Source organism: Streptomyces sp. RPA4-2, from assembly GCF_012273515.2.
GTDB lineage: Bacteria > Actinomycetota > Actinomycetes > Streptomycetales > Streptomycetaceae > Streptomyces > Streptomyces kaempferi.
Genome location: NZ_CP050975.2, coordinates 6821208 through 7051893, shown reverse-complemented (window position 1 = coordinate 7051893; position 230686 = coordinate 6821208). Strand labels below are relative to the sequence as shown.

The following is a 230686-nucleotide window of genomic DNA, read 5'->3' as shown; positions in this document are numbered from 1 at the left end:
GCGTGGGAGGAGGTGCGGGAGGCGCACGGGGCGCTGCGGGCGCTGGCACCGCGTATCGGCGACCCGGCGCTGCGGGCCGAACTCCTCGACGTGTGCGGGCGCCTGGCCGGCGCGGGGGCCCCCGAGCCCGGCAGACCGCACGTCGGGCTCGCCCCGCGCGAGCTCGACGTTCTGGCCTGTGTCGCGGCCGGGGCCACCAACGGAAGCGCGGCACAGCGGCTGGGACTGCGCCCGGAGACGGTCAAGGGATATCTGCGGTCGGCGATGCGCAAGCTCGGCGCCCACACGCGCTGGGAGGCGGTGATCGCGGCCCGCCGCGTCGGACTGCTGCCGTAGGAGGGGCTGTTGTCCGGGCGACGGTTCTGCGGGCGGTGGGCGTCCTGGGCGTTCCATTCAATGGGGCGCGCTCTGAAATACCCTATGCATAGCTCCTGTTATTTCCCTCACCACCCCGAGAGTCCGAAATTCAAAGAGTTATTGCCTAACATTGGCCCGGACACGACATGCGAGGGGAGCGGTGACCGTGCGAGGGGACTTCAAGGAACCTGCGAGACCCCGCCCCGACCTGGTCATCGGCCGGGAGGAGCTCTTCGCGGCGGCACGCGAGCAGCTCGCCGGCGGAGGCAGCCTGCTGGTGCACGGCCCCGCCGGAATAGGAAAGTCGACCGTGCTGCGGGCGCTGGCCGCGGAAAGCGCCGAATCGGCGCACACCGTGTTGCGCTGCTCCGCGACCGAGTCCGAATCGCATCTGCCCTTCCTCGCGCTGACCGACCTGCTCGGTCTGGTGGTGGACACGGTCTCGGACCGGCTGCCCGCACCGCAGCGCACCGCCCTGGAATCGGCCCTCACCGGCCGCGGGGAGTCGACGCTGCAACGGGACGGGCTCGCCCTGCGGCTCGCGGTCCTCTCCGTGCTCCGGGCGCTGGCCGCGCGGGGCCCCGTCCTGATCGTCGCCGACGACCTGCAGTGGCTGGACCCGGCCAGCGCCGAGCTGCTCGGCTTCGCCGCCCGCCGGCTCGGCGAGATGCCCGTACGGATGCTGTGCGCCGTGCGTACCGACACCGATCCGCAGGACCAACAGCACGACCCCTTTCTACGCGCGTCCCCGCCGAACACCCTGGCCGTGCGGCTCAACCCGCTCTCCCGGGCGCAGACCGCCGAACTCCTCGGCCACCGCGGCCACACCGGGCTGTCGCGTTCCACCGTCCGCGACATCCACCGCACCAGCGGCGGCAACCCGCTCTTCGCCCTGGAGCTGGGCCGCGCGCTCGCCGAGAGCCCGACCCGGCCGAGCCCCGGTGATTCGCTGCCCGTACCGACCTCGCTGCGGGCGCTCGTCCTCAGCCGTCTGGAGATGCTGTCCGCCGAGGCGCGCCGCACCCTGCTCGTCGCGAGCGCGGGAGCCCGCCCCACGGTGGCGCTGCTGCACGCGGCCGGGCGGAAGGACGCCGAGGCCGAGACCGCGCACGCGGCCTCGCTCGGACTGCTGGCGACCGAGCGCGAGACACCCGGTATCCGTTTCGCGCATCCCCTCATCTCCGCCGCCCTGTACGCGGAGGCGAGCGCCGCCGAGCGCCGCGCCGCACACGTCGCGCTCTCCACGGCGGCCTCCGACCCCATCGAGCGGGCCCGGCACCTCGCCCTGGCCACGACCGGCACCGATCCGCAGGTCGCCGCGCGGCTCGGGGAGGCGGCGGCCGCGGCCCGGGACCGCGGCGCGCCGTCGGTCGCCGCCGGGCTCGGCCTGCTCGCCGCCCGGCACACCCCCGCGGACGCCGACCCCGGCCCGGACGAGCGGCGGTTGCAGGCGGCCGAGGACGCGCTGACCGCCGGGGAGTCGGACCTCGCGCGGGACATCGCCCGCGACACGCTGCGCCGGGTCACCGCGCCGGCCGACCGCGTACGGGCCTGGATGGTCGTCATCGACGCGGCGGGGCAGGCCATGGCCGAGGTCGACGCCGTCTTCCCGCAGGCACTCGCGGACGCGGGTGACGACCCGCGGCTGCTCGCGCTCGTGCGCTACCAGCTCGCCTGGCGGGCGCTGCTGGTCGAGGGCGAGATGACCAAGGGCCGCGAGGAGGCCGCCATCGCCGCGCAGCTCGCCGCCCGCGCCGGGGACCGGCCCACCGAACTCCTCGCGCTCGGTTTCCAGGCGCAGATGGAGACCCTGATGGGGCACCCGGGCGCGCCCGCGACCATCCAGCGGGCGCTGCGCGAGCCGCAGGACCCCCGGGTGGCGTGCGATCACAACGGCGCCGGCGCCGTCCGCTTCCGCTGGCTGATCATGGGCGACCAGCTCGCCGAGGCGCGCACCACGATCACCGCCCTGCTGCGCGAGGTGCGGCGGCGCGGGATGGTCGAGAGCGAGCTGCACTTCCTGCGCGGGCTCGCGGAGACCGAGCTGCGTTCCGGACACTGCGGGCGGGCATTGGACCTGGCCCGCGAGAGCCTGCGGCTGGCCCGCGACACGGGGATCGGCGAGGCGGCGACCGCCATGTTCACCTCGCTCGCGGAGGCTGCGGGCGGCGACGTGGACCGGGCGCTCACGCTCGCGCGGGAGGCCGTGGACCGGGCCGAGGAGGACGGCGACCTGGTCTATCTCTCGCGCGCCCTCGGCGCCCTCGGGCACGCCCAGTTGGTCGCCGGGGACTCCGTGGCGGTGGTCCGGTCCCTGCGCCGGGTACGGGAGCTGGAGGAGCGGCTCGGGATCACCGACCCGGCCCGCGGCCGCTGGCACGGCGACCTCGCGGAGGCGCTGGTGCGGATCGGTGAGCCGGTCGAGGCGCAGGACGTCATCGACGCCACGCGGGCGCGGGCGCTGCGGCTCGGCCGCGAGAGCGTGCTCGCGGTGCTCGACCGGGCCGAGGCGCTGGTCCGGGCGGCGCGCGGCGAACAGGGTGCCGCCGTACGGCAGCTGACCGCGGCGCAGGACCGGCTCGGCAAGCTGGGCTACGGGCTGGAGGAGGCCCGCGCCGCGTACGCCCTGGCCGGTGTGCGCACCCACCGGCCGGGCCCGACCTCGTACGACGAGGCGACCCGGCTGTTCCGCCGCTGCCGCGCGCTGCCCTGGCTGCGTCAGGTGGAGAGAGCGACCGCGACGGCGACCGCGACCGGCCCCACACCGGCCGCGCTGGCTCCCGCCGCGCTCGACAGCCTCGCGGCGACGGAGCGTCAGGTAGCCGCACTCGTCATGGAGGGCGCCACGAACCGCGAGATCGCGGCGCGCCTGTTCATCAGCGTGAAGACCGTGGAGGCCACGCTCACCCGGGTGTACCGCAAGCTGGGGATCCGGTCGCGGGTGGACATCGTCCGGCTGGCGGCGCGGCGCCGGAACGGATGAATCCGCGTACGGGGTGGCGCGCCGGCCGTCAGGACACTTCGGGGCGCCGCACCCCGTTGCCGACTTCCTGTCATCACCCTTCGAACCGGGGCCGGTCGGGCCGTCCGGTGGGTGCGGGTGACGCCGTGCGGGGCGGTGCGGGCTGTCAGGAGGGGCCGGACCTTACGCTAAACCCCGGTGCGTGCGGCCAAGGGTTTTCCCTCCTCCAACTCCGCTAGGGAGTTCCCCCCTTGGAAGCGGAACGCTCCCGCTTCTAGCGTGAGCGTCGTGCCGCTCGCTCGGGCACACGGCGTCTGCCCGCAGGCGCCGTGTCCAACCCCCCACACCCGTGCGTCCCCCCACCGGCAACTTCTGAGGAGATCCATGTTCGCGCTCAAAGGCGCCACGAAGACAGCCGCTCTGTGTACGGCGGCGGCCGCCGCCGCCACGACCGCTCTCCTGTGCGCGCCGGGCGCCGTCGCCGCCCCCCGGCCGATCGTCGGCGGCACGACGACCACCACGACCGCGTACCCGTTCATGATGCAGATCACGGACGCCTCGCAGAACCAGTTCTGCGGGGGCACCCTGGTCGCGGCCGACAAGGTCGTCACCGCCGCCCACTGCATGGTCGGCGAGACGACGAGCAGTGTCCGCGTAGTCGGCGGCAGAACGTACCTCAACGGTACGAACGGCACCGTCAGCAAGGTCGGCAGGATCTGGATCAACCCCGGCTACACGGACGCCACCAACGGCGACGACGTGGCCGTGCTGACCCTGTCGACGTCGATGTCGTACACCCCGGCGTCGTACGTCGCCTCCACGAACACCGGCGTGTACGCGGCCGGTACCACCGCCCGCATCGTCGGCTGGGGCACCACGTCGGAGAACGGCGGCTCCTCCAACCAGCTGCGCACCGCGACCGTCCCGATCGTCTCGGACTCCAGCTGCGGGAGTTCGTACGGCTCCGACTACGTGGCCTCCGACATGGTCTGCGCCGGTTACACCAACGGCGGCACCGACACCTGCCAGGGCGACAGCGGCGGCCCGCTGCTCATCGGCGGTGTGCTGGCCGGCATCACGTCCTGGGGCAACGGCTGCGCGGAAGCCGGATACCCCGGCGTGTACACCCGCCTGACGACTTTCTCGAACCTGGTGAAGACGCAGATCAACTCGTAGTCACCGGACCACTCCTGGGCATCGCTCAGGCACAGACCAGGGGGCGTTGCGGGCCTCCACGAGCGGCCCGCAACGCCCCCTGTTCCAACAACCCGTCACGACACGCGGGTACGACAGACGAGTACGGCGCGCGAGTACGGCGCGCGCATCCGGCGGAGACGCACGCCCTACGCACACGGCGGGCGCGTCCACGGAGGGCCCCGCAGGCGCGTCCGAGGCGGACCTACCCGGTGACCGTCCCGAAACGGATGTCGTACGACCCGTCACCGGACATCACCCGGAGCATCCGCTCCGCCTCCCCGACCACCTCGTCCCGCTGCCCCTTCGTGAGCCTGCCGAAGGGTTCGACGGTGAGGACGTTCCCGTCCTGCCGCCACACCCCCGCCAGGAATCCGTCGACGAGGAGGGCGCGGTAGGCCTGGTTGCCCGCCCAGGTACGCCCCTTGAGGGCGGCGGGCACCACACGGGAGCGGTCGGCGTGCGCGAGGAGCAGGTTGTCGAACTCGGGCAGGAGACGCGGCGGGGCCGGCGTGTCCGCGTCCGGGCGGGGCGCGTCCGGAAGATCGAAGAGTTCGACCCCCTTCTCGTCGCGGAACGTCACCAGCCGTGGCCGCAGCCGCTCGAACGCCTCCCGGAGCCGGGTCAGCCCCGCCCAGGTCTGCATGTCCTTGACGGAGGCGGGCCCGAAGGCGGCCAGGTAGCGCAGCACGGTCGCGTCGGGAGCGGGCGTGGGCTCGGCGGGGCGGCCGAGCCAGTGCTCGGCCGTGGTCAGCGCGACCTGGCCGCTGCGGCCCCACAGTCCGCGCGGGGTGACCTGGACGAGCGGCAGCCCGCAGCGCGCGGCGACCGACAGCGCGAACGGGTCGGCGTCCGGCCACTCGGCGAGCAGTTCCTCCCGCAGCTGCTTCATGGTGCGCGGCTCGGCCTCCACCAGCTCACGGCTGATCACGGCGAGCCGCTCCAGGTCGACGCCCACGAGCCCCTTGCGGAAGGCGTGGAGTTCCCGGTCCCGGGCCGCCTGCACGAGCGGGCGCAGAGAGAGCGCGTCGTCGGCCGTGTGCGTGTGGATGGTGGAGCGCAGGGTGACGATACGCACGACGGCACGGTCCGCCATGGCCGTCGACAGATCCCCGGGACAGAACCCTTCGAGGCGCGCGGCGAGGGCGTAGTACGGCGGTTTCACGTTCTGCGCCTGGAGACCGACGAGGTGCCCGACGGCCTCCGTGGCGGTGAGAGCGGCGGACCGGCGCAGCAGGTGCTGGCGCTCCAGGGTCGCGCGGTTGAGGGCACGGGGGCCGAGCACGGGCACGCCGGGGGCGGCCTTGCCCGCGCGCGCCGTCGCATGTGGCCGCACATGAGACTGTGCATGTGTCTTCGCACGTGCCTTCGTGGGCGCGCCCGGCTGCGCCATCGCCTGCGCGTCCGTATGCGTACTTCCGCCATACGCCTCGGCGCCGCGCCCCTCCGGGGAGCCCGCCGTCGTGCCGTTCGTCCTCGTCATGTCCCGCACGCTAACGAGGCTTGCGGACACCTTCTGTCCGCGATTCCCGGCGAGCCTGGACCCGGTCGGCACGCCCGCCCCCTACCCGTGACATTTGACCCGTATATCCTGCTCGGTGATCACCCACACGTACGGACCGACATGGGAGGCAGCGGCAATGTCCGAGCGACGCCCCCGCCCGGCCGCTTCAAGCAACGGCAAGAAGTCCGTCTGGCGGCGCGCCCTCAACGCGGCTTAAGCCGCGCCCCCCGTCACACCCCCGGCGCCCAGCCCCGACCCGCCGGCGACGGAACTCTCCGACACCGGCAGCGTCGTACAGGCGGCCCTGTACCGCGACGGCGTACGCGTCTCGACGCCCGGGTCCCTCGCCGACACCTTCCGTGAGCTGCGCGACCAGCCGGACGGCATGGCGTGGATCGGCCTGGCCCGCCCCACGGAGGCCGAACTCCTCTCTCTGGCCGCCGAGTTCGACCTGCACCCGCTCGCCGTCGAGGACGCGATGGAGGCGCATCAGCGTCCGAAGCTGGAGCGCTACGGCGAGACTCTCTTCGTCGTACTGCGCGCCGCGCGCTATCTGGACGCGCTGGAGGAGGTCGACTTCGGCGAGCTGCACGTGTTCGTGGGCCCCGACTTCCTGATCACGGTCCGGCACGGCGCGGCGCCGGACCTCTCCGCGGTGCGACGCCGGATGGAGGACACCACTGAGCTGCTGAAGCTCGGTCCGGAGGCCGTCCTCTACGCCATCCTCGACTCCGTCGTCGACGGGTACGTGCCCGTCGTCTCCGGCGTCCAGAACGACATCGACGAGATCGAGACCGAGGTCTTCCGCGGCGACCCCGCGGTCTCCCGCCGCATCTACGAACTCTCCCGCGAGATGGTCGAGTTCCAGCGGGCCACCCGTCCACTGGTCGGCATGCTGCACGCCCTGATGGCCGGCTTCGCCAAGTACGGCACCGACGAGGAGCTGCAGCGCTACCTCCGCGACGTCGCCGACCACGTCACCCACACCAGCGAACGCGTCGACGGCTTCCGCCAGGCCCTCGCCGACATCCTCACGGTCAACGCGACCCTGGTCACCCAGCAGCAGAACGCCGAGATGCGCGCCCTGGCCGAGGCGGGCTTCGAACAGAACGAGGAGATCAAGAAGATCTCTTCCTGGGCGGCGATCCTGTTCGCGCCGACGCTGGTCGGGACGATCTACGGGATGAACTTCGACCGGATGCCGGAGTTGCACTGGATGCTCGGGTACCCCTTCGCCATCGTCCTGATGGCGGTTGTCTGCACCAGTCTGTACGTCATCTTCAAGCGGAAAGACTGGCTCTGAGCAACCGCCTCGGGAGACTGGGGTCACGGCACCTGTCGACCTTCGTGACGGGCGCTCAGCGCCTCGTCTCGTACCTGGTCAGGATCACGCCGGAGGGAAACGTACGCGTCTCCACCAGGTTCAGGTTCACCCAGCTGTCCAGCCCGGCGAAGAACGGCGTGCCGCCGCCCACCAGGACCGGCGCGGTGGCCAGCACGTACTCGTCGATCAGCCCGGCCCGCATGGCCGCTCCTGCGAGCGTCGCGCCGCCGATGTCCATCGGGCCGCCGTCCTCGGCCTTGAGCCGGGTGATCTCGGCGACCGCGTCACCGGTGACCAGGCGGGTGTTCCAGTCGACCTTGTCGATCGTCGAGGAGAACACCACCTTCGACATGTCCCGCCAGCGGCGCGCGAACTCGATCTCCGCCGGGGTGGCGTCCGGCCGCTGGTCGCCGGTCGGCCAGTAGGAGCTCATCGTCTGCCACAGCTTGCGCCCGTACAGCGACAGGTCGGTCGCCCGCAACTGGTCGGACCAGAACTGGAACAGCTCGTCGCTCGGCACGCTCCAGCCGATGTCGTCGCCGGGCGCGGCGATGTAGCCGTCCAGGGTCAGGTTCATGCCGTAGATCAGTTTCCGCATGACGCCAGCCTTCCGTGAGTCGGTCTCGCGCGTACAGACCGGCGCGGCGCGGGAAACTCGTCGGTGCGCGATCTGAGTTCGCATGGAGATCTCCCGCTCACATCGAGCGGTTGCCGCTCATCGGCCGGGAGGGAACTCGTCACCGAACATCGGCGCATCGCCGGCGGATTCGGCGCGGGTGGCTTCGTCCTCCCAGACATCCCAGTGCTCGGCGAGCTTTCCCTTCTCGATGCGGACCACGTCGGCCACCACCGAGGCGGCGGGAGCTCCGATTCCGGAGTAGCGGCCGTAGAGCATGACGTAGTCACCTTCGGCGATGACGTACTGGTTCTCGTAGCGCAGCGTTTCGGGGAGGGAGCGGACGAGACCGAACAGACCTTCCCGGCCGGGCGGGATGTGCCTGCTGTGCTGAACGTAATCGTCCGACCAGAACTCCTCGGCTGCCGCATATTCACGTTTGCCGAAAAGCGTGTCGAACGCGTTCAGTACCAGTTCTTTGTTCTTCTGTTCGGGCGTTTTCATGTGAACCTCCAAGGGCGAGGTGACGACGAACACAGGGTTTGTTGACCAACTGGACCACTATAAACACGAAGTGGTCCAATTGGTCAACAAACCGTCGTACGTGATCCCGCGCGGGCCGGCGCCGGGCGCGCACGGCTCGTCCGCACCGGATGGCGGACAATGAGAGTGATCGCGATCGTCACGAGACTGCTCCCAGACAGACGGAAAGTGGGCTCAGACGTATGGAGGAGGTCGCCGCCGAGAGCGCTGCGGTCGAGCGCGTGAGCGAAATCGCCGAGATGACCCGGGCCCTTGCCGGTGCGGTCACCGGACATGACGTGGCCGATGTCATGACAGCCCACATGGCGTCCCTGTTCGACGCCAAGGGCGTCGGCGTCTGGGCTCACGAGGACGGCCGGGCGCTCCTGATGGGCAGCGCCGGCTACTCGAAGGAGAGTCTGCGCCGGTTCGAAGGTGTCCGCATCACGGAGCTTCCGTCGTCGGCGCAGTCCTTCATCGAGGGCACTTTGGCCTTCGTCTCCTCCGCTGAGGAGTTCATCGCCCGCTATCCGGCGATCGCCGACCTGCCTGCCGCGACCGGGATCCAGGCGTGGGCGATCCTGCCGCTGGTCGCTTCGGGGCGCACCGTGGGCGGCGCCTGCGTCGGATACGGCCTTCCGCACTCGTTCGACAGCGAGGAACGCACCCTGCTCACGGCGATGAGCGGGATGGTCGCCCAGGCCCTGGAACGCGCCCGGCTGTACGACGCCGAGCACCGACGGGCCCAGGAACTCCAGCGCGGTCTGCTCCCGCGCCATCTGCCGACCCTGCCGGCCGTGACCACCGCCGCCCGTTACCAGCCCGCCCGTGACGGCACGGATGCGGGCGGCGACTGGTACGACGTCATCCCGCTGTCGGCCGAGCAGGTCGCCCTGGTCGTCGGAGACGTCATGGGGCACGGCGTGTCCGAGGCCGTCGCCATGGGCCGACTGCGCACCGCGGGCCGTACGCTCGCCGATCTCGAACAGCCTCTGGACGAGCTCTTCTTCCACCTCAACGAGGTCGTCAGCGGCCTCGGGGACGGCTTCTACGCCACCTGCCTCTGCATCGTCTACGACCCGGTCAGCCGCATGTGCCAGGCCATCACCGCCGGCCACCCTCCGCCCGTCATCCTCCGGCCCGACGGAACCAGCTACTTCCCGGACCTGCCCGTCAACCCTCCGCTCGGCGCCGCCACCCCGCCGTTCGACACGGCCGAGTTCAGCCTGCCCGACGGCACCACCATCGCCCTCTACACGGACGGCCTCGTGGAGTCCGGCGGGCTGGACATCGACGAGGGCATGGGCCGTCTCGCCCACTGCCTTCGCCCGGCCCGCTCCGGCTCCAGCTCCGATCCCGACCCCGGCTCCGACCCCGACCCCGACCCCGGCTCCGGCTCCGGCTCAACGGAGTCGGCGACGGAGACCCCCGACGCCCTGTGCGACCGCGTGATCGCCGGACTGCTGCCCGACCGGGGCAGCCTCAGCGACGACGGCGCGCTGCTCGTCGCCCGCACCCACGCGCTGGCCGCAGAGGACATCTCCTGCCTGCGGCTGCAGAACGATCCCACCGCCGCCGGCCAGGCACGCAGGCATGTCCGGGCCCAGCTCACCGCCTGGGGCCTGGACGAGGTCATCATGACGACCGAACTCGTCGTCAGCGAACTCGTCAGCAATGTCGTCCGCCACGCGAGAGGACCGATCACCCTACGGCTGCTGCGCGGCCGAACCCTCGTCTGCGAGGTCGCCGACGCCAGCCCCGTGATGCCCAGGATCCGCCGAGCGGCCGACACCGACGAGGGTGGCCGCGGGCTCCAGCTGATCGCCGCCGTGAGCAGCCGGTGGGGCGCCCGCTACACGGCGTCCGGCAAATGCATCTGGACCGAGCAGCCCCTGCCGGCCGGCGCGCTCGGCGCGTGAGTCCCACGCACCTGTGTCCACACCTGGCCACGCGCCGACCCTTGAGGCCGCACATCCGGCGGGCCACCCGTCGTCGGCCGGATCCCGCCCGTACGGCAGCTCCTGAGCACCGCCGACCATTGTGGACCGGACGGACCACAACGGCGTACCGTAGGCGCATGGGACGAAAGCGAGGCTTCGACGAGGCCACTGTGCTCGATGTCGTACGCGACCAGTTCTGGACGACCGGGTTCGCCGGCACCTCCACCTACGACCTCATGGACGCGACCGGCCTCGGCAAGGGCAGCATCTACAAGGCGTTCGGCAACAAGCACGACCTGTATGTGCGTGTCTTCTCGGACTACTGCCAGGACCTCGTCGCCCAGGCCCGCGAACAACTGCGGGGCGGCCCGCGAGCGGTGCTTCCGTCGCCGATGGCACGACTCGAGCGTTACCTCGTCACCCTCGCCCGCACCTTCGCCGGTGAGTCGCCCCACCGCGGGTGTTTCCTCACCAAGGTCACCGCGGACCGCGCGGGCGAGGACGAGAAGGTGGCGCAGACAGCCCGCCGCGCGTTCGACGATCTCGCCGGCACCTTCGCGGCCACGATCCGCGACGCCCAGGACGCGGGGGAAGTGGCCGAGCACGTCGACTCCTCAGCTCTCGGATATCTGATGCTCAGCGTCATCAGGGGCATCGACTCCATCGCCAAGGCCGATGTCGACGGGGCGATGCTCGAGCGGACGGCGCGATCCGCCGTGGCCCTGATCCCCAGGACGGACCCACCTCGCACGGAGGGCCGAGGCCCCGGCGAGTGACCGGGAAGGGCACGCCTGCCCGGTAGAAGCCGCCCGCGGCGTGACGAGGGCCGCGACCGTGAGGTCGAGGCCCTCCGTTCATCAGACGCCGAAGACCTGGAACTCCGAGACCTGCCCGGCCGGCCAGCCGCTGTTGGCGGTGAAGGTGAGCCGTACGTAGCGGGTGGTGACGGTGGAGGGGAACGTGAGAGTCGCGGTGTTCCCGGTCGCCGGGTCGAAGGTGTAACCCGCCGAGGCGAGAAGCGTGGCGAAGCTGCCGCCGGTGCTGCCCTGGACGGAGACGGTCTGGGTACGGGTGCCCCAGGCGGTCGCCGGGGGAAGCCGGAGGACGATCCGCCTGACGCCGGTGGAAGCGCCCAGATCGACCTGGAGCCACTGTGGGAAGGCGTTGTTGGTGGACTCCCAGTAGGTGTTGGCGTCGCCGTCGGTCGCGTTGTCCGAGGCGTACGTCTGGGTGTGACCGCTCTCCGTGGTGGGGCGGTGGAGAGCGAGGTTGACATTGCCGGACGGGGCGTCGGTGGTGACGGTGACCTGGTTGGAGGGCTGCGACACGTTTCCCGCGGCGTCGAGGGCGACGACGTCGAAGGTGTACGTGGTGGCCGCGCCGAGCCCGGTCACCGTGAACGCGGTGGCGCCGGTGGTGCCCACCTGGGTGCTGGTCGAACCGGACACCTGAAGGACCCGGTAGCCGGTGACACCGACGTTGTCGGTCGAGGCGTTCCAGGCCAGCGAGACGGAGTTCGTCGTGTGCCCGCCGGCGGTCAGCGCACCCGGCGGGGCGGGCGGTGTGGTGTCGCCGCCGGTGGGGACGATCGGCTGGGTGGGACGGGTGGCGGTCAGCGCCAGCTGGCCCTTGAGCATGCGGCCGCCGTCGCCGGTCAGGCGCAGGTAGTAGTCGGCGGAGCAGGCGGTGCCGTCCTCGTCGAGGGCGAGGAACCCGGAGTTGGCGGGCACCCAGGCCTGGGTCTCGGCGGTCTTGGCGATCTGGTTGCCCTCGTTGTACTCGTCGAACATCGAGATGTAGATGCCCTGTGCCCCGGCCCGGACCACGTTGTAGAACTGCCGCCACATGAAGTCGCCGTGCGCGCGCTGGCGTCCGGACAGGTCGCCGGGCAGCACACAGGGCTGGTAGTCGATGCCGTTGGCGTTGCAGTCGGCCTGGTCACCGACGGTGTAGGTGGTGTAGGCGTTGTCGGCCTCGGCCACGTTGCCGATGGCGCCGACCATCCACGGCGAGATCATGTGGAAGGCGTGGTAGACGCCGAGATAGCCGGCCCGTGAGCCCCCGGTGCCCGTCCGCCATTCGCGCGGGACACCGCCGATGACGTAACAGCCCTGGCCCTTGAACCAGTTGATGACGTCGAGGCAGGCGTCGGCCGTGAACGGGTGGTTGTTGTCGTCGAAGCCGAAGCCCCAGATGCAGACGACGGGCTTGCCGTTCTGCCTCGCGTACGCCGGGGAAGCGGTGTGCGCGGACATCTTGTCCGTCCAGTCCGTCTTGATCTCGGACTGCATGTTCGTCCAGTTGGTGACGTCGTACATGAGGTAGAACTTGCGGCCGTACGACTCGGCGGCGCTGCGCACCTTGGTGGCCATGGCGTCGCGGGTGGGGCCCTCGCCGCCGGTGGGGTTGAAGCGCTGCAGTGCCGCGGTGTCGATGCCGTTCTGCTGCATCCACAGGAAGTGCGTGTTCACCGTCTGCTGGTCGTACGAGGAGAACAGCGTGGCGGGCCGGCCGTTGCCGAAGGCGGCGTACGACGTCTGATAGGTCCTCGTGTAGTCACGCAGGTCGGGCCAGCACTTGATGCCGGTGTTGGACGGCGACGGCGGCTGGCCCCAGTTCTGCGTCCAGTGCCACCAGCCGTTGATGGGGGCGCCGTCGCCGATGCACGCGAACCAGCCCTGGTAGCCGACGCTGACCTTGCCGACCACGTCGCCCGGCGAGCCGGCCGCCGAAGCGGGCGCCGCGAGTACGGTCTCGGCGACTCCCGTCGTTCCCACCGCGGTGGCCGCGATCGCGGCCTGCAGGAAGACCCTGCGTGTGACACCCATCTGGACTCCTCCGGTCGGCTGTCGACTTCCGTCGACCACGGGCGTACGGACTTGGCCGACCGGCGCCGACCGTGCCCCTGTGGGGGGCCGGGCCCATCGGATCGGGTGGGTGCCGCCGGGCCCGAGCGCGCCCGGCGGCACCCACGGGTCGGATCAGGTGTTCCAGACCTGGAACTCGGAGATCTGCCCTGCCGGCCAGCCGGTGTTCGCCGTGAGGTTCACCCGGAAGTAGCGCTGGGTGGCCGCCGTGAACGTGAGGGTGACCGTGTTGTTGGTGGCGGGGTCGAAGGTGTACGTGGCCGACGACTTGACGGTGGTGAAGGCGGAGCCGTCGGTGCTGCCCGACAGGGACAGCGTCTGGTTACGGGCGCCCCAGCCGGCCGGGAGCTGGAGGACGACTCGGCTCGCGCTCCGCGCGGAACCGAGATCCACCTGCACCCACTGCGGGAAGGCGTTGTTGGCGCTCTCCCAGTAGCTGCCCTGGTTGCCGTCCGTCACGTTGGACGACGCGTACACGTCGGCGTGGCCGGACTCGGTGGTGGGCTTCCCGGCCGCCAGGTTCTGGTTCGCCGCGCCGGCCCCGATGCCGGTCAGCGCGACCGTGGTCGTGCCGTTCGACGCGTTGCCGGCGATGCTGAGGTCGCCGGTGCGGGTGCCGGACGCGGTGGGCCTGAACGTGACGTCCACCGTGCAGGAGGCGCCCGCCGCGATCGACGTCCCGCAGGTGTTCGTCTGTGAGAAGTCGCCCGTGACGGTGATGCCGGAGAGGGACGCGGCCGCGGTACCGGTGTTGGTCACCGTCACTGTCCGCGCGCCGCTGGCGGTGTTGAGCGCCTGACTGGGGAACGACAGCGACGTCGGGTCGGCCGACAGGGTCGCCGGCGAGGAGCCGCCGCCGCTCGGGAACACCTGGAGGGCCGACAACTGGGCCGCGTTCCAGCCCGAGTTGGCGCTGATGTTCACCCGCACGTATCTCGCGGTGGCGGCGTTGAACGTGATCGTCGCCGTGTTGTCGTTGGCGTTCGGGTCGAAGGTGTACCCGGCCGACGCCTTGATCGTCGAGAAGCTGGATCCGTCCGTGGACCCCTGCACCGACAGGGTCTGTGTGCGAGCCGACCACGCCGTCGCCGGCGGCAGCTTGAGCACGACCTTGCCGATGCTGAAGTTCCGGCCGAGGTCGACCTGGGCCCATTGCGGGAACGAGCCGTTCGCGCTCTCCCAGTACGTCGACGTGTCCGGGTCGGTGAGGTTCGAGGGGACGTACGGACTGCTGCTCGAACTGGCCGTCGCGGGCCGCCCGGCGGCGATGTCGGTGCCGCTGTCGATGCCGCTGCCGGACAGGGACACGGTGGTCGGGCTGTTGTTGGCGTTGCTGGTGACGGTCAGGTTGCCGGCCCGCGATCCGCCCGCGGTGGGCTTGAACCCGACGCTCACCGTGCAGGACGCGCCGACCGCGAGGGTCGAGCAGTTGTTGGTCTGGCTGAAGTCACCGGTCGCCGCGACGCCGGAGATGTTCGCCGACGCGGTACCCGAGTTGGTCACCGTCACCGTCTGCGCGGCGGCCGACGAGCCGACCACCGTGCCGTCGAAGGACAGGCTCGCCGGGTCGGTGTTCAGCACCGGGCCCGGCGCGGTGCCGGTACCGGAGAGGCTGACCGTGTTGGTGGTCCCGCCCGCGTCGACGGTCAGGGAGCCGCTACGGCTGCCGGTCGCCGTCGGCGCGAACCTCACACTGACGGTGCACGAGCCGTTCGCCGCGATCGACGAGCCGCACGTGTTGGTCTGGGAGTAGTCGCCGCCGGCGGAGATCGACGAGACGGACGCGGCGGTGCCGGTCGGGTTGGAGACCGTCACGGTCTGCGCGGCGCTTGTCGAACCGGTGGCGACCGAACCGAAGTTCAGCGCGCCGGGGGTGGCCGTCACGCCTTCGGCCGGGTAGGGCGGGTAGACCGGAGCCGGCCAGCCGCCGCAGTACGGCGTGCCGCTGATGCCGGAGTTGCCGCCGCCGTCAGTGACGGCGAAGTTGCCGCCCGAGCAGTTGTACACCGGGGAGGAGTTACCGACACCGGTGGCCGTGACGTTGGTGAACTTCGCCGCGCCGGCGGTCTGCTCCTGAAGGGCGAAGGTTCCGGTCCCGGCGATGGTCACGTTGTTGAGGTTGACCCCGCTGATGGTGCCCTCGACCCATTGGACGGCTTCGTACGGGCTCTGCTGGATCAGTGCGTTGGTCACGTTGATCGGGCCGGTGATCGCGCCCTGGCTGCCGTCGAACCACAGTGCGCCCACGCCGAACTGCCAGTTCGGGTCGAGGCTGCCGGCCCGGATCATGGTGTTGTCGGAGATCGTGGTGGTGCCGACCGGCGTCGAGGTGAAGCGCTGCCCCACGTGGATGCCGCCGCCCTGGGCGATGCCGGTGTCCACCACCCGGTTGCCGCTGACGGTGTTGTCGTGGCCGCCGTAGATCGCGATGGCGTTGGCGAGGATCTGCAGGGACACGGTGTTGTCGGAGATCGTGTCGCCTGCGTCGGCACCGATACCGGAGTCGGCCCAGGTGGCGATGCCGTCGTCACCAGTGTTGCGGATGTCGCTGTTGGTGACCTTCGAGTTGGTGACGGCGCCGTGGAAGTTGATGCCGTCCGCGGTGGTGTCACGGATGCGCATGCCGCTGAACGTCAGTCCGTCCATCGGTCCGTCCATCCAGGCGCCGACCTTCATGTGGTCGATCCACACGCTGGAGACGGTCGAGTCGCTCATCGCGCCGCCGATGCCGTTGACCTGGGCGCTGTCGTCGCGTTCCTGCACGTTGCCGAAGATCGCGAAGTTCTGCAGACGCACGCCGGTGCTCGCCGAGGGCGCGGATCTGCCGTAGAAGCCGGGTGCCGTACCGGTGACGGTCGAGTACCACATGCCGGCACCGGCGATCGTGACGTTGTTGACGCTGATATGGCCGGGGATGTTGTAGGTGCCCGGCGGGATCCACACCGTGCCGCCGGGTCCGGCGGCGCTGATCGCGGCGTTGAACGCGCTGGTCGCGTCGTTCACACCGGTCGCGTCGGCGCCCTTGCCGGTCACCGACACCGACCCCGACGGTGCGGCCAGGGCGGCGCCGACCTGCTCGAAGTCGGCGAAGTCGATCGTGTACGAGGAGGCGGTGTCCCCCGAATCGACCTGCAGCTTGAAGGTCGTTCCGGCCGGATAGGTGGTGGAGAACAGGCGGTGGGCCTCGTCGTAGAAGTGGTGGGGGTTGCTGCCCGGCGAGTTGGTGAAGGGGTAGCTGCCGTAGTACCAGCTGTAGGCGTTGGTCAGGGTGAAGTCGGGCTGCTTGACGCCGTTGACGTACAGCGACAGCGGGGCGGTGTAGACCGAGCCGTTCGAGGTGTCGGGGATGCTGTACCGGAAGTTGATCGAGTTGGTCGCCACCGGCGTGGTGAACGTGACGTACTTGCCGGTGCCCTGGAGCGTCGTCGCCTTGCGATACGACGCCTCGTCGGCCAGCTGGCCCTGGGTGTAACTCGGGCCGATGGACGTGCCGTTGGTGGCGGAGTTCTCCGCCTGCACCTCGACGTACGGCAGGCTCGCGCCACTGCCGCCGGTGGCGGCGGTCGCCGCCCGAGCGGGTTGGACGGCCAGAGCCAGGACGCCGATGGCAGCCACCATCGCGGTGGTGACCGCCCAGACGAGGGCTCGTCTCAGATCTCGGATGGAATGGAACACTGGACCACTCCTTTCATCACGAAATGCCGGAACTGTTCCACTGGCGCCGCCGGACAGGGAGGGACGGGAAACCAGTGAGAACGCAAGCAATCGGCGCAGACCGGCGCGGAGCCGGACACCTCGCCGGGCCCATGGACCGCGATCGGCGAAGCGACTCGAGGGAAGGACGGGGGGCGGGGAGATGAGGGGGGACGGTGACGACGCAAGGGGGACCGTAATATCCATGACATGAACGCGCAATAACTGGACAGGATTTTGCAATATAAAAAATTCAGCCCGCAAGATCTAATGCGACCCCGGACTGCGGTCGGCAGCCGGCCGTCCGGCGGGTGGCCCGGGCACGTCGACGGTGCCGCCGGACGGGGTGTCCGGCGGCACCATCGGATGGGTGGGGTCAGGAGTTCCAGATCTGGAACTCGGACACCTGGCCCGCGGGCCAGCCGCTGTTGGCGGTGATGGTGACGCGGAAGTAGCGCTGGGTGGCGGCGGGGAAGGTGAGCGCGACGGTGTTGCCGGTGCTCGGGTTGAAGGTGTACGCGGCCGATGACTTCAGGGTGGTGAAGGTGGTGCCGTCGGTGCTGCCGCCGAGGCTCAGGGCCTGGGTACGGGCGCCCCAGGTGGCGGGCAGCCGCAGGACCACGCGGGAGGCGCTCCGGGCCGAGCCCAGGTCGACCTGGACCCACTGCGGAAACGCGTTGTTGGCGCTTTCCCAGTAGGTGGACTGGCTGGCGTCGGTGATGTTGGCGGAGGCGTAGACGTCGGTGTGACTGGACTCGCTGGTGGGCTTCCCCGCGGCGAGATCGGTCTGGGTGGTGCCGGTGCCCGACAGGGCCACCGTGGTCGGGTTGTCGGACTGGTCGCCGGTCAGGGTGAGGATGCCGGTGCGAGTGCCGGAGGCGGTGGGTTCGAAGGTGACGGAGACCGTGCAGTGCGCTCCGGCGGCCAGGGAGGTGCCACAGGTGTTGCTCTGCGCGAAGTCACCGCCGGCGGTGACCCCGGTGATCGAGGCCGTGGCGGTGCCGGAGTTGGTGACCGTGACGGTCTGCGCGGCGCTGGTCGTGTTCAGCGCCTGGCCGGCGAAGGTCAGTGATCCGGGGGACGTGGTCAGGGTGGCCGACGGCGAGCCGCTCCCCGCGGCGAAGCCGAGGTGGTTGATGTTCCAGCCGCCCGCGTCCTGATGGAGAGTCAGAACCTGTCGGCCCGCGGGCAGGACCACATGCGTGGCCACGGTGGCCCAGGTCTGCCAGTCGCCGGTGGCGGGCAGGTCGACGGCTCCGGTGAGGTCGGTGCCGGCGGCGTCCGACAGGTGCAGTGCGCCGGCCACCGCGGACGGAGCCGCTACCCGGAGGCCGAGGGTGTAGGTGCCGGCCGTGGCGACGTCCACGGTGTAGCGGAACCACTGTCCGCCGCTGGTCCAGCCCAGGTTGTAACCGCCCCCGGTGTCCGAGGTGTTGTCCAGGTCCACCCCGTCGGCGCGGTAGGCGTTGGCGCTGCCGTTGACGGAGGTGACGTTGTAGGCCAGCCCCTGGCCGCCGGTGTCGTAGTTCTCCGCCTGCACCGTGCCGGGCACGGCGGCCGGGGTGCCGCCGTAGGGGCCCTCGGGAGCGGCCGGCGGCCAGTCGTTGTCGCTCAACGTCGCGACGAAACCACTGGAGTTGTTGACGAAGGCCGACGTGCCGGAGCGGAGCCCGGTGACCGTATTGCCGGTTATGGTCGCTGAACCGGTGGGCGCGGGGTAGAACGGCGGGGAGATCGCGATGCCGTTGCGGCCGGGATCGCTGACCGTGTTGTCCTGAAGCAGGGTGTGGGTCGAGGTGGAGAAGCCGATCCCGTCGTAGAGGGAGCCGGTGACGGTGTTGCCGGTCACCGTGACCTTGTCGACGATCCCGGCGTTCTGTCCGTCCCCGCCGTTGCCGATGTGCAGGGCGGGCTGGCCCTGGCTGTAGGCGTTGCCGCCGGAGCGGACCACGGTGTTGCCCGTCACGGTCGCGGACAGCAGGTCACTGCCGTTGACACCGAAGCGCCCGGCTCCCAGACCGATGTAACGGGCCGTGTCGCTGATGTAGTTGTCCTTGACCTGGTGGCCGCTGCCCCCGTAGATCCCGACACCCTTGCCGCCCCACGGTGCGATCGAGGTGTTGTCGCTGACCGTGACATTGCTCATCGGCTGGTAGAAGGTCTTGGAACCGTCGCCGTTGGTGTTGTAGTCCACCGAGTTGATGGCGATCGCGTCGTCCCCGGTGCCGCGGACGAAGTTGTCGGTGACCGTCAGGTTGTTCCCGGTGTCCGCGCCCAGCGACACGTTGTTGACGTTGATCCCGTCCGCCCAGATCGATGTCAGCCGGCTGTTCTGTACCTTCCCGCCGGTGCCGGAGGCCCAGAAGCCCGACATGGTGTGCTGGGTCCAGATGCCGTCGGCCAGCCAGTCGGTGCCGGTGGTGTCCATCGCGCCGCCGTCCCCGCCGATGGTGCTCCGGCTGACGGCGTTGGCGTCGATGTGGAAGTTCCGCACGGTGCAGGAGGTCAGGTCGAACAGTGCCGGCAGCGGTGTGCTGTTGGGGACCGGGACGTCACGGTAGATCGTGCTGTACCACATGCCCGCACCCGCGATGGTGATCCCCTGGGCGTTCAGTCCCGCCGTGCCCTTCACGTAGAAGGTGCCCTGCGGGATCCACAGGGTCCTGCCCTGCGACCGGGCCTGGTCGATGCAGTTCTGGATGGCGGCCCGGCTGTCCACCGACTGGCCGTCGGCCGCGCCGTTGGTCGGGCTGTTGTCCGCCACCGCACCGCAACTCGTGATCGAGACCGAGTTCGCCGGCTGCGTCAGCGGCGCCGGCGGGTTCTCCACATCGAGGGAATCCACGTCGTAGAAGGACGCGCTGTTGTCGGAGTCCTTCCGCAGCGAGAACGTGGCGCCCGCCGGGATCGGGGACCCGGTGACGAAGGTGTGCGACTCGTCCCAGAAGACCCTCGGGTCGCCGTCGGCCGGGTTCTGGTTGTCGCTCGTGTTGTAGTTGCCGTTGCCCTCGTACACCCAGCTCTGCCGCGAGTTGAGGTTCAGCTCCTGCCGGAACACTCCGTTGACGTACAGGGCCAGCGTCCCGGTGACTCCACCGCCGGATGCCGAATCCGGGATGCTGGCACGGACGTTGACGAAGGAGATCGGCTGTCCGGTGGTGTTCGTCCACTGCACCGACTGGCCCGTGCCGTCCAGGTGGACGTAGGAATGGCCCGAAGCCTCCAAGGCGGCGCTCGAGTACTGCGTCGTCGGCGCCGAGGTGAGCGACCGGACGGCCGCGCCCCCGCCCGGCGTTCCCTCCTCGGCCTCGTAGACCGAGAACGGCGTCGTCGCACCGGCCGCCGCGCTCGCCGCCGCATGCGCCCGCGCCTGCCGGGGGGCGTGTGCCGCCGGGCCGGCCAGGAGCGCCTTGGACGGCGGCGCCTCCTGCGCGGCGGCGGCCGGTAAGACGGACACGCACATCGCGCCGACCGCGGCGACGGCGGCCACCGCCAGTCGGCGCCCGGCGCGGCGGATGCCGCGCCGGGGTCTGGGGATCGTCAGCATGTGATGCTCCTTCACGGAGTCGGGAAACCGGCGCCCCGACCGTACAGAGCCGCCATCCACCCCGCTAGATTCCGACGAAGTAAAGAATTAATCACGCAAGTGGCTGCAAGTTTCTTGCTGTATTCCGCAAATATCCGACGAGGCTTGGATCACGCGGTGGCCGTACTGGCTCCGCGGCTCGCCGGTGGAGTCAGTCCCGCCATCTGTCCCGGAACAGCCAGGTCAGCCGCTGAGCGCAGTGGTACCGCCAGAGCCACGACGGCAACCGCCGGTGGGCCACGTAGGACCACAGATCGACCTCGCTCGGACTGCCCCGGCGGAGCCCGCAAAACCGGGCTGGATCGGTGTGGCCGGGGTGCGGGGCTGGTGGGAGTTGTCGCGCCCGGTCATGCCCCGGCGGGATCACGATCTACGGCTGGAGTGCGGGAAGCGGACAGCCGATGCGGCACCCGTGATGGCGGGGACAGCCGGACATCCGCACCCTCGTCCGCCGAGTCACCGTCCGCTGGAGACCGCGTAGTACTGAAGGTCCTGCACCGTGGCCGTGCGCCGCGCCGGATAGCGGGTCGTGACGGCCGCGGCGGTGTCCCCCGCGCGGCGGATCACGACCTCGGTTCGGCCCGGGGTCAGCGGCAGGTCCTGGGCGTTCACGCCGACGGGAGCGCGGTAGGCGTGGGGCACGGTGCCCACGCGCGCGGACACCGCGGCGGGCGCCGTCAGGTAGGTGAGCAGTTCCACCTGGTCACGCGGCTGCGCGGTGCCCGGACGCGGACGCATCAGCCGGGGCTGAAGCGAGGCACTGCCGGCATCGGTGAACTGGACACGGGAGGTGACGTACACGGTGTCACGGACGATCCGCGGCCAGGCCCCCGTCTTGAAACGGGTGAGGTAGTACGAGCAGATGTCCAGGTACGTGCGGCCGTTGTGCAGCGAGGGAGCGAACTGGCTGCCCTCCGAGTAGTCGTTCCAGGTGGTGAGCTGCACCCAGTCAGCGCCGTCGGAGATCGCGTGGTTCCAGGTCGACCGCAGGGTGGCGGTGTTGCCGGCCTCGTCGTAGATCCCCTGATTGGGCCGGGCGTCCTGCACGGACACGGCCTGCATCCACTTCTTCCCCAGCGCATGCGCGAGCTGGATGTCGCCGGGCACGTTGTCCTGACGGGTGTAGCTGCGGTTGCCCCAGGACGAGAAGGCGTAGCTGACCGGAGCGAACCTCTCGGCGTTGGCGCGGAAGTCCAGGAAGACCGGGACCAGCGCGGTGCCGATGCCGTGTTCGCGCAGCCGCGCGGTGACCTGGCCCCACCAGGCGGGGTCCTGGGCCTCGGCCTTGAACGGGGCGACCACGAGGCGCCCGTCGGCCAGCCGGTATGCGGACGGGGACGCGGCGAGCAGGGCCAACTGGTCGGCGAGAGTGCGCGGGTCGGTGTGCAGGGAGGTCATGTCCGGCATCAGCACGATGCGGAAACCGGGATCGACGCGCCGCGCCGCACGCAGCAGCATGTCGACGCGCTGACGATTGGCGCCGGTCAGGGAGAGGATGTCGACGGTGAATCCGTCGATCCCGGAGTCACGGGCGGTCCTCACCTCTGTTTCCAGATTGGCGAGTTGCCAGTCGCCGTCGGACGGCGACACGGGCAGGGGCCGGTCGCGCAGCAGTCCGCCGTAGGCCGCGTGCTTGCCCTCTTCGCCCTGTGGCGTGAGGTAGTTGCGGGCGTAGTAGTCGCGTTGGGCGGGCTGGTTGTCGAGGGAGAGCGGATACGGCGGGAAGTAGTGCGCGAAGACCTTGTGCGGGCCGGCGCGCAGCACACCGGCGGCCGGCAGGTCGAAGGGGAGCGCCGCGGTGTTCGTCCGCTCGGCGCGGGGCACGGCGTCCTCCCGGTCGAGGGCCAGGCCGGTGCCGGCGATCAGCCCGATCAGGAGCAGGCCGAAAACGGCACCGAGTGCGGTGCGCCGCCGCCGGCCTGACGGCTTACCGTGCCGGCGCGCTGGACGAGCGGGCTGTTCCGTCATGGGTGTCCTCCGCGGACGCCGATGGGCCACCGGGGCGAACTGTACGGTATGGGCGGCCCGTTGAGTGACGAGACGTCGTCGGACGGGAACCTTGGGTGATCACCGCCGTCCCGTCAGGATGTCGTGGCACCGAGCCGGTCGACGTCGTGCGACTGAAGGTAGTCGTCGACGGTGTCCTTGCGCATGGACCGCCACAGGTCGGCTCCGGCACCGGCGTCCAGGAGGACCACGGACTGGCCGGAGATCATGTCGGTCCCCTTGGCGGGAGCGTTCATGAACACCATGTTCCCGGGGCGCACGTTCCTGTTGTCCCACAGCAGGTCGCGCAGGTCGCCGTCGCCGAGCCGGTCGTCGACGCTCACGGCAGCGGTGAGGTCGTCCAGCACCTTGCCTGCCTTGACGGGGTTGGTGAAGGTCGACGGGCGCATGACCTTCGCCAGCACCGTGCGCAGGAAGTACTGCTGACGGTGCGTCCGGTCGAAGTCGCCGCGAGCCAGGTGGTGGCGCTCACGTACGTAGGTCAGGGCCTGGGTGCCGTTCATGTGGCGGCTGGCGCCGTCCACGACGAGGTCCACTCCGCCCAGGGAGTCGGTGAGGTTCTTGAAGCCGTCCCAGTCGATGACGGCGAGATGGTCGACGCGCACCTTCGTCAGCCGCTGCACGGTGTCGATGAGCAGCGGAGGTCCGCCCCAGGAGAAGGCCGCGTTGAGCTTGGCCTTTCCGTGTCCGGGGATGTCCACCCACGCGTCACGGGGCAGCGAGACGACGTACGCGCCGGAATGGTCGGCCGGGAGGTGGACGAGCATCATCGTGTCACTGCGCTGGGCCCCGTACTTCCACTCGGGGGCCTTGGCGTCGCGGCCCGTGGTGGGCAGTTCGGAGCGGCTGTCGACGCCGACGAGGAGGAAGGTCTGACCGCCCTCGGAGGGTGCCGGCTGCGCCGCGGCGGGGACCTGTGTCGGGAAGACTCCGGAGATGCGGTCGACGTTCCCGGTGTAGTGCTCGACGGCCCACCAGACGACTCCGCCCACCATGAACAGGCCCACGGCGAACAGTACGAGCGCCCCCAGGAGCACTCGACGCGCACGGCTTCTGCGCCGCCGGGGCCGCGCACTCGGGTCTCCGGAGGCGTCGATCGCCTGGTCCGACGGGTCTCTTGCCGGCTCCTGGACGTCCGCGGGTTCGGCTTCCGCCGAGCCGGCTCCGCTCGCCTCCTCCTCCCGGTCCACGACTTCGTCCCGGCCTGTCACTTCGGCCTCGGTCGTGCTCTTGTCCCCCACCACGTACCCCCACATCAGCGCGGTACGGCCCCTTCCGTACCGGGCGCACACTGTAGCCAGCACGTTCGATGTTCGTACACCTTCGCGTCATACCGGCATCCGCGAGATCAACCAGCGAGGACGGCGCGGGATTTCATACGGCTCGGCACTTCTCCATGACGTTCAGGTAAACGCTCACATGCGTACACAAGTTTGCCGTACTGTTCACCATCGTGCCGCATGTTCGACGAATAGGTGTTCGCGACGTTCGGTAACTCGTGCTGCTGAATGTGCCTGGGGGGGTACATGTGGGATGTTCAGGCCACTGATTCCGACAGATCACGCAGGGCGCGCTCACGGGCGCGCTCCTCGCTTTGGATGGGACGCAAGTCCCGTTGGTATCTACCCGCATCGCTGATCACCGACCTCGTCGGCGCCGGCGTTCCGGTCGCGTTGACGTTCTTCGCCGCACACCAGCGGCGGGCGGTGCCGACCGGCATCGTCGCCGGACTCGCCTGGGCGGGCGTCCAGTTGTTCCGCTCGCGCTACGCGGCCCGGTCCATCGGCGAGAGCAGGGGCACGCTTCCGGTGCTCCACGACTGGTTCATCCTGCTGGGTGTGCTCGCGGTGGGGCACGCGGCGGCGGGTGCGCGGCTGCGCGCGCCGCTGTGTCTGGCGGCGTTGCTGCCCGCCCTGGTGCTGACTCTGCTGTGCCGCAAGGCGGTGCACCGTCATCTCGCGTCGGTGCGCCGCAGGGCGCAGGCGGTGATCAAGGTCCTGGTGGTGGGCGAGGCCGCCGCCGCGGACGGGGTCACCGCGCATCTCGCCGCGCGCACCGACCATCCGTACGTGGCGGTGGGCGCCGTCCCGGTCGGACCGGGCCCGTTCGCCTCGGGGATCCGGACCGGGGAGCGGCTCGCCGCCGCCCAGCCGGAGGCACCCGGGGAGGACGCCAACCTGGTCATCAGCGCGGTGCACCGTCTCGGCGCCGATCTGGTGCTGGTCGTCCCGGGCGCCGCGACCTCCGGGGAGCGGCTGCGCCGTCTCTCCTGGGGCCTGCACGACGCCGGCATCGAACTCTTCGTGGCGCCCGGTCTGGTGGAGGTGTCCGTCAAGCGTCTGGAGACCGGATCCGCCGGCGGGATGTCACTGCTGCGGGTGGCCCCACCCGTACGGGAGGGGATGCAGCCGCTGCTCAAGGGGATCCTCGACCGCACCATCGCCCTGCTGGGCCTGCTCGCGCTGGCGCCGGTGCTGCTGGTGGTCGCGACCGCGGTGAAACTGACCTCGCCGGGGCCGGTGCTCTACCTCCATGAACGCGTAGGCCGGGCCGGAAACCCCTTCGTGATGTGGAAGTTCCGCACCATGCGGGCCGGCGCCGACCGCCAGAAGGCGGAACTGGCCGCGGACAACGAGAACGACGGGCTGATGTTCAAGATGCGCCGTGACCCCCGGGTCACCCGGGTCGGGCACTTGCTGCGCCGCACCTCGCTGGACGAACTGCCCCAGCTGGTCAACGTTCTCAAGGGTGACATGTCCCTGGTAGGTCCACGTCCGCCGCTCGCCGACGAGGTGGCGCACTACACACCCGTCGAGTGGCGCCGGCTGTCCGTGCGGCCGGGCATGACCGGTCTGTGGCAGATCAGCGGACGCTCGGACCTCTCCTGGGACGAAACGATTCAGCTGGATCTCAGCTACGTCGACAACTGGTCGTTCACCAGTGACGTGGATGTCATGGCCCGCACGTTCCGCGCCGTCGTCGACGGCCGCGGGGCCTACTGAGAGCGCCGCCCGTGACCGCACAGTGCCCCGGCGCGCGCCGCACGCCGGGGCCCGTGAACCAGCCGGGTCCGTCAGCCGTCGGCGCCGTCGCGCCAGTGGGCGTAGGTGGCGGCGATGCCGTCGCGCAACGGGATCGCCGGCTTCCAGCCGAGTTCCGCGATCCGCGAGATGTCGAGCAGCTTGCGCGGGGTGCCGTCGGGCCGGCTCGTGTCCCAGGCGATCCGGCCGGTGAAGCCGGTGACCTCGGCGACCGTCGCGGCCAGTTCGCTGATGGTGAGGTCGTTGCCGCAACCCACGTTGACCGGCTCGTCACCGTCGTAGGAGCGCAGCAGTACGGCGCAGGCCGCGGCGAGGTCGTCCACGTGCAGGAATTCCCGGCGCGGGGTGCCACTGCCCCACAGGACGATCTCCTCGCGCCCCTCGGCCGCGGCCTCGTGGAAGCGGCGGATGAGCGCGGGCAGGACGTGCGACGTCTCCAGGTCGAAGTTGTCACCGGGCCCATAGAGATTGGTCGGCATGGCGCTGATGTACGACGCGCCGTACTGGCGCCGGTAGGACTGCACCTGGACGATGCCCGCGATCTTGGCGAGTGCGTACGCCTCGTTGGTGGGCTCCAGCGGACCGGTCAGCAGCGCGTCCTCGCTGATCGGCTGGGGAGCGTGCTTGGGGTAGATGCAGGACGACCCGAGGAAGAGCAGGCGGCCCACGCCGGCGGCGTGGGCCCCGGCTATCACGCTGAGCTGGATCTGGAGGTTCTCCTCCAGGAACTGCACCGGCTGGGTGCTGTTGGCCATGATGCCGCCGACCTTCGCGGCGGCGAGCACCACCGCGTCGGGGCGCAGGGCGGCCAGTTCGGCCGCGGTGCGGGTGGCGTCGCGCAGGTCCAGTTCGGCGCGGGTACGGGTGAGCACCTCGTGTCCTTCGGCGGCGAGCCGGCGGGCCACGGCGGAGCCCACCAGGCCACGGTGGCCGGCGACGAAGACACGGGCGCGTTCGGGCAGGAGCGATGCGGTCATGAGCCGGATCATGCCAGGGCCCGCGCGATCAGCACGCCCGTATCGCCAACTCGGGTGATATTTCCAATAGTTCATGACATGCGACCCGTGCTTCGCGGGCGTACGGACCGGATCCGTCCCCTCGGCGGGTCCGGCAGGGAGGGGAACCCCGCATGACCAAGACCGCGCTGATCACCGGCGTGACCGGGCAGGACGGCTCGTACCTGGCGGAGCTTCTGTTGTCGAAGGGATACCGGGTGCACGGCCTGGTGCGGCGGTCGTCCAGCTTCAACACCGAGCGGATCGACCACATCTACCAGGGCCCCCAGGAGGCGGAGCGCCGCTTCGTGCTGCACCACGCCGACCTCGCGGACGGGGTGGCACTGGTGAACCTGCTGCGCGAGATACAGCCGGACGAGGTGTACAACCTGGGCGCCCAGTCCCATGTGCGGGTCTCCTTCGACGCGCCGCTCTACACCGGCGACGTGACCGGACTGAGTACGCTGCGGTTGCTGGAGGCCATCCGGGCGAGCGGGGTCGAGACCCGTATCTACCAGGCCTCGTCCTCGGAGATGTTCGGTTCCACACCGCCCCCGCAGACCGAGGACACCCCCTTCCACCCGCGCAGCCCGTACGGCGCCGCGAAGGTCTTCGCGTACTGGACGACCGTCAACTACCGCGAGGCGTACGGCATGTTCGCGGTCAACGGCATCCTGTTCAACCACGAGTCGCCGCGCAGAGGCGAGACCTTCGTGACCCGTAAGATCACCCGCGCCGTCGCCCGGATCAAGGCCGGCCTTCAGGACCGTCTCTACCTGGGCAATCTCGACGCGGTCCGCGACTGGGGGTACGCGCCCGAGTACGTCGAGGCCATGTGGCGGATGCTCCAGCACGACGAGCCGACGGACTACGTGGTCGCCACCGGAGTCCCGGCCACCGTGCGGCAGTTCCTGGAGACCGCGTTCGCCCACGCCGACCTCGACTGGAACGAGCACGTGCGCTACGACCCCAAGTACGAGCGCCCCAGCGAAGTCGACGCACTGATCGGTGACGCGTCCAAGGCGCGCGAGACGCTGGGCTGGCGTCCCACCGTCCTGGTCGAGGAGTTGGCGCGGATCATGGTCGACGCCGACGTGCGGCAGGTGGAGAAGGAACTCGCGGGGGCCGTCGTGCGTATCGACCGCTGACGACGATCGACCGCGGAAGGGCGGACGCGCAGACGGATGCGACCGCCGGGTGTCACGGGATGACCGTGCACACATCGAAATTTCCCACTAGATGAGTCAAGTGCGTTCCATGAGGTGTCATGTACTCGTATGGTTCGCGAGCAAACAGTTCACGCGGCCCGTGCGGATCAGGGGAAACACGGACGGGCACGCCGAGGCAATGGGTCCGCAACCGGGCCCGGAAGCCGGGGGGTTCATGCACAGATCCAGAGGGCTCAGCGCCGCCCTTGTCCTTTCCACCGCGGCAGGCCTGGGCCTGGTGGCCCTGCCGCAACCGGCGGCCGCGCTGACCGCGCCCGTCGCCTTCACCGCCGACGACCTGCCGACCTGGCAGACCAACGGCATCGTGTGGGCGCTCGCGGAAGCGGGCGGCACGGTCTTCGCGGGCGGCACCTTCTCCCAGGTGCGCCCGCCCGAGGGGGGAAGCGGCACCGCGCAGAACGCGGTGAACTTCGTCGCGTTGAACGCGGCGACCGGCAATCCCACGTCCTGCAACCTGTCCTTCACCATCGGAAGCGGCACCGCGACCGTGCGGGCGCTCGCCGTCTCACCGGACAAGAAGACGCTCTACGCGGGCGGTTACTTCGGCGCGGTCAACGGCACGCAGGTCAGCAGCCTCGCCGCCATCGACATCGCCACCTGCACGCCCAAGGCGAACTTCCACCCCAGCGTGTCCGCCACGGTGCGAGCGCTCGCTGTCACGAACGACACCGTGTACCTGGGCGGAGACTTCACCTCCGTCGGGGGCAGCGCGCACGCGCGGTACGCGGCGGTCGACGCCACCAGCGGCGCGGTCGAGCCGTTCCAGGCCGACGTCGACGAGCCCGGCCGGGCCGTCGCCGTCACCCCTGACGGCAGCAACGTGATCCTCGGCGGCGACTTCTTCACCGTCAACGGCGCGAACTCGCACGCCCTGGCCGTCGTCGACGCCGGCACGGGCGCCAACGTCCGCACCTACCCGGGGTTCATCGAGAACAACTCGGTGGTCAAGGCGCTCGACACCGACGCCACCGGCTTCTACACCGGCAACGAGGGCACCGGCGGCGGCGTCTTCGACGGCCGTATCGCGCTCGACCTGTCCACGCTGGACCAGCGGTGGCGCGACACCTGCCTGGGCGCCACCCAGGCCGTCAAGTCGTACCAGAACGTGGTGTACAGCGCCTCGCACGCGCACGACTGCTCCAGCGTCGGGGAGTACCCCGACGGGCGCCGTCACCACCTGCTCGCGGAACCGACCAGCGGCACCAACAAGCTGGGCTGGTTCCCGGACACCAACGACGGTCTGGGCGAGGGCATCGGCCCGCGCGCCATGGCGATATCCGAGGGCTCCGACAACAAGTACATGTGGGTCGGCGGCGAGTTCACCACCGTCAACGGATCGGCGGCCCAGGGCCTGACGCACTTCGCGTCGTCCCCGGACGTCGGCGCGCCGACCGTGCCCTCGGTCGGCGCCGAGTCCGTCAAACCGACCGAGGCCCGCGTCCGCTGGCGCGCCAGCCTCGACACGGACGACACCAGGTTGACGTACAAGGTCTACCGCAACGGCGGTTCGACGCCCGTCTACACGGTCGACGGCGACTCCGTGGAGTGGTCGCGTCCGCAGCTGTCGTTCACCGACACCAACGTCACCGCCGGTTCCACGTACAGCTACCGGGTGACCGCGACCGACGGTGCCGGCAACGCCTCCGCGCTGTCCTCCACGGCCACGGTGACGGTGCCCACGTCCGCCCAGAAGTACGCGGCGAAGGTGCTCGACGACGGCGCCGGTCTCTACTGGCGCTATGACGAGTCCGCCACCCCGTTCGTCGGTGACAGCTCGCCGGGCGACCAGAGCGGCATCCACCTCAACGGGCCCTCGCTGCGCCAGACTCCGGCCGCCGTGACCGGTCCGTCGACCGCCATCGGCTTCAACGGCAGCAACCAGATCGTCTACAGCGACAAGCGCACCACGGTGCCGAGTCAGTACTCGATCGAGACCTGGTTCAAGACGACCACCACCAGTGGCGGGAAGCTCGTCGGGTTCGGCAACAACACCACCCAGGCCAGCGGTAATTACGACAAGCACGTCTACATGCGCAACGACGGCCGCCTGGTCTTCGGCGTGTGGACGGGCACCGCCCGCACCATCACCTCGTCCGCCGGCTACAACGACGGCACCTGGCACCACGTCGTCGCCACCCAGGGCTCCTCCGGGATGGCGCTGTACGTGGACGGCACCCAGATCGGCACGCTCGCCGAGCCCGACAGCCAGAGCTACAGCGGCTACTGGCACGTCGGTGGCGACAACCTCAACGGCTGGCCGAACCAGCCCTCCAGCAGCTACTTCGCCGGGCAGATCGACGAGACCGCGATCTATCCGTCGGTGCTGAGCGCGGCCCAGGTGCAGAGCCACTACACCCTGGCCTCGGCTCCGGCCGACAGCGTGCAGACCGTCCGCGCGTCGGACGACACGTACGTCAACGCCGGTGCCGCGAGCACCAACTACGGCACCTCCACCTCGCTGGCGGTGCGGGGCAGCGCGGCGTACGAGACGTACCTGCGCTTCGACCTGCCGGCGGCACCGGCCGGGACCGTGCTCAAGAGCGCGCGGCTCGCGGTGAAGACGACCACGCTGAGCAGCGCGGGCAGCACGGACGACTTCGCTGTACGGCCGGTCACCGGAAGCTGGACGGAGGCGGGGACCACCTACACCTCCAAGCCCGCGCTGTCCTCGACCGCGGTCGGCACCCTCAGCGGTGCCACCGACCTGTCGACGGTCTACTCTGCGGCACTCGACACCGGGGCACTCTCCCCGGCCCTCGGGGGCAGCTACGGCCTGGCGCTCACCAGCACCGGGGCGGACGCGCTGTGGCTCTGGTCCAGTGAAGCGTCGACTGCGGAGAACACCCCGCAGCTGGTGCTGACCTTCGGGGCGCCGTAACCCTCACCGCGCCCCGTGTCCGGGGTGCGGGGCCACGGCCCCGCACCCCGGACATCCCGCTCGGGCCCGCACCCTGTGCGGGCCCGCATCCATACCCAGGCCCGTTGGGCCGCAGGAGCCACCATGCACACTCGTACCCTTCGCTCCCTTCGGCGAGGTGCCGCGGCCGGCGCCCTCACCGCGCTCCTCGCGCTCTCCGGCTGCAGCTCGGACGGCGGCTCGGAGGCGAAGCAGAAGGCCCCGCAGCACGTCTCGGACGACCAGGCCGCCGCCGTACCCGACGACCAGGCGAGCCCCGCCGCCGAGGGCTCGGCGGCCCCCTCCAAGGGCCCGGTCCTGCCCGACGCGAAGCTCACCCCGGCGACCGGTTCCTTCACCGCCCGGCAGAAGGAGTACCTGCACGGGCGCGTGCCGAAGAACATGGACCCGGCCGCCGTGCTCCAGGTCGGCCAGGAGACCTGCCAGCGCGTCGAACGCACCGCCGCCCACGACAAGGACGCGGCGATCGGCGCGCTCATCGCCGGGGACCTCCCGTCCGCCGACGGCGCGATCGCCCAGCTGTGCCCGAAGCAGAAGCCCCTGCTGGACACCGCCGCGACCGGTTTCCCCGACGGCACGCGCAAGAAGCCGGAGCCGGGCACGTACCGGTCGCTGACCACCGCCAAGGGCTGCACCTGGCGGGCGCTGGGCACGGACGACAAGGTGTTGGCGTCGGGCCCCGGCCCGGGCAATCACAAGAACGTGACCGCGAAGATCCCGGCCGGAACCCGTACGTTCGTCTCGTCCGGCTGCTACGCCTGGCTTCCGGCGTAGGCCCGCTCGTACACGTCGAGCAGCGTGCCCAGGACCGCGTCCATCGCGAACGTCTCGGCGGTGAGCTTGCGGGCCGCCGCCGACGCGGACCTGCGCACGGACGGCTCCAGCAGGTCGAGCACCGCCGGGGCGATCCCGTCCCGGCCGGTCACCACGCGCCCGGCCGCGGCCCGGTCCACGTCGCGGGCCAGGCCGTTGGAGTCGGTCACCACGACCGGGGTGCCCACGGCCATCGCCTCCAGGACCGACATCGGGAACGGCTCGTCCACCGACGGCAGGACGTAGACGGACGCCCTGCGCAGTTCCTCGGTCATGCGCGTCCCGTCGAGCGGGCCCGGGCAGCTCACCTTCGCCGCGAGCCCCAGTTCGCCGATCCGGCGCCGCACCGCGGCGAGTTCACCCTCGTCCGGACCGGCCACGACGAAGGTCGCCTCCGGGTGCCGGGCCAGGATCGCGGGAGCCGCGTCCACCAGGTCCACGGGGCGCTTGCGGGCCTGCAGCCGGGCCGCGTACAGGATCCGCGGCGGGCCCTCGGGGGCGGGGCCCTCGGGCTGCGCGGGTACGCCGTTGACCAAGCGGACGGCACGGTCGAGGCCCGCTCCGCCCACCACGGCGTCCAGACCACGGAGTTCGTGCGGGGTGAGGTGCAGTACGGCGGCTGCACCGCGCAGCACCCGGCGTACCGCGACCGCGTCGAGGAGCCGGGCCGACAGCCGGTCGCTCGGGTCGACCATGCCGTGCGTCTGGAGGACCAGGGGCCGGCCGGCGCGCAGCGCGGCGAGCGCCACCGGCAGCGTCACCAGGTCGCGGGCGAGATGCACATGGACGACGTCGGCCTGCCGTACGAGGCGGTGGGCGCCGGCGAGGAGGGACGGCGAGGTCAGACCGCTGAAGCCCAACGGCAGGACCCTGCGCGCCTGATGGAGGCGGGCGGGCACACCCTCGATCTCCTCGGGCAGTGGCCGCCGAAAGCCGTCGGCGAGAGCGGTGAGGCGGACGTCGTGTCCCCGCTCCCGCAGACTCCGGCAGAGGTTGAGGGCGACCCGGACGGGACCGCCGAAGGCGTGGGTGGTGCTGTGCAGGGTGACCGCGTGCAGCACTCTCACGCCGGCTCCTCGACGGGTCGGCGCCGGTTGTCCGCGGTGTGCAGCGTCAGTTCGGGCAGGTCTTTGTGGAGGACCGCGCCCGCGCCGACGACGGCGCAGCGGCCGACCTTCACTCCGGCCAGGACGGTGGCGCGGGCGGCGATCCACGCGCCGTCGTCGACGGTGATCGGCGCGTTGCGGTAACGGAAGTCGGCGGCGCGGTGGTCGTGGCTTCCCGTGCACAGCAGGGCGTCCTGCGACACGCACACATGGGCGCCGAGGGTGACCGGTTCCAGGTTGAGGATCCAGGCTCCCTCGCCGATCCAGGTGTGGTCTCCCACCGTCAGCTTCCACGGCCACAGCACCCGCACCCGGTGCCGGACGAGCACCCCCGTGCCGATCTCGGCACCGAAGGCGCGCAGCAGGGCGGTCCTGACGCGGGCCGGGGTGAACCACGCCATGAAGACCGTGTTCATCACCGCGAACCAGAGCGCCTGGACGACCTTCCCGCGCCCTTTGTCGTATCCGGCCAGTGTGAAGGCCGGGAGATCACGCATCGATCCATCCCCCCTGACAGCGTCTCCCCAGACGCTAGTTCGCCACACTCTAGTAGCTGGGCGTTCACCGCAGGCCAGGCCTCAGTAGACTGCGGCGGGGATCTCTTTCGGGGGCGGGGGCGCCATGACGCAGCAGACGGACCGGAGCGCGGCGGCAGAACCCGCGGCGCCGCCGCCGAGTTGGCAGGGGCGCGCCGCGCTGCCCGCCTTCTCGCCGCGCACGCTGCTCTCGCGCGCCCTGTCGGTCCCGCTCGTGCTGGGATTCTCGGTGTTCCTGCCCCTCCTGGTGCTGGTCCAGCCGGGCACCGGTCTGCACGACTCGGCGCTGTGGCTGCAGTTGGCGCTGGCGATGTACTCGGGCATCCGGCTGTCGGCGATGATCCTCACCAGCCGCCGCAAGCTGCTCGCCGGTTCCTTCTGGCTGTTCGTCTACATGGCGATGGGGGTGGCGCCGCTCGCCCAGGCCGTGCTCGGGCGCACTCCGACGCCGGTGGTGGGGGCGCGGACCGATCTGACCGAGGCCGTCGCGCTCGTCCTGATCGGCTGTGTCGCCTTCGACATCGGATCGCTGCTCGCACGTCAGCGGCCCGAACGGAAGCGGGACGAGGGGCTGCGCCCTGCGCTGGTGCACCGACGCCGCCTGTACCTGCTGACCGTTGTCGCCTTCGTCGGCTCCGCGCTCCTTGTCGTCAAGCTGGGCGGCCCGGCGGTGTTCTTCACGAGCCGCCAGGAGATCATCAGCAGCGTTCAGGAGGCGGGTCTCTCCCAGGCGGACTCGCAGGCGGGTCAGGCCATCGTGCGCGGCTTCGGCACCGTGCCGGCCCTCATCGCCTGGCTGGTGTACACACGGTGGCTGGTGACCTCGCGGCGGGCTCGCCGCTCGGCGGTGATCATCACGGTGTGGATGGCGCTGGCCGCGCTGAACGCGGTGGTCAACAACCCGATCTCCAATCCGCGTTTCTGGTTCCTCACCGTCCTCTTCTCGCTGCTGTTCACCGTCTTCCCGGTGAGCGCCGCGATGTACAGGATCGCGCTGAGCCTGGGTGTGGTGGTGGCACTGATCGTCTTCCCGTTCGCGGACCGGTTCCGCTACGACGACGCCAACTACCGTCCGGTGCAGACGACTTCCCCCCTGGAACCCTTGGCCCTCAAGGACTACGACCAGGTCGGCATGTTCGCCAACACCATCACCTACGTGCGGTCGGGGCGCGGTCACACCTACGGGCGCCAGCTGGCGGGCTCGGTGCTGTTCGCGGTGCCCCGGTCGGTGTGGCCGGGCAAGCCGATGGACACCGGCGTGGTCGTCGGCCAGTGGATGGGAGCGACCAACACCAACCTGTCGTCGCCGGTGTGGGCCGAGCTGTGGATCGACTTCGGCCCGATCGGCATGACGGCCGGGTTCGCGGCCCTGGGGTACGCGGCGGCACGGGTGGACCGCCGGTATGCGCGCCGTGCGGTGCGCCGGGCCCCCCCGGGCAGCCTGATCGCCCTGGTCGTGCCCCTGGTCTCCGGGTACTCCTTCATCCTGCTGCGGGGGCCGTTGCTGCAGGCGTCGGGGCGCGTGGCGATCGCGGCGTGCTGCATCGCGCTGATCACCACGTTCCGGCAGGACCGGGCCGCCGGACTGCGCTGAACCGGGCTGCCCCGACCGCCGGAACCGCCGGCTCTCAGCCGGTGGGGACCGCCGGGACGGGCGCGGCCGTGGACCGCTCCTCCACGCGCAGGCGCGCGACGCGTGTCCAGGCCGCCACCGCTTTCAGCGCGGAACCCGCGGCCAGCCCCCAGGCAGCACCCAGCGCCGATCCGGTCAGCAGGTATCCGGCGAGCATGAGGGCGACCGAGAGCAGCGAGAACACCACCTGCACCGACAGCGTGGCGCGAGGGCTGAGCACCCGCAGGGTCACCAGGGCACAGGTGCCCAGGCCCATCACCGCGTACTGGGCACCCGAGGCGGGCAGCAGCGCGGCGGCCGACTGCCAGGTGGCGCCGAGGAGTTGGCGTCCCACGTGGTCGGGCAGCGCGTAGAGCACCAGCCCCCAGGCGAGGCCGACGACACTGAGCACCAGGCCGAGCGCGGCGGCGGCACGGGTAGTTGCCCGGCGGCCTCCGAGACGCCCCAGCAGCGGCGGACCGAACGCGTTGACCGAGTTGAACAGGACGTTGAGCGGGCCGAAGAGCGTGGTGGCCCCGCGCAGCGCTCCGACCGCCAGCGGGGCGGCGAACAGTCCGAGGCCCAGCACGGCGAGCTGGCTGGAGGCGTTGCCCACGGCGAACTCCACCACGAAACGCTGTCCGAGGTGGCCCCGGCGTACATAGGGCAGCAGGTCGGCTCGCGCGCCGCGCACATGGGGCCACAGCAGGCGCAGGCCCAGCAGCAGCGCCGGCACGGCCGACAGTCCCCAGACGGCCACGAGCATCCCCGGCGCGGCATGCCGGGGCTGGAACAGCAGCGCGGGCACCACGCACAGGAGGCGCAGGCTGTCGGCGGCCAGCGCCAGGCCCGGGCGCTGCAGGGTGGAGAACGCGTACCGCAGTTCGTCCTGCACCAGCACCAGCGGCAGGACGAGCCCCAGGGCGAGGAAGGCTCCGCCCGGACCGGCCCAGCCGCCGGTGACGGCGGCGGCGATCGCGCCGGCGACGGCCAGCAGTACGCCGCCGACGGTGGCGGCCAGCGCGGTGAAGGCCGTCGCGGACCGGCAGGCGGCCCCGACGGCGGCGGTGTCGCCCCGGGTGAGGACGACCGCCTGGCCCACGTACGCCATGTTGAGGCCGAGCAGCACCGTGAAGGTCAGGTAGACCATCGAGAAGGTGGCGAACCCGTGCGCGGTGGAGACGCGGGCGGCGATGACCAGTACGGCGATGTTGGTGAGGCTGGACGCCGCCTGGTCGAGCACGGAGGCGAGAGCGGCTGTCGAACGCCGCGGTACGCGAGGCGGGTCGGACGTCGGCGGCGGTTGCCCCGGCGTGGTCACCGGTCCCCCGAGCGGAGGGTGCGCAGCGCGACCGTGTCGCTGCCGTCTCCGTCGAGGTGCCGGTCCGGCTCGGGCCTGGGGCTGGGCGGAGCCGTCCTGGCCGCCGGGCTCTGGACCGCACGGCGGCCGTTGCCGCGGCGGGCGGAGGTCCCCGCTTCGCTCCGCTTCGACTCGGTGTGGGTCACCGCGCCCAGCACGGTGCCGCCCGCACCGACGATCAGTTCGCGGATGCGGACGAGGTCGGCGCGGTGCACGGTGCGCGGGTCACAGACGATGAGCACCCCGTCGACCCGGTCGACGAGCGCGAGGGCGTCGGCGTAGGCGAGGACGGGCGGGGCGACGACCACGACCGTGGCGTCGGGATCGTCGGCCTCGGCGATCAACCGGGTGGTCCGCGCGGAGGTCAGTGCGCGCGGGACGTTGCGCACCCGCTCACCGGCGACGAGGCCGAAGGCCCCTGACTCCCCCGCGTCGACGACTAGTTGGCCGCGGCCGGGCCACTCTCCCTCGGCGTGCTCGCTGGTGCGGCTCCAATGGGGCCGGAAGGCGGCCGACACGTCGAGCCGTTCGGAGAGGGACGGGGTGCGCAGATCGGCCTCCACCAGCAGCACGTTCTTGCCGGTCTCCGCGAAAGAGGCGGCGAGGTTGACCGCGACGGCGACGCTCGACTCCATGGAGCCGCGCGGGGCGACGACGAGCAGGCGGCGCCGGTCGGCGAACCTCTCGTCGTAGGCCAGCCGGAAGGCGATCGAGCGGTACTCCTCGGCCGCCCGGGAGTCGGTGTGGCCGACCACCAGGGTCCCCGCCGAGCCGCGCGGCAGCGCGCCGAGGACGGGACCGCGCACCGCACGGGCCACGTCGCCCGCCGAGCGCGGCGCGGGATCGAAGACCAGACGCACCCAGGCACCGAGCAGGCCCAGGCCGACGCCGACGAGGCCGCCCAGTCCGAGTGAGAGCGGCAGGCCCGGCCCGTCGGACGAGGGGGGAACGGTGGCGTTGCGGATCACGTTGCCCGGCGTCATGTCGAGCGCCTTCAGACTGGTGATCTTGCCACGCAGGTCGGTGATGCGGTTGAGCAGGTTGGCCTGCACCGCGTAGGCGGAGTCCGCGGCGGAGCCGTTGGGCAGGGCCTTGATCTGCCTGGCGAGTTCGTCGTTCTGCTTGGCGACGGGATTGAGCTGGTCCTGCAGGCTCTTGAGCATCGACCCCCGGACGGCCTCCCACTGCTCCTTGCGCAGGTCGATGTAGGACTGCGTGAGGGCGTTGGCGCGGCGGGCCGCCTGCTTCGGGTCGGCGGCGGTGTAGGTGAAGTGCAGCACGAGGGTCTGTGGCGGGTTGGTGACCTGGAGTCCGTGCTGGAGCCGGTCGACCCCGTCGGCGCCGATCCCGAGTCGCTTCGCGGCGCCTTCGGCGACCTTGCGGCTGAGCGCCGTCTGCCGCTCGGACCCCATGTTGATCGCCTTGTCGCTGGACAGGGTCGGTGCGAAGGGATCGCTGGTGGGGGCGCGCAGCACGACGTCGGTGGTGGCGGCGTAGCTGTCGGCACCGGTGATACCGAGCCAGGCGCCGGCCAGCAGTCCGACACCGATGCCGCCGCTGATCAGCCAGCGATAGCGAAGGAGTTGACGGAACTGCTCGCGCAGCTGCTCCGGCTCGTCCTCCCCCCGTGCGGGAACGTGTGTGTCGCTCACCTTCCAGGTCCCCCCAAAACTTCGTCGATCAGCGCGTCGATCCGCGCGAGACCCGCCTCCCGTGACAGATGAGCGGCCACATGGCGCGGTCCCGCCGCGCCCAACTCGTCCGCCGTCACCGGATCTTCGGCGAGTGTACGCACTGCCGACAGGAACTGATCGGGATTCTCCGGTTCCACAAGCATTCCGGCACCCGAGCGCAGCACTTCGCGGGCCGTGCCGCCTTCGGCCGCGACGGAGGCGACCACCGGGCGGCCGGCCGCGAAGTACGAGGTGAGTTTGGAGGGGACGCTCATGTCGAGGACGGAGGCACGCTGGGTGACGGCGAGCACGTCGGCCGCCGCCAGCACGTCGGGGAAGTCGGCGTCGGCCACCGAAGGCAGGAACTCCAGATTGGGCAGCCCTCCGGCACGGCGGGCGAGGTGCTCGCGCTGGTTGCCGTCGCCCATCAGCACGATCCGGGTGGCCGGATCGCGGCGGGCCGCCTCCACCAGCACGTCCAGCCCCTGCTTGAGGCCCATGTTGCCGGAGTGCAGCACCACGGTCTGCCCCGGCCGCCAGCCGAGGCGCTCACGGGTGCGGGCACGGGGAGCCGAAGGTGCCTGTATGTGCGACCAGTTGGGCACCAGGCGGATGCGTCCGGGATCCACTCCCATGGCACGCACCCGCTCGACGAACGTCTCGTGGATGACGCCGACGAGGGTGGCACGCCGCAGTACCCACGACTCCGCGCGCTCGGCGAGCTCGGCGGCGCGGCCACCGCCCTGGATGCCGGACTGTGCGGCGGCCGCGCCCATCAGGTCCTGCACGACCGGCACGTAGGGGACGTGGTACCGGGCGGCGATACGCGCGCCGAGCACTCCCCCGGCGAGGCTGGGCAGTTGGGCGAGCACGGCGTCGACGCGGCCGGTGCGGGGTGGCGCGACCAGGCCGTGCACGAGTATCGAACTCTCGAACAGGGCTCTGCGCAGGGCGCTTTGCCGGGGCGGGACGCTGTGCCGACGACGGTGAACGGTGACTCCGGCACGCTGTTCGGTGGCCCGCCACACCCCGCGGTAGGCGGGGTCGAGGCGCCAGGACGGGTAGTGCGGGAGCCCCGCGAGAACGTGGGTGTCATGCCCTCGGCTCGCCCAGTGCTCGGCGATGCCGGTCGCGTACGGTCCGATACCGGTGTGTTCGGGGGCGTAGTTGGTGGACACCAGGAGCAGCCGGCGCCTGGATGTGGCGAGTTCGCTCTTCTTTCCGGTCAGTGCGAGGCCGTCCGGCCCGGTGGTGCGCTGCTCCGGTACGGAGGCCGCTGTGTGAGCGGCCCCGCGCCCGTCCCGACGGCTGCGCTCGTCGTGGGTCTCTGTCACGCGACGAAACCTTCCCCCCGGCCACCTGCGCGGCCTCCCCTGTGCGTCCGCGCCCTACGGGCCCCGGGGCCCACGCCCTCATCAGAAGTGAACCAGGACGCACCCTAATTGTTCACCCTTCCTGCACCTAGCATGAACGCTATCGTCAAAGTCCGTGCATCCCCGCAAAGGGGTGCGCATTGGGGGACAGCATCGATCAAGGGGGGCATCTGTGCCATCAGGCAAGCCGTATCGCGTGGGCTACGCGCCGGGCGCCTACGATCTTTTCCACATTGGGCACTTGAACATCCTGCGGCACGCGCGTGCCCAGTGCGACTACCTGGTGGCAGGCGTGGTCTCGGACGAGATGGCCCAGAACGCCAAGGGGAGGCTGCCGATGATCCCGCTGGTGGAGCGGCTGGAGATCGTCCGAAGCATCAAGTACGTGGACGCCGCGTTCGTGGAGACCGTGCCGGACAAGCTGGAGACGTGGAAGCAGGTCCGCTTCGACGTCCTGTTCAAGGGCGACGACTGGAGGGACACGCCGAAGGGGGAGCGGCTGGAGCGGGACTTCGCCACCGTAGGCGTGGACGTCGTCTACTTCCCGTACACCGTGCACACGTCAAGCACCCAACTGCGGCGCGCCATCGACGCCCTGGACGGGACGCGGTTCAACGACGAACTGCGGACAGCTCCCGGAACCACTTGGTGAGGAAGGCGACGAGGAAGAGCGCGGCGGCGACGGCGAGAACGGTGTAGGCCCACCGGAAGGCGCTGCCGCCGCCGAGCAGCAGGAAGACCAGGCAGAACACCCCGTGGTCGACCGGGAGCAGGGCCACCGCGCGTGCCGCGGAGGGCGGGCCCCCGTCGCCCGGGGCCGCCTTGGGCTTGAGCTGCTCGGTCAGCAGTCCGCCGAAGAACGTCACGACGGCGACGAGTTGGAATCCGAGCGGCACCAGCAGCCAGCCGTCGGCCGCGGTCCCGAAGTGACCGGGGTGCCGGTAAAAGGTGAGCAGCACGGCGGTGTGCAGGGCGGTGATCTTGGCGCAGTCGACCACATGGTCGAGCCATTCACCCGCCGCGCTGCCGCCGCCGCGCAGCCGGGCGAGCTGCCCGTCCGCGGAGTCGAAGGCGAAACCCACGGCGAGCCCGAGCCACACCACGAGGCCGGCGGCCACGGTGGGCACGGCGAGCGCCGCCACCGCGACCGCCGCGAAGCTGAACGCCGCACTGATCATGGTGACGTGGTTGGGTGTCAGCCCCAGCCGGTACGCCCCGGCGGCGAGATACCGGCCCGCGGGCCGGTTCACGAACCGCGAATACAGCGATACGCCCTTCGCGCTCTTCTGCGCGGACTTCAGCCGTATCAGCGCCGACGCCGTACTGCTCATCGATCCCCCCGGACCTCATGACCTCACCGGTCGTTCCCCTGATCCACATCATCACAGGTGATGGCGCGCGATGACGAACGATCGGAGAACTCATCACGAGCTGAGGGTGTCGCCACGAGGGCGGGAGCGTGGACCGGCGGACGCGCCCGCATGTTCCCGGGGCGGCGAACCCGGTTCAGGGACGGAGACGACCGAGCCATTCCAGCGCGGCGACGGCATGGCGCAGGACGGAGATGTGGCCGTCGGCCGGGTGCAGGCGGAGTTCCGAGCGGGGGCACCGGCTCGCGAGCCACTCACTGTGGGAGGAGGGGACGACCCTGTCCTCGCCGCCGTGCAGAAGGAGCACCGGGCCCGTGATCGACCGTGGATCGCAGCCCCAGGCGCCGACGTAGGCCAGGTCGTCGTCGATCAGGCCGCCCGGGCCCGCTTCGACGGCGGGGCCGACGACCTCGTGGAACCAGGACCACTCACCGGCGAGGGCCGCGTGGTCGGCCGCGGTGAACATGCCCGGGTCGTAGGTCGCTTCCGCCTCGTGGCGCGCCTTCTCCTCGCGGCCCGCGACGGCCGCGGTCAGCGACGCCCGACCGGCGTCGTTCATGCCCGCGAACCAGTCGAGTCCCTCGGCGCCGAAGGGGGCCGGCCCCGCCACGCTCACCGTGCCGAGCACCCGTTCCGGCAGCAGGGCCGCACACGCCAGCGCGTGCGTTCCGCCGCCCGAGTGCCCCATGAGCGCGAAACGGCCGATGCCCAGCGCGTCCGCGATCCGGGTGACGTCGGCGGCGGCCGATGCCACGTTCCGGCCCGGCAGCGGGGTCGATCCGCCGTAGCCGGGGCGGTCGTACGACACCCAGCGGATGCCCAGTCGTTCGGAGGCGGCGAAAAGGGGCTCGGGCGGCGCTCCGATGTTGGGCGTGCCGTGGTGCCAGAGGACGGTGAGGCGATCGGACCCGTCCGCACCGGTGTCGTGGACGTGCAGTCTGCGTCCATCGGCCAGCTCCAGCTCGCTCTCCGTCACCCCGGTGCCCATGGCCTCGGACATCTCCCTTCCTCCCTTTCCCTTCGCGTTCCCTTCGCGCGGGCGTCGGTGGCGGCAACCTACCGGGTCCCGGCGGAAGCGGCACGCGGCGCCGCTTCGGACACCTCGGACACCTCTGACGCCTCGAACACCTCAGCCGAGTCGGTCGTGCCAGGTGTGTCAGTCGTGCGCGGGCCGGTCGCTGATCCTGTGGTCGGCCAGGTTGAGGGCCTCGTCCACCACCCGGCGCAGGTGGCCGTCGCGCAGGGCGTAGACGACCCGGCGGCCCTCCTTGCGGGTGGTCACGAGTCCCGCGAGACGGAGCCGGGCCAGGTGCTGACTGACGGCCGGGCGGGCGGCCCCGCAGGTCTCGGTGAGGGTGGTGACGTCGGCCTCGCCCTCGGCCAGGGCGTGCAACAGCACCAGACGGGTGCGGTCCCCGAGCAGGGCGAGCAGTTCGGCGGCGAGGGCGAACTGCTCCTCGCCGGGTGTGCGCGGGTGCGCATCGGTGGCAGGTGACAGATGCATGCGTGCGCTCATATGCACATAATGGAGCGGTGGGCACCATCGTGTCCACCGCTGCCGCGCCGCCTTCCCGCCCACGTACCGGACGGCCCGGAAAGGGGACCCACGTGAGCCACCACCACGCACACGGTCAAGGTCACGCACACCCGCACAGCCACGACGAAGACGGATACGCGCACGAGCACGAGCACGCCCACGGACATGCGCACAGCCACAGGCAAGGGCAAGAACGCGGCCAGGGACAAGCCCACGGCCGCGGGCAGGAGCACGGGCACGGCCATGGGCACCCGCACGCTCCTGGCGCTCCAGGGCCGGAGGCCCGCCGAGCGCGGCGGTTCGGGCACCGGCTGCGGCATCTGCTGACGCCGCACTCGCACGAGGCCGCCGACAAGGTGGATCCGGCACTGGAGTCCTCCGCCCGGGGCATGCGGGCCCTGTGGGTCTCGCTGGCCGCGCTCGGCGCGACGGCGCTCGTCCAGGCGGTGATCGTGGTGTTCTCCGGGTCGGTCGCGCTGCTGGGCGACACCGTGCACAACGCCGCGGACGCGCTCACCGCCGTACCCCTCGGCATCGCCTTCGTCCTGGGCCGCCGCGCCGCCAACCGCCGCTTCACCTACGGCTACGGACGTGCCGAGGACCTGGCCGGCATCGCCATCCTGCTGACGATCACCGCGTCCGCGGCCTTCGCCGCCTGGGCAGCCGTGGACCGGCTGCTCGACCCGCGGGACATCCGGCACGTCCCGGTGGTGGCCGCCGCGGCCGTCGCCGGGTTCATCGGCAACGAGTGGGTGGCCCGCTACCGCATCCGCGTCGGCCGGGAGATCGGCTCCGCCGCCCTGGTCGCCGACGGTCTCCACGCCCGTACGGACGGGTTCGCCTCACTCGCCGTCCTGCTCGGTGCCGGTGGCGCGGCGCTCGGCTGGCGGTCGGCGGACCCGATCGTCGGACTTCTGATCACGGCGGCCATCCTGCTCGTGCTGCGGGACGCCGCCCGCGAGGTCTTCCGGCGCGTCATGGACGCCGTCGACCCGGCCCTCGTCGACTCCGCGGAGACGGCGCTCCTGACGGTCGACGGCGTACAGGAGGTGAGCGAACTGCGGTTGCGCTGGATCGGTCACCGGCTGCGCGCCGAGGTCGCTGTCGTCGTCGACGGGGAACTGTCCGTACGCGCGGCGCACGCGGTCGCGGTCGCGTGCGAGCACGCGCTGCTGCACACGGTGCCGAAGCTCGACGCCGCACTGGTGCACGCCGATCCGGCAACCGCGCCAGGCGAGGCCGACCCGCACTTGGCGCTGGCGCATCACACGTCGTCACACCACGCGTCGGCGCATCACACGTCGGCGCACCACGCGTCGGCGCAGGACACGTCGGATGGTCATGCGTCGGCGCACCTCACGTCGTATGGTCACGCGTCAGTGCACCACCCGTCGGACGGTCACACGTCGGCGCACCACACGTCGCACGGTCACACGTCGGATCGTCCCGCGCCCGCCCACCACGCACCGTCCCAGCCCACGCGTGGCCAGCACACACAGGACGACCGCACACGGGCCCCGCACACACAGTCCGACCACGCGCGGACCGGTCAAACGCACGCCGATCACACCCCGGCCTGATCCGGCCGGGGTGTGCCCGCCGGCTCAGTGTTCGTGCGGCTCGTCCCGGTGGACCGGCCCGTGGGCGTCCTCGCAGTGCCCCGGGTCGTCGAGGAGCTTGCGCTCCCCGGGCAGCGCCACCTGAAACACCTGCTCCGAGGCGTGGTCGACCTGGAGCGTGGTGTGCGTGATGCCGTAGTCGTCGCGCAGGAGCTCCTCCAGGTCCCGCCGGACGGCGTGGCAGTCGCCGGCGGACTCGACCAGGACGTGTGCGGACAGGGCGGCCTGACCGGAGGTGATCTGCCAGACGTGCAGGTCGTGCACCTCGACGACGGCCGGCAGGGCGACGAGCCGGTCGCCGAGCGCGTCCGGGTCGACGTCCGCGGGCGCGGCCTCCAGGAAGATGCGGCCGGACTCGCGCAGAAGCCCGTACCCGGCCTTCGCCATCAGGGCCACCACCATCAGCGTGGCGATCGGGTCGGCGCGGCTGAAGCCGGTCAGGACGATCACCAGCGCGGCGACCGCGGTGCCGACGAAGGCGAACAGGTCGTTGAGGATGTGCTGGTAGGCGCCCTCGACGTTGAGCGAGGAGCGGTTGGCCTGGGAGATGCACCAGGTGGCGGCCACGTTCACGGCGATACCGACGAGGGCCGTGATGAGCATCAGCCCGCCCTCGACCGCGGGCGGGTCGATGAGCCGGCGCACGGACTCGTACGCCAGCCAGGCCCCGAGCAGCAGCAGTGTCAGGCCGTTCGCCTGGGCCGAGAGGATCTCCGCGCGCTTGAGGCCGTACGTGAAACCGCCGCGGGCCGGGCGCGCGGCGAGCCGCATGGCGATCAGGGAGAGCACGATGGACGCGGCGTCGGTGAGCATGTGCGCGGCGTCCGAGATGAGGGCCAGCGAACCGGCGAGGACACCGACGACGACCTCGACCGCCATGAACGCCGTGATGAGGGTGAGCGCGATCGCCAGCCAGCGGCGGTCGGTGCCCGCCGACACCCCGTGCGAGTGGGCGCCATGACTCCCCGAGCCGTGCTCGTGCCGCTGCGCGTGCCCGGATCCGTGGTCATGACCGTGATCGCTCATGCTGTCCGTGTTCCCCCTGTGCGTCGAGTGCCTCGATCGAAGTGAAACGCACCGCCGGGCATTCGGCAAAGGCTGCACCGGTCACCGTTGTCATCTTCGGCAGGACTCCCTTTGACCTGCGGCAACGCATCCGTCGGCCGACAGACGTCGCCGGCCGCGCCCGCCCAGGCCTGCGGCGCCGCACGGGCGGCCGCCCACCCGCGCTTCCCGCTCTCGGCCGTCGCCGCCGAACGGCGCGAGGCCGCCGGCGGCCTCGGCGCCTTCGCCCGCCCCGGGACCACCGAGGACATCGACGCCGTGTTGTCCTGGTCGCTCGGCGCCGTCTCGCCCGTGGCCGGGCGACTCCTCCAGCGCCGTTCCGGTGTCGGCCGCACCCTCCGATGACCGGAATCCCCATCCCCCGCACGCTCGACGGCAACGAGTTCGCGCCGTTCTTCGCTGGGGCCGAGGACCCCGCACAGGCTTGTCCCCCGGCCGAGCGGACCAGAAGTCGCCCCGGGCACCGGCGCTGCGGGCGTGTCCGGTCCGGCCCGGACGGACGGCGGCGCCGCTCGCGCCGACGTACGGGCCCCGACGCCCTTCGCCGGCGAGGGTGCGCTGGTCTCACGGGTGCGGAGCACGGTGGACGCGTGCGGGTCTGCCCCTCCGCCCGGCCGGACGCAGGGGCAGTCGGTGGTGCACCCGCCGACGAACGCCCCACGCGTCCCCCTCACCACCGCCGCCCCGGCGGCCGTCGGATCCGGCCAGGGTCCGGTCAGGCGCACGGCCGGTCCGGGCTGCCGAAAGAACATGATCCACATAGCGTGGACCGTGCCGATCGAGCCAACCTACTGGCGAGTACGAATCGCGGCTATTCACACCCAAGTGATGAATCCCACCCTTTTGCCCGGCGCGAATTCCGATTATGCGAGGCAGAACTGTTGAAGGATTCAATTTACATCGAGGGAAACAATACGTTTCCGTGCGAGCCCTCGTACACCCTGCTTTGACTTTTCGTCAGGAGCCATTTCCGCAGGCCGACCCAGTGGGCGACCAGCACCCGAACAGTGGTCGACCAGCCGCTCAACTGCCCAGGAACAAAGCACCCGTTGCTCGCCCACGCGGGAATCCGAAGCCGCCATGTCAGCAGTGTTACGTCGGGTAAGTCCTGCCTCCTTGAGAGTTTGACTTTCACCTGGATGCGCAATAAGCATGAGCGTGCTTCACATCGGTCACGGCTTGTTGTGAAGCGCAAGCGCTCTCCGCTCTCCCCCACCATTCCTCACTCCCGTGTGATATTGGAGCGTTCGCGTGCCTGTGCCGAATATCGATACTTCCGGCCCGCTTGCTGTCGACGACATCGTCATCGCCGTGAACCCGTTCGCCGTCCCGTCCGCACGCGTCACCGCCGCCGCCGTGCGGGCCGGTGGTCTGGGCGTACTGGACCTCACCTCGGGTGGGCGCCGGGCAGCCGGGGAACTCGCGCTGGCCGGGGAATGGTCGCCCACCGGTTTCGGCGTACGGCTCCGCGACGACGCCGCCTTTCCCGCGCGGGAACTCCCCGTCGGCGCGCACACCGTCCTGCTGACCGACGACGCCTGCTGCACCCCCGCGGACTTCCCGGGCCGTCGCGTGCTCGTCGAGGTGACCGGCCGGGAGCAGGCGTTACGGGCCGCCGCGGCCGGCGCCCACGGGCTGATCGCCCGGGGCCACGAGGCAGGCGGACCGGTGGGCGAGCTGAGCACCTTCGTCCTGGTGCAACAGCTGCTCGGCGACGAGACGTTCGATCTGCCGGTCTGGGCCTGCGGCGGCGCCGGACCGTACACCGCGGCGGCCGTCGTGGCGGGCGGCGGCGCCGGGGTCGTCCTGGACACCCAGCTCGCCCTGCTCAGCGAGGCCGAGGCAGGGCTGCCCGCCGGCACCCGGGCCCTGCTGGCCGGGCTCGACGGCTCCGAGACCACCCTGGAGGCGGGCCGCCGCGTCGTACGACGCCGGGGAACCCCGGAGGGCGCCCCGGCCTCCGAGATCGGTCAGGACGGTTTCCTCGCGGCCCGCTTCCAGGAACGCTGGGGCACCGTCCGCGCGGCCGTGCGAGGCGTACGGGACGCCGTCCTCGACGCTCTCGAGGACGCCGGTCCCGCGCTCGGCACCACCAGTGCGGGCAGCCGTGCGCTCGGGACCGAACTGCCGGTGGCCCAGGGGCCGATGACCCGGGTCAGCGACCAGGCCGCGTTCGCCGCCGAGGTGAGCGGACACGGCGCGCTCCCCTTCGTCGCACTCGCGCTGTCCGGCGCCGAGCAGACCCGCGCCGTCCTGGAGCGGACCAGGGACACGCTCGGGGACGCGCCCTGGGGCGTCGGCGTGCTGGGCTTCGCGGACGAGGAGATCAAGACCGCACAGCTCGCCGTCGTACGAGAGATCCGCCCCTCCCACGCGATCATCGCGGGCGGCCGTCCCGCACAGGCCGCCGTGCTGGAGGAGGCGGGCATCTCCACCTTCCTGCACGTGCCGTCCCCGGGCCTGCTGAAGCAGTTCCTGGAGGCGGGCGCGCGCAAGTTCGTCTTCGAGGGCGCCGAGTGCGGCGGACACGTCGGACCGCGCAACAGCTTCCCGCTGTGGGAGGCACAACTCGGCGTGCTGGACGACTTCCTGGCGGGCGCGAAGAACGGCACGGCGGCCGAACTGCACCTGCTCTTCGCGGGCGGGGTCCACGACGAGCGGTCCAGCGCGATGGTCAGCGCCCTCGCCGCGCCGCTGAGCGCCCGGGGTGCCGCCGTCGGCGTGCTGATGGGCACGGCGTACCTGTTCACCGAGGAGGCGGTCGACGCGGGCGCCGTGCTGCCGCTGTTCCAGCGTCAGGTGATCGCCGCCGAACGCACGGACCTGCTGGAGACCGCCCCGGGGCACGCCACCCGCTGTGTCCGCAGCCCGTTCACCGACGAGTTCGCCGCCGTCAAGGAGGACCTGGCCGCCCGTGAGGTGCCCGGCCGGGAGGCCTGGGAGCAGTTGGAGCGGCTCAACGTGGGCCGGCTGCGGCTGGCCAGCAAGGGCATCGAGCGGGCCGGGGGCGAGCTGCGCGAGGTGGATGAGGAGAGACAGCTCGCCGAGGGCATGTTCATGGCCGGTGAGGTGGCCGTGCTGCGCTCGGCCGTCACCACCGTCGCCGCCCTGCACGCCTCGGTCACGACCGGGGCGGCCGCCTTCCTGGCCGACCGGCTGGCCGCCCTCGGTCTCGGGGAACCGGCCGCCGTCCCCTCCCCCGAGCCGCTGGACATCGCCGTCGTCGGCATGGCGTGCATGTTCCCCGGCGCCCCCGACCTCGCCACCTTCTGGGCCAACGTGCTGGCGGGCGAGGACTCCGTCACCGAGGTGCCCGCGACCCGGTGGGACGCCGGCCTCTACCACTCCCCCGACGGCTCCGGAACCGGCGAGAGGACGCCGTCCCGGTGGGGCGGGTTCCTCCCCGAAATCCCCTTCGAGCCGCTGCGGTACGGGATTCCGCCGGCCTCGCTGCCCGCCATCGAGCCCGTGCAGCTGCTGGCTCTCGAGGCCGCGCGCCGGGCCCTGGAGGACGCCGGGTACGGGAGCCGGCCCTTCGACCGGGCCCGCGCCTCGGTGGTGTTCGGCGCGGAGGCGGGCAGCGACCTGTCCAACGCCATGACCCTGCGGTCCGTGCTGCCGTCCTATCTCGGTGCCGTGCCGCCCGCGCTGGACGCGCAGTTGCCGCGCCTGACCGAGGACTCCTTCCCCGGCATCCTCGCCAACGTCATCGCGGGCCGGATCGCCAACCGTCTCGACCTCGGTGGTGCCAACTACACCGTGGACGCCGCCTGTGCCTCCTCGCTCACCGCGGTCGACGTGGCGTGCAAGGAACTGACCGGCGGTACGAGCGACCTGGTGCTGTGCGGGGGCGCGGATCTGCACAACGGCGTCAACGACTACCTGCTCTTCGCGTCCGCCCACGCCCTGTCGCCCTCCGGCCGTTCCGCGCCCTTCGACAGCGCCGCCGACGGCATCGCACTCGGCGAGGGCGTCGGCTGCGTCGTCCTCAAACGGCTGGCCGACGCCGAGCGCGACGGGGACCGGGTGTACGCGGTCATCAAGGGCGTCGGCAGCGCGAGTGACGGCCGGGCGCTGGGGCTGACCGCTCCCCGGCCCGAGGGTCAGTACAACGCGCTGACCCGGGCGTACCGCAACGCGGGCGTCTCCCCGGCCGAGGTCGGGCTCGTCGAGGCGCACGGCACCGGGACCGTCGTCGGTGACCGCACCGAACTCGGCGCTCTCACCCGCGTGTTCGAGGAAGCCGGGGCCGAGCCGGGGAGTTGTGCGCTGGGGTCGGTGAAGTCGCAGATCGGTCACACCAAGTGCGCCGCCGGGCTGGCCGGACTCATCAAGACCTCGCTGGCCCTGCACACCGGCGTACGGCCACCGACCCTGCACCTCACCGAGCCGAACCCGGCCTGGGACGCGAGCAGCAGCCCGTTCGCCTTCCACACCGAGGCCCGGCCCTGGGCCGCCGCCCCGGCACGACGCGTCGCCGGGGTCAGCGCCTTCGGCTTCGGCGGCACCAACTTCCACGTCGTGCTGCGGGCCCACGAGGACGGGCCGCCGCCGGTCACCGCCGCCCAGCAGTGGCCCGCCGAGCTGTTCACCTTCCGTGGCGCGGACCGGGCGGCCGCCGAGCGTGCGGCGGCCGAGCTGCTCGCCCTGGTCGAGGCGGATCCCGGCCCGTACGAGCCGTGGCGGCTGCGGGACTTCGCCCTCGCCGCGTCCCGGCGCGCCGAGGCCGCCGCGCCCCGCGGCCTCCCCGTGCGCATCGCGCTGGTCGCCGCCTCCACCGACGAGCTGAGAGACCTGCTCGGGCGGGCGGTGGCGGGCGAACACAGCTCGGAGGACGGCCTGTTCACCGCCACCGCGGAGGGCGGCCTGCTCGCCTCCGCACCGAAGGACAGCCTTCTCGCATCCGCCCCGGACGGTGGCCCGTCCACCGTCACCCCGGACGCCGCCGACTCCCCGCGGGCCACCGCGGACCCGGCCGGGCCGGCGGCCGACAACGCGACCGGCCCCGTACCGGCTGACGCGGGCGTCGCGGTGCTCTTCCCCGGGCAGGGCAGCCAGCGGCCCGGGATGTTCGCGGAGCTGTTCGTGGCCTTTCCCGAGCTGCAGCGTCATCTGCGGCTCGACGAGGCGACGGCCCGGGTGCTCTTCCCGCCCGCCCCCTTCGACGAGGCGAGCCGCAAGGAGCAGCGGGAGCGGATCACCGACACCACCCTCGCGCAGCCCGCGCTCGGGCTGACCTCACTCGCCGCCTTCCAGCTCCTGAGCAGGGCCGGGATACGCCCGGCGATGGCCGCGGGGCACAGTTACGGAGAGCTGTCGGCGCTCGCCGCGGCCGGTGTCCTGGCGCCCGGGTCCCTGTTGCGGGCCAGCCACGAACGGGCCGCCGCCATCCTGGACGCCACCGGCGGCGGCGACCCCGGCACCATGGCCGCCGTCACCGCGCCCGAACCGGAGGTCGCGACGGCCCTGGCGGAGGCCGGCCTCGACGCAACGGTGGTGACGGCGAACCGCAACTCGCCCCGCCAGACGGTGATTTCGGGCCCCACCGAGGACGTGCTCAGCGCCGTGGAGCGGCTGCGCGCCCGTGGACTGAGCGCCCAGCGCATCCCGGTGGCCTGCGCGTTCCACAGCCCGCTGGTCGCGGCCGCCGGCGAACGGTTCGCCGAGGCGCTCGCCGAAGTCCCCTTGAGCGCACCCGACTTCCCGGTCTGGTCGAACCGTACGGCCGGCCCCTACCCGCGGACGCCCAGGGCGATCCGGGCGGAACTGGCCGCCCAGATCGGCGCGCCGGTCCGGTTCGCCGACCAGATCGAGGCGATGTACGAGGCCGGGGCCCGGGTCTTCGTCGAGGCCGGCCCCGGGTCGGTGCTGACCCGGCTGACGGGCGCGGTGCTCGGCGACCGGCCGCACCGCACGGTCGCCCTGGAGGACGGCCGCCGCACCGGGCTCACCGGGTTCCTCGGCGCGCTCGCCCGGCTGGCCGTCGCCGGGGTGGACGTCAGGACCGGGTGGCTCTTCCAGGACCGGGACGCGCTCGACGCCGCCCGCGCCACGCGTCGCAGGCGCGCCGCCTGGACCGTGGACGGCCATCTGCTGCGTACCGCGGACGGTGTGATCCCCGCCGCCGCACTCCACCCCGCCGAGCGCGTCCCGGAGGCACTCATGACCAGCGGCGGCACCCCGCACGGACCGGCGGCCGCGACCGGCTCCGAGGCCCTGATCAGCGAGTTCCTGCGGACCAGCCGGGAGATGATCGCGGCGCAGCGGGACGTGATGCTCGGGTACCTGGGCGCCGACCCGGGGTGAGACCCACCGCCCCCGCCCCGATCGCGTCCACCGCCCCCGCCCCGGTCACGTACGCCGACGCTCCCGTCACGGTGACGGTGCCGCCCGTCGCCGTCGCCGCGCCGGCCGAGGCGCTGGAGGCGGCGGGTGGTTCGGTGCTGTCCGTCGTGCTGGAGGTCATCGGTGAGCGCACCGGCTACCCCGTCGACATGATCGAACCCGACCTCGACCTCGAAGCCGACCTCAGCGTCGACTCCATCAAGAGAGCCGAGATAGCCGGAGAACTCGCCACCCGCCTCGGACTCACCACCACCGGCGCCACCGACACCCACATCGAAGACCTGGCCAAGGCCCGTACGGCCGCCACCATCACCGCGCTGGTGGAACGGGTGACCGGGGCGCGAACCGCTCGAACGGGCCAGACGGCCCAGGCCTCCGCCTCCGCCGTGGCGGACACGGCTCCGACCGCCGAGACCGTCCTCGCCCTCGTGCTGGAGGTCATCGGTGAGCTCACCGGCTACCCCGTCGACATGATCGAACCCGACCTCGACCTCGAAGCCGACCTCAGCGTCGACTCCATCAAGAGAGCCGAGATAGCCGGAGAACTCGCCACCCGCCTCGGACTCACCACCACCGGCGCCACCGACACCCACATCGAAGACCTGGCCAAGGCCCGTACGGCCGCGAGCATCGCCGCGCTGGTCGCGGGTGTGCGGGGCGAGGTGGCCGGTCCCGGCCCCGTGGAGGGCGCCGGGGCCGGCCCCAGGGAGGGCGGACCCGCCTCCGCCGAGCCCGTCGTCGTGGCGCCCAGGCGTCTCGTGATGCGGGAGTTCGACCTCGACCCCGCAGAACCCGCATCCGCGACAGACCAGTTGGTGGGGCGGATGTTCCTGCTGCTCGGTCGCGGACCGGTCGCGGAGGCGCTGACCGCACGGCTGACCGCGCACGGCGCCCACGCCCTGACCGCCGGGGAGCCGCCCGCCGGAGCGGAGTTCGACGGTCTCATCCACCTGGTCGCCCCGGACTCCCCACCCGTACTGCCGGACGCCTACCCCGCCTACCGGCGGGTGCTGGCCGGCCACCCGCGCTGGGTCCTGGCCGCGGGTGCCTCGGCGGGGCTGCGCGGCTTCTTCCGCTCCCTCGCGCGCGAGTACCCCGACACCGTGGCCCGGGTCGTCGAGCACGCCCCCGGCACCCCGCCCGAGGACCTCGCCGCCGATCTCGTCGCCGAACTCACGGCCCCCGACCGGGAACCGGTGGTGCTGCGCTCGCCGGGGGCCCGGCGCGGACTGCGCATGACCGAGGAGGGCCTCGGCCTGCTCGGGAGCACCGGCGCGGGCCCGGCCGGGGACGGTGCCGCCGAGGCCGCCGCGCTCGGTCTCGACAGCACGTCGGTCGTCCTGCTGGTGGGCGGCGCCCGGGGCATCACCGCGCGGTTCGCCGCGACGCTGGCCGCCGCGAGCCGCTGCCGGATCGAGCTGTTCGGCCGCACCGCCCTGACCGACGGCGAGGAGGACCCCGCCGTCGCCGCCGCGCACGGCGCGGGGGAACTGCGGTCCGCGCTCATCGCGGGCGGTCTGCGCGTCCCCGCCGAGATCGAGCGGGCGATCGGCCGGATCCAGGCGGAACGCGAGGTCCGCAGCACGCTGCGCGGGCTCACCGCGCTCGGCTCCGAGGTCCGCTACCGCGCGGTGGACGCCCTGGACGGCGACGCCGTGCGCCGGGCGGTGAAGGAGATCCACGCCGAGCACGGCCGACTCGACGGTGTCGTGTACGCGGCCGGCGTGATCGAGGACAAGCTGATCGCGGAGAAGAGCCCGGCGTCCTACGACCGGGTGTTCCGTACCAAGGTCGACGGCGCGCGCGAACTGCTCGACGCGGTGGGCGAGTTGCCAGACGGACCGCGCTTCGCCGTGCTGTTCGGCAGCATCGCCGCGACCCTCGGCAACCGCGGCCAGAGCGACTACGCCGCCGCCAACGACGCCCTGGAGTCCCTCGGCGCCCGCTGGGCGGCGTCCGGCACGGGCCGCCGGGGCCTCACCGTCCACTGGGGCCCCTGGGCGCCGACGGGCGACGGCAACCACGGGATGGTCACCCCCGAGCTGATGCGGCACTACGCGGGGCGGGGCATCCAGCTCATCGACCCCGAGGAGGGCACGGGCAGCCTGCTGCGCGAGCTGGCGTGGGGGCCCGCGGCCGACACCGCCGTCGTCTACACCGCCTCGGGCTGGTGACCGGCGTGACGAACACGCGCGCCGAACCCGTCGCGATCGTCGGCATGGCGGTGCTCTTCCCGGGCGCCCCCGACCTCGCCGCGTACTGGCGCAACCTGGTCTCCGGCGTCGACGCGATCACCGACGTGCCCCCGGGCCGCTGGGACACCGACGAGTACTACGCACCCGGCGCGGAACCCCGCGCGGACCGCGTCTACTGCCGGCGCGGCGGCTTCGTCGACGAACTGGCCGAGCTGGACGTCACCGAGTTCGGGATCATGCCGGCGGCGGTGCCCGCCACCGAGCCCGACCAGCTCATCGCGCTGCGGGTGGCCGCGCAGGCCCTCGCCGACGCGGGCGGCGCGGACCGGCTGCCCGCGGACCGGCACCGGGTCGGCGTGGTGCTCGGCCGCGGTGGCTATCTCACCCCCGGCCTGGTCCGGCTCGACCAGCGGGTCCGGACCGCGAGCCAGCTGGTACGGACCCTGGGCGAGCTGCTGCCCGACCTCGACGCGGCCCAACTGGAGTCGGTGCGGCAGGCGTTCACCGACCGGCTCGGTCCGGAGGCACCGGAGTCGTCGATCGGTCTCGTGCCCAATCTCGCCGCGTCCCGGCTGGCGGGCCGGCTCGATCTGCGCGGCCCCGCCTACACCGTGGACGCGGCGTGCGCCTCCTCGCTCATCGCCGTCGACCACGCGGTGCGCGAACTCGGCAGCGGGCGCTGCGACGTGATGCTGGCCGGCGGGGTGCACCACTGCCACGACATCACCTTCTGGAGCGTGTTCAGCCAGCTCGGCGCGCTCTCCCCGAGCGAGCGCATCCGGCCCTTCCACAAGGACGCGGACGGGGTGCTGATCGGGGAGGGCACCGGGGTGGTCGTCCTCAAGCGGCTCGCCGACGCCGAGCGCGACGGCGACCGGGTCTACGCGGTGATCACCGGCACCGGCGTGGCCTCCGACGGACGGACCACCAGTCTGATGGCGCCCGACTCGGGCGGCCAGGTCCGCGCGGTCCGCCAGGCCTGGGAGGCCGCCGGGCTCGACCCGGCGGCACCCGGCTCGATCGGTCTCCTGGAGGCGCACGGCACCGCCACCCCGGCTTAAGCGACGGCACCGAACTCGCCACCCTCGCCGAGGTGTTCGGCCCGCCCCCGGGCGAGCGGGCCGACCGGGGACCGGCCGGAGAGCCGGCCGTCCCGGGGGCGGGCGGCGAGGGGCGTTCCCTGCCGGGCCCCCGGCCGGGGGCCCCGAAGGGGCTCCCCACGGGACTTCCGCAGCTTCCCCCGACGGCCCCCTCGACCGCCCCGCCGGCGGCTCGTCCGCGGGGCCGTCCGCCGTCATCGGCTCGGTGAAGTCGATGATCGGGCACACCATGCCCGCCGCGGGGATCGCCGGGCTGATCAAGGCCGCACTCGCCGTCCACCACGGGGTGCTGCCGCCGACCCTGCACTGCGACGAACCGCATCCGGCCCTGGCCCGCACCCGGTTCGCCCCCATCGGCGCCGCCCGCCCCTGGCACACCGACGAGCGGCAACCGGTACGCCGGGCCGCCGTCAACGCCTTCGGCTTCGGCGGCATCAACGCGCACGTGGTGCTCGAACAGGCGGCGCCCCGAAAACCGGTCACGGCCTGCGAGGTCCGCGAGCCGGAACGGGTGCTGCGGCTGACCGCCCGGACACCCGCGGCGATGGCCGCGCTCCTCGACCGCTCCGACTCCGCGCTGCTCGCCAGGGGCCTCGACGAACGGACCACCGCGCCCGCCGCCGATCCGGTGCGTCTCGCCGTGGTCGGGCCCACCGCGAAACGACTGGCGCTGGCCCGCAAGGCGGTCGCCAAGGGAAAGGGCTGGCGGGGCCGCAACGACGTGTGGTTCGTGCCGAGGCCGCTGCTCGGGCCGGGCGGCGGCGGGCTCGCGTTCGTCTTCCCCGGTCTGGAGGCCGAGTTCGCGCCCAACTCCGGTGACGTGGCAGCCCACTTCGGGCTCGCGTGGTCCACGTCCGTCACCGACGCGACCGTGGGGCACGTGGGCCGGCAGGGCACCGGTGTCTTCGAGCTCGGGCGGCTCCTGGACGCGGCGCTGCGCCGGCTCGGCGTGGTACCGGACGCCCTCGCCGGGCACAGCCTCGGCGAGTGGACGGCGATGGCCGTCGCCGGGATCCATCCGCCCGACGAGGTCGACGCCTTCCTCGCCGACTTCGACCCGGACGCGCTGAGCGTGCCCGGACTGGCGTTCGCCGCGATCGGCGCCCCCGCCGGTCAGGTGCTGGCGGAACTGGCCGGCCGTACGGACGTGGTCCTCTCGCACGACAACGCCCCCAACCAGTCGATGATCTGCGGCCCCGAGCCCGCCGTCGCCGCACTCGTCGGCGTGTTCCGCTCGCGGGCGGTGGTCTCGCGGATCCTGCCGTTCCGCTCCGGGTTCCACACCCCGATGCTGGAGCCCTACCTCGGCCCGATCAGAAAGGCGTCCGAGGCCTACACCCTGCGCCCGGCCACGCTGCCGCTGTGGTCGGCGACGACGGTCGCCCCGTACCCGGACGAACCGGCCTCGATCCGTGAGCTGTTCGTCCGCCACCTGCTGGAGCCGGTCCGCTTCCGGCCGTTGGTGGACGCCATGTACGCGGCGGGCTTCCGCGCCTTCGTCCAGCTCGGCGCCGGGCAGCTCGGCTCCCTCATCGGCGACACCCTGCACGGCCGTGACCACCTGGTGGTCCCCGCGCACTCCCCGCACCGCTCGGGCCTGCCCCAACTGCACCGTGTGGCCAGCGCGTTGTGGGCCGAAGGGGCGGGCCCGGACCTCGCCCCGCTGCTCGGCGGCCCGCCGAAGAGCGCCCCCGCCACCGCCCGCTCCGGTCGCCGGGCGGCCCGGCCGGTCCGGCTCGACCTCGGCGGTGCGAACGTCTCCCTGGACGCGGCGACCCGCGACCGGCTGGCCGCCGAACTGGCCCCGCACCGCACCCCGGCCGCGGCGCCCGCGCACCTCGGTGTCCTGAACGGACAGGGGCCGCTCGGGGCCGAGTTGTCGGCGCTGCTGCGGGACACGACGGCGTTCGCCTCGGACGTGGTGGCGGCGGGCCGCACGGCACGCCGCGGGTCCTCGCCCGCCGCCCGGGACACCGGCGCACCGGCCCCTCGCACGACCGCCCCGCTCCCGGGGCCCCGGCCGCTCGAAGCGACCCTGCGCGTCTCCGTCGACACCATGCCGTACCTCCTCGACCACTGCTTCTTCAGACAGCCCGCCCAGGCCGACCCCGCCGACAGATGGCCGGTGGTCCCCGGCACCACCGTGATCGCCCACCTCATGGAGCACGCCGAGCGGGCCGCCCCCGGCCGCCGTGCCGTCGCCGTCCGAGACGTACGGCTGCACCAGTGGGTCACGGCCGTCCCGGCGGTCGACATCCCCGTACGGATCGTGCCCGAGGGCCCGGACCGGGTGACCGCCTCGCTCGGCCCCTACGCCCAGGCCGGCGTCGAACTCGCCTCGGAATACGGGACGTTCCCTCCCGCCCGGCCCTGGACCTTTCCCGCGGCCGAGGAGGAGAGTCCCGAACTCACCGCCGCGGAGCTCTACACGCGCCGCTGGATGTTCCACGGTCCCCTCTTCCAGGGTCTGAGCGAACTGACCGCGGTCGGCGACCGGCACGTACGCGGAGTGCTCGTCACACCGCCCGCGCCCGGTGCCCTGCTGGACAACGTGGGACAGCTCCTCGGCTACTGGATCATGTCCCGGCTGCCGGTGCGCACCACGGTGTTCCCGGTGGGCATGAAGGAGATCCGCTTCCACGGCCCGCATCCCGCACCCGGCGAACGGCTGGAGTGCCTGATCCGGATCACGTCCGTCACCGACAGCGCCCTCGAAGCCGATATGCAACTGGTCCGTCAAGGCAGGGTGTGGGCCGAGTTCAGCGGCTGGCAGGACCGCCGTTTCGACAGCAACCCGTGGATCCGCGCGGTCGACCGGGAGCCCGAGCGGTACACGCTGTCGCGGATGCAGCCCGGCGGCTGGGCCCTGCTCCACGAGGAGTGGCCCGACCTGGCCACCCGCGAGCTGATCATGCGGAACATCCTGGCGGGCGAGGAACGCGAGCAGTACGCGGCGCACGCACCGCGCGGCCGCCGGCAGTGGCTGCTCGGCAGGATCGCCGTCAAGGACGCCGTGCGTCACCTGCTGTGGGACCGTGGCACCGGCCCCGTCTACCCCGCCGAGATAAGGGTGGGCAACGAGCCGACCGGCCGCCCCCGCGTGACCGGCGGCTACGGCAGGACACTGCCGGCGCTGCACGTCTCGATCGCCCACCGGGGGACGACCGCCGTGGCGATGGCCAGGACGGACGGGCCCTGCGGGATCGACATCGAGGAAGTGACCGACCGCCCCGCCGCCACCCTCGCCGTCGCCCTCACCACCCGCGAGCGCGAACTGCTCGGGGCACTCGTCCAGCAGACCCCGGCCCGCCCCGGACACGAGAACGAGGACAGGACCGAGCGCGAGCCCGGGGTCGACGCCGGGGCCGAGCGGCTCTGGTTCACCCGCTTCTGGGCCGCCAAGGAGGCCGTCGCGAAGGCACGCGGCACCGGACTGGGCGGCGAGCCCAAACGGTTCGAGGTCACCGCGGCGGACGCCACCCTTCTGACCGTCCGCGCCGCGGGCGAGGACCACCGCGTGCGGTACCGCGCGCTGACCGCCCCCCAGCCGTCCGCGGGTCCCGGCACGGAGTACGTCGTGGCCTGGACGGCCGTCAACGACCAGGAGAGCGAAGATGACCACTGAACTCGAAGGCCCCCGCGCGGACACACGGCCGGCACGGAGCCCGTCGCCGGACACGGCGACCGTCCTCGCGGACATCACGGCCATCCTGCGCGTCGTGCTGGAGGAGTACGGGCTCGACGACTTCGAGATCACCATGGAGACGTCCTTCCACGACGACCTGGAACTGGAGAGCATCGACCTCGTCACCCTCTCCGCCCAACTGCGCGAGTTCTACGGCGAGCGCGTCAACTTCGCCGCCTTCGTCGCCGACCGCGGGCTGGAGGAGATCATCGAGCTGACCGTCGGCGATCTCGTCGGCCATGTGGTGGACACGCTCGCCGTCGTGGAGGTGCGCTGACCGTGGCGACGCTCCGGGTGAACGGCATCGACGTCCACGTCCAGCGGCTGGGGCACGACCCCGACGTCCCGCGTCCGGTCGTGGTGCTCATCCACGGCCTGCTCATCGACAGCCTCGCCAGCTACTACTTCAGCCTCGCGCCGCGGCTCGCCGAGGAGGGCATGGACGTCGTCATGTACGACCTGCGCGGGCACGGCAGGACGTCCCGGCCGCCGACCGGCTACCGGATGGAGGACTTCGTCCGCGACCTCGACGAACTGCTGGACGCGCTGGCGGTCGAGGGGCCGGTACGGCTGGTCGGCAACTCCTTCGGCGGCGCCGTCGCCTACGCCATGGCCGCCGCGCACCCCGGACGGGTCGCCGGTGTCGTCGCGATCGAGGCCGAGCCTCCGGCCCGCGCCTGGGCGGAGAACATGTACGAGGGACTCGTCGGGGAGCAGGGCGGCCAGGTCGTCCAGGAGGTCACCGAGTGGTTGCGGGAGAACCCGGGCGAGCGCAACGCCCGGCCGTTCCGGGCGGCGGGCAGGGTACTCGACGAGACCGCGCTCGCCCGGGAGATCCCGCTGAGCGGTCTCCTCGACGAGGACCTGTCCGCGATCCGCTGCCCGGTCCTCGCCGTCTTCGGCGGCGCGTCCAAGCTCAGCGCGCAGACCGGCATGCTGGAGGCCTCGCTCGCCGACTGCCGTACGGTCGTGCTGCCCGACCGCGGCCACTCGGTGCTCGTGGAGGCCACCGAGGAGACGTACGTCCTCGTACGTGACTGGCTGCTGCGCCCGGAGGCGCACGCGCTGCGGGAGGCCCGCTAGATGGGCAGGTTCCTGTTCGTGGTGCCGCCGCTGGTCGGGCACGTGAACCCGGCCGTCGGCACCGCGGCGGCGCTCGCGGCCCGCGGCCACGACGTCGCCTGGGCGGGCCATCCGGACCTGGTCCGGAGCCTCGCGGGGTCCGACGCCGTCGTCCACCCGTGCGCGCTCCCCGGCGACGTGCCGCCCCGGCCCGCCGACCTGAAGGGACCGGCCGCCTTCCGTTTCCTCTGGGAGAGCTTCCTCGTCCCGCTGGCCGATGCCATGGCCCCCGGGGTGCGTACGGCGATCGGGGCGTACGACCCGGACGTCGTCGTCTGCGACCAGCAGGCGGTGGCGGGCGCGCTGGTCGCCGAGTCGCTCGGGCGGACCTGGGTGACGTCGGCCACCACCTCCGCCGAACTGGTCGACCCGCTGGCCGCCATGCCCAAGGTGGCCGCCTGGGTCGACGAGTTGCTCGCGGGGCTGCGCGGCAGGGTCGGCGGCGACGCGGGCGGGGCGGATCCGCGGTTCTCACCGCACGGTGTGCTCGCGTACACCACCCGCGCGCTGCTCGGTCCGGCCGAACTCCCCGAGCAGGTCCGGCTGGTGGGCCCCTCCGTCACCGCCCGGCCGGCCGGCGGCGACGACTTCCCCTGGGAATGGCTGGACGACTCGGCGCTGCCCACCGTCCTGGTCAGTCTCGGCACCGCCAACAACGACGCCGGCGCCCGCTTCCTGAACGCGGCCGCACAGGCGCTGGGCGCGATGGCCGACCGGGTGCGGGCCGTCCTCGTCGATCCCGGCGGGCTCGTCGGGGGTCGGCTCCCCGAACACCTCCTCGTACGCCCGCACGTCCCTCAACTCGCCCTGCTGGAAAGGCTCGACGCCGTCGTCTGTCACGCCGGGCACAACACCGTGTGCGAGGCGCTGTGGCACGGCGTCCCGCTGGTCGTGGCGCCGATCCGGGACGACCAGCCGATCGTGGCCGGCCAGGTCGTGGACGCGGGTGCCGGGGTGCGGCTGCGGTTCGGCCGCGCGGACGCCGCGAGGATCGGCGCCGCCGTCGACGCCGTGCTCGATCCGGCGCGGGGCCACCGCAAGGCCGCCGAGGCCGTCGGGGAGTCCTTCCGGGCGGCGGGCGGCAGCGCATCCGCCGCCGACCACCTCGAAGCGGTGGCCGCCGGTTCCGCCGGGGCTGCCGGTTCCGCCGGTTCCGCCGGGGCTGCCGGAGCCACCGGGACCACGGAGACCGCCGCAAGCATCGGCGGCGACGACAGCCACGACTGCCACGACGGTGAGGTGCGCGTCTCGTGACCGCCGAGAACCGGCCCGCCACTCCCCCGGGCTCGCTGTCCGCCCTCGTCCGCTACGCGGGACCGCACTGGCGCGTGCTGCTGTTCTCCCTGTTCCTCACCCTGCTGGCCGGCGTGTCGGGGCTGGCGCAGCCGAAGTTCGCGCAGACGATCCTGGACCGGCTGGACGACGGCGGCGACGTCGCCGCGCCGGTCGCGCTGCTCGCCGCCCTCCTGGTCGCGGGCGCCCTGCTCACCGGCCTCAACGCCTGGCTCCAGCAGCGCACTTCGGAGCGGGTGGTCCGGCAGGTGCGGCGCGGTCTCGTGCACCGGCTGATCCGGCTGCGGGTCTCCGAGCTGGACCGGCGGGCGCCGGGCGACCTCATCGCCCGCGTCACCTCCGACAGCACCCTGCTCAAGAGCGCCGCCACCGAGGGCCTGATCATGACGGTCAACGGCGTACTGACCTTCGCCGGGGCGCTGTTCATGATGGCGACGCTCGATGTGCGCCTGCTCGGTGTGACCCTGCTGGTACTGACCCTGGTCGCGGTCGTGATCACCGTCGTACTGCCCCGGATCAAGGCCGCCGTGGCCCGCTCCCAGGCGTCCGTCGGCGCGGTCGGGGCCGTCCTCGACCGTACCCTCGGCGCGGCCCGCACGGTCAAGGCGAACGGCGCCGAGGGCCGCGAGACGCGCGCCGCCGAGGACGCGGTCGAGGAGACGTACGCGGCCGGGCTGGCCGGCGCCCGCTACGGCGCCCTCGTCGCCATGGTCGGCGGCGCCGCCATCCAGACGGCGTTCCTGGTCGTCCTGGGCGTGGGCGGCACCTTCGTCGCGAACGGCACGATGTCGGTCTCCGAACTGATCGCCTTCCTGCTGTACGTGTTCTTCCTGGCGAGCCCGGTCTCGCAACTGGTCGGCGGGGCCGCCCAGCTCCAGCAGGGACTGGGCGCGGTGGGCAGGATCCAGGAGGCGTACGGGCTGCCGGCCGAGGACGACATCGAGGCGCCGCCCGGCTCCGTCCCCGACCACGCCGTCGCGCCCGCCGTCGAACTGAGCGGCGTCGAGTTCGCCTACCCGGGCCGCGCGCCCGCCCTGCGCGGTGTCGGCTTCACCGTCCCCGCCGGCACCCGGACCGCGCTCGTCGGTCTGTCGGGCGCCGGCAAGACCACTCTCTTCTCGCTCCTCCAGCGCTTCTACGAACCGACCGCGGGCACCATCAGGATCGGCGGCGAGGACATCTCCACGCTGGCGCGCGCGGAGGTGCGGCGCCGGATCGCGTACGTCGAGCAGGACTCCCCCGTGCTGGCCGGCACGCTCCGCGAGAACCTGGTGTACGCGGCGCCCTCGGCGACCCCGCGGCAGCTGGCGGAGGTGCTGGCCCTGACCCGTCTCGACGCTCTGGTCGCGCGCCTGCCCCAGGGTCTGGAGACGCCGGTCGGCCCGCGCGGGGTGACCCTGTCGGGCGGTGAGCGCCAGCGTCTCGCCATCGCCCGTGCCCTGCTGCGCCGTCCTCAGGTGCTGCTGCTCGACGAGGCGACGGCCCAGCTCGACGCCCGCAACGAACAGGCCCTGGGCGAGCTCGTCGCGCGCGCCGCGGGCCGGTGCACGGTGCTGCTGATCGCCCACCGGCTGTCCACGGTCACCGACGCGGACCAGATCGTGGTCCTGGAACACGGCGAGGTCCGCGCCGTGGGGACTCACGACTCGCTGGTCGACGACGACACGCTCTACCGCGAACTGGCCGCCACCCAGCTGCTCGCGGCCGAGCCCCCGGCGCGTCCGCCGGCCGGTCCGGTCGGCGCGGCGTCAGCCGGTACGTAGGCCGGCACATCGGCGGCGAGCGCCCCGCGACGAGTACACCCACCCCGCTATAAACGGGGTGTATACACCCTCTATATAGTCGCGGCATGCCTTTTCTGACCAGGAAGACGAAGAGATCGCGCCCCGGGTTCCGTTCGGCGGCCGCCTTTGTGACAGCCGCCGCACTCGCCCTGCCGCTGGCGGGGTGCACCACCGTCCACACCACGGCCCCGGCGGCCGCCCGCGCGCAGACCGTGTCCGACGGCAAGGCGGCCGGACGGTTCGGGACCGTGGACTGCCGCGAGGCCAAGTGCATCGCGCTGACCTTCGACGCCGGGCCGAGCGAGCACTCGGCCAAGCTGCTGGACATCCTCAAGGAGAAGAAGGTCCCGGCCACCTTCTTCCTCCTCGGAAAGCGGCACATCGAGAAGTATCCGGAGCTGGTCCGGCGGATGGCGGCCGAGGGGCACGAGGTCGCCAGCCACACCTGGGACCACAAGATCCTGACCCGGATCGAGCCCGACGAGATACGCGCGGAGCTGGAACGGCCGAACGACGCGATAGAGAAGCTCACCGGGCGCCGGCCCACGCTCATGCGGCCGCCGCAGGGGCGGACCGACGACACCGTGCAGAAGATCTGCCGGGAGATGGGCCTCTCCGAGGTGCTGTGGAGCGTGACCGCCAAGGACTACAAGACGTACGACCCCAAGGTCATACAGGAGCGCGTCCTGAAGCAGTCGAGCCGGGACGGGATCATCCTGCTGCACGACCTCTACCCGGGCACCGTGCCCGCGGTGCCCGGGATCATCGACGCGCTCAAGGAGCGGGGGTACGTGTTCGTGACCGTGCCCCAGCTGCTGGCGCCCGGGAAGCCGAAGCCCGGCACGGTCTACCGGCCCTGACGCAATCCCGGTTCGGCCCGTACCGAACGGGACGGGAACCGGAGCGGCGGTCAGAAGACGACGGTCCATCCCTCGCGCCCGGCCTGCTGGGCCGTGTACGAGACACCGTGGACCTTGAGGCCCTGCGCGTCGAGCAGGGTGATCCGGCCGCCCTGGTTGCCCAGCTGGACGCCGTCCGTGAGCGGGACCACCAGACACGCGCCGGGGGCGAGCGAGCCGGGTGGCACCGCGCAGCCGTGGTCGAGCCGGTCGGCGAGGCGCCAGCCGGTGAGGTCCAGCGGATCGGCCGAGGCGTTGAGGAGCGTGACGGTCTCGGACTCGGGGGCCGGGCCCCGCGGGTTGACCAGGGCCGCCAGGATGCGCGCCGGCCGGCCGTCCGGATCGGGGCGGGAGCCGTCCACGGGGAGGGTGTGCCCGGTGATGTCGTCGGTGTGCCAGGCCTGGCTCTGGAAGGCGAGGAAGATGCCGACCCACCGGGACCGTGCCGGGAAGTGGAGGAGCAGGCCACCGTCCTGCCAGACACCGTCGTCGCCCTGGAAGCGCCCGCTGTTGCCCTGGTTCATATGGATGTCGTGGACGCCGTTCCCGGGCAGGAAGCCGAAGACCTTGTCGCGGACGGCGGGCTCGGGCCCGAAGCGCTCGCCGAACACGTACGTCCGGGCGGCCGGATCGGCCACCGCGCGCTGGACGTAGTGGTCGAGCAGATCGGCCAGGTCGTTGTCGGGGCCCTGCGCGTCCGGGGGCAGCGAACGCATCGCCGCCGGGTCGAAGAGGTTGCCGCGCACGAAGTCCAGGTTCGGGCCGCCCGGCCCCGGCGGCAGTGTGTTCCAGCCGGACGCCAGGCCCTCCAGGTGTGCCGTGAGGGGGTGCTGGAGGTCGTCGGCGACCAGGTAGAGCAGCTCGGAGGGCTCCTCCTGGGACCGTACGTTGACCGCTGCCCGGTAGTGCGTCCCCTGATCGTCCGTCAGGTGGATCTGGTAGTGCGGGGTGTCGGTGGAGCCCTCACGCCGGACGTCGACCGCCCGGGTGATCAGTACGCCGTAGGCCTTCAGTGGCATGTCGGTCAACTCCCCCTGCAGGCGGTGCGGTTGGCCGTGCTATGGGGGAATGGTAGGACCGTGGCGTGCCCTTTCGTCCGGCTGCGCGAGAATTCGTCCGGCGTTCGGCCGCCTACGATCGCCCCGTGGTCCTCTTCCTGCTGGAACGCGTGTCCCCGACTCCGCCCGCCGAGACCTGGCGGCGCCTCACCGAGTGGCCCCGGCACGCGGACGTCGTGCCGATGACCCGGGTCACCGTGGTCACCCCGCCGCCGACGCGCGAGGGCACGGTGTTCGTCGCCCGGTCGGGGGTGTGGCCGGTGGCGTTCGACGACCCGATGGAGGTCGTGACGTGGCAGCCGCCCCGGGAAGAGGACGTGGGCCGGTGCCGGCTGGTCAAGCACGGCACGTTCGTCACGGGCTGGGCCGAGATCGAGGTGCGTCCGGCGGCGGACGGGGGCTCGCGGGTGCTGTGGCGGGAGGATCTGCGGGTGCGAGGGCTGCCCGGGATCTGCGACCGGCCGCTGGCATGGGCGGGCCGGTGGATGTTCGGGCGGGCGGTGGACGGGCTGTTGCGCGAGCCCGTCCCGCGGCGGCCCCCGGGGCCGGCGTCGCCGTGACCGCCGCCTCCGTGACCGCCCTCTCCGTGGCCGCCGTCGCCGGGACCGCCCGCGTCACCGGCCCGGTCAGGCGACCGACCCGATCCGGCGGCCCGGAACGGGCGTCGCGTCGTGGTGGATCGGCGTGTGCGCCCCGGTGAGGGAGACACCGCTGCCGCCGCGCCGGCCGGCCACGATCTCCGAGGCGATGGACAGGGCCGTCTCCTCGGGGGTGCGGGCGCCCAGGTCGAGGCCGATGGGAGACCGGAGGCGGGCGAGCTCCAGCTCCGTGACGCCGACCTCGCGCAGCCGCTGGTTGCGGTCCAGATGCGTCCGCCGGGACCCCATCGCGCCGACGTACGCGACCGGCAGGCGCAGCGCGAGCCGGAGCAGGGGTACGTCGAACTTGGCGTCGTGGGTGAGGACGCACAGGACGGTCCGCGCGTCGACCTGGGCGCGCTCCAGGTAGCGGTGCGGCCATTCCACGACGATCTCGTCGGCGTCGGGGAAGCGGCCGGCGGTCGCGAAGACCGGGCGGGCGTCGCAGACCGTCACGTGGTAGCCGAGGAACTTGCCGATGCGGACCAGTGCCGACGCGAAGTCGATCGCGCCGAAGACGATCATGCGGGGCGGTGGTACCGAGGACTCCACCAGAACCGTGAGCGGTGCTCCGCAACGAGAGCCCTGCTCACCGATCTCCAGGGTCCCGGTGCGGCCCGCGTCCAGGAAGGCCCCCGCCTCGCCGACCACGGTCCGGTCGAGTTCCGGGTGGGCGCCGAGACCGCCCTCGTACGAGCCGTCGGGGCGGACGAGCAGCGCGCGCCCCACCAGTTCCGCGGGACCGCTGACGATGCGCGCGAGGGCCGCGGCTTCTCCCTTCACGGCGGCGTCCAGGGCGGCTGCCACCACCTCCCGGGCCCGGCCGCCCGCCCGTACCGGGGTGACGAGGATGTCGATCACGCCGCCGCACGTCAGACCGACGGCGAAGGCGTCCTCGTCGCTGTAGCCGAAGCGCTCCAGGACGCTCTCCCCGTCCTCGAGCGCCTGCCGGCACAGTTCGTAGACCGCGCCCTCCACACAGCCGCCGGACACCGAGCCGATCGCCGTGCCGTCGGTGTCGACGGCGAGCGCCGCGCCGGGCTGACGGGGTGCGCTGCCGCCGACGGCCACCACGGTGGCGACGGCGAAGTCGCGTCCCTGCCCGGCCCACCGGTACAGCTCCTCGGCGATGTCCAGCATGTCTCGGTCTCCTTCGGCAGCGGTTGCGGGGAGGGCCTCACGGCGGGCGGGCGGCGGGCGGGCGGCGGGCGCCTGGTGGACGCCTAGTGGACGCCCATCCAGCTCTCGATGGGGTGGAGGGCGTAGAAGACGAGGAAGATCACCGTCAGGCCCCACATGAACGCCCCGATCTCCCGGACCTTGCCCTGGGCGACCTTGATGGCGACGTACGAGAGGACTCCGGCCGCGACGCCCGCGGTGATGGAGTAGGTGAACGGCATGATCACGACGGTGAGGAAGACCGGGATCGCCGTGGCACGGTCGGCCCAGTCGACGTGCCGGGCGTTCATCATCATCATGGCGCCGATGACGACCAGGGCCGCCGCCGCGACCTCGCCGGGGACGATCGCCGTCAGCGGGGTGAAGAAGAGGCAGGCGGCGAAGAACAGGCCGGTGACGACGGAGGAGAGGCCGGTGCGGGCACCCTCGCCGACCCCCGTCGCGGACTCGACGAACACCGTCTGGCCGGAGGCGCCGGCGACCCCGCCGACCGCTCCGCCCGCGCCGTCGATGAACAGCGCCTTGGACAGGCCCGGCATCCGGCCCTGCGCGTCGGCCAGTCCGGCCTCCGTGCCGACGCCGATGATGGTGGCCATCGCGTCGAAGAACCCGGCGAGGACGAGGGTGAAGACGATCATGCCGACCGTCATCGCGCCCACGTCGCCCCAGCCGCCGAACTCGACCTCGCCGAAGAGCGAGAAGTCCGGCATTGAGACGGCGCTGCCGTGCAGTTCGGGGGCGCCGCTCGCCCACTGCCCGGGAGCGATGACGCCGAGGGTGTTGAGGACCACGGCCAGCACGGTGCCGCCGACGATGCCGATCAGGATCGCGCCGGGGACGCCGCGCGCCTGGAGCATGAAGATGGCGAGCAGGGTCACCGCGAAGAGCAGCACCGGCCAGCCGGCGAGTTCACCGGTCGCCCCGAGGGTGACGGGGGTGGCCTTGCCCTGGTGCACGAAGCCGGCCTTGTAGAAGCCGATCAGCGCGACGAACAGGCCGATGCCCATGGTGATGGCGTGCTTCAGCGCCAGCGGTATCGCGTTCATGATCATCTCACGCAGGCCGGTGACGACGAGCAGCATGATGACCACGCCGTACATCACGCACATGCCCATGGCCTGCGGCCAGGTCATCTGCGGGGCGACCTGGGAGGAGAGCACTCCGGAGACGGAGAGTCCGGCCGCGAGGGCGAGCGGCACCTTGCCGACGAAGCCCATCAGGAGCGTGCTGAAGGCCGCGGCGAACGCGGTCGCGGTGATCAGCGCCTGCTGGCCGAGCGTGTTCCCGGCCGCGTCCTTGCCGGACAGGATCAGGGGGTTGAGGAGGAGGATGTACGCCATCGCCATGAAGGTGGTGACCCCGCCGCGCACCTCGCGCGCGACGGTCGATCCCCGCAGGGTGATGTGGAAGTAACGGTCGAGCCAGGACCGTCCGGCCGGGACGCGGGTACCCGCACCCGCGTCGTCGGTGACGGTCCTGGGCTCCACTGACTGGTGGGTCATGGTGCCAACTCCCAAGGTTCACAGGGGCACCCGCATCAGCCGCCGGTGGCGACTGAGGTCAACCGCCGTTGCGGCTGCGGGATTTGGGAAGGTGCACGACCCGGGGGACGGCCCGAGACGAACGGAGGGATGGCGGGAGGGAACAAGTCCCGCCCGGCCCTCGGGGGTTACTTGCCGGTGAGGTGCTCGGGCCGTACCGGCGTCCGGTTGAGCTCCAGCCCCGTCGCGTTCCGGATCGCCGCGAGGACGGCCGGGGTCGACGACAGGGTGGGGGCCTCGCCGATGCCACGGAGCCCGTACGGGGCGTGGTCGTCGGCGAGTTCGAGCACGTCGACCGGGATGGTCGGCGTGTCGAGGATCGTGGGGATCAGGTAGTCCGTGAAGGAGGGGTTGCGCACCTTCGCGGTGACGGGGTCGACGATGATCTCCTCCATCACCGCGATGCCGAGGCCCTGGGTGGTGCCGCCCTGGATCTGGCCGACCACCGACAGCGGGTTGAGCGCCTTGCCGACGTCCTGGGCGCAGGCCAGTTCGATGACCTTGACCAGGCCGAGTTCGGTGTCGACCTCGACGACGGCGCGGTGCGCGGCGAACGAGTACTGGACGTGGCCGAAGCCCTGCCCGGTGCGCAGGTCGAAGGGTTCCGTAGGACGGTGCCGCCACTCGGCCTCGACCTCGACGGCCTCGTCCTCCAGCACGTCCGCCAGATCGGCGAGCACCTCGCCCGCGTCGGTGACGACCTTGCCGCCCTCCAGCAGCAGTTCCGCCGTCGCCCACGCGGGGTGGTACGTGCCGAACTTGCGGCGGCCCCTCTCCAGGACCTTCTCGCGCACCAGCTCGCAGGAGTTCCTGACGGCGCCGCCGGTGACGTACGTCTGACGCGACGCGGACGTCGAACCGGCGCTGCCCACCTGGGTGTCGGCGGGGTGGATGGTCACCTGCGCGACGCCGAGCTCGGTGCGGGCGATCTGCGCGTGCACGGTGACGCCGCCCTGGCCGACCTCCGCCATCGCGGTGTGCACGGTCGCGACCGGCTCGCCGCCCACCACCTCCATGCGGACCCTGGCGGTCGAGTAGTCGTCGAAGCCCTCGGAGAAGCCGACGTTCTTGATGCCGACGGCGTAGCCGACACCGCGCACGACGCCCTCGCCGTGCGTGGTGTTGGACAGGCCGCCCGGCAGCTGCCGTACGTCGGCCCCCTCGGAGCTCTCCCACTGGCGCTCCGGCGGCAGCGGCATCGCCTTGACGCGGCGCAGCAGTTCGGCGACCGGGGCCGGCGAGTCGACGGGCTGTCCGGTCGGCAGCAGGGTGCCCTGCTCCATCGCGTTGAGCTGCCGGAAGGCAACCCGGTCCATACCGACGGCGTCCGCGAGCCTGTCCATCTGGGCCTCGTACGCGAAGCACGCCTGGACCGCGCCGAAGCCGCGCATCGCCCCGCAGGGCGGGTTGTTGGTGTAGAGCGCGATGGCCTCGATGTCGACGTCCTCGACGACGTACGGGCCGACGCTCAGTGAGGAGGCGTTGCCGACGACCGCCGGGGAGGCGGACGCGTAGGCGCCGCCGTCCAGCACGATACGGGCCTTCATGTGGGTGAGCTTGCCGTCCTTGGTCGCCCCGTGCTCGTAGTACAGCTTCGCGGGGTGGCGGTGGACGTGTCCGAAGAAGGACTCGAAGCGGTTGTAGACGATCTTGACGGGCTTGCCGGTGCGCAGCGCCAGCAGGCAGGCGTGGATCTGCATCGACAGGTCCTCGCGGCCGCCGAAGGCGCCGCCGACGCCGGAGAGCGTCATCCGGACCTTGTCCTCGGGCAGGCCGAGGACGGGGGCGATCTGCTTGAGGTCCGAGTGCAGCCACTGGGTGGCGATGTACAGCTCGACGCCACCGTCCTCGCAGGGCACGGCGAGACCGGACTCGGGGCCGAGGAAGGCCTGGTCCTGCATGCCGAAGGTGTATTCGCCCTTGACGACGAAGTCGGCCTTCTTCGCGGCCTCTTCGACGTTGCCGCGGACGATCGGCTGGCGGTGCACGATGTTCGGGTGGGGGACGTGGCCGATGTGGTGGTCGTCGCGGCCCTCGTGGACGAGGATCGCGTCGGGCGCGGTCGCGGACGCCTCGTCCGTGATGACCGGCAGCTCCCGGTACTCCACCCTGATCTTGGCCGCGGCGCGGCGCGCGGTCTCCGGGTGGTCGGCGGCGACGATCGCGACGGGCTCGCCGTGGTGGCGGACCTTGCCGTGCGCGAGGACCGGGGTGTCCTGGATCTCCAGGCCGTAGGTCTTCACCGCGGTGGGCAGGTCGTCGTAGGTCAGGACCGCGTAGACGCCGGGCTGTGCGAGGGCCTCGGCGGTGTCGATGGACACGATCTCGGCGTGGGCGACGGTGGAGCGCAGGATCTGGCCCCAGAGCATGTCCTCGTGCCACATGTCGGACGAGTACGCGAACTCGCCGGTCACCTTGAGGGTGCCGTCCGGGCGGAGCGTGGACTCTCCGATGCCGCCCCTGGACTCGGTGCCCTGGGTGATCTTGGTGGGTGTGCCGGTGGTTCCCATGGTCAGACCGCCTCGGACTGCCGGGCGGCCGCGAGGCGGACCGCGTCCATGATCTTCTCGTAGCCGGTGCAGCGGCAGAGGTTCCCGGAGAGCGCCTCGCGGATGTCCGCGTCGGTCGGGCTCGGGTTGCGCTCCAGCATCTCGTCCGCGGCGACCAGCAGACCCGGGGTGCAGAAACCGCACTGGACGGCGCCGGCGTCGATGAACGCCTGCTGGATCGGGGAGAGTTCGGTGCCCTCGCCGGTCTGCGAGTCATGGCCCTTGGCGCCCCACCGCCTGGCCTCGTCCAGCGACGTGCCGCACGAGCCGGTCCCGCACGAACGCTGCTGGGCGTACTCCGCGAGCCCCTCGACGGTGACGACCTCGCGGCCTTCGGCCTGACCGGCGGCGACCAGGCACGAACACACCGGCACGCCGTCCAGGCGGACGGTGCACGAACCGCATTCGCCCTGCTCGCAGGCGTTCTTGGAGCCGGGCAGGCCCATCCGCTCCCGCAGCACGTACAGCAGGGACTCGCCCTCCCACACGTCGTCGGCTTCCTGCGGACGGCCGTTGACCGTGAAATTGACGCGCATTACGCGACTCCCTCCGTGGCGGCGGTGCCGCGGTACGACTCCCAGGTCCAGGTGAGGGTGCGGCGCGCCATCACGCCGACCGCGTGGCGGCGGTAGCTCGCCGTGCCCCGGACGTCGTCGATCGGGTTGCAGGCGGCGGAGCACAGGTCCGCGAACTGCTTGGCGACCGACGGGGTGATGATCCTGCCGTTGTCCCAGAACCCGCCCTCCTCGAGCGCCGCGTTCAGGAACTCCTCGGCGACCTTGGCGCGGACCGGGGTCGGCGCGGCGGAGCCGATGCCGGTGCGCACCGTGCGGGTCGCGGGGTGCAGGGCCAGGCCGAAGGCGCACACCGCGATCACCATCGCGTTGCGGGTGCCGACCTTGGAGTACTGCTGCGGGCCGTCGGCCTTCTTGACGTGGACGGCCCTGATCAGCTCGTCGGGGGCGAGCGCGTTGCGCTTCACGCCGGTGTAGAACGCGTCGATCGGGATCAGCCGGGTACCGCGTACCGACTCGGCCTCGACCTCGGCGCCCGCCGCGAGCAGGGCCGGGTGGGCGTCACCGGCCGGGGACGCGGTGCCGAGGTTTCCGCCGACGCCGCCGCGGTTGCGGATCTGCGGGGAGGCGACGGTGTGGGAGGCCAGGGCCAGGCCGGGCAGCTCGCCGCGGAGGTTCTCCATGATCTGGGTGTACGGGACGGAGGCGCCCAGCCGCACGCTCTCCTCGCCGACCTCCCACTCGCTCAGCTCACCGACGCGGTTCAGGTCGAGGAGGTACTCGGGCCGGCGGTGGTCGAAGTTGATCTCGACCATCACATCGGTGCCCCCCGCAATCGGCACAGCGGTGGGGTGCTCGGCCTTCGCGGCGAGCGCCTCCTCCCAGCTGGCGGGGCGAAGGAAGTCCATGAGTGGCTCTCTTCTTCTTCGTCGAAGGTCGTATCGATCAAGCCAGATCGTGTGCGGCGGCCCCGGCTCGTTCATGAGTTGTTCACGCGGATCGAGGTCAGTACACAGCGCCGTCCTCCACCGGGGTCAGTCACCGAAACCATGAAGGAGTTGGCTGGCCAGGGCACTCATCTTGTAGATTCATATGAACGGGAGGCGTCAGTAACCTCTCCGGTTTCCCAGTGAAACACCCAGCACATGCCTGGACCTGGGAATACGGCCCACGGGCGCGTCCGCCCGGTGCCCACCTTCAGTTCCATCGTAGATTTCGAGACAAGAACGGCGGCGACGAGAATGCGGCTGCGCGCACTGCTGGACACCGACGCGCTGGGCCTGCGGCTGCTCGGCGGCGAGGGCGAGCTCGACCGCACCGTACGCGGTGTGATGACCACCGACCTCAAGGACCCCAGCCGCTACCTCTCGGGCGGCGAACTGGTCCTCACCGGTCTCGCCTGGCGGCACGGCGCCGCGGACTCCGAGTCCTTCGTGCACATCCTCGCGGCCGCCGGGGTCACGGCCCTCGCCGCGGGCGAGGCGGAGCTCCGCGACATCCCCGACGACCTGGTCCTGGCCTGCGCCCGGCACCGGATGCCGCTGTTCGCGGTGAACGAGTCGGTGGCCTTCGCGACCATCACCGAGCACGTCGTACGGCAGGTCTCCGGCGAGCGCGCCGGGGACCTGGCCGCCGTGGTGGACCGGCACCGGCGGATGATGACGTCCGGCCCGGCGGGCGGCGGCCCCGACGTGGTCCTCGACCTGCTCGGCTCCGATCTGGACCTGCGCGCCTGGGTGCTGTCGCCCACCGGACGCCCCGTCGCGGGCTCCAAGCTCGCCGGGGCCGCGCTGCCCGCCGACGTCTGCGCGCGGCTGGCCGCCGAGCACCTCGCGGCCGTACGCACCGGACGGCGCGGGCCGCACCGGGTCATGGTGGGCACGAAGGCGTACTCCCTCTTCCCGGTCCGCTCGTCCGGGCGCCCCACGGCCGCGGGGCGCGACGTGCGCGAGACGGTGCTCTCCGACTGGCTGCTCGCGGTCGAGGCGGACGCCGGGGACTGGCCCGCGGAACGGCTCGACCTGCTCCAGGGTGTCACCCAGCTGATCGCCGTCGAACGCGACCGCCGGGACGCCGCGCGCACGGTACGGCGGCGTCTCGCGCAGGAGGTCCTCGAACTGGTGCAGTCCGGGGCCGCGCCCGCCGAGATCGCGGCCCGGCTGCGGGTCGCCGCGCCGGTGCTGCTGCCCGGACTCGGGGCGGCCCCGCACTGGCAGGTGGTGGTGGCCCGCGTCGAGTGGGACGGCGGCGAGATGGACGCCGGACCGGTCGCGCAGGCGCTCCTGGAGGAGATGCTCGTCGACCCGCTGGCGACCGGCCCCGAGCACGCGGACCGCATCGCCGTCGCCCACACGGACGGCGAGGCGATCGCGCTCGTCCCCCTTCCGGCGGTCTCCTCGGAACACGACGGCTCGGAGACCGGGCTGCTCGCCGACTCGCTCCTGGCGGCCGTCCGCGATCCGCTGTCGGCGGGCCTGAACGACGACGGGCGGCTCACCCTCGGCGTCAGCGCCGCGGTGCACTCGGCGGAGGGCCTGCGCGGCGCCCTGGAGGAGGCCCGGCACGCGCGCCGGGTCGCCGCCGCACGCCCCGGCCGGGTCTGCGCGGCCGGACACCAGGAACTGGCCTCCCACGTCCTGCTGCTGCCCTTCGTACCGGACGACGTGCGCCGGGCCTTCACCGCACGGCTCCTCGACCCGCTGCGCGACTACGACCGCCGCCACCGCGCCGAACTGATCCCCACCCTGGAGGCCTTCCTCGACTGCGACGGCTCCTGGACGCGCTGCGCCGCCCGTCTCCACCTGCACGTCAACACACTGCGCTACCGGGTGGGGCGTATCGAGCAGTTGACGAGCAGGGACCTCTCCCGCCTCGAGGACAAGCTCGATTTCTTCCTGGCCCTGCGCATGAGTTGAGGTCACGGGGCGGTGAGGGGCGTGCCACCAAGTGGCGCCCCTGTCGCACGACTTTGTGAAATCCTTCACCCAGCCCCTTGGCCGGGTGCCTTGATCCGTGCTGAGATGCCACCACTCAACAGCTCAATGGCGTGCTCGGGGAGGGCAACGTGGCGCATACCGCCATGTCTGGTTCCGGAACGAACGCAGGGGACGATCCACTCCAGACCGCGGTATGGCGGCTGCGCTCGCGCGCCTGCTGGGTCGACGCGGCCGCACTGATCCAGCCCCTGACGGCTGACGCGTCGCTGCAGAGGGCGTCGCTCCTCGTCGAGCGGTGCCTGTACACCGAGCAGGGCTGGGCGGAGGCGGAGGACGCGCTCCGCACGGCGGAGGCGGTGGCCCGCAGCGACGACGAGCGGGGCGCCGCGGCCTGCGAGCGCGGACAACTCGCCTACGCGGCCACCCTGCTCGGGGTACGCGACCGGGCGGACGAGGCACGGGCCGCACTCGGCCGGGCCGCCGCCCTGATCGCGCCCGGGGCGCCGGGCCGCGCGCTCCTGGACTTCCGGCGCGGGCTGCTCGCCGAGAACCTCGCGCAGTCCCCGCAGGCCGCCCGCGCCGCCTACCGCCGCGCCCACGCGGGCGCCTCCGCCCTGGGCGACCCGCTGCTGCTGTCCTTCACCTGGCGGCATCTGGCCGGACTCGCCCTGCGGGAGGGCGAGTTGGCGGAGGCCCGGCACGGGTTCGGGGAATCCCTCAGGATCCGCGAGGAGTTGGGCTATCTGGTGGGGACGGCTCCGGCGCTGGCGTCCCTCGCGGACGCCGAGACCGAGCCGGAGGCGACCCGGCTACGAGCGGAGGCGGGACGGCTGTTCCGGCTCCTCGGGGGCGTACCGACCTGGCTGGCACGGCAGTTGAGTCCGCCCGCCGCGACCGCCTGACACGGCCGGAGGGCGCGGCCGCTCCCCGCGCCCGTCCGAGGCCGTGGGACGCCGTGGGACGCCGTGGGACGCCGTGGGACGCCATCGGCGTCCCGGCTAGCCGCTCTGGACCTTCGACAGCAGATCGCGGGCGAACGTCTGGACGGTGGTGCGGAGTTCGGGGTCGTGGGCCACGTAGACGACCGCGGCCACGACCACGAGAAGGAACAGGAGGCCACTCAGGCGGCCACCCCGGACGCCCCTGACGGAGCCGTGGGACACGGGGCGGTACGGACGCGGCGCGCCCGTGTGGCGGGCGTGCGCCGTGTGGTGCGGGTCGCGGTGGTGCCGTACGTGGTGGTGATGGATCCGCTGAGCCTGCTGGGCCTGTCGCGTCGCCTGCCAGGACGGGTCGGGCATCGGTGTCTCCCCCGGTTTCGGTCGGCTCGCGCCGTATACCCGTGGGCACGCGGACCGGCCCGTCCGGGTTCCCGCCGACACGGCCCGCGACCGGGCCCGTACGAAGCCGTTACGTCCAGGCCGGGAACGCCACATACCGGCCGGCCCGGGTCACCGTCCGTACGAGCCGGTACACCTGGAACGCCCTTCCGGGCCGGTGCACCTGGACACGTGGGCACCCGGCGCCGCGCGGACCGCAACACGCCCTAGGCGCCCGCGAAGTGCTCCCGCACGAGGGACTGCACGACCGGCAGGTCCTGGACGATCAGGGCTTCCAGGAGGGCGGTGTGCTCGGCGGCGTCGGCCACCAGGTCGGCGCGGCCGCGGGAGACGGGACCGCCGACCAGCGGCCACTGCGCGCGGCGGTGCAGGTCCTCGGCGATCTGTACGAGCTGGTCGTTGCCCGCGAGGGCGAGGACGGCGCGGTGGAAGGCGCGGTCGCTCTCGGCGTAGGTGGCGCGGCAACCGGTGGACGCGGCCCGCACCGTGGCCTCGGCGAGCGGACGCAGTTCGGCCCAGCGCGCGGCCGCCACCGTGCGCGCGAGACGCAGCATCACCGGGACCTCGATGAGCGCGCGGATCTCGGCGAGTTCGGCCAGCTCGCGCGTCCCGCGCCTGACGACCCGGAAACCCCTGTTCGGCACGACCTCGACGGCGCCCTCCAGGGCCAGCTGCTGCATCGCCTCCCGTACCGGAGTGGCGGACACGCCGAACCGCTCGCCGAGCGCGGGCGCCGAGTACACCTCGCCGGGGACGAGCTCTCCCCCGACGAGCGCGGTGCGCAGGGCGGCGAGGACCTGCCCACGGACCGAGGCGCGCTGGACCACCGGGCGCGCGGCCTCCGCGCGGGGCGGCGGGTTCTCCACGGGAGGGCACGGGAGGGGCACCTCACTGTGCGTGTGCTCACCGCGGGCCGCGGCACCGACCGTGGACGCGCCCGCGGCGACGTCCCGCTCCCGGTCCCTCTCGCCCTCCCGGCGCCGTTCCGGCACCCGTGACTGGGCGGGCACCCGGACGGCCGCCGTACGCATGTCCGGGGCACCGCGCCCGGTGGAGCCGTGCATGCCCAGCGAACCGGCCTGCTCCACGGGGGCCTCCTCCGGGCTTGGTGGTACTTGGGAGTCAATGCGGCGGTTGTTACCCGTCCGTCAAGCACCTTAGGCGCACACGGCCGCAGTTCAAACATCCGGAATTACGGGTAAGGTAAGCCTAACCTGTCAACGATCGTGAAGCGGTGGTCACCGGATGTCCGCTCCCGCCCTGGCCGCGGGCGCCACGGCCCGCCCCGGCACCCGCCCGGCACCCTCGGCCGTCACGGATGCCTACACCCGGCTGACCGAGGTCCTCCCCGCCCTGAGCGTCACGGAGCTGGACCCGGGCGAGGCGGCCCCCGAGGACATCGGCTGGGCCGGCGCGGACCGGCTCGCGGCGGGCGGGGCGGAGCTCGACGCCTTCCTCGCCTGGGACGAGGCGCAGATCGTCCGGGACCACGGGCGGCGAGCACGCCCGGACGTCGTCGCCACGTTCGGACTGCACCGGTACGCCTGGCCGGCCTGCCTCCTGATCACCGTCCCGTGGTTCCTGGATCGCCGCGTACCCCGCTTCCCTGTGGAGCACGTCACATTCCAGCGCACCCTCGGCCGGATGGCCGTGCGGACCGGCGAGTTCGCCTGCCTGCCGGGCGACCCCGCGGCCACCCTCCCCGGCGCCCGCGTCGTACCGGACGAGGAGGCCCTGCGGGCCGAGGTGCGGGCCGCGGTGGCCGAGCACCTGGAGCCGGTCCTGGGCGGCTTCGGCCCCCGCATGCGACGCCGCGGCCGCGCCCTGTGGGGCATGGCCACCGACGAGATCGTCGAGGGCCTCTGGTACGTCGCCGGTCTCCTCGGCGAGGAGGAACGCGCGCTGCGCGAACTGGAGCTCCTGCTGCCGGGGACGACCCGGCCCTACGTCGGGTCCGCCGCGTTCCGTGAGCTGGCCGGCCCGGACGGCGGAACCCTGACCACCCGCGACCGCGCGAGCTGCTGCCTCTTCTACACACTGCGCCCCGAGGACGCCTGCCCCACCTGCCCGCGCGTCTGCGACGCCGAGCGCGTCGCCAAGTCGACGGCCGGCCTCTCCAGTTGAGACGCCCCGCGGCAGGGGCCGGGTTCCGGGTGCTCTAAGATCAACTGCGACGGAGACACCCCTCGAGTTACAGGTGCTTCACAACTTCCTCACTTGTCGCAGGAACTTTCCGTTGAACCATCCGTACGGGTAATCTAATTCGCACTCAGCTCCCGTCCCTCGCGCGGCAGTTCGAGCAGAATGTCGCCCTGCGCATCCCTTGGCACTCCCTTGGCGGCCTCTTGCCGCGAAACCCCCTGAGGGGCGACGGGCTTGGGCCAATATGGCGGGCGTTACGCCCTATCCCAATGCAAGGGACCCCAGATGAGACTGACCGACATATCGCTGAATTGGCTGCTTCCGGGCGCCGTTTTGCTCCTGGGACTGCTGGCGGCGGTGGCGGTGCTCGCGCGCGGCAAGCGGTCCGGGGACGGCGCGGGCAGCAGTAACGACGAATCGTGGGAGCGCAGCGAGGAGCGCCGCCGGCGCAAGGAGGCCGTCTACGGCACGGCTTCCTACGTGCTGCTGTTCTGCTGTGCCGCGGTTGCCGCCGCGCTGTCCTTCCACGGCCTGGTCGGCTTCGGCCAGCAGAACCTCGGGCTGACCGACGGCTGGGAGTACCTCGTCCCGTTCGGTCTGGACGGCGCGGCCATGTTCTGCTCCGTACTCGCCGTGCGCGAGGCCAGCCACGGTGACGCGGCCCTCGGCTCACGCATACTCGTGTGGACCTTCGCCGGTGCCGCGGCCTGGTTCAACTGGGTGCACGCGCCGCGGGGCGTGGACCACTCGGGCGCTCCCCAGTTCTTCGCGGGCATGTCCCTGTCGGCCGCCGTACTGTTCGACCGGGCGCTGAAGCAGACCCGCCGTGCCGCGCTGCGTGAGCAGGGCCTGGTCCCGCGCCCGCTGCCGCAGATCCGGATAGTCCGCTGGCTGCGCGCTCCGCGTGAGACCTACAGCGCCTGGTCGCTGATGCTCCTGGAGAACGTCCGTACGCTGGACGAGGCCGTGGACGAGGTGCGCGAGGACAAGCGTCAGAAGGAGCAGACGCGTCTGCGCCGCCGCAACGAGGAGCGGGTCGAGCGCGCGCACCTGAAGGCGCTCAGCCGCGGTCACCGGGGCCTGCCGGGGCGCGCGAACGCACGGGCGCAGCTCGAGACGACCGTGGAGCGTGCTCCCGCCCAGGCCTCTACGGAGCCTGCTCTATCGGGGCCGGAACTGCCCGTACGCTCGCGGCCCTCCCTTCAGCCGGTCCGCAAGAGCGCTGACCCGATAACCGTCGACCTCACCGCGGAGGACGACACCATGGCCCTGCCGCGGCTCGACTCCCTGGAGCGCAAGCTCAAGGATCTGGAGCAGCAGTTCGGCTGACGTCCCGTCGGACGGGACCCGAGTGAAGTCCCGGTGGTCCGGCCGGAATCCGGCCGGACCCGGACTCGCATGACGCCCGGACGGGAATTCCGCCCGGACCAGGGTGACGCCCGGACGGGAACGACGTCCGGACAGGAATTACGGCGGCGCGGTGACTACACCGCGCCGCCGTCCAGTTCGAACCAGACCGACTTGCCGACGCCGTGGGCCCGAACGCCCCACGCGTCCGCGAGGGACTGTACGAGGACGAGTCCTCTGCCGTGCGTACCGTCGTCGGCGTCCGGTACCCGCGGCCTGGGCCTGCGTCCCACGAAGTCCCGTACCTCCACGCGGAGTCCGGAGGGCCGGACGGTGGCCGTCAGGATCACGTCGTGATCGGTGTGGATGAGAGCGTTGGTGACGAGCTCGCTGGTCAGCAGCTCGGCTATCTCGGACTTTCCCGGCCTCCCCCAGTGCCGTAAGAGTTCCCTCAGCGCTCTGCGTGCCTCGGGCACCGCCCGTAGGTCCGCCCTCGCCAGCCTGCGCCTGAGTTGCGCGGTGGCGGGTTGATCCGCCGCACTCCCGGACGTCTCCTCCATCATCGCCTTTGCCGTGGAGGCCCCGATCGCAACGGGACCGCGCCCTCGTACCTGCCTTCTCATGACCCCCGCCTGCATGCCGATGCCGATTCCCCTCGTGATCGAACATGTTCACGGGAATCCATGCCCTCCTACGCGAGACGGCAGTCATGTCGATTCGTCAACCCTCGGCCATGCGGGAGCGAAAGCGTGGCGGCGTGACGGGCCTGGGCTCCCGGCACCCGTCCGCCCGCGCTCCGGGGAACGGCGGTCGCCCCCCGGGAGTTGCGCACCTGCCGGGGTGACCCGGTCGACCGGGCGCGAGGCCCGGGCCGGAGGCCGTCGATGTCTTGGGGACGGCGGACGCTCCCGGGTCCGGCGACCGGTGGAGCCCGCACTCCGGGCCGCGTATGGGCGCCTCGCAGTCGTCGCGCTCGTCACGGATTCGGCGGGAAAAGCCCTGGTGGGCGGTCGGGACGCCGCCACGGGGGCGGATGGCACACCCGCTCGGGTGCGGCGCCCTGCCCCCGTACGGGAACGTCCCGCCCGCCTCGGCGCAGGCCCGGGGCACCCCCGTTCCGGTCTCCCTCACCGCCGCACGGCCTCTCCGGGTGCCGCCCTCCGTGGGGCGCGTGGGGGAGGTGAGCCGGAGCGCGAACGGCTCACGACGGCGGCGCGTCCGACGGTGGCGCACCACCCGGAGCCTCCTGTGCGGGCCGACGTACCGACCACGGGCGCTCGGCCCATCCACCGACTCTCGGCTGCGTGTCCGGCCGTACTCGACGAGGGCACACGGTCCGCCCGCGGCAGCGGACCGGCCGCCCGTCACCCGCGTCGACACAAACCCCTGCGGGTCAATACGCCTAAGGCCTCGGTACGTTCCTGATGTTCGAACGGGCCATCTGGAGCATGCGGCCGACTCCGCCGTCGAGGACGATCTTCGACGCCGACAGCGCGAAGCCGGTCACCATGTCCGCGCTGATCTTCGGCGGGATGGACAGGGCGTTGGGGTCCGTGACGATGTCGACGAGGGCGGGGCCCTTGTGCTTGAAGGCCTCCTTCAGGGCGCCGGCCAGTTGCCGGGGCTTCTCGACGCGGACCCCGTAGGCGCCGCAGGCCCGGGCCACGGCCGCGAAGTCGGGATTCTTGTTGGTGGTCCCGTACGACGGAAGCCCGGCGACCAGCATCTCCAACTCGACCATGCCGAGGGAGGAGTTGTTGAAGAGGACGACCTTCACCGGCAGGTCGTACTGGACGAGGGTGAGGAAGTCGCCCATCAGCATGGAGAAGCCGCCGTCGCCGGACATCGACACGACCTGGCGTGCGCGGTCGCTGAACTGGGCGCCGATCGCCATCGGCAGCGCGTTCGCCATCGAACCGTGCGAGAACGAACCGATGATGCGGCGGCGGCCGTTGGGCGAGATGTAGCGTGCCGCCCAGACGTTGCACATCCCGGTGTCGACGGTGAACACCGCGTCCTCGTCGGCGAGTTCGTCCACCACCGAGGCGACGTACTCGGGGTGGATCGGAACGTGTTTCTCGACCTTCCGGGTGTACGCCTTCACCACCCCCTCGAGCGCGTCCGCGTGCTTCTTCAGCATCTTGTCCAGGAAGCGGCGGTCGCCCTTGGCGCGCACCCGCGGGGTGAGACAGCGCAGGGTCTCCTTGACGTCGCCCCAGACCGCCAGGTCCAGCTTCGAGCGCCGGCCCAGGTGTTCGGGGCGGACGTCGACCTGGGCGATCTTCACGTCGTCCGGGAGGAAGGCGTTGTAGGGGAAGTCGGTGCCGAGGAGGATGAGCAGGTCGCACTCGTGCGTGGCCTCGTAGGCCGCGCCGTAGCCGAGCAGACCGCTCATGCCGACGTCGAACGGGTTGTCGTACTGAATCCACTCCTTGCCGCGCAGCGCGTGTCCCACCGGTGACTTGATCTTCTCCGCGAACTCCATGACCTCGGTGTGCGCCCCCGCCGTCCCGCTGCCGCAGAAGAGGGTGACCCGGTCGGCCTCGTCGATCAGCGCGACGAGCTTGTCGATCTCTGCGTCGCCGGGGCGGACGCTCGGCCGGGAGGTGACGAGGGCGGTCTCGACGGTCTTCTCCGGGGCGGGAGCGGCGGCGATGTCGCCGGGGAGCGACACGACACTGACCCCCGACTGGCCGATCGCGTGCTGGATGGCGGTCTGCAGCAGCCTGGGCATCTGCTTCGGGTTGGAGATCAGCTCGCTGTAGTGGCTGCACTCGCTGAAGAGCCGGTCGGGATGGGTCTCCTGGAAGTAGCCGAGGCCGATCTCGCTGGAGGGGATCTGCGAGGCGAGGGCGAGGACCGGGGCCATGGAGCGGTGGGCGTCGTACAGACCGTTGATGAGATGGAGGTTGCCGGGGCCGCAGGAGCCGGCGCAGGCGGTGAGCCGACCCGTGATCTGGGCCTCCGCTCCCGCGGCGAAGGCGGCGGTCTCCTCGTGCCGGACGTGGATCCAGTCGATCGCGGAATTGCGCCGGATCGCGTCCACGACCGGGTTCAGGCTGTCACCGACGACGCCGTACAGGCGCTTGACCCCCGCGCGGGCGAGGATGTCGACGAACTGTTCGGCGACGTTCTGCTTGGCCATGCTGCACGCACCCCTTAGTGGTCCTGGAACCCTTGAGTCCGTCCTCTGGGGTCCATGAATTCACAGGGAACGCGGTTACGCCTCCCAAACCGCCGCGGCGGTCCGGTCGTCCGCGTATCCCTTGACCCTCACCTGGGTGTCGGCCAGGAACGCGGCCAGCCCCGGCGGCCCGCCGGTGGACCAGCGGGTCGTCAGGTGCTCGCAGAGCCCCGGTTCGCCGCGCAGGGGATCGGCGAGGCCGCCCGTGCACAGCAGGAGCGTGTCACCCGGCCGGGCGACGGAGGCACGGAAACGGAAGGGGGCACGCGGGGGTGCGGGGGCGGGCTCGTAGGGGCTCGGGGGTGTCGTGATGCCCAGGTCCATGGTGAGCCGGTCGCCCTCGGGGGTCTCGTGGGGCAGCGACCCGAAGCCGACCACCGGCTCTCCGACGGTGTCGCCGGTCCGCGGCTCGATGTCCTGCCACTCGCCGTCCCTCAGCCGGAAGAGACCGCCGTCGCCGACGCCGAAGAAGACACGCGTACGGCACTCGGGGTCCGCGGTGAGCAGCAGACAGCGCAGGCTCGCGGTGTAGTCCTCGGGCTCGACGCCCTGCTCGGCCGCGCTCGCGCGCAGTTTGCCGAGGCTGCGGTCGGTGAGCCGGTGCAGCCCCGACTTCAGGTCCCCGCGCCGGGCGGCCCGGATGTCCTCGGCGAGCCGTGCGTGACTGCGCCCGACGGCCCGTCCGATCCACCGGCAGGCCTCGGCGGCCGCCCGGTGCGCGCCGGGGGTGGCACGGGCTCCGGTCGCCATCGCGACCAGCACGAGCGCCTGCTCCGCGGTCCCGAAGCGGGCGGTCAGCAGGGCGTCGCGGCGCGGCTCACCGCGGTAGCGCGCGGAGTCCCCGCGCACGGAGACCGCCCGCAGGGTGCTGGTCCCGTAGCGCGCCCCGTCCAGCACGGTGTCGGAGACCAGGTCGTCGAGACCGTCCGGGTCGGCGGGCGGAAGCGCGGTGGGTTCGGCGTCGTAGGTGGGCGGGCCCGAGCCCACGTGGGCCACGGAGGGCCGCTCCTGGGAAGCGACGGGCACGGGTTCGTACGGCGCGGGGACGGACAGGTCGGGGCGGGTGGGCGACGGAGCGGCGGCCGGGGGCTCGGCGGCCGGGGTGTGCGGGGCCCAGGTGTCGGGCTGTGCGCCGCCCGGGGAGGCCGGGGGCGGCGGGAGCGCGGCCGGGGTGTCCAGCGGGGGCCCGGGAGGCCGCGGCGGCACGGCTGCCGGGACGGCCGACGCGGGCGACGCCGTGGGGGGCGGGGGTGCGGGCGGGGCCACGGCGCTCGGCGGAACCTCGGCTCGGTACCCCGGAGGCGTCGGCCCGAGCGGGAAGGCCGCGGGCGCGGACGGACCGGCGGGCGGCGGTGGGGCGGCGGGCCTCGGCGGATCGGGAGGCGCGGACGGACCGGCGGACGCGGACGAATCGACGGGGGCGGACGAATCGGCACCTGCCCATGGGCGGGCGGACGCTTAAAGCGGATCAGCGGGCCTCGGCGGACCGGCCGGTGCCGGCGGATCAGCGGGCGCGGACGGACCGGCGGACCCGGACGAACCGATGGACGCGGACGAACCAGCACCTGCCCACGGGTCCGCGGACGCAGGCGCGGCAGCGGGCGCCGACAGCCCGGCAGATGCCGGCGGATCGGCGGGGGCCGGCGGACCGACAAGCCCGGACGGACCGACGGGGGCCGACGCGTCGGCGCCTGCCCATGGTCCGGCGGACACGGGCGGGGCGGCCGGCGCCGACGGCCCGACGGATACGGGCGGATCGGCGGGCCTCGGCGGATCGGCGGGCGCGGACGAATCCTTGGGCGTCCACGGTGAAGCGGGCGCGGGCGGGGTGAAGGGTGTCGGAGGATCGGCCCGCGGCGGTTCCCAGGGGGCCCGCCCGCGTGCGGGGTCGTCCCGGAGCGGCGGGTCGGAAGCGGCCCGGGGGCCACGCCGCGGCGCGACGCGCCGTGCCAGGGCCCCGAGCCGCCGCCGCGCCGCTCCGGCGGCGCGGGAGGCTCCCCCGGTGGCGGGGTGTCACGCTCCGGCGTCTGCGACCAGCCGGCGGAACCCGCCCCGGCTCACGGCCCCGGCCGTACCCGCCCCGACCGTCCCCGCGGCCGACGCGAACCGGTCGTCGAGGGAATCGGGCGCGACGGCGGGCCCCGTGTCCTGGGTGGAGTCGTCGTACAACTGCCCCCACCAATCGTCCTCGTGACCGGTGCGGCTCTCCCCCTGCTGGCTCATGCCCCTAATTGTCACCGCGGGAGCCGGTTGAAAACGGGGCATCCGGAAATCCGGCCACCCGACCGGTCCACTGAACGCCCAGCCTTCGAAATCTCGAACAACGGCGCGGGCAAAGGAGGTTCGGGAGAAACCGCCGGACGATCCCACCCCCCACGGGAGAACCGCCCGGCGGCGACTGGATGACCGGGTCCCGCGCACCTCACCGGCCCGCACCACGGTCCGGCCCGCCGACGCGCCGTTCAGGTCGGCCGGATTCACCCCTGAGCGCGACCTGCTTCCCTGGGACTTGCCCGGGACTTCCCTGGAACTCCGCCGGGACTTCCCTGGGATTCCCGGCAGGCCTCCACCGGCGGTGACCGGTGCCCCGGTGACGTGAGCTTGGCAGAGTTGCGGGTGCTGCGGCGATGATGTGCCGAGGCGGGTTTGCGCCGTGGCCGGTTTCCGCCACGGCCCGGCCGGAACGGAACCTGGGGAGGGCATCGCCGCATGCTGGGAGCGATAGGTCTGGACGAGACGCACGAGTCGGCGTACCGGGCACTGGTGTCCGTGGGCGCCGCGGACGTGCCCGATCTCGCACGCCGGCTCACGCTCGGCGAGTACGACACCGAACGCGCCCTGCGCCGGCTCGAACGGCACGGACTCGCGGCCCAGTCGTCGGCGCGGCCGGGACGCTGGGTCGCGGCGCCTCCGGGGGTCGCGCTCGGCGCGCTGCTCACCCAGCAGCGGCACGAGCTGGACAAGGCGGAACTGGCGGCCGCGCTGCTCGCCGAGGAGTACCGCGCGCAGGCCACCGAACCCGCCGTCCACGACCTGGTCGAGGTGGTGATCGGCGCGGCGGCGGTCACCCAGCGCTTCCTGCAGCTCCAGCTCGGCGCGAGCGAGGAGGTGTGCGCCCTGGTCACCGGGAACCCGGTGGCGGTCTCCGGAATGGACAACGACGCGGAGGAGCAGGCGGCCGGGCGCGGCGTCCGCTACCGCGTCGTCCTCGAACGCGCCGTACTCGACCAGCCCGCCGGTGTCACCGAGCTGTCCGCCGCGCTCGGCCGCGAGGAAGAGGTACGGGTGCGGGACAAGGTGCCGACCAAACTGGTGATCGCCGACCGGACCCTCGCGATGGTGCCGCTCACCTCCCACACCTCCCACACCGCCCAGCCCGCCGCGCTGGTCGTGCACGCCAGCGGGCTGCTGGAGCTGCTGTCGGGCCTGTTCGAGTCGGTGTGGCGGGACGCGCTACCGCTGCGGCTGGGCAGCCGGGGCTTCGAGGAACAGGGGCCGGACGGCCCGGACGGCACCGATCTGGAGATCCTCTCGCTGCTGCTGGCCGGGCTGACCGACGCGAGCGTGGCCAAACAGCTCGATCTGGGTCTGAGGACCGTCCAGCGCCGGGTGAAGCGGCTGATGGAGCTGACGGACGTGACGACCCGGCTGCAGCTGGGCTGGCACGCCTACGAGAAGGGCTGGGTGGCCCGGGGCTGACCTGCGGTCCTCCGTCCGCTCCGGCACCCTGGACAGATGGGAGTGTGGGAACTCCTGCTGGTCGGCGTGGTGATCGCGCTCGGCGTGTGCGGAGTGCTGGTGCCCGGTGTGCCGGGGTCGTGGCTCGTCTGGGCCGCGGTCCTGTGGTGGGCGCTGAGCGCCCCGCAGGTACTGGCCTGGGGCGTGCTCGTGGGCGCGACCCTGGTCCTGCTGCTGGCCCAGGCGATCCGCTGGGCGCTGCCTCCCCGGCGGCTCCGTGAGGGCGGCGCCACCCCGCGTACGGGGCTGTACGCGGGGACCGGGGCGCTGCTCGGCTTCTGTCTGCTGCCGGTGATCGGCGCGGTGCCGGGCTTCGTCGGCGGGATCTATCTCCATGAGCGGCTGGGCGTGGGCGGGCACGAGCGGGCCTGCTCGACCGTGCGGACCCTGATGCGGTCCGGCGGCTGGAGCGTACTGACGGAGCTGTTCGCGTGTCTGCTGATCGCGGGTGCGTGGCTGGGCGCGGTGGTCTGGGGCTGACGCTCCCGGGCGGGGACCGCGGCCGCCCTCCCTCAGGACCTGTCGGGAACGAGCGTTCCCAGATCGACCGTGTCGGCCATCGCCCGCATACCCGCGTCGTTGAAGTGGAGGTGGTCGCCGGGATCGTAGGCGGGGCGGATGCGGTACGGGTCGGCCGGGTCGCGGACGGCGGCGTCGAAGTCGGCCACCGCGTCGAAGAGGCCGCCCTCGCGGAGGAAGGCGTTGACCTCCTGCCGGACGGCCTCGCGCGCCTCGGTCCACGCCGGATGGCCGCCGTACGGCGTGATCGTGGCGCCGACGACCCGGAGCCCGAGGGCGTGCGCGCGCGTCACGATCCGGCGGTAGGCGCCTTCCAGGGCACGGGGGTCCCGCTGCTCCGGCGTGCCCTTGATGTCGTTGACGCCCTCCATCACGATCACCGCGCGCACCCCGGTGCGGGAGAACACGTCGGCGTCGAGCCGGTCCAGGGCGCTGGGACCGCTGCCCGCGAGCAGCAGCCGGTTTCCGGAGATCCCCGCGTTGAGGACACCGAGCCGGCGGTACGGGGGGAGGTCGCGCAGCCGGGCGGCGAGCCGGTCGGGCCAGCGGTGGTTGGTGTCGGGGGTCGAACCGGTCCCGTCGGTGATGGAGTCCCCGAGTGTGACCACGCTCCCCGCGGCGGGGGCGCCCAGGACGTCGACACCGGTCACGTAGAACCAGTTGTCGAGGCCGACGGTGTACCGGGTACCGCGCTCGTCCGTGGTCCGATCACCCTCGCGGGCGAGGAAGTTGGTCTGGTGAGCCGAGCGGTGGTACGTCGCCGGGCCGGAGTCGGCCGGGGTGTGGACGGAGATCAGGAGGTTGGCGTCGGCGGGGATCCGCAGGCGGACGGGGTCGCCGACCAGGTCCGTGCCCGGCGGGACGACCACCGACCCGGCACCGGCGAAGGTCACCGTCCGCATCGATCCCGGGACGGCGTCCGGTCCCGCGGGCTCCCCCGGCTCCTGCAACGCGACGGTGACGGCCCCGAGCAGCAGGGGCTCGGTGCCCAACCGGTTGGAGAGCCGGACGCGGACCGCCTCGCCGCCGACACTCGTGTGCACGACGTTGCGGATCGAGGCGCCGGGCCGGGCCGGGGCGGTGCCGGAGGGGCGGCCTCCCAGGTGCCCGTCCAGCGCCGTACGGCGGGGTCACCTCCTGGGGCGGGGCCGGGGCCCGTGTCGGCTCTCGCGCACGGTGTGGCGAGCGTCAGGACGGTTGCCAGGGCGGCGACAAGGTGCCGGACCATGATCACGCGGGTCATGCGGCATGGCTTCCCCGGTCACCGGCGCCCCCAACGGTATGTCACACCGTCAGCCGCACTCCGGTTCAAGCGCATTGACCCGTGGCACCCGCTCCCGCTCCCCTCCAGGCTCCGGGTCCTCGGCCCGATGCGTGCCCGGCGCCGACGTGTTTGGCTGCTGCCATGACCGAATTCAGCGAGGCCGAGCGCGCGTATCTGAAATCGCAGCGGCTGGGACGGCTGGCCACCGTCGACGCCCACGGCCAGCCGCAGGCGAACCCCGTGGGGTTCTTCCCCCGGGACGACGGGACGATCCTGATCGGCGGCCACGCCATGGGCACCACCAAGAAGTGGCGCAATCTGCGGAAGAACCCGAAGGTCGCCCTCGTCGTCGACGACGTCGTCAGTCTCCGGCCGTGGAAGGTACGCGGCATCGACATCCGCGGCGAGGCCGAACTGCTCACCGGTCCGCACGACTTGGGCCCCCACTTCAGCGAGGAACTGATCCGCGTCCATCCGCGGCGCATCCACAGCTGGGGCCTGGTCGACTGACTTCCCAGCGCCCTTCGCCCCGTGCCGCCGCCGCGTCCTCCTGCTCCGCCCTGAGGTGTCGCACCCCGTACGAACGCCACGGTCGCCACGCCTCCGGGACGTCCTCGCCGGGTGGTGCCACGTCGGGGTCACCGAGGGCGCGGGTCCGGACGACGGCGACCGTGTGCGCGTCCATACCCGGCAGCGCGAGCATGGCCGCCTCCGCCGCGTCGCGATCGGCACCCGCGTCGAGCCGCAGTGTGCCGTCGGCGAGGGCGGCGGTGAGCGTACCGAGGGGGCCGTCCGGCTCGGCCTCCGCGAGGACGGCCGGCTCCGGGAACACATGGGTGAGCGTCCCGTGCGGGGCGTCCAGTGTCTTCCCGTACCGGCGCACCAGCCGCTCCGCGGCGGCCCGCCCCACCAGCGCGCGCACGGCCAGTTCGTCCGGATCCACGGCACCCGGCGACCGCAGACCGGGTCGCGCGGCGACCGACGGCGCCAGCAGCGGATCGGCTCCCAGCCGCTCGTCCACCGCGTACGGATCGGCGTCGAGATCGAACAGCCGCCGCAACCGCTGGACGGCGGTGGTCAGATCACGCAGGTCCGTGAGGTGAAGCCGGGTGTCGAGCCAGCCGCCCGGCCGGGACGCCGGCCTGTCCGCGCGCTCGTTCACCGCGACGACTCCGCTGCCGTACGGAAGGCGGAGGGTGCGCCGGTAGGTACGGCGACCGCGGACGCCGCTCATGTCCTCCACGCCCGCGACCGTCTCACGGGCGAGGAGGTCGAAGACGGCCGTCGACCGGTACGGCCCCCGGTGGGCGAGGCGCAGTGGGATCCCGGCGGCCGGGGTGTCCGCGCGCCTGGTGCCGGGCGCGCCGCGCGAGGCCGCGGCGCGCAGTGCGCTGGGCGTCGAGGCGTACACCGCGCGGATGGTGTCGTTGAACTGCCGCACGCTGGCGAACCCGGCCGCGAACGCGATCTCCGTGACCGGCAGTCCGGTGGTCTGCAACAGGACCCTGGCGGTGTGGGCCCGCTGGGCACGGGCCAGCGCGACGGGGCCCGCGCCGACCTCGGCGGTGAGCTGCCGCTGCACCTGGCGGGTGCTGTACCCGAGACGTGCGGCGAGACCGCCGACGCCTTCGCGGTCCACCACACCGTCACCGATCAACCGCATGGCGCGACCCACGACATCGGCCCGCACGTTCCACTCCGCGGAGCCCGGCACGGCGTCCGGGCGGCATCTGCGGCAGGCCCGGAATCCCGAGCCCTGGGCGGCCGCCGCGGTCGTGTAGTAGCGCACGTTCCGCCGCCTCGGGGTCACCGCCGGGCAGCTCGGCCGGCAGTAGATCCCCGTCGTCTCCACCGCGAAGAAGAACTCCCCGTCGAACCGGGCGTCTCTGCTCCGCACGGCCTCGTACCTGGTCTCTTCGTCGATCACGTGTCCCAGTGTGCGGGGTGGCTGCCGCCGGGGCTGGCGGGAATCGGACGTGAGGCTCGTTCCCGTTCCTGGGGGCTGCCGCCCCCAGACCCCCGCTTCGGCCTGAACGGCCTCGTCCTCAAACGCCGGACGGGCTGGGTATGTCAGCCCGTCCGGCGTTTGAGGACGAGCCCTTCGGGCGAGGGCGGGGGTCCAGGGGCGCAGCGCCCCTGGCGGGGGTCCGGGGGCGGAGCCCCCAGTCACGGACGGCGGCACCCGAACCCCACCCCCCTGCCCAGACCCAGTGTCAACGGCCCCGTTTGGCCTCCATGGCCGCCTTCCCCTCCGCACCCCTCCGCTTCCAGTCCCGCCGGATCTCCGCCCGCAACCGCGCGTCGGTCTTCGCGACGATGCGCTGGTTCTCACGCAGGAGCTTGCGGTAACTGTCGAGGCGTCGCTCGGGCAGGGCGCCGGACTCGACGGCGGTGAGCACGGCGCAGCCGGGCTCGGCGACGTGCGCGCAGTCGTGGAAACGACAGCCCCCGGCGAGTTCCTCGATCTCCGAGAAGACCTGCCCGACCCCGGACTCGGCGTCCCAGAGGCCGACGCCGCGCAGACCGGGTGTGTCGATGAGGACGCCGCCGCCGGGGAGGGCGAGAAGGTTGCGGGTCGTGGTGGTGTGGCGGCCCTTGCCGTCCACGTCCCGCGCGGCCTGGACATCCATCACGTACTCGCCGATCAGGGCGTTGGCGAGGGTCGACTTGCCCGCGCCGGACTGTCCGAGGAGCACGGTCGTGCCGCCGGAGAGGACGGCCGCCAGCACGTCGAGCCCCTCGCCCTTGCTGGCGCTCACCGGAAGTACGGCGACCCCCGGCGCGGTGGTCTCCACGTCCTGTACGAGGTGACCGAGGGTGACGGGGTCCGGCACCAGGTCGGCCTTGGTGAGGACGACGACGGGTTGCGCGCCGGATTCCCAGGCCAGTGCGAGGAAGCGTTCGATGCGGCCGAGTTCGAGTTCCACGGCGAGCGACACGGCGACGACGACGTAGTCGACGTTGGCCGCGAGGATCTGTCCCTCGGAGCGTTTGGAGGAGGTGGAGCGCACGAAGGCGGTACGGCGCGGCAGATACGTGCGTACGTAGCGCGGGTGGCCCCCGGGTTCGACGGCGACCCAGTCGCCCGTGCACACGACCCGCAACGGATCGTGCGGGGTCACGAACGCGGTGTCCGCGCGCAGGACACCGTCGGCGGTGACCACGTCGCACTGCCCGCGGTCGACGCGGACGACCCGCCCGGCCAGCAGCCCCTCGGCGTCGTACGGAGCGAACTCGTCCGCCCAGGCGTCGTCCCAGCCGTACGGCTGGAGAGGGTGTGCCGCGGGGAAAACGGAGGAAGTCAAGGGAAACCCTTCACAAGGGTGGCCCCGGCACGCGCACTCGGGCGCGAAGAAGGTGGAAGGTCAGCCGGCGGCCACGGAGGTGGACTTGATGAACTTCTGGATGCGGGAAACGCCCATCTCAGTGACAGCCATCGGTCACACCTCCTTCATCGCTCAGCCGGCAGCGGCGGCCGACGGCCACCGTGTGAAGCGGTCTTCACTGTATAGAGAGCCGATTCTCGGCGCCACCGGATATTTCCGCTCCCGCACGGTGCCGGACCGGCATACGCCACCGCGGGCCGGAGGCGAGCCCGTGCGACCGCCCCTCCCCGACCGACGCCCTCGACCGGCCGGCACCCAGCAGGCGCCCCTCAACTACCGGCGTCACACCGGTCGTTGTTGAGGGTGAAGTCGTGCGGGGCCGAGTTGGCGCCACTCCACGAGCCGAGGAAGCCGAAGGCGAAGGTGCCGTTGGCGGCGACGGATTTGTTGTAGTCGGCGGCGGTGGCCGTGACCCTGGCGTCGTCCTGGGCGAAGGTGCCGTCCCACATCTGGCCGACGCGCTGGCCGTCGTCGAAGGTCCAGCCGAGCCGCCAGGTGCCGAGGGCCTCGGCGGAGGTGACGGTGACGGTGGCCTGGAAGCCGTCCGGCCACTCGTTGACGATCTCGTACTTCACCGCGCAGTCCGCCGACGCGCTCTTGGTGACGTCCGCCGGCCGGCGCGACGTGTCCGCGGGCTCGGAGGACTCTCCCTGGGCCTCCGGGTCGGAGCCGGCCTCCGGCCGTGCCGTCGAGGCCGCGGTGGCGGTGGCTGTGGCTGTGGCGGTGGGCGAGCCCGACGTGGCCACCGGGAGGGAAGGCACGGGCTCCGCCACCGGCTGCCGCTCGTCCGGCGCGCCGGACGCGGGCGTACCGCCGCCGTGGGAACCGCCGAAGGGCATCAGGGAGACCGTGAGCGCCAGCGCCGACACGACGGCGGCGGCCACCAGGATCCCGGTCCGGCCGATCCGGGGCCGGACCGGCCCGCCCTCGGCGAGGCCCGTGTCCACGGCCGCGTCCGTACGGCCGCCGGCCAGTCCCGCCTCGGCGGCGCGGCGCCGCCGTTCCAGATACGCGAGTCCGCCCCAGCCGATCACTCCGCCCGAGATCGCCGCGGGCAGCCCGCCGCCGTGCAGCCGCAGACAGGCGGCCGCCTCCGCGCACCGCACGCAGCGCGCGAGATGCCGCGAGAGGTCACCGGGGGTCTCGGCGCCGGACGAGCGGGTGACCGCGTCCAGGAGCCGTGCGTAGCTGCGGCAGTCGGCGTCCATCGGGGTGTCGAGGTGGTTGCGATGGCAACGGTCCCGGAACAGCGCCCGTACCTGGGTGAGTTCGGTGGCCACTGTCGACGGGTCCAGGCCGAGCCGCCGGGCCACGGCGGGCAGTGGCAGCGATTCGACCTCGGCCAGCCAGAGGAGGGCGGCGTCCGGCTCCTGCATGTCCTGCAGGCCGCGCAGCGCGACGGGGCGGTGCAGCGGCGGACCGGTGTAGCGCGTGGCCTTCTCGGAGTTGAGCCACAGCCGCAGGTCGGGGTCGAGCCGGTGGCCCAGGCCGCCCCCCTCCCAGGCGGCGGCCGCGGCCCGGACCGAGGTCAGCATCAGGGGAATGCGGGGCAGCCGGAGCACCCTGCGCCCGGTGCCGGTGTTCTTCGATGCCTTGGTGGCGGCGCGCAGTTCGGTGATGCCGTGCGTGAAGGCCTCGGTCGCCAGTCGCGTGGCCGCGGCCGAACCGGACGTGCACAGATCGGCGTACGACAGGACCGCGTCCCAGCACTCCGAGAGCAGCGCGGCCTCGGCGGCGTCCTGGGGGGTCGGCAGGTCGGGCATGGGGGGCTCCTGCATCAACTGCTTCCATGTGCTACGTCAAAGAACGCAAATCCCAACTCGTCTTCTGTACTGGAGAGTTGGTGGCCATCTCAACGACGGGGCCCGAGCCTTTCACGGTTTCCGCACAACTGACAAGCGAGGCATTCAATTCATGCGACGGGCGTTCCCGGTGCCTCTCGGGGCACCGCGAACGGTCGTGGCACCACGCAAGGGCCTCCCTCCCGTAGTACGGAAGGGAGGCCGGAAAGTCTCGGTCTCAGGCGGCTTTCACGAGACCGCGGGCCCGCTCGTGTCCGCGACCGCGGGCTCCAGCGCCGGAAGGCTGTCCATGAAGGAGCTGACCGAGAAGACCGCGTTGCCCGGTCCGGGCGGCCCGTATCCGGGCGGGGAGGACAGCCCGAAGTCGTCCATCGTGGAGCGGTACGCCTCCAGGAGACGGATGTGGTACTCGAGCGGCGCGCCCTGCGGGTTGGCCTTGCCCAGGGGGGTCGTCGGCTCCGGGCACCAGGTGGTGAAGCGGGGGGTGATGCCGTGCGACATGAAGAAGCGCAGCCCCTCGGTGGTCGAGGCGATGGCCTCGTCGACCGTGGTGAAGCCGAACGGCTCGGCCATCTCCACGCCCGCCACGAAGTTGGGGATGACGTTGCGCGCGCCGAAGATCTCCGCGGAGTCGAGGATCCGCCGGTGCCACTCGTCGCGGCCGACGTAGCGCTCCTTGCCGGGGCAGTAGAGCTCGAAGAGACGGCGGTCCCACACTTCGTAGTTGGGGTGGTAGATCTGCACCCCGTAGTCCTTGAACCGCTGTACGTCGTCGCGCGGCAGCGCCTGTGCGACGACCTTGCCGATCCACCGCCCCGGGAACCGCTCCTCGATGGCCTTGGCGTAGTGCCCGTAGAAGTCGGCCTCGTCGCGGCCGGCGACCCGCGAGGTGATGGCGCCGCCGGTGAGGGTGTACGCGGTCGACGCCTTGGCGGTGTCGTACCGGTCGATGATCTCCAGCGCCTCCAGGACCTCCTCCACGTCCTTCACGCCGGTGTACGGGCGTCCGGCCGCCTTGTGCTGGCGCCAGTTGTGGTTGATGTCGCAGTACTGGCACTCCTCCTTGGCACCGAAGTACTGGCAGACACGGAAGACGGTGAGGTAGATCAGGTAGCCCCACTGGATGGTGGGAGCCACCTCCATCACGGACTTCCCGTTGGAGAGGGTGTGCCGGTAGTACTCGGGCATCGGCGGCACGCCGACGTCGGAGATGCGCTTGCCGTCGAGGTACAGCCCGAGCACGCCGTCCTCGTCGGCGGCCACCCGGTACGGCGAGGCGGGGTTGACGCGCACGGACACGACCGTCCGCCGCAGGTCGTACGGGCCGCCGGTGAGGATGATCTCCTCGGGCGGACGCCTCAGGGCCGCCTCGCCCAGTTCGGGCAGGGTGCCGTGGTCGAAGGAGAAGATGAAGTACGACTTCGGCTTGACGTCACCGGCCGCCTCGTTGGTGGTGTCGCTCAGCGCCGAGGCGTCGAAGGCCACACCCCCGCGGAGCAGGTCCTCCTTGAAGACGGCTTCCCGTGGTACGTGCGGGAACCGCTCCATCAGATCCTCGACCAGCGCGGTGCGGCTGCCGCCCATCCCGTTCTCCTCGCTCCCGGCTCGTGCCGAGCCCTGTGGCTCGACTCCTCACGGTATGCCCCTGCCTGCGCGTCAGCCGTGCCGGGTCCCCTCGCGTCGCGCGATGTGCGCGGGCGGGACCAGCTCGGGCGGCAGCAGCGGGTCGGGCTCGGGTGCGCCCCAGACCGTCGTGAGCGGCAGTGTCCCGGCCCAGAGTCCGAGCGCCGCGTCCGGCCCGTCCCCGTCGCCCGGGGCGCCCGTACGGATCTTCACGGAGGCCTCTTCCAGGGAGAGGGCGAGAAGGGTGGTCGCGGCCAGTTCCCGGCGGCTCGGGCGGCGGGCGTAGTCCCACTGGCCCGGCGTGGCGTGCTCGGTGAGACGGCGCAGCCCTTCCGTCTTCTCCTCCGGGTCGGTCACCTTCCGCGGTACGCCGTGGATCATGGCGCTCCGGTAGTTCACCCCGTGCTCGAACACGGACCGCGCCAGGACGAGCCCGTCGACGTGCGTGACGGTCACGCAGACCGGCGCCCCCGCCGCCAGGCTCCGGCTAGCGACCGAGCCGTGCACGTACAACGACTCCTCGTCGCGTCCGAAGACCGTCGGCACGACCACCGGCCGGCCCTCGACGACCACCCCCAGATGGCAGACGAATCCCGCGTCCAGGATGGCGTCCAGCTCGCCCCTGTCCAGGGAGCCCTGCTCGCGCAGACGGCGGTGTCGGGTGAGGTCGGTCTCGGGGAGCGGATTGTGGACCATGAAGCGGATATTACCGATAGCGCATACATACAGCTATCGTTCGACGAAATCAGCAGCTCAATATGTCGCCTTCGACGAAATCCGTCGCGACCCCTGACTGGCTCCGACACCTGCGGGAGGCCCTCGCCGATGTCACGCCCCCGTCGCCCCCGCCGTCCCCCCGTCACGCCATCCGGCCGAGCTCCCGTTCGTCCACGCGGAACTCCGGCACCCGGCCGGAGACCAGCCGCTCGGCCTCCCCGACCACCACCAGGCCGAGCCGGGCGAGTTCGTTGCCCTGGGAACCCGCGAGGTGCGGCGTGACGAAGGCGTTCGGAAGGTCGTACAGCGGGGAGTCCGGCGGGAGCGGCTCGGGCTCGGTCACGTCGAGAATCGCCGCGATCCGCCCCGCCCGCAGCTCGTCGGTCAGCGCGTCGTGGTCGACGAGCGAGCCGCGCGCGGTGTTGACGAGCACCGATCCGTCCGGCATCAGGGCGAGTTCGCGACGTCCGATCAGATGCCGTGTCCCGGCGGTCTCGGGTGCGTGCACGCTGACGATGTCGCTGCCGACGAGCAGTGCGTCGAGCGGCAGCAGTGCGACTCCGAGCGCGGCGGCCCCGGCCTCGTCCACGTACGGGTCCGCGAGGCTCACCCGCAGATCGAAGGGCCGCAGCAGTTCGATGAGGCGACGTCCGGTGCGCGAGGCCCCGATGACGCCGACACGGCGGCCGAGGTTGCCGATGCCGGGGACGACCCCCTGGTGCGGGAACATCCGCTCGCTGCGCAGGCGGTCCCGGTACGTGAAGACGTCCTTGCCCGCGAGCAGGATCATGGCGAGCGTGTACTCGGCGACGGGCAGCGCGTTGGCCCCGGCCGCCGAGGACACCACGAGCCCCCGCTCCCAGACCGCGGGGGTCACGAAACCCTTCACGGAGCCCGCCGCGTGCAGCACCGCACGCAGTTCCGGCGCCGCTTCCAGCACGGCCGCGTCCAGCGGCGGGCACCCCCAGCCGCTGATCAGGATCTCGGTCCCGGCCAGCGCCTCACGGACGGCGGGCCGGGTGAAGTCCTCGGCGACCAGGCCGGGATCGATGTCGACGAGGTCCCGCAGCCGGGCCAGCACCCCGGGCGGGAAGACACGCGGCACGTTCTCCGCGGTCATGGCGAACATCGCGACGGGGCGCTCGGACAAGGAGTCGGCCTTCCGGCTCGGCGACCTCGGGGGAAAGCGTTCTCTACGTTAGGCGGCGCCACGTGAGAGGGTCAATGGACGGGCCGGTGGGACGCCCGGGGCGACGAGGTAGTTTCCAGCAGTGGCCGCCGCGCACCGCACGGCCGCGAACGGCGACTCCCCGGAGAGGGACGACAGGAATGACCAAGCCCCTGACCAACTGGGCCGGCAACATCACGTACACCGCCGAGGAACTGCACCGGCCACAGTCGCACGACGCGCTCACGGCCCTGGTCGCGAAGAGCGACCGGGTGCGGGTGCTGGGCAGCGGGCACTCCTTCAACGAGATCGCCGACCCGGGCCGAGGCGGCGTCCTGCTCTCGCTGTCCGCGCTGCCCCCGGTCGTGGACGTCGACACGACGGCCCGTACGGTGCGGGTCGCGGGCGGCGTCCGCTACGCGGAGCTGGCGCGCCGGGTCCACGAGCACGGGCTCGCCCTGCACAACATGGCCTCGCTGCCGCACATCTCGGTGGCCGGGTCCGTGGCGACCGGCACGCACGGCTCGGGCATGCGCAACGGTTCGCTCGCCTCGGCCGTCCGCGAGGTGGAGCTGATCACGGCCGACGGTTCGGCCCTGACGATCGGCCGCGAGGACACGGGCTTCGACGGGGCGGTGACCTCGCTCGGCGCGCTCGGCGTCGTCACCTCGCTCACCCTCGACCTGGAACCGGACTTCGAGGTGAGCCAGCACGTGTTCACCGAACTCCCCGAGGACGGGCTGGACTTCGAGACGGTGGCGGCGACGGCCTACAGCGTGAGTCTGTTCACCGACTGGGGACGGCCCGGCTTCCGGCAGGCGTGGCTCAAGCGGCGCACCGACCAGCCGCTGCCGGACTTCCCGTGGGGGACGCCGGCCACCGAGGCGATGCACCCGGTCCCGGGCATGCCCGCCGTGAACTGCACCCGGCAGTTCGGTGTCCCCGGCCCCTGGCACGAGCGACTGCCGCACTTCCGGGCGGAGTTCACCCCCAGCAGCGGGTCCGAGTTGCAGTCCGAGTACCTGCTGCCGCGCCCGGACGCGGCGGACGCGCTGCGCGCACTCGACACGATCCGCGGGAGCGTCGCTCCGCTGCTGCAGATCTGCGAGGTGCGCACGGTCGCCGCCGACCGGCAGTGGCTGAGCCCCGCCTACGGACGGGACACCGTGGCCCTGCACTTCACCTGGGTCGAGGACACCGACGCCGTGCTGCCGGTGGTACGGCGGGTCGAGGCGGCGCTGGAGCCGTTCGATCCGCGGCCGCACTGGGGCAAGGTGTTCACCGTGCCGTCGGACGTGCTGCGCGGGCGCTATCCGCGACTGGACGACTTCCGGGCGCTGGCCCGTGCGACGGACCCGGCGGGCAAGTTCGCCAACGCCTTCGTGTCGGACTTTCTCCACCCCCTTTCCTAACCCCTTGTCGAACGTCGGTCCCCGGCCGTAGCCTTGCGCCGCGCCGGGGCTCACGCGCCCCGCCCCGGGCCCCGGTCCGCACCGCACGTCACGCGTCGGCGACGACCGCCCGGGGCCCGCTCGTGGTTCGGAGGACCGAGGTGGCAAGGCCAGTGAAGCGCACATCACGCGACATCCGCACCGCGAACCGCTACGAGGTACTGCGCCAGATCATCGCCAAGTCCCCCACCTCCCGCCAGGAGTTGGCGGCGGTCACCGGACTCAGTCTGGCCACGGTCGCCACGCTCGTCGGCGAGCTGCTCGACCTCGGGATGCTGACCGAGGTCGGGTTCGAGGACTCCGCGGGAGGCCGCCCGCGGGGTCTGGTCTCGGTCGACGCGTCGGGGGGCGCGCTGATCGGCGTCGACATCGCGGAGACCTACGTCCGTGTGGAGCTGTTCGACCTCGCGCTGAACGTGCTCGCCCGCGCCGCCGAGGACATGCGGCCCGGCGAGAGCCGCCCGGAGCAGGTCGTCGGACACGTCGTCACGGCCGTGGAATCGGTGGTCTCCCAGGCCGGCCCCGGGGGCGCGCGCGTCCTCGGCGTCGGGGTGAGCGTGCCGGGTCAGGTGGACCGCGACACCGGGATCTCCGAGTACGCCCCGAACTGGGACTGGCACGACGTACCGCTGCGCGACCTGCTCTCCGAGCACCTCGCGTACCCGCTCCACCTCGACAATCCCCTGCGCGCCTGCACGGTCGCCGAGTTGTGGTTCGGCGCGGCCCGGGGGCGCGGGGACGCGGTCGTGGTCAATCTCGGGACCGGGGTCGGTGCCGGACTCGCGCTCGGCGGCGCGCTGCACCGCGGGGTCAGCAACAGCGCGGGCGAGTGGGGCCATACGACACTGGTCCTGGACGGACGGCCCTGTCACTGCGGCCATCACGGCTGCGTGGAGACGTACGTCGGGGCGCCCGGCATCATGCTCCATCTACAGGAGTCGAGCCCGGACAGTCCGCTGCTGCGTCCCGGGGACCAGACCGCCACGATCGACGCGCTCGCGCGCGCGGTCGCCGCCGGCGATCCGGTGGCGGTCGAGGTCGTCCGGGACACGGCCCGATACCTCGGCGCGGGCATCGCGGTCCTCGTCAACCTGCTGAACCCGGAAGTCGTGGTCCTCAGCAGCTGGGTCGCCGCCGCGCTCGGCGAGCCGCTGCTGCGCGAGGTGCGTGAGGCCGTCGCCCGGCACGCGCTGAAGCGTCCGCTGGCCGCCACCGAGATCGTCCTCTCCCCCGTTCCCGGCGACCCGGTCTGTCTGGGCGCCGCCACCTTCGCCCTGGAAGGGGCCCTCGACGCGGTGGGACTCAGACCCGTGCACGACAGCACCGCCGTGCGCCGCTCCGTCCCCGCGCAAAGCCGTACCGCACCACTGTCCTGACACCGGAAGGGAGGCTCCCTCCGCACCGCACCGCACCACCCACCCTGCCCCTGGTGTCCGTGTTGTTCGCGTTGTTCGCGTTGTTCGCGTTGTTCGCGTTGTTCGCGTTGTTCGCGTTGCCCGTGCTGTTCGCGTACCTCCCCCTCGGCACCGGCTGGTGCGGGGCTCGGGCAGACCGGCGTCCAGGGCCGAACCAGGAGACCCATGTCCTTCCGCACCCCGCCCAGGTTCCCGGCCGCCCCCGGCCCGGAGGAACATCCGTCCGCCGTCGACTACGTCGAGGACGTCACACCCAGCGGCGAAGCGCTCCCGCCGCGCGCCCGGTACGTGTCCTCGGACGCCATGTCCCTGTCCCTGAACGGTAGTTGGCGCTTCCGTCTGTCCCCCACCGCCGACGCGCAGGACGACTCCTTCGCGGCGGAGGGCTACGACGCCGGGGACTGGGCCCGGGTGTCCGTGCCCGGCCACTGGGTGTTGCAGGGACACGGCTCGCCGATCTACACCAACCACCGCTACCCGTTCCCGGTCGACCCGCCGCATGTGCCGACCGAGAACCCGACCGGTGACCATCTGCACACCTTCGACCTGCCGTCCGAGTGGCCCGCCGACGGCGCGGCGGTGCTGCGCTTCGACGGAGTCGAGTCCTGCGCCCGGGTCTGGCTCAACGGCACCGACGTCGGGGAGTTCAAGGGCTCACGGCTGCCGCACGAGTTCGCGGTGGGCCATCTGTTGAAGCCCACGGGCAATGTGCTGGCCGTCCGGGTCCACCAGTGGTCGTCGGGCTCGTACCTGGAGGACCAGGACCAGTGGTGGCTGCCCGGCGTCTTCCGTGACGTCACGCTGCTGCACCGTCCGGCGGGCGCGGTGCTCGACTTCTTCGTGCACGCCTCGTACGACCACACCACCGGCGCCGGGACCCTGCGCGTCGACTCCGACGTGGACGGGCGGGTCACCGTGCCCGCCCTCGGCATCGACGCGGCGACCGGCGAGTCCGTGACCGTGCCGGTCCAGCCGTGGACCGCGGAGACACCACGGTTGTACGACGGGATGCTGGCGACCGAGGGCGAGCGCGTCCCGCTGCGGATCGGCTTCCGCACGGTGGCCCTGGAGGACGGCCTGATCAGGGTCAACGGCACGGCGATCCTCTTCAGGGGCGTGAACCGGCACGAGTGGCATCCGGAGCGGGGCCGGGCCCTGGACCTGGAGACCATGCGCGCGGACGTGCTGCTCATGAAGCGGCACAACATCAACGCCGTCCGCACCTCGCACTACCCGCCGCACCCCGCCTTCCTCGACCTGTGCGACGAGTTGGGCCTGTGGGTGATCGACGAGTGCGACCTGGAGACCCACGGCTTCGTCGCGCAGGCCTGGCGCGGCAACCCGGTGGACGACGACCGCTGGACCCCGGCGCTGCTCGACCGCGCGGCGCGCATGGTCGAGCGAGACAAGAACCACCCCTCCGTCGTCCTCTGGTCACTCGGCAACGAGGCCGGCACCGGCCGCGGGCTCACCGCGATGGCCGAGTGGATCCGCGGCCGGGACCGCTCGCGTCTCATCCACTACGAGGGCGACCACGACTGCCGTGACACGGACGTGTATTCACGGATGTACACCGTCCACGACGAGGTCGAGCGGATCGGCCGGGGCCTGGACGGCGGACCGCCCAAGCGGCGCGGACTTCCCTTCCTTCTCTGCGAGTACGGCCACGCCATGGGCAACGGCCCCGGTGGACTGGCCGACTACCAGCGCCTTTTCACCTCGCACGACCGCGTCCAGGGCGGCTTCGTCTGGGAATGGATCGACCACGGCGTCAAGGACGAGCGGTACGGGTTCGCGTACGGCGGCGACTTCGGCGAGGAGCTGCACGACGGGAACTTCGTCTGCGACGGCCTGGTCTTCCCGGACCGGACGCCCTCGCCCGGACTGGCCGAGTACAAGAAGGTGATCGAGCCGGTCCTGATCGACGGCCCCGGCGCGGACGGGACCGTACGGATCACCAACGCCCACGACTTCGCGGACCTCTCCGCGCTGGCCTTCACCTGGTCGTTCCACGCCGACGGCGAGACCGTCGGGGCGGGCCCGCTGGCCGTGCCCGCCCTGGCCGCGGGCGAGTCGGCCGTGGTGAGGCTGCCGGAGCGGCCCACCGGCGGCGGGAGCGCCGAGACGGGGTGGACGGTACGGGCGCTGCTGGCCGCGGACACGGCGTGGGGGCCGAAGGGCCACGAGGTGGCCTGGGCCCAGGTCCCGGTCACCGGGCGCGCGCCGATCGCCATGACCGCCGGTGCGCGTCCGGTTCTCGGCGACGGCCTGATCACCCTCGGGCCGGCCGCCTTCGACGCCCGTACGGGTGCGCTGCGTTCGGTCGGCGGGGTCGCGGTCACCGGGCTGCGTCTGGACGTGTGGCGTGCGCCCACCGACAACGACGACGGTGCCGCCTGGCAGGCGGATCCGCGCCTCGGCCCGCTCTGGCGGAAGCTGGGCCTGCACCGGATGCGGCACCGCCTGGAGGCGGTGGAGGCGGGCGACGACGCGCTGACCGTACGGACCCGGGTGGCGCCCGCGGCGACCGAGGTGGCCCTGCGTACCGCGTACCGGTGGACGTCCGACGGGACCCGGCTGCGGCTGACCGTGTCCGTGGCTCCGGAGGGCGACTGGACGCTGCCGCTGCCCCGGCTCGGGGTCCGGCTGGGGCTCGCGGGCACGGCCGACCGGGTGAGATGGTTCGGCGGTGGCCCCGGCGAGGGGTACCCGGACACCAAGTCGGCTTCGTTCGTGGCTCGTTGGGAGTCGACGGTCGACGAGCTCCAGACGCCGTACGTCCGTCCGCAGGAGAACGGCGCCCGCCCCGACGTCCGGTGGGCGGAGATCGGCGGACTGCGGGTCGACGGAGAACCGGAGTTCTGGTTCACGGCGCGCCGCTGGACGTCGGAGCAGCTCGACGCCGCCGGGCACCTCACGGATCTGTCGGCGGGCGACACGGTGTGGGTCAACCTCGACCACGGCCAGCAGGGCATCGGCTCCCAGTCGTGCGGCCCCGGTGTACTGCCGCCGTACCGACTGCCTGCCGCTCCCGCGGAATTCACCTTCTTCTTCGCGGAGACGGATGGCTGACCCGCACAGGATCGTGGCGGGCCGGTCGGGGCGAGTCTTTGTGGACACGTGGGCCGAACGGACGTCAGCGGGCCCCTGTGAGCGCCGGCCTCAGGACGTCCGCCAAGGGGATCGTGGGCCGCCCGAGAAGCCTGCCGAGCGTGGGGTCGGCGGGCGCGAACCGACCCTGGCGGCTCGCCGCGAACAGGCCCACGAGCAGGTCGGCCGTCGGCTCGGGGAGCCCGTGGGCGACCAGGCCCGCGCGGTAGTCGGCGTCGGAGACGACGACCCGGCGGACCGGGCGGCCCGTCAGCCGCGAGGCGATCCCCGCGACACCGGCCATGTCGAGCGCCTCGGAGCCGGTGAGGGCGGGCGTCACCCCGTCGAGGTCCTCCCCGGTGAGCGCGAGCGCCGCCGCCTCGGCGAGGTCGGCATGGGCGGTCCACGCGACGGGTCCGTCCTCCGGCGCGACCAGTTCGCCCGTCCGCGCCGCCGCGCCGAGCAGCATCACGGCCGAGGTGGCGTAGAAGCCGTTGCGCAGCGCGGTGAAGGCGACGCCGCAGTCCCGCAGGGCCACCTCGGTGGCGGCGTGGTCGGGCATCGGCGGGAAGGGCGAGGACGGGTTCGCGCCCATGTGGCTCGTGTAGAGGACGTGCCCGGCGCCGGCCTCCACCGCGGCCTCGACGGCCGTGCGGTGGTGGCGGACGGCCGCCTCGCCGGTGGCGTCCGTCGACACGACGAGGACCTTGGCGGCGCCCTCGAAGGCGTGGGCGAGGCTCGCGGGGTCGGCGAAATCGCCGCGCCGGACGCGTACGCCCCGGTCCATGAAGCCGCGCGCCCGCTCCGGGTCGCGCACGCTGACGCCGATCCGCTGCGCGGGCACGCGCTCCAGCAGCTGTTCGACGACCGCCCGGCCGAGTTCGCCGCCGGCCCCGGTGACGATGATCATGATGGCCTCCCTGATTGTTTCCACTGATAACGGAATGACCATATCACCGGAACCCGAGGAGCGCTAACGCGATTCTGTTATCGTTGGAAACATGGAGAACGTCGATGTCACGCCCCCGGACGGGCACCGCGAGCGCATCGTCACGGCCGCCTCCCGGCTGCTGGCCGAGGGCGGACCCGAGGCGGTCTCGACCCGGGCGGTGAGTGCGGCGGCCGGGGTGCAGCCGCCGACCATCTACCGGCTCTTCGGCGACAAGGAGGGCCTGCTCGACGCGGTCGTGGCCCACGGCTTCACTGCCTACCTGACCAGCAAGACGGCACGGGAGCCGACCGACGATCCGGTCGAGGACCTGCGCGCCGGCTGGGACCTGCACGTGGGCCTCGGCCTGGCCAACCCGGCGCTGTACACGCTGATGTACGGCCGCTACCGTCCCGGCACGTCCTCGCCCGCGGCCGTCGCCGCCTTCGCGGTGCTGGCCCGGCACATCCGGCGCGTCGCCGAGGCGGGCCGGCTGGCCGTCCCCGAGGACCGCGCCGCCGCCCTCGTCCACGCGGCCGGCTCCGGCACGACCCTGACGCTCATCGCCACCCCCGAGGACCGCCGCGACCCGGAGCTGTCCCGCACCGCCCGCGAGGCGGTCATCGCGGCGATCACCACGGACGCTCCCGCCACGGCGGCCCCTGGCCCCGTCGCGGCCGCCGTCACCCTGCGCGCCGTGCTCCCCCGGACCGACGCCCTGACCGCCCCGGAACGCGGCCTCATGGAGGCCTGGCTCGACCGCATCGCCGACGCGGCCGACTGATAACGCCCCCTGGAGCGAACGGAGTTCGGCGGGGCCGGAGTTCAGGTGCCCCGCACAACCCGCTCGGCCCCTCCCTCGTCGTGGACTCCGCCTCCCTCCGCCGCACGGTCGGGACCATCTACGGCATGCTCGGCACGTACGGGCCGTCCGAGCCCGGTCTCAGCGACACCACGGAGGACGACTTCCATGCCTGATCGCCGGTCTCATCACGACGTGCGCGGCAGCGGTCCCGTACTGCTGGTCGTTCCGGGCGGGGCCGGTCACCCCATGGGCCTGGAGGGCGCCACCGCGCGCCTCGCCGAACGGTTCACAGTGGTGACGTTCGACCCGCTCGGGCTGTCCCTGGGCCCTCTCGACGGCCCGGTCGGCGAGCAGCGCGTGGAGGTGTGGAGCGACAAGGCCCACCGCCTCCTCGACTCGCTGCTTCCCGACGGCGAGAGCGCGTACGTCTTCGGCAGCAGCTCCGGCGGCATCGTCGCCCTGGACCTGCTGGCCCGGCATCCTGGGCGGCTGCGGCACGTGGTCGCGCACGAACCGCCCAGCCTGGCCGTACTGCCCGACGCCGTACAACAGCGGGCGATGATCGCCGAGGTGGACGAGACCGGCCGTGCGCGGGGCCTCGGCGCGGCGATGGCCCGGCTCCAGGCCGGACTTGTGGGCCGGGCCTGGGACGGACCGCCCGCCTCGGTGCCCGAGGTGGACCCGGGCACCCCGATGGGCGTCTTCCTCACCCGGGTGCTGCGGCCCTTCACCTCCCACACACCGGACCTGCCCGCGCTGAAGGCCCGCTCCGCCCGCCTCACCCTCGGCGCCGGACTCGACTCACGGGGCCAACTCCCGTACCGGACAGCCGCCTTGCTCGCCGAGCTCAGCGGCGCCGGCTTCGCCGAGTTCCCCGGCGGTCACATCGGCGTCGTCGAGCACCCCGTCCTGTTCGCGGACCGGCTCACGGCCCTCTTCACCGGAGCGGCCGGGGGTCTCTAGCGGTCGCCGCCGGGCTGCCCCGCATCTTCCTGGCCGAACGCCTGTACCGCGTCGTACGTCGGCGCCGTGCCCCGCACCGGACGACCGGCCCGGATGTCCCGCACGGCGTCGAGGGCCGCGCCCAGCGCGCGCCGGTAGAGGAAGGAGCCGAGACTGACCCTGCGTACGCCGAGGTCGGCGAGGTGCGCGACGGACGGCCCGGACGGCGAGTAGAGGATGTTGAGCGGCACGTCGAGGCTCTCCACGAGGGCGGAGATCCGCGCGGGGTCGGTCAGGCCCGGGACGAACACACAGTCGGCGCCCGCCTGTTGGTAGAGGTCGAGGCGGCGGAGCGTCTCGCGTTCGTCCGCGCCGTCGCCGAGCCAGTGGGTGTCGGTGCGGGCGTTGACGAAGAGGTCCGGTACGGCGGCCCTGACCGCCGCGATCTTCGCCGCGTGCGACTCGGCGGGACCGAGCCCGTCCTCGAGATTGACACCGACGACGCCCGCGGCGGCCAGTTCGCGTGCCAGCCCCGCCACCTCGTCGGGATCCTGTGCGAAGCCGTCCTCGGCGTCCACGGACAGCAGGTACGGGCCGGCGGCGAGGCGCCGGGCCAGGCGCACCGTCAGGTCCCGGGTCGCGGCGGCACCGTCCGGCAGCCCCGCGGCTGCGGCCACACCGAGACTCGTCGTGCCGATCGCCTCGAAGCCCTCGGCGGCGAGGAAGGCCGCGGAGGCGTGGTCCCAGGCGTTGGGCAGAAGCAGCGGGGCGCCGGTGTGGTGGAGTGCGGCGAAGGGCGTCGGACGGGAGGCGGGGAGCCGGATTCCCGCGGTGGGCCGGTCGGCGTTCATGTGCCCACGCTAGGGCGTGTTGCGAAATCCCGCCTGCCTCGCGACGCCTGGCACGCCCTCCGGGCGGACGACGGGACTTTCGCAACACGCCCTAGTGCCACGACCCTTCGGCGCCGGCCGAACCGTCTCCGCCGCCGCGCGCACGGACGGTCACCGGGGCGAACGGGCGATCACAGGGGCGCCACCGACCATGACGACGCCGTGGAGCGCCCGTCCGCGGCGCTGAAGCGGAACCGCGCCGCCGGACCGGAGGCCCAGCTCACCCTTACGTCGTAGGCCCCTTCCACCGTCACGGACACCAGCTCGTCGAGGGGCCGGGGATCCGGCTCGGCGGTGAGGCGGGCGAGGGCGACGAAGAGGGCCGCGTCATCTCCTACCGCACCGGCCCCCTCCAAAAGGCCGTGCAGGGAGAGGAGTTCGGCCCGCGCCGGGAAACCGTGCGGCCAGCCCGTCACACGTACCGGTGTTCCGGGAGCCGCTCCCGCGACCAGGTGCGCCCGCACCTCGACCGCGCCGTGCGCCACGACGAGGCTCGTGACCCGGACGCCGTCCCCGTTCGTGTGCCGGGACGCCGCCCAGCCGCTCCCGGCACCCAGCGGCTCGATGTGCGTACGGCTCGGGTCACCGCCGACGATCACACTGTTGTCGTAGCGGGGACTGTCACCGGTCGGAGCGCCGTCGCCGGCCGGGGCACCGGAGTCGCTCGCGTCGCCCGCGTCGTCCGGTGCCGAGGGCCGTGTGACCGTCGAGTAGGCGAGCCGCGTGTAGAACGGGTCGTAGCGGACGTCCTCGCTGCCGTGGTTGTGCAGGCGGACCAGGCCGTCCGAAGTGGTCGTCTGGAGCAGCCAGTTGGGCGGGCCGACGGGGCTGACCGCGTCGGCGCGGTCCGTCGGGCCGGGCTCCTCGCGGGCCGTCCACACCTCGTCGTCGGGCGGGAGGAGCAGGCCGAGGAAGCCCTTGCTCGCCCAGTACGGGGACGCGGGGCCCGAATAGCCCTGCAGGACCGACTCGTCGGGGCCGTGCCAGCCGAGGGTGAGCAGCCCCCGGCCGTCGACCGCGCCCCGGTCGAGGAAGTGGCGCAGCGCACCGGACGCGAGGCGCCGGGTCTCGCCCGGCGCCAGCGGCGTACGGCCCGTCAGGGCGCCCAGCCACAGCGGCGCGGCGGTCGCGAAACGGTAGGTCAGGGAGCGGCCCTGGTGCACCGGGGCACCGTCGGCCCCGAACAGCCGCGCGTAGTCCTCGAGATGGCGTGCCAGCCGGCCGCCGTACAGGTCGAGCAGCCGCTCGTCGCCGGCCAGCCGGGCGTGCAGCACCGGATACAGGTGCATCGCCCAGCCGTTGTAGTAGTCGAAGGCGCGGCCGGGACCGTCGCTGTACCAGCCGTCACCGAGGTACCACTGCTCGATGCGGTCCAGGCCGCGGTCGACCGCGGCGCGCGCGGCCCGCGGTTCGTGGCCGATCTCCGCCAGGAACCCGCCCACCGTCACCGGGAACAACTCCCAGTTGCAGGGCCAGGGTTCGGCGGTCAGCGCGTCGCCGAGCCACCCCGCCGCGCGCTGCCGTACGGCGTCGTCCAGGCGGTCCCACAGCAGTGGCCGGGTCAGCCGCAGCGCCAGGGCGACGGACGCGGCCTCGACGAGCGGCTGGCTGCGGTCCCGGACCCGCGGCCAGACACCGGCCGTTCCGGCGGCGAGGCCGTCGGCGTAGCGTTCCAGGACCTTCTCGTCGCGGCGGAAGGCGGCCAGGAGCAGGGTGCGGGCGTAGCCCTCCAGACCGTCGGAGAGCCTGCCGGACCAGCTCGTGCGGTCCGCGGGCAGGTGGTAGAGCGCGCCGTCGGCGGTGGCGTAGGGGGCGACGGCCGCGAGCAGGGAGTCGGCGGCCGCCTCCCAGTGGGCTCGTGTGCAGCCGGTGTACGGGCTGAGGGCGCGGTCCTCGGGGAGTGCGAGGAACGACGGCGGTGAAAGGGGCGGCATCGGCGGACTTCCTTTCTGTGCCGTGGCATCCGTGTCATCGGATCTGTTCATCGGATCTGTTCATCGGATCCGTGCCGTGGGAACGACGAAAAGGTAGAGGTGGGGTACGGGGAGGTCAACGGGGCCGGGCGGGTGCAGCCCCGCGGATCGGCTAGCGTCGTGACATGACCAGTGACGCCTCCCGCAGCGGCCGACCCCACACCCTCGCCGGCGCGCTCGCGTCGGGAACGGTGGTCCTGGACGGCGGGATGTCCAACCAGCTCGAGTCCGCCGGACACGATCTGAGCGACGAGCTGTGGTCGGCACGGCTTCTCGCCGAGCGGCCGGAGGCGATCACCGAGGCCCATCTCGCCTACTTCGAGGCGGGCGCGGACGTGGCGATCACCTCCAGCTACCAGGCCACCTTCGAGGGCTTCGCGAAGCGCGGCATCCCGCGCGAGCGGGCGGCCGGACTGCTGCGCCTCAGCGTCGGATCGGCGCGCGAGGCGGCCCGGCGGGCGCGTGCGAAGGGTGTCACTCGGCCCCTGTGGGTGGCCGCGTCCGCCGGCCCGTACGGGGCGATGCTCGCGGACGGCTCGGAGTACCGGGGCCGGTACGGACTGAGCGTGGCCGAGCTGGAGCGCTTCCACCGGCCGCGCCTGGAGGTGCTGGCCGCCGCCGCGCCCGACGTACTGGCCCTGGAGACCGTGCCGGACACCGACGAGGCCCGTGCGCTGCTGCGGGCGGTGCGCGGGCTCGGCGTACCGGCGTGGCTGTCCTACAGCGTCGCCGGTGACCGTACCCGGGCCGGGCAGACCCTGGAGGAGGCCTTCGCCGTGGCAGCCGAAGCGGACGAGATCATCGCGGTCGGCGTGAACTGCTGCGCGCCCGAGGACGTGGACGGCGCGGTCGCGACGGCGGCGCGGGTGACCGGCAAGCCGGTCGTGGTCTATCCGAACAGCGGCGAGGTGTGGGACGCGGGGGCCCGCGCGTGGAGCGGGCGCTCGACGTTCACCGCCGAGCAGGTGACCGGCTGGCGGCGGGGCGGGGCCCGGCTGGTCGGCGGTTGCTGCCGGGTCGGCCCTGAGGCGATCACGAGGATCAGGGAGTCGCTGGCCTCCGGACGGTGACGGCCGCACGACGCGGGCGGGTGAGGGAGCCCCCTGTCCGCCGGTCGCGCACGCGGGCCCCGCGCGGGCGACCCCGCGGACGGACGACCGGCCTCTTCCGCGGCCCCGGGGGTGGCCGTCGTCAGGGCCGCGGGGTTCCGCCGGAGCGACGCGGACGGCGTACGGCCGACAGCGGCGGCGCGGCCGTACGGGCGGGCGAACCGGCGCGAGTGCGCGACCGGCCGCGGGCGGCCCAGGTGATGCCGCCGAGCAGGTGGTGGCGGAAGTCCGGGTCCTCGTAGGCCTGCGCGGTGTGGCCGAGCGCGGTGTAGAAGACGCGGCCCGCGCCCTGCTCGCGGCACCACACGAGCGGGTGGTCGTCGCCCATGCCGCCTCCCTCGTAGGAGGATTCGTCGGCGCGCACGAGCACGCGCGCCGAACCGTCCGGCCCGGGGCGGAAGTCGTACCACTCGTCGGTGAACTCCCAGACCGGTGGGAGGTGTCGGGTCGCCGGATGCGCGCGGTCCACGACGAGGGCCCGGCCCGGCTGGAGGTCGGGGTGCCGGTCGAAGCGCGCGCCGAGCAGTTCGCCGTAGTAGGGCCAGTCGTACTCGGTGCAGGCGGCCGCGTGCACACCGACGAACCCGCCGCCGTCCTCGACGTACGCCGCGAGCCGGGTCCGGCCCGCCGGTGTCAGCACGTCGCCGCTGGTGGAGAGGAAGACCACGGCGGCGTACGCGTCGAGCGGCCCCTCGAAGAGGCCGGGGTCCTCGGTGGCGACGACGTGGAACCCGTGTGCCCCGCCGAGGGAGCGTACGGCGGCCACGGCGGCCGGGATGGAGTCGTGCCGGTAGGCGGTGGTGCGGGTGTGGACGAGCACGCGGTGGGCCATGGTGGTGAGCCTATTCCGCCGCGACCTGGCGCCCCGGCTGTCCGATTCCTTCAAGACCGGTCCCCCGCCGTCGGCCTACCGTGCCCTCATGACTCCACGATTCGATGTGATCGGCCTGGTCGCCTCCGACATGGCCGCCACGCTCGCCTTCTACCGCCGCCTCGGTCTCGTCTTCCCCGAGGGGGCCGAGGACCAGCCGCATGTCGAGGCCGCGCTGCCCGGTGGTCCGCGGCTGGCGATCGACACCGAGGAGACGATCCGGTCGTTCCACCCGGGGTGGCGGCCGGCGGCCGCCGGGGACGGCCGGACGTCGCTCGCCTTCCTCTGCGACAGCCCGGCGGAGGTCGACTCGGTGTACGAGGATCTGGTGGGCGCCGGCCATCACGGTGAGCTCAAGCCGTGGGACGCTGTGTGGGGCATGCGGTACGCGGTCGTGCACGATCCGGACGGCAACGCCGTGGACCTGTTCGCGCGGCTCCCGGAGAAGTAGCCCCGCACCCGGCGGCGGACCTCCGGTCGGGGGCTCTCAGGAGCGTGCGAGCAGTTCACCCAGCGGCATGCCCGCCAACTCCTTGACGTCCCGGGCCAGATGCGGCTGGTCGGCGTAGCCGGCACGGGCGGCGACCTCCGCGAAGGGGACACCGTCCCACGCGAGGGCGAGGGCCCGTTGCAGCCGCAGGACCCGGGTCAGTGTCCTGGGTCCGTAGCCGAAGGCCGTCAGGGAGCGACGGTGCAACTGGCGTGTGCTCAGGCCCAGTCGGGCGGCCGTGGCCGCCGCCGACCGGCCCGCGTCCAGGGCCGCCACGATCTCCCGCAGCAGTGGTTCGGCGGGCCCGGTGCCCGCAGCCCGGTCCAGCGCGACCTCTTCGAGCGCGGCGACGGGGTCGGCCGCCGCGTCGATCCGCGCGGTCAGGCGCCGTACCTCGGCGGCGGGCCACAGATCGGCCAGATCCACCCGCAGGTCGCGGAGTTCGTCCGCGGGGACACCGAGGAGGGCGGGCGCCGTACCGGGGAAGAACCGGACCCCCGCCCAGCCCGCGGGCGCGTCGCCGGGAACGTACGCGCGGGTGTCGGGACCGGCGACCAGCAGCCGGCCCTCGGTCCACAGCAGGTCCATGCAGCCGTCCGGGAGGACGGGCCGCGTGACCGCGGCGGGCGTGGACACGACGCGGCTCCACACGACCGCGCCGGGCAACCGGGACGCACGCTCCACGTACACGGACGCCAGGCTACGCCGCCCGGGTCCGGTGCTCCTGCGGGCTGATCCCGTACACCCGTTTGAAGGCGCTGGACAGGGCGAACGCGCTGCCGTATCCGACCCGGCGGGCGATCGCGTCGAGGGTGTCGTCCGTCTCGCGCAGCCGGTCGGCGGCCAGGGCGAGGCGCCAGCCGGTGAGGTACGTCATCGGGGGCTCGCCCACGAGTTCGCCGAAGCGCCGGGCCAGCGCGGCCCGTGAGACCCCGGCCTTCGCGGCGAGCGCCGCCACCGTCCAGGGGTGCGCCGGGTCGTCCTGGAGGAGCCGCAGCACCCGTCCGACGACGGGGTCCGCGAGCGCCCGGTACCAGGCGGGGGCCGCCGCCTGCGGACGGGAGAACCAGGCGCGCAGCGCGGCGATCGTCAGCAGGTCGAGCAGCCGGTCGAGGACGACCTCCTGGCCCGGCTCGTCGCGGGCCATCTCCTCGGCGAGGAGGGGCGTGAGCGGGCAGTCCCACACGTCCTGGGTGAGGGAGAGCAGCGGCGGCAGCGCGTCGAGCAGCCTGCCGCTGATCTCGCCCCGCATCATGTACGTCCCGATCAGCAGCACCGTGGAGCCGTCGGGGCGCTCGCCCCAGCTGCGCACACCGAGGTCCCAGTGGCCCTGGAGCGACCGTCCGTCGGGGTAGGTGCACTCCCCGCCCGGCAGGATCACCGCCTGCGGCGGGGTTTCGGGGTCGTCGGCACAGGTGTACGGGTCCGGGCCGCGGGCGATGGCGAGGTCGCCGGCGCGCAGCAGGAGCCGCTCCCCCTCGCTCGGTGTGATCCAGGCCCGGCCGCGGACCACGAGCATGATCGTCAGAGGGGCGCGGTCCTCGACGCGTACGCACCAGGGCGGGTCGAAGGCCGCCCTGATCATGAAGGCGCCGCGTGCCCGTGGGCCCTCCAACAGGCCGGCGAGTGCGTCCATGGCGTCAGCGTAGACGGCCCCGCCGCGCCGTCGTGGACGTCCGCTTATGGGAACGAGCCGTTCAGCGATGGGACCCCGGCGCGCGCGGCGCTTGACTGACGGCATGACGGATCACACGGCACATGATCAGGACATCCGGGGCGCGCGGGACATGACGGTGGTGGTGACGGGGGCCTCGGGGCGCACCGGCCGCCGGGTGGCGGGGGCCGCGCGGGCGGCGGGGCTCACGGTGCGGGCGGTCTCCCGCGCCCGTGGTTTCGACTGGACGGACCGGTCGACGTGGGCGGACGTCCTGCGTGGCGCCGACGCGGCGTATCTCGCCCACCCGACCGACATCGGCTCGCCCGCCGCGGCCGGGGTGGTCGGCGCCCTGGCGCGGGAGGCGGTCGGGCTCGGTGTGCGGCGGCTGGTGCTTTTGTCGTCGCGGGGCGAGGAGCAGGCCGGCCCGGCCGAGGAGGCGCTCAGGGCGTCGGGCGCGGACTGGACGGTCGTCCGGGCCGCCTGGTTCGCGCAGAACTTCAGCGAGGGCCCGCTGGTCGACGGGCTCCGGCACGGCGAGCTGGTGTTCCCGGCCGGCGAGGTGCGCGAGCCGTTCATCGACGTGCGGGACATCGCGGACGTCGTGGTGGCCGCGCTGACGGCGGGCGACCGGTACGTGGGCCGGGATCTAGAGGTCTCGGGGCCCCGGCTGCTGACCTTCCGCGAGGCGGTCGCGGAGATCGCCGGAGCGACCGGCGGTGAACTGGTCTATGTCCCGGTGACGGCGCGGGAGTACGGGGAGAGTCTGGCCGGTTTCGGGGTGCCGCCGGAGGAGGCCGAGTTCCTCGTCGAGCTCTTCGGGAGCCTCCTCGACGGCCGCAACGCCCATCTGTCGGACGGTGTGCGGCAGGTCCTGGGCCGTGAGCCGCGCGACTTCACGGACTTCGCCCGGGAGGCCGCGGCGGCGGGGTGTGGAAGGCCTGAGGGCACCGGGGGCCCGCGTCGTCGGCGGGAGCGGAGGGGGAGGCCGGTCGACCGGTGGCGAGCCGTTCGGGGACGAGCCGTTCGGGGACGAGGCCGTTCGGGGACGAGGCCGGCCGGGGACGAGGCCGGCCGGGGACGAGGCCGGCCGGGGACGAGGCCGGCCGGGAGGTCACTCGGCCGGCGGGCCGTCCTCGCCGTCGTGGTTCCGGTGAGGGTGGTGCGTGCTCTTCACATGGCCCCGGAGCCGGGACGTCAGGTCCTCCGGGGGCAGGAAGCGCGACCAGCGCTCCGGGAACTCGGAGGGCATGTCCGGGTCGTCGGGATCGGGGTCGGCGGCGAGGGAGGCGGCCGCGCGGGCCACGTACTCGGCGGCCTGCTCGTGGCGCAGCCGTTCGTTGGCGGCGCGCGCCGCGGCCGTGGCGGCGGCCGGCCAGACCCGGTCGATCGCCGCGTTGACCGCGGCGCCCACCAGCACCGCGAACGCGGACACGCCGATCCACAGGAGGACGGCGACGGGCGCGGCAAGCGAACCGTAGATCGTCGGGCCCTCGACCGTGCTGGTCAGGTAGATCCGGAGCAGGAAGCTGCCGAGGACCCACATGGCGAGGGCGACCAGGGCGCCCGGCACGTCCTCGACCCAGGGTGAGCGCACCGGCACCGAGACGTGGTAGAGCGTGGTGAGGAAGACGACCGAGAGCACGATGACGACGGGCCAGTACAGCACCTGTACGAGCGTCGCCGACCACGGCACGATCTGCACCACCGCGTCCGGGCCCGCGACCATCAGCGGCAGGGCGATCGAGCCGATCAGCAGCGCCACGACGAACAGCAGGAACGACATCATCCTGGTCTTCACGATCCCGCGGGTGCCGTCGAGGCCGTACATCACGGTGATGGTGTCGACGAAGACGTTCACCGCGCGCGAGCCCGACCACAGGGCGAACAGGAAGCCGATCGAGATGACGTCGGGGCGGCCGCCCTTCATCACATCGTGGAGGATCGGTTCGGCGATCTGGTGCACGCCCTTGTCGGTCAGGACCGTGCGGGACGCCTCCAGGATGTTGGACTCCAGGCTCGCGATCGAGTGCGCGCCGGTCCAGTCGTCCACGTAACCGAGCAGCCCGATCAGGCTGAGCAGCAGCGGCGGCACGGACAGCAGCGTGAAGAAGGCGGACTCGGCCGCCAGCCCCAGGATCCGGTACTCCATGCAGGAGTTGACGGTGTCCTTGAGCAGCAGCCAGGCGGTCCTGCGCTTCGACACGTTCCTGTACAGCGCGCGAGCGCGGTGGAAGCGGCCCGAGGGAGGCCGTTCAGGTGTTTCTTTTGCCTGGTGCACATCCTTACGGTATCGGTATGGCAGCCAGCACCCACACCGTGACCAACCAGGCTCCGCCCCTGGTCGGATATGACGTCTTTGCCGCCGACCGGGCCCTCGTGGAGGCGGTCGAGCGGCACCTGGATCCACAGCTTCTCGACGAGGCGCGGGACGAGCTGACGACGCTCGGCCGCACGACCGGCTCCGCGCAGGTGCAGGAGTGGGGGGTGCTCGCCAACGAGAACCCGCCGAAGCTGCGCACGCACGACCGCTACGGCAACCGGATCGACGAGGTCGACTTCCATCCCTCCTGGCACCGGCTCCTCGGCAAGGGGGTCTCGGCCGGGCTGACGGCCGCCTGGTCGCGCCCCGGCGGGCACCTGAGGCGGGCGGCCGGGTTCATCGTCTGGACGCAGGCCGAGGCGGGCCACGGCTGCCCGCTGTCGATGACCCACGCGGCGGTGCCCGCGCTGCGCACCGACCCCGCGCTCGCCGCCGAGTGGGAGCCGCGCCTCACCTCCACCGTCTACGACCAGGGGCTGCGGCCGGCCGCCCAGAAGGCCGGCGTGCTCTTCGGGATGGGCATGACGGAGAAGCAGGGCGGCAGCGACGTACGGGCCAACACCACGGAGGCACGGCCGCTGGCCGAGGACGGGACCTATGCGCTCACCGGGCACAAGTGGTTCTGCTCGGCGCCCATGTCGGACGGATTCCTGGTACTGGCGCAGGCCCCGGGCGGCCTGACGTGCTTTCTGGTGCCGCGGGTCCTGGAGGACGGGACCCGCAACGTGTTCCGCATCCAGCGCCTCAAGGACAAGCTCGGCAACAAGTCGAACGCGTCCAGCGAGGTCGAGTTCGACGGGACCTGGGGACGCCGGGTCGGCGACGAGGGCCGCGGGGTGCGCACCATCATCGAGATGGTCTCGGCGACCCGGCTCGACTGCGTGCTCGGCGCCGCCTCACTGATGCGCCAGGCCGTCGCGCAGGCCGTGCACCACAGCGCCCACCGGGAGGCCTTCGGCGGGAAGCTGATCGACAAGCCGCTGATGCGCAACGTGCTGGCGGACCTGGCGCTGGAGTCGGAGGCGGCCACGACGCTGGCGATGCGTCTGGCGGCCGCGTACGACGACGGCGGCGAGGAGGAGCGGGCGTTCCTGCGGCTCGCGGTGCCGGCCGCCAAGTACTGGGTGACCAAGCGGTGCACGCCGTTGGCGGTGGAGGCGCTGGAGTGCCTGGGCGGCAACGGGTACGTCGAGGAGTCCGGCATGCCGAGGCTGCTGCGCGAGTCGCCGCTCAACTCCATCTGGGAGGGCGCCGGCAACGTACAGGCCCTCGACCTGCTGCGCGCGCTCCAGCGCGAGCCGCAGGCACTGAACGCGTTCCTGCGCGAGGTGGGCCTGGCCCGCGGCGCCGACCACCGGCTGGACGGCGCGATCAAGAACCTGCTGGCCGAACTCGCCGATCTGGACGGCATCGAGGCGCGTGCCCGCCGCCTGGTGGAGCGCATCGCGCTGGTGCTCCAGGGTTCACTGCTCGTCCGGTACGCGCCCCCGGAGGTCGCCGACGCGTTCTGCGCCTCACGCCTGGGCGGCGACTGGGGCTCGGCCTTCGGGACCCTGCCGCACAGTCTGGATCTGGCCACGGTGGTGGAGCGGGCGCGTCCGGTGTCCTGAACCGGTGGCGCGGGGGTGGTGCTGCGCCGACACGGCACCACCCCCGCTCTCTGGCCCCGTCGCGAGGAGCACGAACGCCGCACGGGCGGCGTTGCTCAAGTTTCGGACCCCGTACGACTGTTCGCCAGGGTTGCAGAGGGTTGCAACTTTCCTGCGGAGTGTGTCCGGACTGCGCCCCTCCGTCGCCGCCGGGCGGCACTATGAGAACCGCAGTCAGTACGGGGTGGAGTTCCCTTGGCCGGAAAGAGCCGAGCGTCCGGTCGTCCGCCACCGTGCGCCGTCCGCCCGGGGAGGAAGAGTGGCGCACCCGCCGATCGACGTGACACGGCTCGCCGCACTGGACGCCGCGCAGGCGGCCCGGGTGCTGGGCGAGGTGCGTGAGGCCACGCTGGCCGGGCATCCGGCCCGTATCGCGCCGCGCCCGGTGATCGGGCAGTCCTGGGAGCGCATGCTGCGCGGCGGCGTCGACCCCGACCACGACGTCCGGTCGGGGCTGCTCGTCCGCGACGAGGTGGAGCGGCGGCGGCAGACCTCGCAGCTGCGGCATGTGCTGCCGGTGCTGCGCGAGGGGCTGCTCTCGGTCGCGGACGCGGCCCATCACATCGTGGTGGTCGCGGACCAGGCGGGCCGGGTCCTGTGGCGCGAGGGCTGCGCGTCGGTGCTGCGCAAGGCCGACGGGTTCGGTCTCGAGCCCGGCGCGGACTGGCGCGAGAGCGTCGTCGGCACCAACGGGGTGGGCACTCCGCTGGTCGCCCGCCAACCCGTGCAGGTGTTCTCCGCCGAGCACTTCGTGCGCACCCATCACTCGTGGACGTGCGCCGGCGCCCCGGTCACCGACCCGCGCGACGGCAGTCTGCTCGGCGTGGTGGACGTGAGCGGACCGCTGGACACCCTGCACCCGGCCACCCTGGCGCTGGTCGGCTCGGTGGCCGGACTCGCCGAGGCGCGGCTGCGCGAGCTGCACCTGACCTCGCTGGAGCGGTTGCGCGCGGTGGCGGCGCCGGTGCTGGCCCGGCTCGGCGGACGCGCGATCGCCGTCGACCGGGACGGCTGGACCGCCGCGGTCACCGGCATGCCGTACACGAACCGGCTCGCGCTGCCCAAGGAGCCGAGCACCGGGCGGGGTTGGCTGCCGACGCTCGGGACGTGCTTCGTGGAACCGCTGCCCGGCGGCTGGCTGGTCCGGGCCGCCGACGATCCGGCGCCCCGGCGGCCGGCGCGGATCGTGCTGGACCTGGCGCATCCGCGCCACTGGTCGGTGACGGTCGCCTCGGACGCGGGGACCTGGTGCCAGGAACTGACCCCCCGGCACGCCGAACTCCTCTACTTGCTGGCGGCGCGCCCGGCCGGCCGCAGCGCCGCGGATCTCGCCGACGACCTGTTCGGCGACTCCGGCCGCACGGTGACGGTACGGGCGGAGATGTCGCGCGTACGGCGGTACCTCGGGGCCTTCCTGGAACACCGGCCGTATCGTTTCTGCGACGACACCGAGGTGGAGTTGGCCCTCCCCGACGATCCCCGGGACCTGCTCGCCCACTCGACGGCACCGGCGGTACGCAGGGCGCGCGCCGCGGGACCCCCTTGTACCGCACCGGGGGCCGCCGTGTCCCCGGTGAACCACAAGGAGCGTATTTCGGGACCGTCTTCCGGGGTCCTCGACCAGGTACGCCGCTCCCTGCCGTAGCATCCCCTCACAGGCCACCCCACCCGTCTCTCCGTCAACGTACTGATCATGAGAGGCAGTTGGCCTTCCTCGGGAGGACGCATGAAGCAGCGCGGCAGGCACCGCCGACAACGGAGGGGACAGGCGCTGCGCGCCACCCTGGCCGGAACCGCCCTGGCGCTCACCGCGGCCGCCACGCTGATCAGCACCTCCCAGGCCACCGGCAGCAACAGCCCCGGGTCACTGACCCCGCTCAGCTCCGCGGCGGCGGCCGGCGGCTTCCGCCTGCACGAGAACCTGGTCGCCGCGGACACCCTCACCACGCTCACCAGGAGCATGGGCGGGAACGTCGGAGTCTCGGGCGTCCTGGCGGACACCGACCACGTGATGCGCGACCGGGCGCGGTGCTCCGGCGCCGAGCGGGCCGCGCTGCCGCTCGAACCCGTCGCCACGCGGGCGTACTGCTGGGCCGGGGACGACGCCCGCACCCGGCAGTGGCGGCCCGGCTCCGTCACCACCTCCGGCGACGCCGACGACGACGGCCAGTGGGGCGGGCAGCGCGTCATCATGGCGGGCTGGACGCACGACGACCGGGCGGCGGGCACGACGGCCGGGGACCGGGGTCTGGCCCGGATCGCCCTCATCGACGCGAGCGACCCACGGGCTCTCACCTACCGCTGGGTGCTGCTCGTCGCGCCGCGCGACGGGGGCCGGGACTTCGGCGCGGTCCGCTCCCGGATGGGCGGCATGGTCTGGTACCAGGGCAAGCTGATCGTCACCGGGCGGGGCGGCGCGGGCCGTGACGACGCGCTGCTCGTCTTCGACCTGCACCACATCCTCAAGGCCGGTGTGAACAGCGGAGCGGTCGGCAGGGTGCGGGGCGGCTACTCCGCGCACGGCTACCAGTACGTCCTGCCGGCCGTCGGCTCGTACAGCCCGGCGGGCGGCAGCTGCGGCTCCGCCGGCGGGACGGTCCCCTGCTTCGGTTCGCTCTCGCTGGACCGCACGTCGACGCCGGACAGCCTGGTCGCCACGGAGGCGACCAAGGCGGGCGGCGGCGAGCACACCCGGATCTGGCGCTACCCCTACAGCGCCGTCGCGGGCCGCGAGGGCCTGCTCCGCAGCGACTCCCTGGGCCGGGTCGACGCCGACGAGGCCTACACGACCAAGGCCGCCGGTCTGTCCGGCGTCCTGTCGCACACGCCCGCCGGGGCACGCAGGGCCGACTGGTACGTCGGCCACACCCCCGACAGCGGCGGCCGGCACGGCACCCTGTGGCGGCAGAGCGGAAGCGGCACCGAGGCGGTGCGGTGCAGCGGCGACCAGTCGTACGCCTGCTGGGGTCAGCACACCGCCTCCCTGTCGTACTGGCAGGAGACCGGCGAGCTGTGGACCCTGAGCGGCGCGGGCACGGACACGACGCCGGAGCGGACGCTCTACGCGGTGCCGCTGACGTCGGTGGACGACTCACTGGGCTAGGGGCTGGGCGCGCCGCCCGAAGGCTGGGGGGCTCCCCACCCCTCGCCCCGAGGGCCGGGAGCACCCGGCCCTGGTGTCCGGCCGAAGGCCCGGGGCTGCGGGGTCCGCCTTGGAGGGGGCCGAGCGGCCGTGGTTCCCTGACCTCATGAGCAACGTCACTGTGACCACCTGGTCCCTGGAGCAGACGGCCCCGACCGACCTGCTCCCCGCGGTCGCGCCCGACGGGGACGTCCGGATCGTGCGCGCCGAGGTCTCCTCGCCCGAGTTCAGCCGCTTCCTGTACGCCTCGGTCGGCGCCGACATCCGCTGGACCGACCGGCTGGACTGGACGTACGCGCAGTGGGAGCGGTTCCTGGACCGGCCGGGTGTGGAGACCTGGGTCGCCTACGACCGGGGGACGCCCGCGGGCTATGTCGAGCTGGAACCGCAGGACGACGGCGTCGTGGAGATCGTCTACTTCGGCCTGATCCCCGCCTTCCGCGGCCGGCGCATCGGCGGCCACCTCCTCTCGTACGGGGTCGCACGGGCCTGGGACCTGGCGGAGCGCGTGCCGGGGCGGGCCGAGACCAAGCGGGTCTGGCTGCACACCTGCAGCCTGGACGGCGAGCACGCCATGGACAACTATCTGCGGCGCGGGTTCCAGCTCTTCGACACCGAGGTCGAGGAGAAGCCGGACGTGGCCACCCCCGGCCCCTGGTCCGGGGCGCGGGCGGTCTGACCTGCCGCGTCGGCGCCCGGGAGGGGCCGGCCGAGTGACCCATACCCCCCTTGTCCCACCACTCGGGACAAGGGTGTCCACATGATGGATGATGGTGGACTCCCCCGAGATGCCCGTGACACGCTTCCGTCATGTCTGGAACTGGAATTGCCTTGGTGAGTCGGCGGCACGTCGACCTCGGCCGCATGTCCAGCGCCATCTGTCCGGTGAGCTGACAGCCCCGGCCGAGCCGGCATTCCCCCCTTTCGCCTCTCTCCACGCAATGACGCGCGCGTACTTCCGTACGTGCCCATGTGCGCGCCCGAGAGCGCCCTCCTTCCTGTCCCGCAGTCCCGAAGGACGTATCGACCATGGCCGCCACCCCGCAGAATCCCGACGCCGCGCCCCGCCGCAAGGTGAGCCGTCACCGCGGTGAGGGGCAGTGGGCCGTGGGTCACTTCACCCCGCTCAACGGAAACGAGCAGTTCAAGAAGGACGACGACGGTCTCAATGTGCGGACACGCATTGAGACGATCTACTCCAAGCGGGGCTTCGACTCGATCGACCCCAACGACCTCCGCGGACGGATGCGCTGGTGGGGGCTGTACACCCAGCGCAAGCCCGGGATCGACGGCGGCAAGACCGCGATCCTGGAGCCGGAGGAGCTGGACGACAAGTACTTCATGCTGCGCGTCCGTATCGACGGCGGCCGGCTCACCACCGACCAGCTGCGCGTCATCGGCGAGATCTCGCAGGAGTTCGCGCGCGGCACCGCCGACCTCACCGACCGGCAGAACGTGCAGTACCACTGGATCCGCATCGAGGACGTCCCGGAGATCTGGAACCGTCTGGAGGCCGTGGGCCTGTCCACGACCGAGGCCTGCGGTGACACCCCGCGCGTCATCCTCGGCTCGCCCGTCGCCGGGATCGCCGAGGACGAGATCATCGACGGCACCCCCGCGCTCGACGAGATCCACCGCCGGATCATCGGCAACAAGGACTTCTCGAACCTGCCCCGCAAGTTCAAGTCCGCGATCTCCGGCTCGCCGCTGCTGGACGTCGCGCACGAGATCAACGACATCGCGTTCGTCGGCGTGAACCACCCGGACCACGGTCCCGGCTTCGACCTCTGGGTCGGCGGCGGTCTCTCCACCAACCCGAAGATCGGCCAGCGCCTCGGCGCCTGGGTCCCGCTGGACGAGGTCCCGGACGTCTACGAGGGCGTCATCTCGATCTTCCGCGACTACGGCTACCGCCGGCTGCGCACCCGCGCCCGCCTGAAGTTCCTGGTCGCCGACTGGGGCGTGGAGAAGTTCCGCCAGATCCTCGAGGACGACTACCTGGAGCGCAAGCTGGTCGACGGCCCCGCACCCGAACAGCCCGTCGCCCGCTGGCGCGACCACGTCGGAGTGCACCGGCAGAAGGACGGCAACTTCTACGTCGGCTTCGCCCCGCGCGTCGGCCGGGTGGACGGCACCACCCTCACCAAGATCGCCGAGCTGGCGGGGGCCCACGGCTCCGGCCGGCTGCGCACCACCGTCGAGCAGAAGATGATCGTGCTCGACGTCGAGGAGAGCCGGGTCGACTCGCTGGTGGAGGGTCTCGAAGCCCTCGGCCTGACCGCCCGGCCGTCCTCCTTCCGGCGCGGCACGATGGCCTGCACCGGTATCGAGTACTGCAAGCTCGCGATCGTCGAGACCAAGGCACGCGGTGCCTCCCTCATCGACGAGCTCGAACGGCGTCTCCCCGAGTTCGAAGAGCCGATCACCATCAATGTCAACGGCTGCCCGAACGCCTGTGCCCGTATCCAGGTCGCGGACATCGGTCTCAAGGGCCAGCTGGTCCTCGACGACCAGGGCCGGCAGGTCGAGGGCTTCCAGGTGCACCTGGGCGGCGCGCTCGGCCTGGAGGCCGGCTTCGGCCGCAAGGTCCGCGGCCTCAAGGTCACCTCGGACGAGCTGCCCGACTACGTCGAGCGGGTCCTCAAGCGCTTCCAGGCGGGGCGCACGGACGGCGAGCGCTTCGCCGCCTGGGCCTCCCGGGCCTCCGAGGAGGACCTGACATGAGCGAGCGTGCCGCACCGTTCTACTGCCCGTACTGCGGAGACGAGGATCTGCGCCCCAGCGAACAGGGCCACGGCGCCTGGGAATGCGCGGCGTGCAACCGAGCCTTCCAGCTGAAGTTCCTCGGGCTGCTGGCCCAGGGCGTGAACCGCGCCTCTCACCAGGGGAACGTCCGGCGCGACGAAGGCGGAGGGGACGAGATATGACAACCGTTCAGGAAGACCGGGACACCCGGGACTTGAGGAGCATCGCCGAACAGGCCGGGCGCGACCTCGAGGACGCGTCCGCCCTGGAGATCCTCCAGTGGGCCGTGGACACCTTCGGCGGGAAGTTCTGCGTGACCTCCTCGATGGAGGACGCGGTCGTCGCCCATCTCGCCTCCCGTGCCCGCCCCGCCCGCGGTCCGGTCGACGTCGTCTTCCTCGACACCGGCTACCACTTCCCCGAGACCATCGGCACCCGGGACGCGGTCGAGGCGGTGATGGACGTCAACGTCATCACGCTCACCCCCCGGCAGACGGTCGCCGAACAGGACGCCGAGTACGGGCCCGCGCTGCACGACCGCGACCCGGACCTGTGCTGCGCCCTGCGCAAGGTCAAGCCTCTCGAAGAGGGCCTGACGTCGTACGACGCCTGGGCGACGGGGCTGCGCCGTGACGAGTCCCCGACCCGGGCGAACACCCCGGTCGTGGGCTGGGACGAGAAGCGGCGGAAGGTCAAGATCTCGCCGATCGCCCGCTGGACGCAGGACGACGTGGACGCCTACGTCGCCGAGCACGGCGTGCTCACCAACCCGCTGCTGACGGACGGTTACGCCTCCGTGGGCTGCGCGCCCTGCACCCGCCGCGTTCTGGAGGGCGAGGACGCGCGCGCCGGCCGCTGGGCGGGACGTTCCAAGACCGAGTGCGGGCTGCACGGCTGACCATGACCGAGATCGCGGAGAACCAGGAGAACCAAGTGACCGGAGCCACTATCTGGCTCACGGGTCTGCCGAGTGCCGGCAAGACCACCATCGCGTACGAGCTGGCCGGCCGGCTGCGCGAGGAGGGCCACCGCGTCGAGGTGCTCGACGGCGACGAGGTCCGCGAGTTCCTCTCGTCGGGCCTCGGCTTCTCGCGCGCCGACCGCGACACCAACGTGCAGCGCATCGGTTTCCTCGCCGAACTCCTCTCCCGCAACGGCGTCAAGGCGCTGGTGCCGGTCATCGCGCCGTACGCGGACAGCCGGGAGGCGGTACGGGGGCGTCACCGGGCCGGTGGCACCGCGTACGTGGAGGTGCACGTGGCGACTCCGGTCGAGGTGTGCTCGGTACGTGATGTGAAGGGGCTGTACGCCAAGCAGGCCGCGGGCGAGATCTCGGGGCTGACCGGCGTCGACGACCCCTACGAGGAGCCCGAGTCGCCCGATCTGCGCATCGAGTCGCACACCCAGTCCGTGCAGGAGTCCGCGGCCGCGCTGCATGCGCTGCTCACCGAGAGGGGTCTCGCATGACGACCGCAGCCACTGTGTCCGAGGCGGCCGGCGACTCGGGGGACGCCGGCCCCTACGCGCTGTCGCACCTGGACGCGCTGGAGTCCGAGGCGGTGCACATCTTCCGCGAGGTCGCGGGCGAGTTCGAGCGGCCGGTGGTCCTCTTCTCCAGCGGCAAGGACTCCATCGTCATGCTGCACCTGGCGCTGAAGGCCTTCGCCCCCGCGCCCGTCCCCTTCTCGCTGCTGCACGTCGACACCGGACACAACTTCCCGGAGGTCCTGGAGTACCGCGACCGCACGGTGGCCGCCCACGGCCTGCGCCTGCACGTCGCCTCCGTACAGGACTACATCGACCGCGGTGTCCTCAAGGAGCGTCCGGACGGCACCCGCAACCCCCTGCAGACCGTGCCGCTGACCGAGAAGATCCAGTCGGAGCGCTTCGACGCCGTGTTCGGCGGCGGACGCCGCGACGAGGAGAAGGCCCGCGCGAAGGAACGCGTCTTCTCCCTGCGCGACGAGTTCTCCCAGTGGGACCCGCGCCGCCAGCGTCCCGAACTGTGGCAGCTCTACAACGGGCGCCACGCCCCCGGCGAGCACGTCCGCGTCTTCCCTCTCTCCAACTGGACCGAGCTGGACGTCTGGCAGTACATCGCCCGCGAGCACATCGAACTCCCCGAGATCTACTTCGCGCACGAGCGCGAGGTCTTCCAGCGCGCCGGCATGTGGCTGACCGCCGGCGAGTGGGGCGGCCCGAAGGAGAGCGAGACGGTCGAGAAGCGGCAGGTCCGCTACCGCACCGTCGGCGACATGTCCTGCACGGGCGCCGTCGACTCCGACGCGACCACGCTGGACGCCGTGATCACCGAGATCGCCGCCTCCCGGCTCACCGAGCGGGGCGCCACCCGCGCCGACGACAAGATGTCGGAAGCCGCGATGGAAGACCGCAAGCGCGAGGGGTACTTCTAGTCATGACGAGCGCCACCGAACCCACCGAGCCGTTGTCGGTCGAGCAGTTGTCGGCGACCACGCTGCTGCGCTTCGCCACCGCCGGCTCCGTCGACGACGGCAAGTCCACGCTCGTGGGCCGTCTGCTGCACGACTCCAAGTCGGTCCTGACCGACCAACTGGAGGCCGTGGAGCGGGTCTCGGCCGACCGCGGCCAGGACACCCCCGACCTCGCGCTGCTCACCGACGGCCTGCGCGCCGAGCGGGAGCAGGGCATCACGATCGACGTGGCCTACCGGTACTTCGCCACCGCGCGCCGCCGGTTCATCCTCGCCGACACCCCGGGCCATGTGCAGTACACCCGGAACATGGTCACCGGCGCCTCGACCGCCGACCTGGCCGTCGTCCTGGTCGACGCCCGCAACGGCGTCATCGAGCAGACCCGGCGCCACGCCGCCGTCGCCGCGCTCCTGCGCGTCCCGCACGTCGTCCTCGCCGTCAACAAGATGGACCTCGTCGACTACCGGGAGTCCGTCTTCGCGGCGATCGCCGAGGAGTTCACGGCGTACGCCTCCGAGCTGGGCGTCCCCGAGATCACCGCGATCCCGATCTCGGCGCTCGCCGGCGACAACGTGGTGGAACCGTCCGCGAACATGGACTGGTACGGCGGCCCGACGGTCCTGGAGCACCTGGAGACCGTCCCGGTCAGCCACGACCTGGCGCACTGCCACGCGCGGCTGCCCGTGCAGTACGTGATCCGCCCGCAGACCGCCGAGCACCCCGACTACCGGGGGTACGCCGGCCAGATCGCGGCAGGTACCTTCCGCGTCGGGGAGAGCGTGACCGTGCTGCCGTCCGGGCGCACCTCGAAGGTCGCCGGGATCGATCTGCTGGGCACGCCGGTCGACATCGCCTGGACCCCGCAGTCGGTGACCCTCCTGCTGGCGGACGACATCGACATCTCGCGCGGTGACCTGCTCGTACCGAGCAAGGACGCGCCCCCGACCACGCAGGACGTCGAGGCGACCGTGTGCCATGTGGCGGACCAGCCGCTCACGGTCGGCCACCGGGTCCTGCTCAAGCACGGCACCCGCACGGTCAAGGCGATCGTCAAGGACATCCCGTCCCGGCTGACGCTGGACGACCTCTCGCTGCACCCGCACCCGGGCCGGCTCGTCGCCAACGACATCGGCCGCGTCAAGATCCGTACCGCCGAGCCGCTCCCGCTCGACTCGTACGCCGACTCCCGGCGCACCGGCGCGTTCATCCTGATCGACCCCTCGGACGGCACCACGCTCACCGCGGGCATGGTCGGCGAGTCCTTCGCCGCGCCCCAGCCGGTCAAGAACGAGGGCGACGACGACGGGTGGGACTTCTGACATGACGTCCACCGACTTCTACTCCACGTTCGCCAAGGAGGGCGGCCGCGTCGGCAGCGGCGCCCTCGGCAGCGGGCAGGGCGGGGTGGCGCGATGTGCGGTCTGACGTACGCGCACTGCCTGCGCGCCCCGTCCCCCCACAGCCTGAGCGTCCGAAGACCTGCCGACCTCCCGGCCACGAACTGACAACGTGACCGCCGGGCCAACGAGAGGAAAGCCTCCCGTGCCTGCCATCCGCTCCACCCTCGCACGCCGTGGCATAGCCGCCGCCGTCGCACTCCCGCTGCTCGCCCTCGCCGCGTGCAGCTACGGCTCCGAGTCCAAGGGCGACAGCTCGAAGGCGAAGGTCGCCGCCGGGTCCAAGAAGATCGACGGCCTCGACGCCGTGAAGATCGGCTACTTCGGCAACCTGACGCACGCGACCGCGCTCGTGGCCAACCAGAAGGGCTACTTCCAGAAGGAGCTCGGCGCCACCCAGGCCAAGTACCAGATCTTCAACGCCGGTCCCTCCGAGATCGAGGCACTGAACTCGGGTTCGATCGACATCGGCTGGATCGGCCCCTCGCCGGCCATCAACGGCTACACCAAGTCCGCCGGCAAGAACCTGCGCATCATCGGCGGTTCGGCGTCCGGCGGCGTGAAGCTGGTGGTGAACCCGAAGAAGATCAAGTCCCTGAAGGACGTCGAGGGCAAGAAGATCGCGACCCCGCAGCTCGGCAACACACAGGACGTCGCGTTCCTCAACTGGGCCGCGGAGCAGGGCTGGAAGGTCGACCCGCAGAGCGGAAAGGGCGACGTCTCGGTCGTCCGCACGGACAACAAGATCACCCCGGACGCCTACAAGTCCGGCTCCATCGACGGCGCCTGGGTGCCGGAGCCGACCGCGTCGAAGCTGGTCGCCGAGGGCGGCAAGGTGCTGCTCGACGAGCGGGACCTGTGGCCCGACAAGAAGTTCGTGATCACGAACATCATCGTGTCGCAGAAGTTCCTCAAGGAGCACCCGAAGGCCGTCGAGGCCGTGCTGAAGGCCTCCGTCGACACCAACAAGTGGATCAACGCCAACCCGGACGAGGCGAAGGCGGCGGCGAACAAGCAGCTGGAGGCCGATTCCGGCAAGGCCCTGCCGGCCGAGGTGCTCGATCCGGCCTGGAAGTCCATCCAGGTCACCGATGACCCGCTGGCGTCCACCCTCAGCACCGAGGCGGACCATGCGGTGAAGGCCGGCCTGCTGGAGAAGCCCACCCTGACCGGTATCTACGACCTCACCCTGCTGAACAAGGTCCTCGAGGCAGCGGGCGAGAGCACCGTCGACGACGCCGGTCTCGGCGTCAAGTAGGGCTGTATCCCGATGAGTTCCCAGGAGGTGACGACCATGGCCACGACCTTCGCCAAGACCGCCGGCAGCGTCGACAGCGTCGAAGCAGTCGACCACGCCGCCAGGATCGAGCACGTGTCGAAGTCCTTCGCCGGACCGGCGGGACCCCAGCTCGTCCTCGACGACATCACCCTCGATGTCGCACCGGGCGAGTTCGTCACCCTCCTGGGGGCCTCGGGGTGCGGGAAGTCGACGCTGCTCAATCTGGTGGCGGGGCTCGACGCCCCGACCACGGGCAGCATCACGACCAACGGGCGCCCGGCCCTGATGTTCCAGGAGCACGCCCTCTTCCCGTGGCTGACCGCGGGCAAGAACATCGAACTCGCCCTGCGTCTGCGGGGCGTCGCGAAGTCCGAACGCCGCGACCGGGCGGAGGAGCTGCTCGAACTCGTACGGCTGAAGGGCGCGTACGGCAAGCGGGTGCACGAGCTGTCCGGCGGGATGCGCCAGCGCGTCGCGATGGCCCGCGCGCTCGCCCAGGACAGCGAACTCCTCTTGATGGACGAGCCGTTCGCGGCACTGGACGCCATCACACGGGACGTCCTGCACGACGAGCTGACCCGGATCTGGCGGGAGACGCGGGTGTCGGTCCTCTTCGTCACGCACAACGTGCGCGAGGCGGTACGGCTCGCGCAGCGCGTCGTGCTCCTCTCCTCGCGCCCCGGACGGGTCGCGCACGAGTGGGCCGTGGACATTCCGCAGCCGCGCCGCATCGAGGACACCGCCGTGGCGGAGCTGTCCGTCGAGATCACCGAACAACTGCGTGGGGAGATCCGCCGTCATGGCCAGCACTGAGACCAAGGACGACGCGGCCGTCAGGGCGGACAACGACCTCGCGGGCCTCGATGCCCTGGAGACCGCGGTCCACACGGACCGGGCCTCCTTGCGGCAGATCTTCGTCGCGAAGGTCCTGCCGCCCCTCGTCGCCGTCGCGCTGGTGCTGGTGGTCTGGCAGTCGCTGGTCTCCTTCGACATCGTCACCGACCCCAGCAAGCTGCCCTCGCCCTCGGCCGTCTGGGACGAGGCGAAGACCGCGTGGCTGCAGGGAACACTGCTCGACTACGTCTGGACCAGCGTCTCCCGGGGCCTGCTCGGCTTCCTGCTGGCGCTGGTGATCGGCACGCCGCTGGGTCTGCTGGTGGCGCGGGTGAGGTTCGTACGCGCCGCGATCGGCCCGGTCCTGTCCGGCCTGCAGTCCCTGCCCTCGGTGGCCTGGGTGCCGCCGGCCGTGATCTGGCTGGGCCTGAACAACTCGATGATGTACGCCGTGATCCTGCTCGGCGCCGTCCCCTCGATCGCCAACGGCCTGGTCTCGGGTGTCGACCAGGTGTCCCCGCTGTTCCTGCGCGCGGGGCGGACGCTGGGTGCCACCGGGCTGCGCGGCACCTGGCACATCGTCATGCCCGCGGCGCTGCCGGGCTATCTGGCGGGTCTGAAGCAGGGCTGGGCGTTCTCCTGGCGCTCGCTGATGGCCGCCGAGATCATCGCGTCCTCGCCCGATCTGGGCGTCGGACTCGGCCAGTTGCTGGAGAACGGCCGCAACGCCAGTTCCATGTCGATGGTGTTCCTCGCCATCTTCCTCATCCTGTTCGTCGGTATCGCGATCGACCTGATCGTCTTCAGCCCCCTGGAACGGCGGGTGCTGCGCGGTCGCGGTCTCCTCGTGAGGAGCTGAGCCGCTCATGCACCGCCCGGTCCTCCTCGTCATCGCCCACGGCAGCCGCGACCCGCGCCATGCCGCGACGGTCCACGCCCTCGTCCGGCGGGTCCGGGCGCGGCGGCCCGGCCTGCGCGTGGAGACCGGCTTCCTGGACTTCAACGTCCCGTCGGTGAACGGGGTGCTGGAGTCGCTGGCGGCGGAGGGCGTACGGGACGTGGTGGCGCTGCCGCTCCTGCTCACCCGCGCCTTCCACGCGAAGTCGGACATCCCGGCGGTGCTGCGGCAGGCCCCCGCGCGGCTGCGCATCCGTCAGGCGCCGGTGCTGGGCCCGTCACCGCTCCTGACGGACGCGCTCGAGCGGCGTCTGTACGAGGCGGGGCTGACCCCTGCCGACAAGTCCTCGACCGGGGTCGTACTGGCCTCGGCGGGGTCCACGGACCCGGAGGCGATCGCGGTGATCACGGACATCGCGCGGGAGTGGCGGCGCACCGGCTGGCGCGCCGTGCGGCCCGCGTTCGCCTCCGCCGCCCTCCCCCGCACCGAGGACGCGGTACGCGAGCTGCGTGCGCTCGGCTGCGCCCGGGTGGCCGTCGCGCCCTATGTCCTCGCCCCTGGTTTCCTGCCGGACCGGATCGCCCGGGGCGCGGCCGGGGCGGACGTACTGGCGGACGTGCTGGGCCCGGCGCCGGAGGTGGCCCGGGTGCTGCTGGAGCGCTACGACCAGGCACGGTTGCCGGCACTGGCCGCCGTCGGCGCGTAGACCGTGTCCGCCGTACGCGTGGGCGCTCCCCGTGGGCGGCACGTGGTGGCGTCGGACGACAGCCTCTGCGCCGCGCAAGCCTTGAGCTGACTGGCTCGACGCGGCGTCCGTCAGGCCTCCCGGCCCGGCCAGGCGCGACGTCGCCGGTGGGCCTGTCGGCTCGGGCGTGGTCCTGCCGGCCTGATCCCCGGCGGCCCCGGGATCAGGCCGCGCGGGTGGCGGAGATGCCGCCGTCGACGTAGAGCGTGACGCCGTGGACCATGGCCGCGTCGTCGCCGGCGAGGTACAGGACTGCCTTGGCGATGTCCTCCGGCCGGACGACGACGCCTGCCGGAGTGGTGGCGGTCATGGCGTCGAGTTCGGCGCGGGCCCGCTCGTTGCCGGGCGTGAGGGTCGCTCCGGGCGCGACGGTGTTGACCCGCACGCCGCGCGGCCCGTACTCCGCGGCCCAGCTCCGGGTGAGCTGCTCGTCGGCGGCCTTGGTCGCGCTGTACATCGCGCCGTAGGGAGTGCCGAGACGGGCCATCCAGGAGCCGATGGTGACGATGGCGCCCGCGCCCCGCTCGGCCATGGCCGGAGCGATCGCGGCGACCAGGACGTGCGGGGCGCGGATGTTGACCGCGAGCATGGCATCGAGGTCGTTGTCCGGGAGGTCCTCGGTCAGTGTCGCCGGGTAGATGCCGGCGTTGTTGACCAGGATGTCGACCCGGCCGCCGAGCACCTCCGTGGCTTGTGCGGCGAAGGCCCGCAGCTGCTCGTAGCCGCCTGCCAGGTCCGCCGCCACGAAGTCGGCGCGGCCGCCCGCGCCGACGATCTCCTTGACGACCCGCTCGCCGCTGGTCCGCTGCCGGCCGCTGACCACGACGTGCGCGCCCTCGGCGGCCAGGACGCGGGCGATCGCCTCGCCGATCCCGCTGGTCGAGCCGGTGACGACGGCGGTACGGCCGGTGAGCCGGGAGCCGGGGACGGTAGGGGTGCTGTCGTTCGTGTGAAGTGAAGAATTCATGAGTCCCTTTCTAAGGCGGTCCCGGATGTCGGGCCAGGACAGGACGGACCTGGGCACGGCAGGACCACCCAGGGCTTCGACGGCTCGCCTACCCTGGAGGAATGTCACGCGACCGCTCCGCGCTCGGAGCGTTCCTGCGCTCCCGCCGGGACCGCCTCACCCCCTCCCAGGCGGGCATCGAAGCCTTCCCCGGGGCGAGGCGCGTGCCGGGGCTGCGGCGGGAGGAGCTCGCCGTGCTGGCCGGCCTGAGCCCGGACTACTACAGCCGCCTCGAACAGGGACGCCAGGCCAACATCTCCACCGAGGTGCTCGACGCGCTGGCCCGCGCACTGCGCCTCGACGAGGTCGAACGCGCGCATCTTCACGACCTCGCCGCACCCACCGCGCGGCACCGCACCGCGAGCCCGCAGGCGGCCCAGCGCCCCGATCCCGGGCTGCTGCGGCTGATGCGCACGCTCGACCATGTCCCGGTGCTGCTGCTCGGCCACCGCTGCGAGGTCCTGGCCCGCAACAACCTGCTGACGGCGGTACTGGGCCGTCAGCTGGAGCCCGGGACGTCGTTCGTCCGCTTCATGTTCCAGGACCCGGCCGCCCGCGAGCGGATCGTGAACTGGGCCGACTTCGCCTCGGCCACCGTCGCCACGATGCGCAGGGAGATCGCCCGACGACCGTACGACGGCCTCCTCACGACGCTGGTGGACGAGTTGCGCGTCACCGACCGTGATGTCGCCCGGTGGTGGGACGACCACACCGTCCGCGACTACGCGTCGGTGACCAAACGCGTCGAGCATCCCGCCGCCGGCCCGATGTCCTTCGACATCGAGATCGTCCGCGCGCCGCACGAGCCGGACCAGCGGCTGGTGGTCTACACGACGGAGCCCGACTCTCCCACCGCCCGCGTCCTGCCCATCCTGGCCAGCTGGGACGCGGCGCCCCGTCCCTGACCGGGCAGGCACGCGCCGCCGCGAACGCTGCCGACCGGGGGACTTCGTGGCTCGGCCAGGGCCTGTCCCTCCCGTGATCCCCGGTGGGCGCACGACGCCGGCCACGGCATCTCGGCGCGTTGCCGGGTCGCCCTGATCGCCCCGCATGAGGGCTGCCCTCCGCCCGGCGAGGCACCGCGTCCGACGCCGCGCGCCGTTCCACCGGCCATGACGGGAGAGCCCTCAGGGACGCGGTGGCCGCTCCTCGCCAACCGACGCGACGGCCTCCCCGGCCAGCCGCACCAGCTCGGCGACCGGCATCGACCCCGCCGCCCTGCGCTCGCGCGCGAAGGTGTTCGCGAGCCGCTGGAGCAGGTCGTTGAGCGGGGTCGGTACGCCGTGCAGCCGGCCCAGGAGAGCGATCTCGCCGTTGAGGTAGTCGGCCTCGATGGTGCCGGTGGCGCGGTCGAGGGACTGCCAGGAGGAGCCGCCACGGCGTGGGGAGCCGTCGAAGGGCCGGAGGCGGATCCTGTCGCCGCGGACCCGCCGCTGCTCCTCCTCGCTCACGTACGCGATCCCGGCGGCTGCGAGCGCCGCCTCGCCCTCCGCGCGCACCCGTCCGAGGAGCTCCAGGCCCTCCTCGCCGGTCACCGGGCCGCTGACCGCCTCCATCGCGTTCGCGAGGTTGCCGAGCAGCTTGGCGTACTGCCAGCGCGCCACGTCCGGCACCACCGGCGCCTCGAAACGGGACTTCTCCAGGTCGGCGGCGATCCGGCGGGCCGTCTCGTCCGTGCCGTGCGGATACCGGCCGAGGTGCAGGATGCCGGTGAGGGGGGTGCCGGCCGCCGACACGGCGCCGGGTTCGACGAAGGTGGCGGGCAGCCAGACACAGACCCCGTACACCCGCCGGAACCGGCGCAGTGCCAGGCGCTGGCTCTCCACGCCGTTCTGCGCGCAGACCAGCGGAAGTCGCTCGGCGGCCGTACCGCCGCCGACCACGGGGGCCGCACCCCAGGCCGCCAGGGCCGCCTCGCTGTCCTGCGTCTTGACGGCGAGCAGCAGGACGTCGTCGGCACGCAGCGCGCCGAGTGCCGCGGGCTCGTCGACCACGGGCAGCAGGTGGGTGCGGGTGCCCTCCGCGGTCATGAGGCGCAGTCCGAAGGCACGCAGCGCCTCGTGGTGCGCGCCCCGCGCGACCAGGACGACGTCGTGTCCCGCTTCGGCGAGCCGGCCGCCGATGGCGCCGCCGACGGCTCCCGCTCCGATGATGACGTAACGCATGGGACGAGCCTCGCACAGTCGTCCCGCACCGGTGTCTGTACCCTCCGTCGGATGGTTTCGCAACGATTCACGCTCGGCGGGGAGCTGCCGGTACGCAGGCTCGGTTACGGCACGGCACAGCTGACGGGACCGGGCTACTGGGGCCCGCGGGGGGACACCCGGGACGCGGTGGCCGTACTGCGGCGGGCCGTCGAGCGCGGGGTCACGCTGATCGACACCGCCGACAACTACGGCCCGTCGGTTGCGGAGGAGCTGATCGCCGAGGCCCTCCGTCCCTACCCCGGGGATCTGCTGATCGCCACCAAGGGCGGCGTCGTCCGTACCGGCGACAGCGCGTGGCACGTGTCCGGGCGGCCGGAGACGCTGCGGGCGATGTGCGAGGCGAGTCTGCGGCGGCTGCGGCTCGACACGATCGGCCTGTACCAGCTGCACCGCCTGGACCCGCGGGTGCCGATGGCCGAACAGCTCGGCGCGCTCGACGAGTTGCGCGCCGAGGGCAAGATCCGGCACATCGGGCTCGACACCGTGACCGCCGAACAGCTGGAAGCGGCACTGGCGTTGACCGACATCGCCGCGGTCCAGAACCGCTACAACCTGCTGGACCGTGCTTCGGAGCCGCTGCTGGAGCTGTGCGAGGCGCGCGGTATCGCCTTTCTGCCGTGGTTCCCTCTCGGCAACGGCTCACTCACCGCGGCGACGGCCCGCGCGGAGATCGCCGCCGCGCACGGGGCGACGCCGGGCCAGCTCGCGCTCGCCTGGCTGCTGCACCGTTCCCCGGTGCTCTGCCCTACGCCGGGCACCGGGTCGCTCGTCCACCTGGAGGAGAACCTCGACGCGGCCGCGGTGCGGCTGACCGCCGAGGACATGCGGGCCCTGGGCTGACCCCGCCCCCTGGCGGCCGCGACGGGGCCGAGGCGCTGCCCCGGGACGGCCGGGCCCCGGGTTCCGCGCCTCACCGTCCCGGGCGGGGTCGCCGCGTACACCGCCTGTCGGGACGCGCGGGAGGTCACTCTGTGTCCGAGGGCTCCGCACTGAACGGGGTGCCCTGGTGGAAGTACAGACGCCAGCCGTCGGCCGTCCGCCACCACAGCGAACTCCGGTGCACCAGACGTCCGTTGTCGCCCTCCGTGTCGAAGGTGATGTGGACCAGGTCCGGCGCCAGCTGGACGCCCTTCATGCGGGAGGCGGTGATGGGCCGTGACCCCGGCCGCGTCGTCGAGGTGAGATGCACGAGCATCGAGGCGCGGTCCCACAGCCGGCCCGAGGAGCCGAACTCGTGGAAGCCGGGGTGCAGCAGGGCTCCCAGCCGCTCCGCCGAGCGGCGGACCTCCGCGTCGAGCAGGCTCAGCTCGCCCTCGATGGCCGCCTCCACGGCGGGATTGTGGTCAGGCACCTGTCAGCTCCTCGAGTTTGACGACGGTGTTCCAGTTGCGGGTGGTGGCGGTGACACCCTTGAGGAGCCTGGGCTTGGCCAGGGCCTCGGCCAGCTTGGAGCGTCCGAGGCCGTCAGGGGCGTACAGGTACAGGGCGCGGTCGCCGAGCCGGAAGTCCTCCGGCAGGAAGGCCGCCGGGTCGACCGACGCGAAACGTCCGGGGTCGACCGGGGCGGAGAAGTAGGTGACGTGCAGCTGCTTGGCCTCCAGTTCGGCGGCCGGGAATGGACACGCCTCCCGCACGGCCCTCAGGTAGGCGTGGTCGCGGACCAGCACGCCGACGGTGAAGCCGAAGTGCTTCTCGACGGCGTCGGCCAACTCGGCCGCCAGGGAGTCCTCGTCACCGCGGTCGGCGGAGAAGACGGCGTTCCCGCTCTGGAGATAGGTGCCCACACCGCCGTGGCCGAGTCCCTGCAGGAGGGTACGGAGCTCGGCCATCGGCACCTTCTTGTTGCCACCCACGTTGATCCCGCGCAGCAGCGCCGCGTACGTCGTCGTCATCCGTTCACCATAGGACGGCCGTCCGGCGCATCCGCACCAACACCCGCACCCTGACCCCGATCCCCGAGAACCCTCCTCGTATGTAAGGGGCTTCTATCCTCCCCAGTGCGGAGACGGCGGGGTCCGCGGGGAGGAGCCGGGGGCCGGACGGTTCACCGGGCAGTACGAGGAGACGGTCTTGTCCGGGCCATACCTTCATAACGGAAGGTGGCGGCAGGGGGCTGTCACCGCGCACAAGGGGGCTGGCCCGTCATGGGGAACGGAGACATACGGGTGCGGGGCATCGCCGCGCGGGCAGGCGGCTGGAGCGCCCGGCACCGATGGGCCGCCGTCGGAATCTGGGTGCTGTTCGTCGTACTGGCGATGGGGCTCGGCTCGGCCGCGGGCCGCGTGGACGTCAACGAGAGCGATCAGCTCAAGGGCGAGACGCACACCGCCGCGAAGATCATCGAGGACTCGGGGATCAAGGAACCCTCCAGTGAGAGCGTCCTGATCCAGGCGAAGGACGGGAACGTCACCTCCACGGACGCCGAGTTCCGCGGCGCCGTCGCCGCCGTCGTCGATGCCGTCGGCGCGACCGGCAAGGTCACGGACGTGACCTCGCCGTACGACACGAAGACGATCTCCAAGGACGGCCGCAGCGCCCTCGTGCAGTTCGACATGCGGGGCGACTCGGAGACCGCGGGCGATCGCGTCGCGCCGGTGCTGAACGCCGTCAAGGGGGTGCAGAAGGAGCACACGGGGCTGCGGATCGAGGAGATCGGCGGCGCCAGCATGCAGAAGACCTTCGACGACGCGTTCGGCGACGACTTCCAGAAGGCCGAGCTCTCCGCCGTGCCCGTCGCTCTCGGCATCCTGCTGATCGCCTTCGGCGCGCTGGTGGCGGCACTGCTCCCGGTGGCGCTCGCGGTCACCGCGATCGTCGCGACGATGGGCCTGATGGGCATCGTCAGCCATCTCCAGCCGATGAGCGACACCGCCAACTCCGTGATGCTGCTGGTGGGTCTGGCCGTCGGGGTCGACTACTGCCTGTTCTATCTGCGCCGTGAGCGCGAGGAGCGCGAGGCCGGCCGGGACGCGCAGACCGCCCTGCGGATCGCCGCCGCGACCAGTGGCCGGGCCATCGTCGTCTCCGGTGTCACAGTCTGCGTGGCGATGGCCGGCATGCTCTTCACCGGACTCGCCGAGTTCGAGGCGATGGGGCTGGCCTCGCTGATGGTCGTGGCGGTCGCCATGGTCGGCTCGGTCACCGTGCTGCCCGCGCTGCTGTCGCTGCTCGGGGAGCGAGTGGAGAAGGGCCGCATCCCGTTCCTGCACCCGGACAAGCGGGGCACGGGCGGCCGCCGGGGCAACGGCCGGCCGGGTCAGGAGGGCAGCCGCTTCTGGGGTGCCGTGCTGCGGGTCGTGCTCGCCAGGCCCGGAATCTCCCTGGTCGTGGCGGCCGGGGTGCTGCTCGCCATCGCCTCCCCCGCCCTCGGTATGAAGACCCAGCAGCTCACGCTGGACAAGGAGTTCGGGAACTCGCTGCCGATCGTGGGGACGTACAACCGGGTCAACGACGCCTTCCCGGGCGGTTCCGAGCCGGCCGAGGTGGTCGTCAAGGCGCACGACATCAACGCCGCCGACGTGCGGTCCGCGCTCGCCGACTTCCGTACCCGGGCGATCTCCTCGGGTGCCTCGCGCGGCCCCGTCGACATCAAGGTGCACGCGGCGCAGAACGTCGCCTTCGTCTACGTCCCGCTCGTGGGCGGCTCCGACCAGGACAAGGCGGAGAGGAGCCTGGAGCTGCTGCGCGACACGGTGCGGCCCGCGACGCTCGGCACGGTGGACGGGGTGCAGGCGCCGATCACCGGGCAGGTCGCCGGATCGCACGACTTCAACGACCAGTTGGTGGGCTCGGTGACCCCGGTCTTCGCGTTCGTGGTCGTCTTCGCCTTCCTGCTGATGCTGCTCTCGTTCCGCTCGCTGACGATCGCGATCACCTCGATCGTGCTCAACCTCCTGTCGGTCGCGGCCGCCTACGGCATCCTGGTCGCCGTCTTCCAGCACGGCTGGGGCGCCTCGCTGGTGGGCGCGGAGGGGGTGGGCGCCATCGTCACCTGGCTGCCGCTGTTCCTCTTCGTGATCCTCTTCGGACTGTCGATGGACTACCACGTGTTCGTGGTCTCGCGGATCCGTGAGGCGCGGCTGCGGGGGCGTGACACCAAGGACGCGATCCGGCACGGGGTGGTCACCACGGCCGGTGTCGTCACCAGCGCCGCCGTCATCATGGTCGCCGTCTTCGCGATCTTCGGGACGCTGTCCATGCAGTCCATGAAGCAGATGGGTGTGGGCCTGGCGGCCGCGGTGCTCATCGACGCGACGATCATCCGCGGGGTGCTGCTGCCGGCCGTGATGGCTCTGCTCGGCGAGCGCAACTGGTACCTGCCGAAGTGGCTGAACCGCCTTCCGGACCTCACCCACGACGAGTCACCGGGGGCCACGCTGCCGCCCGCCAGGCAGGACGAACGGGCCGGGGTGTAACTCCGGCCGCGACAGGGCCCGTCGGTCCCCACCGGGGAGGGACCGACGGGCCCTTCGCGCGGGCGGCCCCGAACGGACGGACGGCCCGGCCGATCCGGGCGGTTCGTGCTGTCCGTGCTGCCCGTGCTGTTCATGCCGTTCATGCCATTCGTGCTGTTCGTGCTGTTCGTGCTGTTCGTGCGGCACACGGTCCGCGCCGTGCGCGACCTCGGCGGCTACCGGGCACACTGGCGGACATGCCCGCCTCGCTGCATCACATCGTCATCGACGCCCATGACCTGCCCGCCCTGGCCCGGTTCTGGGCCGAGGTGCTGGACTGGCGGATCCTTTCCGAACGGGAGCGGGAGGTCGTGATCGGACCGGACGAAACCGCGCCGGTGGGCATCTGCTTCATGCCGGTGACGGACCATAAGGTCGTCAAGAACCGTCTGCATCTTGATCTGACGTCCGCCGCGGAGGACCGGGAGGCCGAGATCGAGCGCATTCTCGCGCTCGGCGCGACCAGGGCTGATGTCGGACAGAGCGGCGGTGAGTCGTGGACCGTGCTCCGCGATCCGGAGGGGAACGAGTTCTGCGTGGTCCGCCCGAAGACGACCCTCATCCGCTAGGTGCATCGACCCGCGGGGTTGTTGACGCGGCTGAGCGGGGGCCTGGCGCGGGGGCGCTCCGGACCGACGCCGCCCCCGCACGCCGGCGCGTATCCGGTGCGGGACCCCCTCGTCCTAAGCGGGCGTGGGCAGTTCGGCCTCGATGAGATCGGCCGCCCGGCGTGTTCCGCCCTCCTTCGCCATCTGTTCGCGGATGTCCCGCAGGCGGCGCGCCACCTCGGGGTCGCCGGTGAGGGAGAGGACCGCCTCGCGCAGGGTGCCGGCCGTCGCCTCCGCCATCGGTAGGTGGCGGGCGACTCCCAGCGCCTGGAGCATGTCGGCGTTGCCGAACTGGTCGACGGCCTGCGGTACGGCGACCATCGGTGTGCCGGTGGCCAGGCCTTCCTGGCTGCCGCCCGCACCGGCGTGCGTGACGAAGGCGTCGGCCTGACGCAGGACCGCCAACTGGGGCACCCACTGGCGTACTTCGACGTTGCCCGGCACGTCCCCCAGCTCCGCGGGGTCGACGAACCTGCCGATCTGCAGCACGACATGCCAGCCCGGCAGACCCCCGAAGGCCTTCACGCACTCGCGGTAGAACCCGGGCTGTTTGGTGAAGCTGGAGCCCAGCGAGACGAGCAGCACCTTCTCCGCGCCCGCGGGCCGCCGCCAGTCCCCCTGCGAGGCACGGTCGCCCTGGCAGCCGCCGACGAAGGTGTAGCGACCCTCGTCGACACGGTCGGCGTTCGGCTGCAGGGCCCGGGGGATGAGGACGAGGCAGCGGTCGGGGCGGCCCATGAAGTCCTCGACGCTCAGGTCCATGCCGTTTCCGGCGATCCAGCGGGCGAAGGTCTCGTAGAAGGCCCGGCCGCGCGGTGTCCCCTTGAGCGGTTCGAAGACCGCCTTGCCGACCTCCTCCTCGTACCCCTCCCAGGCGACCATGCTCGGGGAGAGCTGCACGATCGGAACACCCCAGCGGTGGGCGAGGACCCGGGCCGGGTAGGCCGTGATGTCGTACAGCACGAGGTCCGGCTCGTCACCCTCGTAGGCCGCCGCGAGCTGCGGCTCGGCCTGCAGAGCGTCCGCCAGGAACGGTTCGAGGTGGTCGATCGTCTCGGTCCCCCACGCGTCCGGGTCGTCGTCGGTCGGCAGCGTCGAGTGCCATGTCCTCGGCTCCGCCCCCGTCGCGGCGACCATCCCGGCGAAGGCGGGCGGAACGGCGTACGTGACCCGGTGCCCGCGCGCGACGAGCTCCCGGATCACTTCGATGCTCGGGTTCACATGCCCGTGGGCGGCGATGGAGAACATGGCGATGTGGGCGCGTCGGGTGGTCATGCCCCGACCGTAGGCGAGACGATACGTATCGTGCAACCTCAATCACGCGCGGCACCGGCTGCCGGGCCCTCCCGGACCCCGCCGGTCAGCGCCGGTCAGCGCTGGTAGCGGGCCAGCACCAGGTTGCCGTCCCTCACCAGTCGTCTGCGGAGTTCCGCCAGGCCGATCGCTCCGCTGTAGTACTCCTGGAAGGCGGGGGTCGCGACCTTGTCCTTCCACTCGGGGTAGCCGCGCACGGACTGGGCGGGCGCCGGGCGGAGGTGCGAGGCGAGGGCGGTGCCCGTCGCCCAGCCGTCCTTGGCGGTGTGCAGGGCGGGGTCCTCCAGGGCCCGCGTTCCCGTGGGCAGCATCCAGTCCCCGAGCGCGAGCCGGACCATGTTCTTCGGCCGGAGCAGGAAGTCGACGAACGCGGCGGCCTCCTTCTTGTGCGGACTGTCCGCCGCGACGGACAGGGTCTGCGGGCTCACCCCCTGGGTGAGGCCGTCCGCGCCGGCCGGGGCGGGCAGCACCTGCCAGTGGAAGCCCTTGGGGGCCTGCTGCGCGATCTGCTGACGGTAGGAGAACCCGAGCGGCACCATCGCGTACCTGCCGCCGAAGAACCCGGGCAGTGTGTCCGAACCGCCCATGCCGAGCGTCGCGCCCGACGCGCTCCCGTCCGTGTTCACCTCGTCGTGCACGGTCCTCGGAACGACGGCGTCGGCGGCGTCGAAGCGCACGGTCACCTTGCCGTCCGGGCCCCGGTGGAACAGCCGGCCGCCCGCCGAGAGGGAGAGGTTGAGCGTCGCGGAGACCGGCTCCTTGAGCGGCCACGCGACACCGTAGGTGCCCTTGCCGCTCAGCCGCTTCGCGATCGTGCGGAACTCGCCCCAGCTCCATGGCCTCTCGGGGGTCGGGACGCGGACGCCGGACTTCTTCAGCCGGTCGGCGTCGGCGATCAGGACGCGCGGCTCCTGGAGGAACGGCACGCCGTAGACCCCTCCCCCGAAGGTCGCCGCCTCCCAGCTCCGCCGCGGGATGTCGGACGTGAGCCGCTCGGACAACAGACCGCGCAGATCCGCGAGATAGCCGCCGTACGCGAAGTCCGCGAGGTCGTCCGAGGCATCGTGGATGATGTCCGGCGCCTCACCGCCCTCGAAGGAGGTGAGCAGCTGATCGTGGACGCTGTCCCAACTCCCCTGCACGTACTCGACCTTGACGTCCGGGTGGCCGGCGTTCCACTCCTTCACCAGTTCCTTGTTGGCGGTGACGGACTCCTGCTGCCAGGCGAGGGACTGGAAACGGAGGGTGATCACTCCTCGCGGTCCGCCCCCGCCGGCCGTGCAGGAGGTGAGCAGCAGGCCGATGACGGCCAGGGCCACCAGCAGTCTCGTGCGCACCGACGGTCTCGTCCGCATCAGCTCTTCACCGCCCCGGCGAACATGCCGCCCGTGATCCGCTTCTGGATGACCGCGAAGACGACCAGCGACGGCAGGGTCGCGAGGAACGACGCCGCGGCGAGCGGCCCGAGGTCCGCGACCCCCTCCGCCCCGATGAAGTGCGTCAGGACGACCGGCAGTGTCTGCTTCTGCGGCGTCTTGAGCAGGACGAGCGCGAAGAAGAACTCGTTCCACGCGCTGACGAAGGCGAAGAGCGCCGTCGCCACGATGCCGGGCGCGAGCAGCGGCGCGGTGACGGAGACCAGCGTGCGCACCCGCCCCGCCCCGTCGACCGCGGCGGCCTCCTCCAGCTCGGTGGGCACGGCCCGTACGTGGCCCACCAGCATCCACAGCGCGAACGGCAGCGCCCACACGACGTACACCATGACCAGCCCGGCGCGGGAGTCGATCAGGTGGAGGTTCTTGAGGATCAGGAAGAGCGGGATGATCACGAGGACGAACGGGAACGCCTGGCTGACCACGACCCAGCCCGTGGCGGCCTTCGCGAGCGCGGTGCGCCGGCGGGCCATGACGTAGGCCATCGGGGTCGCGATCAGTACGGCGATCACCGCCGCGCCGAGCGCGGCGAGCAGGGAGTTGAGCGCGGCGTGCAGCAGGGGCTGCTCGTCGAAGGCCTGCCGGAAGTTGGCGAGGGTGGGGTGCCGGGGGATCCAGGTGGGGTGGAGGCTTAAGCCAGCTCGCGGGCCGGTTTGAACGCGGTGGAGATCAGCCACAGGAAGGGGAAGCCCAGGAAGACGAGGTAGCCCAGCAGCGCGAGGTACTGGCCCGCGCGGACTCCTTTGCGGGTCCTCACGCGTCCTCACCTCCGCCCAGCCGGGCCGCCAGCCGGATCGCGAGGATCACCGCGACCGCCGCGACCATCACACAGCCCATCGCCGCCGCGTAGCCGAACTGCCCGTAGCGGAAGGCCTCTTCGTACGCGAAGAGCATCGGCAGCCGGGTACGGCCGCCGGGGCCGCCGTTGGTCAGCACGTAGACCAGGGCGAAGGAGTTGAAGTTCCAGATCAGGTTGAGCGCCGTGATGGCGAGCGCGACCGGTCTCAGGGCGGGCCAGGTGACGGTCAGGAAGCGGCGCCAGGCACCCGCGCCGTCCATCACGGCCGCCTCGTGGAGTTCGCGCGGGGTGTTCTGCAGTCCGGCGAGCAGCGCGACCGTGGTCTGTGGCATGCCGGCCCAGACACCGACGACGATCACCGCGGGCAGCGCGGTGCCGAGGCCGCTGAGCCAGTCGCGGCCGTCGCCGAGGCCGACGTCGCGCAGCGTCTCGTTGAGGACGCCCGCGTCGGGGTTGTAGACGAGCCGCCAGATGATGCCGACGACCACCTCGGGCATGGCCCACGGGACGATCGCGAGGGCGCGGGCGAGCCACCGGAAGCGGAGCTCCTGGTGGAGCAGGAGGGCGAGTCCGAGTGCGAGGAGGAACTGCGGCACGGTCACCCCGACCGCCCACAGCAGACCGATCCGGAACGAGTCCCAGAACAGGGTGTCGTGCAGCAGGTCCTGGAAGTTGAGGCCCCCGATCCAGCGGGTGGGGGCGGTGCGGCCCGACTGGGAGTCGGTGAACGCCAGTGCGATCCCGTACAGCAGCGGTCCGACGCTGAGCACCAGGATCGGGATCAGCGCGGGCAGCACCAGGAACCAGGCTCCGTGGTCGAGGGGGCGCCGGTCACCGCCCCGGCGGGACGTGTGCCCGGCCGGCCGACTCGTCGCGCTCGCCAAGGTCATGGACACGGCTCCTTCGGGCGGGTCGTACGGATCCGGCCGTCCCGGCGGCCCTCGTCATGGTCGTGAAGGCGGCGGGCACCGTCAAGACACCGTGCACATGGCGCGACCTGTGCGAATGCGAGACTGGCGGCGGATGGCGTGAACGCGACGCCGTGCGCGACGGCCCCGTGCGGACCGTGCAGCGCGGACGCGAGGACCGCGCGGGCACCGCGCGAGGAGACGGAGGCGACGCATGGACGAGGCACGGGCGCGGGACGTACTGGCCGCGGCGGACGTACTGCCGGGGCCGGCCGGGGAGGCCACGCTCCTCGCGCTGGGTGAGAACGCGGTGTTCGCCGCCGGTGACCTGGTGGTCAAGGTGGGGCGGGACGCCGAACTCCTCGACCGCGCCCGGCGGGAGCTGGCCGTCGCGGCCTGGCTCGCCGAGGCGGACGTCCCCGCGGTGCGGGCGGCCGAGGCCGGGGCGCTGCTGGTGGACGGTCATCCGGTGACGGTGTGGCACCGGCTGCCCGAGCCCGTACGTCCGGCCGAACCGCGCGATCTGGCCGAACTGCTCCGGGTGGTGCACGCGCTGCCCTCGCCCTCCTTCTCCCTGCCGCCCCGCGAGCTGCTGGGCGGTGTGGAGCGCTGGCTGCGTCTCGCGGGCGACGCGATCGACCCGGAGGACGCGGCCTATCTGCGCGCCCGGCGCGACGGCTTCGCGGCGGCCGCCGCCGCGCTCACTCCGCACCTGACCCCGGGTCCGATCCACGGGGACGCGCTGCCGCGCAACGTCCATGTCGGTCCCGACGGCCCGGTCCTGGTCGACCTGGAGACCTTCTCCGCCGATCTGCGCGAGCACGACCTGGTGGTCATGGCGCTCTCCCGGGACCGCTACGGGATGCCCGCCGAGGCGTACGACTCCTTCACCCGGGTCTACGGCTGGGACGTGCGCGCATGGGAGGGCTGTTCCGTGCTGCGGGGTGCGCGGGAGACCGCCAGCTGCGCGTGGGTGGCCCAGCACGCGCCGGCCAACCCCAAGGCGCTGGCCGAGTTCGAACGGCGGGTGGCGTCACTGCGGGACGGGGACGAGTCGGTGCGCTGGTACCCGTTCTGAACCGGTGGTTCCCCACTCGGGCCGGCATACCTGAGCCGGCACCCGTCCGACCTCCGCAGACCGCCACTCGGATCTGCCGGCCCGCCTGAACCGCCACCCGTGCCAAGCACCGAGGGTTCCCGCTCCGGCCGCCCTGCCCGCCCGACTTGCTACCCGCACCGAGCACCGCAGCTCCCGGACTCAGACCTTGCAAGCCGCCTCGCCCGACACCCAAACCGAGCACCGCAAGTCCCGGACTCAGACCTGCTTAAGCCCGCCTCAGGCAACACCCCCGCCGAACACCGCAAGCCCCCGCTCCGGCCGTCCGCCCCACCAAAGGTGCCACCCGCGCCGAGCACCCCAAGTCCCGGACTCGGACCCTGACAGCCCACCTCGGCCAACACCCGTGCCGAGCACCGCAGCTCCCGGGATCGGACCTGCCGGCCCGCCTCGGCCGACACCCCTGCCAAGCACCGCAGGTCCCGGTTCGGGCGGGGCGTCAGACCCGCTCGCCGGCCAGGTCCCGCAGGGGCCAGGTGCCGTCGACCACCGCGTCCGCGTCGCCCTTGCGGCGCAGGAAGTTCTGGAAGTCCGCCGCCCACTCGGCGTACCACTCGATCTGGCGGCGGTGCAGCTCGGCCGGGCCGAGTGCCGCGACCTTCGGGTGCCGGCCGGCTATCGCCCCGGCGAGCCGGGCCGCGGCGAGGGCGTCGGCCGAGGCGTCGTGGGCCGCGCGCAGCTCCACCCCGTACTCCGTGCAGACCGCTTCGAGGTTGCGCTTGCCGCGGCGGTAGCGGTCGACGGAGCGGTCGATCGTGTACGGGTCGATGACCGGGGCGGGGTCGCTGCCGCCGAGCCGCTCGCGCAGCGAGGGCAGCCCGTGCCTGCGCAGCTCGGCGGAGAGCAGGGTCAGGTCGAAGGCGGCGTTGTACGCGACCACCGGGACGCCCGTCTTCCAGTACCCGACGAGGACCTCGGCGATCGCGTCGGCGACCTGGTCGGCGGGGCGGCCCTCCGCGGTCGCGCGCTCGTTCGAGATCCCGTGCACCGCCACCGCGTCCGCCGGGATGCGTACGCCCGGATCGGCCAGCCACTCCCGGCGCCCCAGCGGTTCTCCGCCCTTGACCTCGATCACGGCGCCCGTGACGATGCGCGCCTCGCGCGGATCGGTCCCGGTCGTCTCCAGGTCGAAGCCGATCAGCAGCTCCTGGTGCCAGCCCATCGGCGGCCCCCCTTCTTCGTGGTGCTTTCCCCCAGTGGTCTCCACGATCGCACGAGCCACTGACAACCCGAGGACCGCGTTCCGCTTCCGGAGGAGGGCGACACTTCAGGACACCGGCCGCGAATCAGCCCAAGCCACCTCGAACTCCTCACGGTATGTCGGGAAGAGTCCTTCTTCGCCGATCTCATCCGGTTTGACCAGGCGGCCACCGCCGCGCAGCACCAGCACCGGCGCCTCCATGCCGCGCGCACGACGCAGATACGACTGCACGACCGCGATGCCGTCGGAGCCGTCCCCGTCGACGAGATACGCCGTGAAGCGCGGTGTCTCGTCGTAGACCTGGATCTCGAACGCGCCCGGATCGCGCAGCCGGGCCCGGACTCTGCGCATGTGCAGGATGTTCATCTCGACGGCCCGGCTCAGCTCGCCCCGCTTGATGCCGAGTTCGCGCTCGCGGCGCTTGACCGCGCTGGAGGCCGGGTTGAGGAACAGCAGCCTGACCCGGCAGCCGGACTCGGCGAGCCGCACCAGCCGCCGCCCGGAGAAGTTCTGCACCAGCAGGTTCAGGCCGATACCGATGGCGTCGAGGCGGCGGGCCCCGCCGAAGAGGTCCTCCGCGGGGAACTGCCGCAGCAGCCGCACCCGGTCGGAGTGGACTCCGACCACGTCCGCGTACCGGTCGCCGACGAGGTCCTCGACGGCGTCGACGGGCAGCCGCCGCGCGGAGGGGGTGTCGCTGCCGGCGCCGAGAATCGCCAGGAGCTTCGCGGCGGCCCGCTCGGCCTGGCTCAGCACCGCCTCGGACAGGGCCCGGTTGCGCGAGACCACGTTCCGGGTGACTTCCAGCTCGTCCAGGGCGAGTTCGACGTCCCGGCGCTCGTCGAAGTAGGGCTCGAAGCACGGCCAGTGCTGCACCATCAGCTCGCGCAGCTGCGGCAGGGTGAGGAAGCTGAGCACGTTGTCGTCGGCGGGGTCGAGCAGATAGCCCTTGCGTAAGCTGACCTCGCGTACGGCGACCGCGCGCTGCACCCACTCCTGTCCGGCGGGGCCGGCCGCCGCGACCACCCAGTCGTCGCCGTGGACGGGTTCGTAGATGGGGCGCAGAACAGCGGCCACGACCGCGCGCAGCCGCTGTTCGACCAGGTTCAGCCAGATGTAGGCGCGCCCGGCCCGCTGGGCGCGCGTACGCACCTCGCGCCAGGCGTCGGCGCCCCAGTCCAGTTCCGGTCCGATGGATCCCATCTCCATCGGCCGTGCCAGGGACACCGCGCCGGGTGGGACATCTGTGGAGTTCCCCTCGTGACCCTCGTCACCAGGAGGCAACTCCAGCCCTCCCGAGCCCACCCGCGCACCGCCTTCCGCTCCCCCGAGCTCTCCCGTGGGGCCAGCCCCACTCAACGATCAAGGAAGGGTACTCCGGGAGCGGCGGGCGGTGCAGCCCGATGGACAGGCTGTTTCTCAACTACCGTTTTCAACATGCCCGTTCTGGTCGGCCAGCTCCGGCGGAGTGAGCGGATTCATAGCCGTGACGTCACGTGGGGCGATGGAGAAACCCTGCCAGTGGACCGGCATGGGCTGCTGGTCCTCGTCGCGCGCGATGTGGTGGAAGCCCACGTTGACCCAGACGATGGGGTGGGTGAGGGTCTGTCCGTTGACGTACTTGTCGACGGACTTGCCCGCGCCCGATCCGCAGTTGAGCAGGTTGTTGCTGGCGAACTGCTCGCACTTCTTGTACTCGGTGAAGTACAGGTCGTGCTTGGTGAAGCTGCGGCCGAGGTACTTGGTGGTGGCACCGGGGACGATCTCGTAGGAGCGCGCGTGGTTGTCCTTGTTCTTGCCGGTGGCGCTGACCACGCGCCACCAGCGCTGGTTCTTGGCGTCGCCCGCGAGTTCCTTGGTGATCTTGGTGCGGGTGGTCTTGTTGGTCGGGCCCTCGTTGCCGTTGCGGGGCGGGCTGACCACGGAGTCGTACTGCTCGATCTTGTTCTTGGAGGAACCGTCGAGGCCGAAGTCGAGCCGCCAGAAGACGTTGTGGCTGTGGCTGGTGGCGTACGCCTTCGCACCCTTGCCGATGGGCCAGCCGCGGCCGTCGCCCGCGTCGTAGTCGCCGGGCGAGAGGCTGCCGGTGGCGCCGATGTTCATGCTGACGGCGCCGTCGTCCTGGAAGCGCCATTCGGTGATGTACTCGTACCAGCCGACCTTGTTGACGGTGTAGATCAACAGGTCCTTGCCCTGGGCCTGGTAGACCTTGTTTCCCGAGTCGGCCTCCATGCGGTAGGCGTGGCCACGCGAACGGGTCGTGGTGCACAGGCCGTTGACGTTCGGGTGCTGCGGGTCCCAGGCGTTGGGGATCTTCACGTTCTTGATGGTGCCGCCGGGGCACTCGCCCGGCGCCATCTTCATCAGGCCCTGACCGAAGCCGGCGCCCGTGAGGTCGTCGTACTCGGCCTTGCCGTCGTCGTAGGGGACGTGGATCTGGCCGAGCTTGGCACTGGTGAGGACCTTGATCGGCTGGGCCTCGCCCTTGGGCTGGTACGAGACGTTCTCCAGGACGAGCCCGGCCTCGCTCTCGTAGTGCCAGCACATCCGCCAAGTGGTGCCGGTGGAGAGTTTCTGCTCGATCTTGTAGGCCGTGCTGCAACTGGCGGCCGCCGGGGCGGACTTCGGCTGGGCGACGGCCGGACCCGCGGCCGTCGTCGCGCCGACGGCCAGCGCGGCCACCGACAGGCCCACCGCCGTCCGGCTGCGGGCACGGCTGTTTCTGTTCACGCGCATGACGAAGGGACTCCTCGCGAAGGCATGCGGAAGAAGGGAGTTGGAGAGGGTGAAGGTGAAGTCGGCGCCGCTTCGGAGCGGCGGACGCGGACGTCAGCCGAGGGTGCCGACCTTGCGGGCGCTCAGATCGATCACCAGGTCACGGCTGTCGATCCAGGACCCGTTCCTGACCTTCGGGAAGAGCCTCACGCAGCGGTGCTCGCCGCACTTCGCGAGGAGGCCGGGCTGGGCGCCCGGGGTCGCCCGGTAGACCATGCTGTTCAGCGTGAGCTGGTCGGGCGAGGTGAGTTCCTTGCCGGTGGCGTCCTTGTAGTCGGCCCGCAGGCCCGCGCCGAGCGGGTCGGCGATGAGCAGCCTGGCCGCCTCGGTCATCTCGTCACGACCCAGCGGCGGCTGGGTCCCGTGCTGGGTGTCGGTCCTCTCGACCTTCCCGGTGTCGAGGTTGACGGTCCTCGTGACGAGCGTGTCGTTGCGGTAGTCGTAGAGCGTGACGTCCGCGCGGCGCGGCGCCGCGGGGTCGTCGAGCTCGTTCTCCTCCGGCTCGGCGAGGTCGACACCGATGCGCTGCGGGCCCCGGTCCCCCTCGACGTTCTCGCTGGAGCCGAACAACTGCCGGTTCACCGCGATCCGTTCGACCCGTGCCGTCTCGTCGTCGGTCAGCGGGTCACGGCCGGTGCCCTTGTCACCCTGCGCCGGAGCCTGTTCCACGACGCCGGGCCGTACGGCCGCCTGCCCCTGTTCCTGCCCCTGTCCCGATCCCGCCTGCTCGGCGCCTGCCGGGCCTCGACCCGATGCGTCGGCCCCTGCCGAGCCCGGCAGGGTGATCCCGACCATCACGGCCGTCCCGGCCACCGCGATGGCCGCACCCGCCATCATTTTTCCCAGATGGCGGTGCACTGTCTTGCGCACATTTCCCCCTACTCCCCCTGTTTCCCTAGGAGCGACTTGAGTACCTCTGGTTCGGCATACGACGTATGCCTGGTCAGCGGGTAAGAGGGACGTAAGTCATAGGAGGTTCCATCACTTTCGGGGAGACTCGCTTCGGAGTCGCCCCCCGGGGCGCGGCACTACTGGGAGAGTCGTATCCATGCAGGTCTGGCCTGGTGAGGCATATCCACTCGGTGCCACGTACGACGGCGCCGGTACCAATTTCGCGGTCTTCTCGGAGGCCGCCGACCGGATCGAGCTGTGTCTGCTGCACGACGACGGCTCGGAGACGGCGGTGGAACTGCGCGAGAGCGACGCGTTCGTACGGCACGCGTACCTGCCCGGGATCATGCCCGGACAGCGGTACGGGTTCCGGGTGCACGGGCCGTACGCGCCCGAGCGCGGACAGCGCGTCAACTCCGCCAAGCTGCTGCTTGATCCGTACGCGCGTGCGATAAGTGGCTCGATCACCTGGGGCGAGGAGGTGTACGGCTACCCCTTCGGGTCCCCCGACAAGCGCAACGACCTGGACTCGGCGCCGCACACCATGACGTCGGTCGTGGTCAACCCGTACTTCGACTGGGGGGACGACCGGCGCCCGCGCACCGAGTACCACCACACCGTGATCTACGAGGCCCATGTGAAGGGCCTCACGATGCAGCATCCGGCGCTGCCCGACGAACTGCGCGGCACGTACGCGGCCCTCGCACACCCCGCGATCATCGAACACCTGACGGAACTGGGGGTGACGGCACTGGAGCTGATGCCGGTGCACCAGTTCGTGAACGACCACCGTCTGGTGGAGATGGGGCTCAACAACTACTGGGGCTACAACACCATCGGCTTCTTCGCCCCGCACAACACCTACGCCTCCTGGGGCGACCGCGGCCAGCAGGTCCTGGAGTTCAAGTCGGCGGTCCGGGCGCTGCACGAGGCCGGGATCGAGGTCATCCTGGACGTGGTCTACAACCACACGGCCGAGGGCAACCACCTGGGTCCGACGCTGTCCTTCAGGGGGCTCGACAACGCCTCGTACTACCGTCTGGCGGACGATCCCCGCTACTACATGGACACCACGGGCACCGGCAACTCCCTCCTGATGCGCTCCCCGCACGTGCTCCAGCTGATCATGGACTCGCTGCGCTACTGGGTCACCGAGATGCATGTCGACGGTTTCCGCTTCGACCTCGCGGCCACCCTGGCCCGGCAGTTCCACGAGGTGGACCGGCTGTCGTCCTTCTTCGACCTGGTGCAGCAGGACCCGGTGGTCTCCCAGGTGAAGCTGATCGCCGAGCCCTGGGACGTCGGCGAGGGCGGCTATCAGGTGGGCAACTTCCCGCCGCTGTGGACGGAGTGGAACGGCAAGTACCGCGACACCGTACGCGACCTGTGGCGCGGTGAGCCCCGCACGCTGGCCGAGTTCGCCTCCCGGCTGACGGGTTCGTCGGACCTCTACCAGGACGACGGGCGCCGCCCGCTCGCCTCCATCAACTTCGTCACCTGCCACGACGGGTTCACGCTCAACGACCTCGTCTCCTACAACAACAAACGCAACCAGGCGAACGGAGAGGACAACCGCGACGGCGAGAGCCACAACCGCTCCTGGAACTGCGGGGCCGAGGGCGAGACCGACGACGAGACCGTGCTCGCCCTGCGGGCCCGCCAGAAGCGCAACTTCATCGCGACGCTGATGCTCTCCCAGGGTGTTCCGATGCTCAGCCACGGCGACGAGTTCGCCCGCACCCAGGGCGGCAACAACAACGCGTACTGCCAGGACAGCGAGCTCGCCTGGGTGCCGTGGCCCGAGGACGGCGACGAACTGCTCGACTTCACGCGCGCGATGGTGTGGCTGCGCCGCGACCACCCGGTCTTCCGGCGCCGCCGCTTCTTCCACGGCCGTCCCGTCCAGGGCACGCACGACGAACTGTCCGACATCGCGTGGTTCACCCCGTCGGGCGCCGAGATGACCCAGCAGGACTGGGGGGCGACCCAGACGCACGCCCTGTCCGTCTTCCTCAACGGCAACGCGATCTCCGAGCCGGGCCCGCGCGGCGAGCACATCGCCGACGATTCCTTCCTGCTCATGTTCAACGCCTCGCCGAGGACGCTGGAGTTCGTGGTGCCCGTCGACCACGGACGGCAGTGGCAGGTGGTGGTCGACACCGCCCTCCCGGAGGGGCCGGTGCCGGGCACCGGCGCCAAGGTCCAGGCCGGGGACCGGCTCACGCTGGTCGACCGGAGCGTGACGGTGCTGCAGAGGCCCGCCCAGGACCTCTGACCGTTCGCGTCGCACCGGCGGACGCCGGGGCGGCGCGGCCCGGTGCGGCCCGGTGCGGCCCGGGGACCGTACCGGGCGGCCGTCCCGCCGATCCCGACACTCCGACCGTCCCCGGCCGGGCGGTCCCCGGGCGGCTCCCCCGGGGACGCGGGTCACGCGGGCCACCCGCGCGGGGCTTCCCGGGTCCCGAACCCGGCACCACAGGGACCCGTATGCGGGCGTCGATGTCACGAAACCGGGCGAGAGGGGTACGTAGGATCCCATGACACCTGAGCGTCCCGAACGGGAGATCCCGGACTCGATGGTTCCCGCCACGCCGACCGCCACGTACCGGCTCCAGCTGCAACCGGAGTTCCCCTTCGCGGCCGCCGAGGCCGCCGTGCCGTACCTGGCCTCGCTCGGGGTCTCCCATCTGCATCTGTCCCCCGTCCTGGAGGCCGTCCCCGGCTCGGCGCACGGCTACGACGTGGTGGACCACACGCGCGTACGGAAGGAACTGGGCGGCGAGGGCGGACTGCGCTCCCTGGCCCGCACGGCGCGCGCGCACGGGCTCGGTCTGGTCGTGGACATCGTGCCCAACCACATGGCCATGGCCCCCCGTCACAACCGCCCGCTGTGGGAGGTGCTGCGCGAGGGGCCCGAGTCACCGTACGCGCGCTGGTTCGACATCGACTGGGACGCGCAGGGCGGCCGGCTGCTGCTGCCGGTGCTCGGGGGCCGCCTCGGTTCGGAGATCGACCGGTTCAAGGTGGACGGCGACGTACTGCGCTACTACGACCACGAGTTCCCGCTGCGCGAGGGTACGCGGGAGCTGCCGCTTCCCGAGCTCCTGGACGCGCAGTGGTACCGCCCGACCTGGTGGCGGCTGGCCCGCACCGAACTGAACTACCGGCGCTTCTTCAGCATTTCGGAACTCATCGGGGTGCGTGTCGAGGACCCGGAGGTGTTCGCGGCGACCCACGGCAAGATCCTGGAGCTGCTGGCCGACGGCGTGCTCGAGGGGCTGCGCGTCGACCATCCGGACGGCCTGGCCGACCCGGACGCGTATCTGCGCCGCCTGCACGAGGCGACCGGCGGACGCTGGACGGTCGTGGAGAAGATCCTCGCCGACGGTGAGCCACTGCCCGCCGCCTGGCCCGTCGCCGGCACCACCGGCTACGACGCCCTGCGGCACGTCGACGGCCTCTTCACGGACCCGGCGGGAGCGGGTGAACTCCTCCTTGAGTACGGGCGGTTCGCGGCCCCGCAGGGCGACCTCGGCGGCTCCTGGGAGGCGACGGTGCGCCGGGCGGCGTACAAGGTGATCACCCACGAGCTGGCCACCGAGTTCGACCGCCTCACCCGGGTGGCGGAGCGCCTGTGCGCCCGCTCCTCGGACCCCGGACTGCGCGATCACGCTCCCTGGGCCCTGGGCGCCGCGCTGCGCGAGCTTCTCGTGCGGGTCGACGTGTACCGGCCGTATCCCTCCACGGACGCCTCCGCGGTCGTCACCGCGGAGGCCGCCGCCGAGGCCCGGTCGGTCTTCACCGTTGCGGAGGAGGCGCACGCCGTGGACGTCGTACGGAACCTGGTGCTCGGGCGCGGCGAGGACGGGCCCGAACACGTGGAGTTCCGGGCGCGGTTCGCCCAGACCTCGTCCGCACTACGGGCGAAGTCCGTGGAGGACACGGCGTTCTACCGCTACGTGCCCCTGCTGTCGGCCAACGAGGTGGGGGGTGCCCCGGGGGCTCCGGCCGTGTCCCTGAAGGACTTCCACGCCTACTGCGCGCGCGTGCAGCGCGACTGGCCCGGCACCGGTACGGCCCTGTCCACCCACGACACGAAACGCAGTGCCGACGTCCGCGCGGCCCTGTCCGTACTCACCCAGTGCCCGCGCCGGTGGGGCGACCTCCTGGCCGAGCTGACGCCGCAGGGGGCGGCGGGCGTACCCGACCCCCAGGTGGCGTGGGCCGCGTGGCAGACGGTCTTCGGGCTGGGCCCCGCCGACGCGGACCGCGTCCAGGGCGCGCTGCTGAAGCACGTCCGCGAGGCCGGCGTGCACACCGCCTGGACCGAGCAGGACCCCGCGTACGAGGCGGCGGTCGCGGCGTTCGTCGCGGCGGGCCCCTGCGGGGCGCCCGGACGGCACGTGGCCGGCTTCAGGGCCGGGCTCGCGCCGCACGTCCGGGCGAACGTCCTGGGGGCCGCCCTGGTGCAGCTGACCATGCCCGGGGTGCCGGACGTGTACCAGGGCACCGAGGACGAATACCTGGCGCTGGTGGACCCGGACAACCGGAAGCCGTTCACGCCGCCGCGGCCTTCGGCGCGGGACGCCGCGGCGGTCTCCGGGAGAGTCTCCGAAAAGGTCTCCGAGAAGGCCGCGCTGACCACGGCGGCGCTCCGGCTGCGCGGGCGGCGCCCCGACGTCTTCGGCGACAGGGCGGCGTACGCGCCGCTGACGGCGGAGGGACCCGGTGCCGCGCACTGTGTGGCGTTCGTACGCTCCGGGGAGGTGGTCTCGGCCGTCACCCGGCTGTCGCTGCGGCTGGCGGACGAGGGCGGCTGGCGCAATACGCGCCTCGTCCTGCCCGCGGGGCGCTGGGCGGACCTGCTCGCTCCGGGACGGGAGTTCACGGGGCACGCGCGCGTGGCGGAGCTCTTCGAGGGGTTGCCGGTGGCGCTGCTGGAACGCGTCGGTGAAGACGGTCCCGCGGCCTCCGCGGACTCCGCGGCGAGCGGCTGATCAGGGCCGCCGCGACAGGCCGAACGTCCGGGGCCCGGCACACGGCGCGGCCCCCGTACGCCCCATACGGGTGGCGTCGAGGGCGCACCGACGGGCCCCGGCCTGCGCGGGATGCCGACGAACGCCCCGGCGGACCTCCCTCTTTCGGTGGTGCGCGCCCTGGCTGCCGACGGTGGACGCCACCGGGCGGGCCGGGCGCCGCTCCGCCGCCGCTTGACAGTTGCCGCAGTCCGTGGAGTACTGCGGAAAGCGATGCAGGGCGGACAAGTCGGGGGTGAGTCTCCTGCAGGAGCTGCGCTACCCCAGTGTGACCGAAATCGTCGCGTCCGCACGGGCGTTGGCGGCTCACCGGCCCGGCCTGTGCACGCTCAGACAGGTCGGTGTCTCCCGCGCGGGCAGGCCGCTCCACCTGCTGTCCGTCGGTCACGCGCGGCGCGCGGTCCTCGTCGTCGCGGGCGCCCACGCCAACGAGCCGGCCGGTGGTTCGACGCTGTTGTCCCTGGCCGAACGCGTGCTGTACGGACGGGAGTTGCGGGCCGACACCTCCTGGCACTTCCTGCTCTGCGCGGATCCGGACGGGGCGAGCCTGCATGTGACGCCTGCGCCGCGCACCCTGCTCGACTACCACCTCGGTTTCTTCCGTCCGGCCGGACCCGAGCAGCCGGAGTGGTCGCCGTCCGTGCTGCCGCCCGACCGACTGCCGCCGGAGACCCGCGCCCTGACCCGGGTCATCGACGAGCTGCGGCCCTACCTCCAGGCGACCCTGCACGGCACGGATCTCGGCGGCAGCTGGGTGCAGTTGACCAAGGACATCCCGGGTCTCGCCGAGCCGTTCGCCAAGTCCGCGGCGGAGCTGCACATCCCGGTGGAGACGGGCGCGTCGGACGCCGCGGGCTGGCCGGCCTCCGGGCCCGGCGTGCATGTGATGCCGGCGCCCGGCTCGGACGCGGCCTATCCGAGCATGCCCGACGACGCGCGGCACAGCACCTGGTACCACGCGCACCGGTACGGGGGACTGACCGCGGTCGTCGAGGTCCCGATGTGGGCCAGCGATCTGGTGGCCGACCCCGCGCCGCACCCGGCACCGGCGGAGGCGATGCGGGGTCTGGCGGGCCGGCTGCGGCGGGACGCGCTTCAGGTGGAGACGGTGCTGACGGAGGTCGCGCCACGGCTGCCCGGCCCCGACGGGCCGCTCCTGCGGGCCGCCAAGTGGGCGCTGGAGCTGGTGCCGGGGCTGGCCGACGACTGGGTCCGTACGCCGCCGGCGGACACCACGAGGGCGTACGTCGGCAGCGTGGACGCGTTCGGGCGCCGGCTGCCGCTGCGGGCCGCGGCGATGCTGCTGCGCGTCCTCCAGGAGGCCGACGACCGGGCGGCGCCGCGCCTCGAACGCCTCGTCGCCTCCTGGAGCGACGCCTTCGCCGAACGCTTCGGCGCCCGCTGGGTGCCCCTGGAGCATCAGGTCGAGCACCAGTCCCGCACGGTGGTCGCCGCGGCCCTGCACGCACGCGACAACGCGGCCTGAGCTACTCCCCCAGGGCGAACACCGCGCCGGTGGCGGCGCCCATCACACAGGAGTTCGCGAAGGTGTGCGTGTAGTTGACCGGGCGGCCGTTCCACTCGCCGCGCGCGGCGGCGGTGACCGGTGCGTAGATCATCGGACACAGCGCGCCGGGCGTGGCCGGGATCCGGCCGATGTCCCCCTCGGCCACCGCGAGTTCCGCGCAGGCCTGTGCCGCGTGGGGGTGGCCCTGGGGCGGGTCGCAGAGCAGGACGGCGCCGCGGGTGTCGGTGCCGGGGGTGACCTCCACTCGGAAGGCTGCTCGTCGGGGTGCCCGAGGAGAGGGCTCGGAGTCGCGCGCGAGGACGCGCCCGGGGGTACTCCGCGGGTGCCTCGGACCGGGTCTCGGAGGGGCACGCGGACGGGTGGGAGGGCTTGGGGCGAGGCCTCGCCCCGGGTGACCGTGAGGTGGAGCCAGTTGCCGGGGGCGGCCCGCCGGGACATCGCCGGGGGTAAGCGCCGGTGCAGAGACCGATACCGGGCCCGGTGCAAGGGCCGGTGCAAAGGCCGGTGCGGGGGCCGAGGTCAGGGCTGGGGCAGAAGTCGGGGCAGGGGCAGAGGCCGATACTCGGGCCAGTGCGGAGGCCGAGGCCTGGGCCGGTGCCGCGACGGCTGTGAGCAGGGCCGCCGCGGCCAGCACAGCGCCGCGCGACGCTTCGGTGGTTCTCGTCATTCCCGGTGCATCGGCAGCGCGGCCTGTGAACTCCACCCCGTCTCACCCGAAGGGGAGCCCACCGGCGCGTACCGTCCGGCGAGTTCGAACGCGGCGATCACCACGCGCGCCTGGTACTCGACCTGGCGTGCGACCGGGATCCAGCGTGCCCCGCAGCCTTCGCGGTAGTCGGCGCACCAGGCGTCGATCAGCCGGTCCAGTTCCGGCAGGGCCTCGCGCGGGTCGCCCCCGGAACGGGTGACGAGCTGGTGCAGCAGCCCGGCCGTGCGCAGGGCGACCCGGCGCCCGGCGAGGCGCAGGGACGTCAGCCGGGCGGTACCGAGCGACGGCAGGGGCCGTGAACCGGAGTCCCGCAGATCGGGGTCCCAGGAGTCCGCGAGGCCGGGGCCGACCAGTAAATAGTCGTCGACGGGCGCGAGGAGGCGGGCCGTGTCCGGTCCGGTGCCGAGACCGGGGCGCACGCGCGCGAGGATGTCCTCGAGAACGCGTGTGTCGTGGCGCAGCGTGTGGCTGACGGAGCGCAGCACCGCGTCGGCGTCGGCGGGCCGGGCGGCGTCCTCCACGGCCGCCACGCCCCACATGGGTGCCTCGACGACCGCCGTGACGGTTCCGTGGCGGTGCGGATGGAACCAGGTGGACTCCACCGCGGCCTCGGTGATCGCGGCGGCCAGGTCGCCGCGGTGCGGCGGTGGGATGCGGTAGACGGCGGGCCCGAGCGTCGGCCAGTAGAGCGTGTCGTACGGTCCGAGCTCGCGCGGGATGCCGAGCCGCGCGGCGGTGTGGGCGACGCGCTGGGCGAGACCGGGCAGCTCACGGGTCAGCTCGACGAAGGCGCCGCCGACGTCGACGCCGTGCAGCGAGCACTGGAAGAACGGCCGCAGTTCGTCCTGGAGGTCGAGCAGGGCGCGGGTCTCGGGCAGGGTCACGCCGTCCGCGCCCTCGGGCAGCCACTCGGGCTGTTCGAGGAAGCCGGGACGGAAGAAGTGCCGGAAGTAGCGGCCGAGGGTGTACGGGCCGGACAGCCATGCCTCGTTGCGGCGGGAGCCGTCGGGGTCGAGGCAGAGCAGCAGGTTCCAGGTGGCGTCCGCGCCGTCACGCAGCCGGGGATCGGCGAGCACCCGTTCCGCGAGGCGGAGGGCCGTGGCGCCGCCCACCGGCTCGTTGGCGTGCGGTCCGGCGACGACGAGGGCCTGGCGGTGGCCGTGCCCCACGGACAGGAGCCAGAGGGGGGTGCCGGCCCGGGACGTGCCCACGCGGCGCAGCCGGGCGTCCGTCGGACGGCGGGCGACGAGCGCGGCGGCACGGGCACCCAGCTCGTCCACGGTCGGGTAGCGGAGGAGTGGCGGCAGGGCGCACCTCCACACATATGGTGCCGTCGCTTCACCTGATGTACACGGTGTACGCACAGTCAGTCACGGCTGTGCAGGTACGTCAACACCGCGGAACGTAAGGGAAGGCGAGGAAATCGCTGAGTGAAACCCAGGCCAGAGCTCGGTCCGGGTGGGCCGGAGACACGGGGATCCGGCCGACAGGGGGCATCGGGCGGGCCGGACGGATCAGGAGGACGACAGCCGGAAGAACATCCGTCCGAAACCGATCTGGTCGCCGTCCTTGACGACGGCGGCGCCGATCACCCGTCGTCCGTTGACCGTCGTCCCGTTGGTCGACCCCAGGTCGCGCAGCACCCACAGGCCGCCCTGGCGACTCAGTTCGGCGTGGATCCGCGACACCGTCTCGTGGTTGAGCCGCAGCCCGCTGGCGGGGTCGCGGCCGATCCGCAGCGGGTAGCCGTTGCCCGGGTGGGGCAGCAGCAGCTTCGGGAGCCGCTCGGCCTGCCAGGCCCTGCGCACCCGTACGGTGAATCCGGAGACCGCCTCGACGGTGCCGAACACCAGCTTCGACCAGCGGCCCTCGGTGGTCAGGTCGGCGGTGAGCGCGGCGAGTTCGTCGGACCGGCGGGCGGAGAGCGCCAGCTCCATGCGGCGGATGAACGTGTCGTGCGAGAGACGTCCGAGAGCGACGCCGTCACGGAGGGCCTTCAGCGCCCGGTCGCGTTCCGCGTCGGACAACCGCGCGGGGTACGTGTGGAACTCGAAAGACGACGTCACGCAGGTGATTGTCGGTCAGGAGGGGCAGGGTGTCCAGAAGACCCGGAAACGGCCGTCGCCACCGGCGTGTTCCCGCCGCGCGTCCATCACGTGGCGAACGCGCGGCAAATGGGTGGAGAGGAGCGCGAATCGATCTCGTGTGGCGCACCATGGACGGGCGAGGTCACGGAGAGCGGACAAGGGGGAACCGTCAGTGCGGTTCGAGGTGTGGGCACCGCAGGCCGACCGGGTGGCACTCCACTGCGAGGGCGCCACGAGCGCCCTGGAGCGTGATCCGGAGCGCGCCGGGTGGTGGACGGGAGACGCGGAGGCACGGGACGGGACGCGCTACGGGTTCGCGGTGGACGACGGTCCCGTACTGCCCGATCCGCGTTCGCGGCGACAGCCGGACGGTCCCGACGGGCTGAGCGCGGTGGTCGCCCAGGACCGGTACGCCTGGCGCGCCGACTGGGCCGGGCGTCCGCTGCAGGGCGCGGTCCTGTACGAGCTGCACGTGGGGACGTACACCCCCGGGGGCACCCTCGACTCGGCCGCCGAGCGGCTCGGGCACCTCGCGGAACTGGGCGTCACACACATCGAGTTGATGCCGCTGTGCCCGTTCCCCGGGCAGCACGGCTGGGGCTACGAGGGTGTCTCGCTGTGGGCGGTGCACGAGCCGTACGGCGGCCCCGAGGCGCTCAAGCGCTTCGTCGACCGGGCGCACGAGCTGGGCCTCGGCGTCGTCCTCGACGTGGTGCACAACCACCTCGGGCCGTCCGGGAACCACCTGCCCGCGTTCGGGCCGTACTTCACGGACACCCATCAGACACCCTGGGGCTCGGCCGTGAACCTGGACGCGCCCGGTTCGGACGAGGTGCGGGCGTTTCTCGTCGGCAGCGCGCTGGCGTGGCTGCGGGACTACCGGCTGGACGGGCTGCGGCTGGACGCGGTGCACGCGCTGCGCGACACCCGCGCGCTGCACTTCCTGGAGGAGCTGTCCACGGCCGTGGACACGCTCGCCGCCGACCTGGGCCGGCCGCTCTTCCTGATCGCCGAGTCCGACCTGAACGACCCTCGGCTGATCTCCTCCCGAGAGGAGGGCGGTCTCGGGCTGCACGCCCAGTGGAACGACGACTTCCACCACGCGCTGCACACCACTCTGACCGGTGAGGCACAGGGCTACTACGCGGACTTCGCGCGGGCCCCGTTGGCGGCTCTCGCCAAGACGCTGACGTCGGGCTTCTTCCACGACGGCACGTATTCGAGCTTCCGCGGGCGACGCCACGGCCGGCCGCTCGACCGTACCCGCGTCTCGGCGCACCGGCTGCTCGGCTACTCCCAGACCCACGACCAGATCGGCAACCGCGCCCAGGGCGACCGCCTATCGGCGTCCCTCTCCCCCGGGCAACTGGCCTGCGCGGCCGCGCTGACGCTCACCGGGCCCTTCACGCCGATGCTGTTCATGGGTGAGGAGTGGGCCGCGGGCACGCCCTGGCAGTTCTTCACCGACCACACCGATCCCGGACTGGCGGAGGCCGTACGGCGGGGCAGGCGCCGGGAGTTCGCCGCGCACGGCTGGGCCGAGGAGGACGTCCCCGACCCGCAGGACCCGGCGACGCGGGAGCGTTCCTGTCTGGACTGGTCGGAGCCCGAGAAGGCGCTCCACGCGCGCGTGCTGGCCTGGTACCGCGACCTGATCGCCCTGCGCCGGCGTCACCCCGATCTCTCGGACCCCGACCTCGCCGCCGTCAGGATCGCCCACGACGAGGGGGCCCGCTGGCTGGCCCTGCGGCGCGGGGACGTCCGGGTGGCGGTGAACCTCGGCAAGGAGGCGGCCGGGATCCCGCTCGGCCTCAGTCGGGCGCGCGTGCTGGCCGCCTGGGAGCCGGTGCGGACACCGGACGCGGACGGGCTGCTGAGCGTGCCCGGCGAGTCGTGCGTGGTACTGACGCAGGAGTGAGGACGCGGCCCGCGGGGACTGCGGACGACGGACTGCTGACTGCTGACTGCTGACTGCGTACGGAGGCGTGAGCGTGCCGTCACGGGCGTACGGGTGTCTCCGACGGCACGGGTCCGGCGTCGCTCGCGGGCTCGACGGAGTACGGGGGGCGCGGTGCGGGGTGCGGGGTGCCGGGTGGCTCAGTCGTCGCCCGGCAGTTCCGTGACCCGTTCCAGGAGGATCGACTCCCAGGCGTGGCGGAGTTGGGTCCGCAACGGCGCCAGGGGGCCCTCGTCCCGGCCCGCGAGCCGGTCGGCGAGCCGGATCACCGTGTCGCAGCGGGACAGCCACAGGCCGCGCAGGCAGGGCCGGGCACCGTATCCGGCGAGGGTGGCGGCGCGTACGGCGGCGGGAGCGCCCACTGCCGTGGCGAGCCCGGCGATGTCCTCGGCGGGGTCCCCGAGGACCGCGCCGGTCCAGTCGAGGACGCCCCGCACCCGCCCGTCCGCGCTCACCACCAGGTGCTCACCCCGGAGATCGTGGTGCACGAGGACGGCGGCCGCGGTCTGGGCGGCGAGCTGTCCGACGGCGGCCGCGGTGAGCTGAGCGAGGTTCCCGGGGTCGAACTCGTCCTCGGCGGCCAGCCGCTCGGCGGCCCGCTCCGCTGCCGCACGCAGTTCCTCCAGGGAGCGCGGCTCGGCACGGGGCACGCCGAGCGCCTCCGCCTGCCGTACGGGCACCTCGCGCAGCCCGGTGAGCAGACCGGCCAGGTCCGCCTCCCCGACGGCCGAGACGTCCCGCACGTCGCCGGAGCGCCCCGGCAGTCTGGTGTCCAGGGTGCAGGCCAGTCCGACCGCCCAGTCCCCGTGCGCGACGCTCTTCGGCACGGCGACCCCGACCAGCGGACGGACCAGGTCGCGCACCCTCAGCTCCCGGCGTCCGCGCGTCGCGGCCTCGCGGTCCCGGGTGAGCCGCAGCACATGCCGGCGGCCGACCCACCAGGTGGAGTGCCCGCCGCCCTCGGTCACGGGCCGCACCTCGGGCCCCGGGTCGGCCGGCTCGGTGTCGGCGATCAGTGAACGGACGAGTCGGCGCACGGTGTCCGCGTTCGGTGCCGGTGCCTGGGTCATGGTCGCGCCATGGTGCTCCCGGTCGCCGGTCAGTCGACGATCGCCATCTCGCGGGACGTGGTGTTGAGGCGCCATCCGCCCTCCTCGGTCACCGTCACGATGTCCTCGATGCGCACCCCGAAGCGGCCGGGCAGATAGATGCCGGGCTCCACCGAGAAGCACATCCCGGGTACGAGGGGCTGCTCCTCGCCCTCGATCATGTAGGGCGGTTCGTGCGTGGTGACGCCGATGCCGTGCCCGGTGCGGTGGATGAAGCGGTCTCCGTATCCCGCCTCGGCGACGACCGCGCGAGCCGCCCGGTCGACGTCCTGGCAGGCGGCTCCCGGCCTGACCGCGGCGACGCCCGCCTCCTGGGCCGCGCGCACCACGTCGTGGACCTCGCGCTCCTCGGCGTCCGGTTCGCCGACGTGGACCGTGCGGGAGGTGTCGGAGCCGTAGCCGTGCTTGAGGCCGCCGAAGTCGAGGACGACCATGTCGCCGCGCTCGATGACACGGTCGCCCGCCTCGTGGTGCGGGTTGGCACCGTTGGGCCCCGAGGCGACGATCGTGAAGTCGACCTGGGAGTGCCCGAACTGCCGGAGCAGATCGGCGATGTCGGCGGCGACATCGGTCTCCCGGCGTCCCCCGAAGGGAACCTTCCGGATTTCCTCGTACGTCGCGTCGGCGGCCTCGCCCGCGGCCGCCAGCCGCTCCAGTTCCGCAGCGTCCTTGACGGCGCGGAGCATCGGGAGGGCGTCGGTGAGGGCGACGTAGCGGGAGTCCGGCAGCCGCTTCTGGAGACCGAGCAGGTGCAGCGCCCAGCCGTTGTCGCTGACGCCGAAGCGGCCGCCGGCGCCGACGAGCGACGCGGTGGCCTCGTACGGGTCCTTGCCGTCGGTCCAGTCACGGAGGGTCAGCGTGGGTGCCGCGGCCGCCGCGTCCGGGGCCTCCAGGGTGGGCACCACCAGCACGGGGTCCTGTCCGGCCCGCAGCACCAGCAGGGTGAGCCGCTCGGTCTCCACCGGCCGGTAGCCGGTCAGCCACACCAGGTCGGGCCCGGGGGCGACCAGCAGGCCGTCGAGTCCGGCCGCGGTGGCGGCCTCGGCCGCGCGCCGCATACGGGCCTCGTAGTCACCGGCGGTGAAGGCCGTGGGCGTGCCGGTCATCCATGCCTCCGCATGTCCGAGTTCCCCCTGGGGCTACGGGCAGCATCCTGCCCCTTCGCCGTGGCCCTCGCGAGCCGCTCGCGACGGCCACGGAGCCGATCCGGGGGTCTTATGGACGATGGTATGCCTCTGTGACCCGAGATCCGCTGGTTCGCGACCGCGCCCGACGCCCGGTCCCTGGGCCGGGCCGCACACCGGGACGAGCCAGGCGCCGCCGCCCACGTCAGGTCACGATGCCCGGGACGGCGGTCAGCTGCTGACGGCCACCGCCGGCATGGCGCACCCCGAGCGTCACGGCGCTCCCCGGGTCCGCCGCGGCGACGGCCCGCGCCAGCTCGGCGGCCGAGCCGAGGCGGGTCCCGTCGAAGGCGTCGAGCACGTCTCCGCGGACCAGACCGGCCGTGTAGCCCGGGCCGGGACTGTGGACACCCGTGATCAGCGCGCCTGCGCCCTTGGGCGCGTCGACGGCCTCGACCCCGAGCGTCGCCCCGGTGGCCGCTCCGACGCCTCCACGCGCGGAACCGGACGGGGGCGCCACGCTCGCACCACCCGACCCGGGCCCAGGGCTCCGCCCCTGCCCCTGCCGCTTACCTGCCTCCTGCCCCCGTCCTTGCCGTTGTCCCTGCCCCGCATCGTGCCCGGTCCTGGCGTCGCCGGCCTGCTTCTCCAAGTCCGCCAGCCTGCTCATGCCGATCACCGTGGCGCCCACGGTGCCGAGACCGACGCCCGACAGGACCAGGACGGTCCCGACGAAGAGACCGAAGAGCAGGGACATCAGCCGCCTGCCACGGCGCCGCACGGCGTGCGGGTGCCGGACGGCGGGCGCCGGACGGCCGTCACCGCCCGGCTCCTGACCGGGCATCGGCTTGGGACGCAACGCGGTCTGTTCCATGGATCGCCTCCGGCAGCTGCTCTACGGACCGCCCCCGGTTGTTGCTCTACCCCGCGCCCCGGCGCACGACGATTCACGAACGAGTGAGACTGACACCCGCGTTCGAACCACCCGCGCGCCCCGCCGCAAGATCCGCATCCGGGCGAAGCCGGAAGTCCCGTTGTCGGTGGCGGCTGTTACGTTCGGTGACATGACCGATCGCGCTCTGCGTCTGCTGCGGGAGAACCCCCGCCTGGCCGAACTGGCCGCGTTCCCCTTCTCCTTCGACCTCGACCGGGCGGAGCACGCCGAGGACGTACGGCTCGCCTCCGGCGGTCCACTGGAGCCGATAGCGGGTGACGACACGGGGGGAACGTACTTCGTGTGCGGGGACGGATCCGTGCTGTACGCGGACTCCGAGGGCTCGGCCGGAGTCATCGGCGACAGCGTGGACGAGGCACTGGAGGTGCTGGTCGGGCTGCCCGGCTGGCACGACCACCTGCGGCTCACGCCGGCCGACGGGGAGGAGAGGATCCTCGCGGCGGTCGCCGAGACGGAGGACGGGATCCGGGAGTCCTACGGGATCGACGCCGAACGGAGCGAGCTGCGGGCCGGACTCGGCCTGCCCGAGCGCTCTCCCGTGGAGCTCGTCGGCCTGCTGCACACCGCCCTGTCGCGGACCGAGCCCGACTTCCTGCTGCTCGGCGCCGAGGAGGGCGGTGCCCACGACCTCCTGGACCCGCACCCCCGTCCGCAGCTGTGGGAGACGGTCCTCGCGCGGGGCCGCGCCGACCTGGCGCTGCTGCGGGCGGGCGCCGCGTGGGAGGAGGTGGCCGGGGACCGGACGCGCCGCGCGCTCGCGCTGCGTGCGGCCCAGTTCGACCGGCGCGAGGGCGACCTGCCGCTGCTGCGGCACCTGTTGCGGCACGAGGCCGAGGCATCCATGACCGACGAACTGCGCCTCGCCACCGTCCTGGTGGGCCTGCGCGGCCTCCCGGAGGACCTGCCGCTGCTCCTGGAGGTGCGCGAGACGGACTTCGACACCTGGTGCGGACTGGGCGGCATGCCCGAGCCGGGCGCGGAACCGGCCGAGCTGCTGAGATGGGCACGCGATCTCGACGACTCGTTCTTCGGCGCCGATCCGGCGGACGAGCCGCTGTTCACCTGGACCGGCCTCGCCCGCGAGCAGGGCCTGACCGAAGTCGCCCGCGTCGCGCTGATCCGGGCACTGGACGACTTCGACCTGCGCGTGTACACCGCCGGGCGCGACGGCGGGACCCCGGACCGCCGCCTCGCGGACCCACTGGGTTCCCTCGTCCGCGAGTTCGAGCAGTTGGGCGACACCTTCCAGGCCCTGCGCGCCCAGCGTCTGAGGCTGCCGCTGCTGCCGGCCACGGCCCACGACCGTGTCTCGGCCCTCCTCGGGCTCGCCCGGCTGGAGCGGGCGGAGGACCGGTTCGCGGAGGCCGCCCGTACGTTGGCGACGCTGCGCGACACCCTGGCGAACCCGGGCGACGACACGACGGCGTGGTGGCGGGAGACCAACCTGGGCGTGTACGTCGTCCAGGAGCATCACGCGCTCGCCCGGGCCGCCGCCGTCGACGCGACGTCCGCGAAGGAGGTCCGTGAGGTCACCGCGGCCGCCGCGGAGTTGCTCGCGGGCCTCTCCGGGGCGGCCAGGGCGTTCGCCGGGCGGAGCCGCGCCGAGGAGACGGCCGACGTCACCTCGGCTGCGGCACCGCCGGAGCGGTCGGTGCCTGCCGGTCCGTCACCCGACCCGTCGAACCCCCCGCACTCACCGACTCCATCGAGCCCGTCGGGTCCTTGGGATCCCACGGCAGGGTGAACTCGGCGGCCGCTCCCGCGCCCCGGGGAAGCCTGAAGGCCTTCGCGTCACCGACTCCCCCGGCCCCCACCCCGGCGGGCGGACGGAGCGCGGGCGCGGCCTCGGCCGCCGGTGCCGGTGCCGGGACCGAGGGAGCGCACCGATCGAGGGAGGCGAGGAAGTCGGAAGGAACGGCCGGAACCGGCGCGGGGCCGGTTCCCGGACCGCCGAGAGGAACCCCGGGTACGCGGTCCGGTACGAAGCCGTGGGCGCGGCGGGCGAGGTCCTCGGCGCCGTAACGACGGCACTCCTGGTGCCACTTGAGAATTCCGGCCAGCCAGTTGCGCAGCTCCCCGACATAGCCCTCCATGATCTCGCGCACCTCCCCCGAGAGCTTGAAGTCCTCGTACAGAGGGGGAAGTTCATGGGCGGCGACATGCTGGAACTGCTGCATGCGCTGGGTCATCAGATCGTGGATGACGCCAAGTGCGGTCGGGTAGTCGCAGCCGAAGAAGTTCTGGACGACGAGGATGCCGTTGTGGATCTCGCCCTCGTACTCGATCTCCTTCTGGTACGAGAAGACGTCGTTCAGGAGCATCGCGTAGTCCATCGCCGCGTTCTCCAGCGACCGGACGGGACCGCTGCGGTAGACCTCCGGCGGGACCTTCCGGCCATGGCCGAGCCGGCACAGGCTCATGGTGAGCTCCGAGCCGAAGGTGGCCCGGCGCATCTCCAGGTAGTCGACCGGATCGGGGATGCGGTGCTGGATCTGGTTGGACAGCTCCCACACCCAGCTCTCCGTCATCACGTCGATCGCGGACCGGAACTGCCGCCGCTCGTCGGTGTTCATGCCCGCGGCGGTGCGCCGCCAGAGGTCGATGAGGCCGCGCTCCATGCCGTTGGCGGGGACGGGGACCTCCTCGCCGTCGACGGGCATGCAGGCCGACAGACGCGCGGTGACCAGTTTGGCCGTGGCCAGGTCGCGGCGGTTGCCGAAGACGAGCGGGTAGTAGTCGTCCCCGTACGTGCCCCAGGCCAGCCACCGCGAGCTGATGTCGAGGGCGTCCGGGGTGGCGTCCGGATGGATGCCGGCCGCGCACAGCGGAAGGTCGTACGCGTCCAGCTTGTCCTCGTCCCAGACGCCCTCCTGGAGCATGCCCATGGTGTGCATCCAGTCGGTGAGGCGGTGCCGGGCCCCGTCGAGATGGGGACTGAGCGTCACCTCGAACGGCATCAGGAAGTCGGGCAGTCGCGACGGGCCGACCTTCTGGAACGGGACATGGGTGTACGCGCGCAGCCGCTCGGCCCCGGCGGCGGAGAGCAGGGCGCCGACGTCCAGGGCGGAGGTGCCGAGGACGCCGGCGCCGAACGGCCGGTTCTCCTCCAGGGCGCCTTCGTTCATGTACCGGCTGGACCGCATGTGCCACTCGTGGCCGCCCGACTGCCAGTCCTGGAGCCCCTGGGTATACGCGGCGACCGCCGCGACCTGGTCCGGGGTGAGGCCGTTCTCCACGGCGAGCGCGGGGACCTCGGTCAGCGCCGTGTGCTCGAACTGGTGCAGGCGCGAGGTGAGGATGTCGTTGACGGTCTCGGCGGCCCGCTGGGTGGTGCAGCCGAAGAAGGTCTCCAGGACGAGGATGCCGTTGCTGAGTTCGCCCTCCTCCTCGACCTCCCGCTGGTAGGAGAACAGGTCGTTGCGCAGGTGCACGCCGTCCGAGAACGTCTCCATGAGCACCCGCAGCGGCCTCGACCCGGCCACCGGGGCGGGCACTTCGGCCGTCGCGTACTCGACGAGCCCGGCCGACCAGGGGGCTCCGCCCACCTTGCGGCGCATCTCGATGTACTCGACGGGGTTGGCGATCCGCCCCTCGTTGATGTTGGACAGCTCCCACATCGACTCGTTGAGCAGATGCTCGGTGGAGACCGCGAAGCGCTCGCGCCACCCGAGCGACATCGAGGGCACCGTACGCGCCCAGAGATCGGCCAGCCCCGCCTCGACCGGGTTCCGCGGCTCCGGCACGGGGGTCGAGAGGTCCAGCGGCATGAAGAGGGGCAGCCGGTCCAGGTAGTCCTTGCCGCCCTGGCGGTCCTGGGTGCGCTTGAAGATCTCCAGGAAGTGGTCGTCGAAGAAGAAGACCCACACGTACCAGTCGGTGATGAGCGAGAGGGCCGGCCCGTCGCAGTCGGGGTGCGTGTACGCGCAGAGCAGGCCGTAGTCGTGCGCGTCGAGGTCGGACTGCTCCCAGATGCCGGAGCCCTCCAGCATGCCCATCCCCCGGGCCCATTCGACCGTGTGGGCACGGGCCTCGTCGAGGTGGGGGTTCAGCCGCGCGGGATACGGCATGTAGAAGTGCGGGAGTTCGAACGGCTGCGTCATGGCCGGGCCCTACCCATGGCCCTCCGGGCACATCCACCCACCGGGACATGATCACACCATCGCGTGAATCCGTACGAAACAGCCCGTCCGGCCCGGCCTGTTCAGCTCGGTCCGGGAGGTCGCGTCGGTCGCGTCGGTTCAGGCCGATCGATGACGACGCCCACCCCGCGGGCGCACGGTGGCGGTCGGTCCCGTCGCGCGTCGGGCGCTCCCCGGTGGTCAGCCGGTCGTCCGCGGGCGCTCTTGCCGACGCGGGCGCCCGGCGTCACCGTGGGCGCATGACCTCCTTCGTGCTTCCTCATGAAGTGCACGGCGACGGCGCCCACAAGGTGATCGCCGTGCACGGCTGGTTCGCCGACCGGTCCGCGTACGCGGCCGTGCTGCCCGACCTCGACCGCACCGCGTTCCAGTACGCGCTGGTCGACCTGCGCGGCTACGGGGAAGCGAGGGACGTCGCGGGCGCGTACACGACCTCCGAGGCGGCCGCCGATGTCGTCGAACTGGCCGACCGGCTGGGGTGGGCGCGGTTCTCGGTGATCGGCCACTCGATGGGAGGCGCCGTCGCGCAGCGCGTGCTCACGCTCGCCCCGGACCGGCTGCGCCGGCTGGTCGGGGTCTCGCCGGTGCCCGCGTCGGGGCTGTCCCTGCCGGAGGACCAGTGGGAGCTGTTCGCGGACGCGGCGCACCGGCCGGAGAACCGGCGGACCATCATGGACGTCACGACCGGCGGCCGGCTGCCCGCGGCCTGGCTGGACCGGATGGTGACACGGTCGCTGGCGCTCAGCGACCCGAAGGCGTTCCGCGCCTATCTGGACTCGTGGGCCGGCGCGGACTTCCACGCCGAGGTCGAGGGCGCACGGGTGCCGGCACTGGCCGTCACGGGCGCGTTGGACCCCGCCCTGTCGGCGGCCCTGATGCGGGAGACCTGGATGCGCTGGTACCCGGACGCCGAACTCCATGAACTGGCCCGGACCGGGCACTACGCGATGGACGAGAGCCCGCTCGACCTGATCGGCGTGGTGGAGTCCTTCCTGCGCGCGGAGGAAGCCGACGCGGACAGGGCCGGGGGCGAGGCGTGAGCCTACGGGAGACCGCGCCGCCCGTCCCCGACGTGTTCGACCCCCGGCGGTACGCCGACGCGGTCCCGCACGCCGCCTATCGCACGCTGCGCGACCATCACCCCGTGGCCTGGCAGGACGAACCCGAGGTGCTCGGCTGGCCCGCCGGAACCGGGTTCTGGGCGGTGACCCGGCACGCGGACGTGGTCCGGGTCCTCAAGGACGCGGCGACGTACTCCTCGTGTCTCGGAGCGACCCAGATCCGGGACCCCGACCCGGACGACCTGCCGTTCATCCGGCGGATGATGCTCAATCAGGACCCTCCGGACCACGGCCGGCTGAGGCGTCTTGTCAGCCGCGCCTTCACACCCCGCCGGATCCAGCACTTCACGTCGGCCGTCCGCGGACGGGCCCGTGCCCTGCTCGAGGGCGCGGTCCGCGAGGCCCGCGCGGGTGACGGACGCTGCGACCTCGTCGCCTCCGTCACCGACGACTACGCCCTGCTCAACCTCGCGGACCTGCTCGGCGTACCGGAGAGCGACCGCGGCCTGCTGCTGCACTGGACGCGTCGTGTGATCGGCTACCAGGACCCCGACGAGGCGGGCGAGCCCGTCCACGACGCGCACGGCAGGCCCGTCGATCCGCGCTCCCCCGCCCTGCTGCGGGACATGTTCGCCTACGCGCACCAGCTGGCGCTCCACAAGAGGACCCATCCGGGTGACGATGTGCTGACCACCCTCGCCACCGACCCCGAACTCGCCCCGGCCGAACTGGAGATGTTCTTCTTCCTGCTCACGGTCGCGGGCAACGACACCGTGCGCGGCGCGGCTCCGGGCGGCCTTCTGACGCTCGCCCGGCATCCGGACGCGTATGCCGCCCTGCGCTCCGGGAAGGTCGGGCTCGACACCGCGGTGGACGAGTTGCTGCGTCTGCACCCGCCCGTCCTCACCTTCCGCCGTACGGCGGCCGTCGACACCGAACTGGCGGGGCGGCGCATCCGCGCGGGCGACAAGGTGGTCGTCTTCCACGCCTCGGCCAACCACGACGAGCGCGTCTTCACCGACCCGCACCGGGTCGACCTGGCCCGCTCCCCCAACCCCCACGTCTCCTTCGGCGACGGGCCGCACGTCTGCCTGGGCGCGCACTTCGCGCGGCTGCAACTGCGTGTGCTCTACGAGGAGTCGATGCGCGCCCTGCCGTCACTGACCACGGCCGGAGCCCCGCGCCGTCTCGTCTCGAACTTCATCAACGGCCTCAAGTCACTTCCCGTGCACCTGGGATGAGCCCACGGTCTCAGCGCCGCACCTGGATCAGTGCGTGGGTGCCGCCGGTGCGCCAGCGCTGGTCCTCGGCCGCGACGAGCGCGGTCTCGGTGCGGGGGTCGAGACCGACGACCACGTCGGACTTGAGCGTGCGCAGCGCGGCCACCGGACCCGGGAAGTAGGCGGTCGTCCCGGCGAACGGGGTGGTGGCCGGATAGCGCCGGTCGCCCACGAGGCGTCGGTAGTTCAGGTCGCCCTTCATGAGGGTGACGTCGGCCTCCGCGAAGTCCCGGCGCAGGTCGTCGGGCATGTCGGCGTAGGGCAGCGGGGCGCAGGAGAAGGGGTGGGCGCGGACCGTGAGGCGGCCGTCGGTCATCGCCGACCACAGGCGGTGTCCCGACGCTCCGGCCGCCCCGGGCGCGGCCGTGAGGCGGCGCAGGGCGTCGATCACGTCGGCGGTGGTGGCGTCGGAGACGTAGTACGGGTACGGCTTCACGTGCAGGACGGCCCGCTCGACGCGACGACCGCGCAGGAGGTGGTCGATGAGCAGCAGATCGGGGACGAGCTCCCGGCCGGAGTTGTCCGCGACCACGCAGAGAGTGCCGCCGGTGAACAGGGATCGAAGCATCTCGCCCTCGTTCGCGACCAGTTGGGAGTCGGCGGCCGTCTCGTCGGCCGCGGCCGCGAGGCGGAATCCGAGGTCCGCGCGGTTGCCCCACAGCGATCCCAGCAGCAGCGCCTCCCCCTGTTCCGCCATCGGACGGCCGGCCAGCTCGTCGAGCGCGGCGAGCTCCTCGTCCGCCTCAGGGGTGTCGAGCTCCGCGAGCTTGAACGGCCGGAAGGGGTCGATGCCCTGCCATGGGCCGGGGTCGAAGTAGCCGACCGCCTCCAGGAGTTGGCGGTAGAAGTAGCTCTCGGACCAGAGGAAGGGCACGTCGAACCAGGGACGGCCGAAGTACTCCCGGCCGCCCCAGGCCTCCCACTGCTCGCGGTCCGGCGCCCGCTCGCCGAGCGGTTCGATGACACCCTCGGCGGAGTTCTTCAGCAGGGCGTCGAGCGCGCGCCGCTGTTCGGGGCCGTACGGGAAGGCGTCCCGCACCTTCCGGATGAGCGCCGGATGCCGTTCGGCCAGCACGCTCCGGGGGAACGAGCCCGGTACGTCGCCGAGGATCACGGGCGCGCCGGCGGGAGCAGGGGATTCGGCGGAAGCGACGGGCTCAGACATGCGGCTCACCGTACCGGCCGCGGCCGCGGTACCGGCCGAGCCGGCAGCGGGCCGCGGCGGCGCGTCGGCCCCCGCCCGGCGGTGGCCCCGGCCCGCTGGAGACGCTCCTTCACGCACCCGGCGGCACGCCCCCGCGCCGCATCTCCGATCCGGACACACGGCCGCGCCCCCGTACACCGGCGCACTCCGGAACTGAACACACGGCCGCGCGCCCCCGTACTTCACCTTGCAGTGCAGCCCTGCGGCCGTCGTGCAGCGCAGCCCTGCGGCCGTCGCCGCGAGACGCGGTACGGCAGCGCCCGCATCCCCAGCCGTCGAGGAGACCCACCGGATGACCGCACACCGCACCGCCACCGCGGCCGCTGTCGCCGCGGCGGCACCGCTGCTCCTGCTGACGTGGGCCGCGGGACCGGCCCAGGCGCACGGGGCGCCGACGGATCCGGTCAGCCGGGTGGTGGCCTGCTCCCCCGAGGGCGGCAGCAACAACCGCACCGCGGCCTGCCGGGCGGCGATCACCGCGAACGGCGCGCCCTTCACCGCGTGGGACAACCTCCGGGTCGCCGGCGTCAACGGCAGGGACCGGCAGGTGATCCCCGACGGGAAGCTGTGCAGCGGGAACCTGCCCGCGTACAAGGGACTCGACCTCGCCCGCGCCGACTGGCCCTCGACCCGGATGACACCGGGCGCGGCCTTCACGCTCTCCTACAGTTCGACGATTCCGCACACCGGGACCTTCAAGCTGTATCTGAGCAGGCCGGGTTACGACCCGTCCAAGCCCCTGACCTGGTCCGACCTGCCGACCAAGCCGTTCGCCACGGCGACCGACCCGGCGCTGGTGAACGGCGCCTACCGGATCAGGGCCACGCTCCCGTCCGACCGCACCGGCCGTCAGATGCTGTACACGATCTGGCAGAACACGAGCACGACGGACACCTACTACTCGTGCTCGGACGTGGTCTTCCCCGCCGCCGCCCGTGGCGCGGGCAGCGGCGGCAAGGCGGCGTCGACGACGGCACCGGCGCCGCGGACGACCGCACCCGGCCGTGCGGCGGGGAAGGCCGCGGAGCCGACGAAGTCCCCGGCCGAGCAGTCCCCGACGCCCTCACGGTCGGCCGCGCCGTCCGCGGCGCAGGTGTCCGCGCCCGACCACCTCACTCCGGCCGCCGACACCTCGTCCGGGGGCAGCGGCTCGCTCCCCCTCGTCGCGGGGGCGGGGGGAGCGGCGGCCCTCCTGCTCACCGCGGGCGTCGCGCTCACGCTGCGACGCCGGCGGTGACCGTGGTCCGGTGGTCGGTCAGTTGACGGTGACCACCGGGCTGCCCGGCTGGGTGGTGTCGGTGACGGGGGCGTACTTGGCGGTGAAGTAGCCGTTGCTGAAGCACAGGGACGAGCCCGAGGCCTTCGCGAACTGCTGGTTGGTGAAGGTGATGCTGTTGTCGGTGTTGCTCGCCGTGCCGGTCAGGCTGGGGGCCTGGTAGACGCAGGTGATGCTGCCGAGAAGGGTGCGCAGCACGACGGTGGTCTGGATGGTCGAGCCGGCCGCCGGGGTGACGGTGACCGTGCCGTCGGAGGCGACGGTGGTGGTGTACGGGAGGTTGTTGACCGTGACGCCGGTGACGCCGAGTACGCCGATGACGTTGCTGGTGCAACTGCCGAAGGTGTGGCCGGTGAGCGACTCGGTGGCGGCGCCGGGGGCCGTCGGGTTGTCGGTGGCCGTGGCGGTGAAGGCCGACGCGGCACAGGAGACACCGCTCGTGCCGGTGCTGCTGGAGTAGAGGGTGGCCTTGGTGCCGCTCGCCAGCGAGGCGGTGAGCACATCGCCGGTGGCGACGGCGGCGCCGCCCGCGGTGAGCACCGGGGTGTCGTCGGCGGAGGCGGGGGAGATCGCGGAGACCGAGAGTGCCGCGGCGACACCGACGAGGGCGAACAGGGATCGCGTACGCATGGGGGAGCCTCTTTCTGATCTGACGGGGGTGCGGGGCCTGGTTCGGAGAGAGGTGCGGTCCCGGGTTCACCGGGGGGCATGGTCCTGGCCGTCCCGGTGGACACGGAGCTGGAGGCCACTGCCTACCCGTGACGTCTTCTCCGTACGCGACGGACCGGCAGCGGCGAGGGGCTACCGGGCGCGGCCGAGGGGGGAAGGCAGCCGTGCCGGTGCCGTGGGGGGTGACGACGGTGACGAGGAAGCGCACGGGACGTTCAGAGGTGTCACGCACGCCCCGCCGCAGGGGGCGGGGGCCGGGAGGGTGACATGCGCCGCGCTGACGGACCCGGCGCCACGGATCCATCGGAAACAAGGCTGAGTTGTAGACCTGATGGATGGTCAACGTCAAGGCACAGTAAGGAAGTTGGAGGTCAGCGGGTCGGCGGCGGAAAGCCGTGCACACAGATGCCACACAATCGACATCCGCTTGCCACAAGTCCCTTGACCCGCGAATGTAACCCCCGGTAACTTCCAGGAAGGCTACTGCTGCGTAACGAGAAAGCCCTTGCGACCGCCGGGAGTCGTGAGGAGGCGTTCGCGGCAGCCCTGTCCGCGCCAGGACACGTGCCGCTCAAGCCGCACCTGCGTTGACTATGTCCAGGGAGCAGAACATGGCCTCGTCCTCGGACGCCACGGCGTCCACCGGTCCCACCCCCGTGAACCCCGAAAGCGGTTCCGACCGACGCGGGCGGGTCCGTCTGCGCCGCTCCGCGGTGATGGCGGTGCCCGCCACCGCGATCGCCGCGGGACTGATGATCCTCACCGCCCAGGGCGCCCTGGGCGTGCAGTTCGCCATCTCCGGCATGCCGTTCGTCGTGACGGCCACGGAGCTGAACGGCACCGGCTTCGAGCAGTTCGGGAACCTCGACAACATGGCCGAGGACAGCCCGAATGCCGGCGACACCGGCGGCCAGGTCCTGGTCGTCACCTCCGCCATCAAGAACGCGACGCTCACCAAGCTGTGCCAGAGCGTCGACCTGGGCGGCACCAACCTGGTCATCACCGCGGGCGGCGGCTCGGACAAGGTGCAGGCGACCGACCTGACCACCGGCTCGACCGAACTGTCGGGCGACGCGTCCTTCGGGAACATCGAGATCGGCAACGACGCGAGCACGCTCGACAAGGCCGGCGTCCAGGGGAACAAGGGCGTCTTCAGCCAGCAGGCCGACACCGTCCACATCGGCAACCTGCGGCAGACCAACTACGCCACCACCGCAGCGGTGTTCAAACTTCCGGGCCTCAAGCTCCGCTTCAGCGGCACGGGTTGCTGATGTCCCGGCTCCGGAATCCGAGGTCGGGCTTCCGGCAGTGGCGCGCGCGCCGCCCCTTCTGGGGCGGGCTGCTGCTCACCCTGGGCGGTGCGGAGATCCTCCTGACCGAGAAGGCGTCACTCAAGGTCGTCATGCACATCGGCGTGCAGGGCGTGGCGGGCTATCTGCTGCCGACGGTCATGCTCGTGTGCGGTCTGCTGATCCTCTTCAACCCCGCGCAGCGGCTGTTCTACTCGCTGCTCGGCATCCTTCTGTCGCTCGGCACCTGGCTCACCTCCAACCTCGGCGGCTTCTTCCTCGGCCTGATCCTCGGAGCGGTCGGCAGTTGCATGGCCTTCGGCTGGCTTCCCGACCAGGAGCCGCGCAGGCGTCTGCTGCGCGGGCGCCGGCAACGGCAGACCACGCCGACGAAGGCGTAGCCCAAGGGGCTCGGAAGGGCCGGCGAAAGCGCCCGCCCCGACCGGGCACAGGACAGTGCGGCCGGGGCGAAAGCGGCGGACGCTCCGGTTGCGGCTGCCGCGGGCGGACGTGCTGCACGGGCAGCTCCCGCTGGTCATCGTGCGCGCGGCACCCGGACGCGCCCGGCGTCCGCTCCGGCCCCTGGGTTGATGCGACTGGCCGATCACCGCATGCTTGTACATATGGTGATATTGCCGGGCGATGCGGGGCGCGCGGCCGCGAGAGGCGACGCCATGGTGGTGGTCGACGCCCACGGTGTCGTCAGGGGCTGGAGCGAGGGCGCTCGCCTGCTGACCGGCTACGCCGCCGCGGAGATCACCGGACGTCCGGTGTCGGCCCTGGTGGACGGGGACGCCGCCGCGGCCTGGCAGATCCTGCGCACGAGCCACGGCGCGATCGTCGCCGTACGGCACTGGGACGGCCGGCGCAGCGAACTGGCCCTGCGGGTCTGCCCGCTCCAGGGCGAGCACGGCGAACAACGGGGATACGTGATCACCGCGGCGCCGGACGAGCGCGGGCGGATGCTGGGGGAGCTGGCCTTCACCCAGTCGTCGATGCCGATGTCGGTCTTCGACACCGAACAGCGGTATCTGCGGGTGAACGACACGGCGTGCCGGATCCTGGGAGTCCGGGAGGCCGAGGTGCGCCACCGCTTCTTTCCCGACACCGTGGAGAACGCGGAACTCAGCCGCGGCTTCCTGCACCATCTGCGCAAGGTGGTCGAGACCGGACGGCCGGTCCACTACGAGAGCTGGACCCGCTCCCCCTCCGGGCCGCGCACGCACGCCTGGAACGTCGAGATGTGGCCGCTGCGCGAGCCGGCCGGGGAGCTGCTCGGGGTCGGCCTCGCCGCGTTCGACAGCACCGAGGAGTACGGGACACGGCAGCGGCTCGCCCTGCTGAACAGGGCCGCCACCTGCATCGGCACCAAGCTGGACGTGATCCACACCGCCCGGGAACTGGCCGAGCTGACGGTGCCCAAGCTGGCGGACTTCGCGAGCGTGGACCTGCTGGACTCGGTGCTCCGGGGCGACGAACCGGCCGTGGGGCCGGTCGACGCCGAGGTGGAACTGCGCCGCGTCGCCCACCACTCCCGCACCGCCGGGGTGCCGGAGGCCGCGGTCGACCTGGGCGCGGTGGACGTCTACCCGCCCTTCTCCCCGCCGGCCCGCGCCCTGGCCACCGGCCGTGCGGTGCTCGCCGGGACCGGCGATCCGGGGGTCGACACCTGGCTCGCGCAGCACGGCTCCCGGTCCGCCAAGCTGCATCAGGCGACCCACCACACCGTCTCGCTGATGGCCGTACCGCTGGTGGCGCGGGGTACGACCCTGGGGGTGGCGGTCTTCGCCCGGCTGCTCACCGCCGAGAACCCCGACCCCTTCGACCGGGACGACGCCACGCTGGCGCAGGAGCTGGCCGGCCGGGCTGCCGTCTGTGTGGACAACGCCCGCAGGTACACCAAGGAGCGCACCACCGCGCTGGCCCTGCAGCGCAGTCTGCTGCCGCAGGCGATGGCGGGCCAGGCGGCGGTCGAGTTCGCCTCCCGGTATCTTCCGGCGCTGTCCCGGGCGGGTGTCGGCGGCGACTGGTTCGACGTGATCCCGTTGTCCGGGACCCGGGTGGCACTCGTCGTCGGCGATGTCGTCGGACACGGCATCCACGCCTCCGTGACGATGGGCCGGCTGCGCACGGCGGTGTGGACGCTGGCCGACGTCGATCTGCCCCCGGACGAGCTGCTCACCCACCTCGACGACCTGGTCGGACACCTCGCGGGCGACGACGGCGCGACGGGCGGCGAGATCGGCGCCACCTGCCTGTACGCGGTCTACGACCCGGTCTCCCGGCGCTGCACGATCGCCGCCGCCGGGCACCCGCCGCCCGTCGCCCTGTTCCCCGACGGGACCGTCCGGGCCGTCGAGGTGAGCGCGGGACCGATGCTCGGGGTCGGCGGCCTCCCGTTCGAGTCCACCGAGCTGGACCTGCCGGAGGGAACCGTGCTCGCCCTCTTCACCGACGGTCTCGTCGAGGCCCGCGACCTCGACGTGGACGCGGGCACCACCCTCCTGGGCGAGGCGCTGGCGACCCCCGCCGGAACCCTGGAGGACGTCTGCGACAACGTACTCAAGGCCCTGCTCCCCCAGCGCCCCACCGACGACGTGGCTCTGCTGCTGGCCCGCACCCGCGCCCTGGACGCCGAACAGGTGGCCCTGTGGGACCTGCCGGCCGATCCGGCGGTGGTCGCCGACGCCCGGCAGTACGCGACCGACCGGCTGGCCCGCTGGGGACTCGACGAGATCGCCACGGTGACGGAACTGGTCGTCAGCGAACTGGTCACCAACGCCATCCGTTACGGCGGCGCGCCGATCCAGCTCAGGCTCATCCGCGACCGCGCCCTGATCTGCGAGGTCTCCGACGCCAGCAGCACCTCTCCCCATCTGCGCAGGGCCCGCAGCTACGACGAGGGCGGCCGCGGCCTGCTCCTCGTCGCCCAGCTCACCGACCGCTGGGGCACCCGCACGACCTGCGCCGGGAAGACGATCTGGGCCGAGCAGGCGCTGCCGGTCCCCTGACCACGACGGAAGGGTTTCGGATGGTCGACCGACGGAGCTTCGGCAAGATCATGGGCGTCGGCGCGGCAGGGGCGTCGCTCACCGGGTGGTCCGGCGACGCCGCCGCGGACGGGGCGGGCGAGGAGCCCACGGCGACGGCCTCGCCGACGCTCTCACCGGGGCACGCGTCGTTCGGCCGTCTCCGCCGTATCGACGCCGGTGAACTGAGCATCGGCTACGCGGAGGCCGGCCCCGCCCACGGACCCGCGGTCGTCCTGCTGCACGGCTGGCCCTACGACATCCACAGCTTCGTCGAGGTCGCGCCGCTGCTGGCGGCGCGCGGCCACCGGGTGATCGTCCCGTATCTGCGCGGCCACGGCACCACGCGCTTTCGCTCCGCCAAAACCTTCCGCAACGCCCAACAGTCCGTGGTCGCGCTCGACATCATCGCGCTGCTGGACGCGCTCAAGATCGAGAAGGCGGTGCTGGCCGGTTTCGACTGGGGGGCGCGGACCGCCGACATCATCGCCGTGCTCCGGCCCGAGCGGTGCAGGGCCCTGGTCTCCGTGGGCGGCTATCTGATCACCGACCGTGAGCGCAACAAGCAGCCGTTGCCACCGAAGGCCGAGTGGGCGTGGTGGTACCAGTACTACTTCGCCACGGAGCGCGGACGGCTCGGCCTCGAGCGGAACAGGGCCGACCTGGCACGCCTGGTCTGGACGTTCAACTCCCCGACGTGGCGCTACGACGACGCCACGTTCGACCGCACGGCGAAGGCTTTCGACCATCCGGACTACGTCGCCATCGTGATCCACAACTACCGGTGGCGGCTCGGCCTGGCGCAGGGCGATCCGCGCTACGACCGGCTGGAGCGGCAGCTCGCCGCGGGGCCCGTCGTCACGGTGCCCACCGTCACCCTCGACGGTGGGAAGGACCCCTTCACCGCGGCCGGCGACGGATCGTCGTACCGCGACCGGTTCTCGGGGCCCTACGCGCACCGGACCCTGGCGGACATCGGTCACAACGTGCCGCAGGAAGCGCCCGAGGCCTTCGCGCGGGCGGTCGTGGAGGCGGACGGGCTCGCCGGACGCTGACCGCGCCGGCGGCGTCAGAAGGAGAGCGCCAGAAGACGGCGGCGTCAGGAGACGGCGGCCGCGCCCTGCTCGTGCTGCTTCTTGCGGGCGCGGTAGGCCGCCGCCTTGAGCTTGTTCCCGCAGGACTCCATGCCGCACCACTGGCGGCGCATGCCGCGCGACCGGTCGATGTACACGCGGGTGCATTCGGGGTTGCCGCACTCCTTGAGCAGCGGGACATCCGGTCCGCCCAGGAGTTCCACGGCCTGCCGCGCCACACTGGACAGCGCCTCGGCGGGTGTCGCCTCCGCCCGTCGCCCCGCGGCCGACAGCTGCGGTGTCACGGAGGGCTCGCGCGCCGTGCCGTTCACGACGCCGAGGGCCGTGTCGTCGTACGCCTCCCCCGCGGCCCGCGCGGTGACCAGCTCGTAGACGGCCTCCCGTACGACCACGGCCTCCTGGACGTCGGACTCCCGCGCCGCGACCGTGAGGGCGTCGACGATCCCGGACTCCAGGTACCAGGCGTCCAGACGCTGCGGCGACACGAACATCTCGAAGCGCAGCGTCCGCCGGGCCCTGAGGGTGGCGGCGAAGTCGAGGGCCGGGTTTCCACAGAGAAAGACGTGTTCCAGATTCACATCACCATCTTGACAGGTGACGGCCATGACGGGCAACGACCGGCCCCTCCCGCCGTGGACCCTTCAGCCCCGCGCGGAGCGCCGCCCACAGGAGGGTGACGTCCGCGCCGATCGGCCGGAACGCGTGATCACAGGCACGTACGGACGAGCCACTCGTCCTCGTTGTACGCGTCCCTCGCCGGGTCCGGCACCGTGGCCGGTCGCTCCTCGACCGTGTCCTCCAGGCGGATCCGCTCCGGAAGCGCGCCGAACCGAGCCCGCCGGACCGCCGCCTCGGCCATGCCCGGCTTCTGCCCCTCACCCGTCATTGCGACCTCCCCGTCATGAACGTTGCGCCTGATCGTCGCAAGCCATGCGTCACCTGTCAAGGCAGTGACGGTCAGGGTGCCGACAAGGCCGGGACTCGACCGTGCGCACTCCCCGCTCAAGACCGCTCACTTGACGACCGCGCGTCACACACGATTGGCTCCGGCCCAACGAAAGTCCGACAGTCGGTGCACAACAGGCCGATGACCGCGCCGACTTCCCCTCCCCCGTCCTTCCGCTGGGCCGCACAGCGAGGTGCCGCACTCCGATGAACACGTCCCCCCCACCTCACCACTCCCCCAGACCCGCGCACGGCACCGTCCTCGTCCTCGCCGTCACCCTGCTTCTGGCCGGCTGCTCCGGCGGATCGGACTCCGGCGCGGACACCGGAGCGGCGGGGAAGGCGGGCACCGGCCACCTCAAGGTCGCCCTGATCACCCACGGCGCCGACGGAGACGCCTTCTGGGAAATGGTGCGGAGGGGCGCGCAGGCGGCGGCCGCCAAGGACGACATCGACCTCACCTACGCGAGCGACTCCGACCCCGCGGGGCAGGCGAGTCTGGTGCGGGACGCGGTCCGCGACCGGGTCGACGGCATCGCGGTGACCCTCGCCAAGCCGGAGGCGATGAAGAGCGCCGTCACCGAGGCCAAGGGCGCGGGCATACCGGTGGTCGGCCTCAACTCCGGTATCGACGCCTGGCGGTCCGAGGGTCTGCTGGAGTACTTCGGCCAGGACGAGAGCGTCGCGGGCCGGGCGCTCGGCGACAAGCTGGACGAACTCAAGGCCAAACACGCCCTCTGCGTCATCCACGAGCAGGGCAACGTCGCCCTGGAGGCGCGCTGCGCCGGGGTGAAGAAGGCGTTCGCCGGCGACACCGACCTGCTCTATGTCAACGGCACCGACATGAAGGCGGTCACCGCCGCCGTCGCCGCCCGACTTCGACAGGACCCGAGCGTCGACGAAGTCGTCATGATGGGCGCGCAGTTCGCGCTCGGCGCGGTGAAGTCGGTGAAAGAGGCGGGCAGCAGGGCCGCGGTCGCCACCTTCGACCTCAACAGCAGCCTGGTGAAGGCGGTGCGGAGCGGGGACGTGCAGTTCGCGGTGGACCAACAGCCCTACCTACAGGGCTATCTCGCCGTGGACTCGCTCTGGCTCTACAAGTCCAACGGCAACTTCAGCGGCGGCGGAACCGCGCCCGTGCTCACCGGACCGGCGTTCGTCACCAAGGAGAACGTCGCCTCGGTAGCCGAGTTCGCCGCCGACGGGACCCGTTGAGCCGCTCCCGCCGCTCGTCCGCGGCCGCACGAGCGGCACCACGCGCCCCAAGGTTTTCGGACACTCACGGTGCGTACGGGCACTTGTACGGATAGCATCCTGCGCACCCCCAGTGCCGTACCGAACACGCGGTCACCCCCCGCCCGTTCCGCCGAACCGCTCCTCCCCTCGCTGATCGCACTAGGACGACGATGTCTCCACGGACAGGTGCCCGGCGCCGTCTCGGCTCCATACGTCTCTCCCTGATCCTGCTGGCGCTGGTGCCCAGCGTCACCCTCGGCGCCATGTGGGGTGTGACGACCACACAGATCTTCTCGGAGGGGCTGCGGCTGCGGTCACAGACCGAGCTGAGCAGGTCCACCGGCGCCATGGGCACCGACGCGACGCTCGCGCTGCAACAGGAGCGCAGTCTGTCGGCGGCCTGGCTGGCCTCTCCGCACGGCTCGCGGACCGCGCTGGACCAGCAGCGCGGGAGGACGGACGAGGCCGTCGCGAAACTGGTGCGCCGCTCGGACGACATCAAGAACGCGCCCGCCCGCATCGGGGACCGGCTGTACTCGGTCCTGGCGTCCGTGGGAAGCCTGGAGTACTACCGGGGACAGGTGGACCACCCCACCGACATCACCGCCCAGCAGTCGCTGGACCAGTACACCGCGATCATCGACGACCAGATCCACGCCTTCCAGGAGCTCTCCCAGGTCGACGACGGCGACCTCACCTCCCAGGCGGGCCCGCTGATCACCCTGGGAAGCGGCGCGGAACTGGTCGCCCAGGAGGACGCCGAACTCGCACTCGCCTGGCCCTCGGGGAGGCTCGACGAGAAGGCGTGGACACGGTTCGCGCAACTCGTCGACGTACGGCGCTGGGTCTTCCGCAGCCAGGCCCTCTCCTCCCTGGACGGCGCCGTCAAGGCGCGGGTCGAACGGGTACTGCAGAGCCAGGACTGGAAGACGCTGGAGTCCGTCGAGGACGAGGTGATCGCGGCCCGGACGGCGCACGGCGCGGTGGCCCGGACGGTCGAGCTGCCGGACGCGGGCCGGCGCTGGAACGCCGCTCTCACCAGGATCTCCGGCCAGTACTCGGACCTGATCCGGCAGCAGACCGCGGGACTCCTCGACCGCAGCGCCGACAACGCCCACGGGCTGCTGGTCAAGGCGGCGGCGCTGAGCGCGGGCGGACTCGTCGCCCTGCTGCTGTGCGTCGTGATGTCGTGGCGCATCACGCGCTCCCTGTCCCGGCGGCTGCGCGGTCTGCGGCTGGCCACGCTCAGCCTGGCCCAGGAACGGCTGCCCGACGTGGTCGCCAGACTGGACCGGGGCGAGACGGTGGACGTGGACCTCGCCACCCCGCCGCTCGACTACGGCGGGGACGAACTCGGGCAGGTGGCACAGGCCTTCAACGCCGCGCAGCGCACGGCGGTGCACACCGCGGTGGAACTCGCCGACACCAGACGCGGCTTCCAGAAGGTGATCCTGGGCATCGCCCGGCAGAGCCAGAACCTGGTCAACCTGCAGCTCAGCAAGCTCGACGCGATGGAGCGCGAACACCAGGACCCTCGGTTCCTCAAGGGTCTGTACGAACTCGACTCCACGGCAAGCCAGTTGAGGCGCTACGAGGAGAACCTCGTCATCATCAGCGGAGAGCAGCCCCGACGCAGCTGGACCGAACCGGTCGCGCTGGTCGACATCCTGCGCGGCGCCGTCGGCGAGGTCGCCCAGTATCAGCGGGTGGAGGTGCACGCCGACGACGAGGTGTACCTCACCCCGCCCGCCGTGGCCGACGTCATCCACCTGCTGGCGGAGCTCATCGACAACGCCACCGCCTACTCCCCCGCGCCCGGCCCGGTGGGCGTGCGCGCCGCGATGGTGGCCAAGGGGCTGGCCGTGGAGATCGAGGACCGTGGTCTGGGCCTGTCCGAGGAGGACTACGCGGCGTTCAACTCCCAGCTGGCGGTGGCTCCGCAGTTCGACGTGGTGGCGCTCGCCGACGACCTGCGGCTCGGCATGTTCGTGATCGCCCGGCTCGCCACCCGGCACGGCATCGCCGTCACCCTGCGGTCCTCGCCGTACGGCGGGACCACCGCGATCGTGCTGATCCCGCACGAGATCGTGGTGCGCGAGACACCGGACACGGCCGCTCCGGACACGGACCCCGCCGGCCCGGCGGACAAGCGTACCCAGTAAGCCACGTCCGCGACGCGTCCGGGCACCGCTCCCGCCGAGGGTAAGCCGTCGCACGAGCGCACCGGAGAGGCGCAGCCCGCCGCCCGGACGCGCACCGGCGACCCCGCCGCCCCCCGGTCCGGCGCCGCCCCGGCCGCGACCGCCGTCCGGCGGGATGGACTCACCCCGCTGCCGCGCCGGGTGCCGCAGACCAGCCTGGCCACCGAGCTGCGGGAGGACGCCGGGCCGGCGGACACCGACGACCACGAAGCGGACGGCGACGTCACCGACTTCACCGACTTCACCGCGGAACGGGCGGCCTCCTCACTCGCCGGCTTCCAGCGCGGCACGCTCCGGGCCCGTGACACCGATGGTGACGGGGCGGCGTACGAACCGGGCGCACCAGGCGAACAGGGGGAGCGGGAGAACACGCCCGAAGATCCGGGCGACCGGGTCCCCGCCGCGGACCGATCCCGCGCCACACCCCCGGACCGCTCGTCGCCACCGCCCGCAGGCCACTCTTCGGGGCCGCCCGCAGACCGCTCGTCGACTCCGCCCGCAGACCGCACGTGAAGGACTGAGAAATGACACGCCCCAGCCCCGCCACACACAGCCAGCTCGACCAGCTGCTCACCGGACTGGTGGAACGGGTGGCCGACGTGAACCACGCCGTCGTGCTCTCCGAGGACGGACTGGTCGTCAGCAAGTCCACGGCGTTCGTCCGCGACGACGCCGAGCGGCTGGCGGCGACCGCGTCCGGCCTGATGAGCCTGAGCAAGGGGGTCAGCATGGACTTCCGCGGCGGACCCGTACGGCAGGCGCTCATCGAGATGCGTGACTGCTATCTGATCCTCACCGCCGCGGGACCCGGCGCCCATCTCGCCGTGCTCACCAACAAGGGCGCGGACGTCGGCGTGGTCGCCTACCAGATGAACATGCTGGTGAAGAAGATCGGCGAGCACCTCAGGGCAGCGCCGCGTGCGGGCAGCAGCACCGCCGGCAACGGCGAGTGAGGTGAGCGAAGGCGACGCGGCCGGCCGTCTGGTACGGCCGTTCGCCCTGACCGGAGGCCGAACCCGGCCCAGCCGCGCCGACTTCACCCTCATCACGTCGGTGACCGCCGTGGACCCTCCGCCCGACGGGTCCGACCGGTCGCAGCCCGAGCACCAGCGCATCGTGCGGCTGTGCGCGCGGCCGGTCGTGGTGGCGGAACTAGCCGCCCAGCTCGACCTCCCGGTGAGCGTCGTCGTCATCCTGCTCTGCGATCTGCTGGAGGCGGGCCGGATCACGGTCCAAGCGCCGCGTCTCGTCTCCCGCACCCCGGATCTGGACCTGCTGCAGAAAGTGAGGGACGGCCTTGGCCGGCTCTGACCCCGCCACGCGAGGGACTTCAGCACCCGAAACACCGCACGCACCACAAGCAGCCGAAGCGCCCGAAGCGGTCAAGATCCTGATCGCCGGGGGTTTCGGTGTCGGCAAGACCACCATGGTCGGATCGGTCAGCGAGATCGTCCCGCTGCGCACCGAGGAGCCCCTCACCTCCGCCGGTCTGGACATCGACGACCTCGACGGCATCGAGAAGAAACGGGCGACCACCGTGGCCCTGGACTTCGGCCGCATCACCCTCAGCCCCGAACTGGTCCTGTATCTCTTCGGAACCCCTGGCCAGCAGCGGTTCTGGTTCATGTGGAACGACCTCGCCATCGGCGCCCTCGGGGCCGTGGTCCTCATCGACGTGCGCCGGCCCGAGTCCAGCTTCGCCGCCGTCGACTTCTTCGAGCGCCGCGGTATCCCGTTCGTCGTGGGCGTCAACGGCTTCCACGGACGGCATCCGTACACACCCGAGGAGATCCGGGACGCCCTGGCCCTGCCGGAGCGGACCCCCGTGCTCCTCTGCGACGCGCGGGAGCGGGGGTCGTGCCGGGACGTACTGATCACCCTCATCGACGAGTTGATCGCCTCCTCCGCGCGGGACCGGCGGTAGCCGCGCGTCGCTCAGTACGTCGCGAACGTCACCTCCGCCGTGTCCACGGTCCCTCCGCGACGGCCGGGCGCGCTCTCCTCGCGCCAGTAGAGATTGGTGTGCGCGATCACCTGGTCCGGGGGCGGCGCGCCGTACGCCGTGAGGTCCTCCGTCGTGTGCGCGTCACCGACCAGCGTCACGTCGTACCCGCGCACCAGACCTCCGTGCAGGGTCCCGCGGATGCACGCGTCGGTCTGCGCGCCCGCGACCACGATCCGGCCCACGCCGCGCTCGGCGAGCAGTTCCTCCAGCTCGGTGCCCTCGAAGGAGTCGCCGTAGGTCTTGTGGACGAGCGGTTCCCCGTCCCGCCGGACCAGCTCCGGCACGTACTGCCAGCTCTCGCTGCCCCGCACCAGGTTGTCGTCGGCGTGCTGCACCCAGACCACGGGCACGTCCTCCGCACGGGCCTTGCCGACCAGGGTGTTGATGTTCGCGATCACCTCGTCGCGCCCGTGGGTACCCGCCATCGCCCCGTTCTGGACGTCGATGACGAGCAGCGCGGTGTGCGGCCGATCGGGCAGGTTCGTCATGAGAACCTCCTGTCTCTCGTCGTGGATCTCCTGCCGCACCACAGTAGAACGCGCCACTGACAACGGCCCGGCTGCCGTCGACCGGCGCCGGACACCCACGTCTCACCCAACTTCTCTTTACGCGGGGGGCGTCGGGCTACCGTTGCTCCACCACCGAACCTGGGGGGGCAGTGGGGTTGGACGCGCCGGGGAACCGTCATGTGTGCGTGGCGTACGACGTGGAGGGGTACAGCGGGCTCGGCCAGGAGGCGCAGTTCGACGTGCAGCGCCGGCTGCGGGCGCTCCTCGACGGCGCCTGTGTCCGCGCGGGGCTGTCGCCGGGCGAGTACGAGATGCAACCACAGAGAGACGGCGGGCTCGCGCTGCTGCCGACCGGCGGCAAGGTGGACGAGCCGCGCCTGACGGAGACGGGACGGCCGGGGACGAGGTGTCGTACACGGTCCTGATCCGGCCGGAGCTGGACGGGACGGCGCTGCCGGAACTCCCCGGCACGCTGATCCTGGGAGAGGTGTTCGCTCTCGCCGCGGAGGGTGAGGCCCGCCGCGGAGCCCCGTTCTGGATGGTGGCGGGGGCCGGCGACGGGGAGGTGCGGTACACGCCCGGCGCGGTCGGTGTCCGGGTCGACCCCGAGCACCGCGACGGTGCGCCGCCGCACTGGATGATGTGGCCCGAGGCCGAGGCGTGGCCCGGGCCGGACCCCCTGCCGCGCCTGCTGCTGCCCCGCGAGGCGGACACGGGCACCGCCGAGCTCCGGCTCCACGGCGACTCCGTGACCGGGACCGTACGGCTGTGGGCGAGGCCGAAGGCGGGGTGGCCACGACCGCGGCGGTACACGGCGACGGTCACCGGGAGCCGTGCACCGTCGGGCCGCACGCCGCCGAGCGTCACGGCTCCGTCCCTCGCTCCGGCCGGCCCGGCCGTCCCCGGCGCCGCCCCGCAGGTCCCCGCCGACGACCGCGTGGAGTTGCGTTCGCTGGCCCAGTCGCTGGTCCTGGAGCGCCGGTACGCCGAGGCGCGGCCCCTGCTGGCCCGCTCGACCGCCTTGTACGCGGCGTCCGCGAGCCACCCGGGCGCGTGGGGCTTCAGCTCGGAGTTCCGGCCCGCGCTGACCAGACTTCTGGGGATGGGCGTCAAGCACACCCGTTCCGGCAGCGTCAGCCGTGTCGACCGGCTCCCCGTCGTCACGGGCGTCGACGAGGGCCCGGCGGCCTTCGGCTGGACCTTCCAGGCCCGGGACGGCGCTCCGCTCGTACCGCAGCGGGCTCAGACCATCGTGGTCGCCGAACTCCCCCTGGAAACCGCCCGTTTGGCCGGCACCTTCGACGCGGAGGCGTTCGTGGCACGCCGAGTGGCGGGAATCTACGAGCCACGCAGGGCACTGCCACGAACCGCCGGCCACGTTCCGCGTGGACCTGCCGCCGGTCCGCTGAACCGGCCCCCGGCACGGACACCCGTCGGGCCGATCGTCTCCGGCCGGACGACGAAGGGGCCGGCCACCCGGGCCGGCCCCACGCTGCGAGGAGAGCCGGGCTCAGCCCTCGTCCTCCGCCAGCCGCAGCGAGATGCTGTTGATGCAGTACCGCTGGTCGGTGGGGGTCGCGTACCCCTCACCCTCGAAGACGTGCCCGAGATGCGATCCGCAGCGGGAGCACCGCACCTCGGTCCGTACCATCCCGTGCGTGCGGTCCTCGATCAGCTCGACCGACTCGGAGTCCTTCGGGTCGTAGAAGGACGGCCAGCCGCAGTGCGACTCGAACTTCTCGTGCGAGGTGAACAGCTCGGCACCGCAGGCGCGACAGGAGTACACGCCCTTGGCCTTGGTATCGGTGTACTCCCCGGTGAACGCCGGCTCCGTGCCCGCACGGCGCAGAACGGTGTACTCGGCGGGGGTCAGCTCCGCGCGCCACTGCTCGTCCGGCTTTTCGATGTCGTACGACATGAAGCTCAACCCCTTACAAACGCTGTGACTACTTCGACAGACGGGCCAGGATCCCGGGGCCGAGATCGGTCACGTCACCCGCGCCCATGGTGAGAACGAGATCACCCGGCTTCGCCATTCCCGCGACGACCGAAGGGGCCTCCGCCTTGTCGTGGACCGGCGTCACGTCCGCGCCCGCCGCCCGCGCCGCGTCGACGATCAGCTCGCTGGTGACGCCCGGGATCGGGTCCTCGCGGGCCGGATAGATGTCGAGGACCACGGAGGCGTCCGCCAGCGACAGGGCCTCGCCCATCTCCTTGGCCAGCTCCTGGGTGCGGGAGAACAGATGCGGCTGGAACAGGACCAGGATGCGGCCGGAGACGCTCGCGCGCATCGCCTCCAGGTCCGCCGTCATCTCCGTCGGGTGGTGCGCGTACGAGTCGACGACCTGCACACCCGCCTCCTCGCCCTTCAGCTGGAGGCGGCGCTTCACCCCGGTGTAGGAGGCGAGCGCCGGGGCCAGCTCGGCCGCCGGGACGCCCAGCGCCGCACCGGCCGCCAGCGCGGCCACCGCGTTGTGCGCGTAGTGGCGGCCGGGGACGGAGACCGTGAAGGTCAGCCGCGCGCCGTCGAGGTCCACCGTCACCTCGCTCTTCAGGCCCTGGGGGACGACGGACAGGACCCGGACGTCCGCGTCCGCCGAGTCGCCGTACGTCACCACGCGCACACCGGCCGGCAGCCGCCGCGTCAGCTCGCGCGCGCCCTCGTTGTCCGCGGAGATCACCAGGGTGCCGCCGGGGACGATCCTGCCCGCGAACGTCTCGAAGGACTCGTAGATCTCGTCCATGGACGCGTAGTTGGCGTGGTGGTCCAGCTCCACGTTGAGGACGATCGCCACCTCGGGCGCGTACTTGTGGAAGCTGCGGTCCGACTCGTCGGCCTCGGCGACGAAGATCTCGCCCTCGCCGTGCAGCGCGTTCGAGCCCGGTTCGTCCAGGTCGCCGCCGATCGCGTACGAGGGCCGCAGCCCCAGTTCCGAGAGCGACACCGCCAGCATCGACGTCGTCGTGGTCTTGCCGTGCGTGCCCGCGACCGCGATCGGGCGCAGACCGTCCATCAGCCGGGCGAGGGCGTCCGAACGGTGGACGACCGGGACACCCAGCTCGGCGGCGCGGGCCAGCTCCGGGTTGTCGGCGCGGATCGCGGACGAGACGACCACACAGGTGGCGTCGGAGGCCAGGTGGTCCGCGGCGTGCCCGATGTGCACCGTCGCGCCCAGCGCGCGCAGGGCCTCGGCGGTCGCGGACTCCTTCGCGTCGCTGCCCGCCACCTTCGCCCCGCGCTGCGCCAGGATCTTCGCGATGCCCGACATCCCGGCTCCGCCGATCCCGATGAAGTGCGGTCGGTCCATGGCGGTAGGAAGGCCGGGTGCCATGCGTGTCTCTCCCCAGGTGGTGCGACAAGAAATGCGACAGGAAATGCGACAGGAAGCCGTGCGACGGGTCGTACGACCGCCGCCGCGGTGCGTCCGGCGTGGTACGCCGGACGGGCCCAGCCTATGCCTTGCTGTGCGAGAACAGTTTCAGCACCGGCACGCCGACCTTGTGGCGGGCGCGCGAGGCCCAGTCCCGGTGGAAGAACTCCTCCACGTAGTGCGGGTCGGTCAGCACGATGACCTCGTCCGCGGCGATCTCGTCGACCAGCGCCTTCAGCGCGTCCAGCGGGTGGTCCTCGATGAGCCGGCCCTCGGCCTCGCTGCCGGTGGCGCGCAGTGCCACCAGGGACACCTCCAGCGCCCGCTGTCCCTGGCCGGCCGCCTCCTCGCCCTCCGGGGTCTCGCGCTCGTGGGCCGCCTCGTCCAGCTCGCCCAGCGCCACGTCGTCGATGGCCCGCAGCAGCCGGTCCGCCTGGTCGCCCCGCGGCTGGAGCAGCACATGAAAGGCGACCGTCTCGTCACCGTGCAAGGTGGTGACGAACTCGATATCGGCGGACGTCAGGGCCTTCTCGATCATCAATACGCTTGTGAACACGACAGACGCCCTTCTCCTCCGTGGGACTCGCTGGCCCCCTGCGGAAACCATCCTGCCCCGTGATCGCACGGGGCCTGCGCGATTTGGTGTGCCCAACGGAAGATAAACGGAACTGGATCTTCCGACGACTGGTCAGGATCGACGGTATCGGGTGAACAGGAACCCGGCCTCTTCCAGCAAGGACGCCAGTTCGAACCGCTTCGGGACCTCCGTCGAGGGCCCGCCGGCGATCCGCTGCGCGCCGCCGGCGGTGAGGGTCGGCGACATCGTCAGGCACAGTTCGTCGAGCACCCCGGCCGCCACCAGCTGGCCCAGAAGTCGCGGGCCCCCCTCCGTGAGCAGCCGGGTCAGCCCGCGGTCGGCGAGGACCCGTACGGCACGGGCGGGGTCCACTCCGGTGCCCTCCCCGGCGAACACCACCTCCGCGCCCGACTTCTCCGCGGCCGCCACCCGGTCCGGGGCCGCCGCGGCCCCCGTCAGGACCAGCGTGGGCACCAGGGGCGAGGTGAAGAGAGGGAGCGAGAAGTCCAGGTCCAGGCCCGCCGTGACGACGGCGATCGCGGGCGCGGGACCCTGCCCGGACGCCTCCCGTGACGCCGCGAACTCGGCCCGCGCCCGTGCCGGGCGGTACCCCTCCTGGCGTACCGTTTCCGCACCGACGAGCACGACGTCCGCGAGCGCCCTCAGCACCCCGAAGATCCGCATGTCGGCGGCGCTGGAGATGCCCTGGGACTTCCCCTCGTGCTGGGCGGCGCCGTCGAGCGTGGAGACCATGTTGGCCCGCAGCCAGGGCGTACGGACGCCGTCGGTACGGGCGTCCGGGTAGGCGTAGACCTCCGCCAGCTCCAGGAGCCCCCACTCGCGGTCCGTCGCATCCGCACCGCGCTCACCGGGCGCATCAGGGGCGACAGCGGCCCCGGCCGCGCCCTGGGCTGCTGTTTCGTGGGTCACAGGGAACAGGCGTCGCATGTCGTGCAGTGTGGCACGGCGCTTAGAGTGGTTGACCGTGTCGTCCTCCACCGCCGCCTCCGGGATCGATCCGATACCCGAAGCAGCCCCCCTGTCCCTGTGCGCCCGCGAGCCGCACGTGCCCGCGGACCGGCTCGTCGCCGAGATGGTGCCGCCGCCGCGCTTCGACTCGGTGCGCTTCGATACGTACATCCCGGACCCGAACCAGCCGAGCCAGACCGAGGCCGTACGCGTCCTCGCGGACTTCGCGGCCGGGCTCGGCGGGGCACACGCCGTGGGAGGAGCGAGACGGGGCCTCTTCGGCTTCGGCAGGAGCAGGGCGCCGAGAACCCCCGCCGGCCCCCGCGGCGTCTACCTCGACGGCGGCTACGGAGTCGGCAAGACCCATCTGCTCGCCTCGCTGTGGCACGCGACGCCGGCGGAGCCCTCGCTCAAGGCCTTCGGCACCTTCGTGGAGCTGACGAACCTGGTCGGCGCGCTCGGCTTCCAGAAGACCGTACAGACGCTCTCCGGCCACCGGCTCCTGTGCATCGACGAGTTCGAACTCGACGACCCGGGCGACACCGTCCTCGTCTCCACACTGCTCGGCAAGCTGGTCGACGCGGGGGTCGCGCTCGCGGCCACGTCGAACACCCTGCCCGGAAAGCTCGGCGAGGGCCGGTTCGCGGCGGCCGACTTCCTCCGCGAGATCCAGGGCCTGTCCGCGCACTTCCGTCCGCTGCGCATCGACGGCGAGGACTACCGCCACCGCGGGCTGCCCGAGGCCCCCGCGCCGTTCACCGACGAGCAGGTCACGAAGGCCGCGTACGCCACCGGGGGCGCGTCCCTCGACGACTTCCCGCATCTGCTCGACCACCTCGCCCGCGTGCACCCCAGCCGCTACGGGGCGCTCACGGACGACCTCAGGGCCGTCTGCCTCACGGACGTCCAGCCGGTCAAGGACCAGTCGACGGCGCTGCGGCTGGTGGTGCTAGCCGACCGGCTCTACGACCGTGAGGTGCCCGTCCTCGCCTCCGGCATGCCCTTCGACACGCTCTTCAGCGAGGAGATGCTGAACGGCGGCTACCGCAAGAAGTACTTCCGCGCGATATCCCGGCTGACCGCCCTCGCGCGGGACGCCAAGGGGCTCGTGAAGGCGTAGCTCCCGGCACCCTCCGAGACGGGACGCGGAGCCGACCCCGCTCGGGGCTGCGGAGGTCACGGGGGACGCACGGCGTGATCGCGCCCGGCCCGACCGGCGTAAAATTCGCATATCGGGCTCGGTGCGCTCAGGCGCAGTGGGCGACTCGAAAGGGGGTCGTCATGCTCCAGGAAATCCTGGTGACCGGTGTGGCGGTCGGTTCCGCGGGGCTGGTGTACGTCGCGGCGGCGGCTCGGGTCGTCAAGCAGTACGAACGGGGCGTGGTCCTCCGGCTCGGGCGGCTCAGGGGTGGTGTACGCCCCCCAGGGTTCACCCTGATCGTCCCGGGCGTGGACAAGCTGCGCAAGGTCAACATGCAGATCGTCACGATGCCGGTGCCCGCGCAGGACGGCATCACCCGGGACAACGTCACGGTGCGTGTGGACGCGGTCATCTACTTCAAGGTGGTGGACGCGGCCGACGCGGTCATCCAGGTCGAGGACTACCGCTTCGCGGTCTCGCAGATGGCGCAGACGTCACTGCGCTCGATCATCGGCAAGAGCGACCTCGACGATCTGCTGTCCAACCGCGAGAAGCTCAACCAGGGCCTGGAGCTGATGATCGACAGCCCGGCCATGGGCTGGGGCGTGCAGATCGACCGGGTGGAGATCAAGGACGTCTCGCTGCCGGAGACCATGAAGCGGTCGATGGCCCGGCAGGCCGAGGCGGACCGCGAGCGGCGGGCCCGGATCATCAACGCGGACGCGGAACTGCAGGCGTCGAAGAAGCTGGCGGAGGCCGCCGGGGTGATGTCCGAGCAGCCGGCCGCGTTGCAGCTGAGGCTGCTGCAGACGGTGGTGGCGGTGGCGGCGGAGAAGAACTCCACGCTCGTCCTGCCCTTCCCCGTCGAACTGCTGCGGTTCCTGGAGCGGGCCCAGCAGCCGACCGCGCCGGCACCCGAACCGGCGGCACCGACATCGCCCCCGACCCCAACTCCGGCACCAGCACCTGAACTTCGCGAGGAGCCCGGCGAACTCCGCGACGAGTCCCGCGACGAGGAGTGACACCAGTGACACACGCGGCAGGAGCCGGAGTCGTTACCGACTCCGGCTCCCGTTGGTGCCGTTCTCTCAGGTGTCAGCAGCCCCAGCCGCCGCCACCCCAGCCGCCGCCGTGGCCGTGGCCGCCGCCACCCCAGCCGCCACCGCCGTAGCCGCCGCCCCAGCCGCCGCCGCCGTAGCCGCCGCCCCAGCCGCCGCCGCCGTAGCCGCCGCCGCCCCAGCCGCCGCCACCGTGGCCGCCCCAGTTGTAGTCGGATGCCACTGCTTGGGTGTGGCTGGTGGTGGTTGCGGCACTCGCTATGCCCGCTCCACCGATAGCCAGGGCCAGAGTGGCGAACAGGCTGGCGAGCAGCCTGAAGATCGTTACTTTCTTTACCCGCATGGTGCTTTCCCTTCCAGGGGGCGTTGACGGGTCCATGTCCTGGTGACCGCGTTGACGCTCAGCGCCGGTGAGGCACTGATACGTCTGCGAGAGGGCCCGGTACATCGGCCGTGGAATGAACGGGAGTTGCCGTCGTCGACTCACACGCGACAAGCGTGGCATCGGGCCCACCGAGGCCGCTGCGTTCAGCAGTCCTCGCGGCGGGACACCCGTTCCGTCGAACAGTTCGGCGACCGTCTGGCCGTCGATCAGGAGAGGAAATTGTCCGCCCTATACCAGGTAAAAGGCGGCTATCTCGATTGATCTCCATCCAACCTAGACATACGAGACATGGAAGTCAAACCGAGCGGAAAGCCACCGGCGACGGGAATCCGGACCGGCACACCGCACCCAATTCACCCGCGCCATCGCGTAATTGAGGCGCGCCGGTACCGGTCCCGACAGCTCCGATCGCCTCGCCCGCAGGGACGCTTCCCCTGCCACCGTCGCGCGCATGCGGCGTGCCGCCGAAAGGACGACGACATCCGGGACTGTCCCGGCGCGCCGACTGCCGGTCCATGTCCTCGTCCACCGATCCCGCTCGCACAGCTACCGCGAACTTACGCTGCGTGTCGCGGAGTTGGGCGGCAGGTACCGCTCGAGGCTGCCCGCCCGGCGGCCAGGTCGCCCTGCGCCCGCGCCGCGGCCGCGGCTTCGCCCCCGCAGCCCGCCGGGGACGTACCGCGCCGCATCACACCGACCGTCCATGCCCACCGGCACCGGCACCGGCACCCGCTCGACCGGACCGCGACGCCGCACGCCCGCCGCGCCGTATGTCGCGCCACGTCGCCCCATCGGGAGCCCGAGCCGTGAGTAGCGGGGCCCGTGCTCCCGACGCACCATCGAGGGACACGGCCGGAAGGGGTACGCGGTGGGCGAGAAGGACGGCACACGGGGCAGCGGGTCGCAGAAGGCGGACGGGCGGGACGACGCCAAGGAGACCGGCCGGGTCAGTGCGCTGCTGCGCCTTCCGGACGGCGACGGCGTCGACCTGACCTCGTACGACGCCCGGGACACCCCCGCCTGGCGGGACGGCAAGGCCGCCGGTCTGGCCGCCACCAGGGACATGCGCCAGGGCCTCGCCGACCTGCAGGAACGCCTGTGGGCGGCGAGCACGGCGGGCGACCGGCGGCGGGTGCTGTTGATCCTGCAGGGCATGGACACCAGCGGTAAGGGCGGCACCGTGAAGCACGTCGTCGGGATGTTCAACCCGGCCGGCTGCCGCATCCGCGCCTTCAAGGCGCCGACTCCCGAGGAACGCAAGCACTCCTTCCTGTGGCGGATCAGGCGGGCGCTGCCCGAAGCGGGTGAGATCGGCATCTTCGACCGTTCGCACTACGAGGACGTCCTGGTCGCCCGGGTCCGCGGGCTGGCTCCGCACAAGGAGATCGCGCGCCGCTACCGGGAGATCAACCGTTTCGAGGAGTCCCTCGCCGACGAAGGCGTCACCGTCGTGAAGTGCTTTCTGCACATCTCCTACGACCAGCAGCGCCGCCGCCTGCTGCGACGACTCGACAATCCGGCCAAGCACTGGAAGTTCAGCGCCGGCGACATCGAGGACCGCGCGCTGTGGCCCGAGTACCGCAAGGCGTACGAGATCGCGCTCGACCGCTGCTCCACGCCCCGGGCGCCGTGGTTCGTGGTTCCCGCCGACCGCAAGTGGTACCGGAACTGGGCGATCGGCACGCTGCTCCTGGAGCACCTCGAAGCGCTGGACCCTCGGTACCCGAAGGCCGACTTCGACGTGACGGAGTACCGGAAACAGCTGCTCAAGAGCGTTTGATCCCTGTCCGCGGGGGCTACTCGGCGCTTTCCGGAGCAGCCCACCGCGGCCGGAGTTGCCATGGAGCGCACTCCAAGGTGTTCGCTGGGCGCGGGAAGCACCACGGCGTCTCGACGGAGTGGGCGCCGGGTTTCACGAGGAGCACACCATGACGCAGAAGATCTGGTTCATCACCGGTGCCTCACGGGGCTTCGGCCGGGAGTGGGCGATCGCGGCGCTGGAACGCGGCGACTCGGTGGCCGCCACGGCCCGCGACCTGTCCACGCTGGACGATCTCTCCGCGACGTACGGCGAGCGGTTCCTGCCCCTGCGGCTCGACGTCACGGACCGGGACGCCGACTTCGCCGCCGTGCGCCGGGCGCACGAGCGGTTCGGACGCCTCGACGTGGTGGTCAACAACGCCGGCTACGGCCATTTCGGGATGGTCGAGGAAATCACCGAGGCGGAAGCCCGCGCGCAGCTGGAGACGAACCTGTTCGGGGCGCTGTGGGTCACCCAGGCGGCGCTGCCGTTCCTGCGCGAGCAGGGCAGTGGTCACATCCTGCAGGTCTCCTCCATCGGCGGCATCAGCGCGTTCCCGCTGGTCGGCATCTACCACGCGTCGAAGTGGGCGCTCGAAGGGATCAGCCAGTCGCTGGCCCAGGAGGTGGCGCCGTTCGGCATCAAGGTCACCCTGATCGAGCCCGGCGGGTTCGCCACCGACTGGGCCGGCTCCTCGTCGAGCACGTCGCGGCAGTTGCCGGCGTACACCGAGTACCACGAGCGGGTGCAGGCACAGCGCCGCGAGCGCGTGGGCACCCCGGGGGACCCGCAGGCGTCCGCCGCGGCCGTGCTGGAACTCGTGGACGCCGCCGAGCCGCCCCTGCGCTGCTTCTTCGGCACGGCCCCGCTGGGCATCGCGAAGGCCGACTACGAACAACGTCTGGCGACGTGGGAGAAGTGGCAGCCGGTGGCGGAGCTGGCCCAGGGCTGAGCGGCGCCCGGACGGCCGAGGCAGCCGGACGGTCCGAGGCAGCCGGACGAGTGGCTTCCGTGCCGTGGTCGTCCGACTCGATAACCGGCGACCCGATAGTCACATTTATCTAGATATCTTCGTCTCGTGATGATTCCAGTACGCCGCATCGTCGCAACCTGTGCCCTCGGGGCCCTGGGAGTCGCCCTCGCCGCCTGCGGGACGGAGACCCCCGGGGCCCCGAAGGCGTCCCCGCCGGGTCCCCCGGCGTCGGCCTCCGGCAGCGCCGTGCCCTCACGGCCGCCCACGCTGGCCCCGGGCCCCAGCGGGCTGACCCGTGTCTTCGCGAACGGCCCGCGCACCCGGGGCAGGACCGTGGCCCTGACCTTCGATGCGGACATGACGGCCGGCCAGGGGCCCCGGGCGGCCGGCGGGGAGCACTTCGACAATCCGCGGCTGATCAACACGCTCCGCACGTTCAAGGTGCCGGCGACCGTGTTCATGACGGGACGCTGGGCCGACCAGTACCCGGCGGAGGCGAGGGCCATCGGGCGGGACCCCCTCTTCGAGGTCGCGAACCACTCGTACAGCCACTACGCCTTCACCAAGGACTGCTACGGACTGCCGACCGTCTCCAAGGACAGGATGCGGGCGGACGTGGAAAGGGCGTACGCCGCGTTCAGAAGGGCGGGCGTGCCCCACCCGATGCCGTACTTCCGCTTTCCCGGCGGGTGCTACGACCAGCAGGCGCTGCGGACCCTGAGCGCGGTCGGGGTGACCGCCGTGCAGTGGGACGTGGTGAGCGGGGACGCGTTCGCCACCGACTCCGACGCCGTGGCACGGCAGGTGCTGGAGGGTGTGAAGCCCGGGTCCGTCGTCGTCATGCACTGCACACGGAGTGCGGCGCCGGCGACCGAGCGGGCTCTGCGGACGATCGTCCCCGAACTACGGAGGAAGGGTTTCCGCTTCGTCAAGGTGTCCGAACTGATCGGGGCGGCGAACCAGCACCCGTAAGTACCCCGGACGCCCGCCGTACGCTGGGCCCATGAGCGAGGAGTACTGCACCACCCCGGACGCACCCGCCGCCCCCGCCGTGGCTTACCCGCCGTTCGCCGAGTGTGTGCTGTGCCGGAAGCCGACGGAGTACCCGGAGTCGTACAAGGGGATCACGCTGTGCCCCGTCTGCGAGTGGCAGGAGGCACAGCGGACGGCCTGCTCCGGGTGACCGGCGGTTCCGCGTGACCGCCCGCTCCGGGGGCCGTCGGATACCGCGTGACCGCTTACCCCGGGGCCCCTCCCCCGGCAGCGGAGCCCCCCGGTCGCAAAGGCCCTCAGCCGCGCGGTGGACCCGGCCACGGGCGTCCGTTCAGGGTGACCGGCGTGAGGTGAGCGCGCAGGCCGCCGCGAGCGCCGCCGCCGTGAGCAGCACGGCGCCCGCCAGCGGCAGCAGCGGAGCGGGAACCGTACCCGTCCGCGAGCCGCTGATCAGGTCCGTCAGCGCCGCCCGCGCGGGTGAGCCCGGTGCCACCAGGGCGAGCAGCACCACCAGCAGCATCGCCGGAACCGCGCGTCCCGGTGTGCGCAGGAGCGGCCAGGTCGTGAGCGCGCCGACCGCCGTACCGAGCAGGGCGCACACCAGCGCGACGAGCAGCCCGGCGCCGGCCGCCGCGAGCACCGGCACCCGCTTCTGGTGGTCCGTGCTCGCCGGGTCGCTGATCAGCGTGACGACCAGGGTGGCCGCGACGCCGATGAGTACGGCCGTGGCCAGCGCGACGAGCAGGCAGGCGAGGTGCGCCCGGCCGGGGCCGGCCGCCGCGCTGGCACAACCGCGGGCCGCCGGCGGCTCGTTGGTGGCGCAGACCCGGACCAGCCAGGCGGCGACGGGGAGCACCGCGGCGGCCGCGTAGCCGAGCGAGTCGAGCACCGGCTGACCGCTCTGGACGCCGATCCCGAGGAAGGCCGCGTACAGGACGAACGGCGGCAACCAGCGCTGGGAGCGCAGGAGGAGGGCGGTCTGGTAGCGCAGCAGGGCGGTCATCGGCGGCTTCCGGTTCCGAGCGGCGGTACGTCGTCCTGCGCGGCGCCGGGAACGGATCCCGGTCCTACGCGTCCCGGTTCGGGGCTTTCAGGCTTGACCGGCTCCACGCTTTCTGGCTTGACCGGCTCCACGCTCACCACGTGCCACGGCGGGTGTGCCGTCAGCAGGGCGCGCAGCAGGACGTCCGAGCGGGACGCCGGGACGGTCAGCCGTACGGTGCCCGGTGCCGTCTCGTCGACCGACGCGGCGAGGCGTACCGCGTCGGCCGGCGGTGCGGTGTCCGGCGGACCCTGGACCTCGACGCGGACGTGCGGTCCGTCCGGCGTCGGGGCGGCCGTCCGCGGACGGCGGCCGAGGGCGCCGCCGGCCACCGTGTACGTCGCGTCCGCCGCCCCGGCGAGCCGTCGTGGGTCGTGGTCGACGAACACCACCGCTCCCCCGGCCGCGGTGCGTTCGGCGACGGCGCGTTCGAGTTCGGCGCGGGCGGCGGCGTCGAGGCCGGTCCAGGCCTCGTCGAGGACGAGGAGGTCCGGCGCGGCGAGCAGGGCCTGCGCGACGGCGACCTTCTGGCTGCTGCCCTTGGACAGCTCCGCCATCGGCGTACCGGCGTACGCGGCGGCGCCCAGCCGCTCCAGCCACGCCCCGGCGGCGCGGACGGCGGCCGGGCGGGCCAGGCCGTGGACGGCGCCGAGGTGGGTGAGATAGCCGGACGCGGTGAAGGGGAGCGCCGCGGGGAACCGCTCGGGGACGTAGGCCGTGCGCGGGCGCCCGGTGATCCGGCCCTCGGTGGGTGCGTCGATCCCGGCGAGGAGACGCAGGAGGGTGGACTTGCCGGTGCCGTTGGCGCCCTCGACACGGATCAACGTGCCGGGGGTGACGTCGAGATCGACGCCGCGCAGGATCCAGGAGCCCCGGAGCCCGTAGCGGCGCCCGACGCCCTCCAGTCGTAGAGCGTTGTTCATGCGGTCATCCTCGCGCAGCACGCGTCGAAGAACAGATCTTCCGCCTGGCACACTGGTGAGGTGAGCAGCGACCCCACCACATCCGGCGACAGTCCCTTCCGCGACGAGCGCATCGCGCGTGACGAGGCACCGCAGTTCGTGCTGCCCATGGTCGTACGCATCGAGAAGACCGCTCCCCCGGCGCGGACGGACGCGCTGGAGACCGCGGCCCGCGCCGTGCTGACGATCCTCGGCGACGAGCGGTCGCTGGGGGACGGCGAGTGGGCGCAGGCCATGCGGGACTGGCAGGACGCCCGGATCCGCAAGGTCGTACGGCGGGCGCGCGGTGCGGAGTGGCGGCGGGCCGAGGCGCTGCCCGGCATCACGGTGACCGGGAAGTCGGCCGAGGTACGGGTCTTCCCGCCGGTCCCGCTGGACGGCTGGCCGAAGGATCTCGCCCGGCTCCAGGTGTCCGGTACGGATCTCGACGATCCGCAGCCGCCGGTGGACGCCGACACCACCGCACCGACGCTGTGGCTCAACCCCCATCTCGACATGTCCGCCGGCAAGACGATGGCGCAGGCCGGGCACGGCGCCCAACTGGCCTGGTGGGAGCTGTCGGACGAGGAGCGGGCGGCCTGGCGCGACGCCGGTCTCCCGCTCGCGGTCCGCACCGCGGACAAGGACCGCTGGGGTGAACTCGTCGTCTCCGGGATGCCGTTGGTCCGCGACGCGGGCTTCACGGAGATCGCGCCCGGGGAGACCGTGGTGGTCGAAGGGGTGGACCGCGTCGGGTCGCTCCCGCGCTGACGACGGTCACGGGCGGAGCACTCCCCCAGCGTCACTCCCTCCCCCCGTGCCCGCCGTGTCGCGCCCGCCGCGCGCCGATGCCCCCGGGCCCGGTGGAGCCGGAGGACATGGGCATCGCTTCCCGGACGGTGTGTCCGGACGGTGTGTCAGGTCGTGATGGTGGCCACCGGGTCGAGGCCGTAGGTCCGGGCGTAGCCGTTCTCGGTGCCGACGAGGAGGTCCACGATCTCGAAGTACCGGTCCCAGAACGGGGTTTCGCGCAGCGCGTCGACGAGGAGGTGGTAGGCCTCGTGGTCGTCGGCCTCCCAGACCAAGACGTCGGTGACGCGGGTGGAGTAGAACTCCGTGTCGTAGAAGCGTGACCGGACGCCGGTGGTCCTGGCCCTGATCGCGGGGACGACCTGGGTGGCGAAGGCGCTCACCCGTTCCTGAGGGGTCATGGCCAGCCACTCGGGCGTGGTCTTGATGAGCATGAACGCGGTGACCGGTGGCGTGGTTTCCTCGGCGGGCATGACGGGCGGCTCCGGAGTGGTGGGCGGTTTCGGTGTGGTGGGCATCTCGGGTCCTGGTGCGGGGGTTGGCGCGTCCTCAGGAGAGGACGGCGGGCTCGAGGGTCTGGGCGCACCACTGTGCGAAGGTGGTGGGAGAGGCGGTGTCCGGGGTGCGGACGACGCCCGCGTCGAGGCCTTCGTCCTTGGCCCGCTTCATGTCGACGATGCCCTGGACGAACGCCTCGTCGAGGCCGTGGCCGACGAGGGTGGTGTACAGCTCGCCGAGCGGCCGGCGTTCGTAGCGGACGGGACGGCCGAGCCGCTCGCTCATGATGCGGGCCAGGTCGTCGGGGGACAGATCCTGCGGCCCCAGGACCGGGACGCTGTCGCTGCCGGTCCACGAGCGGTCGAGCAACAGCCCGGCGGCGGCGGCCGCGATGTCGGCGACGGCGACGAGGGGGGCCCTGCGTCCGGCGTCGACGACGTCGGTGAAGACGCCCTTCTCCCGGATCGATTCGGCCTCCTCCAGGAGGTTCTCGAAGAAGGAGGGGTTCGCCAGGGCCCGGTACGCGACGCCGGTGCCGGCGATGAGGTCGTCCATGGCGAGGGACGCGGTGACGAGCCCCGCGCGGCCGGCGGCCGGGGTGCCGCGGCCGAGCGCGGAGACGCCGACGACGTGGCCAACACCGTGGGCGACGAGGGCCTTCGCGGCGGGGCCGGTGAAGCCGCGGTAGGCGTCGTGCGGGGGCAGGGAGGCGTCCGGGGGGACGAGCCAGAACACGGCGTCGGCACCCTCGAAGGCCCGGTCGACGACCTCGGCGTCGCCGTGCGAACCGGTGATCACCTCGACGCGTTCGCGCACCGCGTCGGGCAGCCGGGCGGGGTCGCGTACGACGACGCGCAGTTCCTCGTCGTGGGCGGGGGCGGACTCCAGGAGCAGGGGCAGCAGATGGCGGCCGATGTTCCCGGTGGGAGCAGTGATGACGATCATGAAAACCTCGTGGGTCGTGCCGGATCGGTACGTCCCTCATCCTGCGGAGGACCCCAGTGTTGCCACAATGGGAACTTCAGCAGGGAATCATTGCCTGAAATGGAATTATGCCGATGAGCAGCAGTCCAGAGCCTGTCCTCGACGCCAATCTCGCCGTCGCCCTGAACGCGCTGCTGGCCGAGCAGAGCGTCACCCGCGCCGCCGCCCGCCTGCACACGTCTCCCGCCGCCATGAGCCGCACCCTCGCCCGCCTGCGGCGCATCCTCCAGGACCCCCTCCTGGTCCGGGCCGGCCAGACCATGGTCCCCACCCCCCGCGCGCAGGCCCTGCGCGACGAGGCCGCCTCGGTGGTCCGCCGCCTCGGCGCCCTGCTCACTCCCGGCGCCGGCGTCGACCCCGCCGTCCTGCGCGGCACCTTCACCCTCCAGGCGGCCGACCTGGTCGGCGCGGCACTGGCCCCCGGGCTCCTGCGGCTGGCCGGACAGGAGGCGCCGGGGGTGTCGTTGCGGTTCCGCGCCGAGGAGTGGGAAGCCGGGCCGGCCCTCCGCGACGGCCGGATCGACCTGGAGATCGGATCCATCGACCACGTCGACCCCGAGACCCGGGTCGAGGAACTGGTCACTCTCCGGATGGCGGCGGCCGTCCGGCCCGGCCACCCCCTCACCGAGGGTCCCCTGACCCCGGACCGGCTCGCCGCCGCCGAGCACGTCGTGGTGAGCCGCCGCGGCCGGTTCACCGGCCCCCTGGACACCGCCCTGGCCGAGCGGAACCTCCACCGGCGGGTCGCCGTCGTCCTGCCCGGTCATCTGGCCGCGATGACCCTCGCGGCCCGCAGCGACGTCGTCTGCCTCGTCCCCACCGCACCCCCGGGCGCCGCCGACTCCCCCCCTGACCGACGCCGCCACCGCCCTCGGCCTGCGCCTCCTCGCCATCCCGCTGCCCCTGCCGCCGCTGGCCATCGGCATGGCGTGGCACCCCCGCCAGGCGGCCGACGGAGGCCACCGCTGGCTCCGCGGCGCCGTCCGCAGGACCCTTCGCGCATCCGGCGGCCCGACCGGCTGAGGCACTCCGGCAACTCCGGCCTCCCCGAGGGGCGTGGCCTGCGGACTTGACCGTAGCCGAGCCATCGCTTTAGACGCGCTTGAACATTCCGGCCGCCCCTCACGTACCTCATGTCGCTGGCCGAGTACAGGTTTCCAACAGGCAGTTGGTTTCCCCCGGGGAGGCTCATTTTGCGGCGTATCAACGGTTCGGCGCTCGTCATCGCGGCACTCGTCGCCACGGTCGGCGCGCTCGCCTTCCCCGTGTGGTCGTACGCCGACCGCGCGGGCACGGGACAGGCGAATCTGGCGGCCGGGACGGTGAACACACAGTGGGGGCCCCTGTCCGCCTCCGACCGCGATCTGATCGTGCGGGTGCGCCTGGCCGGTCTCTGGGAACTGCCGGCGGGACAGCAGGCGATCGAACGGGCCCCCACCGAGGCCGTCAAGGAGGCGGGCGACCATCTGATCGTCGGCCACACCGACCTCGACAGGCGGGTGCGGGTCATCGCGGCCCAGCTCAACGTCGAACTGCCCAACCAGCCCAACGCGCAGCAGCAGGGCTGGCTGCGGGAGCTGACCGCGGCGACCGGCAAGGAGTACGAGGGGAAGTTCGCGAATCTCCTGCGGGCCGCGCACGGCAAGATCTTCCCGGCGATCGGCGCGGTGCGCAACAGCACCCGCAACTCGCTGGTCCGGCAGCTGGCCTCGGACGCCAACCAGACCGTGCTCGACCACATCACGGTGCTGGAGAAGACCGGGAACGTCGACTTCGACGCCATCGCCAACGACACGGCGGCCCTCTCGACCGCCAGTCCGACCGGGCCCGCCGCGCCGGCCGCCGGGGCGACGGTGCCGTCCGCGCCGCCGGTGCGGCCGAACGACGGTGTCACCACCTCGTCGAGCCCGTCGCCCGCGGCGCCGGGCCAGGTCAACACCGCCCGGCCGGAGCCTTCCGACCCGGACGACCTGCTGCGGTAGCCGCGACGGGTCCACGAGGGCCCGTCCCGCGGCGGCGCCGGTGGAACCTCAAATGTTGCTCTGAACGTCCGCCCTGTCGGATTGGGCCCGCGGTCCCGGGGCCATGACCCCCTCACACCGCGGGACGGGTCCGTCGTGGGGAGACGGCGGGCAGTCCGGGCAGGGCGTGACGGAGGAGGGGACATGACGCAACTGGGGCGACTGGGAACGGGAATCGGGTGGCGGCCGGAGATCGCCGAGGCCGTGGAGCACATGCCCGGTATCGACTGGGTCGAGGCCGTGTCGGAGAACCTGTGCCCCGGGCACCTTCCCGAGTCGCTGCGGCGGCTGCGCGAACGGGGCGTCACGGTGGTGCCGCACGGCGTCTCGCTCGGCCTCGGCGGCGCGGACCGCCCCGACGAGTCGCGCCTCGCCGCCCTCGCCGAGCGCGCCGGGATGCTGGGCGCGCCACTGGTCACGGAACACATCGCGTTCGTACGGGCCGGGGGCGCCCTCACCGCGTCGCCGTCGCTGGAGGCGGGGCATCTGCTGCCCGTTCCGCGCACCCGGGACGCGCTGGACGTGCTGTGCGAGAACGTCCGGATCGCGCAGGCCGCGCTTCCCGTCCCGCTGGCCGTGGAGAACATCGCCGCACTGCTGTGCTGGCCGGGCGAGGAGATGACCGAGGGGCAGTTCCTGTACGACCTGGCGGACCGCACCGGCGTACGGCTGCTCATCGACGTCGCCAACCTCCACACCAACCACGTCAACCGCGGCGAGGACCCGGCCAAGGCCCTCGACGAACTCCCCGTGGAGGCCATCGCGTACGTGCATGTCGCCGGCGGCTTCGAACGCGACGGCGTCTGGCACGACAGCCACGCCCACCCCGTGCCCCGCCCGGTCCTCGACATCCTGGCCGACCTGGCGTCCCGGGTGACCCCACCGGGGGTCCTCCTGGAACGCGACGAGAACTTTCCCGCGGCTTACGGAGCTGGCGAGGGAACTGGCGGCGATCAGGGGGACGCTGGAGGAGGCCGGGGCGACGACGCGGGTGAAGGGTATGGCGCCGCGGCGAGCGAGCCGTCGCTGGAGCTTACCGCGTCCGACACGACCGCCCCGGCTCTCACGCCCCCTCCGGCCCCCGCGCTCGCGTCCCCTCCGGCCGCCACTCCCGGCCTCGCATCCACACCCGACCCCGACCCCGGCCTCGCTTCCACACCCGACCCCGGCCCCGCCCTCGCTTCCACACCCGACCCCGGCCCCGGCCTCGCTCCGGCCCGTCAGCGTCTCGCCCTCGCGCAGGCCGCCCTGCTCTCCGCGCTCGTCGCGGGTACCCCGGTGCCCGAAGGGTTCGACCGGGTGCGGACGGGAGTGCAGGCGCGGGCCCTCGCGGCCAAGCGCGCGGATGTCGTCGCGAAGGTGGCGGCGGAGCTGCCCGAGCTGCTCGGCGACGGCTACCGGGCCGCCTTCCTCGGATACGCGCAGGGCCGTCCGATGACCGGCGGCTACCGGCGCGACGCACTGGACTTCGCCGAGCACCTGCTGCTCGCCGGGCACCCGCGTGACCCACGGGGACGGCAGCAGTTGCGCGACTGGTGGCTGGAGCGCTCCGGTCCGGCGCCGCGCTCACAGCGGCCGACGGCCCGGCTGGCCCGCGCCACCCGCCGGGTGCTGCTGGGCCACTGAGCGGGCCCTCCCCACCCCGGCGCGGTCCGTCCACCGGAGTGTGCCGGGGTTAACACCGCACCCCGGCCGACCGGACAACGCGCCGGGTTTGCGAGGCTTTCCACCGATCCGCACCCCGTTCGACTTGTCCCGTCCGATGCCATTTCTCCCGCTCGTCAACCCTTTCTTCCCGTACGGAAGTTGGCGCAGTACCCGCAGTAATATGCCAACCCGCACCCGAAGCGCACCAGCGTGCGGTGCCGCAACTGGAGGCACCATGCGATCCGTCGACCGCACCGGATTGGTCAGTGGGACAGGACTCGTCGTCGCCGCCCTCACGGCGACCCTCATCGCGCTGATCTTCCCGATCTGGTCGTACGCGGACCGCTCCGGCACCGGTCTGGACTCCCTGAACACCCAGACCGTGCCGACGCGGTTCGGTCCGCTGTCCGGCCTGGACCGGGAGTTCGTCACCAAGGTCAGACTGGCCGGGCTGTGGGAACTGCCCGCGGGTCAGCAGGCCGAGGAACGCGGCACCACCAAGGCCGTACGGACGGCCGGCGCGCACCTCGTCGAGGGCCACACCTTCCTGGACGCCCGCGTCCGCGACGTCGCCGCCCGGCTCGGGCTGGACCTGCCGAACCAGCCCAACGCGCAGCAGCGCGGCTGGCTGGCCACGCTGGAGACGGCGCACGGCACGGACTACGACCGGAAGTTCGCGAACCTCCTGCGCAGGGCTCATGGCAAGGTCTTCGCCGTCGTCGCCCAGGTCCGCGCGAACACCCGCAACTCCCTCGTACGGGACCTCGCCGACGACGCCAACACCACGGTGCTCGACCACATCAAGGTCCTCGAGGCCACCGGGTACGTCGACTTCGACGCGCTCGCCCGGGACGCGGCGACGGCCGCGCCGCCCCTCACCGCCTCTCCCGCTCCGCCGGGCCCCACGGACTCCCCGGGCACCCCCGTCCCCGTCACCCCGTCGGCGGCCTATCCCCTCCCCCCCGGCCGCCTCCCGCGCCAGGAGCTGACCCTCCGCCACCGCACCGGGACGCGAGGCCGCACCCGAACGTCACAGACCCACAACGCTCCGTCCACATCGTGAACAGACCGTGGCGCCGGAGTGCCCGGGTCGCATAGAAACACGCCATGTTCTGGGTCCTTCTCCTGCTCCTGGCCTGGGCCGCGGCCGGCACGTCCTGCGTCCGGCTGTGCCTGGCCGCCGTACGGGCCGCGGCGGTCGACGCCGACGCGGCGCGCGGACACCACCTCACGCTCTACGAGGCGGCGTTCCTGTCCGGCGGCCCGGCCCGGGTCGCCGATCTGACCCTGGTCTCCATGGCCCGTCAGCGCCGCCTGCTGCTCGCGCACACCGGCTGGGCGACGGTCGTGGACCCGCGTGGGCGGGACGACATGGAGCGTTCGGTGATCGGAGCCATAGGCCCGGAGGGGCAGTCCCGGATAGCGCCCGTGCGGGCGACGACTGCCGCCGCGGACTCGGTGCGCCGCCTCGCCGACCGTCTCGTCGCCGCGGGCCTCGCCGTGCCCGACGGCGCCCGCACCACCGTCGCGGGCGCCGTCCGCCAGGTCCAGGCCGCCTCCGCGGCCGTCCTCGCGCTCGGCGCCGTGGCCGTCCTGATGCCCTCTCAGCCGCGCGCCGACGACGTGCCGGTCGCCGTCTGGTTCACCCTCCCGCTCATCCTGACGCTGAGCTGCCTCGCCATCGCCCGCATCGAGGTCCACCCCTACACGCGCTGGGCCTCCCCGGCCGGCCAGCGACTGCTCGGCACCCTCGCCCGGCACACCGACGTCACCGCGGACGACCGCACGTACCTCACCTCGGTCGCCGTGCGGGGCATCCGCGCGGTCGGCGAGCCCGATCTGCGCGCGGCCTTCGCGCACCGCGACCGGGCGGCCGGCCGGCAGCGCTGACCGGCGCTCCAGGGGGCGCATAGGAGTCATTGCGGCCGACACCGGCACCCGGTGCTTTACTTCGCCCACCACCGAACGAAACATCCCCTTTGTCGCTGCCGTGCGCTGAAGGGATACGCGATGAGAGCTGCCGTCCTCTGCGGAACCGCCGGGTCCTTGCTCCTGACCGCCCTCACCGGCGCTCCCGCGGGCGGCGCCCCGGCCCTGCCGGACCCCACGGGCCTCACGGCGTCGGCCCTGACGCACGGTACGGCCGTCGCCGCCGCGCGCGCGGCGGCCGCCGGAATCCGCTTCGGGGCCTGTTCCAAGGAGACGGGACTCCCCGCCGGCCTGCGCTGCGGCACGGTCGACGTGCCGCTCGACTACACGCACCCCGACGGCAAGCAGATCCGACTGACCGTCAGCCGGACGAGGGCCACCGGCAAGGACACGCGGAACGCGAAGCACAAGGTGCCGCGGCAGGGCGCCCTGGTCTACAACCCCGGCGGTCCGGGCGCCTCCGGCATGTACTTCCCGCTGTTCGGCTCCCTGCCCGAGTGGAAGCGGATCGCGGCGGCGTACGACCTGGTGGGCTACGCCCCGCGCGGGGTCGACCGCTCGGCCCCGCTGTCCTGCAAGGACCCGAAGCGCTCCGTGAAGGGGCCCTCGCAGTCACCGACGTATCCCTCGGAGTCGTACAAGAAGGAGCGCATCGCGCAGGCGCAGGCGTACGCACGTGGCTGCCTGGAGCGCTCCGGCCAGGCGATCCGGCACTACACCTCGCTCAACAACGCCCGCGACCTCGACGTCCTGCGCGCCGCGCTCGGCGAGCCGAAGCTGACCTTCATGGGGGCGTCGTACGGCACCTACTTCGGCGCCCTCTACGCGACGCTCTTCCCCTCGCACGTGCGCCGGATGGTCTTCGACTCGGCGGTGAACCCCGCCCCCGGCCAGATCTGGTACGAGAACAACCTCGACCAGTCGGCGGCCTTCGAGGGCCGCTGGGCCGACTTCCGCGCGTGGACCGCCCGGCACGACGAGGTGTACGGGCTCGGCACCACCCCCGAGGAGGTGCTGCACAGCTACGAGAAGGCGCGGGCGCAGCTCGCCGCGTCGCCCGCGGGCGGCAAGGTGGGGCCGGCGCAGTTGCAGGGCGCGTTCCTGGAGGCGGGGTACAACGACGGCTACTGGCCGCGGCGCGCCCTGGCGCTCTCCGCCTATCTGAAGGGTGACCCGAAGCCGCTGATCGAGCAGGCCGCGCGTCCGGAGGCGTCGGTCGGGGCGGAGAACGCGAGCGCCGTCTACACGGCGGTCGAGTGCAACGACGCGCCCTGGCCGACCCAGTGGCGCACCTGGGACCGCGACAACACCCGGCTGGCGCGCAGGGCGCCGTTCGAGACCTGGGACAACGTGTGGATGAACCTGCCCTGCGCGTACTGGCCGGTGCCCCGGGAGCGGCCCCTCGACGTACGGACGCTGCCCGGGGTGCTCGCGCCGACCCTGATCCTGGCGGCCGAGCGGGACGCGGCCACGCCGTACGGGGGAGCGCTGGAGTTGCAGCGGCGGCTGTCCGGTTCCGCGCTGGTGACCGAGAACGGGGCCGGGACGCACGGGATCGGCGGCGGCCCCAACAAGTGCGTCAACGCCTATCTCGACGCCTATCTGCTGACGGGACGGCTGCCGGGGTTCCACGCGCAGTGCGCGCCGCGCGCGGAACCGAAGCCGGCCGGGCCGAAGCCGGCGGCGCCGGGCGGTCGCGCGCCGCACGCGAAGGACGCGCGGGCTTCGTAGACCGCCCGGCCCCGCGCCGGACAGCGGTCAGGCGAGACCCGCGACCAGTTCGGCGACGTCCTTGCGGCGGCCCGTGTAGAACGGGACCTCCTCGCGGACGTGCAGCCGGGCCTCGGAGGCGCGCAGGTGACGCATGAGGTCGACGATGCGGTACAGCTCGTCGGCCTCGAAGGCGAGGATCCACTCGTAGTCGCCGAGGGAGAACGAGGCGACCGTGTTGGCGCGCACGTCCGGGTAGCCGCGGGCCATCTTGCCGTGGTCGGCGAGCATGCGCCGGCGGTCCTCGTCGGGCAGCAGGTACCAGTCGTAGGAGCGTACGAACGGGTAGACGCTGATGTAGTCGCGGGGCGTCTCGTCGGCGAGGAACGCCGGGATGTGCGAGCGGTTGAACTCGGCCGGGCGGTGCAGCGCCATGTTCGACCAGACCGGCTCCAGGGCGCGGCCGAGCCGGGTGCGGCGGAAGAGGTTGTACGCCTCCTGGAGCTGGTCGGCGGTCTCGGCGTGCCACCAGATCATCAGGTCCGCGTCGGCACGCAGCCCCGACACGTCGTACGTGCCGCGGACGGTGACGTCCTTGGCGGCGAGCTGGTCGAAGAGCTCCTGGACCTCGTCGGCGTATCCGGCACGGTCCTCGGGAAGCACGTCGCGCAGCCTGAAGACGGACCACAGGGTGTAGCGGATGACCTCGTTGAGGTCCTTGGCCTTCTTGCCGATGTTCGGGATCTTGGCGGGGGCGTCGTCACTCATGGGCCTATTCTCCCGCGCCGCCGTGCAGGCTCTGCACCGGGTTCCTGATCAGCGCGTCCAGTCCGGCGCGCTCGCCCCCGAGCTGGTCCACGGCGGCGTACGCGCTCGCGATGCAGGCGGGGATGCCGACCCCGTCGTACGCGGCGCCGCAGACCGCGAGGCCGGGGAGCCCGGCGACGTGCGCGCGGATCCGGGCCACCCGTGTGTGGTGTCCGACCGGGTACTGCGGGAGGCCGTCGTCCCAGCGGGTGACGCGGGTGGCGACGGGCTCGGCGGTCAGGCCGGTGGCCTCGCGCAGGTCGTGGCGGGACACGTCGACGAGGCCGGCGTCGTCGCGGCCCAGCACCTCGCTCTCGCCGTACCGGCCCACGGAGGTGCGCAGGACGAGCAGGCCGGGGTTCTCCTCGTCGATCCAGCCCCACTTGCGGGAGGCGAAGGTGGACGCCTTGATGGTGTGACCGTCGACGGGCGGGACCAGGAAGCCGCTCCCCTCGGGGAGGGTGCTGTCCGCGCGCCGGTAGGCGAGGGTGACCAGCGCCATGGAGGCGTACTCGACGGTGGCGAGCTCGCCGGCCGCGGCGGGTGCCTCGGCCCGCAGCAGGGTGGCGGCGGCCGGGGCGGGCAGGGCGAGGACGACGGCGTCGGTGTGCAGCACACGGTCTCCGGCCACGACGCGCCAGCCGGACCCGGTGCCCCGCGTCCGGCGCAGCTCCGTGACCGGGGCGCCGGTGACGATCTCGCCACCCCGCGCGCGCACCGACTCGGCGACCGCGAGCGGGAGTTGGCCGACACCGCCTTCGATGCCCATGAACACCGGGCCGGTCTGCTGATGTGCGGCGGCCTTGGCCTGGATCGCGCGCACCGCCTCCGTCAGGGAGGTGTGGGTGCGCGCCGCCTCGAAGAGCTGGGGGACGGCGGCGCGCAGGGAGATGCGATAGGCGTCGCCGGCGTAGACACCGCCGAGCAGGGGCTCGACCAGCCGGTCGACGACCTCGCGGCCGAGGCGGGCCGCCACGTACTCCCCCACCGCGACGTCGTCACCGATCTCCGTGCGGGGCAGTTCGGTGTCGCGCCCGATGCGGCGCAGGCCCTCGTCGGACAGGACTCCGTGGAGGGCGGCGGCGGTGCCGGGGACGCCCATGACGTGTCCCTTGGGCATGGGCCGCAGGGCGCCGCGGGTCCACAGGGAGGCGGTCGCGGTGGCGGGGGGCTGGAGGCGGTCGGCGAGCCCCACCTCGCGGGCGAGCGCGACCGCCTCGGGGCGCCGGGCGAGCATCGACTCGGCGCCGAGGTCGACGCGGGCGCCCGCGATCTCGCCGGGCAGCAGCTTGCCGCCGACGCGGCCGGAGGCCTCCAGGACGGTCACCCGGGCGCCGCGGTCGAGGAGACGGTGGGCGGCGGCCAGACCGGCGATCCCGCCCCCGATGACGACGACGTGCCCCGTACCCGTACGACTGTCCTGTGCGCGCATGCGTCCACTTTCTCAGACCCCGCGGGGGCGTCCGCCGGGCCCCGGTGTCCGGCGCGAGTCCCGACCGTGACCTCATCGGGACCGGAGTACCCCAACGTCCTGCCGGGTCCCGGCGTCGAAGAGACAGCATCCGTCGCGAGACCCGGGGGTACGCCCACATGCACACACCACGTTCGGTACGCCGCGCACGAACCGGCCGGGCCCTGGCCGGGGTCCTGCTCGTCTCCTCCCTCGCGCTGGCCGGCTGTGGCGCCGCCGGTGACGGTGGCTCGAGCAGCGACAAGGCGGCGTCGGGGGACCAGAAGGCCGGCCCGGGTGCCAAGGAGGCGGTGCCCGGAACCGCGGACGGTGCCGCCTCGGACAGCGCCGCCTCGGGCGCGGGCGGCTCCCGTTCCGCCGCCGCGCCCAGACTGGAGACGAGCGGCATCATCCGTACCGCGTTCCTGACCGTGCAGGTCAAGGACGTCCCCAGGGCCCTGGACGAGGCCCGGGTCACGGCCACCGGGGCGGGCGGCTTCGTCGGTGACGAGACGACCACCCGGGACGGCGGGGGCCACGAACGCACCCGTGTCGTGCTGCGGGTGCCCACGGACCGCTACGACCAGGTGCTCGCCGATCTGGGCGGTGCGGGGAAGATCCTGGAGCGGACGGCCAAGGCGCAGGACGTCACCGACCAGGTCGTCGACGTGGAGAGCCGTATCAAGTCGCAGCGCGCCAGTGTGGCCCGGGTCCGCGGGCTGATGGACCGGGCGGCCAAGCTCAGCGACGTGGTCGCCCTGGAAGGGGAACTGAGCAGCCGCGAGTCCGACCTGGAGGCGCTGCTCGCCCGGCAGTCGTCGCTGAAGGACCGCACCAGCCTGGCCACCATCACGCTGTCGCTCTCCGAGACGCCCGTGCGGAAGGCCGCGGCGAAGGCCGGGGAGCCCGGCTTCGTGGACGCCCTCGCGGGTGGCTGGGACGCGTTCGTCACGACGCTGCGCTGGATCGCGATGGTGTTGGGCGCGGTGCTCCCGTTCGCCGTCTGCGCGGCGGTGCTCGTGGTGCTGTGGCTGCGGTTCGGACGTTCCCGGCTGCCGCGCCGTCAGCCGTCGGCACCGGCCGCGTCGGGCGCGGGTTCGCTTCCGGCGGCGCCGCCGGTGCGCGGGGAGGGTGGCAAGGACGCCTGAAATGGCGGGCCCCCGTAGCGTGTTCGCATGAGTATGAACCGTACGAGCGCGACGAACGTCACCGGCAGCACAGGCGGGACCGGTGGGGCGACGGAGCGGCTGGTCGTCATCGGCGGCGACGCGGCGGGCATGTCCGCCGCGTCGCAGGCGCGCCGGATGCGGGGCCCGGACGAGCTGGAGATCGTGGCGTTCGAGCGCGGCCACTTCACCTCCTACTCGGCCTGCGGCATCCCGTACTGGGTGGGCGGCGACGTTTCCGGGCCGGACCGGCTGATCGCGCGCTCCCCGCGGGAGCACCGGGAGCGGGGCATCGACCTGCGGATGCGCACCGAGGTCACGGAGATCGATGTCGCGGGCGCCCGGGTGCGCTCGCGGGACCTGGAGTCCGGGGCGGAGGCGTGGACGTCGTACGACAAGCTCGTGATCGCGACCGGCGCCCGTCCGGTCCGCCCGGACCTGCCGGGGATGGACGCTCCTGGCGTGCACGGGGTGCAGACCCTCGACGACGGCCAGGCGCTCCTGGACACGCTGGCCGCGAGGCGGGGCCGGCGCGCGGTGGTCGTCGGCGCCGGTTACATCGGCGTGGAGATGGCCGAGGCGCTCATCAACCGCGGATACGAGGTGACGGTCGTCAACCGTGGCACCGAGCCGATGGCCACGCTCGACCCGGACATGGGCCGGCTGGTGCGGCGGGCCATGTCGGGCCTGGGCATCACCATGGTCGACGACGCCACGGTGACCGGGATCGTCACCGGCGCCGACGGGGTCCGGGCGGTCGCCACGCAGGACGCGGAGTACCCGGCGGACGTGGTGGTGCTCGGAATCGGAGTGCGTCCCGAGACCACCCTCGCCAGGGCGGCCGGGCTGCCGCTGGGCGACCACGGCGGGCTGCTCACCGATCTGGCGATGCGGGTGCGCGGACACGAGAACATCTGGGCGGGCGGCGACTGCGTCGAGGTCCTCGACCTGGTCTCGGGGAGCGAGCGGCACATCGCGCTGGGCACCCACGCCAACAAGCACGGGCAGGTCATCGGCAGCAACGTGGGCGGCGGATACGCCACCTTCCCCGGTGTGGTGGGCACCGCGGTGAGCAAGGTCTGCGACCTGGAGATCGCGCGTACGGGGCTGCGCGAGAAGGACGCGCGCCGGGCGGGCCTGCAGTTCGAGACCGTCACCATCGAGTCGACCAGCCGCGCGGGCTACTACCCGAACGCGGCCCTGATGACGGTGAAGATGCTCGCGGAGCGCCGCACCGGACGGCTGCTCGGCGTGCAGATCGTCGGCCGCGAGGGCGCCGCGAAGCGCGTCGACATCGCCGCGGTGGCGCTGACCGCGCGCATGACCGTGGAACAGATGACGGCCCTGGACCTGGGCTACGCCCCGCCGTTCTCACCGGTGTGGGACCCGATCCTGGTGGCGGCGCGCAAGGCGGTCACGGCGGTACGGCGAAGCGCCGCATAAGGACGCGGGGACCGCGCGACCGGCCACACACGGCCACGCACGGCCGGCGGCGCGCTCGGCGATCAGCCGTGCCCTCGCCCCGTCGCTCGCCTACGCGGATTCGTGACCGGCGTTCTGGTTGATGCGGTCTATCGCCTGCCGGGCCTGTTCGGCCGGCGGTCGCGCGGGCAGCGAGGAGACGGAGCCCGCGGCGGTGACGGCCGCGGGCGGCGCGGTGGGCGGCTTCGCGTGCGCGGCCGACCGTACGGAGCGCAGCCGGTGGCTCACGGCCTCGTCGAGGGTCACCGGACGCTGCAGGCGCGCCGCGAGCCGTCCGGCCTCCTGGCCGAGCGCGGCCACGTCCTCCCAGGGGAGGTGCACCACCAGGGCGATCTCCGCCTCACCGTCGGGCAGGGCGTGCATCGGAGGAGTAACTCGGTCGTTCATCGCCTGTGTCCTCACGTCTTCCTCGCGTCACGTCTGCGTCGCGGCGCGGGCGGTTGAGGAGACATACGCACAAGGGCGCGACAGCGTTCAGTGGCACGGGCAGGAGCGCGAGCCGGGGTACGCGCCCCGCCGGTGACGGCGTGCGTGCCCCCTGGGGAGGTGCGGATACCCGCGGCGCATCCAGGGCACTACTTCCTTGTGGTCATACCCGTCCATGACGTGAACCCGGCGCGCGGCACGCCCTACGTGACGTACGCCTTGATCGCCGCCAATGTCCTGGTGTTCCTCTACACCCCCGGCCTCGCCGGATCGGTGGCGGGCGACAGCGGGCTGTCCCAGCTGTGCCATCTACAGGCGTTCCTGGACCACTACGCCGCGGTGCCGCAGGAGTTGATCCACCACCAGATGCCCCGGCTCGTACCCACCGGTGAGGTCGGGGCCGGCACACACGGGCCCGGCTGCCTGGTGAGCGCGCCGGACTACGACAAGTCGCCACCGCTCTCCGTGCTCACCGCGATGTTCCTGCACGGCAGTTGGCTGCACCTGCTCGGCAACATGCTCTTCCTGCTGATCTTCGGCAACAACATCGAGGACCGCCTGGGACATGTGCGCTTCGCGCTGTTCTACGTGGCGTGCGGGTACGCGGCCGGATACGGCTTCGCGCTCCTCAACGACAGCTCGGCGGACCCGCTGCTCGGTGCCTCCGGGGCGATCGCCGGGGTGCTCGGCGCCTACCTGGTGCTCTACCCGAGGGCCAGGGTGTGGGTCCTGGTGCCGTTCCTGGTCTTCCTGCCGCTGCGCCTGCCCGCCTGGCTCGTGCTCGGCTTCTGGTTCGCACTGCAGGCGGTGTACTCGTCGGGCGGCGGTGTCTCCACCGCCGGAACCGTCGCGTACGAGGCCCATGTGGCCGGCTTCCTCGCGGGCATGCTGCTGGCCTGGCCGCTGCGCCGGGGCACCCCGCCGCCGCCGGAACCGCGCAGCCTGCTGTGGGGCAGACAGGCGCGGCACGGCTGGTGAGGCGTCAGCGCGCCGTCCGGGTGTGGACGTCGTCCACGAGCCGGGTCAGCGCGTCCGGGTCCATGGTCGGCAGGACTCCGTGGCCGAGGTTGAAGATGTGGCCCTCCAGACCGGCGGCGGCGTCGAGCACCTCGCGGGTCTTGGTCTCCACGGCCTCGGTGGACGAGAAGAGGACGGCCGGGTCCAGGTTGCCCTGGAGCGCCTTGCCGGGGCCGACCCGGCGTGCGGCCTCGTCGAGCGGCACGCGCCAGTCGACGCCGACCACGTCCGCGCCCGCCTCCCCCATCAGACCGAGGAGTTCGCCGGTGCCGACGCCGAAGTGGATGCGCGGGACGCCGTACCCGGCCACGGATTCGAAGACCTTGGCGGACGCGGGCATCACCGAGCGGCGGTAGTCGGCGGGCGCCAGGGCGCCGACCCAGGAGTCGAAGAGCTGCACGGCGCTCGCGCCCGCCTCGATCTGCACCTTGAGGAAGGCGGAGGTGATCTCGGCGAGGCGGTCGAGCAGGTCGGCCCAGAGCTGCGGGTCGCCGTACATCAGCGACTTGGTGTGCTCGTGGTTCTTGGACGGACCGCCCTCCACGAGGTAGCTCGCGAGGGTGAAGGGCGCGCCCGCGAAGCCGATGAGGGGGGTCGCGCCCAGCTCGGCCGTCAGGAGCTTGATCGCGTCGGTGACGTACGAGACGTCGTCGGGGGTCAGATCGCGCAGCTGCGCCAGGTCGGCGCGGGTGCGGATCGGCTTCTCGACGACCGGGCCGACGCCCGGCTTGATGTCGAGGTCGACGCCGATGGCCTTCAGCGGGACGACGATGTCGCTGAAGTAGATCGCCGCGTCCACGTCGTGCCGGCGCACCGGCTGCAGGGTGATCTCGGCGACCAGCTCCGGCCGCATGCAGGACTCCAGCATCGGAATGCCCTCGCGCACCTTGAGGTACTCGGGCAGCGAGCGACCCGCCTGCCGCATGAACCACACCGGGGTGTGCGGCACGGGCTCGCGCCTGCACGCCTTGAGGAAGGCGGACTCGTACGTGGCTGTCGGCGGCTGGCCCGCGGCGGGGCGGTCATTGGCACTCACGACGGAAAGTCTCCCACGCCCCGAGGGCCCCCGGGCGCCGGGCTCCGCGGCGGACGCGCACCCCGGCCCCGGCGCCCGGACCGGCTCGTTCGCGCGGCACGAACCGGACAGTGGTCCCACGCACGGGTGTCTCTCCCTGCGCGCGGGCCCAGTTCCCCTTAATCTTCCCCGCATGGCTGCGGCTCAGGGACGACTGTCGGACGGCACTGGGGGAATGGACGATGCCAAGGAGGGGGACCAAGATGCGAAGGAGACTGCTCCGTTGCCGTTCCGGGCCGCCGTCGACGCGCTGAAGGGGGCACGGCTGCGTCCGGAGATCGAGATCGACCCGACGCGTCCGCCACAGCGCCTGGCCCCGTACTCGTACGCGCTGGAGGCCGCGGTCGTCGCCGAGGACGAGGATCTCGCGGACGGCCGGCTGGTCCTGCTGCACGACCCGGCGGGACACGAGGCCTGGCAGGGTGCCTTCCGCCTGGTGACACTGATCCGCGCCGAGCTGGAGCCGGAGATGGCCACCGACCCGCTGCTCCCCGACGTCTCCTGGTCGTGGCTGACCGGCGCGCTGCAGGCCCGCGGGCTGTCGTACGGGGAGCCGAGCGGCACCGTCACCCGGGCGAGCTCGCACTATTTCGGGGGGCTGTCCGAGCGTCCGTCCGCGTCCCAGATCGAGATCCGCGCCTCGTGGACGCCGCGCGAGGGACTGGGCGGCGTACCGGACACGGCCGCGCATCTCGCCGCCTGGTGCGATCTGCTCTGCCAGATCGCGGGCCTGCCGCCGGCCGGACCGGGCGACGCCTCGGTGGTGACACTCCCGCAGCGCCGGGACCCCCACTCGCGCTGAGCACGCGGCGGTGCACACTCGCCGGGGCACTCGCCGAGCCGCTCACCGCACCCCCGGCCGTCTCGCCGCCCCCTCGCCGCGCCGTTCCCCCCACCGCCGTACCACGCCGTCCCCGCACCGCTCAGCTCCGGGCAGCCAACCGCCCCCATGCCGGGCGGCACTTTCTTGTGCGCGGACTGATGCCTGGGCTGTGGGCGAGTCATGGGGGGACTGTGGACGGGCTGTGGGTGTGCTGTGAGTGGGACCGTTCGCCGGCCGGGCGAGGAAGGGGCACGGACAGGTGCGCGAACGCCACACGCCTTGCCGAACTCCTTGCCGAGGCTTTGTCGATACGGCCACTTTCAGCCGTGTCGTGACACGGAACGACTCGGTTCGATCTTCGGATGATCGATCGCGTGTCCGAATTGCACGGATTGTTACTCACCAAATCGTGATCATTCTCTAAAGGAGAACGGGTTTGGTGCCGAAGACGTCTGTGACCTTGAAAGCACGGTTCGTCCCGGCTTCATCCCCAGAGCCGGTCCCGTCCCGCACCCCAGGAGGCCTGGTGTCCGTTCTCCTCGAGCAGCCCGCAAGCCTGGTCGCCTACCGCCCGAACAAGCCGACCGCCATGGTGGTCGTGGCCGACCCACGGGTCCGTTCCACCGTCACACGCCACCTCTGGGCGCTCGGAGTGCGCGACGTCATCGAGGCGTCGTCCGTCGCGGAGGCCCGCCCCCGAATCGGCAACCCGCGCGACATCTGTGTCGCCGACGTCCACCTTCCCGACGGCAGCGGGCTCACCCTGCTGTCCGAGACCCGGGCCGCCGGCTGGCCCAACGGCCTCGCCCTTTCCGCCGCCGACGACATCGGCGCCGTACGCAATGCCCTCGCGGGCGGCGTCAAGGGCTATGTCGTCACCGGCACCCGCACCAACGTCGGGCTCCCCACCCGGCCCGGCGCCGCGCCCATCGGCTCGGCCGCCGCCCGTATGCACCGCCGCCCCCCGGGTGCCCCGAGCCACCCGGGCGGCTACCGCGAGCTCTCCGGCCGTGAGGTCGAGGTGCTCCGGCTGGTCGCGGAGGGCCAGTCGAACAAGGCCATCGGCGTCTCCATGGGCCTGTCCGCCCTGACCGTCAAGAGCCACCTCGCCCGCATCGCCCGCAAGCTCGGCACGGGTGACCGCGCCGGCATGGTGGCGGTGGCCCTGCGGACGGGGATCATCCACTGACCCCGCGTACGGGAACGCCCGACCGCACCCCGTCCACCCGTTCGTGAACGCGATCTTTCACCGACCTGACTGGTTTACGACCCTCATACGCCCGTCGACGGAACGTTCCGTCGGCGGGCGTAGTCCATACACGGATACCCTTGACAGGTGACCGACGCCCAAGAGACCGCAGAAGACAGCTCACTGCGAACCACCGGAGGCGGCCCTCCGGACGACGTCGAATCGGCGCCGATCCCTTTGCTCGAGCCCCGAGAGGGCATTCCGCCCGTCGTAGCCGACGAGACCTCGCTCGCCGAGGTGATCGCCGCGTTCGCCGCCGGATCCGGCCCGGTGGCCGTCGACGCCGAACGCGCGTCCGGCTACCGGTACGGCCAGCGCGCCTACCTCGTGCAGTTGCGCCGCGAGGGCGCGGGCAGCGCCCTGATCGATCCCGTCGCCTGCCCCGACCTGTCCGGCCTCGGCGAGGCGATCTCCGGAGCGGAGTGGGTGCTGCACGCCGCCACCCAGGACCTGCCCTGCCTCCGCGAGATAGGCATGGTGCCGACGCGGCTCTTCGACACCGAGCTCGCCGGCCGTCTCGCCGGGTTCCCCCGGGTGGGCCTCGGCGCGATGGTCGAGAGCGTCCTCGGCTTCGTCCTGGAGAAGGGACACTCCGCGGTCGACTGGTCCACGCGCCCCCTCCCGGAGCCGTGGCTGCGCTATGCCGCGCTCGACGTGGAACTGCTCGTCGACCTGCGCGACGCCCTGGAGAAGGAGCTCGACCGGCAGGGCAAGCTGGACTGGGCCCAGCAGGAGTTCGACGCGATCGCGCAGGCCGAGCCCGCGCCGCCGCGCAAGGACCCCTGGCGCCGTACGTCCGGGATGCACAAGGTGCGCCGCCGCCGTCAGATGGCGGTCGTACGGGAGCTGTGGGAGACCCGGGACCGGGTCGCCCAGCGCCGCGACATCTCGCCGGGCAAGGTCCTCGGGGACGCGGCGATCGTCGAGGCCGCGCTCTCCCTGCCGCCCAACGTGCAGGCCCTGTCCGCGCTGAACGGCTACGGCCACCGCATGGGGCGGCGCCAGCTGGAGCAGTGGCAGGCCGCGGTCGACCGCGCCAAGGCGCTGCCCGACGCCGAGCTGCCGCAGCCGGGGCAGCCGGTGACCGGCCCGCCGCCGCCGCGCGCCTGGGCCGACAAGGACCCGGCCGCCGCCGCCCGGCTCTCCGCCGCGCGCGCCGCCGTGTCGGCACTGGCCGAACAGCTCAACATGCCGCAGGAGAACCTGATCACCCCGGACACCGTGCGGCGGGTGTGCTGGAAGCCGCCGACGGCACCGGACGCGGATTCCGTGGCCGCCGCGCTCGCCGGGTACGGTGCCCGGCCCTGGCAGGTCGAACAGGTGACGCCGGTCCTGGTGGCCTCGCTGTCCACCGAGGACTGACGGGCCGGGACCGCACGGGAGACCGGCCCGCGCCCCTCCGGGGCGCAGGGCCGCCATCCGTCCGCTCGCGGCGCCCGACCCGCGCCCCCCTCGTCGCGCACGCCGTCCGCCCGCCCGCCCGCGCCACGCTCCCCGGCCGCCTCCTCCAGGGCACGCACGCCTCCACCGCGCCGTGCGCGCCGTTCCCCCGCCTGGCCCCGCGCGTGCCGGAATCACCCTCCGACGGGCCCCGAGCAGCCCCGCGAACCGGAACGGCGACGTCGATATCACGCCAAGATCTCCGGACGGCGCACGGACAAAAAGGGACGAGCCGCTCGTTGTGACGAGTGGTCCCTTCACAGGAGCGACGGCCCCGGTCGCGAGCCCGGCCCCCGCGCGGCGCTCTCGCGCGACCTCGCTCCCGTGTGACGTTCGCCGCTCCCGGCGCCGGGGCTGGGCAGGGTGGTTACTCGTAAGTAGCATGGAGAGGTGAGCGCGCGCTCAGGCGTGTGCGCCGCGCAGCAGTGCCATCCCGCATCTGGAGGAGAGCCATCGTGCCTCGTACCGTCAGGGACGTCGTCTTCGTCGACGGCGTCCGCACCCCGTTCGGCAAGGCGGGCCCGAAGGGCATCTACCACGAGACCCGCGCCGACGACCTCGTCGTGAAGGCCATCCGGGAGCTGCTGCGCCGCAACCCGGGCCTCGACCCGAAGAAGATCGACGAGGTCGCCATCGCCGCGACCACGCAGATCGGTGACCAGGGTCTGACGCTGGGCCGCACGGCCGGCATCCTCGCCGGGCTCCCCCAGTCGGTGCCCGGCTACTCCATCGACCGCATGTGCGCGGGTGCGCTGACCGCCGTCACCAGCACCGCGGGCTCCATCGCCTTCGGCGCGTACGACGCCGTCATCGCCGGTGGTGTCGAGCACATGGGCCGCCACCCGATGGGCGAGGGCGTGGACCCGAACCCGCGGTTCGTCAGCGAGAAGCTGGTCGACGAGTCCGCCCTCTTCATGGGCATGACCGCCGAGAACCTGCACGACCGCTACCCCACGATCACCAAGCAGCGCGCCGACGAGTACGCGGTGCGCTCGCAGGAGAAGGCCGCCAAGGCGTACGCCAACGGCAAGATCCAGCAGGACCTGGTGCCGGTCTCGGTGCGCAACACCAACGCGGAGGTCGGTGAGACGGGCTGGGGCCTGGTCACCGCCGACGAGCCGATGCGCCCGGGAACGACGCTGGAGAACCTGGCGAGCCTCAAGACGCCCTTCCGCGTCCACGGCCGGGTCACCGCGGGCAACGCGGCCGGTCTCAACGACGGTGCGACCGCGTCGATCATCGCCTCCGAGGACTTCGCCCGCGAGCACGACCTGCCGGTGCGGATGCGCCTCGTCTCGTACGCCTTCGCGGGCGTCGAGCCGGAGGTCATGGGCTACGGCCCGATCCCGGCCACCGAGAAGGCCCTCGCGAAGGCCGGTCTGTCGATCGAGGACATCAACCTCTTCGAGATCAACGAGGCCTTCGCCGTCCAGGTGCTCGCGTTCCTTGAGCACTACGGCATCGCCGACGACGACGCGCGCGTCAACCAGTACGGCGGCGCCATCGCCTACGGCCACCCCCTCGCCTCCTCCGGCGTCCGTCTGATGACGCAGCTGGCCCGCCAGTTCGAGGAGCAGCCGGAGGTCCGTTACGGCCTCACCACCATGTGCGTCGGCTTCGGCATGGGCGCCACGGTGATCTGGGAGAACCCGCACCACAAGGACGCCGGAGGCGACAAGTGAGCACCACCGAACTCCTCAAGGGCGCGGCCGAGCTGTTCCCCGACGAGGTCGTGACGTCCGCGAACGTACGTCACCTGGACCTGCCGTTCGGCGCGGGCCGTTTCGCGCTCATCACCCTCGACAACGGCTTCGACCACACCAAGCCGACCACCTTCGGCCCGGCCTCGCTGGCGAACCTGAACGCCGCGATCGACCAGGTCGAGAAGGAGGCGGCGGCCGGCGAGATCGTCGGTGCCGGCGTCACCGGCAAGCCGTTCATCTTCGCGGTCGGCGCCGACCTCAAGGGCGTCGAGCTGCTGAAGAGGCACGAGGACGCGCTCGCCATCGGCAAGGGCGGCCACGAGGTCTTCAAGCGGCTGTCCGCGCTGGCGGTGCCGACCTTCGCGTACTACAACGGCGCGGCGATGGGCGGCGGCGTCGAGGTCGGCCTGCACTGCTCGTACCGCACGGTCTCCGCGGCCCTGCCGGCCTTCTCGCTGCCCGAGGTCTTCCTCGGCCTGGTCCCGGGCTGGGGCGGCTGCACGCTGCTGCCGAACCTGATCGGCGCCGACAAGGCCGTCTCGGTCGTCATCGAGAACTCGCTGAACCAGAACAAGCAGCTCAAGGGCAAGCAGGTCTACGAACTGGGCATCGCGGACGCCCTCTTCGAGGGTGCCGACTTCCTGGAGCAGTCGCTGCTGTGGACGGCGGCCGTGCTCAAGCGCGAGATCGTCGTCGAGCGCCCGGAGATCGACCGCGGCGAGGCCTGGGACCAGGCCGTCGCCCGGGGGCGCTCCATCGCGGACAGCAAGGTGCACGGGGCGGCTCCGGCCGCGTACCGCGCGCTGGAGATCATCGAGGCGGCCAAGGACGGCGACCTCCAGAAGGGGTACGACGCCGAGGACGTGGCGCTCGCCGACCTGATCATGGGCGGCGAACTGCGCTCCGGCATCTACGCGTTCAACCTGGTGCAGAAGCGCGGCAAGCGCCCGGCCGGCGCCCCGGACAAGTCCCTGGCCCGTCCGGTCACCAAGGTCGGCGTCGTGGGCGCGGGCCTGATGGCCTCGCAGCTCGCCCTGCTCTTCCTGCGCCGCCTCGAAGTACCCGTCGTTCTGACGGACATCGACCAGGAGCGCGTCGACAAGGGCGTGGGCTATGTCCACGCGGAGATCGACAAGCTGCTGTCGAAGTCCCGTATCAACCAGGACAAGGCCAACCGCCTCAAGGCCCTGGTCTCCGGTGTGCTGGACAAGGCCGAGGGCTTCTCCGACGCCGACTTCATCATCGAGGCCGTCTTCGAGGAGATCGGCGTCAAGCAGCAGGTGTTCGCGGAGGTCGAGGCGGTCGCCCCGGCGCACGCGATCCTCGCCACCAACACCTCCTCGCTGTCGGTGACCGAGATGGCGTCGAAGCTGAAGAACCCCGAGCGGGTCGTCGGCTTCCACTTCTTCAACCCCGTCGCGATCCTCCCGCTCCTGGAGATCGTGCGCGGCGAGCAGACCGACGACGCCTCCCTGGCCACGGCGTTCGCCGTGGCCAAGAAGCTGAAGAAGACCGCGGTCCTGGTGAAGGACGCCCCGGCGTTCGTCGTCAACCGCATCCTCACCCGCTTCATGGGCGAGATCCAGAACGTCATCGACGAGGGCACCCCGGTCGCGGTCGCGGAGAAGGCGGTGGAGCCCCTGGGCCTGCCGATGTCCCCGCTGGTCCTTCTCGAACTGGTCGGCCCCGCGATCGGCCTGCACGTCTCGGAGACCCTCAACCGGGCCTTCCCGGACCGTTTCACGGTCTCCGCGAACCTCGCGGCCGTGGTCAAGGCGGGCAAGCGCGGCTTCTACGTCTACTCCGCCGAGAACGACTTCAAGCCGGAGCTGGACCCCGAGGTCGCCGCGCTCCTCCAGCAGGGCGACTCCGTCCTCAGCGAGGAGCAGGTCCGTGACCGCGTCCTGGACGCCGTCGCCCAGGAGATCGGGCTCATGCTCGACGAGGGTGTCGTCGCCGAGGCGCAGGACATCGACCTCTGCCTGATCACCGGCGCGGGCTGGCCCTTCCACCTGGGCGGCATCACTCCGTACCTGGACCGTGAGGGCGTCTCCGAGCGCGTGAACGGGAAGCGGTTCCTGGAGACGGGCGTGGCTTCCGTCCCCGCGTAGGCGCTCCGCTGTTTTCCGGGTGCCCCGTACGCCGTCCTGGTGTGCGGGGCACCCGTGCGTTCGCGCTCCCCGGCCGCCCCGTCCGCTTCTTCGGGTGCGGGTGGTGGGGGCTGGGCGCGCCGTTCCCCGCGCCCCTGAGGGGCGCTCCTGACGGCCGGAGTTCGAGGGCGAGGCCGTTCGGGCCGACGGGACGGACCGTTCGGGCCGAGGGAAAAGGGTGGTCGGGCCGACGGGACAAGCCGTTCCGCCCGAAAGGAAAAGGGCGTCAGGCCGACGGGACAGGCCGTTGTGGTCCAGAGCACAGGGCCCCCGCCAGGCCGACGGGTGGGGCGCGGTCAGACCGGGCGCCATGCCTCCAGGGCCAGTCCCGGCTCGTCCTTGCGGCGGGTCAGCAGCAGTTCGTCCGCGCCCGGCGTGAGGGCGGCCGCGACCACCCGGCCATCCTCGTCCTGCGCCATCGACACCGTCGCGCCGGCGGGCAGCCGGGGGCCCGACTCGGTCCACCAGGCCCCCGCCGACTCCTGCTCGGTCGGGTACGCGGCGAACGCGATCCGTCCGCTCGCGGAGCACTGCGCGAGCAACGTGCAGTCGAAGCCGTCGAGTTCGCAGCGGATGACGGACACGGGACCGGGTCCGACGGACGGCAGCAGCGGTACGGGCTTGGCACCCGGCCGCCAGGCGCACAGGTCACCCGCCTCGTCGGTGTAGAAGAGCGTGCTGGACTCGGGCGACGTCGCGAGCGCCCGCAGGGTGCCGGGGCGTACCGACGCCTCCAGGGCCTCCTCCATGACCGGTCGCGCGCCCGGCTCCTCCTGGCGCCAGTGCAGAATCCCGTCCGGGACCGCCGCGAACAGCTCGACGAGCCCGGACTCCCCCGTCACGGCCGCGAGATCGTCCTGTACGGCGCTTCCCTTGAGGTCGCGCCACGGATCCCAGCCGCCCTTCTCCTTCTGGGCGACCATGCTGACCCCGCCGCCGCTGTTGCGCACGAAGACATGGGCGCGGCCCCGGGCGTCGACCGCCACTGCCGGGTCGCCGGTCCGGTCGCCCTTCTTGTTGGGGTGTCCGATCGGGGTCCAGTCGAGGGCGGACAGCCGTGGCCGGAAGTGCGTGGAGTGGACGAGCCCCGACTCTCCGGTCACCGTGGGGCGCCAGGAGACGAGGTGGGTGTAGCCGTCCGCACCCTGGCCGACCGCGAGCACGGGGTGCAGACGCTGGTCGCCGCCCACGGCGCGCGCGGGGTCCCAGGAACTGCCGGGCCCGCGCTCCGCCCGGCAGAGGACGGCGGCATCCGACAGCAGGTACACACTGAGCCTGCCGTCGCGACCGCGTCTGAGCCATTCGCCGTTCACCGGTTCACTCTAAGCCGGAGCCCTGTGACCCTCACCAGGGGCCCGGCAGCCATCCGTGGGCGGCGGCGGCGCGTGCGACCCTGGCCCCATGGACGACCCCCTGCTCGTGATCATCGACGGTGCCAATGTCGTCGGCTCCGTGCCCGACGGCTGGTGGCGCGACCGCCGGGGCGCCGCGGAGCGGCTGCGGGACCGGCTCGCCAGGGAGGGGCTGCCGGGCCACGACGGACCGGTGGAACTCGTCCTCGTGGTCGAGGGCGCGGCCAGGGGCGTGGAGTCGGTGGCGGGCGTGAGGGTCGAGGCGGCCCCCGGCAGCGGGGACGACCACATCGTGGCGCTGGTGGCGGAGGCCCGTGACCGCCCGCGCCTGGTCGTCACGGCGGACCGTGAACTACGGCGCAGGGTCACCGCGGCGGGCGCCGGGGTGACGGGGCCGCGGGCGGTACGGGACGGATCCTGAACCGTACCGCCGGGCACGGCACGCGAGCGGTACGGGGGCGGGTACCGGCCCTCGGCACGGTCCGGCGCCCGCCCCGTCCCGAGGTCCTGCCCCCGGTACGTGACGTCGGCGCCCGGACGGCCGGCCCGCGGCCCGATGACGCCCTGCCACCCGCACGTGTCCCTCGCGCCCAGCCGTCCCACCCGCGTGGCCTGATGGCGCCCTGACGCCCGTACACGGCCCGTAGGCGGCCCGGCCCCGCCGCGGGTGTGGCGGGGCCCTGACGACCGCCTCCGCGGGGCACGCGGTCAGTCCTGGGCGCCCGTACGCGTGTACAGCACCGCCCCGTCCACGGTGCCCGCCTCCTCGTACCCCGCGGCCAGCAGCCGGCGCAGCGACGGCACCCGGTCCGGCGCGTACGGCCTGCCGCGGGAGTCGTCGACGACGAGGACCGGCGGGCGGGCCGTCAACTCCGCCCGGAACACCGGCCAGGCGCCCTCGACGGCGTACTTCTCGCCGACCTCCGGTCCCTCGCGGCCACCGCTGTAGTTGGTGAGGAGACCCGCGGTCAGATAGCGGGTGGCGGGGGCGCGGTCCGCCAGCCAGTACGTCTCCGGGTGTATGCCCCACACGAGCACGCGGTCCCCGGGCCGGGTGCGGTGGGCGACGGCGGCGGCGAGGCGCTGGGAGTGGGCGAGTTCGGGGCGCGGCGCGAGCAGACCCCAGGCGAGGAACAGCGCACAGCAGCAGACCGAGGTCAAGACCGCGGTCAGCAGGCGCTCGCGGGGCAGGATCCGCAGCGCGGCGGTCGCCAACAGCACCGCGGGCGGGATGAGTTGCAGGTAGTAGTGGCCGAAGAAGTGGAAGCCGGCCAGAACGGCCGCCGTCGACGAGCCGAGCCACAGCCACAGGTCGGCCGAGCCCGTGCGGGCGACCCGCAGCATCCGCAGGACCGGCGGGATCAGCCCCGCGCAGGCCACCGCCAGGATCGCCGCGTTGGCCAGCCCCCGGCCCAGGACGTGGAGTTCCGAGCCGGTGAAGGAGGCGTAGGCCCCCGAGCCGGTGACGGTCCAGAACAGCAGGCCCGCAGGGTCGGTGAGCAGTGCCACGGCCGCCACCGGGACGAGGGCGCCGACTCCCGTGCGCAGCAGTCCTCTTCGGGGGGACTCCGCGTGGCGCCACAGCAGCCAGAGCACCGGGACGAGGACGGCCGCGCCGGTCTGCTTGACCAGGAACGCGCAGGCGACGGCGACTCCCGCCGCACCCCAGCGGCGCCGGTCGGCGCACCACATCGCGGCGGCAGTGCAGGGCAGTATGAACACCTCGAAGGTGGCGGCCTGCGCGTCCTCGGGGTTGAGCCCGATCGACACCAGCGCGTACAGGACGCCCGCCGTGCGCCCGGACCGGTCGCCCCAGCGGTGCCGGGCCAGGGAGGCCAGCAGCACGGCGGTCGACAGCTGGGCCACCACCGCCAGCACCCTGACCGATGTCAGCGACCCGGAGCCGAACACCGCGAAGGCGCCTTCGTACAGCCACGGCACGAGCGGCGGCTTGCGGTCCACGACCGTCCGGTAGAGCTCTCCCCCGCCCGCCAGTATCCGGGCCTGCACGGCGAGATAGCCCTCGTCCGGGTTCCACAGGGGCCGTACGAAGGAGGGGATCCGGGTGAGGGCGACCAGCACCGCGAGGACGGGCAGCAGCCGTCTCCAGTAGCCGCCGCCCTGCATCCGGGACCCGGTGGCGGTACGTGATGTGTCCAGGAGCCCGGCGCGCATACGGTGCACGCTATCCGGCCCCGCACCCCCCACCGGGGCAAGCGACACCCCTCGGCGGGCCGCTCACGCCCCGTTGGATCCCGGCGCCTTCCCCGCCTCGCCCTCCGCGGCCTTGCGCTGCAGCCCGAGACGGCTGTGCGAGCGTCCGTACAGGAAGTAGACGACGCAGCCGACCGCCATCCAGATCAGGAACCGCAGCCAGGTCTCCGTGGGCAGGTTCACCATCAGCCACAGTGAGGCGAGCACCGACAGCGCCGGGACCAGCGGCACCAGCGGCGTGCGGAAGGCGCGGTGCAGGTCGGGGCGGGTGTGGCGGAGGATGATGATGCCGGTCGCGACGACGACGAAGGCGAAGAGCGTGCCGATGTTGACCAGTTCGGCCAGTTCGCTCAGGCTCGTGAAGCCCGCGAGGATCGCGATGATCACGCCGAGCAGGATGGTCGGCCGGTGCGGGGTGCGGAACCTCGGGTGGACGCGGGAGAAGAACCGCGGCAGCAGCCCGTCGCGGCTCATCGCGAAGAAGACCCGGGTCTGGCCGAGGAGCAGGATCATGCAGACCGTGGTCAGTCCGACGGCGGCGCCGAAGCTGATCACGCCCGCGTACCAGGGGTGCCCGGTCGCCTTGAAGGCGTCGGCGAGCGGGGCGTCGATCGACAGCCGGGTGTACTTCTGCATGCCTGTGACGACGATCGAGACGGCGACGTAGAGCGCGGTGCAGATGAACAGGGAGCCGAGGATTCCGCGCGGCATGTCCCGCTGCGGGTTCTTGGTCTCCTCGGCGGCGGTGGCCACGACGTCGAAGCCGATGAAGGCGAAGAAGACGACGGAGGCGGCCGTGAAGATGCCCATCACGCCGAAGTCGGTGGGTGTGTAGCCGGACAGCAGCTGGATGAGCGGGGCCTTGAGGCTGCTGCCCGCCTCCTGTGCCCGCGCCTTGGGGATGAACGGCTCGTAGTTGTCGCCGACGATGAAGAAGGCGCCCGCGACGATCACGATCAGCACCACGGTGACCTTGATCGCGACGACGACCGTGGTGACCCGGGCGGACAGCTTCACGCCGATGACCAGGATGGCCGTGAGCACCAGCACCAGCGCGGCGGCGAGGACGTCGAACCCGAACCCGGTGGCCCCGTCGCGCCCGCTGAGGTAGTCGGGCAGATGCCAGCCGGCGTTGTCCAGCAGTGAGCGCACGTACCCCGACCAGCCGACCGCCACCACCGCCGTGCCGAGCGCGAACTCCAGCACCAGGTCCCAGCCGATGATCCAGGCGGGCAGCTCGCCGAGCGAGGCGTACGAGAAGGTGTACGCGGACCCCGCCACCGGGACCGTGGACGCGAACTCCGCGTAGCACAGCGCGGCCAGGCCGCAGACGACGCCCGCCACGATGAACGCGAGCGAGACCCCGGGACCCGCGTTCTCCTTGGCGACCTTGCCGGTGAGGACGAAGATGCCGGTGCCGATGATGACACCGACGCCGAAGACCGTGAGGTCCAGAGCGGACAGCGACTTCCTGAGTGCGTGCTCCGGCTCCTCGGTGTCCAGGATCGATTGTTCGATCTTCTTGGTCCTGAAGAGGTTGCTGCTCACGGGCCTACCTCCACGCTTGACGTCCTCGACATGATCGAGGGGGCGTGTACGGCGCATGCCCCGGCGCGGACGGATTCACGCGAACGGGCCGGTTCCACCACCCGTACAGGGTGCTGGAACCGGCCCGATGGGCCTGCGGCCCGGGTGTCAGTCGCGCGCTGGCTCCACCGAGTCCACGGCGTGCGCGGCGGTGCGCTCGAAGCGCCCGTCGAGCTTGGCGACGAGGCCGGTGACCTGGCGGGCGATGTCCGGGGCGGTCAGACCGATCTCCGTCATGACCTCGGCGCGGGAGGCGTGGTCGAGGAAGCGCGGCGGGATGCCGAAGTCGCGCAGCGGGACGTCGACTCCCGCGTCGCGCAGGGCCTGCGCGATCGACGAGCCGACACCGCCGACGCGCGAGTTGTCCTCGACGGTGACGACCACCCGGTGCTGCTCGGCGAGCGGCGCCATGGCCTCGTCGACCGGCTTGACCCAGCGCGGGTCGACGACGGTCGTGGTGATGCCCTGCTTGTCGAGGAGACCGGCGATCTCCAGGCACATCGGCGCGAGCGCGCCGACCGAGACGAGGAGGACGTCCGGGATGTCGGTACCGGCCTCGCGCAGGACGTCCATGCCGCCGATCCGGCCCACGGCGGGCACGGCCGGGCCGACCGCGCCCTTGGAGAAGCGGACCACCGTCGGCGCGTCGTCGACCTCGACGGCCTCGCGCAGCTGGGCGCGGACCTGGTCGGCGTCACGCGGCGCGGCGAGCCGGAGGCCGGGGACGACCTGGAGGATCGACATGTCCCACATGCCGTTGTGCGAGGCGCCGTCGGTGCCGGTGACGCCCGCGCGGTCCAGGACGAAGGTGACACCGCACTTGTGCAGGGCCACGTCCATCAGGACCTGGTCGAAGGCGCGGTTGAGGAAGGTCGCGTAGACGGCGAAGACGGGGTGCAGGCCGCCGGTGGCGAGGCCGGCCGCGGAGACGGCGGCGTGCTGCTCGGCGATGCCGACGTCGTACACCCGTTTGGGGAAGGCCTTGGCGAACTTTTCGAGGCCGACCGGCTGGAGCATGGCGGCCGTGATGGCGACGATGTCCTTGCGCTCCTGGCCGAGCTTGACCATCTCGTCGCCGAAGACGGAGGTCCAGTCGGCACCGGAGGAGGCGATCGGCAGGCCCGTGTCGGGGTGGATCTTGCCGACGGCGTGGAATCGGTCCGCCTCGTCCTGCAGGGCGGGCTGGTAGCCGCGGCCCTTCTCGGTGAGGCAGTGCACGATGACCGGGCCGCCGAAGCGCTTGGCGCGGGCGAGCGCCGACTCCAGGGCCTCGATGTCGTGGCCGTCGATCGGGCCGACGTACTTCAGGCCGAGGTCCTCGAACATGCCCTGCGGGGCGATGAAGTCCTTGAGGCCCTTCTTGGCGCCGTGCAGGGTCTCGTAGAGCGGCTTGCCGACGACCGGTGTGCGCTCCAGGAGGTCCTTGCCGCGGGCGAGGAAGCGCTCGTAGCCGTCCGTGGTGCGCAGGGTCGCCAGGTGGTTCGCGAGGCCGCCGATCGTCGGGGCGTACGAACGCTCGTTGTCGTTGACGACGATCACCAGCGGGCGGTCCTTGGCGTCCGCGATGTTGTTCAGCGCCTCCCAGGCCATACCGCCGGTGAGCGCGCCGTCACCGATGACGGCGACCACGTGGTCGTTCCTGCCGAGGACCTCGTTGGCCTTCGCCAGGCCGTCCGCCCAGCCGAGGACCGTCGAGGCGTGCGAGTTCTCGATCACGTCGTGCTCGGACTCGCCCTGCGAGGGGTAGCCGGACAGGCCGCCCTTCATCTTCAGCTTCGAGAAGTCCTGACGGCCGGTGAGCAGCTTGTGGACGTAGGACTGGTGACCTGTGTCCCACAGCACCCGGTCCTTGGGCGACTCGAAGACGCGGTGCAGCGCGATGGTGAGCTCCACGACACCGAGGTTGGGGCCGAGGTGGCCGCCGGTCTTGGAGACCGCGTCGACGAGAAAGGTCCTGATCTCGCCGGCCAGCTGGTCCAGCTGCTCCAGGCTGAGCCGGTCCAGATCGCGCGGTCCCGTGATGCGGGTCAGCAGCGGCACCCGTGCCTCCTTGCAGGTAGAGCTGTTCGAGCTTTGCCGGGCTTGTCGAGTCTAATGTTCCGCCTTTTCGCCCGGCGCCCGGCCCCGGGGGTCCATGTCACCCGTTCGGAGTAGCCAGGTACCCAGGTGCGGACATGACTGTGCCCGGCACCAGTGGTGGTGCCGGGCACAGATCCGGGAGGGCCGCGACGGCGGGCCCTCCCCGTCAGCCGCTACGCGCGCCCGGCCGACTTCTGGGTCTTGCGGGTCACCGCGTCGATGACGACGGTGGCGAGCAGCACACCACCGGTGATCATGTACTGGACCGGCGAGGCGATGCCCTGCAGGGCCAGGCCGTACTGGATCGAGACGATGACCAGCACACCGAGCAGCGCGTTCCAGGTGCGACCACGGCCACCGAAGAGGCTGGTGCCACCGATGACGGCCGCCGCGATGGCGTTCATCAGGAGGTCACCGCCGCCCGCGCCCTGGTTGGCGGAGGCGATCTTCGAGGCGATGAACAGACCGCCGATGGCGGCGAAGGTACCGGAGATCGCGAAGACCGAGATCCGGACCATCTCGACGTTGATACCGGCACGCCGGGAGGCCTCGACGCTGCCACCGAGCGCGAAGATCTTCCGGCCGTACGCGGTACGGCGCAGCACGAAGTCCGTGACCAGCAGCACCGCGATGAAGATCACCACGGCCAGCGGGAGACCCTTGTACTGGTTGTAGGTGATCGCCACGGCGAAGGCGACGACCGCCAGCAGCGCGGTGCGCAGAATGGTCTCGCTCAGCGGCTGGGACGGGACGCCCGCGGCCTCACGGCGCTTGTTGCTGTAGAACGAGGTCAGGAAGAACACCGCGGTGACGCCGATGGCGAGCACGTAGGCGGCGGCCACATCGGTGAAGTAGTAGCTGGTCAGCTTGGCCACGAGGCCTTCGCTGTCCAGGTTGATGGTGCCGCTGCTGCCGAGGATCTGGAGCATGAAGCCGTTCCAGAACAGCAGACCGGCCAGAGTGACGGCGAAGGCCGGCACACCGATGCGCGCGAAGACGAAGCCGTGGATCGCGCCGGCGACCGTGCCGGTGAGGATGGCGAGCACGAAGGCCAGCCACTCGTTCATGCCGTGCGTGACGTTCAGCACCGCGAAGGCGCCGCCCGCGACACCCGAGACGGAGCCGACCGACAGGTCGATCTCGCCGAGCAGCAGGACGAAGACGATACCGACCGCGATCATGCCCGTGCCGACCATGGCGACGGAGATGTCGGACAGGTTGCCCGCGGTGAGGAAGTTGGAGTTCAGGCTCTGGAAGATGATCCAGATGATGATGAGACCGATGACGACCGGCATCGAGCCGAGGTCGCCGGCCTTCATCTTCCGCTTGAACTCGGACAGGTAACCCGCGAGGCCCTGCTCGCGGACGAGGAGCCGGGGGTCGACCACGGTGACCGCCGCGGCGGCCGCCTCGGGGTTCTCCACGGCGTGGTCCTCGGGGGTCTCAGAGGTCTTGTCGATGCTCACTTCTGAGCCTCCCCATTGCTGCGCGCCGCACGACGGGTCACGGCGTTCTCCGTGGCGCCCGTGATGGCGGAGATGATCTCTTCCTGCGAGGTCGACTTGACCTCGAAGATGCCGTTGTTGCGCCCGAGGCGCAGGACGGCGACCTTGTCGGCCACGGCCTTGACGTCCGCCATGTTGTGGCTGATGAGGATGACCGCGTGGCCGCGCTCGCGCAGCCGCTCGACC

At 72.3% G+C, this 230686-nt stretch carries 179 protein-coding genes and 7 pseudogenes (2 of these 186 only partly in view); 99 read left to right on the top strand and 87 right to left on the bottom strand.

The genetic code is table 11. The annotated features are described in order from the left end of the window. The 3 genes from HEP85_RS30765 to HEP85_RS30755 form a co-directional block, all read left to right on the top strand. Positions 1-336, top strand: the final stretch of a protein-coding gene (locus HEP85_RS30765; RefSeq protein ID WP_369657915.1) for a response regulator transcription factor. It extends 504 nt beyond the left edge of the window; 336 of the gene's 840 nt are visible here — the last part of the coding sequence; the start codon falls outside the window, past its left edge; its stop codon occupies positions 334-336. Between the two features lie 181 nt (positions 337-517). Continuing rightward, positions 518-3340 carry an AAA family ATPase gene (locus HEP85_RS30760; protein WP_329291282.1) on the top strand — a complete coding sequence of 941 codons (2823 nt, stop codon included), beginning with the start codon at positions 518-520 and terminating at the stop codon, positions 3338-3340. A 363-nt stretch (positions 3341-3703) separates the two neighbouring features. Next, positions 3704-4495: a trypsin-like serine protease gene (locus HEP85_RS30755; protein ID WP_168530791.1), complete on the top strand. Its 792-nt coding sequence runs from the start codon at positions 3704-3706 to the stop codon at positions 4493-4495. Between the two features lie 223 nt (positions 4496-4718). Here HEP85_RS30755 and HEP85_RS30750 read toward each other — a convergent pair whose 3' ends face one another. Further along, positions 4719-5996 (bottom strand): winged helix DNA-binding domain-containing protein, encoded by a 1278-nt coding sequence (locus HEP85_RS30750; protein WP_248002128.1) that lies wholly within the window; start codon positions 5994-5996, stop codon positions 4719-4721. A 325-nt stretch (positions 5997-6321) separates the two neighbouring features. Between HEP85_RS30750 and HEP85_RS30745 the strand changes: the two genes are divergently transcribed. After that, positions 6322-7320, top strand: a complete 999-nt coding sequence (locus HEP85_RS30745; protein WP_369658140.1) for a magnesium and cobalt transport protein CorA — start codon at positions 6322-6324, stop codon at positions 7318-7320. Between the two features lie 55 nt (positions 7321-7375). Here the strand turns inward: HEP85_RS30745 and HEP85_RS30740 are convergent, their stop codons facing one another. Beyond that, positions 7376-7939 (bottom strand): dihydrofolate reductase family protein, encoded by a 564-nt coding sequence (locus HEP85_RS30740; RefSeq protein ID WP_168530789.1) that lies wholly within the window; start codon positions 7937-7939, stop codon positions 7376-7378. Between the two features lie 117 nt (positions 7940-8056). Further along, positions 8057-8461: a nuclear transport factor 2 family protein gene (locus HEP85_RS30735; RefSeq protein WP_168530788.1), complete on the bottom strand. Its 405-nt coding sequence runs from the start codon at positions 8459-8461 to the stop codon at positions 8057-8059. 260 nt (positions 8462-8721) lie between these two features. Here HEP85_RS30735 and HEP85_RS30730 point away from each other — a divergent pair, with 260 nt between their 5' ends. Both HEP85_RS30730 and HEP85_RS30725 read left to right on the top strand, forming a co-directional pair. Further along, positions 8722-10398, top strand: coding sequence for a SpoIIE family protein phosphatase (locus HEP85_RS30730; RefSeq protein ID WP_168530787.1), 1677 nt, complete (start codon positions 8722-8724; stop codon positions 10396-10398). A 158-nt stretch (positions 10399-10556) separates the two neighbouring features. Then, complete coding sequence (locus tag HEP85_RS30725; protein WP_168530786.1) at positions 10557-11195, top strand: TetR/AcrR family transcriptional regulator; 639 nt, start codon at positions 10557-10559, stop codon at positions 11193-11195. An 81-nt stretch (positions 11196-11276) separates the two neighbouring features. On the opposite strand, the gene HEP85_RS30720 is transcribed toward HEP85_RS30725, so the two are convergent. The 5 genes from HEP85_RS30720 to HEP85_RS30700 all read right to left on the bottom strand — a co-directional run bounded on the left by HEP85_RS30720 (position 11277) and on the right by HEP85_RS30700 (position 23876). After that, complete coding sequence (locus tag HEP85_RS30720; protein WP_168530785.1) at positions 11277-13247, bottom strand: discoidin domain-containing protein; 1971 nt, start codon at positions 13245-13247, stop codon at positions 11277-11279. Between the two features lie 153 nt (positions 13248-13400). Further along, positions 13401-16961 carry a choice-of-anchor D domain-containing protein gene (locus HEP85_RS30715; protein WP_369657914.1) on the bottom strand — a complete coding sequence of 1187 codons (3561 nt, stop codon included), beginning with the start codon at positions 16959-16961 and terminating at the stop codon, positions 13401-13403. Between the two features lie 394 nt (positions 16962-17355). Further along, complete coding sequence (locus HEP85_RS30710; RefSeq protein ID WP_369657913.1) at positions 17356-20526, bottom strand: carbohydrate-binding protein; 3171 nt, start codon at positions 20524-20526, stop codon at positions 17356-17358. A 495-nt stretch (positions 20527-21021) separates the two neighbouring features. Next, the gene (locus HEP85_RS30705) at positions 21022-22533 is read right to left on the bottom strand and encodes a glycoside hydrolase family 71 protein (RefSeq protein ID WP_168530784.1); all 1512 of its coding nucleotides are present in this window, start codon (positions 22531-22533) and stop codon (positions 21022-21024) included. Positions 22534-22646: 113 nt separating this feature from the next. After that, the gene (locus tag HEP85_RS30700) at positions 22647-23876 is read right to left on the bottom strand and encodes an LCP family protein (protein ID WP_248002126.1); all 1230 of its coding nucleotides are present in this window, start codon (positions 23874-23876) and stop codon (positions 22647-22649) included. Positions 23877-24170: 294 nt separating this feature from the next. Here HEP85_RS30700 and HEP85_RS30695 point away from each other — a divergent pair, with 294 nt between their 5' ends. Then, positions 24171-25574, top strand: coding sequence for an exopolysaccharide biosynthesis polyprenyl glycosylphosphotransferase (locus HEP85_RS30695; RefSeq protein WP_168530783.1), 1404 nt, complete (start codon positions 24171-24173; stop codon positions 25572-25574). Positions 25575-25645: 71 nt separating this feature from the next. On the opposite strand, the gene HEP85_RS30690 is transcribed toward HEP85_RS30695, so the two are convergent. After that, a complete protein-coding gene (locus HEP85_RS30690; protein WP_168530782.1) occupies positions 25646-26590 on the bottom strand; it encodes a GDP-L-fucose synthase in 945 nt (314 codons plus the stop codon). A gap of 152 nt (positions 26591-26742) precedes the next feature. On the opposite strand from HEP85_RS30690, the gene gmd reads away from it, so the two are divergent. The 3 genes from gmd (at position 26743) to HEP85_RS30675 (ending at position 31528) form a co-directional block, all read left to right on the top strand. Then, complete coding sequence (gmd, locus tag HEP85_RS30685) at positions 26743-27756, top strand: GDP-mannose 4,6-dehydratase (RefSeq protein ID WP_168530781.1); 1014 nt, start codon at positions 26743-26745, stop codon at positions 27754-27756. A gap of 235 nt (positions 27757-27991) precedes the next feature. Beyond that, on the top strand, positions 27992-30715 hold the full coding sequence (locus HEP85_RS30680; RefSeq protein ID WP_168530780.1) for a LamG-like jellyroll fold domain-containing protein: 2724 nt from the start codon (positions 27992-27994) through the stop codon (positions 30713-30715). A gap of 123 nt (positions 30716-30838) precedes the next feature. Next, positions 30839-31528: a hypothetical protein gene (locus tag HEP85_RS30675; RefSeq protein WP_168530779.1), complete on the top strand. Its 690-nt coding sequence runs from the start codon at positions 30839-30841 to the stop codon at positions 31526-31528. On the opposite strand, the gene HEP85_RS30670 is transcribed toward HEP85_RS30675, so the two are convergent. Together HEP85_RS30670 and HEP85_RS30665 are read right to left on the bottom strand one after the other, a co-directional pair. Next, a complete protein-coding gene (locus HEP85_RS30670; RefSeq protein ID WP_168530778.1) occupies positions 31507-32634 on the bottom strand; it encodes a glycosyltransferase in 1128 nt (375 codons plus the stop codon). The genes HEP85_RS30675 and HEP85_RS30670 overlap by 22 nt on opposite strands. Further along, positions 32631-33170, bottom strand: coding sequence for a WcaF family extracellular polysaccharide biosynthesis acetyltransferase (locus HEP85_RS30665; protein ID WP_168530777.1), 540 nt, complete (start codon positions 33168-33170; stop codon positions 32631-32633). The genes HEP85_RS30670 and HEP85_RS30665 overlap by 4 nt, the downstream gene beginning before the upstream one ends. 124 nt (positions 33171-33294) lie before the next feature. Here HEP85_RS30665 and HEP85_RS30660 point away from each other — a divergent pair, with 124 nt between their 5' ends. Beyond that, the gene (locus tag HEP85_RS30660) at positions 33295-34803 is read left to right on the top strand and encodes a hypothetical protein (RefSeq protein WP_211118095.1); all 1509 of its coding nucleotides are present in this window, start codon (positions 33295-33297) and stop codon (positions 34801-34803) included. 34 nt (positions 34804-34837) lie between these two features. Here the strand turns inward: HEP85_RS30660 and HEP85_RS30655 are convergent, their stop codons facing one another. The 3 genes from HEP85_RS30655 to HEP85_RS30645 all read right to left on the bottom strand — a co-directional run bounded on the left by HEP85_RS30655 (position 34838) and on the right by HEP85_RS30645 (position 39035). Beyond that, the gene (locus HEP85_RS30655; protein ID WP_356012131.1) at positions 34838-36064 is read right to left on the bottom strand and encodes a hypothetical protein; all 1227 of its coding nucleotides are present in this window, start codon (positions 36062-36064) and stop codon (positions 34838-34840) included. Between the two features lie 74 nt (positions 36065-36138). Further along, on the bottom strand, positions 36139-37833 hold the full coding sequence (locus tag HEP85_RS30650; protein ID WP_168530775.1) for a lipopolysaccharide biosynthesis protein: 1695 nt from the start codon (positions 37831-37833) through the stop codon (positions 36139-36141). Continuing rightward, positions 37830-39035, bottom strand: a complete 1206-nt coding sequence (locus HEP85_RS30645) for a glycosyltransferase (RefSeq protein ID WP_168534173.1) — start codon at positions 39033-39035, stop codon at positions 37830-37832. The genes HEP85_RS30650 and HEP85_RS30645 overlap by 4 nt, the downstream gene beginning before the upstream one ends. Before the next feature lie 364 nt (positions 39036-39399). On the opposite strand from HEP85_RS30645, the gene HEP85_RS30640 reads away from it, so the two are divergent. Beyond that, on the top strand, positions 39400-39879 hold the full coding sequence (locus HEP85_RS30640; RefSeq protein ID WP_168530774.1) for an adenylyltransferase/cytidyltransferase family protein: 480 nt from the start codon (positions 39400-39402) through the stop codon (positions 39877-39879). Here the strand turns inward: HEP85_RS30640 and HEP85_RS30635 are convergent. From HEP85_RS30635 to HEP85_RS30625, 3 genes are all read right to left on the bottom strand, one after another. After that, positions 39839-40558 carry a CDP-alcohol phosphatidyltransferase family protein gene (locus tag HEP85_RS30635; RefSeq protein WP_168530773.1) on the bottom strand — a complete coding sequence of 240 codons (720 nt, stop codon included), beginning with the start codon at positions 40556-40558 and terminating at the stop codon, positions 39839-39841. The genes HEP85_RS30640 and HEP85_RS30635 overlap by 41 nt on opposite strands. A 175-nt stretch (positions 40559-40733) precedes the next feature. Further along, the gene (locus HEP85_RS30630) at positions 40734-41597 is read right to left on the bottom strand and encodes an alpha/beta fold hydrolase (protein ID WP_248002125.1); all 864 of its coding nucleotides are present in this window, start codon (positions 41595-41597) and stop codon (positions 40734-40736) included. A gap of 156 nt (positions 41598-41753) precedes the next feature. Beyond that, positions 41754-42113 carry a metalloregulator ArsR/SmtB family transcription factor gene (locus HEP85_RS30625; protein ID WP_168530772.1) on the bottom strand — a complete coding sequence of 120 codons (360 nt, stop codon included), beginning with the start codon at positions 42111-42113 and terminating at the stop codon, positions 41754-41756. A 186-nt stretch (positions 42114-42299) separates the two neighbouring features. On the opposite strand from HEP85_RS30625, the gene HEP85_RS30620 reads away from it, so the two are divergent. After that, positions 42300-42461 (top strand): hypothetical protein, encoded by a 162-nt coding sequence (locus HEP85_RS30620; protein ID WP_168524957.1) that lies wholly within the window; start codon positions 42300-42302, stop codon positions 42459-42461. Then, a pseudogene (locus tag HEP85_RS30615) lies at positions 42440-43411 on the top strand (cation diffusion facilitator family transporter); the annotation flags it as partial. The gene HEP85_RS30620 and the pseudogene HEP85_RS30615, both read left to right, overlap by 22 nt. Positions 43412-43738: 327 nt before the next feature. On the opposite strand, the gene HEP85_RS30610 reads toward HEP85_RS30615, so the two are convergent. Continuing rightward, a complete protein-coding gene (locus tag HEP85_RS30610; RefSeq protein WP_168530771.1) occupies positions 43739-44779 on the bottom strand; it encodes a cation diffusion facilitator family transporter in 1041 nt (346 codons plus the stop codon). A 111-nt stretch (positions 44780-44890) separates the two neighbouring features. Between HEP85_RS30610 and HEP85_RS30605 the strand changes: the two genes are divergently transcribed. The 10 genes and pseudogenes from HEP85_RS30605 to HEP85_RS30560 all read left to right on the top strand — a co-directional run bounded on the left by HEP85_RS30605 (position 44891) and on the right by HEP85_RS30560 (position 63202). Then, on the top strand, positions 44891-45163 hold the full coding sequence (locus HEP85_RS30605; RefSeq protein ID WP_168524956.1) for a hypothetical protein: 273 nt from the start codon (positions 44891-44893) through the stop codon (positions 45161-45163). 906 nt (positions 45164-46069) lie between these two features. Further along, entirely contained in the window at positions 46070-51124 is a 5055-nt protein-coding gene (locus HEP85_RS30600; protein WP_369657912.1) for a beta-ketoacyl synthase N-terminal-like domain-containing protein, read from the top strand. Next, positions 51121-53337: an SDR family NAD(P)-dependent oxidoreductase gene (locus tag HEP85_RS30595; RefSeq protein ID WP_369657911.1), complete on the top strand. Its 2217-nt coding sequence runs from the start codon at positions 51121-51123 to the stop codon at positions 53335-53337. Before HEP85_RS30600 ends, HEP85_RS30595 begins: the two co-directional genes overlap by 4 nt. Before the next feature lie 44 nt (positions 53338-53381). Then, a pseudogene (locus HEP85_RS30590) lies at positions 53382-54457 on the top strand (polyketide synthase); the annotation flags it as partial. Positions 54458-54648: 191 nt separating this feature from the next. Next, positions 54649-58083 (top strand): annotated as a pseudogene (locus tag HEP85_RS30585) (4'-phosphopantetheinyl transferase superfamily protein); the annotation flags it as partial. Then, positions 58073-58420: an acyl carrier protein gene (locus HEP85_RS30580; protein ID WP_168530770.1), complete on the top strand. Its 348-nt coding sequence runs from the start codon at positions 58073-58075 to the stop codon at positions 58418-58420. The pseudogene HEP85_RS30585 and the gene HEP85_RS30580, both read left to right, overlap by 11 nt. 2 nt (positions 58421-58422) lie before the next feature. Then, the gene (locus HEP85_RS30575; RefSeq protein WP_168530769.1) at positions 58423-59226 is read left to right on the top strand and encodes an alpha/beta fold hydrolase; all 804 of its coding nucleotides are present in this window, start codon (positions 58423-58425) and stop codon (positions 59224-59226) included. Next, positions 59227-60519, top strand: a complete 1293-nt coding sequence (locus HEP85_RS30570) for a glycosyltransferase (protein ID WP_369657910.1) — start codon at positions 59227-59229, stop codon at positions 60517-60519. Then, positions 60516-62321 (top strand): ABC transporter ATP-binding protein, encoded by a 1806-nt coding sequence (locus HEP85_RS30565; RefSeq protein ID WP_369657909.1) that lies wholly within the window; start codon positions 60516-60518, stop codon positions 62319-62321. The genes HEP85_RS30570 and HEP85_RS30565 overlap by 4 nt, the downstream gene beginning before the upstream one ends. An 86-nt stretch (positions 62322-62407) precedes the next feature. After that, positions 62408-63202, top strand: a complete 795-nt coding sequence (locus tag HEP85_RS30560; RefSeq protein ID WP_168530767.1) for a polysaccharide deacetylase family protein — start codon at positions 62408-62410, stop codon at positions 63200-63202. Positions 63203-63252: 50 nt separating this feature from the next. On the opposite strand, the gene HEP85_RS30555 is transcribed toward HEP85_RS30560, so the two are convergent. Then, positions 63253-64260: a DUF2278 family protein gene (locus HEP85_RS30555; protein WP_168530766.1), complete on the bottom strand. Its 1008-nt coding sequence runs from the start codon at positions 64258-64260 to the stop codon at positions 63253-63255. Between the two features lie 125 nt (positions 64261-64385). Between HEP85_RS30555 and HEP85_RS30550 the strand changes: the two genes are divergently transcribed. Continuing rightward, a complete protein-coding gene (locus HEP85_RS30550) occupies positions 64386-64859 on the top strand; it encodes an SRPBCC family protein (RefSeq protein ID WP_329291230.1) in 474 nt (157 codons plus the stop codon). Between the two features lie 66 nt (positions 64860-64925). Here the strand turns inward: HEP85_RS30550 and HEP85_RS30545 are convergent, their stop codons facing one another. The 5 genes from HEP85_RS30545 to HEP85_RS30525 form a co-directional block, all read right to left on the bottom strand. Continuing rightward, positions 64926-66077, bottom strand: a complete 1152-nt coding sequence (locus HEP85_RS30545) for an XdhC/CoxI family protein (protein ID WP_329291228.1) — start codon at positions 66075-66077, stop codon at positions 64926-64928. 83 nt (positions 66078-66160) lie between these two features. Next, complete coding sequence (locus tag HEP85_RS30540) at positions 66161-67618, bottom strand: NCS2 family permease (protein WP_168530764.1); 1458 nt, start codon at positions 67616-67618, stop codon at positions 66161-66163. 167 nt (positions 67619-67785) lie between these two features. Then, a complete protein-coding gene (locus tag HEP85_RS30535) occupies positions 67786-70167 on the bottom strand; it encodes a xanthine dehydrogenase family protein molybdopterin-binding subunit (protein ID WP_168530763.1) in 2382 nt (793 codons plus the stop codon). 2 nt (positions 70168-70169) lie between these two features. After that, on the bottom strand, positions 70170-70742 hold the full coding sequence (locus tag HEP85_RS30530) for a (2Fe-2S)-binding protein (protein ID WP_168530762.1): 573 nt from the start codon (positions 70740-70742) through the stop codon (positions 70170-70172). Beyond that, positions 70742-71629, bottom strand: coding sequence for a xanthine dehydrogenase family protein subunit M (locus HEP85_RS30525; RefSeq protein ID WP_168530761.1), 888 nt, complete (start codon positions 71627-71629; stop codon positions 70742-70744). The genes HEP85_RS30530 and HEP85_RS30525 overlap by 1 nt, the downstream gene beginning before the upstream one ends. 333 nt (positions 71630-71962) lie before the next feature. Between HEP85_RS30525 and HEP85_RS30520 the strand changes: the two genes are divergently transcribed. Continuing rightward, on the top strand, positions 71963-73636 hold the full coding sequence (locus tag HEP85_RS30520; protein ID WP_168530760.1) for a PucR family transcriptional regulator ligand-binding domain-containing protein: 1674 nt from the start codon (positions 71963-71965) through the stop codon (positions 73634-73636). A gap of 149 nt (positions 73637-73785) precedes the next feature. Continuing rightward, positions 73786-74559 carry a hypothetical protein gene (locus HEP85_RS30515; RefSeq protein ID WP_168530759.1) on the top strand — a complete coding sequence of 258 codons (774 nt, stop codon included), beginning with the start codon at positions 73786-73788 and terminating at the stop codon, positions 74557-74559. A gap of 96 nt (positions 74560-74655) precedes the next feature. Here the strand turns inward: HEP85_RS30515 and HEP85_RS30510 are convergent, their stop codons facing one another. Both HEP85_RS30510 and HEP85_RS30505 read right to left on the bottom strand, forming a co-directional pair. Beyond that, complete coding sequence (locus tag HEP85_RS30510) at positions 74656-74958, bottom strand: hypothetical protein (RefSeq protein ID WP_168530758.1); 303 nt, start codon at positions 74956-74958, stop codon at positions 74656-74658. Between the two features lie 245 nt (positions 74959-75203). Further along, complete coding sequence (locus tag HEP85_RS30505; protein WP_329291218.1) at positions 75204-76085, bottom strand: GntR family transcriptional regulator; 882 nt, start codon at positions 76083-76085, stop codon at positions 75204-75206. A gap of 157 nt (positions 76086-76242) precedes the next feature. Here HEP85_RS30505 and HEP85_RS30500 point away from each other — a divergent pair, with 157 nt between their 5' ends. Both HEP85_RS30500 and HEP85_RS30495 read left to right on the top strand, forming a co-directional pair. Beyond that, complete coding sequence (locus tag HEP85_RS30500) at positions 76243-77121, top strand: (2Fe-2S)-binding protein (RefSeq protein ID WP_168530756.1); 879 nt, start codon at positions 76243-76245, stop codon at positions 77119-77121. 303 nt (positions 77122-77424) lie between these two features. Further along, positions 77425-78468 carry a DUF2637 domain-containing protein gene (locus tag HEP85_RS30495; RefSeq protein WP_168530755.1) on the top strand — a complete coding sequence of 348 codons (1044 nt, stop codon included), beginning with the start codon at positions 77425-77427 and terminating at the stop codon, positions 78466-78468. Between the two features lie 155 nt (positions 78469-78623). Here HEP85_RS30495 and HEP85_RS30490 read toward each other — a convergent pair whose 3' ends face one another. From HEP85_RS30490 to HEP85_RS30475, 4 genes are all read right to left on the bottom strand, one after another. After that, on the bottom strand, positions 78624-79046 hold the full coding sequence (locus tag HEP85_RS30490; RefSeq protein WP_168534169.1) for an ATP-binding protein: 423 nt from the start codon (positions 79044-79046) through the stop codon (positions 78624-78626). 842 nt (positions 79047-79888) lie between these two features. After that, positions 79889-81631 carry a pyruvate dehydrogenase gene (locus HEP85_RS30485; protein WP_168530754.1) on the bottom strand — a complete coding sequence of 581 codons (1743 nt, stop codon included), beginning with the start codon at positions 81629-81631 and terminating at the stop codon, positions 79889-79891. A 75-nt stretch (positions 81632-81706) separates the two neighbouring features. Continuing rightward, on the bottom strand, positions 81707-82723 hold the full coding sequence (locus tag HEP85_RS30480; protein WP_369658139.1) for a PP2C family serine/threonine-protein phosphatase: 1017 nt from the start codon (positions 82721-82723) through the stop codon (positions 81707-81709). Between the two features lie 960 nt (positions 82724-83683). Continuing rightward, positions 83684-83893 carry a hypothetical protein gene (locus tag HEP85_RS30475; RefSeq protein WP_369657908.1) on the bottom strand — a complete coding sequence of 70 codons (210 nt, stop codon included), beginning with the start codon at positions 83891-83893 and terminating at the stop codon, positions 83684-83686. 486 nt (positions 83894-84379) lie between these two features. Between HEP85_RS30475 and HEP85_RS30470 the strand changes: the two genes are divergently transcribed. Together HEP85_RS30470 and HEP85_RS30465 are read left to right on the top strand one after the other, a co-directional pair. Further along, a complete protein-coding gene (locus HEP85_RS30470; RefSeq protein WP_168530753.1) occupies positions 84380-85369 on the top strand; it encodes a LuxR family transcriptional regulator in 990 nt (329 codons plus the stop codon). A 36-nt stretch (positions 85370-85405) separates the two neighbouring features. Continuing rightward, positions 85406-85888 (top strand): DUF456 domain-containing protein, encoded by a 483-nt coding sequence (locus HEP85_RS30465; protein ID WP_168530752.1) that lies wholly within the window; start codon positions 85406-85408, stop codon positions 85886-85888. A gap of 32 nt (positions 85889-85920) precedes the next feature. On the opposite strand, the gene HEP85_RS30460 is transcribed toward HEP85_RS30465, so the two are convergent. Next, complete coding sequence (locus HEP85_RS30460) at positions 85921-86970, bottom strand: SGNH/GDSL hydrolase family protein (RefSeq protein ID WP_369657907.1); 1050 nt, start codon at positions 86968-86970, stop codon at positions 85921-85923. Between the two features lie 362 nt (positions 86971-87332). Here HEP85_RS30460 and HEP85_RS30455 point away from each other — a divergent pair, with 362 nt between their 5' ends. Beyond that, a complete protein-coding gene (locus HEP85_RS30455) occupies positions 87333-87701 on the top strand; it encodes a PPOX class F420-dependent oxidoreductase (RefSeq protein ID WP_168530750.1) in 369 nt (122 codons plus the stop codon). Here the strand turns inward: HEP85_RS30455 and HEP85_RS30450 are convergent. The 6 genes from HEP85_RS30450 to HEP85_RS30425 all read right to left on the bottom strand — a co-directional run bounded on the left by HEP85_RS30450 (position 87640) and on the right by HEP85_RS30425 (position 95869). Further along, the gene (locus tag HEP85_RS30450; protein WP_329295121.1) at positions 87640-89115 is read right to left on the bottom strand and encodes an AlkA N-terminal domain-containing protein; all 1476 of its coding nucleotides are present in this window, start codon (positions 89113-89115) and stop codon (positions 87640-87642) included. The genes HEP85_RS30455 and HEP85_RS30450 overlap by 62 nt on opposite strands. Positions 89116-89404: 289 nt before the next feature. After that, entirely contained in the window at positions 89405-90496 is a 1092-nt protein-coding gene (rsgA, locus tag HEP85_RS30445; RefSeq protein ID WP_168530749.1) for a ribosome small subunit-dependent GTPase A, read from the bottom strand. 350 nt (positions 90497-90846) lie between these two features. Next, entirely contained in the window at positions 90847-92340 is a 1494-nt protein-coding gene (locus tag HEP85_RS30440) for a cellulose-binding domain-containing protein (RefSeq protein WP_365218929.1), read from the bottom strand. Between the two features lie 267 nt (positions 92341-92607). After that, positions 92608-93963: a radical SAM protein gene (locus tag HEP85_RS30435; RefSeq protein ID WP_168530748.1), complete on the bottom strand. Its 1356-nt coding sequence runs from the start codon at positions 93961-93963 to the stop codon at positions 92608-92610. 72 nt (positions 93964-94035) lie between these two features. Then, positions 94036-94698, bottom strand: coding sequence for a pyridoxamine 5'-phosphate oxidase family protein (locus HEP85_RS30430; RefSeq protein WP_168530747.1), 663 nt, complete (start codon positions 94696-94698; stop codon positions 94036-94038). A gap of 163 nt (positions 94699-94861) precedes the next feature. Further along, positions 94862-95869, bottom strand: a complete 1008-nt coding sequence (locus tag HEP85_RS30425) for a hydroxyacid dehydrogenase (protein ID WP_168530746.1) — start codon at positions 95867-95869, stop codon at positions 94862-94864. A 179-nt stretch (positions 95870-96048) separates the two neighbouring features. On the opposite strand from HEP85_RS30425, the gene HEP85_RS30420 reads away from it, so the two are divergent. The 3 genes from HEP85_RS30420 to HEP85_RS30410 all read left to right on the top strand — a co-directional run bounded on the left by HEP85_RS30420 (position 96049) and on the right by HEP85_RS30410 (position 101825). Next, positions 96049-97299, top strand: a complete 1251-nt coding sequence (locus HEP85_RS30420) for an FAD-binding protein (protein WP_168530745.1) — start codon at positions 96049-96051, stop codon at positions 97297-97299. A 152-nt stretch (positions 97300-97451) separates the two neighbouring features. After that, complete coding sequence (locus tag HEP85_RS30415) at positions 97452-98714, top strand: ROK family transcriptional regulator (protein ID WP_168530744.1); 1263 nt, start codon at positions 97452-97454, stop codon at positions 98712-98714. 204 nt (positions 98715-98918) lie between these two features. Further along, positions 98919-101825, top strand: a complete 2907-nt coding sequence (locus HEP85_RS30410) for a glycoside hydrolase family 2 TIM barrel-domain containing protein (RefSeq protein ID WP_168530743.1) — start codon at positions 98919-98921, stop codon at positions 101823-101825. Between the two features lie 64 nt (positions 101826-101889). Here the strand turns inward: HEP85_RS30410 and HEP85_RS30405 are convergent, their stop codons facing one another. Then, a complete protein-coding gene (locus tag HEP85_RS30405; RefSeq protein WP_329527686.1) occupies positions 101890-102753 on the bottom strand; it encodes an NAD(P)H-binding protein in 864 nt (287 codons plus the stop codon). 91 nt (positions 102754-102844) lie between these two features. Here HEP85_RS30405 and HEP85_RS30400 point away from each other — a divergent pair, with 91 nt between their 5' ends. Continuing rightward, entirely contained in the window at positions 102845-103555 is a 711-nt protein-coding gene (locus HEP85_RS30400; protein ID WP_329527685.1) for a TetR/AcrR family transcriptional regulator, read from the top strand. A 186-nt stretch (positions 103556-103741) separates the two neighbouring features. Next, positions 103742-104539, top strand: coding sequence for an alpha/beta fold hydrolase (locus HEP85_RS30395; RefSeq protein WP_168530741.1), 798 nt, complete (start codon positions 103742-103744; stop codon positions 104537-104539). Here HEP85_RS30395 and HEP85_RS30390 read toward each other — a convergent pair. Together HEP85_RS30390 and HEP85_RS30385 are read right to left on the bottom strand one after the other, a co-directional pair. After that, positions 104536-105369, bottom strand: a complete 834-nt coding sequence (locus tag HEP85_RS30390; protein WP_168530740.1) for an isocitrate lyase/phosphoenolpyruvate mutase family protein — start codon at positions 105367-105369, stop codon at positions 104536-104538. The two genes, HEP85_RS30395 and HEP85_RS30390, sit on opposite strands and share 4 nt — an antisense overlap. Positions 105370-105539: 170 nt before the next feature. Continuing rightward, positions 105540-107342, bottom strand: coding sequence for a DUF2264 domain-containing protein (locus HEP85_RS30385; RefSeq protein ID WP_168530739.1), 1803 nt, complete (start codon positions 107340-107342; stop codon positions 105540-105542). Between the two features lie 164 nt (positions 107343-107506). On the opposite strand from HEP85_RS30385, the gene mmuM reads away from it, so the two are divergent. Continuing rightward, the gene (mmuM, locus tag HEP85_RS30380) at positions 107507-108451 is read left to right on the top strand and encodes a homocysteine S-methyltransferase (RefSeq protein WP_356012546.1); all 945 of its coding nucleotides are present in this window, start codon (positions 107507-107509) and stop codon (positions 108449-108451) included. Between the two features lie 121 nt (positions 108452-108572). Here mmuM and HEP85_RS30375 read toward each other — a convergent pair whose 3' ends face one another. Further along, positions 108573-109322 (bottom strand): ThuA domain-containing protein, encoded by a 750-nt coding sequence (locus HEP85_RS30375; protein ID WP_168530738.1) that lies wholly within the window; start codon positions 109320-109322, stop codon positions 108573-108575. 88 nt (positions 109323-109410) lie between these two features. Between HEP85_RS30375 and HEP85_RS30370 the strand changes: the two genes are divergently transcribed. Continuing rightward, the gene (locus HEP85_RS30370; protein ID WP_168530737.1) at positions 109411-109812 is read left to right on the top strand and encodes a VOC family protein; all 402 of its coding nucleotides are present in this window, start codon (positions 109411-109413) and stop codon (positions 109810-109812) included. 36 nt (positions 109813-109848) lie between these two features. On the opposite strand, the gene HEP85_RS30365 is transcribed toward HEP85_RS30370, so the two are convergent. Together HEP85_RS30365 and HEP85_RS30360 are read right to left on the bottom strand one after the other, a co-directional pair. Then, on the bottom strand, positions 109849-110541 hold the full coding sequence (locus HEP85_RS30365) for a helix-turn-helix domain-containing protein (RefSeq protein ID WP_168530736.1): 693 nt from the start codon (positions 110539-110541) through the stop codon (positions 109849-109851). A gap of 10 nt (positions 110542-110551) precedes the next feature. After that, positions 110552-111487 carry an AraC family transcriptional regulator gene (locus HEP85_RS30360; protein ID WP_168530735.1) on the bottom strand — a complete coding sequence of 312 codons (936 nt, stop codon included), beginning with the start codon at positions 111485-111487 and terminating at the stop codon, positions 110552-110554. Between the two features lie 103 nt (positions 111488-111590). Between HEP85_RS30360 and HEP85_RS30355 the strand changes: the two are divergent. Continuing rightward, positions 111591-112436: pseudogene (locus tag HEP85_RS30355) on the top strand (NAD(P)H-binding protein); the annotation flags it as partial. Positions 112437-112619: 183 nt separating this feature from the next. Here the strand turns inward: HEP85_RS30355 and HEP85_RS30350 are convergent. Beyond that, on the bottom strand, positions 112620-113786 hold the full coding sequence (locus HEP85_RS30350; RefSeq protein ID WP_329291179.1) for a YihY/virulence factor BrkB family protein: 1167 nt from the start codon (positions 113784-113786) through the stop codon (positions 112620-112622). Between the two features lie 17 nt (positions 113787-113803). Here HEP85_RS30350 and HEP85_RS30345 point away from each other — a divergent pair, with 17 nt between their 5' ends. The 15 genes from HEP85_RS30345 to HEP85_RS30275 all read left to right on the top strand — a co-directional run bounded on the left by HEP85_RS30345 (position 113804) and on the right by HEP85_RS30275 (position 128931). After that, positions 113804-115438: an acyl-CoA dehydrogenase family protein gene (locus HEP85_RS30345; protein ID WP_369657906.1), complete on the top strand. Its 1635-nt coding sequence runs from the start codon at positions 113804-113806 to the stop codon at positions 115436-115438. Positions 115439-115736: 298 nt separating this feature from the next. Then, positions 115737-117122 carry a GAF domain-containing protein gene (locus tag HEP85_RS30340; RefSeq protein WP_329291175.1) on the top strand — a complete coding sequence of 462 codons (1386 nt, stop codon included), beginning with the start codon at positions 115737-115739 and terminating at the stop codon, positions 117120-117122. An 81-nt stretch (positions 117123-117203) separates the two neighbouring features. Then, positions 117204-118580: a hypothetical protein gene (locus HEP85_RS30335; RefSeq protein ID WP_168530733.1), complete on the top strand. Its 1377-nt coding sequence runs from the start codon at positions 117204-117206 to the stop codon at positions 118578-118580. A gap of 145 nt (positions 118581-118725) precedes the next feature. Further along, entirely contained in the window at positions 118726-119298 is a 573-nt protein-coding gene (locus HEP85_RS30330; protein ID WP_168530732.1) for a GNAT family N-acetyltransferase, read from the top strand. Positions 119299-119429: 131 nt separating this feature from the next. Beyond that, positions 119430-119513 (top strand): putative leader peptide, encoded by an 84-nt coding sequence (locus HEP85_RS30325; RefSeq protein WP_309474722.1) that lies wholly within the window; start codon positions 119430-119432, stop codon positions 119511-119513. A 135-nt stretch (positions 119514-119648) separates the two neighbouring features. After that, on the top strand, positions 119649-121343 hold the full coding sequence (locus HEP85_RS30320; protein WP_168530731.1) for a nitrite/sulfite reductase: 1695 nt from the start codon (positions 119649-119651) through the stop codon (positions 121341-121343). Further along, a complete protein-coding gene (locus HEP85_RS30315) occupies positions 121340-121546 on the top strand; it encodes a hypothetical protein (RefSeq protein WP_168530730.1) in 207 nt (68 codons plus the stop codon). Before HEP85_RS30320 ends, HEP85_RS30315 begins: the two co-directional genes overlap by 4 nt. Continuing rightward, positions 121543-122262, top strand: a complete 720-nt coding sequence (locus HEP85_RS30310; protein ID WP_168530729.1) for a phosphoadenylyl-sulfate reductase — start codon at positions 121543-121545, stop codon at positions 122260-122262. Before HEP85_RS30315 ends, HEP85_RS30310 begins: the two co-directional genes overlap by 4 nt. A 2-nt stretch (positions 122263-122264) precedes the next feature. After that, entirely contained in the window at positions 122265-122831 is a 567-nt protein-coding gene (gene cysC / locus HEP85_RS30305) for an adenylyl-sulfate kinase (protein WP_168530728.1), read from the top strand. Next, positions 122828-123778: a sulfate adenylyltransferase subunit CysD gene (cysD, locus tag HEP85_RS30300; RefSeq protein WP_168530727.1), complete on the top strand. Its 951-nt coding sequence runs from the start codon at positions 122828-122830 to the stop codon at positions 123776-123778. The genes cysC and cysD overlap by 4 nt, the downstream gene beginning before the upstream one ends. Before the next feature lie 2 nt (positions 123779-123780). Next, complete coding sequence (locus HEP85_RS30295) at positions 123781-125136, top strand: sulfate adenylyltransferase subunit 1 (protein WP_168530726.1); 1356 nt, start codon at positions 123781-123783, stop codon at positions 125134-125136. Positions 125137-125359: 223 nt separating this feature from the next. Then, positions 125360-126472 (top strand): aliphatic sulfonate ABC transporter substrate-binding protein, encoded by a 1113-nt coding sequence (locus HEP85_RS30290; RefSeq protein WP_168530724.1) that lies wholly within the window; start codon positions 125360-125362, stop codon positions 126470-126472. A gap of 36 nt (positions 126473-126508) precedes the next feature. Beyond that, positions 126509-127306, top strand: a complete 798-nt coding sequence (locus tag HEP85_RS30285) for an ABC transporter ATP-binding protein (protein ID WP_168530723.1) — start codon at positions 126509-126511, stop codon at positions 127304-127306. After that, positions 127293-128186 (top strand): ABC transporter permease, encoded by an 894-nt coding sequence (locus HEP85_RS30280; RefSeq protein WP_168530722.1) that lies wholly within the window; start codon positions 127293-127295, stop codon positions 128184-128186. Before HEP85_RS30285 ends, HEP85_RS30280 begins: the two co-directional genes overlap by 14 nt. 7 nt (positions 128187-128193) lie before the next feature. After that, entirely contained in the window at positions 128194-128931 is a 738-nt protein-coding gene (locus HEP85_RS30275; RefSeq protein WP_329527679.1) for a sirohydrochlorin chelatase, read from the top strand. Positions 128932-129133: 202 nt separating this feature from the next. On the opposite strand, the gene HEP85_RS30270 is transcribed toward HEP85_RS30275, so the two are convergent. Continuing rightward, positions 129134-129937 (bottom strand): SDR family NAD(P)-dependent oxidoreductase, encoded by an 804-nt coding sequence (locus tag HEP85_RS30270; RefSeq protein ID WP_168530721.1) that lies wholly within the window; start codon positions 129935-129937, stop codon positions 129134-129136. A gap of 101 nt (positions 129938-130038) precedes the next feature. Between HEP85_RS30270 and HEP85_RS30265 the strand changes: the two genes are divergently transcribed. Then, complete coding sequence (locus HEP85_RS30265) at positions 130039-130881, top strand: helix-turn-helix transcriptional regulator (protein WP_168530720.1); 843 nt, start codon at positions 130039-130041, stop codon at positions 130879-130881. A gap of 222 nt (positions 130882-131103) precedes the next feature. On the opposite strand, the gene HEP85_RS30260 is transcribed toward HEP85_RS30265, so the two are convergent. Beyond that, positions 131104-132141 carry a 2-dehydropantoate 2-reductase N-terminal domain-containing protein gene (locus HEP85_RS30260; protein ID WP_329527676.1) on the bottom strand — a complete coding sequence of 346 codons (1038 nt, stop codon included), beginning with the start codon at positions 132139-132141 and terminating at the stop codon, positions 131104-131106. Between the two features lie 51 nt (positions 132142-132192). Here HEP85_RS30260 and HEP85_RS30255 point away from each other — a divergent pair, with 51 nt between their 5' ends. Further along, a complete protein-coding gene (locus HEP85_RS30255) occupies positions 132193-133023 on the top strand; it encodes an aldo/keto reductase (protein WP_168530719.1) in 831 nt (276 codons plus the stop codon). 124 nt (positions 133024-133147) lie between these two features. Here HEP85_RS30255 and HEP85_RS30250 read toward each other — a convergent pair whose 3' ends face one another. Continuing rightward, positions 133148-133534 carry a DUF4440 domain-containing protein gene (locus HEP85_RS30250; RefSeq protein WP_168530718.1) on the bottom strand — a complete coding sequence of 129 codons (387 nt, stop codon included), beginning with the start codon at positions 133532-133534 and terminating at the stop codon, positions 133148-133150. After that, complete coding sequence (locus HEP85_RS30245; protein ID WP_168530717.1) at positions 133527-134075, bottom strand: DUF1697 domain-containing protein; 549 nt, start codon at positions 134073-134075, stop codon at positions 133527-133529. Before HEP85_RS30245 ends, HEP85_RS30250 begins: the two co-directional genes overlap by 8 nt. Positions 134076-134327: 252 nt before the next feature. On the opposite strand from HEP85_RS30245, the gene HEP85_RS30240 reads away from it, so the two are divergent. Both HEP85_RS30240 and HEP85_RS30235 read left to right on the top strand, forming a co-directional pair. Next, complete coding sequence (locus tag HEP85_RS30240) at positions 134328-136598, top strand: MMPL family transporter (protein WP_168530716.1); 2271 nt, start codon at positions 134328-134330, stop codon at positions 136596-136598. Between the two features lie 236 nt (positions 136599-136834). Beyond that, entirely contained in the window at positions 136835-137206 is a 372-nt protein-coding gene (locus tag HEP85_RS30235) for a VOC family protein (protein ID WP_168530715.1), read from the top strand. Between the two features lie 114 nt (positions 137207-137320). Here the strand turns inward: HEP85_RS30235 and mgt are convergent, their stop codons facing one another. From mgt to HEP85_RS30215, 4 genes and pseudogenes are all read right to left on the bottom strand, one after another. Next, positions 137321-138520, bottom strand: coding sequence for a macrolide-inactivating glycosyltransferase (gene mgt / locus HEP85_RS30230; protein WP_168530714.1), 1200 nt, complete (start codon positions 138518-138520; stop codon positions 137321-137323). A 95-nt stretch (positions 138521-138615) separates the two neighbouring features. Beyond that, positions 138616-139896: an ABC transporter substrate-binding protein gene (locus HEP85_RS30225; protein ID WP_211118094.1), complete on the bottom strand. Its 1281-nt coding sequence runs from the start codon at positions 139894-139896 to the stop codon at positions 138616-138618. Positions 139897-139913: 17 nt separating this feature from the next. Further along, positions 139914-140749: pseudogene (locus HEP85_RS30220) on the bottom strand (carbohydrate ABC transporter permease). Further along, positions 140746-141681 carry a carbohydrate ABC transporter permease gene (locus HEP85_RS30215; protein WP_168530711.1) on the bottom strand — a complete coding sequence of 312 codons (936 nt, stop codon included), beginning with the start codon at positions 141679-141681 and terminating at the stop codon, positions 140746-140748. Before HEP85_RS30215 ends, HEP85_RS30220 begins: the two are co-directional and overlap by 4 nt. Before the next feature lie 232 nt (positions 141682-141913). Here HEP85_RS30215 and HEP85_RS30210 point away from each other — a divergent pair, with 232 nt between their 5' ends. Continuing rightward, entirely contained in the window at positions 141914-142777 is an 864-nt protein-coding gene (locus HEP85_RS30210) for an aminoglycoside phosphotransferase family protein (RefSeq protein WP_329291147.1), read from the top strand. A gap of 478 nt (positions 142778-143255) precedes the next feature. Here the strand turns inward: HEP85_RS30210 and HEP85_RS30205 are convergent, their stop codons facing one another. The 4 genes from HEP85_RS30205 to HEP85_RS30190 all read right to left on the bottom strand — a co-directional run bounded on the left by HEP85_RS30205 (position 143256) and on the right by HEP85_RS30190 (position 147662). Further along, positions 143256-143978, bottom strand: a complete 723-nt coding sequence (locus HEP85_RS30205) for a 3'-5' exonuclease (protein ID WP_356012529.1) — start codon at positions 143976-143978, stop codon at positions 143256-143258. Positions 143979-144083: 105 nt separating this feature from the next. Continuing rightward, positions 144084-145322, bottom strand: coding sequence for an SAV2148 family HEPN domain-containing protein (locus HEP85_RS30200; protein ID WP_369657905.1), 1239 nt, complete (start codon positions 145320-145322; stop codon positions 144084-144086). A gap of 114 nt (positions 145323-145436) precedes the next feature. Continuing rightward, the gene (locus HEP85_RS30195; protein WP_168530709.1) at positions 145437-146753 is read right to left on the bottom strand and encodes a copper amine oxidase; all 1317 of its coding nucleotides are present in this window, start codon (positions 146751-146753) and stop codon (positions 145437-145439) included. Positions 146754-146846: 93 nt separating this feature from the next. Then, positions 146847-147662: a Tat pathway signal sequence domain protein gene (locus HEP85_RS30190; RefSeq protein ID WP_168530708.1), complete on the bottom strand. Its 816-nt coding sequence runs from the start codon at positions 147660-147662 to the stop codon at positions 146847-146849. A 178-nt stretch (positions 147663-147840) separates the two neighbouring features. Between HEP85_RS30190 and glgX the strand changes: the two genes are divergently transcribed. From glgX to HEP85_RS30175, 3 genes are all read left to right on the top strand, one after another. Next, the gene (gene glgX / locus HEP85_RS30185) at positions 147841-149958 is read left to right on the top strand and encodes a glycogen debranching protein GlgX (protein ID WP_168530707.1); all 2118 of its coding nucleotides are present in this window, start codon (positions 147841-147843) and stop codon (positions 149956-149958) included. Positions 149959-150220: 262 nt separating this feature from the next. Further along, positions 150221-152680 carry a malto-oligosyltrehalose synthase gene (gene treY / locus HEP85_RS30180; RefSeq protein ID WP_369657904.1) on the top strand — a complete coding sequence of 820 codons (2460 nt, stop codon included), beginning with the start codon at positions 150221-150223 and terminating at the stop codon, positions 152678-152680. Positions 152681-152954: 274 nt separating this feature from the next. Next, a complete protein-coding gene (locus HEP85_RS30175; RefSeq protein ID WP_369657903.1) occupies positions 152955-154205 on the top strand; it encodes a M14 family zinc carboxypeptidase in 1251 nt (416 codons plus the stop codon). Between the two features lies 1 nt (position 154206). Here the strand turns inward: HEP85_RS30175 and HEP85_RS30170 are convergent. From HEP85_RS30170 to HEP85_RS30160, 3 genes and pseudogenes are all read right to left on the bottom strand, one after another. Further along, a pseudogene (locus HEP85_RS30170) lies at positions 154207-154473 on the bottom strand (SSI family serine proteinase inhibitor); the annotation flags it as partial. A 437-nt stretch (positions 154474-154910) separates the two neighbouring features. Then, a complete protein-coding gene (locus HEP85_RS30165) occupies positions 154911-156278 on the bottom strand; it encodes a M14 family zinc carboxypeptidase (RefSeq protein WP_369657902.1) in 1368 nt (455 codons plus the stop codon). A 192-nt stretch (positions 156279-156470) separates the two neighbouring features. Continuing rightward, on the bottom strand, positions 156471-157022 hold the full coding sequence (locus HEP85_RS30160) for a DUF1707 and FHA domain-containing protein (protein ID WP_168530704.1): 552 nt from the start codon (positions 157020-157022) through the stop codon (positions 156471-156473). A 193-nt stretch (positions 157023-157215) separates the two neighbouring features. On the opposite strand from HEP85_RS30160, the gene treZ reads away from it, so the two are divergent. Continuing rightward, entirely contained in the window at positions 157216-158961 is a 1746-nt protein-coding gene (gene treZ, locus HEP85_RS30155; RefSeq protein ID WP_329291134.1) for a malto-oligosyltrehalose trehalohydrolase, read from the top strand. Positions 158962-159140: 179 nt separating this feature from the next. On the opposite strand, the gene HEP85_RS30150 is transcribed toward treZ, so the two are convergent. The 4 genes from HEP85_RS30150 to HEP85_RS30135 form a co-directional block, all read right to left on the bottom strand. After that, positions 159141-160070, bottom strand: coding sequence for an aminoglycoside phosphotransferase family protein (locus HEP85_RS30150; RefSeq protein WP_168530703.1), 930 nt, complete (start codon positions 160068-160070; stop codon positions 159141-159143). A 29-nt stretch (positions 160071-160099) separates the two neighbouring features. Then, positions 160100-161215: an aminopeptidase P family protein gene (locus HEP85_RS30145; protein WP_168530702.1), complete on the bottom strand. Its 1116-nt coding sequence runs from the start codon at positions 161213-161215 to the stop codon at positions 160100-160102. Positions 161216-161438: 223 nt separating this feature from the next. Continuing rightward, positions 161439-162107 (bottom strand): PDZ domain-containing protein, encoded by a 669-nt coding sequence (locus HEP85_RS30140; protein ID WP_168530701.1) that lies wholly within the window; start codon positions 162105-162107, stop codon positions 161439-161441. 1700 nt (positions 162108-163807) lie between these two features. Next, on the bottom strand, positions 163808-166288 hold the full coding sequence (locus tag HEP85_RS30135; RefSeq protein WP_248002120.1) for a terpene synthase family protein: 2481 nt from the start codon (positions 166286-166288) through the stop codon (positions 163808-163810). A 278-nt stretch (positions 166289-166566) separates the two neighbouring features. On the opposite strand from HEP85_RS30135, the gene HEP85_RS30130 reads away from it, so the two are divergent. After that, positions 166567-167367, top strand: coding sequence for an alpha/beta fold hydrolase (locus tag HEP85_RS30130; RefSeq protein WP_168530700.1), 801 nt, complete (start codon positions 166567-166569; stop codon positions 167365-167367). Then, a complete protein-coding gene (locus HEP85_RS30125) occupies positions 167364-168629 on the top strand; it encodes a cytochrome P450 (RefSeq protein WP_168530699.1) in 1266 nt (421 codons plus the stop codon). Before HEP85_RS30130 ends, HEP85_RS30125 begins: the two co-directional genes overlap by 4 nt. A 10-nt stretch (positions 168630-168639) precedes the next feature. Here the strand turns inward: HEP85_RS30125 and HEP85_RS30120 are convergent, their stop codons facing one another. Next, entirely contained in the window at positions 168640-169833 is a 1194-nt protein-coding gene (locus HEP85_RS30120; RefSeq protein ID WP_168530698.1) for a damage-control phosphatase ARMT1 family protein, read from the bottom strand. Positions 169834-170164: 331 nt separating this feature from the next. Here HEP85_RS30120 and HEP85_RS30115 point away from each other — a divergent pair, with 331 nt between their 5' ends. Next, positions 170165-171109, top strand: coding sequence for a lytic polysaccharide monooxygenase (locus HEP85_RS30115; protein ID WP_168530697.1), 945 nt, complete (start codon positions 170165-170167; stop codon positions 171107-171109). Positions 171110-171127: 18 nt separating this feature from the next. Here HEP85_RS30115 and HEP85_RS30110 read toward each other — a convergent pair whose 3' ends face one another. Further along, the gene (locus HEP85_RS30110) at positions 171128-171778 is read right to left on the bottom strand and encodes a Tat pathway signal sequence domain protein (RefSeq protein WP_168530696.1); all 651 of its coding nucleotides are present in this window, start codon (positions 171776-171778) and stop codon (positions 171128-171130) included. A 650-nt stretch (positions 171779-172428) separates the two neighbouring features. On the opposite strand from HEP85_RS30110, the gene HEP85_RS30105 reads away from it, so the two are divergent. The 4 genes from HEP85_RS30105 to HEP85_RS30090 all read left to right on the top strand — a co-directional run bounded on the left by HEP85_RS30105 (position 172429) and on the right by HEP85_RS30090 (position 177190). Continuing rightward, entirely contained in the window at positions 172429-173088 is a 660-nt protein-coding gene (locus HEP85_RS30105) for a DUF6230 family protein (protein ID WP_168530695.1), read from the top strand. After that, positions 173088-173507, top strand: a complete 420-nt coding sequence (locus tag HEP85_RS30100) for a DUF6114 domain-containing protein (protein ID WP_168530694.1) — start codon at positions 173088-173090, stop codon at positions 173505-173507. Before HEP85_RS30105 ends, HEP85_RS30100 begins: the two co-directional genes overlap by 1 nt. Before the next feature lie 222 nt (positions 173508-173729). Beyond that, positions 173730-176117, top strand: a complete 2388-nt coding sequence (locus tag HEP85_RS30095) for a SpoIIE family protein phosphatase (protein ID WP_168530693.1) — start codon at positions 173730-173732, stop codon at positions 176115-176117. Positions 176118-176137: 20 nt separating this feature from the next. After that, on the top strand, positions 176138-177190 hold the full coding sequence (locus HEP85_RS30090) for an alpha/beta fold hydrolase (RefSeq protein WP_168530692.1): 1053 nt from the start codon (positions 176138-176140) through the stop codon (positions 177188-177190). A 44-nt stretch (positions 177191-177234) separates the two neighbouring features. Here the strand turns inward: HEP85_RS30090 and HEP85_RS30085 are convergent, their stop codons facing one another. Then, entirely contained in the window at positions 177235-177807 is a 573-nt protein-coding gene (locus HEP85_RS30085; protein ID WP_168530691.1) for an ABATE domain-containing protein, read from the bottom strand. Positions 177808-177935: 128 nt separating this feature from the next. Continuing rightward, entirely contained in the window at positions 177936-178115 is a 180-nt protein-coding gene (locus HEP85_RS30080) for a hypothetical protein (protein ID WP_168530690.1), read from the bottom strand. A gap of 266 nt (positions 178116-178381) precedes the next feature. Here HEP85_RS30080 and HEP85_RS30075 point away from each other — a divergent pair, with 266 nt between their 5' ends. The 5 genes and pseudogenes from HEP85_RS30075 (at position 178382) to HEP85_RS30055 (ending at position 183535) form a co-directional block, all read left to right on the top strand. Continuing rightward, the gene (locus HEP85_RS30075; RefSeq protein WP_168530689.1) at positions 178382-179389 is read left to right on the top strand and encodes a substrate-binding domain-containing protein; all 1008 of its coding nucleotides are present in this window, start codon (positions 178382-178384) and stop codon (positions 179387-179389) included. 191 nt (positions 179390-179580) lie between these two features. Beyond that, positions 179581-182124 (top strand): annotated as a pseudogene (locus tag HEP85_RS30070) (nitrate- and nitrite sensing domain-containing protein). Positions 182125-182135: 11 nt separating this feature from the next. Continuing rightward, complete coding sequence (locus HEP85_RS30065; RefSeq protein WP_168530688.1) at positions 182136-182564, top strand: roadblock/LC7 domain-containing protein; 429 nt, start codon at positions 182136-182138, stop codon at positions 182562-182564. Between the two features lies 1 nt (position 182565). Then, complete coding sequence (locus HEP85_RS30060) at positions 182566-182922, top strand: DUF742 domain-containing protein (RefSeq protein ID WP_168530687.1); 357 nt, start codon at positions 182566-182568, stop codon at positions 182920-182922. Further along, positions 182909-183535, top strand: a complete 627-nt coding sequence (locus tag HEP85_RS30055; protein ID WP_168530686.1) for an ATP/GTP-binding protein — start codon at positions 182909-182911, stop codon at positions 183533-183535. The genes HEP85_RS30060 and HEP85_RS30055 overlap by 14 nt, the downstream gene beginning before the upstream one ends. Before the next feature lie 11 nt (positions 183536-183546). Here HEP85_RS30055 and HEP85_RS30050 read toward each other — a convergent pair whose 3' ends face one another. Further along, positions 183547-184104 (bottom strand): cysteine hydrolase family protein, encoded by a 558-nt coding sequence (locus HEP85_RS30050; RefSeq protein ID WP_168530685.1) that lies wholly within the window; start codon positions 184102-184104, stop codon positions 183547-183549. A gap of 206 nt (positions 184105-184310) precedes the next feature. Here HEP85_RS30050 and HEP85_RS30045 point away from each other — a divergent pair, with 206 nt between their 5' ends. Continuing rightward, a complete protein-coding gene (locus HEP85_RS30045) occupies positions 184311-184550 on the top strand; it encodes a hypothetical protein (RefSeq protein WP_168530684.1) in 240 nt (79 codons plus the stop codon). Positions 184551-185635: 1085 nt separating this feature from the next. Here the strand turns inward: HEP85_RS30045 and msrB are convergent. From msrB to HEP85_RS30025, 4 genes are all read right to left on the bottom strand, one after another. Then, positions 185636-186043 (bottom strand): peptide-methionine (R)-S-oxide reductase MsrB, encoded by a 408-nt coding sequence (gene msrB, locus HEP85_RS30040; RefSeq protein WP_168530683.1) that lies wholly within the window; start codon positions 186041-186043, stop codon positions 185636-185638. A 28-nt stretch (positions 186044-186071) separates the two neighbouring features. Continuing rightward, entirely contained in the window at positions 186072-187457 is a 1386-nt protein-coding gene (gene murC / locus HEP85_RS30035; RefSeq protein ID WP_168530682.1) for a UDP-N-acetylmuramate--L-alanine ligase, read from the bottom strand. A 121-nt stretch (positions 187458-187578) separates the two neighbouring features. After that, positions 187579-188052: an indole-3-glycerol phosphate synthase gene (locus HEP85_RS30030; protein WP_211118092.1), complete on the bottom strand. Its 474-nt coding sequence runs from the start codon at positions 188050-188052 to the stop codon at positions 187579-187581. Positions 188053-188184: 132 nt separating this feature from the next. Next, positions 188185-189021, bottom strand: a complete 837-nt coding sequence (locus HEP85_RS30025) for a pyrimidine reductase family protein (protein ID WP_168530681.1) — start codon at positions 189019-189021, stop codon at positions 188185-188187. 37 nt (positions 189022-189058) lie between these two features. On the opposite strand from HEP85_RS30025, the gene zapE reads away from it, so the two are divergent. After that, positions 189059-190162, top strand: a complete 1104-nt coding sequence (gene zapE / locus HEP85_RS30020; protein WP_168530680.1) for a cell division protein ZapE — start codon at positions 189059-189061, stop codon at positions 190160-190162. Between the two features lie 161 nt (positions 190163-190323). After that, positions 190324-191205, top strand: a complete 882-nt coding sequence (locus HEP85_RS30015) for a slipin family protein (RefSeq protein ID WP_168530679.1) — start codon at positions 190324-190326, stop codon at positions 191203-191205. A gap of 73 nt (positions 191206-191278) precedes the next feature. Here HEP85_RS30015 and HEP85_RS30010 read toward each other — a convergent pair whose 3' ends face one another. After that, positions 191279-191584: a hypothetical protein gene (locus HEP85_RS30010; protein WP_168530678.1), complete on the bottom strand. Its 306-nt coding sequence runs from the start codon at positions 191582-191584 to the stop codon at positions 191279-191281. Positions 191585-192581: 997 nt separating this feature from the next. Between HEP85_RS30010 and HEP85_RS30005 the strand changes: the two genes are divergently transcribed. The 4 genes from HEP85_RS30005 (at position 192582) to HEP85_RS29990 (ending at position 195583) form a co-directional block, all read left to right on the top strand. Continuing rightward, complete coding sequence (locus HEP85_RS30005; protein ID WP_248002530.1) at positions 192582-193406, top strand: PPK2 family polyphosphate kinase; 825 nt, start codon at positions 192582-192584, stop codon at positions 193404-193406. Between the two features lie 148 nt (positions 193407-193554). After that, positions 193555-194379: an SDR family oxidoreductase gene (locus tag HEP85_RS30000; protein WP_168530676.1), complete on the top strand. Its 825-nt coding sequence runs from the start codon at positions 193555-193557 to the stop codon at positions 194377-194379. 126 nt (positions 194380-194505) lie between these two features. After that, positions 194506-195372, top strand: a complete 867-nt coding sequence (locus HEP85_RS29995; RefSeq protein WP_168530675.1) for a polysaccharide deacetylase family protein — start codon at positions 194506-194508, stop codon at positions 195370-195372. Positions 195373-195403: 31 nt separating this feature from the next. Then, positions 195404-195583, top strand: coding sequence for a hypothetical protein (locus HEP85_RS29990; protein ID WP_369657901.1), 180 nt, complete (start codon positions 195404-195406; stop codon positions 195581-195583). A 141-nt stretch (positions 195584-195724) separates the two neighbouring features. Here the strand turns inward: HEP85_RS29990 and HEP85_RS29985 are convergent, their stop codons facing one another. Together HEP85_RS29985 and HEP85_RS29980 are read right to left on the bottom strand one after the other, a co-directional pair. Further along, positions 195725-196396, bottom strand: a complete 672-nt coding sequence (locus HEP85_RS29985; protein WP_329291091.1) for an ABC transporter — start codon at positions 196394-196396, stop codon at positions 195725-195727. After that, positions 196393-197358, bottom strand: coding sequence for an ATP-binding cassette domain-containing protein (locus HEP85_RS29980; RefSeq protein ID WP_369657900.1), 966 nt, complete (start codon positions 197356-197358; stop codon positions 196393-196395). Before HEP85_RS29980 ends, HEP85_RS29985 begins: the two co-directional genes overlap by 4 nt. Before the next feature lie 60 nt (positions 197359-197418). On the opposite strand from HEP85_RS29980, the gene HEP85_RS29975 reads away from it, so the two are divergent. Then, positions 197419-198147 (top strand): peptidyl-tRNA hydrolase, encoded by a 729-nt coding sequence (locus tag HEP85_RS29975; RefSeq protein WP_168530673.1) that lies wholly within the window; start codon positions 197419-197421, stop codon positions 198145-198147. A 146-nt stretch (positions 198148-198293) separates the two neighbouring features. Here HEP85_RS29975 and HEP85_RS29970 read toward each other — a convergent pair whose 3' ends face one another. Further along, positions 198294-198659, bottom strand: coding sequence for a darcynin family protein (locus tag HEP85_RS29970; RefSeq protein WP_168534163.1), 366 nt, complete (start codon positions 198657-198659; stop codon positions 198294-198296). Positions 198660-198735: 76 nt separating this feature from the next. Further along, positions 198736-199629 carry an NAD(P)H-binding protein gene (locus tag HEP85_RS29965; RefSeq protein ID WP_168530672.1) on the bottom strand — a complete coding sequence of 298 codons (894 nt, stop codon included), beginning with the start codon at positions 199627-199629 and terminating at the stop codon, positions 198736-198738. 113 nt (positions 199630-199742) lie between these two features. On the opposite strand from HEP85_RS29965, the gene HEP85_RS29960 reads away from it, so the two are divergent. The 6 genes from HEP85_RS29960 to HEP85_RS29935 all read left to right on the top strand — a co-directional run bounded on the left by HEP85_RS29960 (position 199743) and on the right by HEP85_RS29935 (position 206996). Beyond that, positions 199743-200741, top strand: coding sequence for a LysR family transcriptional regulator (locus HEP85_RS29960; protein WP_369657899.1), 999 nt, complete (start codon positions 199743-199745; stop codon positions 200739-200741). Positions 200742-200861: 120 nt separating this feature from the next. Next, complete coding sequence (locus HEP85_RS29955; RefSeq protein WP_211118091.1) at positions 200862-201650, top strand: DUF4142 domain-containing protein; 789 nt, start codon at positions 200862-200864, stop codon at positions 201648-201650. A gap of 183 nt (positions 201651-201833) precedes the next feature. Next, on the top strand, positions 201834-203315 hold the full coding sequence (locus tag HEP85_RS29950) for a DUF692 domain-containing protein (RefSeq protein ID WP_369657898.1): 1482 nt from the start codon (positions 201834-201836) through the stop codon (positions 203313-203315). A gap of 256 nt (positions 203316-203571) precedes the next feature. Then, positions 203572-204399 carry a DUF4142 domain-containing protein gene (locus tag HEP85_RS29945; RefSeq protein ID WP_369657897.1) on the top strand — a complete coding sequence of 276 codons (828 nt, stop codon included), beginning with the start codon at positions 203572-203574 and terminating at the stop codon, positions 204397-204399. A 44-nt stretch (positions 204400-204443) separates the two neighbouring features. After that, positions 204444-205226 (top strand): TIGR04222 domain-containing membrane protein, encoded by a 783-nt coding sequence (locus HEP85_RS29940; RefSeq protein ID WP_329291082.1) that lies wholly within the window; start codon positions 204444-204446, stop codon positions 205224-205226. Positions 205227-205346: 120 nt separating this feature from the next. Further along, positions 205347-206996, top strand: a complete 1650-nt coding sequence (locus HEP85_RS29935; RefSeq protein WP_329291080.1) for an alpha/beta hydrolase — start codon at positions 205347-205349, stop codon at positions 206994-206996. A gap of 27 nt (positions 206997-207023) precedes the next feature. On the opposite strand, the gene hemQ is transcribed toward HEP85_RS29935, so the two are convergent. Both hemQ and hemG read right to left on the bottom strand, forming a co-directional pair. Continuing rightward, a complete protein-coding gene (gene hemQ, locus HEP85_RS29930) occupies positions 207024-207743 on the bottom strand; it encodes a hydrogen peroxide-dependent heme synthase (protein WP_168530667.1) in 720 nt (239 codons plus the stop codon). A 4-nt stretch (positions 207744-207747) separates the two neighbouring features. Continuing rightward, positions 207748-209214 (bottom strand): protoporphyrinogen oxidase, encoded by a 1467-nt coding sequence (gene hemG, locus HEP85_RS29925; protein WP_168530666.1) that lies wholly within the window; start codon positions 209212-209214, stop codon positions 207748-207750. A 158-nt stretch (positions 209215-209372) separates the two neighbouring features. Here hemG and HEP85_RS29920 point away from each other — a divergent pair, with 158 nt between their 5' ends. Continuing rightward, a complete protein-coding gene (locus HEP85_RS29920; RefSeq protein WP_168530665.1) occupies positions 209373-210380 on the top strand; it encodes a DUF4349 domain-containing protein in 1008 nt (335 codons plus the stop codon). 33 nt (positions 210381-210413) lie between these two features. Further along, a complete protein-coding gene (locus HEP85_RS29915; protein ID WP_168534159.1) occupies positions 210414-211841 on the top strand; it encodes an FAD-dependent oxidoreductase in 1428 nt (475 codons plus the stop codon). A gap of 90 nt (positions 211842-211931) precedes the next feature. Here the strand turns inward: HEP85_RS29915 and HEP85_RS29910 are convergent, their stop codons facing one another. Then, entirely contained in the window at positions 211932-212267 is a 336-nt protein-coding gene (locus tag HEP85_RS29910; protein ID WP_168530664.1) for a hypothetical protein, read from the bottom strand. A gap of 198 nt (positions 212268-212465) precedes the next feature. On the opposite strand from HEP85_RS29910, the gene HEP85_RS29905 reads away from it, so the two are divergent. Then, positions 212466-213284 carry a rhomboid family intramembrane serine protease gene (locus HEP85_RS29905; RefSeq protein ID WP_168534157.1) on the top strand — a complete coding sequence of 273 codons (819 nt, stop codon included), beginning with the start codon at positions 212466-212468 and terminating at the stop codon, positions 213282-213284. Between the two features lie 4 nt (positions 213285-213288). On the opposite strand, the gene hemE is transcribed toward HEP85_RS29905, so the two are convergent. Further along, on the bottom strand, positions 213289-214359 hold the full coding sequence (gene hemE / locus HEP85_RS29900; protein ID WP_168530663.1) for a uroporphyrinogen decarboxylase: 1071 nt from the start codon (positions 214357-214359) through the stop codon (positions 213289-213291). Between the two features lie 214 nt (positions 214360-214573). On the opposite strand from hemE, the gene HEP85_RS29895 reads away from it, so the two are divergent. From HEP85_RS29895 to HEP85_RS29875, 5 genes are all read left to right on the top strand, one after another. Then, entirely contained in the window at positions 214574-215200 is a 627-nt protein-coding gene (locus HEP85_RS29895) for a DUF3000 domain-containing protein (protein ID WP_211118260.1), read from the top strand. A 547-nt stretch (positions 215201-215747) separates the two neighbouring features. Further along, entirely contained in the window at positions 215748-216410 is a 663-nt protein-coding gene (locus tag HEP85_RS29890; protein ID WP_019073943.1) for a response regulator transcription factor, read from the top strand. A gap of 147 nt (positions 216411-216557) precedes the next feature. Continuing rightward, positions 216558-217832, top strand: coding sequence for a ribonuclease D (locus HEP85_RS29885; RefSeq protein WP_168530661.1), 1275 nt, complete (start codon positions 216558-216560; stop codon positions 217830-217832). A 533-nt stretch (positions 217833-218365) separates the two neighbouring features. Next, positions 218366-219592 carry an acetyl-CoA C-acyltransferase gene (locus tag HEP85_RS29880; protein WP_168530660.1) on the top strand — a complete coding sequence of 409 codons (1227 nt, stop codon included), beginning with the start codon at positions 218366-218368 and terminating at the stop codon, positions 219590-219592. Next, on the top strand, positions 219589-221724 hold the full coding sequence (locus HEP85_RS29875) for a 3-hydroxyacyl-CoA dehydrogenase NAD-binding domain-containing protein (protein WP_168530659.1): 2136 nt from the start codon (positions 219589-219591) through the stop codon (positions 221722-221724). The genes HEP85_RS29880 and HEP85_RS29875 overlap by 4 nt, the downstream gene beginning before the upstream one ends. 335 nt (positions 221725-222059) lie before the next feature. On the opposite strand, the gene HEP85_RS29870 is transcribed toward HEP85_RS29875, so the two are convergent. Continuing rightward, positions 222060-223076 carry a hypothetical protein gene (locus tag HEP85_RS29870; protein WP_168530658.1) on the bottom strand — a complete coding sequence of 339 codons (1017 nt, stop codon included), beginning with the start codon at positions 223074-223076 and terminating at the stop codon, positions 222060-222062. 88 nt (positions 223077-223164) lie between these two features. Here HEP85_RS29870 and HEP85_RS29865 point away from each other — a divergent pair, with 88 nt between their 5' ends. Then, entirely contained in the window at positions 223165-223536 is a 372-nt protein-coding gene (locus HEP85_RS29865) for an NYN domain-containing protein (RefSeq protein WP_168530657.1), read from the top strand. A gap of 287 nt (positions 223537-223823) precedes the next feature. Here the strand turns inward: HEP85_RS29865 and HEP85_RS29860 are convergent, their stop codons facing one another. The 5 genes from HEP85_RS29860 to HEP85_RS29840 all read right to left on the bottom strand — a co-directional run. Beyond that, positions 223824-225290, bottom strand: a complete 1467-nt coding sequence (locus HEP85_RS29860; protein WP_168530656.1) for a glycosyltransferase family 39 protein — start codon at positions 225288-225290, stop codon at positions 223824-223826. Positions 225291-225353: 63 nt separating this feature from the next. Next, positions 225354-226877, bottom strand: coding sequence for an amino acid permease (locus HEP85_RS29855; RefSeq protein WP_168530655.1), 1524 nt, complete (start codon positions 226875-226877; stop codon positions 225354-225356). 147 nt (positions 226878-227024) lie between these two features. Beyond that, positions 227025-228956 carry a 1-deoxy-D-xylulose-5-phosphate synthase gene (dxs, locus tag HEP85_RS29850; RefSeq protein ID WP_168530654.1) on the bottom strand — a complete coding sequence of 644 codons (1932 nt, stop codon included), beginning with the start codon at positions 228954-228956 and terminating at the stop codon, positions 227025-227027. Between the two features lie 212 nt (positions 228957-229168). Continuing rightward, positions 229169-230461 (bottom strand): sugar ABC transporter permease, encoded by a 1293-nt coding sequence (locus tag HEP85_RS29845; protein WP_168530653.1) that lies wholly within the window; start codon positions 230459-230461, stop codon positions 229169-229171. Next, positions 230458-230686 carry the 3' portion of an ATP-binding cassette domain-containing protein gene (locus HEP85_RS29840; protein WP_168530652.1) on the bottom strand. It continues 563 nt past the right edge of the window, so the window shows 229 of its 792 coding nt (coding positions 564-792); the start codon falls outside the window, past its right edge — the gene reads right to left on this strand; its stop codon occupies positions 230458-230460. The genes HEP85_RS29845 and HEP85_RS29840 overlap by 4 nt, the downstream gene beginning before the upstream one ends.

Coding starts and splice junctions, on each gene's coding strand:
- HEP85_RS30755 (WP_168530791.1), top strand. CDS start 3,704: ATGTTCGCGCTCAAAGGCGCCACGAAGACAGCCGCTCTGTGTACGGCG.
- HEP85_RS30750 (WP_248002128.1), bottom strand. CDS start 5,996: ATGACGAGGACGAACGGCACGACGGCGGGCTCCCCGGAGGGGCGCGGC.
- HEP85_RS30740 (WP_168530789.1), bottom strand. CDS start 7,939: ATGCGGAAACTGATCTACGGCATGAACCTGACCCTGGACGGCTACATC.
- HEP85_RS30735 (WP_168530788.1), bottom strand. CDS start 8,461: ATGAAAACGCCCGAACAGAAGAACAAAGAACTGGTACTGAACGCGTTC.
- HEP85_RS30725 (WP_168530786.1), top strand. CDS start 10,557: ATGGGACGAAAGCGAGGCTTCGACGAGGCCACTGTGCTCGATGTCGTA.
- HEP85_RS30720 (WP_168530785.1), bottom strand. CDS start 13,247: ATGGGTGTCACACGCAGGGTCTTCCTGCAGGCCGCGATCGCGGCCACC.
- HEP85_RS30710 (WP_369657913.1), bottom strand. CDS start 20,526: ATGCTGACGATCCCCAGACCCCGGCGCGGCATCCGCCGCGCCGGGCGC.
- HEP85_RS30705 (WP_168530784.1), bottom strand. CDS start 22,533: ATGACGGAACAGCCCGCTCGTCCAGCGCGCCGGCACGGTAAGCCGTCA.
- HEP85_RS30695 (WP_168530783.1), top strand. CDS start 24,171: ATGGGACGCAAGTCCCGTTGGTATCTACCCGCATCGCTGATCACCGAC.
- HEP85_RS30690 (WP_168530782.1), bottom strand. CDS start 26,590: ATGACCGCATCGCTCCTGCCCGAACGCGCCCGTGTCTTCGTCGCCGGC.
- gmd (WP_168530781.1), top strand. CDS start 26,743: ATGACCAAGACCGCGCTGATCACCGGCGTGACCGGGCAGGACGGCTCG.
- HEP85_RS30680 (WP_168530780.1), top strand. CDS start 27,992: ATGCACAGATCCAGAGGGCTCAGCGCCGCCCTTGTCCTTTCCACCGCG.
- HEP85_RS30675 (WP_168530779.1), top strand. CDS start 30,839: ATGCACACTCGTACCCTTCGCTCCCTTCGGCGAGGTGCCGCGGCCGGC.
- HEP85_RS30665 (WP_168530777.1), bottom strand. CDS start 33,170: ATGCGTGATCTCCCGGCCTTCACACTGGCCGGATACGACAAAGGGCGC.
- HEP85_RS30660 (WP_211118095.1), top strand. CDS start 33,295: ATGACGCAGCAGACGGACCGGAGCGCGGCGGCAGAACCCGCGGCGCCG.
- HEP85_RS30635 (WP_168530773.1), bottom strand. CDS start 40,558: ATGAGCAGTACGGCGTCGGCGCTGATACGGCTGAAGTCCGCGCAGAAG.
- HEP85_RS30630 (WP_248002125.1), bottom strand. CDS start 41,597: ATGTCCGAGGCCATGGGCACCGGGGTGACGGAGAGCGAGCTGGAGCTG.
- HEP85_RS30625 (WP_168530772.1), bottom strand. CDS start 42,113: ATGAGCGCACGCATGCATCTGTCACCTGCCACCGATGCGCACCCGCGC.
- HEP85_RS30620 (WP_168524957.1), top strand. CDS start 42,300: ATGCGCACAGCCACAGGCAAGGGCAAGAACGCGGCCAGGGACAAGCCC.
- HEP85_RS30610 (WP_168530771.1), bottom strand. CDS start 44,779: ATGAGCGATCACGGTCATGACCACGGATCCGGGCACGCGCAGCGGCAC.
- HEP85_RS30580 (WP_168530770.1), top strand. CDS start 58,073: ATGACCACTGAACTCGAAGGCCCCCGCGCGGACACACGGCCGGCACGG.
- HEP85_RS30570 (WP_369657910.1), top strand. CDS start 59,227: ATGGGCAGGTTCCTGTTCGTGGTGCCGCCGCTGGTCGGGCACGTGAAC.
- HEP85_RS30560 (WP_168530767.1), top strand. CDS start 62,408: ATGCCTTTTCTGACCAGGAAGACGAAGAGATCGCGCCCCGGGTTCCGT.
- HEP85_RS30555 (WP_168530766.1), bottom strand. CDS start 64,260: ATGCCACTGAAGGCCTACGGCGTACTGATCACCCGGGCGGTCGACGTC.
- HEP85_RS30545 (WP_329291228.1), bottom strand. CDS start 66,077: ATGCTGGACATCGCCGAGGAGCTGTACCGGTGGGCCGGGCAGGGACGC.
- HEP85_RS30540 (WP_168530764.1), bottom strand. CDS start 67,618: ATGACCCACCAGTCAGTGGAGCCCAGGACCGTCACCGACGACGCGGGT.
- HEP85_RS30535 (WP_168530763.1), bottom strand. CDS start 70,167: ATGGGAACCACCGGCACACCCACCAAGATCACCCAGGGCACCGAGTCC.
- HEP85_RS30530 (WP_168530762.1), bottom strand. CDS start 70,742: ATGCGCGTCAATTTCACGGTCAACGGCCGTCCGCAGGAAGCCGACGAC.
- HEP85_RS30525 (WP_168530761.1), bottom strand. CDS start 71,629: ATGGACTTCCTTCGCCCCGCCAGCTGGGAGGAGGCGCTCGCCGCGAAG.
- HEP85_RS30520 (WP_168530760.1), top strand. CDS start 71,963: ATGCGGCTGCGCGCACTGCTGGACACCGACGCGCTGGGCCTGCGGCTG.
- HEP85_RS30510 (WP_168530758.1), bottom strand. CDS start 74,958: ATGCCCGACCCGTCCTGGCAGGCGACGCGACAGGCCCAGCAGGCTCAG.
- HEP85_RS30500 (WP_168530756.1), top strand. CDS start 76,243: ATGTCCGCTCCCGCCCTGGCCGCGGGCGCCACGGCCCGCCCCGGCACC.
- HEP85_RS30495 (WP_168530755.1), top strand. CDS start 77,425: ATGAGACTGACCGACATATCGCTGAATTGGCTGCTTCCGGGCGCCGTT.
- HEP85_RS30490 (WP_168534169.1), bottom strand. CDS start 79,046: ATGGAGGAGACGTCCGGGAGTGCGGCGGATCAACCCGCCACCGCGCAA.
- HEP85_RS30485 (WP_168530754.1), bottom strand. CDS start 81,631: ATGGCCAAGCAGAACGTCGCCGAACAGTTCGTCGACATCCTCGCCCGC.
- HEP85_RS30475 (WP_369657908.1), bottom strand. CDS start 83,893: ATGAGCCAGCAGGGGGAGAGCCGCACCGGTCACGAGGACGATTGGTGG.
- HEP85_RS30470 (WP_168530753.1), top strand. CDS start 84,380: ATGCTGGGAGCGATAGGTCTGGACGAGACGCACGAGTCGGCGTACCGG.
- HEP85_RS30465 (WP_168530752.1), top strand. CDS start 85,406: ATGGGAGTGTGGGAACTCCTGCTGGTCGGCGTGGTGATCGCGCTCGGC.
- HEP85_RS30455 (WP_168530750.1), top strand. CDS start 87,333: ATGACCGAATTCAGCGAGGCCGAGCGCGCGTATCTGAAATCGCAGCGG.
- HEP85_RS30440 (WP_365218929.1), bottom strand. CDS start 92,340: ATGCCCGACCTGCCGACCCCCCAGGACGCCGCCGAGGCCGCGCTGCTC.
- HEP85_RS30435 (WP_168530748.1), bottom strand. CDS start 93,963: ATGGGCGGCAGCCGCACCGCGCTGGTCGAGGATCTGATGGAGCGGTTC.
- HEP85_RS30430 (WP_168530747.1), bottom strand. CDS start 94,698: ATGGTCCACAATCCGCTCCCCGAGACCGACCTCACCCGACACCGCCGT.
- HEP85_RS30420 (WP_168530745.1), top strand. CDS start 96,049: ATGACCAAGCCCCTGACCAACTGGGCCGGCAACATCACGTACACCGCC.
- HEP85_RS30410 (WP_168530743.1), top strand. CDS start 98,919: ATGTCCTTCCGCACCCCGCCCAGGTTCCCGGCCGCCCCCGGCCCGGAG.
- HEP85_RS30405 (WP_329527686.1), bottom strand. CDS start 102,753: ATGATCATCGTCACCGGGGCCGGCGGCGAACTCGGCCGGGCGGTCGTC.
- HEP85_RS30400 (WP_329527685.1), top strand. CDS start 102,845: ATGGAGAACGTCGATGTCACGCCCCCGGACGGGCACCGCGAGCGCATC.
- HEP85_RS30395 (WP_168530741.1), top strand. CDS start 103,742: ATGCCTGATCGCCGGTCTCATCACGACGTGCGCGGCAGCGGTCCCGTA.
- HEP85_RS30390 (WP_168530740.1), bottom strand. CDS start 105,369: ATGAACGCCGACCGGCCCACCGCGGGAATCCGGCTCCCCGCCTCCCGT.
- HEP85_RS30385 (WP_168530739.1), bottom strand. CDS start 107,342: ATGCCGCCCCTTTCACCGCCGTCGTTCCTCGCACTCCCCGAGGACCGC.
- mmuM (WP_356012546.1), top strand. CDS start 107,507: ATGACCAGTGACGCCTCCCGCAGCGGCCGACCCCACACCCTCGCCGGC.
- HEP85_RS30375 (WP_168530738.1), bottom strand. CDS start 109,322: ATGGCCCACCGCGTGCTCGTCCACACCCGCACCACCGCCTACCGGCAC.
- HEP85_RS30370 (WP_168530737.1), top strand. CDS start 109,411: ATGACTCCACGATTCGATGTGATCGGCCTGGTCGCCTCCGACATGGCC.
- HEP85_RS30360 (WP_168530735.1), bottom strand. CDS start 111,487: ATGGACGCACTCGCCGGCCTGTTGGAGGGCCCACGGGCACGCGGCGCC.
- HEP85_RS30345 (WP_369657906.1), top strand. CDS start 113,804: ATGGCAGCCAGCACCCACACCGTGACCAACCAGGCTCCGCCCCTGGTC.
- HEP85_RS30335 (WP_168530733.1), top strand. CDS start 117,204: ATGAAGCAGCGCGGCAGGCACCGCCGACAACGGAGGGGACAGGCGCTG.
- HEP85_RS30330 (WP_168530732.1), top strand. CDS start 118,726: ATGAGCAACGTCACTGTGACCACCTGGTCCCTGGAGCAGACGGCCCCG.
- HEP85_RS30325 (WP_309474722.1), top strand. CDS start 119,430: ATGTCTGGAACTGGAATTGCCTTGGTGAGTCGGCGGCACGTCGACCTC.
- HEP85_RS30320 (WP_168530731.1), top strand. CDS start 119,649: ATGGCCGCCACCCCGCAGAATCCCGACGCCGCGCCCCGCCGCAAGGTG.
- HEP85_RS30315 (WP_168530730.1), top strand. CDS start 121,340: ATGAGCGAGCGTGCCGCACCGTTCTACTGCCCGTACTGCGGAGACGAG.
- HEP85_RS30310 (WP_168530729.1), top strand. CDS start 121,543: ATGACAACCGTTCAGGAAGACCGGGACACCCGGGACTTGAGGAGCATC.
- cysC (WP_168530728.1), top strand. CDS start 122,265: ATGACCGAGATCGCGGAGAACCAGGAGAACCAAGTGACCGGAGCCACT.
- cysD (WP_168530727.1), top strand. CDS start 122,828: ATGACGACCGCAGCCACTGTGTCCGAGGCGGCCGGCGACTCGGGGGAC.
- HEP85_RS30295 (WP_168530726.1), top strand. CDS start 123,781: ATGACGAGCGCCACCGAACCCACCGAGCCGTTGTCGGTCGAGCAGTTG.
- HEP85_RS30285 (WP_168530723.1), top strand. CDS start 126,509: ATGGCCACGACCTTCGCCAAGACCGCCGGCAGCGTCGACAGCGTCGAA.
- HEP85_RS30280 (WP_168530722.1), top strand. CDS start 127,293: ATGGCCAGCACTGAGACCAAGGACGACGCGGCCGTCAGGGCGGACAAC.
- HEP85_RS30275 (WP_329527679.1), top strand. CDS start 128,194: ATGCACCGCCCGGTCCTCCTCGTCATCGCCCACGGCAGCCGCGACCCG.
- HEP85_RS30270 (WP_168530721.1), bottom strand. CDS start 129,937: ATGAATTCTTCACTTCACACGAACGACAGCACCCCTACCGTCCCCGGC.
- HEP85_RS30265 (WP_168530720.1), top strand. CDS start 130,039: ATGTCACGCGACCGCTCCGCGCTCGGAGCGTTCCTGCGCTCCCGCCGG.
- HEP85_RS30260 (WP_329527676.1), bottom strand. CDS start 132,141: ATGCGTTACGTCATCATCGGAGCGGGAGCCGTCGGCGGCGCCATCGGC.
- HEP85_RS30255 (WP_168530719.1), top strand. CDS start 132,193: ATGGTTTCGCAACGATTCACGCTCGGCGGGGAGCTGCCGGTACGCAGG.
- HEP85_RS30245 (WP_168530717.1), bottom strand. CDS start 134,075: ATGACGACGACGTACGCGGCGCTGCTGCGCGGGATCAACGTGGGTGGC.
- HEP85_RS30240 (WP_168530716.1), top strand. CDS start 134,328: ATGGGGAACGGAGACATACGGGTGCGGGGCATCGCCGCGCGGGCAGGC.
- HEP85_RS30235 (WP_168530715.1), top strand. CDS start 136,835: ATGCCCGCCTCGCTGCATCACATCGTCATCGACGCCCATGACCTGCCC.
- mgt (WP_168530714.1), bottom strand. CDS start 138,520: ATGACCACCCGACGCGCCCACATCGCCATGTTCTCCATCGCCGCCCAC.
- HEP85_RS30215 (WP_168530711.1), bottom strand. CDS start 141,681: ATGACCTTGGCGAGCGCGACGAGTCGGCCGGCCGGGCACACGTCCCGC.
- HEP85_RS30210 (WP_329291147.1), top strand. CDS start 141,914: ATGGACGAGGCACGGGCGCGGGACGTACTGGCCGCGGCGGACGTACTG.
- HEP85_RS30205 (WP_356012529.1), bottom strand. CDS start 143,978: ATGGGCTGGCACCAGGAGCTGCTGATCGGCTTCGACCTGGAGACGACC.
- HEP85_RS30195 (WP_168530709.1), bottom strand. CDS start 146,753: ATGCGCGTGAACAGAAACAGCCGTGCCCGCAGCCGGACGGCGGTGGGC.
- glgX (WP_168530707.1), top strand. CDS start 147,841: ATGCAGGTCTGGCCTGGTGAGGCATATCCACTCGGTGCCACGTACGAC.
- treY (WP_369657904.1), top strand. CDS start 150,221: ATGACACCTGAGCGTCCCGAACGGGAGATCCCGGACTCGATGGTTCCC.
- HEP85_RS30150 (WP_168530703.1), bottom strand. CDS start 160,070: ATGACCCAGGCACCGGCACCGAACGCGGACACCGTGCGCCGACTCGTC.
- HEP85_RS30145 (WP_168530702.1), bottom strand. CDS start 161,215: ATGACCGGCACGCCCACGGCCTTCACCGCCGGTGACTACGAGGCCCGT.
- HEP85_RS30140 (WP_168530701.1), bottom strand. CDS start 162,107: ATGGAACAGACCGCGTTGCGTCCCAAGCCGATGCCCGGTCAGGAGCCG.
- HEP85_RS30135 (WP_248002120.1), bottom strand. CDS start 166,288: ATGACGCAGCCGTTCGAACTCCCGCACTTCTACATGCCGTATCCCGCG.
- HEP85_RS30130 (WP_168530700.1), top strand. CDS start 166,567: ATGACCTCCTTCGTGCTTCCTCATGAAGTGCACGGCGACGGCGCCCAC.
- HEP85_RS30120 (WP_168530698.1), bottom strand. CDS start 169,833: ATGTCTGAGCCCGTCGCTTCCGCCGAATCCCCTGCTCCCGCCGGCGCG.
- HEP85_RS30115 (WP_168530697.1), top strand. CDS start 170,165: ATGACCGCACACCGCACCGCCACCGCGGCCGCTGTCGCCGCGGCGGCA.
- HEP85_RS30110 (WP_168530696.1), bottom strand. CDS start 171,778: ATGCGTACGCGATCCCTGTTCGCCCTCGTCGGTGTCGCCGCGGCACTC.
- HEP85_RS30105 (WP_168530695.1), top strand. CDS start 172,429: ATGGCCTCGTCCTCGGACGCCACGGCGTCCACCGGTCCCACCCCCGTG.
- HEP85_RS30100 (WP_168530694.1), top strand. CDS start 173,088: ATGTCCCGGCTCCGGAATCCGAGGTCGGGCTTCCGGCAGTGGCGCGCG.
- HEP85_RS30095 (WP_168530693.1), top strand. CDS start 173,730: ATGGTGATATTGCCGGGCGATGCGGGGCGCGCGGCCGCGAGAGGCGAC.
- HEP85_RS30090 (WP_168530692.1), top strand. CDS start 176,138: ATGGTCGACCGACGGAGCTTCGGCAAGATCATGGGCGTCGGCGCGGCA.
- HEP85_RS30080 (WP_168530690.1), bottom strand. CDS start 178,115: ATGACGGGTGAGGGGCAGAAGCCGGGCATGGCCGAGGCGGCGGTCCGG.
- HEP85_RS30075 (WP_168530689.1), top strand. CDS start 178,382: ATGAACACGTCCCCCCCACCTCACCACTCCCCCAGACCCGCGCACGGC.
- HEP85_RS30065 (WP_168530688.1), top strand. CDS start 182,136: ATGACACGCCCCAGCCCCGCCACACACAGCCAGCTCGACCAGCTGCTC.
- HEP85_RS30050 (WP_168530685.1), bottom strand. CDS start 184,104: ATGACGAACCTGCCCGATCGGCCGCACACCGCGCTGCTCGTCATCGAC.
- msrB (WP_168530683.1), bottom strand. CDS start 186,043: ATGTCGTACGACATCGAAAAGCCGGACGAGCAGTGGCGCGCGGAGCTG.
- murC (WP_168530682.1), bottom strand. CDS start 187,457: ATGGCACCCGGCCTTCCTACCGCCATGGACCGACCGCACTTCATCGGG.
- HEP85_RS30025 (WP_168530681.1), bottom strand. CDS start 189,021: ATGCGACGCCTGTTCCCTGTGACCCACGAAACAGCAGCCCAGGGCGCG.
- HEP85_RS30015 (WP_168530679.1), top strand. CDS start 190,324: ATGCTCCAGGAAATCCTGGTGACCGGTGTGGCGGTCGGTTCCGCGGGG.
- HEP85_RS30010 (WP_168530678.1), bottom strand. CDS start 191,584: ATGCGGGTAAAGAAAGTAACGATCTTCAGGCTGCTCGCCAGCCTGTTC.
- HEP85_RS30000 (WP_168530676.1), top strand. CDS start 193,555: ATGACGCAGAAGATCTGGTTCATCACCGGTGCCTCACGGGGCTTCGGC.
- HEP85_RS29990 (WP_369657901.1), top strand. CDS start 195,404: ATGAGCGAGGAGTACTGCACCACCCCGGACGCACCCGCCGCCCCCGCC.
- HEP85_RS29985 (WP_329291091.1), bottom strand. CDS start 196,396: ATGACCGCCCTGCTGCGCTACCAGACCGCCCTCCTCCTGCGCTCCCAG.
- HEP85_RS29980 (WP_369657900.1), bottom strand. CDS start 197,358: ATGAACAACGCTCTACGACTGGAGGGCGTCGGGCGCCGCTACGGGCTC.
- HEP85_RS29970 (WP_168534163.1), bottom strand. CDS start 198,659: ATGCCCGCCGAGGAAACCACGCCACCGGTCACCGCGTTCATGCTCATC.
- HEP85_RS29965 (WP_168530672.1), bottom strand. CDS start 199,629: ATGATCGTCATCACTGCTCCCACCGGGAACATCGGCCGCCATCTGCTG.
- HEP85_RS29960 (WP_369657899.1), top strand. CDS start 199,743: ATGAGCAGCAGTCCAGAGCCTGTCCTCGACGCCAATCTCGCCGTCGCC.
- HEP85_RS29950 (WP_369657898.1), top strand. CDS start 201,834: ATGACGCAACTGGGGCGACTGGGAACGGGAATCGGGTGGCGGCCGGAG.
- HEP85_RS29945 (WP_369657897.1), top strand. CDS start 203,572: ATGCGATCCGTCGACCGCACCGGATTGGTCAGTGGGACAGGACTCGTC.
- HEP85_RS29940 (WP_329291082.1), top strand. CDS start 204,444: ATGTTCTGGGTCCTTCTCCTGCTCCTGGCCTGGGCCGCGGCCGGCACG.
- HEP85_RS29935 (WP_329291080.1), top strand. CDS start 205,347: ATGAGAGCTGCCGTCCTCTGCGGAACCGCCGGGTCCTTGCTCCTGACC.
- hemQ (WP_168530667.1), bottom strand. CDS start 207,743: ATGAGTGACGACGCCCCCGCCAAGATCCCGAACATCGGCAAGAAGGCC.
- hemG (WP_168530666.1), bottom strand. CDS start 209,214: ATGCGCGCACAGGACAGTCGTACGGGTACGGGGCACGTCGTCGTCATC.
- HEP85_RS29920 (WP_168530665.1), top strand. CDS start 209,373: ATGCACACACCACGTTCGGTACGCCGCGCACGAACCGGCCGGGCCCTG.
- HEP85_RS29915 (WP_168534159.1), top strand. CDS start 210,414: ATGAACCGTACGAGCGCGACGAACGTCACCGGCAGCACAGGCGGGACC.
- HEP85_RS29910 (WP_168530664.1), bottom strand. CDS start 212,267: ATGAACGACCGAGTTACTCCTCCGATGCACGCCCTGCCCGACGGTGAG.
- HEP85_RS29895 (WP_211118260.1), top strand. CDS start 214,574: ATGGACGATGCCAAGGAGGGGGACCAAGATGCGAAGGAGACTGCTCCG.
- HEP85_RS29865 (WP_168530657.1), top strand. CDS start 223,165: ATGGACGACCCCCTGCTCGTGATCATCGACGGTGCCAATGTCGTCGGC.
- HEP85_RS29860 (WP_168530656.1), bottom strand. CDS start 225,290: ATGCGCGCCGGGCTCCTGGACACATCACGTACCGCCACCGGGTCCCGG.